Raw genomic sequence first — 165903 nt, 5'->3', positions numbered from 1 at the left:
ACCTTATAACCTTTGCTCAAGACAAAACTCAATTTTCGACGAGTCGCTTGCCTTGGTATTTCTTGTCGAAATACTCCAGCCAGCGCCCACACGAATTACTTGGTCAATTTGTTAAAGAGCGTTTGAGCCGTTGCTCAATCAAGGTGGCGCATTCTACATCGTCTCGCCGCCTTGTCAACCGTTTAATTAAAGAATCTTCAAACTCGTTTTCTTTAATACTTTCAAACAGTTGCCCTTCTCAATCTACCCCGTCTCAGCGGTGTGTCCCTCGAAGGAGATGCGCATTCTACAGACACACGCAGATCTGTCAACGGCCATTTTGAAATAAATTCAAAATAGCCGGAAATCGATCAAGCAGTGATCAAAACACGGGCGATTTTCTTCTTTCCCGCCTGAATCACGCAAGTGTCACCCTCCACAAAAGCACGGTCGCCCTCAAATTTCTGACCATCAACAAACACAGCACCACGCCCGAGGACATCTCGCGCAGCCGCACCATTCTTTACAAGACCCGCCATTCGCAACACAGACGGCATAAGAATCTCCGCCTGCCCCTCCAGTGATACTTCGACTACAGGAACATTTTCAGGGATATCCCCTAGCGCAACCCGGTTACCTGCAGACTTGTGCGCTGTACTCGCAGCCTCTTCACTGTGAAAGCGCGTAATAATCTCTTCCGCCAGCAACTTCTTGTAGTCCTGAGGATTCGCCCCGCCTTCTACAGCTTTCTGGAACTCAGTTACTTCCTTCAGGGGACGGAAGCTCAAAAGCTCAAAGTAGCGCCAGAGCAATTCATCTGGCACAGACAGCAGCTTGGTGTACATTTCGCCCGGGGCATCGTTTACACCTATATAGTTGCCCAATGACTTGGACATCTTCTGAACGCCATCCAGCCCCTCCAATATCGGCATGGTCAAAACAGCTTGCGGCGCCTGACCATAGTGCTTCTGCAAGATCCGCCCCATCAGAAGGTTGAACTTCTGGTCCGTGCCACCACACTCAACATCCGCTTCGAGCGCCACAGAGTCATAACCCTGTATTAGCGGATACAGAAACTCGTGTATGGCAATAGGCTGCTCAGAGCGGTAACGCTTGGTGAAGTCATCACGTTCCAGCATGCGGGCGACGGTATACTGACCCGCCAACTGGATCATGTCCGCTGCAGCCATCTTGCTCATCCATTCAGAGTTGAAGACCACCCGGGTTCTTTTTGGATCCAGAATCTTGAACACCTGCTCTTTATAGGTAATCGCGTTTTGGGCAACCTGCTCGTCGGTTAGAGGGGGCCGGGTAGCGCTTTTACCAGAAGGATCACCGATCTTCCCGGTGAAGTCTCCTATCAGAAAGATGACCTCGTGTCCGAGTTCCTGAAACTGGCGCAGCTTATTGATCAGCACGGTATGCCCGAGATGGAGATCGGGGGCAGTAGGGTCGAAACCTGCCTTGATGCGCAAAGGGCGACCTTCTTTTAATTTCGCTATCAGATCGCCTTCTGGTATCAGCTCGTCTACGCCTCGCTTGATAATCGCAAGGGCTTCATCAATAGATGCCATGAATCATTAATCCCCAATCGGTTTTACAATAAATTATCAGTTACAGACTTCAACAAAAGAACTCTGTGAGTTACCTGGCACCCTGTTAAAGTGCAAGTGCTCAGTTTTTAAACAATGCCAGGCATTTCGGGCGGCAGCATTATATCAATGACACCCTGAGAAATCCGGCTTAGGGCGCAACAACCGTAATGTTCTACGCTGTTCCACGCGCTTTTTATACGGTAATCTGTTGGTCTATACTTGAACAACAGCTTTAACTAGGTGGCACAAGCTGCCGGAATACGGATTGAAACGGATGCGACACTTGCTGAAAATGTTTCCGAAAACTCATATTACCATTGCCGCTGCTGCAACCGTTGTAGTATCTGCCGCAATTTTGATGAGCCCCAGCGCCGACGTTGAGGCCAAGCGAATGTCTTACACCCTCGATTTAGAACAGGGCAAGGCTTCTGCAATCATCTCCCAAAAGCCGCAACAGAAAAACTCTACTCCGGCCGAGCCCGTTGTTGCAGACCAGGCTGCCGCTATCTCTCCGGAGACCTCAGTCCCAGCAGCCCCTGAGCTTGCGCCTCGCCTGTCTTGGCAAACGTTCGATATCAAATCAGGCGACACATTGTCCTCCCTTTTCAAGAAAGCGGGATTCAATGACGGCACTATGCTCTCCGTAATTCATGGCGAAGGCGAGGCAGACAAGTTACAGCGTCTTTATGCTGGCGAGACGATCCGATTCGCCATTGGTAGCGAAGGCGAGCTTGCGGCAGTAGAACTCCAGCGCAGCCGTCTGGAAACATTGAAGATTAACATACAAGAAGGAATTTATACCGGGCAAACAGAAGTGCGCGAGCCAGAGCCCAAACCGGCATACGCCTCAGGCACTATTGACGGGTCACTCTACCTCGCCGCACGCGAGGCAGGACTTAACGACCGCCTGACTATGGAGCTTTCGGGAATTTTTGGCTGGGACATCGACTTTGTTTATGACGTTCGCAAGGGCGACCAGTTTGAAGTGGTCTATGAAGAACTCTATCTCGATGGCGAGAAGTTCAGCACCGGCCGCATTCTGTCTGCTCGCTTCGTAAACCGTGGCGAAGAAAACATTGCCCTCCTTTATACGGACAGCAACGGCGATAGCGACTACTACACACCTGACGGCAAAAGCATGCGCAAAGCTTTCTTGCGCACGCCTATCGACGCGCGAATTTCCTCGTCATTTAACCTTCAGCGCCGCCACCCTGTGCTGGATGTAGTGCGCCCTCATGAAGGAACAGATTACGCCGCACCTCCAGGCTCCCCCATTAAAGCTGCGGGCAACGGAAGAGTTCAATTTTCTGGCTGGAAAGGCGGCTATGGCCGTACAATTGTTTTAAAGCACGGTGACAACATCACCACGCTGTATGCGCACATGAGCCGTATCGCCAAAGGCATGAAAAGCGGTGCCCGTGTCAAGCAGGGCCAAACCATAGGCTACGTTGGTTCATCTGGCATGGTAACCGGGCCACACCTGCACTATGAGTTCCGTGTGAATGGCTCACCCCGCAACTCAAGAACCGTAAAGCTGCCTGATGCACAGCCAATTCCAGCCACTGAAATGGCACGATTCAAAAAGCACACGGAACAGCAAGTTGCCCAGTTTGAAGCCTTCCGGACAAACTACCAGCATCTGGCTCTGGCCTCGGACAACTGAGTTATTATGGACACCTGGATCGGGCTCATGTCCGGCACCAGCATGGATGGTATAGACGCCGTGCTGGTGTCCTTTCAGGGCAAATCTGTCCACACTCACGCCACGCACTCCTCCCCTTATCCTGAAGACCTTCGCAAGCGCCTGGTGTTGGCCAGCCAGAATCAAGCCACACCAGACGAAGTGGGTGAACTTGATACGCTGGTCGGCACACTTTTCGCAAACACCGCGGAAGCTCTGATCTGCAAGTCCGGGGTAGAGAGATCGTCAATTCGTGCAATTGGAAGCCATGGACAAACCCTGAGGCACCAACCTTCCGGGCCTGGTCGCTTCTCACTCCAGATCGGCAACCCGTCAATCATTGCAGAGAAAACCTGCGTTACGACGGTAGGAGATTTTCGCAGCCGTGACATGGCCGCGGGTGGGCAAGGCGCGCCTCTGGTTCCAGCCTTTCATCAGGATTTTTTCGGTTCGGATACAGAAGACAGATGCATCCTCAATCTCGGCGGCATAGCAAATATAACATGGATTCCATCTGAACGAGGCAGCCCAGTGACGGGCTTCGACACCGGGCCCGCAAATGCCCTGATGGACGCGTGGTGCCAAGATCAAACCGGTCGCCCTTACGATGAAAACGGCCAGTGGGCGGAGGAAGGGATTGTCGATCAAGCCTTGCTCAGTGACATGCTTACAGATGCCTACTTTGAGCGACCAGCCCCCAAGAGCACCGGAAAAGAAAAGTTCAATCTCCGGTGGGTTAAAACTCTGGTAAGGCGGCATAACAATGTTCGGCCGGAAGACGTTCAGCGCACACTGCTGCAACTCTCAGTTATAACAGCGACCCGGCAAATGCCTCAGTCACCAGCAATGGTTGTGTATGCGTGCGGAGGGGGAACTCGTAACAGGCTGCTCATGAAGGAACTTACTCAAAGTCTTAGCCCTATCCGCGTACTCAGCACAGCGGAACTCGGCCTTGATCCGCAGTGGGTAGAGCCCACCGCTTTTGCATGGTTGGCCCAGCAGGCAATGGAGCGCAAACCTGGCAACCTGCCGGAAGTCACCGGAGCTAAAGGCCCGCGAATTCTCGGGGCTGTTTACCCGGCATAATGCAAACGCTCCCTGCCGGGTGCCCGCACTTGCGGGATATCAAATCGTAAAAGAACTACCACAGCCACACGTAGAGCTGGCGTTAGGGTTCTGCACAACAAACTGAGAGCCCTGCAAACCTTCCTGGTAATCTATGGTAGCACCCACAAGGTATTGATAACTCATAGGGTCCACAAGCAGAACGGCTCCATCCCGTTCAATGACGGTATCTTCCTCATCCTGAGTTTCATCGAATGAGAACCCGTACTGAAAACCCGAACACCCACCGCCGGTCACAAACACGCGCAGCCTGAGATCAGAGTTACCCTCTTCATCAACCAGTTCTCGTACCTTATTGACCGCACTATCGCTGAAAAACAGCGGTGCTGCCATCTGCTGCTGAACTACACTCAAGTTTGCCTCCGGATTACCTGATACAACTGCATGGATTATGGTATTCCTGAGTAAAACAATCAACTATTCGGACTTACCACCATCTTCGTCGAAAGACTCATCAGTACTTTCGACAGCATGACCTGGTTCCGCTTCCGGCCGCGCCTTGTCCTGAGTCAGCAACCCGGACGGCTCGCGCTGGTGAACCAGATTGCCATTTACCGATGACCCCATCGCCATCTGAATGAGGTTATAGTAGACACTGCCGTGAATAGCGGCCTTCTCGGCAAGTTCGAGATGCGCAGACGCATATACATCACCGTGAACTGTTCCGTTGATGACTACGTGCGGGGCGGATATGTCACCGGTTACTTCACCTACTTCTGAAACTCTCAGAACCGCATCACTGCCCTCTTCAGCCAACACCTTGCCCCGGATGTGGCCATCGACATGCAAGCCGCCGGAAAAGTGCACATCTCCTTCTATGGTTGTGCGCGAAGAAATCAGTGTGTCAAAGTTACCAGTGGCCCGACGGGGCTTTGCCTTTTTCTTACCAAACATTTCTAATTCTCCGTTAAATCGCCCCAACCAAATGTTCGCTCGGCCTGTGAGGATTTGCGTCCTTCGGCCTGCGCAACCACCTGCACTTCAAGTGGCTCAAAACCGTCAGGCAATGTCAGCTTGCCTTCTACATCCTGGAAGTACCGAAAGCGGAATTTCACGCCAAGATCTTTTATTTCCTGGGACAGGTCTCGCAGTGCGATAACTTCTTTTTCCTGATCGCGCATCCCAATTATATTGACGGCCACAACACCTGAAATATAGCTCTTGTTGTTACCAACCTGCGTCAACACGAGTTTGAAATTATAAACGCCTGCCTGCCTATCGTTGGTCAGTGAAAACCGATCAACCTGCAACCCCTTGCTGGTTTCAGAGGGCGCCATGATATTTTTATAGAATGTGAGATCCGATTTAAGCGAACCTACCCGGGTTTCCAATTCCACAATGATGTTCCGGGCCTGATTCAGCGCTTGCTCATCAATGAGTTTACCACGCTCGAGATTAACCAAACGCTGACGGGCATCGCGATAGTTGGCTTCCAGAGCTGCCAGCTTGTCTTCCAATCGCTCGTTGGATGCTTCGACCCCAGTGGACCGAAAACCTCCCTGAGCCAGCCCGGCAGCATACCCGCCAGCGCCAGCAATCACTGTGCACACAATCAGGATCAGCGCCCGCTTCAGCCGGTATCCCGGCCGATGGCGGATAACAACATACTCCTCAGTGGGTTTCCGTTGTTCGCTCACTGGCGTTCCTCACGGCAGTAGCGCAGGCGCTTCAAGGCCCAGCGTTTCTTTAACTCCAAACATGATGTTCATGTTCTGGACAGCTTGGCCAGCCGCACCTTTCACCAGGTTATCTATGACCGAAGAGATGATCACGATGTTGCTCTGTTCCTGCCGGTGCAGTGCCATGCGGCACAAGTTAGCCCCCCGTACACTTCGAGTTTCCGGGTGACTACCGAACGGCATCACATCAACAAACGGCTCGTCACGATAACGCTCTTCGAACAGCGCCTGTAAACGATCGAAATCAGCCGGATTTTTCAGCTCTGCATAGAGCGTTGCTTCTATGCCGCGAATCATCGGAACGAGATGAGGCACAAATGTTACACCGGTTTCAATGCCCGCTGCAGCGGACAAGCCCTGTCGAATTTCCGGCAAGTGACGGTGGCCTGATGCGCCATAGGCTTTGAAACTTTCACTGACTTCACCGTGCAACATGGCTATTTTGCCCTGTCGGCCACCGCCACTGGCACCGGATTTGGCGTCTGCAATCAACCGTGACGGGTCAACTAACCCCTTCTCTAGCAGTGGGAGAAAGCCCAGCTGAACCGCTGTCGGGTAGCACCCGGGGTTGGCAACCAGTTGCGCCTTGGCGATCTCAGCACGCGCGACTTCTGGCAACCCGTAAACAGCCTTTTCAACCCACTCTGGCGATTCATGAGGCAGGCCATACCACTGGGACCAAACCTTCAGATCCTTGAGTCGGAAGTCTGCCGACAGGTCGACAACCCGCACGCCGGCAGCCATCAACTCCGGGATCATCTCCATGGCAACGCCGTGTGGTGTTGCAAAAAACACCAGATCGCATGCCGCGAGTACACTGGGGTCCGGTTCTGAATAAGCCAGATCAAAGTGCCCACGGAGATTTGGGTACATATCGGATACCGGCACTCCGGCCTCAGATCTTGAGGTTATGCAGCTTACCGTTACTTCCGGATGAACAGCGAGAATTCTGAGGAGCTCGACGCCGGTATAGCCGGTGCCGCCCACGATACCTACTTTAATCAACTTGCTCTCCAGCGACGTTGGATAAGGATTTAGAGGAGTCTTTGCCTGTAGCTTAACGCCTTAGTCTATCATGATAAACCAACGACTCATTGCAGCCTGCAGAGTGACAGTTACAATGATGTCAGAAACCCTCTGGAAGGCCACTCTCTTGTACCGGAATACCGGCATCCATGAATAAAGCCTGGCATCGGATTAGCGAAAGAATATCCTCTGTTTTCACACGCAGTATGTCCGGTGTGGATTCATTGCCACAACTGGCTATTCTCGGCCTGCTATCCGGGCTGGTTACCGGCGCCGTGATTCTGGTCTTCCGCCTGGCCATCGAATGGCCGCTGGAGTATTTCCTGCCGGGAGAAGGCTCTGAAGCCTTTGAGAGCCTGGATATAATCACCCGCGCCGTACTGCCACTTGCAGGTGCGTTCGGTATTGGCCTGTTTTTACACCGCCTAGCCACTCATGACCGGAAAGTTGGTGTCGTCCATGTGATGGAGCGCCTGAATTACCACCAGGGCTACATCACCGCACGAAGCGCCATTATTCAATTCGTTGTAGGCGTGAGCACTGTGATCACCGGGCAATCCGCTGGTCGGGAGGGGCCTGCCGTTCATTTGGGCGCTGCATTCTCAAGCCTCATGGGGCAGTGGATGCGCTTACCCAACAACAGCATACGCACCCTGGTGGCGTGCGGTTGTGCTGCCGCCATATCCGCATCGTTCAACACACCGATTGCCGGGGTGATCTTCGCCATGGAAGTGGTGATGATGGAGTACACCATAGCCGGATTTACGCCCATTATTCTTGCGGCGGTCAGCGCAGCGGTGGTCACCCAACTAGTGTATGGTTCAGAACCGGCATTTAACGTGCCTGCGCTGACCATGAACTCATTTCTGGAGATACCCTGGATTCTGGTCATCGCCATTATTATCGGTGTTTCGGCAGCTCTGTTCATTCATCTGGTCGACGCCATGGGGCGGTTCAACCAGCGCCCTATCTTATTGCGAGTGATCATCGCCGGCATGCTGATGGCCGTTGCTGCTGTAGTGGTCCCCCAAACCATGGGGATCGGATATGACACCGTAAACGAAACTATGAACGGCGAACTTGGCTTCTGGCTGCTTCTTACCGTAGGCGCTGCGAAACTGGTTATCACCGCGTTAACCGTCGGGCTGGGCATGCCCAGCAGCATCATTGGCCCTACGCTTATTATGGGTGCAGCGCTTGGCGGGGCCCTGGGGCTCATCGGTGGAGACATACTTCCTGGCCACGCTTCATCGGTTGGCTTTTATGCGATGCTCGGAATGGGCGCAATGATGGGTGCAGTTTTACAGGCACCCCTTGCCGCACTTATGGCACTGATGGAGTTAACCCGAAACCCCAATATCATTCTCCCCGGCATGCTGGTTATTACCACAGCCACGCTTATCACAAGTGAAGCATTCGGAAAAAAATCCCTCTTCCTGACCGTGCTTAAAAGCCAAGGCCTGAGCTATCAAAGCTCACCAGTGATCCAGGCTTTGCGCCGGGTATCTGTGGCGGCAACCATGGACAAGAGCATACTGCGCATAAACCGGCACCTTACTGCGGAGGAGGCCCGAAAGGCTCTGCAAGCGGAACCCAAATGGCTGATCGTTGATGGCAAGAACGGTCCCACAGCTTTGCTGCCTGCAGTTGACCTTGCCCGCTATCTTGAAGATTCAGCTGAGGCGGCATCAAACGAGACGGACGAGCCTGTCGAATCCATCGACTTGATGGACATTCCCGCACATCGGCGCGATATTGCGCCGGTGCAATACCAGGCCACGCTCGAAGAGGCAATGCACGAGTTCGAGAACACCAGCGCCGAGGCGCTGTATGTGCAACGCCATGTAGCACCAATGATTCAAAGGGTTTACGGCGTTGTGCTTAAATCTGACATCGAAAGTTATTACCAATATCGACGGAGCTGATCAATGCTGTGGGTTAAAGCCTTTCATATTATATCTCTGGTGTGCTGGTTTGCCGGCCTCTTCTATCTGCCAAGGCTGTTTGTCTACCATGCTGCCTGTGAGGATGAACCGGGGCGGGAGCGCTTCAAAATCATGGAGCGCAAACTTTATCGGGGGATAACCACACCCTCGATGATTGCCACCGTGATCTTTGGCATCTGGTTGCTTACTTATAATGTGTCGGGTTACTTCAGCCAGGGCTGGCTGCATGTGAAGCTGCTGCTCGTGGCATTGTTGATTATCTACCACTTTTATTGCGGGCATCTGGTCAAGGTGTTCCGCGACGACCTCAACACTCGCGGCCATGTATTCTATCGCTGGTTCAATGAGTTGCCGGTGCTTATCTTACTAGCAGTTGTCATTCTCGCTGTCGTTAAGCCGTTCTAGGGAGTTTTAGCAATCAAATACTACACTCGCCCCCAAGTACTTGTTCTTTCCGGCCTGGACCCTTCCGGCGGCGCCGGCATCCAGGCGGACATTCAGGCCATTACATCACTCGGGTGCCACCCGTTACCTGTGCTCACTTGTCTGACTGTTCAGGATACCCGGAATGTATACGGTGCCGAAGCCGTCAATCCGGAACTGATACGTGAGCAACTCAGGTGCATCGCCGAAGATGCCCCAATACACGCGGTAAAAACCGGGGCCCTGGGCAACTCTGCAGTTGTGGATGTTTTGGTTGAATTTCTTGAGAAGCATCCGGATATCCCGGTGATAACCGACCCGGTGATCAAGGCCGCAGGAGGTGGCGATCTGGCGGATGACGAACTGCTTGCCACGATGAAAGAACGACTATTCCCGCTCGCCGAAATGATCACCCCCAACGGCATAGAACTGGCTTTGCTGGGAGAGTGCGACGACCCCGCTGAGGCTGCGCGCAAACTACTCAGTAAAGGGTGCGCTTCGGTGCTCGCAACCGGTGGGCATGGCACGGGTGTTCACATCACCAATACGCTTTACAACCACGCTCCCAAGCCCATGTCTTGGGATGTCGAGCGTATAGGCGGGGAATATCATGGCACCGGCTGCACACTGGCAGCCGCGATTGCTGCCGGGCGGGCGTTAGGGCTTTCACCTCGGGCCGCAATTTCCCAGGCCCAAAACTACGTGCACCGCACTATTTTGCATGCCCTTGAGGTGGGAAGAGGCCAGCCGGTTCCGGATCGAGGCATTCTGTGGGAACGATGAAACCGCGTGTCCCTGTCGGGCTTTACGCAATTACCGACAGCCAATTGACTCCCTCAGCAACGCTGCTTACCTCCGTGGAAGCCGCCATTGTCGGTGGCGCTGTGATGGTGCAGTATCGGGAAAAGTCTGCACCCATGCCAGAACGCCTGGCACAAGCAAGAAGCCTGCAATCCGTATGCGCCACTACAGACATCCCTCTGCTGATTAACGATGATATCGAGCTGGCAAAGCGCATAGGCGCTGCTGGTGTTCACCTTGGCCAAATGGATGGTTCGGCAGCAGAAGCTCGTCATCTGCTTGGAGATGGCGCAATTATTGGCATTACATGCCATGCCGACCTTGAACTGGCTGAAGCAGCTGCGGCAGGCGGCGCTGATTACCTGGCATTTGGTCGGTTTTTCAATTCATCAACCAAACCGGATGCCCCGCCCGCCCCAACCGAAATACTAGCCGAAGCAAGGCGTTTTAAGCGGCCAGTTACGGCCATTGGCGGCATCACTACAGGAAACGGCGAACTCCTTATACGGGCGGGCGCCGATCTGCTGGCGGTTGTTGGCGGACTTTTCGGGGGCAGCCCCGAAGCCACAATGCAGAAAGCACAAGTATTCCAGAGGCTGTTTGCCAGCCACCACCCACTATTCTTCACTCCCAAATAACAGGAGCTCCCACAAATGACACATTCCGAAACCCTGTTCGAGCAGGCACAAAAATACATTCCGGGCGGCGTTAACTCCCCGGTTCGCGCATTCCGTGGTGTGGGCGGCACCCCGATCTTTTTCAAGCACGCTGAGGGCGCCTACCTTTATGATGAGGACGGTAAGCGCTATATCGATTACATCGGATCCTGGGGCCCAATGATCCTTGGCCACTCAGACAAGCGCATCAAAGATGCCCTACACGCACAGGTAGACCTTGGGGTTGGCTATGGCGCGCCCACGTCTATCGAAACCGATATGGCTCGCAAAGTGTGCGAACTGGTGCCCTCAATTGATCTGGTGCGCATGGTGAACTCCGGCACTGAGGCCACTATGAGCGCCATTCGACTGGCTCGCGGATTTACCGGTCGCGACAAAATCGTCAAGTTTGAAGGCTGCTACCACGGGCATGCTGATTCGTTGTTGGTTAAGGCTGGTTCCGGCGCTTTGACTTTGGGCGTCCCCAACTCACCCGGCGTTCCTGCTTGCCTGGCTGAACTCACGCTCACTCTCGACTTCAACGATATTGAGGGTGTTCGCAAGATCTTTAAAGAAATGGGCGATGAGATTGCAGCCATTATCGTAGAGCCGGTTGCAGGCAACATGAACTGCATCCCCCCGGTTCCAGGTTTTCTGGAAGGCCTCCGGGAAGTGTGTGACGAGTACGGCAGCGTACTGATTTTTGATGAAGTGATGTCCGGGTTCCGCGTATCACTCGGCGGTGCTCAGGGTCTGTATGGGGTAACCCCGGACCTGACGGCGCTCGGCAAGGTGATCGGCGGTGGTTTGCCTGTTGGCGCCTTTGGTGGAAAGCGTGAAATCATGGAACACATTGCGCCTCTTGGCCCGGTGTACCAGGCCGGCACGCTGAGCGGCAACCCACTGGCCATGTCAGCAGGCCTGGCGACTCTGAATGCCATATCTGAGCCTGGCTTCCACGATCGCCTGACCGAAAAAACTGTTGCGCTGCGTGAGGGCCTGAAGGCTGCGGCAGATGCAGCCGGCATTCCTATGGCCGTTCAGGGCGCGGGCGCTATGTTTGGCTTTTTCTTCACTGAAGAAGCCAGCATTACCAGCTTCGATCAGGTAATGGCCTGCGACGTGGAACGCTTCATGAAATTCTTCCAGGGCATGCTTAAAGAAGGTATTTACCTCGCGCCTTCTGCCTTTGAGGCTGGTTTCACCAGCGCCGCTCTGTCGGATCAGGACATCGCCGATACGATTGCCGCAGCCAGCAAGGTTTTCGCAACTCTTTAATTGCCCAAGCTTGTCGGATCAGATCAGGCAACACGCTTTCGAACCGACACTCGGCAGGACATCAAAGCGATGTCCTGCCGAGACAATCTGTGAACCTCGTCACGCTATACCTCCCTCCCTGTGTGTTTTGCCCTTTTAGCCGTTGACTATAAAATCGAGCTGATCAAATTATAGCCACGTATCTATAGCGATGCTCTGACGGCAAACATCTAACAAAAACATGGAAGTCAGCAAGCAGAGGTTCTGTGCCACGCGTTATGGCACAGACACGAAGTATCTGGAACAACCCGTTAGGTTGAGCCGCAGTTTGAATAACAAACACAACCTCAAACTGTAGGAAAAACCATGAAACTCTGGATCAAAACACTCGCTCTGGTTGTGACCATAGCTTGGTCAGCCCCCTCCGCCGCCTGGTGGTGGAACTCTAAACCCGCAAATTACGCCGGCACCCAATACCCCATAGTATTGGTGCACGGTATGTTCGGCTTCGACTCTATTATTGGCGTGGACTATTGGTACGGCGTTGCTGAAGATCTTCGCAAAAATGGAGCGGATGTATATACATCTCAGGTTCCAGCTCTGGAAAGTACTATTGCCAGGGGTGAGGTACTGCTGTCACAGGTAGAATCCATTGCTGCCGTGCACGGCAAAGTAAACCTCGTAGGCCATAGCCATGGCGGACCTACGGCCCGTTACGTTGCCCGGGTACGCCCTGATCTGGTGGCTTCGGTCACATCTGTAGGCTCGCCGCACAAAGGCTCTGCCGTTGCTGATGTAATCATCGGGTCACCAGCAAGCAGCCTGGCAAACACTTTGGGCAACGCACTTGGCGGTCTTATAGACCTGATCTCCGGCGGCGGATACGATCAAAACATGGGAGCAAGCCTGCAATCTCTGACAAGCCAGGGCAGTGCAGAGTTCAATAATTTTGCACCGGCAGGCATTCCAACAAGCTCTTGCGGTGAAGGCGCGCATTCTGCAAACGGCGTTCACTTCTATTCCTGGGGTGGCACAGGTGTTCTCACCAACCTTCTGGACCCTTCTGACGCCCTACTCGGCGTTACCAGCCTGGCAATGGGGTCATCTCAGCATGATGGTCTGGTTGAGCGCTGCAGCAACCATTTTGGCAAGGTCATCCGGGACAACTACTTCATGAACCACCTGGATGAAGTAAACCAGGCGCTAGGACTGCACAGCTTATTCGAGACCGACCCGAAAGCCGTCTTCAAACAACACGCAAATCGACTGAAAAACGCAGGTCTTTAAGCGAGGCCCGACCCTGCCGGGAAAGCGCTCCGGCAGGGTCATTTACCTATCTGTTTTACAGGGCTGCCGCACGCTCTTCAGCCTGGCTTGCCCCTGCCAGATTCCCCCGCGCCCTGCGGATATCAGCCAACAACAACCAACCTGCGCGCTGCAGCCGAGTATCACTCCCCGCAAGAGACAGTCCCTTCAACGTAAACTGTTCTGCAGGCCCAAGCTTATTACCTGCCACATAGGCTTCCGACAATTTAAAATAAACCTCTGCAGACCTCGGCGCGATTCTTTGCGCTCGCTCCAGCCGAACAATGGCCCCTTGAGCGTCGCCACTTTTCAGCAGAGTGTCCGCTTCGCGAACGAGGCTGAGTGCGGCAGGTGAAAGCGCATCCCCGGCATCCTGATAACTGGGTTTGCTACTACGCTGGGGCTGCTGTTCTGGCTCTCGGTTTTCCGTCTGCTCACTTTTTCGCCAGACTTGGGTTTCGTCTTTTCCTTCAGTCGTCTGCGGTGGTTCCGGAGCACGGTCAGAGCCCCCTGCAGGCACGTAAATTGGGCCTCCCGGCCCAGTTGCGCAACCCGCCAGGCTCAGAAATGCCGCCAACATACCCGCTTGAAATACACCTTGCCTACTCATTGGAACAACCCTTCAAACCAGCCTCGAATTTTCCGCTCCAGGGTACCAGAGCATGACACTCGCTGTGTCGGCTCACTACCCGATATAAACGGCAGAAGGCGCGCATTATCGCAATACTCGTCGGTTAGTGCCTGTTTTTCAGGATTTACCCAATGATAGCTGACACCATCGGGGACTACCGGGGAGAAACCATGCTGTGGTACTTGTGCCATAAATCGTGACCAAACAGGCAAGGCACCAGTAGCGCCGGTAAGCGCGGTGGGCCCATTATCGTCCCGGCCCACCCAGGCAACCGCCAGCAAATCTCCGCTGAAGCCGGCAAACCAGGAATCGCGGCCATCGTCGGTTGTTCCGGTTTTACCGGCCAGCGTAAGCTCCTTGGGAACTGAATAGTATGCCGAGCGCCCTGTACCCTCTTGCATGGTTTCTTGCATTGCATACTGCAGCAAATGCACTGCAGCGGGGTCTGCCACCTGATCCACCTCAAGGTTATACCGTGAAAGTGCCCCACCGGCTGAATCCGTCACTTCTCTGATCGTGCGTAACGGCGTATTGAATCCGGATGTCGCCAACCCCTGATAGATTTGGGCGACCGTGACCGGGCTCATAGCCACAGAACCCAATAGCATGGAAGGGTACTCAGAAATTGGCGTAACCACACCAAAGGCCCGCATGGTTTTAATAACCGCCGGGACACCCACGTCCAGGCCGACACGCACTGCCGGCAGGTTATAGGACTTCGAAAGCGCACGGTGCAGGGGAACTTCGCCGCGCTCCTCGCCATCGTAGTTTTTCGGCTGCCAGCGCCGCCCATCATCAAATTCAAGCGTGAAGGACTTATCCAGTACCGGTGTCATCAGAGTGTAACGATCCGGCTGTTCCAGAGCAGTCAGATAAGTAAACGGTTTGATGAGGGACCCTATCGGGCGATTGGCATCCAGAGCCCGGTTAAACCCGGCGAACTGCGGGTCTTTGCCACCAACGAGAGCCAGAACTTCGCCACTATCTTTGGCGGTGACTACAAGCGTCGCTTCCAGGGCTTTGCCGACTTCACCGCTGGCTAGCCTTGGCAAGGTATCAGTAACGGCATACTCAGCTGCGTACTGAATAGCCGGGTTCAGGGTGGTAAAAATGCGGAGACCTTCGCTGCGTAGATCCGCTTCTTTGTAGTCCCTCGCCAGATGCCGCCGAACAAGGTCAATATAAGCGGGATAGCGGTTCTCCGAATACGACGGCTTTGCGCTAACACCAAGTGAGAGGCCACGAGCGCGGGCCGCTTTTGCCGAATCAATCAGGCCGGCGTCCTCCATCTCACTGATAACCAGATTGCGGCGCTGAGTCGCTCGCTCCGGATGCCGGCGGGGATTGTAATAGCTCGGCCCTTTAACCATGCCCACAAGCAAGGCAATCTGGTGCACATCCAGATCTTTCAACGACTCACCAAAATAGAACTGGCTGGCCAACCCGAATCCGTTGATGCTGCGAGTCCCTGCCTGTCCCAGGTACACTTCGTTCAAGTATGTTTCCAGTATGTCGTCTTTCTCGTAGTGCCATTCGAGCAAGATTGACATCAAGGCTTCATTACCTTTGCGCAACAGGGTCTGATCCCGGGTAAGGAAAAAGTTTTTAACCAACTGCTGTGTGAGGGTGCTGCCGCCCTGAACGATTTGCCCAGCGCGCATATTGGCCAGCATGGCACGGCCTATAGAAGCCGGTGCAATTCCAAAGTGGCTATAAAAATTGCGATCTTCCACTGCCATGAGGGCTTTCGGCAGCAGCTGAGGAACCTCTTCCAGGCGCACCAGTATGCGATCTTCTTTGTGTGCCGGGTAAATGCCACCAATACGCGCAGGTTCGAGCCTTACAATTGCAGCGCTTTCACCGGAGGATACGGAAAAACCCTGGATGCGATCGCCATATATGTTCAAAGAAAGTGTTCGTCTGGGCTCACTACCATCCGGAAAACGGAAGCCGCGGGTGCTGATAATAAAGTGGCCACCGTTGCGCCGGTAACTCCCGGGTTTTACTCCATCACCCTTGCGATATCCCGCAAGAGCCAATTCCCGCTCCAGTGACCCAGAACTCACACCAGCACCATCGTAAAGTTCCAGGGGCCGTGCATACACCCGGGAAGGCACTTCAAATCGTCGCCCCTCAAACCGGGATGTAACGACAGCGTCCAGATAAACCATCCAGCAAGCCAGTAGCACTAGGCCAATGGCACTCACGCGCATGAACAATTTCCAGAACCAGGGGCGGCGTCCATTCCCGGCATTTTTTTTCCGGGGCTTCTTATTGGGCTTTTTTGCAGAGGAGCTGTTTTTTTTCATGGGCGGATTATAACGAAGCCTGTACAAGATAAGGCAGGCCAACTATGTGTTATTTCTGTAACCTGCCCGTTATGATGGGACGATAAAAATTCAATAAGTTCAGGGAAGCGAGGAGCACACCGTGAGTGAAACATCCCCAGGCAATCTGTTGCTGGCAATGCAGAACCCCGCGTTGTACCACCACCCGGTAGATGGATTTCAGATCATCGAAACCCACATCTCTCAGGTGATTCTAACGGGCCAGTATGCCTACAAGATCAAAAAACCGGTAGATTTCGGGTTTCTTGATTTCTCCACGCTGGAACTCCGCAAGCACTATTGCGAAGAAGAGCTTCGCCTGAACCGGCGCTTGGCAGAACCACTCTACCTCGAGGTACTTCCAATTACTGGTAGCCCAGAGCAGCCTGTTATCGGCGGCGATGGTGAACCGTTTGAGTACATGCTGAAAATGCGCCAGTTCCGTCAAAACCAGCTGCTTGACCAGCAACAGGAAGCCGGCGAACTCAAACCGGAGCTGCTATCCAGTCTGGCGAAACAGGTAGCAAACTTCCATAACAACCTTGAGCCGATCGCAGACGACAAGCCGCTGGGCACGCCAGAAGCAGTGTATGCGGCCATGCAGGAAAACTTTGACCAGATTCGGCCACTGATCAGCGATACCTCCCTGCTCAGCCAACTCGACAACCTCGAAGCCTGGACCCAAACCACCTTCGAGCGTCATCGCGACTTGATTGCGCAACGTCGAACAGACGGCTATGTGCGTGAATGCCACGGCGATCTGCACCTCGCCAACATCACTGTGTACGAAGGCAGAGTAACGGTGTTTGACTGCATCGAATTCAACGAGCCCTTCCGCTGGATTGATGTCATAAACGATCTTGCGTTTTTACTGATGGACCTGGAGTCCCGGCGCGAACCGGCGCTGGCCAATCTGGTTCTGAACACCTATCTGGAATACCGCGGCGATTTCGAAGCACTGCCCCTCTTGCCACTGTACAAGGCGTATCGCGCGCTGGTCAGAGCAAAAATTGCCCTGTTCACCATGGGTAACCCCTCCCTTACGGAGCAGGAAAAAGAAGGGTTGATGCAGCACTACCGCGACTACGCTCAACTTGCAGAAGATTACAGCAACATTCCAAACCGCTACCTGTTGGCCACTGTTGGCCTCTCTGCCAGCGGGAAGACCTGCGTCAGTGCAGCCATGTCAGCCGAATTGGGCCTGATCCGCCTGAGATCCGACGTAGAGCGCAAGCGGTTGCACGGGCTGGCCCCATTAGAGGACAGCCAGTCGCCCACCGGGGCAAACCTGTACTCTCCCGAAGCCAATGAGAAAACCTACGTTCGGCTTGCCAAACTTGCCAGCGACCTGCTCGCGGCCGGATTGCCTGTCATCGTTGATGCCGCCAGCCTGAAAGAAAAAGAACGCGCTTTGTTTGCCGCAGTAGCTGAGAGTCAGGGAGTACCTTTTGCTCTGATTCACTGCGAAGCGCCTGAAGCCCTGCGCAAGGAGTGGGTCCGCAACCGCAAAGGCGATGCGTCTGAAGCCACAGTAGAATTATTGGACGCACAGAAGGACTGGTTTGAGCCCCTCACTGCCGAAGAAACAAGCTACACAGTGCACCTGCGCAGCGATCAGGAACACGTGGCTGAAGCTGTAGCAGACCGAATAAGGCAGCACTTCGGCCTGCCACGCGGGTAAAAACCTGCGCATCGGGCTCGCGAAAAGCGGTTAATACGCAATACTCGTAAAGAACACGAGCAAAACAAAATAAGGAACAACCATGGAAATCGACGCAGTACGCCAGATCAAAGATCCGCTCTACGATATGCTTCGCCAAGAAGATGTTGCTGCGTTCAACAAAGAAAAACTCACACGAACGGATTTGCCGAGCTTCGCACGCGGTGATTTCCGCGGGCTCGACCTGCGTGGGCTGGATGCCAAAGGACTGGACTTCCGCCATGCCTACTTCCGCGGGGCGGACTTGCGAGGTATCAACTTCAGCCGGACGGCGATGGAAGGCGCCAGTATTGCTGGCGCAAAAATTTCCGGATGCTTTTTCCCCCGCAGGCTTGATGCTTCCGAAATCGTGATGTCGCTGAACCACGGCACGCGGATGCGGTACAGCGCCGAAAAATGAGCAGCACACAAGCAACCCCTTGGCAGGCAGTATGCGCTCAGGCGGACCTGGAGGCGGGGCGTTTTGTCGAATTCACACTACCCCGCATCGAGGCCGACCCTGCAAAGTACTCCGACACCTTGCCACCTGCCGGCTTTGCATTCCTGGATGGCTCCACTCCAAGAGCCTACTTGAATCAATGCCCTCACATGGGCGTCGAGCTGAACTGGAAACCCGGCAGTTTTATGGACACAGATAAACTGTTTCTTCAGTGCTCAACCCACGGAGCCCTCTTCAAGCCCCAGGACGGAGAATGCATTGCCGGCCCCTGTCAGGGCGATGCACTCACCGCACTGGATACTCGAGTGGTTGCAGGCGTTCTGGAAGTCAGATTTCCAGAATAACCGGAACAGATTCCGAAAGCGCCAAGCCACCCGACGGATCACCATCATCACCGGCCAGGTTTGCCCGATAGGCCAGGATTTCTACCCCGGCATCACATGCCTGCCGCAACAGTTGTCCGTATTCAGGGTCGATATGATCTGCAGGCCGCACGGTTTCGATCCCCGTGTGATTCACCACAAAAAACAACACTGCGCGATCACCCAAAGCAACCTGAGCCATGAGTTCTCGCAAATGCTTCTGCCCGCGGGTAGTAACTGCATCCGGGAAGAAGCCCTGCCCGGAGTCCTCAAGCGTGACGTTCTTAACTTCTACCCATGCATCCGGCTCCGACCCATGGCCGGATAGCAGCAAATCTATCCGGCTTTTCTCTTCGCCGTACCTCACCTCCGACCGGGTATGGCTATAGCCGGTAAGCTCATTGATACGCCCAGCCTCAATGGCTTCACGCGCCTGTGCATTAGGCCTTGCGGTATTCACACACGCCAACATGCCAGGTGCCGTTTCTACAAGCTCCCAAGTGAACGGCAACTTACGGGCGGGGTTATTGCTGCGGCTAAGCCATACCCGGCCATCGGCTGGCTGGCAGCCCAGCATAGAGCCGGTGTTCGGGCAGTGGGCCGTTACTTCCTCGCCATCAGGCAGGCGCACATCGGCCAGGAAGCGTTTGTAGCGTTGAATCAGGCGCCCTTCTATCAAGGGTTCCGGGAATTTCATAGGCTCTCCAAATACCAAGTAGGCATCACAGGGCTGGCACCTCCGTGACTTATCTGCTATTTTCCGCAAAATCCCGTTTTAGGACGACTGCTTCATCCAAGTTATAACCGCGCCGCGGCGGGGGCTGGCGCGCAGGGAAGCACAGCGTTCTTGTGAGGAATATAAAAAGAGGCCGGGTCATATGGCAACCACAGCAGACCAAACACGCGAACGTTTCACCAACTTCACCCCTTACGAAATGAAAAAGGGTGAAGACTACATGAGTGCCGACATGCGGGAGCACTTCAAAGAGTTGCTGCTGCAATGGAAGCAGGAACTTATGGAAGAAGTGGATCGCACCATGCACCACATGCAGGAAGACGCAGCAAACTACGCGGATCCCAGCGACCGCGCAACCCAGGAAGAAGAGTTCAGCCTGGAACTGCGTACCCGCGACCGTGAGCGCAAACTGATCAAGAAGATTGACCAGACCATCGATCGCATCGACAAAGACGACTACGGCTTTTGCGATCAGTGCGGTGTAGAAATAGGCACTCGTCGCCTTGAGGCGCGCCCGACAGCAACACTGTGCATCGATTGCAAAACTCTTGCCGAAATCCGCGAGCGCCAAACTGGCATCTGATACGGCAAACCCGACCTGGCCGGCGCAGCCTGATGAGGCACAGCCGGCCACTGTGTCCACTCCATGACCAAACCGCACCAATACCGGGGTCGTTTCGCCCCCTCACCCACTGGCCCACTGCACTTTGGCTCTCTGGTTACTGCTCTGGCAAGCTACCTGGAAGCCAAATCCCGGAACGGCCAATGGCTGGTCCGCATTGAAGATCTTGACCCACTGAGGGAACCTCCGGAGGCGACCGGCCAAATTCTGAACAGCCTTGACGCCCATGGGCTTTTTCCTGACGAACCGGTACTTTTTCAGTCTCGCCGTCATGCTGCCTATCAGGCAGCCACGGAGCAACTACTCAGTAAAGGTTTTGCATACCGCTGCAGTTGCTCGCGCAAACAGCTTGAAGCACATAACGGCAGACACCCTCTGCACTGCAGGGAAGGCGGCAGCAAAAATGTCAACCAGCCTTTTGCCATACGCTTTGCGCTAAAGAACGAGATCTGCCACTGGCAAGATCAGTTATTGGGACCCCAAACACAGGTTGTTCGCGCAGAAATCGACGACCCGGTGATTGTGCGCAAGGAAGGCTTTTTTGCCTATCAACTCGCAGTGGAAGTAGATGATATTGAGCAAGGCATTACTGATGTAGTCCGGGGCTCCGACCTGCTGGACATGACAGCACAGCAAATACAGGTATACCGGGCGCTGGGCGCAAAACCGCCACGATGGCTGCACATACCTGTGATTGTTAACGAGCAGGGACAAAAGCTCTCCAAACAAAACCACGCACCCGCCCTGGACAACCTCACCCCGGTCAAGAACCTGTGCTCCGCTTTGGTTGCTCTTAATCAGCAACCCCCTGGATTCTTGCAGCATGGGTCGGTGAACGATCTTCTTCAATGGGGCTGCACCCACTGGAATCGAAGGGCCGTTCACCTGACATCCCGGTGACTGCCGTGGTATAAAGCCATTCACAATCCTCTGCGCGGATCGCATGCCGGATGTATATCTATCGCCTGGTTTTTTTGCTGGTTCTGGCCATCTATATTTTTTCGCCCAACATTCTTGATTGGTGGACCGCACCCGGGAATGTCTGGTACAGCCCCTTTGTGATTTGGGCCGCTCTGATTGCTGTCGGCTTCTGGCTCGAATGGCGACGGGATCCCAATGAGTTTTAGCGCTCCCGGGCTACTGCTCGCCAGCCTCCTCTACCTCATGCTCCTGTTCGGCATTGCCTGGAGTACCGAACGCGGCATCATTCCCCGTCGCTGGGTACGGCGCCCACTGGTATACACACTCAGCCTCGGCGTTTACGCCGGCATATGGGCAGTGTATGCCGCAGTCGGACTGGCAGCGGAATCCGGATACGGCTTCCTTGCCTATTATCTGGGTATCAGCGGTGCCTTTCTATTAGCCCCGGTACTACTTAACCCCATCATGAGAATTGGCCGGGCCTACCAGCTCACCTCCCTTGCCGATTTGTTCGCCTACCGCTATCGCAGCCAATGGGCAGGCACGCTGGTTACTCTTTGCTCAGGCCTTGCCATCCTGTCGCTTCTGAGCATGCAGATACAGGCGGTATCGACATCAGCCAGCATTCTTGCCCCGGATACTTCTCCTCACCTGATCAGCATTATGTTCAGCTTGATTGTTGTGCTCTTCGCCATGCTGTTTGGCGCAAGACGCAATCAGGAAATGGAAAACCACCCCGGCCTGGTGGTGGCCATTGCCTTTGACTCCCTGGTAAAACTGGTCGCTCTGCTAGTGATTGGCGGCGTTGTGCTTTTCAGTGTGTTTGGCGGCATGGCTGGCCTTGAAACCTGGCTGACTGACAACACCACGCCCGCAACTGCGATGTCCATGAGTATTGACGATGGCAGCTGGCGCGCACTGATGCTGATGTCGTTCGCCGGGGCGCTGGTGTTACCCCACATGTACCACATGACTTTCAGTGAAAACCCCTCACAAAAGGCACTGGCTAAAGCCAGTTGGGGGCTACCGCTCTATCTCCTGCTGTTAGGCATTCCCGTACCGCTGATTCTTTGGGGTGGCCAGGAACTGGCTGTGACCACCGGCCCCAACTTCTACAGTCTGGGCATTGCCCAGGCCCTGGAAAGCCCGGTACTGACAATGCTCATGTACATTGCAGGGCTGTCGGCCGCCAGTGGCCTGATGATCGTAAGCACTCTGGCTTTGGCTGGCATGGTTCTCAACCATGTTGTCCTGCCCCTGAAAACCCCTAAAGATCAAGGCGATATCTACCGCTGGCTGCAGTGGGTCAAGCGCATGCTGATTGCCGCTATCATCTTTTTGGCTTTACTGTTTCATGAAACCCTTGGCAAGAATCTGGACTTGTCCATTCTCGGGGCAATATCCCTCGCGGGAACACTACAGTTGCTGCCTGGCGCCTTGGGCGTCATCTACTGGCCGGAAGGGAACAGGCGAGGTCTGATTGCCGGGTTGCTAACCGGTTTGGCTATCTGGCTGATCACCTTGGTGCTGCCATTCTCCCACACCGCTAACCTGCTGGGCTGGCTGAACGCTCCGATAGTTCCGGATTATGGCAACTGGCACATCTTCACGTTTGTCAGCCTTACCGCGAACATTACCGTGTTTACCCTGACCTCGATGCTGAGCTCCAGCTCAAACGAAGAAACCAGTGCAGCCCAGGCCTGCTCCATGGGTGCCTTGTCACGCCCCCAGCGCCGCGAATTACTGGCAAGTTCGTCAGACGATTTCGAGCGCCAGTTGGCTGAACCTCTTGGTTACGATGTTGCCAAACGCGAAATAGAGCGCGCTATCGGGCAATTGAAATTGCCGAGCGTGGAATACCGCCCCTATCAGCTGCGACGACTGCGGGATCAGATCGAAATCAACCTGTCTGGCTTGCTTGGCCCGTCGGTCGCTCGGGATATGGTTAAGCGCCATCTTGGATTCAAACCCATGGCCCGCGGCGGCACCGCTCAGGATATTCGCTACGTAGAGCGCGCGCTCGGTGATTACCAGAACCAGCTAACAGGGCTGGCCGGAGAGCTGGACACTCTACGTCGACATTACCGGCAAACCCTTCAAAATCTGCCTATTCCTGCCTGTTCCGTTGGTGAAGACGGCGAAATATTGATGTGGAACCAGGCCATTGAAGAGCTCACCGGTATTACAGCAGACGATGTAGTTGGCGCACGGTTAATGGCCCTGCCCGATCATTGGCACCACCTGCTTGATGATTTCAACAAAGGTGAAGATCTGCACCGCTACAAACACCGCCTGGATCTGCGAGGCCGCCCCCACTGGCTGAACTTGCACAAAGCGGCCCTGAGCGGCCCTGATCACCCGGATGGCGGCAGCGTCATTCTGGTGGAGGACCAAACTGAAACCCGCCTACTGGAAGATGAGCTGATGCATAGCGAACGGCTGGCTTCCGTAGGGCGTTTGGCCGCAGGCGTTGCCCACGAAATCGGCAACCCGGTAACGGGTATATCTTCCCTTGCCCAGAACCTGAAGCTGGAAACTGACAACCCGGACATCCTTGAGACCGCCAGTCAGATCCAACAGCAAACACGCCGCATATCAGCCATTTTACAATCGCTAATGAACTTCGCCCGCACGGGCAATCATTCCAGAACCAACCGGTATGAGCCTGTAAGCATCCGCCGCTGCGTAGATGAAGCCAGTAACCTCCTCTCCCTCAGCGATAAAGGAATGGGCATAAGCTACATAAATGACTGCCCCGACACGCTGCAGGTTCTGGGCGACGAACAACGGCTTGTACAGGTCTTTGTCAACCTGTTGGCCAACGCCCGTGATGCCTCACCCGATGGTGGCTCAATCCAGGTGACTGGCAAGCAAGACGGCTACTCGGCTATCATCGAGATCATTGATCAGGGCTCGGGCATACCCGCAGACCAGCTTGATCATGTATTCGAGCCCTTCTATACAACCAAGGCGTCCAACAAAGGAACGGGCCTTGGTCTGTCACTGGTGTACAGCATTATTGAAGAGCATTATGGGAATATTCAGGTTGAAAGCCCTGCCAATACCCAAACCGGGCTTGGCACCTGCGTACGATTGAAGTTGCCTGCTTACGAGCCGGAGACAGACTCCGCCACCACTCGCCCGAACGAAAGGTTCTGAGACTGCCATGCCCCGTATTTTGATCGTGGAAGATGAAGACATTATTCGCTCCGCTGTTCGCAAACTGCTGTTACACGCGGGCTATGAGGTTGAAGATGTCGGCTCGGTGGAAGAAGCCGAACAAAACCACGATCCTGACCAGTTCGACCTGATCATTTCAGACCTGCGCCTCCCCGGGGTTGCTGGTACCGAGCTGATCAACCGTGCGCCAAACACACCCGTGTTAATCATGACCAGCTACGCCAGCCTGCGCTCAGCAGTGGACTCCATGAAAATGGGTGCCGTGGAATATATCGCCAAGCCTTTTGACCACGATGAAATGCTGGCCGCCGTAGAAAGCATTCTTGCCCGCACTGCCCCCACGCCCAATGGAAACCAAGGCACCCCAACGGCAACAGAAAACAGTGACCCGGCCAGCATCATGTACGGCCAATGCGAGCCTATGCAAAGGGTGTTCACGCTTATTCGCAAGGTAGCACCAACCGAGACAACCGTACTGGTTCAGGGGGAGTCGGGTACCGGTAAAGAGCTCGTGGCCCGCGCACTTCATCTTCTCAGTCCCCGTGCTACAAAACCGCTGATCTCGGTAAACTGCGCGGCCATTCCCGAAAGCCTCATCGAATCCGAACTGTTCGGACATGAAAAAGGCGCTTTCACCGGCGCAGTGTCCGCCAGAACCGGCCTGATCGAAGCTGCGGATGGCGGCAGTTTGTTCCTGGACGAAATTGGTGAGTTGCCTGCGGAGGCGCAGGCACGCTTGCTACGGGTTCTGCAGGAAGGCGAAATTCGCAAGGTGGGCTCAACCCAGAGCCAAAAAGTGAATGTGCGCATGATAGCGGCCACCCACCGAAACCTGAAAGCAATGACCCGCACCGGAGAGTTCCGGGAAGACCTCTACTATCGCCTGAACGTAATGCAGATACGGATTCCGCCGCTGCGTGACCGCCAGAGCGATATTCTGGGCCTTGCCCGTCGCTTTCTAGTCACCCAGGGCAGCAAAGTGGGCCGACCCAACCTGAACCTGAGCCCCGAAGCCATGCGAGCACTTGAACGGCACCGCTGGCCGGGTAATGTGCGGGAGCTGGAGAATGCCATCGAGCGCGCCAGCATCCTCAGCGATGGGGACATCATTACGCCGTCGCTGCTGGATCTCGATAGTGAGGGTGGTGATGAGTACATCCCCGAATCATTGGTCGCAGGCAACAATGAGCAACTCCAGGCTCGGGAACCCGATAGTGCAAACGACCTGTCCCTCGAAGACTACTTTCAGCATTTTGTCCTGGAAAACCAGGATCGCATGAGTGAAACCGAGCTGGCTCAGAAGTTGGGCATTAGCCGGAAATCCCTGTGGGAACGGCGACAGCGCCTTGGCATTCCGCGGAAGAAGACCTCTGGGAACTGACCTCCCGCAAAGGTCGAGCCCCTCCACCGTCAAGCCATAGTATGAACCGCCACTCAGATGTTACCGCATGTTCCTCTTGGTAACACTTCCCAGAGAAAGCACAGCTAGTGGGTAACACTTATATCGAGTACGGGGTAACACTTACATCATGAAAGCCCCCAACCATCTGTTAATTAACGATATTTAAATTTTGGCACAGCAACTGCAATCTATTTAAGCGCACGACAACAAAAACAACAGTGACAATGCAGCGCCTCAACAAAAACAAAAAGCTGCGGGAATGCGTTCAGCAACAAAAACAAAAATAGAACGTGAGCGAACTGAGTGTTTTGGGTACTTTGCTTTTTTGGTAGTCCCTTGGCTTGTGTGAGTTGTAGAGATGCAGAGAAGAATCACCCTTGAGGTGACGCAGCACCTACCAATAACTTGCTCGATGTCTTTGACTGCTCATTGTGTTCAAAGCTTTCCGTTTGCACTACTGAGAAGCCCTGGTTTTGGGGATACACAGTGGGGTAAAAAAACGAAGAAAAATCCCGAACAAAAATAAAAACAATGCAGATCGTCAACGTTTTGAGGGCGGATTCGTGTAAGCGAATCCGCCTTTTGATTATTCGGGGTATGCAAGATTCCACGGCAAACGTGTGCAAATCCTGCTCAAACCGTTAAACTCTCGGTTTTGCTCAACGCAACCACGGATTTCAATGTCAAAAACACTTTCCTCCATTTTCGAGCAATCCGTCGATAAGCTCCGCTCCTTCATCCCCGGCAACGGGAAAAAAAAGGCTCGAGCCTACCAACGACGCGAGATTCCCAGGGATCAGCACAACGTCTCACGTTCTGTTATCAGTGAGCCCGCCAAGAAGGTTCTCAGCCGACTCAACAGCTCCGGCTATGAGGCATACCTTGTTGGCGGAGGCGTACGCGACGCGCTCCTTGGACGACAGCCCAAAGATTTTGACATAGCCACCAACGCCACCCCGGAGGAAGTGCACGACCTGTTCCGCAACTCCCGACTCATAGGCCGGCGCTTTCGGATCGTTCACGTTGTTTTCGGGCGCGAGGTTATCGAAGTAACTACCTTCCGCGGCAATGCGACAGACGCAGATGACAGCAACACGGATGATGATCGCAAAACCAGCGAGCATGGCCTGTTACTGCGAGACAATGTTTACGGCAACCTCGAAGAAGATGCACTGCGCCGGGACTTCACCGTCAACGCACTTTATTACTGCATCCGGAACTTTACCGTTGTCGACTTTGCAAACGGCATGGAAGATCTCCAAAACCGGCAACTCCGGCTAATTGGCGACCCCGAAACCCGCTACCGCGAAGACCCTGTGCGCATGCTTCGCGCAATCCGCTTCGCCGCAAAGATGGATTTTGACATTGAGCCCGAAACAGAAGCACCCATTCGGGCACTGGCACCATTACTGACTCACATCCCACCAGCGCGCTTGTTTGAAGAAGTTCTGAAGCTGTTTTCAGCCGGCTACGGCGAAGCAACCTACGAGCTTCTCAGCCACTACAACCTGCTGGAACCACTATTTCCTGAAACCGTCAAAGCCATCGAAGCCGGGGAGTCGGATGAACTGATTCGTCAGGCATTGCGCAATACCGACAGCCGTATAGCCCAAGGGAAGTCCGTCACACCCTACTTTTTGTTTGCCGCCATGCTCTGGCCTGCGCTGCAAAGAGAATGGAACCACCGCCAGGATAACGGCGACCCGGTGCAGCCAGCTCTGCACGGTGCAATCGGCAAGGTCATTGGCCGCCAGGTACAGGCAACGTCTATACCCAAGCGTTTTTCTGGCCCCATGAAGGAAATCTGGGAACTCCAGATGCGCCTGCCCCGCCGCCAAGGCAAGCGAGCGTTTGTAACCATGAGCCACCCAAGATTCCGCGCCGCCTACGACTTCCTGCTGGTCAGGGAAGATTGTGGTGAGATCGAGCCAGGTCTGGGCCAGTGGTGGACAGAGTTTCAGCGTATGGACGAGCGTGGCCAAGAGCGCATGCTTTCAGAACTCAGCAGCGACGCCCCTAAAAAGCGCCGTCGCCGCAAACCGGTAAAGCGGCCTGCACCCTGATGAAAACCGATGCCTTCATTGGCCTGGGCAGTAATCTGCAAGAGCCCGTCGCCCAGCTGGCAAGGGCGGTTGCAGAACTGGCCGCCCTACCCACGACAACACTGGTCGCACAATCGCCCTTTTACGCCAGTAGCCCTGTCGGCCCCCAGGATCAGCCAGATTTCGTGAACGGTACCGCGTGGATTTCCACCGAACTTGAGCCCCACGCCCTGCTCGACCAACTTCAGGCCATTGAACAGGCCCACGGGCGGGAACGGCTGGAACATTGGGGGCCCCGCACGCTTGATCTTGACCTGCTGATATTCGGCAACCAGGTTCTGGATGACGACCGGCTTACCGTTCCCCACCGAGAGCTCCCCAACCGGGATTTTGTCCTTCAGCCGCTTTTGGACCTGAATCCGGGCCTGAAGTTGCCTGACGGCACCACAATCGCTAACTTGAGGGCACAATGCCCTGACAACCGGTTGCGCAAACTTCCACCTCGGGATTACCCTTAGCAGTTACATAGCAACTAAACGCCGGTCATCCCGGCACGGTCTTGGCCCACCTACCCAAAAGGCAAGGATATTATGGCTGTTACCATCAACACCCTGCTGGAATACAAACAAAAGGGCGAAGCCTTCTCCGCCCTCACCTCTTATGACTCTACCTTTGCTCAGGTAGTGAGCGAAGCCGGTGTGGACGTTATTCTGATCGGCGACTCGCTGGGCATGGTGCTTCAAGGCCACGACAGCACCTTGCCCGTAACCATGGATCAGATCGTATATCACGTTAGCTGTGTAGCCAAAGGCAACCGCGGCTCGCTGATCATGGCCGACATGCCTTTCATGAGTTATGGCACTGTAGAGGCAGCCCTTGAAAATGCGGCAGAACTCATGCGCGCTGGCGCCCACATAGTCAAACTGGAAGGCACCGACTGGATGAAAGACACCATCAGCGCGTTGAGCGAGCGAGCTGTACCGGTATGCGCGCACTTGGGCCTAACCCCTCAGTTCGTCAATAAATTTGGCGGCTACAAGGTTCAAGGTCGCGATGAAAAGGCCGCGGAGTTGATGATCAACCACGCTTGCGAGCTGGTAGCAGCCGGCGCTGACGTTATTCTGTTGGAATGTGTTCCTGCACCGCTGGCCGCCCGCATTGCCAAAGCTGTTACAGCACCTGTGATCGGCATTGGTGCCGGCGCAGATACCGATGGCCAGATTCTGGTGCTGCACGACATGCTGGGAGTTACCACAGGCAGAAAGCCACGGTTTGTGAAAAATTTCCTGGCAGAGACTGACTCTATTCAGGAAGCCATTGCCGCCTACGATAAAGCCGTACGTGAGCGTACATTCCCAGCCGAGGAGCATACGTTCAAGGCATGAGAACCGTCCATTCATTGAAAGAGCTGCGCGCCATCCTCCGCGGTTACCGCCAGCAGGAAAAAACCATTGGCCTGGTGCCTACCATGGGCAACCTGCATGAGGGGCATATCTCACTGGTTCGCAAAGCTGCCGAAGCAGCAGACGTTGTGGTCACCAGTATCTTCGTGAACCCGATGCAGTTTGGTGCCAACGAAGATCTGGACACCTACCCACGCACCCTGATCGATGATCAGAACAAACTCGATGAAGCGGGAAACACTCTGGTCTTTGCACCCTCTGCGGAAGAAGTTTACCCGGACGGTCTTGCCCGGCACACCCGCGTCATAGTTCCTGATGTCAGTGATGGCCACTGCGGGGCCAGCCGCTCAGGGCACTTTGAAGGCGTTGCAACGGTGGTTTCTGTCTTGTTCAACATGATCCAGCCGGATTTCGCCGTATTCGGCGAAAAAGATTTTCAGCAGCTGGCGGTAATTCGCAAGATGGTGCGAGACTTGATGATTCCGGTTGAAGTCATCGGCGCACCCACTGTGCGGGAAGATGACGGCCTGGCCAAAAGCTCACGCAATGGCTACCTCTCTGCAGAAGACCGCAAGACTGCGCCGGTTATATACCAAGTGCTGCAGGCTACTGCAGCCAAGATTGTTGATGGGCGCGATGACTTCCTCGCACTCGCACAAGAGGCCGGTGAAAGCCTGGGGGCAGCCGGGCTGCGCCTTGATTACTTCAACATTGCAAACAGCCAGACTCTGAAGCCCGCCACGCAGGAAGACAGGGAAGTGACACTGCTGGCTGCCGCTTATCTTGGCTCCACCCGACTGATTGATAACATCTCAGTAACCCGCTGAAGCCTTATGCCAAAATACCAGGAAAGGACTCTATGATGATTTCGCCAGACGCTGCATTGACATCGTCTCCCGAATGGCAGGCGCTAGTGGTATGCAGGGAAAGCCTGCAAAACTGCCCCATGAAGACGCTTTTTGTGGATGACCCGGAGCGAGCGAGCCGGTATTTCATTGAAGGTGCTGGCCTCTCTCTGGATTTTTCCAGAAACCGGCTTACCGATGAGTCCCTTGGCGCACTGATGGCTCTGGCACGCAGTCGGAAGCTTGAAGATCGCAGGGCCGCCTTACTGCGCGGCGACAAGGTGAACATTACCGAAGGCCGCCCAGCACTGCACACAGCGCTGCGCAACCCCGGAACAGACACTCTTGTTGTCGGCGGCCAGGATGTAATTGCGGAAGTGAACGCCACCCTGGATCGTATGGAGACGTTCGTAGCGGAGGTGCAGAACCACTCGCGCACCGGTTATACCGGCAAGGCGTTCACCGACGTAGTCAGCATTGGCATTGGCGGCTCGTTTCTGGGCCCCAAGCTGGTCACCGAAGCGCTACAGCCGTATCGGTCACCCGGCATTCGCTGCCACTATGTGGCCAACATTGACGGCACAGAAATCAGCGAAACCCTGGCAAAAGTACATCCTGAAACCACTCTTTTTCTGGTTCAGTCGAAATCCTTTGGCACCAGAGAGACGCTGGAAAACAGCAAAGTCGCGCGAAAGTGGTTTATAGAGTGCAGCGGTAACGAGCAGGCTGTCGCCAGCCACTTTATGGCGGTTACTGCCAACGTAAATGCCGCACAGAAATTCGGCATAGACCCTGACAACGTATTCCCCATGTGGGACTGGGTTGGTGGCCGATACTCACTTTGGTCGGCGATTGGGTTGCCTGTAGCACTCTCCATTGGAATGGATAACTTCCGGGCTCTGCTCGCTGGCGCCCACGCCATGGACAACCATTTCAGGGACACTCCCCTGGAAAAGAATCTACCCGTTGTGATGGCCATGCTGGGCATCTGGTACAGCAATTTCTGGGGCGCGGAAACCCACGCCATACTGCCCTACGACCACTACCTGCGCAGCTTGCCAGATCACCTTCAGCAACTGGATATGGAAAGCAGCGGCAAACGGGTTAATCAACAAGGCGAGCCTCTGAACTACCACTCAGGCCCTGTCATCTGGGGCGGTGTAGGTGCCAATGGCCAGCACGCTTACCACCAACTGATTCACCAAGGCACCCGGTTGATTTCGGCCGACTTCATAATTCCTCTGCAAACCCACAACCCGGTTGCGACCCATCATGCCGACTTGTTCGCCAACTGCCTGGGCCAGTCCCGGGCCATGATGGCCGGTAAAACACTGGAAGAAGCTAAAGCGGAACTGGCAGCCAGCGGTCTGACGGAAGCAGAAGTTGACCGCCTCGCGCCACATAAGGTGATCCCTGGCAATCAGCCCAGCAACACGCTGATGATGAGCAAAGTAACTCCGGAAACCGTCGGCGCGCTGATCGCCCTCTATGAACACCGAACCTTTGTGCAGGGCGTTATCTGGGACCTTGATTCGTTTGATCAGTGGGGAGTCGAGCTGGGCAAGAAGCTGGGTGAAAACATTCGGCCAAGACTGCTTGGGGCAGAAAAGTCAGATGAGGCAACTGACAGCGCTACAGACAACCTGATAGCGCTATTCCGCTCAGCAAACAGCGGTTGAAATCACCCTGCCCTGCCAGCTGAAGTTAACCGGCCAGAGTTTCTGGCCGGTATTATAAGCCTGCCAAAGCTCAAGGTAGCTCTTGCGGCATATAGGGTGCTTCACTCCCGGGGCAATATCTGCCAGGGGCCGCAACACAAACGCGTTTTTAAGTATCTCGCTCCTGGGTAATTCCACGCCGTCGAGACGACCTACTGCCTCCCCATAGGTCAGAATATCCAGATCCAGCGTTCTCGCGCTGAACTTGGGAGCTTCCGGTCGTCGACCGTTTTCGGCCTCCAGCTGCTTGAAGTGCTGCGAAAGCTCACCCACTGCGAGATTGGTCTTCACGCCCACCACCAGGTTCAGGAATGGCGAACCATCAAACCCTACCGCTTCGCTCTCATACACTGGAGAAATCTCCAGCTCACCAAACCAGCCTGCCAGAGCATCCAGAGCCGCTTTTACATAGCGCTCGCGGTCGATATTGCTGCCGACACTGATATATACAGGAACCTGATCAGGCATTACCGGGTACTCCTTTGCATGCAGTCCGTTCAATGCAAACACCGACAGATCGGGCTGCAGGCACAGCTCCGGGCTTGCGCAGCGTTAACCTCAGCCAGCCAATTCCGAACTCTCTTTGCAGTTTCTCTGCAAGAACCTCGGCACCGTGCTCCAACAGCTTTGGTTTGAGCTCTTTCAGACAGTGCTCTACACACTCACTGACCGACGCGTAATCAAGCGCATCCGTGACATCATCAGACGCACCGGGGATGCGGTTATTCCAAGACATTTCGAGATCTACAACCAGAGCCTGGGTTACATCGCGCTCCCAGTCGTATACTCCCACCACGGTTTCTACAACCAGGCCTTCGATCAATACGCTGTCTGCCAAGAGGGCTCCCGGGGCAATCCCACACACTGCTGATTGAATAACGTACAAACTGCGACTACTGTAACGTCGCCAGCCTGTAAATTGAGGGCCGGCATTTTCGCACATTTTACCCTCACACGTCTTCGTCTCTGAGCGCACAAATGTTCCTGAGTGACCCCGTAATAACTGTTCTGCTTTGTATGTGCGCCTACCTGGGGGGCTCAGTACTGTTTGCGCTGCCGGTATGCAAGATTTGGGGGCTGCCCGACCCTCGGGCACAGGGCTCAGGCAATCCCGGGGCCACCAATGTTTATCGCACCGGGGGCTGGCGCCCGGCACTGATTACTCTGACACTGGATGCCGCCAAAGGCTGGCTGCCAGTCTGGCTCGCATATAATGCAGGTCTCTCTGCCTTGACTCAGGCAATGGTGGCGCTCTTCGCGGTTACCGGGCATATGATCCCGGTGTTCTATCGATTCAAAGGGGGCAAAGGGGTTGCAACAGCCCTTGGTGCAGGCCTTGCTCTGGCTCCGGTCACCACTGCCTCCATGGCTACACTCTGGCTGCTGGTCATTTGGCGCTGGCGAATCTCGGCGTTAGCCTCTGTGATCGCCATTGCCAGCGGCCCTCTGATAAGCGCATTCATAGAACCGGAAACTCTCCCCATGTTCGGCTTGCTGGCGATCCTGGTTGTTGTGCGCCACCGCAACAACCTGATCCGGCTGGCACAAGGCCGGGAAACCAGCCTCTAGCTCATTCCACCAGCCCGTTCACCCGGGCCTCACTGAGGGGTGGCAATGTGTTCATTGGCCATCTCGGCACGGCTACAATGCGCTCTCCGTCACGCTGGCCTGCCTTCATGCGCTGGGCCCCGGCATACGCAATCATCGCTCCATTATCTGTGCAAAACTCCGGACGCGCATAAAACACATAGGCGCGGAGCTTTTCAGCCATTTTCTCCAGGCCGGCCCGCAACCGCTTGTTGGCACTTACGCCACCTGCAATCACCAGCCGGTCACAGCCAGTTTGCTCCAGCGCTCTACGGCATTTGATCACCAAGGTATCTACGGCAGCTGTTTCAAATGCCAAGGCAATGTCAGCCCGAACCTGGTCACTCAGGCCCTCCGCCGTCTTTTTCTCCCCATTGACTGTATTCAGCGTAAAGGTTTTCAAGCCACTGAAACTGAAATCCAACCCTGGACGATCGGTCATAGGCCTGGGAAAACGGTAACGGCCAGGCACGCCCTTTTCCGCCAGCGCCGCGACCCGAGGGCCACCCGGGTAATCCAGCCCCAGCATCTTTGCAGTTTTATCGAAAGCCTCACCTGCAGCGTCGTCTACCGACTCCCCAAGCATCTGGTATTCCCCTATACCATCCACCCGCACCAGCTGTGTGTGCCCTCCCGACACCAGCAAAGCAACAAACGGAAAGGCTGGCGGGTTGTCTTCCAGCATGGGAGCCAACAAATGGCCCTCCATGTGGTGTACTCCCAGCACCGGGATACCGAGAGCAAAACCCATAGCATGGGCCACCGAGCCGCCCACCATTAGCGCACCAATCAAGCCTGGCCCTGCGGTGTAGGCAATCCCGTCAATGTCGTCACGAACATGGCCAGCCTCTGCAAGCACCTGCTCACACAAGGGCAACAATTTGCGAACGTGGTCACGAGATGCCAGCTCTGGCACTACGCCGCCATAATCAGCGTGCATATCGATCTGGCTGAACAAAGCGTGGCTCAAAAGCCCCTTTTCAGTGTCGAACAACGCAACACCGGTTTCATCACAGGAAGTCTCAATACCCAGAATCAGCATATAACCTGGCCACATAGGTTGGCGTAAATGAATAAACGAGCTGCATTTTAGCAGAAACCCGAAACTCACTGGCAGTTTCATCGAACAAACATTGACCTTGCCACGACCGAGGCGCTATCATTGCCGCCCTAAATTACGAACTGGTCGAGTTTTAGCCAATCTGACCAGGGATCGAGCCAGTCTGGCACCGCCAGATGCGCATCTAAATGAAACCGAATCTATCAGGTAGGTGATTGTCGAATGCCAGCTGTTAAAGTGAAAGAGAATGAACCGTTTGACGTAGCATTGCGTCGCTTCAAGCGCTCCTGCGAAAAAGCAGGTGTACTTTCAGAAGTACGTCGTCGTGAGCACTACGAGAAGCCGACTTCCGTTCGCAAGCGTAAAGCTGCTGCTGCCGTTAAGCGTCATCTCAAGAAGCTTCAGCGGGAACAGCGCAAGTTCGAGCGTCTGTACTGAGTTACCGCAGACGCCGCTTGACTGCAAAGCACTGATTGCCTGTACAGCCACAGGCTGCACAGAGCGACCAAGAAATGCCGCCGGGGCCTGGCTTCGGCGGCATTTTTGGCTGTTGGCCCTCGTACGCCAAGGGCCTGATGTGGAGCCATTATGAGCGGACTGATCCCCCAACGCTTTGTCGAAGACCTGCTCGACCGGGTAGATCTGGCAGAGCTGATCGGCTCGCGCATCACTCTCAAAAAGGCTGGCGCCAACTACAAGGCGTGCTGCCCGTTTCACGATGAGAAAACGCCCTCGTTCAATGTGAGGCCAGATAAAGGCTTTTATCACTGTTTTGGGTGTGGCGCCCATGGTGACGCCATAAGCTTTGTTCGTGAATTTGAAGGCTTGGGCTTTACCCATGCTGTAGAAGAGCTAGCCCGCCGAGCGGGGCTCGAAGTGCCGTACGATGAGGCGGCCAAGCATGAAATACAGCAAGCGCGCACCCTGACCGACGCACTGGACTTTGCCAGCCGCTTCTATCAATCGGCGCTTAACGGCCAGCAAGGCTCTTTCGCCCGCGACTACTTAAAGCAGCGGGGGCTGGACGACAGCATTATCAAGCAGTACCAGGTGGGCTATGCGCCTGCCACAGGCACCGCATTATTTGATGTTGCCAGCAAAGACTTGCAGGGACCGCTGATCGAAACCGGCACCGTCTCGGACAAGTACGGCAGGCCAAGGGATCTTTTCCGCAACCGGGTCATGTTTCCTATTCGGAACAGCCGGGGTAAAACCATCGCCTTCGGCGGACGGACTCTTGGCGATGACAAAGCCAAATACATCAACTCTCCGGAGTCGGATGTATTTCACAAAAGCCGTGAAATATACGGCCTGTTTGAAGCAAAGCAGGCCCTGAAGCAGCTCGACAAGCTGCTCGTGGTAGAAGGCTACATGGACGTTATTGCCCTGGCGCAAAACGGCATTCACTACGCCGTAGCGACCTTGGGCACAGCTACGAACCAGGACAGCCTCACCGCCCTGCTGAGACAGGTACGGCATATTGTATTCTGTTTCGATGGCGACCAGGCCGGATTCCGAGCAGCCGACAAGGCCATGGAAAACGCCCTGGAACTGATGGCAGACGGGTTACACCTGCAATTCCTGATGCTGCCAGAAGGCGAAGACCCGGACACCCTGGTGCGCAAGGAAGGTCCGGATGCATTCCAGAAGCGCATCGATGGCGCAACGCCGTTCTCGCGGTATCTGTTTGATCGTCAGAGCGAAGGGCTGGATCTTCAGCTACCAGAAAATCGGGGCGAGCTGAGGGCGAGAACGGAGCCGCTCCTGAACAAAATGCCCAGAAGCACCCTCAGGGATGCAATGTGGCACGAAATGCTTCGGCTCTGCGGGGGCCGTAGCCAGTGGCAAGGCCGTAAGCCCCAACAACAGGGCAACTGGAAAGGCGAACGCCGCGACCGGGTTACGGAAGAGCGCATCGATGTAAAGTTGAGCAAAGACAGCATCTTGTGCCTTGCCCTGCTGGAAGCGCCAGATCTGGCCACTGAAGTTACCGAACTGGCGCGCAGCTCGCGCCAATTTAATCAGGCTATGACATTTGCCGGTTTTATTCTGGAGCGAAAAATCCGGGACCGGAAATCACTTATAACAACGCTGGCAATGGATAGCCAGGCACGCGAACGGTTCTACAATCTGTTTGATGGCATTGAGCACATCCCAACCCGGGAAAGCACGCTGGCCGCAGCACGAGAACTGTTGAGCCCCAACGAAGAAGCAACAAGACAGCAAAAGCTGGCTACACTTTTACGTAACTTCGCAAATCTTACCGCCGACGAACGGCAGGAACTGCGAGAGCTTAGCGGGGGAACCCCGGAGAGCAGCACTTGAAACTTTGCGCATTGATCACCATCTAACCATTCGGTGGCAGTGCATTAGAGCGACAGCTATAATGGCTGTTTCATTTTTTATTTATTTAAGCGAGTTCACAGGGTGTCTATGTCAGGCAATTCGCAGAAATCACGTTTGAAAGACCTCATCGCACGAGGCAAGGAACAAGGCTACCTGACTTACGCCGAGGTAAACGACCACCTCCCGGAAGACATTGCCGATCCGGATCAGGTCGAAGACATCATTCGCATGATCAACGATATGGGCATTCAGGTATCCGAAGTGGCGCCGGATGCCGATACCTTGCTGATGACCGACGGTGACTCCACCGCAGACGAAGCTGCTGCCGCCGAAGCCGCCGCCGCTCTCGCCGCCGTGGAATCCGACGCCGGTCGCACCACAGACCCTGTACGCATGTATATGCGCGAAATGGGTACAGTGGAACTGCTGACCCGCGAAGGCGAGATCGTTATTGCCAAGCGCATCGAAGAAGGCATTCGCGATGTTATGGCAGCCGTAGCCCACTTCCCGGGCACCGTCGGCACCGTTATCCAGGCCTATGACCGCATCATCGAGAATGAAGGTCGTATTACCGACATCATCACAGGCTTCCTGGACCCGGACGACGCAGAACCGTTCATGCCGGAACCGCCAGCCAAGCCCGAAGCTTCCACTGACGACACATCTGACGAAGATGCAGACGACGATGCAGAAGAGGAAGAGGAAGAACCAGAAAGCGGTCCAGATCCTGAAGAAACGCGCTTGCGGTTTGAGCTGCTGAAAGAAAAGCTGGAAGTAGCAGACAAATTGCTGGCCAAGCATGGCCGGGGCGACAAGAAAACCCAGGCAGCCCTGAACGATCTGGGCTTGGTTTTCGCACCCTTCAAACTGGGCAACAAGGCGTTTGACGAGCTGGTGAACGTTGTTCGCTCAACCAACGATCTGATACGCGAAAACGAACGCGCCATCATGAAGATCTGTGTGCGCGAGTGTAAAATGCCACGCAAGGACTTCATCAAATCATTCCCGGGCAACGAAGCAAACCAGGAATGGGGCGAGAAAATCGCCAAAAGCAAAAAGCCTTACGCTTCTGCCATTAACGAGCGCATGGACGAAATCGTCCGCCTCCAAAAGCGCATCATGAACGTGCAGATTGATGTGGACCTTGATGTTGTCGACATCAAAGAGATCAACCGTCGAGTTTCTATTGGCGAGGCAAGAGCCCGCCGCGCCAAGAAAGAAATGGTTGAGGCCAACCTGCGTCTGGTTATTTCTATCGCGAAGAAATACACCAACCGCGGTCTACAGTTCCTCGACCTGATCCAGGAAGGTAACATTGGCTTGATGAAAGCCGTCGACAAGTTTGAATACCGTCGTGGCTACAAATTCTCAACTTACGCCACCTGGTGGATTCGTCAGGCCATTACTCGCTCGATAGCGGATCAGGCTCGCACCATTCGTATTCCGGTGCACATGATTGAAACCATCAACAAGCTCAATCGTATTTCTCGCCAGATGCTGCAGGAAATGGGTCGCGAACCCACTCCAGAAGAGCTGGGTGAGCGTATGGAAATGCCAGAAGACAAGATCCGCAAGGTCCTGAAGATTGCCAAAGAGCCAATCTCCATGGAAACTCCGATCGGCGATGATGAAGACAGCCATCTGGGCGACTTTATCGAAGACATCCAGGCCCTTTCGCCGGTAGATTCTGCAACGGCTGAAGGCCTGCGCGAAGCTACTCGCTCGGTTCTCGCAGGCCTTACCGCCCGTGAGTCCAAGGTACTGCGCATGCGCTTCGGCATTGAGATGAACACGGACCACACACTGGAAGAAGTCGGCAAACAGTTCGACGTAACCCGTGAGCGAATCCGCCAGATCGAAGCCAAGGCACTGCGCAAATTGCGCCACCCTTCCCGCTCCGATCACCTGCGCGGCTTTATAGACGATCAGGGCAACGGATAAAGCAGCACACAACAGTAGCGGGCGCCGCACCTCCCCGGTATAATGGCGCCCGCTTTGCTTCCCTCAAGGGAAAATACTTTCCAAACAGCGTACGCTGAACGGGCCTATAGCTCAGTTGGTTAGAGCAGAGGACTCATAATCCTTTGGTCCCTGGTTCGAGTCCAGGTGGGCCCACCATTATTTTCAACGACTTAGCCTGCTTTCGAGCAGGCTTTGTTGTATCTGGCTTTCCCCTTTCTACCTGCCTTACTCTTTCCCTCTCCAGGAAAGAGACAGGATCAACGCTCATCAGAAAATCTGACGCTTAGCGCAAAGTGAAATCTGAGGTGTGATTCACAATTACAGAACCTCAACACACTGCCTGATCTGACCTGGCAAATCCAACACACCTCAAGTTACTGTATTCATTGTCTTTTATAGATCCCGCACCGAAAATGGTCATTTCGACACGATACCGTGTCAAACATGCCAAGGCCCTAAAACAACAAGCCTCATACACTGTGAAATGAACAAACGAACCAGCCGTGACTGAGTCGCCCACTTCCCGGATGACGAGCATACGGTCAAGTCTAAAAACAACGCGATAAATGGAGTGTATTAATGGTTCCTACCACCCGGTTTTCAGTACGGGCGCTGAGCCTAGCGGTTGCAGCAGTATCCACCACTTTCGCCATGTCAGCATCCGCCAGCATGGGCAACATCGGTACAACCTTTGGCGTAATGCCCATAGACGTTGCTACCGCTCAATCTCTCTCCATGTTTAATGACCAGGTTTCCGCCACTTACTACAACCCGGCGGCTCTGACCCGGGACGAGCGCGGCGAACTGACCTCAGGTATTTTGCACGCCGAGCAAGAACTGCGGTCTACAAATCCGAATGCAAACGGAGATGTGGTTTCCAGCTCCCCCAGTCAGCACGTGCTTATTGGCATGAAAACCAACCTGGGCTCCCTCACGCGCTTTAACCACCCTATTTACCTGGGTTTCATTGCCGGTGTTGAAAAGTACGGCAAGGAAATGCTGGCATTCGATTCACAGACATCGAACAGCGGGCAGTTTCTTCAATATGGTAAGGAGCCGCTGTTCTTGAACGTAGGCGGTGCCACTCCAGTCTGGCGCGGCATTTCAGTAGGGCTATCCGCCCGTATAACTCTGGACGCAACGGCTGATCTTCAAGCCGTGTCGACACTCGGCGGGGAAACCAGCCGGGAACGATTGGCAGTTAATGCTGAGCCACAAATCAAAACCATCCTTGGCACGAGCATTGATCTCGGCAGCACCTTCTGCCCCGAAAGCAACTGCTTTTTGCAGGGCTGGGAAACAGCGTTTACCTATCGCACCAAATCATCTGCGTCTACAACCGTTGATTCGGGCATCATTGTTACGCAAACCATCCCGGACCCGGGCCTTAGCCTTGCCGTAACCACCATCGACTCTTTCCAACCGGAAACTTTTGGCGTTGGCGCACAGTATAAAGGCAACGGCTGGCGCTTCGGCGGTAGCGTGGAGCAGCAGAACTGGTCTGAATTGTCAGAAGTCTTCAAAGGCGACACCATCAAGGACCAGGCCGCCACCCCCGCATCCGACCGTATACAGTTCAAGGACACGGTAATCCCACGCATTGGGGCTGAGTACGACATCAATAAGAACTTCTCTATCCGGGGCGGCGTGGCCTATGAGGAATCCCCTCTGAAAACCACTCGCAACCCTGAAATCAACTACCTGGATACGGACAAAATAGTGGTTGGCCTCGGCATAAGTGCCACCTATGACCGTACTCGCCTTCTGGCCTTCCCTGTTCGCTTTGATCTGGGCTACCAGTACCAGCAGTTGCAAGAGCGCGACTTTACCCTGGTAGATTTTGATGGCACTGAAACCGGCGTAACAGCAGACGGCGATATCCACGTTATCAGCGGCTCCCTTACCCTGAAGTTCTGAGGAGATGTTTGCCATGAAATACAATAAAACCCTGGCATTGATTCCCGCCTTGCTGCTAGCAGCATGTGGCGGAGATGAACAGACCATGAATCAGAAAACCACGGCTGGCTCGGTGATCTATTCATACCCGGCCGATGGGCAAGCGGGCATCAGCCCTAAAACGGATATTGTTCTCCGATTCTCCCACGCGATTATCGAGGACGACGCTGACCTCATCAGCAAAATCAATGTGGACTCGAACGGCACAGCAGTTCCGTTCACTGCGGAGAAAGTTGATGGCGGCAGAAGCCTGAAGCTGACAACAAGGGGCCCGTTGAGTACTGCCACAGACTATTCTGTCGTGTTCAATGAGCCACTCAAAGCTGAAGGCGGGCGCTTGATCGACACCCCCAATGGCGTGGGTGATCCGGGCATTCAGTTCCAGACCCGAGGCAGCTTCTCCGGCTCAGCAGGGCTGACAAACATCTCGGATAGCTTTGGTGTTGGTTGGATGGTTCCGGCGAGCGACGACCACTCTGATCAAAACTTCATGACACTGAATTTTTCTACATTCCGCTTTGCCATGACCCAGCCAGTCCATCCAGACTGGAAAAAACTTGGTGGCTCGGTCGAACTGCTGGACAAAGACGGCCAGCCAGTACCCGCAACGGTTCTGGTTAAAGGCAACCGCATTACTGTTGACCCCTGTATGGCGCCTAGCCAGGTGCAATGCGGTGGCAAGGACGACGTTCTGGATAGTGGTGAAACTTACACACTTAAATTCACGAATCTGGCAAGCCTGACGAACTCAGGCTCGGAAAACCGGTTTACCGGTGAATTCAATTTCACTCCCCGTGAGACTGGCCCTACGGTTGTTTTGCAGCAAAGTGCTATAGACTCTGGCCTGGCAGCAGGCGAGACGGATGAGAATGAACTAACCACGTCTATCCTGAACGGCCAGATTATCAACGGGATCACACTGAACTCCGTGCTTCAGGGTGTCACAGCTCCTTCTCAGCAGACCGGCGACCTGTTTGCTGAACTTGCCTATGCGCCTGCATTTAAAGCAACAGAAGCCTTGCCGTTGCGCATCGCCAAAGGAAGTGTCCTTCGAAGTACCAGCCTGGACATACTTGTTGGAGGCAAGGTGCCTGTTCTTGACGCTGCGACCAATCAGCTTCAGACAACTGGCGACATCAAGGTAACCATGCTCTCCGATGCATCGGGCTACCTGAGCCCGAACGCCTACACCAACGACATCAATGCTCCCCGGCAGATCACCTTGTTTATGGATGTTTCCATGAACACGGCAGAAGCCCAGCCTAATGCCGCTCTCTCCCAAGACCTTATGGGTCTGGAACTCCGTGGTATCGCTCTGGTTAAAAACGGCGTGCTAACAATTGATGCCATCGCCACGGTTGAGCCGAATCTGCTCGGGCAGGAATACACAGATGCTACCATCTCATTCCACCTCCAAGCCGCCACCGACGCCGATTCCGTACTGGACGCCGAACTGCTGCGTGAACTGGATGTTACGGCTCCCAAGCTGGTGAGCTGGACACCCGGAGCCCCGGATGCCATCCCCGCGACTCGACAGTCAATGCACCGCCCCGGTGATCCGGTGATCCTGTTCTTTGACGAGCCCCTGGACCCCGCGTCCATCGAGGGTGGTGTCACCCTTTTAGCGAATGGGCAGCCTGTAGAGAATCTACGCACGCAACTGGATGGCACAGCTCTCACACTGAACCCGGAGGATGGTTTGAAGCAAGGTGTTCAGTACAAGGTTTCAGCCTTGGGATTGACCGATCTTGCCGGAAACCCCTACGTGAGCATGGCTGATGACCTGTCATTCAGCCTGGACCGGACTGACACTGCAGTACCTTCTGTAGCACAAGCTCCGCCTCTCGCATTAACCACCTATCCAGGCTTTCCCTGTGAAACAACAGCTGAAGCCATTAACCTTGCAGCCGGTGTTCATGGACAGTGCTGGGACGCCACGTCTGGCGGGCAAAAGGGCGACGTATTACCTGTCTCCGAAATGCCCACCGACCGTCCTATCACTGTGGTGTTTTCACAGCCGATGAAGTTGAGCTCAATACGTGCTGGAGAGACCTTTATTGTTGAGAAAGTTGACGCAACTAAAGCCCTGATCGAGCCTGTACCGGGCCGATTAGAGAAAAACAACCAGCGCATTCGCTTCTTCCCCGACCAGCCATGGGAACCCGGCGAGTTCTACCGTTACACTATGCGAGTCGACAGAGCTACACCTGACTGTAACCAAGCAAACCCGACGTCAATCTGTGGCGAGAACGGACTAACGCTAAAGACTGATTTGCTTGAAGGGTTGAGCGGCGGTGGTAACGGTGAGAACTCGATGATCATCTACTTCAAGGGCGTGGCCGCACAGGATTCTGTGTTCACTCCGCTGCGAAATCTGCCAATTCGTGACACCAATGCCAACTTCCGCATTGATTGCAGTTCTAACGACAATGCCAATTGCCTTGAGCCCTTCGATCATGAGGGCAGCGATGCAGATGGCTGGGCCCCTTCCGCCAACACAACCAAGTTGCGTGTCAAAGACAACAAGGCATCAGCGACTCCCGGACTGGTTTCCGGTAAGGCAGACGCTCGCGTGGGCTGCGAAACGGGGCAAAGATGCCCTAAAAACAAGTTCATCTATCAGACATATGCACTGAACTCAGAGGTGGTAGGCCCGGGAATTTATGAGCCAACGGGCGAGGAAGGCATTCTTGTAAATCTATACCCCACAATGCTTGCGACAACATCTATTAGCGTGTTCGTAGAGCTTAAGGTTTTGGGCTTTATCCCTCTTATGGAAGAGTCCATTACTAATACGCAAGTGATCCGTATGCGGTATTCCAAAGACCCGAACTGTGCAGCCCAGTCTGACTGCCCTCGAAACCAGCTAATCCCTGGAGTCATTGTTGAGGGTGATAACGGGCAACCAGTATTCAAAACGAAAGCTGAGTTGATGCTGGATGCGCCTGACATGGCTATTCCACTTGGTGGGACTCATGACCTGTACGGCCGGGAGTTTGTGTTTGAGCTTGAAGGAGATGTCACATTCTTCGATGATGGCCGAATGCAGATCGAGCAACGCAATACCAATCTGGTGGATATCGTCGTAAAAGCAAATGCCCTTGGGGTGAAAAATGCAGGGCTGATAACCATAAACCTGCCCTTGCAGATTCCAATCGGAGGAACTTATCTCAACTTCGTAACGAATCCTGTGAAGGATCTCCCCGTAGTGCAGTAAATAGTGCCGCAGTACTCTCAAGGCCAGTCTCCGGACTGGCCTTTTTTTATCCCCAAAACAACGACCCGGCGTTTCCCTCTGCGGCGAATTTCCTGCTAATCTGGTTGCACAATGAAACCCACTTATAAAAACAAAAACATCAGGAGAGACCTTCATGCGAAACGGCACCCATTACCGCACCTGTCATTTATGCGAAGCCATGTGCGGCGTTGCCATTGAAGTGAAGGAGGGGCGCATTGCGTCGATTCGTGGAGACGACAATGATCCGCTAAGCCGAGGGCACATTTGCCCCAAAGCTGTGGCCCTGCAGGATCTTCATGAGGACCCGGAACGGTTGCGCAAGCCGGTTCGTAAAACCGCTACGGGCTGGCAAGAAATCGAGTGGGATGAGGCCTTCAAAACCGTAGCCGAAAAGCTTCACAGCACCCGCACAGCGAACGGCCGCAATAGTATTGGCGTGTATCTTGGCAACCCCAACGCCCACAATCACAGCTCATTAATTGCCACCATGCCGTTTCTTCGGGCTGTTGGCTCTCAGAATCGTTTCTCTGCCACTTCCAATGATCAACTTCCCCATATGCTGGCAAGTCTGGAGATGTTCGGCCATCAGGTTATGTTCCCTATTCCGGATATCGACCACACGGATTTGTTTATCTGTATTGGTGGCAACCCCATGGCATCCAATGGCAGCCTGATGACGGTGCCGGATTTCCGTGGCCGGCTGAAAGCGCTTAAAAGGCGCGGCGGGAAAATGATTGTGGTGGATCCCAGGCGCACAGAAACCGCCAAGCATGCCGAGGAATTTCACTTTATCCGCCCTGGCACCGATGCATTTTTGCTGATGGCCATGGTGAACACACTATTTTCAGAAGGGCTGATCCATCCGGGACCCGCAAAGAACCTTATAAAAGACCTGGATCTTTTGCGCCTTGCGTCCCTGCCCTTTACGCCTGAAGCAGTAGCCAAGCGCACAGGCATTACAGCGGTAACCATACGGGATCTTACACACCAACTCGCACACACGCCAAAAGCAGCTCTTTACACCCGCATGGGCACCAGCACCCAAACGTTTGGCAGCATTACTACCTGGTTGGCGTACTGCCTGAACATTCTTACGGGCAAGCTGGATACGGTCGGCGGCATGATGTTTACGCAACCCGCCATTGATCTGATCGCCATCGGCGCCATGTCTGGACAGCGCGGGCACTTTGGCAGCCGCCACAGCCGGGTTAAGGGGCTACCCGAGTTTGCGGGCGAATATCCGTCCAGCACCATGGCCGATGAAATACTCACCCCGGGCGACGGACAAATCCGTGCCTTTGTGACCATTGCCGGCAACCCCGTGCTCTCCAGCCCGAACGGGCGCAGGCTGGACGAGGCCTTGAGCGGGCTGGACTTTATGGTGTCAGTGGATTACTACATTAATGAAACCACTCGTCATGCCGACATTATCCTGCCGCCAACCGCCGTGCTCGAACGCAGCCACTACGACATTATTTTCAACATGCTGGCCGTGCGCAATGTATCGAAATACAGCGAAGCCCTGTTTGATGCGGGCCCGGACAGCCGTCATGACTGGCAGATTCTGCTGGAGCTGGCGCATAGACTTGAGAAATTACGCAAGGGCGGCAAGCTGCCGATCCGTTCCGAGTTGGGCTGGCAGGCCTTCAAACGTGCAGGCCCTGATACGATCGTTGATGTGCTTTTGCGTACCGGGCCTTATGGCACAGATACCGGGCGCGCCCGAGGAGTTCTGGAAACCGCCACAAAGCGGGTTCTGGAATTGCTGCCCAAGCACCACCCTTTACGTGGCTTGGCCAAGCTGAGCTCTCTCAATCCCCAGTGGCAGAAGCTTCCTAAAGGGCTTTCCCTGAAGCGATTGAAAGAGAGCCCCAGCGGGATTGACCTCGGCGCCTTGAGGCCCGCTCTGCCCGGCCGTCTGTTCACCCGGGATGGCAAGATCAACCTGGCACCAAGGCGCTATCTGAAAGACGTAGAACGCCTGCACCAGCAGCTCTCCGTGCCAGGTTCGCCAAACGAGCTTCTACTGATTGGGCGGCGCCACATTCGCAGCAACAACTCCTGGATGCACAACAGTCACCGTCTGGTAAAAGGCAAAGGCCGCTGTACACTGCTGGTACACCCGGACGACGCCAACCGCTTGGGGCTTAAGGAAGGCGGCCGCGCTGAGGTCCGCGCCGATGACCGTTTAGTGATAATGCCGGTGGAAATTACTGATGACATGATGCCGGGAGTGGTTTCCATTCCCCATGGCTGGGGCCATGTCCGGGAAGGAACACAGCAATCCACGGCGGCGGCCCATGCTGGCACCAGTATCAACGATGTGTTGAGTGATCAGCTAACCGACCCCGTGGCAGGTACTTCCGTGTTGAATGGTCAGCCAGTAACTGTCAAAGTCTGCGAACCAGAACAGCAACCCGTACCCGCCTGAACCAGACTGGGAGAACAGCATGCCTCACTGGCTACAATGGAGCCTGATTATTGCCGGCACAATCGCCATCTTTGTTCTGCTGGGTTTTATCCGGCGGCAAATGGTTACCTTGGCCGAAAACCGAAGACGGCAACAAAAAGCAGAGGCTTTCCAGGCGAAGCGGCGCAAGGACATGGTCGATAGCATTCGTGTTATTGCCATGGCCGTAGAAGAAGACCAGATCGAATATTCAGAGGCCTGCCTGCGCATGAAAGGCTTGCTGGACCATGTGGCTCCTGAGCTGATGGAACAATCACCTTATCAGGTATTTATGGAGGTGTATGAGCAACTTCGCCACATGCCCACTCACCAAGCACGCCAAAATACCGAGACGCGCTTTGTGGAGAAGATGGATAAGGAGCGGTTTGAAGTGGAAAGGCGCTACGCCGATGAAATACGTCGTGCCGCAACAGCCATCCGGAATCACAGCTTCTGACCCGCTCAAGATTTGTGTCATTTTGTAACAGAAATATCTACAAATGATAATTTTATCGATTTGATATCAGAAGCTTGCTCAATTCACTAAAAATGACGAAGCGCTCAGCTTCTCATTCCCTTGAGTGGCAACCTTTCTTTTTTGCAGATGTTGTCTAACTTGAAATCAGGGCGATAAGGTTTTAACGGTTGGTTTCAAGGTTGCAATTATCGCCCTGGGTTATTTCTCCTGTTACGTTCGGACGACTCTGCAATGAGCGGAAACCTTGCCGGCCTTTAAGGCCGGCTTTTTTGTGCTCACTGATTCATCATACCGGCCATGGCCATAATCTTGTCCCGGCTGGCCACCAGTTCATCAAACTGTTCTTCTACCTGTTCACGATTGAGGCCGAGTTCGTCATAAATCTCCTGCCCCACGGGTGCATTTGCACCCATAGCGATGCCCCTTTCTGTAAGCAATTGGCGGCCAAGCCACAGGAGCCGGGCGTATACACTGTGGGGGCCTTGGTAGGTTTTGCTTTTCTGATACCTTATGGCCTGAGTCACCTCATCTGGCATACCCCAGTTTTCCATAAGCTGCGCCGCGATCTGTTCACGGGTAATCCCCAAAAGATAGTGTTCCGATACCGAGGAATCGATATCCGAGTTCACCTCCAGGGAGCGGCATACCAACTTGAAATGGGGAGGAAAAACCTGCGCAAGCAGAAGGTAACCAAAGTTGTGCAGCAGACCTGCCAAATAGGCTAACCCAAACATTGGCCGCTCACCCCGAGGCATCATACTCGACAGAATACCAGCCGACTGAGCTTGCCAGATAGCTTGCTGCCAGTAGTCCACGTAGCCTTCTGGATGGTCCTGGGGCTGCTTGAGCGCACGCCCCAGCGACAGTCCCATCGCCAGGTTCATTACCATGTCGAAGCCAAGAACGCGTGATACGGCATCGTGCACAGAGCGCACTTGCCCGGCCGCGGCATAGAACGATGAAGATGCCCAGCTGACCACCTGAGCCGCCAGGCTGGGGTCACTCTCAACGATATCAACCAGATCCCCCATAACAGCGTTCGGATTTACCCGCAGGTGGATAATGCGCTGGGCGGTTTCCGGCAGCGGCGGCAGCTCCAGAGTGTCTTCAAGGCGCTGCTGAATACGCAGACTGGTGAATTTTTTGATGGCAAAGGTCAGCTGGCTACGATCGTTATCCGGATCATCCAGATTCACGGTTATGTTTTCCGATGCCACCGTGAACGACAGGCGATCCGCATTTTTTGTTAGCGTACGAAACTCTTCAGCTGGCATTACCATCGCCAGGTTTTGCTCTCCCAGCGCCAAGGCTACCGAGGGCAAATCATCGATCCGTCGATCCACAATAGTAGGCCAGCCCGTAAGTGACGGCAGGGCCGGTAACTCCCTCAGGCCGGCGCGCTCTCTAACGCGAACCTGCTCGCGAGGCTTCATCAGCCGGAAGTCCCGGCCCATTTGCTTGTTCAATCGTTCCAGATCAATCAAATCGTCTTTGCAGCAAATGGCTTGAAGGTTTTCCTGCCCGTCGTGGAGCAACACCATCCGCAACAGCTCGTGCTGATTAGCCTGGCGCATATCTCTCAGTGATACGCCTTTGGCTGAATCGCCCAAAGCCTGTTGAACCGTGACAGGTAATTCCATCATTTTCTCCCGAGTATCGCTGCTTGCCATCCGGCTACCATAATCTGCCGTTGGTTTTTTAGTATAGGCCATGACTTAGCTGTATAAATTGATATGCACCGGTTCAAACCTCCCCGTAACGCATTTTCTCTCCCATCCAGCGCCGGATCAGAGCCTGTACCAGCTGTGGGTGCCCCATGAGCCCGGGTGCCATCTCCCGCACCGGCTCAATCCAACCTTTGTCCCGTTCAAAGTCTGCCAGTCGGAACTGCATCATGCCAGTCTGACGGGTGCCAAGCACTTCCCCAGGCCCTCGTATTTCCAGGTCCTTTTCGGCAATAACAAAGCCATCCTGACTGTCTCGCAGGGCCTGCAGGCGCGCCTTGCCATTGGCTGACAGCGGAGGATGGTACATGAGCACACAGAAGCTGGCCTGCTCACCCCGCCCCACCCTGCCACGGAGCTGATGCAACTGGGCCAGGCCCAGGCGTTCCGGATTTTCAATAATGATGAGTGAGGCGTTGGGTACATCCACACCCACTTCAATCACCGTGGTGGCAACCAGTAGATCCAGCTCCCCCTGTTTGAAGCGCTCCATTACCTCGGCCTTTTCCGCCGACTTGAGCCGTCCGTGCACCAGCCCGACTTTCAGGCCCACCAGGCGCTCAGTCAGTTCTTGCGCTGTTACTTCTGCCGCTTGGCATTGCAAGGCTTCCGACTCTTCAATCAGTGTGCACACCCAGTACGCTTGACGACCGTCAGTGCAGGCGCTGCGTACGCGCTCAATCACATCGTCCCTACGGCTGTCAGGAATGACGATAGTTTCAATGGGCTTTCGGCCCGGGGGCAGTTCGTCGATCACTGAGGTATCCAGATCGGCGTAGGCACTCATGGCCAGAGTACGGGGGATGGGCGTGGCGGTCATGATCAGTTGGTGTGGTGCCAGGGTTCCGCCTACGCCTTTCTCCCGCAAGGCAAGGCGCTGGTGTACACCAAACCGATGCTGCTCATCCACAATCACCAACGCCAGGCGGTGAAACAGCACGTCATCCTGAAACAATGCATGGGTGCCGATAATTACGCTGGCAGCACCCGTATGCACGGCTTCCAGCGCCTCTTTCCGGGCTTTGCCTTTGACCTTGCCAGACAGCCAGGCCAGCTGGATGCCCATGGGCTCCAGCCAGCCTTTAAAATTCTGATAATGCTGTTCAGCCAATATCTCAGTAGGGGCCATAAGTGCCGCCTGAGCACCCGCGCCAATGGTTTGAATAGCTGCCAGCGCGGCCACCACGGTTTTACCCGAGCCCACATCCCCTTGCACCAATCGCAGCATGGGCAGCGGCTGGCTGAGATCCTGCCGAATCTCACTCATAACCTGTCGCTGAGCGCCCGTGAGCGCAAACGGCAATTCCTCAAGAAAACGCTCTGCCAGGTCGCCGGTGGGGAGCAGGGGCAGGGCTTGCCGGGCCTGAATCTGTTCACGAACCTGCAGCATACTCAACTGATGCGCCAGCAGCTCCTCCATCACCAGGCGCTGCTGTGCCGGGTGGCGCCCTTCCATCAGAAGATGAACCGGGGCACTGGCTGGGGGAGAATGCACCATCTGGACGGCTTCATTAATTCCCGGTAGCTGATAGCCCGCTAACAGCTCAGCGGGCAACCAGTCACGTATAGGGTGGCGCTGAAGGTACCCCAGAGCCTGCTGACACAAACCTCTTACTCTGGGTTGCTGTATGCCTTCGGTCAGTGGATAGACCGGCGTAAGGGTGGCCTGCTCCCCTGTAGGCATTGCCGGTGGGTTCGTTTGATACTCCGGGTGGTAAAACTCGTATCCGGCACGGCCCGGGCGCACCTCGCCGAAGCAGCGAACCCGGGCGCCTTCCGAGAGTTGGTTTTTCTGGGCGGCATTGAAGTGGAAAAACCGTAGCACCAGAAACCCGCTGCTGTCTTTCAGGGTAACCTGCAGGCTACGGCGACGCCCCATCACCAGATCTGACTTCATCACCTCGCCTTCCACAACGGCGACATCGCCTACCCTCAAGCTACCCATGGGGATAATGCGGGTACGATCTTCGTATCGATGGGGAAGGTGGAACAACAAATCCTGTAATGATGAGATTCCCAGGCGCGCAAGCTTCTCGGCAAGGGCGCTTCCTACGCCCTTGAGCTCCGTAACCGGGATGTCATCCAGTGATGCCATATCTGGGCTCAGTCTGTCGCAACAACCGGAGTGTCCTCTGTCGCCTTTTCAATCACCCGGCATTGGCCGGCTGCAAGCGAGAGAACATCAATGGCTTTGGGCCGGGGGAAGGTTACCCGCCAGGCCAGGGCCACGGTGCGGGAGGGTACAGGTGGAGCAAAAGGCCGGGTGACAAGCACATCTTTCTGGTACCGCATACCCGTCGCAGCGGAAAGCGGCAGTACGGTAATCCCCAAGCCCGAAGCAACCATGTGACGTATGGTTTCCAGAGAACTGCCTTCGGTTACCAGTGATGGAGTACCGGCATCTGCGCGGCGAGTGACTGCCTCCACCAGAGGTGGGCAAGCTTCCAGCACCTGATCCCGAAAACAATGACCAGGGCCAAGCAGGAGTAACTGTTCATCAGCCAGTTCATCACCTGTGATCTCCTTCTTGGCCGCAAGGCGGTGATCTGCTGGCAGAAGCACGACAAAAGGCTCATCGTAAAGTGGCAATGTCAGCACTTCCGCCTCTTCAAACGGTAGCGCTATGATGATGGCATCCAGTTCGGATTGGCGCAGCTTCTTGCGCAGGTTAGCGGTATAGTTTTCTTCTATATAGAGCGGCATCTCCGGTGCTGCGCGGCGCAACTCGGGCAAGAGGTGCGGAAACAGATAAGGCCCGATGGTGTATATGGCACCCACCTTGAGCGGCGAGCTCAACTGGTTTTTACCATCCTGAGCCATGTCGCGGATAACACCCACCTGATCCAGAACCCGCTGGGCCTGCTCAACAATACGCTGACCAGTTTCCGTTACGCGAATACTGCTTTTGCTTCGCTCAAACAGGGGGATTCCCAACTCCTCTTCCAGTTTTTTGACCGCAACGCTGAGTGTCGGCTGGCTAACGTGGCAACGCTCGGCTGCGCGGCCAAAATGCCTTTCGCGAGCAAGCGTAACGACGTATCGTAACTCGGTAAGAGTCATGGTGATCTCCGGTCAAAAGGATACGGGTCGAAGTTTCACTAATTTATGAGCTAGAGGATAAGGATTGATATTGTCTATGGCAATCGCTGATCGCAATAGTATGCCAGGAATTCTCATAGCCGGTTGTGGCAAGCTCGGGGGCGCCATCGCCAGCATGCTGACTGAGTCGGCGCACGTTTACGGATTACGCCGCAACCCGGCCAAGGTGCCCGAAGGCGTAACAGGTATAGGCGCCGATCTGACCCGCCCGGAAACCTTAACCGGCAAGCTGCCAGACAACCTCGAAACGGTTATCTACTGCCTGACACCATCCAGTTATGACGAGCAAGGCTATCGCGATGCCTACGTTAACGGCCTTAAAAACCTGCTGGAAGCCATTGGCAACCAGCCTCTGAAGCGCCTGTTTTTTATCAGCAGCACCAGCGTTTACGCCCAGAACGATGACAGCCTGGTTGATGAAACCAGCCCTGCCTCACCCTCCCGCGTCACAGGCCAGCAAATTCTGGCCGGAGAACAGACGGCACTGAATAGTGGTCATCCCGCTACGGTTATTCGCTTTAGCGGAATCTACGGACCATCAAGAGGTCGTTTTCTGGAGGAGGTGATTGAGGGCCGCATGAACCCGACAAAACCGGCACCGTTCAGCAATCGCATTCATGAAGATGACGCGGCAGCGGCAGTGGTCTTTCTTAACCAGCTGGCGCTTTCCGGTAAGTCTTTGGATACCTGCTATGTGGCCAGCGATTGCGAGCCGGTTCGGCTGGATGAAGTGGTCGACTGGGTTCGTCAGCAGGTACCTTGCGCCGAGCCCGTTGCTGACGCCAGGAAAGGCGGCCGGGCCGGCAGCAAGCGTTGCAACAATCAGCGGCTACTGCAAACCGGCTTTACATTTCGCTACCCTGACTTTCGTGCCGGGTATCGCGATATGATCGATAACGCTTAGGTCCAAAACGAACAAAGGCGACCCGAGGATCGCCTTTGTTCTGACTATCTTGGTTGTGCGCGCTGAATCAGCTCAGCACCATTACCGCTTCCACCTCTACAGGAACACCCTTGGGCAGTGCGGAAACTTCAACCGCCGCACGTGCGGGATAAGGCTCGGGGAAATAGGTCGCCATGATCTCGTTAACCGTGGCAAAGTTTGCCAGGTCGGTCACGTAGATGTTCACTTTAACTATGTCTTTCAGCTCACCGCCAGCGGCCTTGCATACGGCTTTCAGGTTATCGAATACCTGACGGGTCTTGGCTGAAAAATCGCCCCCGACTACTTCCATGGTTTCAGGGTCCAGCGGAATCTGACCAGAAATATAGACAGTGTCACCAGCCTTTACGGCCTGAGAATAAGGACCAATTGCTTTAGGTGCGTTTTCAGTCTGAATGATGGATTTGTTGGTCATGCCGTTTGCTTTCCTTATCGTCTAAAACACCAATCGTCGCCGTTCCATACGTGAGCTGTCAACCAGTCAGTATTTTACCCGGTTGATCGAGGTAACGGCTTTGATATTGCGAACCCGTCGCATTACGCGAGCCAGATGTTTTCGGCCGTGCACTTTTACTACAAGGCTGACGACGCTAAAGCGGGCATTCTGCTCGTCTACGTTTATTCGCTCTATATTTCCATCTGCCATGGCCACTGCGTTAGCCACCTCGGCGATCACTCCGTGCTGACGCTCCAGCTCAACCCTCAGTTCTACAGAAAACTCATCGGTGATGTCCTTGGCCCAGGTGAGATGGGTCAGGCGGAACCGCCCCTCGTTGTCTTCCGGCAGTCGGGAACAGGTGTCAGAGTGAATAACCATGCCGCTGCCTGAGCCCATCACGCCAACTACGGGGTCTCCGGGAATCGGCTTGCAGCAGTCGGCAAAGTGGACCAGCATGCCTTCGGTTCCCTGAATGGTTACCGGTACATCGCTGCCACCCTGAATATCCTTGACCTCCTCACTGGGCTCTGCGCTTTCGGCACCAAACGCAAGCTGGCGCGCAACCAGATAGGCCATTCGATTACCAAGACCAATATCGCTGATCAGTTCATCAAAACTGTTGACCTGATTGTGGTTAACAACAGCCTGCTTTTGCGCATCGTCGATATCAGACAAGCGCTTACCAAAGCCGTTGAGGGATTTTTTAAGCAGCACCCGCCCCAGCTCCATGGATTCCGCCAGCTTTTGCCCTTTCAGGGTGTGACGAATACTGCTGCGCGCCTTACCCGTGACAACGAAACTGAGCCAGGCTGGGTTCGGACGTGCCCCGGGCGCGGTGATCACCTCTACGGTTTGACCGCTTTGTAACGGTTTACTCAGAGACCCCAAGTTACGGTTGATGCGGCAAGCGACCGTGGCATTGCCGATGTCGGTATGGATGGCATAGGCAAAATCTACCGGGGTAGCCCCTCTGGGCAGCTCCATGATCTTACCCCTTGGAGTAAACACATAGATTTCATCCGGGAAGAGATCCACCTTTACGTGCTCAATAAACTCCAAAGAGTCATCGGCACGCTCACGCATCTCCATCAGGCCTTTCACCCAGCGATCCACTCGCGTCTGGTTAACGCTGGTTACGCTGGTCGGCTCGTTTTTGTACATCCAGTGAGCGGCAATACCGTCGTTGGCAATGTGCTCCATTTCCTCAGTGCGGATCTGGATTTCGATATTCACATGCATGCCGAAGAGAGTGGTATGCAATGACTGATAACCATTGGCCTTGGGCATGGCAATGTAGTCTTTGAAACGGCCCGGCATAGGTTTGTAGAGGCTGTGAACGGCTCCCAGAATTCGGTAGCAGTCATCTTCGGTATCGGTAATGATGCGGAAGGCGTATACGTCCATAATCTCGTAAAACGACTTCTGCTTGAGTTTCATCTTGTTGTAGATGCTGTTCAGGTGTTTTTCACGCCCCATTATCCGGCCCGGCAAGCCACGCTCTTCCAGCTTTTCCTGCAGCCGACCTCGTATTTCTTCAATAATCTCACGATGGCTACCGCGCGCTTTGGCTACGGCCTTGGAGATATAGCGGGAGCGCATGGGATGCAGCGCAGCGAAGCCCAGGTCTTCAAGCTCGGTGGATATGGCATGCATACCAAGGCGATTGGCGATGGGGGCGTATATATCGAGGGTTTCGGTGGCAATGCGCTGACGTTTTTCGTGGGGCATGGGGCCCAGGGTGCGCATGTTGTGCAGGCGGTCAGCCAGCTTTACCAGAATCACCCGGATATCCCTGGCCATGGCCAAGGTCATTTTCTGAAAGTTTTCTGCTTGGGCCTCTGCGCGGGAACGGAATTCTATTTGGGTCAGCTTACTGACACCATCCACCAACTCAGCAACATCCTCGCCAAATTGCTCGGCAAGGGCATCCTTGGGAATACCGGTATCTTCAATAACATCGTGGAGCATGGCCGCCATCAGGCTCTGATGGTCCAGCTTAAGGTCTGCAAGTATGTGAGCAACGGCGAGGGGATGAGTGATGTAGCGATCACCACTTTTACGCATCTGGCCCTCGTGAGCCTGCTCGGCATAATAGTAGGCCCTTCGCACCTGGTTAATGCGATTGGTATCCAGATAGGTACTGAGCTCAACCGCCAGACCTTCTACCGTAGCCTCAAGTGACACCGCGCCTCCGTAATACTCCAATTTCAAACGCCTACCAGGAGCACAAACAAAAAGACCCGAATGCATGCATTCGGGTCTTTTCTCTATCCTTCCAGCAACGATCTATAGATACACTATAAAACTGCGGAGGCAGAATTCAATGCATTCTTAATCTTCTTCAATTTCGTTCAGCAGATCACGGCTGACCAAACCTGCGGCAATTTCGCGCAGGGCGATAACCGTAGGCTTATCGTTTTCTTCCGGAACCATTGGCTCAGCACCTTTGGTAGCCAGCTGACGGGAACGCTTGGTGGCCAGCATGACCAACTGGAAGCGGTTATCAACGTGTTCGAGACAATCTTCAACAGTAACTCGTGCCATAACATCCCCGACAATAATAAAAATGACTGATTTTGCAGACCGCGTAGTTTAATGCCAACGGCACAAATTGTATACAGCAAAAGTCCCTATCAGGCCGGGCTGCTGCTTTCTCCGCAGAGTTCCGCGAGCAGTTGTTTATGCCGTGACTGCTGAGTGCCCACCTGTAAGCGCTGGCTGCGCACGATTGCCAACAAATCCGCCAACGCTTCCTTGAACTCATCATTGACAACAATGTAATCAAACTCGCCTACATGGCGACACTCTTCTCTGGCCTCAGTCAACCGCCGGGCCACAACATCTGGAGCGTCGGTTCCTCTGCCCACAAGGCGATCCCGAAGGGCTTCAGCCGAAGGCGGCACGATAAAAATACTGACGCACTCGGGAATAAGCCGGCGTACCTGAGACGCACCCTGCCAGTCGATCTCCAGAATCACGTCTCGCCCGATGGCCAGCATCTCTCTAACCCACACCTGAGACGTGCCGTAATAATTACCGAATACGTCAGCGTGTTCCAGAAAATCGCCTTGGCCAATCATGGTTTCAAACTCGGAACGGCCGACAAAATGGTAGTTAATGCCGTCCTTCTCGCCTTCACGCATGGGGCGCGTCGTATGGGATACGGACACACCCAGCTTTTGATCCGCGTGCAGCATTTCTGCTACAAGACTGGTTTTACCAGCACCCGATGGCGCAGAAATAACAAACAACGTACCCGTTTCACCGGCCTGGCTCATGACTGGACAACTCCTGGACTGGATCTGGCCGCCACTGCTGGAGGCCCGCAAAGCAAATAATTATACGACCTTTGACCAAACACCGCATCCCGGATGCCGCCACAACTGGTAATATCAAAGATATAGCAGCTAAACGACAACGTACCACTCTCAAGTTCAGCAAACGACGGAAGGCAGCATGGATAAACTTCTGATTGTCATGGACCCGGCCCACAAGCACCAGAAAGCTCTGGCCCGGGGAATCGAACTGGCTCGCGCCACAGGCGCCCATCTGGAAATCATGGCGTTCACCCATGAACATCTGGGCGCATTGCCTTCTGACCCTACTGTGCAGCAACGTGCCCGGGATGCACTGATTGAACTTCGTCAGCGCTGGCTGGACCAGATGCTGGCTCTCTCCGATTGCACTGACCTGCAAGTCACCACCCACACAGTGTGGGAGAAAAACATACATCAGTGGATAATCGAGCACTGCCATCCCAACCGCTTCAAGGCCGTGATCAAAACTGGCAGTCGCACAGAAACCTGGCGGTATACGCCCACCGACTGGCACCTGATCCGAGAATGCCCGGTACCGGTCATGCTGGTTGCAGAACAGAAATGGAACCATGCCCACCCGATTCTGGCCGCGGTAGACCTGAGTTCCACCAAGCCGGTCAAAAAAGCCCTCAACACCAAAATCATTGAGCAGGCCCGCACACTGGCAAAGGCCTTTGGGTCCGAGGTTCATCTGGTTCATGCCCTGCATATTTCCGAGGTGCTGGCAGACCTGGAGATCATCAATGTAGCCGAGCATGAGCAGCGGCGCCGAGCAGCGCTGGAGCCGACCATTACGCACCTGTGTAACACCTGGCACCTGAGCCGGGACCAGGTTCATCTGGCCGTTGGCCCGGCCCACAAGGTCATTCCCAGCGTTGCCAGCAAGTTGAAAGCCGATATGGTGGTCATTGGCACCAGCGGTAAAACCGGCCTGAAGGCTCGCGTGATTGGCAACACCGCAGAGAAGGTGCTTACTCACCTGAGAACCGACCTGCTCGCGATCAAGCCTGGGGACTCTGGCCAGTAATGCGCAGAAAATTCGACGTTACAGTAAAGCAGCCCGAAACAGCCAGCGAAGCCCTGAGTGAAGCCTCCGGGCTTCCTCGCCAACGCATAAAAGACGCCATGAACAAAGGCGCCTGCTGGTGGACTCTGAAAGGCAAGAAAGTGCGGCTGAGGCGCGCAACCAAAGAGCTGCAAGCCGGCACTCAGTTGCAGCTTTATTACGATGAGAATGTTCTGAACCGCAAACCGGAAGCGGCAATTCTGATCGAAGATAAAAGCCGTTACAGCGTCTGGTTCAAACCCCACGGGTTGTTAGCTCAAGGCTCACAATGGGGAGACCATTGCAGCCTCTTGCGCTGGGCTGAGATTGAACTGAAGCGACCTTGCTTCCTGATTCACCGGCTGGATGGCGATGCTGCCGGTCTAATGCTGATTGCCCACGATTCGAAAGCTGCAGGCGCGCTCTCCCAGTGCTTCTCCGGGCGCACCATGACCAAGCGCTACCTGGCCAGAGTGGCCGGCGTTATCAACACGCAAGACCAGCTGATCGACACACCGATTGATGGCAAAGCCGCCATCAGCCATGTGTCTACGCTAAGCACCGATGACACCGCCGAAACAAGCCTTCTGCGGGTCATCATCGAGACGGGTCGCAAACACCAGATCCGCAAGCATTTACAAGGCATTGGGCATCCGATTATTGGCGACCGTCTATATGGCAAACCCGCGCAAGTTCCCCTGCAACTACTCGCCGCCGGCCTGGAGTTTGACTGCCCCCTTAGCCGTCAGCGGTTAACACTGGAACTACCGAAAGAGCTCGCCAACCTGGCCGAATGAGCCCACTCAGTTACCTTCAAACTCCGGGGTACGACGAGCAACAAATGCCTGAACGCCGCGCATAAAGTCCTTCGACTTGGTGGTGACATTCTGCTCTTCGGCCTCAACCGCTACCGCCGAACGCCAGTCACAGCTAGCCACTTCGCGCAGCAAGCGCTTGGTTCCGGCGACAGCGAGTGGTGCAGCACCAGCCAGAGAGCTAGCCCATTCAAACACTTCTTGCTCAAGGTTTTCAGCAGGCACAGCTTTATTGGCCAGGCCATGAGTTAAACACGTATCCGCATCAAGCCGCTTTCCTTCGATGATGGCCGCCAGTGCACGGTGGCGACCCATTGCATTTAGCAGATGCCATGTGAGCCCACCATCGGGCACAAGCGCAATCGCAGCAAACGCGAGATATACACTGGCATCTTCTGCCATCATCACCAGATCACATGTCAGAGCCAGCGCAGCGCCAATACCAGCTGCCTGACCATGAACGCGAGCGATATAGAGCTTGTTGCCGTGATGAATGGTTTTCAGCAGAGGCTCGTACTCATCCAGCAGCAGATCCGATATTTGCTTGTAGTCAAAATCCTGCAAATCCTGCCCTGCAGAAAATCCCTTACCGGCTGCACCAATAATGCAAACCCGAATGGTTGGGTCTGCTTCCACTTCAGCCAGGGTCGAGGTCAGAGCCTTGCGCATCGGCGCATTCAAAGCGTTGTAGTGTTGTGGCCGGTTGAGTGTAATCGTCGCAACTTGCCCATCGCGCGACAAAAGAACTGGCGTATCACTCATCTCATTGCTCCTTCTCTGTTAAATCGTTTCTTATGTTTTCGCGCCGGCCTTCGCCAAAATCACGACTACTATTTCCGGTATACCCAGACTGCACCTCTGAGCACAAATATTCATCTGCGAAACCTTCCATCAGGAGCCGCGTTATCCTGCACATTAGGCCAAATTGAACACTAACGTTCAAAAAAAGTCAACACGGTCCAAAAAGTTTGTCTATGCTCTACTTTTATGATTAGCTGTTAACCGCCTGTGAATATTTTTGATCATGGGTGTTCACCAAAAGCCATTCCAGAAAAATGTTCGCGATGGCAGCGGAGTGCAAAGGGCCGGATGCCGGCCAGCTAGAGGGAGATATTATGAATAACAAAAGGCAGCCTTCAGTGCTGGTAATCGGGGCAGGCGCCACCGGTATTCTTGCAGGTATCAAACTGCCAGAAGCAGGAATCAGCGACGTCATCATTATTGAAAAAGCAGACCGGGTTGGCGGCACATGGCGTGAGAATACATACCCCGGCGTAGCCTGCGATATCCCCTCGCCTCATTACTGCTACTCATTCGAGCCCTGGCCCTGGTCAAGCCAGTGCGCACAAGGCGGAGAAATTCAGGAGTATCTGGAACACGTTGCGAAAAAATACAACCTACTCCCGATGATTCGCTTTGGAACGACTGTCGTTTCCACCGTTTACAATGAGACCACAGCAACCTGGACGGTGAAGACCGACAAGGGCGATGTCTTCACCGCAGATTTTGTGATTGCAGCAACGGGTATTCTTCACAAACCCAAGCGCCCTGACATTCCCGGGCTGAACAGCTTCAACGGCGAGATGTGGCACACCGCCGAGTGGCGACACGATGTGGATCTGAAAGGCAAACGTGTGGGCGTGATTGGAACAGGCTCTACCTCCCACCAAGTGGTACCCGAGCTGGTTAAGGCCGGGCACGAAACCTTTGTATTCCAGAGAACGCCGCAATGGGTGTTCCCCTTTCCAAACCTGAGCTTCCCGGAATGGATGCGCAACCGCTGGAAGGAAAAGCCCGAGCGGATGAAGCCCTGGAAGTCACTGTACAAGACATTTATTGAGCAGTTCTTCGTAAAAGCAACGACAGGGGAGCCGGTACAGCGAACGCTTCTGAACCTGTCCAGCAAAGCCTATCTTCGCCTGGGTGTTCGCAAACGCGATCTACGCGAGAAGCTCACGCCGGATTACGGCGTTGGTTGTAAACGCATGGTGGTCAACTTCACGTTCTACCCTGCGATACAGAAAGACAATGCCCACCTGATTACCGACGGCATCAAAGGTATTGAGGCGGATGGCGTGCGCCTGGTCACAGGAGAGCTGGTCCCCCTCGACGTTATCGTGCTGGCAACAGGATTCGACAACTTCGCCTATATGCGCCCGGGCAGCCTGGTAGGACGCTCTGGTCATACCATCGACGATGCATGGAAAGACGGCACCTACCCCAGCTACCACGCTGTACTCATGGAACACTTCCCCAACTACTTCCTGATGCTCGGCCCTGGCACGCCCATCGGCAACAACTCGGTGATTGGCATGGCGGAGGAACAGCTGGACTACGTGTTGCGGCTGATGGATATCTGGCGCGACGGCGATGCAGACGAGATTGAACCCACCCCGGAAGCTGTATCGGCCTTCGTTGAGTATATAAAGGCAGGGCTTGGCGAGTCTGTCTGGACGAGTGGCTGCCAGAGCTGGTATCTGGATGCGGCCGGTGTGCCTGTCGTGTTCCCCTACACCTGGAAAGAGTTTATTGCCTCCATGGCCGAGATCGACCGGCGCGAGCTGACCATGGCATGCGTCAAGCCTTGCCGGCAGGAGGTTCTCCATGCAGTTTGACTATGTGATTGTTGGCGGAGGCTCGGCCGGCTCTGTGCTCGCGGCACGATTGAGCGAGGACCCGAAAAAGCGGGTATGCCTGCTGGAAGCCGGCGGCGACGGCAAGAGCCTGCTGGTTCGCATGCCAGCGCTGACCGTGGCGATGATGCCAGGCAAGCCGGTAAAGATGAACAACTGGGCATTCACCACCGTGCCGCAACGAGGGCTGAACGGCCGCCGTGGCTACCAACCCCGTGGGCGCACGCTGGGTGGCTCCTCGGCCATCAATGCCATGGTATACACCCGCGGCAATCCCCGCGACTATGATCGCTGGGCCGAACTTGGCGCCGAAGGCTGGGATTGGAAAGGGGTACTGCCATACTTCCGCAAGTCCGAGAGCAATGAACGGGGAGGCAACGAACTCCATGGCGCTGCAGGGCCATTGCATGTTGCCGATCCTTCCAGCCCTCGCGCCATCACCAAGGACTGGATCGCCGCGGGCCAGGCGTGCCAACTGCCGCTTACAGACGACTTTAATGGCGAAACCCAGGCTGGAATCGGTTATTACCAGGTAACCCAGTTCCACGACAGTCGCAGGGGGCAACGATGCTCTGCGGCGGCGGCCTATCTCCACCCTGTGATGGACACCCGCCCCAACCTGAAGGTGATTACCGGTGCGCATGCTACCCGCGTTTTGTTCTCCGGGAACAAGGCCACTGGTGTTGAATATCGCCAAGGCGGTAAAACGCTGACCATCGTAGCAGCCAACGAAGTGATTCTGTCTGCGGGTGCATTTCAGTCGCCTCAGCTATTGATGCTGTCCGGTATCGGCCCTGCGGCACATCTACAGCAGCACGGAATCCCCGTAATTCATGATCTGCCAGCGGTAGGTCAGAACCTTCAAGACCATCCCGATGTGGTTTTGTCCTACGGGGTTAACACCACCGATGTGTTTGGTGTCGGTGTATCAGGCACCTTCCGCTTACTGGGTGGGATGCGAGAGTGGTTTTCCAGCGGTAAAGGCTTGCTGTCCACCAATTTCACAGAAGGTGGTGCATTTTTCTCAGTAGATGGAGTTCATGATGACTGGCCCAACGTTCAGCTGCACTTTGTTATCGCGCGAGTTGAGGATCACGGCCGGAAGATCAAACCTGGCTATGGAATCTCTTGCCATGCTTGCATTCTTCGGCCTGAAAGCCGAGGCCATGTTGCTCTCGCCTCCTCTGACCCGATGGCAGCACCGCTAATCGATCCCGACTTCCTGGGCGACGAGCGAGATGCACAGCTACTTTTAAAAGCGGTTCGACGCACCTTGCAGATAATGGAGTCTGAGCCGGTCGCGAGCCGAATTACGCGGACTTTCACCGCTCGCTCCACTGACAGCGACGAGGATCTGCTGGAAATGATCCGAAACCATTGCGACACCGTTTACCACCCCATTGGAACCTGCCGCATGGGCAGCGATCAGGATTCGGTTGTCGATACATCTTTGCTGGTACGAGGCGTTGAAGGTCTTCGCGTGATAGACGCTTCTGTGATGCCAACGCTAATCAGCGGCAACACAAACGCACCGACAATCATGATTGCAGAGAAGGCAGCAGCGGAATTCTTCCGCGACTGATTCAGCCTTCCTCACTGGTTAGAGAAAATAACAATGCCCTTCCAGACGTTAGATGAGCTTTACCATTTCGCCGAAAAAACCGATAGCGGGCGAGCAGCTTTCAGTGACCTGTCCGGGCGAGCACTAACCAGCCCGGATTTTGTACGCTACCTTCGGCAAATCGCCGGCGGGCTAACCGGGCTTGAGCTAAAGCCCGGCAAGGGCGTGGCCGTGCTGGGACTTAACAGCATTGAAACGCTGCAGATAATCCTGGCTGCACCCTTGGCGAACCTGGTTCCAGTCCCTCTGAATTTAAGATGGGCAGCGGCAGAAATTGCCTTTGCGCTGGATGACGCAGATGTAGCGGTGGTCGCCCTGGATGACCCCTTCTTGCCCTTGGCGGCCGAACTTGCCAAAAACAGGCCGGACTTGATCTTTGTGCATATAGGTCAGGGCGATACGCCCGCGGGTATGCAGTCGGTAAATGATTTGCGCGCCGAGCCTGTTGAGCTGAACCCTGAGCGCGACCCTGCAACCCCGGCTATTATTCTCTATACCGGCGGCACCACCGGGCGATCCAAGGGAGTGGTTCATTCCCATGCCAGCCTGGTCGCCGGTGCCATGGTCATGGCTGTAGCCGGTTTCCCTACTACTGGAAAGACCTACAGCTCCTGCTTCCCGTTCTTCCACGTTGCCGGAATCCAGCCCACACTGACCCGCCTGATCCAAAGCTCAACCCAACTGCTGATGCCCTTGTTCAGACCGGATCTGGTCGCTTCCGCAGTGCGTGACCACGGCGTACAAGAGCTGGGCCTGGCACCCACCATGATGCAAATGCTGATTACAGACCCGGAGTTCAGCTGCAAAAACTTCGCCGGCCTGGAGCGGTTGATGTATGGCTCTTCGCCAATTTCCGCCGGGCTTCTGGCAGGCCTCAAAGGCACCTTCCCTGGCGTCACCTATACCCAGGCCTATGGCATGACGGAAGCCGGGATAACCATATTTCTGGGGCCCCAATTCCACAGCGGCGAGCTTGAACGTATCGACGGCGCAGGCCAACCCGGAGCGCCGGGCGTACTGATCCTTATCGAGGATGATAATGGTGCCGCCCTGCCCCAGGGCCAGGTCGGTGAAATCGTGGTTTATGGGCCGACCGTGATGTCCGGATACCGCAACCGCCCCTCGGAAACCGATGCCGCACTGCGTAATGGCGGCTACCGAACGGGCGATCTCGGCATGCTTGATGACATGGGCGTTCTCTATGTACGCGACCGGTTAAAAGACATGATTATTACCGGTGGCGAAAACGTCTATTCCTCGGAGGTTGAAAGCGCCATATCAACACTGCCCGGTGTTGCCATGGTGGCCGTGGTCGGTTTGCCGGACGAGAAATGGGGTGAAAGAGTTCATGCCGTTATCGTCCCTAAAGAAAGCCACACACCCACACTGGAAGAGGTCAACGGCTATCTGAAAGACCGGATTGCCGGCTACAAACACCCTCGAAGCCTGTCGCTGGTGAAGGAGCTGCCACTCTCACCCATGAACAAGGTGCTAAAGCACGAGCTCCGCGCCCAACTTACCGGAGATTGATCATGGCGAAGGGTATTTCAAAGCGGCAACGGTTCTGGACACTATTCCAACACCTGTTCGAAAAGCCTCTGATTGGCGCCGTTCGCTCACAACCGCTATTACGCCGCGTGGCGGGGTTGCACGCCTGGATGTGCTACCCCCGCCCCATGGATGTTCGCTTGCAAAAAGGCGAAGTGGGTGGGGTTCCGGGGCGCTGGTGTGACCTTGGCACCCCCGCAGTCACGCCTGACTCCAAAAAAGTGCTGTTATGGCTTCATGGTGGCGCCTTTACCGTAGGTGGCGTAGGCTCCCACGGTGCTTGGGCGGCCACAGTTGCCGCTGCCGGTGGAGCCCGTGCGTTCCTGGCGGACTATCGGCTCGCCCCGGAACACCCATTCCCAGCAGCCCCCGACGATGCCGAAGCGGTTTATCGTGGGCTGCTTGCCGAAGGCTACCAGCCTTCCGATATCGCCATTGCCGGGGACAGCGCCGGGGGCGCGCTCGCATTTGCCCTGCTGGCCCGTATTCGCGCCGCCGGGCTGCCCGATCCAGCCGCTATGGTAGCCGTCTCCCCCTGGTTTGACCTGTCGCTTTCAGGAGAGTCTGTGCGCACCAACAAGCGCAGCGAAGCCATGGTGCCGGAAAGCTGGCTGCGGCGAACAGCACAACTCTATGCCGACGGCCAGCCGCTTGATAACCCAGCGGTGTCGCCCCTGTTTGCAGAATGGGACCGCCCGCCCCCACCCACCATGCTGCTCACCGGCGAAGACGAACTCCTGCGTGATGACACTGAACGCATGGCCAAGGCGCTTTCAGCTGCAGGCGGTCAGGTAGAAGTGTTGCGCCAGGCCGGGGCGGGTCATATCTGGCCAGTCCGTATGCACCTGACGCCCGAAGCCAGCTACGCCAACAACCAAATGGCCGCCTTCCTGCGGCGTTCATTCTGGCCCGAAACTTTCCAGCTTCATCTCGCTGAGGAGCGCTGATATGACTTCAAACCCTCCCCAATCCGATTATTTATCGGCCATATTCTCGGCAGCTCGTGCCGCGCACTTAACCGACCCAATGCCTTCTGCTGAGTTACGCAGGGAGCGCCTGTCCCGGCTTGAAACGGCACTGTTCAAGTATGAACCGGAGTTGGTGGCGGCCATGAACACGGACTTCCGCCACCGTTCGGAGTCCGATTCAGGCATTTTTGACATTACTATTCCGCTCGGCGACATTCGGCGCAATCGCCGCTCCGTAAAACGCTGGATGAAACCGCGAAAAGTCGGCGTACCGCTGCAACTGAAACCTGCACGCGGTCGCATCATCCCTCAGGCCAAAGGCGTGGTGGGCGTTATATCGCCCTGGAACTTCCCTGTTTATCTGGCCGTTGCCCCCATTGCTGCGGCCTTGGCAGCGGGCAATCGCGTGATGCTGAAGCCATCGGAATTGACGCCAAAAACGTCCGAAGTAATGGCAAAAATGATCGCCGACATGTTTGATCCAACTGAAGTCTCGGTGTGCATCGGCGGCGTTGAACTATCTCAGGAATTTTCCAACTTGCCATTTGATCACCTGTTTTTCACCGGCTCTACCCGGGTAGGACGGGAAGTGGCAATGGCGGCTGCGCGAAATCTGACACCCGTTACGCTAGAGCTTGGCGGAAAATCTCCGGCTATCATTGGTGAACACGCCAGCCTCGACTATTCAGCACGCAGAATTGCGTTCGGGAAAGTAGCCAATGCCGGGCAGATCTGTGTTGCTCCGGATTATGTATTGTTGCCACGGAATCAACTGAAAGCCTTTGCGACGGCAATGGAAACTGCGGTGCACAGCTTTTTTCCGGAGGGCCCGCAAAGCCCGGACTACACCGGGATCGTTAATGACAATCACCTTAACCGCCTGCGCGATCTGGTGGCTGATGCCAAAGCAGCTGGTGCTGAAGTGCGGGAGCTTTTACCCAAAAACACTGAGCATGCGAAAGGCAAAATGACCCCAACGCTGGTGCTGAACCCGCCCAAAGACAGCCGAATAATGCGTGAGGAAATCTTCGGCCCAGTGCTGCCGTTGATCACCTATGACTCTCCCGAGGAAGCCCGGGACTTCGTAAACTCTCGCCCGTCGCCACTCGCGCTGTATGTATTTTCAGACGGCCGCCAAGAACGGGACTTCTGGCTCAATGGCACTTTGTCTGGCGGGGCCTGCGTCAACGAAACCGCATTCCATGTGGTTGCAGACACCATGCCGTTTGGCGGTGTTGGTGAAAGTGGGATGGGGTCCTATCACGGCAAAGCCGGATTTGATCAGCTGAGCCATCTCAAATCGGTACTGATACAGCCCAAGCTTAACGGCGCATTTGCCTTCAATCCGCCAGCCGGTGGTTTTAACAAGTTCGTAGGAAAGGTACTGCGGAAGATCGTGTGATCTCACTGCTGTCAGACGGCCTCTGAGGAGGCCGTCAAAATCTCAAGCGCCTCACGGGCATCATTCTTGGCATCCTGCTGGGGCACTCCGCACGCAGCCAATACCATCAAGCTTAACGCCTCAGTCGACTCTCTCCAGCTTTTTTGCCCCTCAACGACCAGTGTCATGAACCCGTATGTGGACCCAGCAAGCAATTGCAGATAGTAAACTGCCTGGTCTTTCGCTAGCGGCAACTGCCCTTCCTCGACAGCTCGGCGCAAAACCTCGTAGGGCAGATTGCTCCAGATGTCCCTGAGCCGCCCAATATAAGGCGCAAACCGGATAAGAAAACGCCCATGCTCTGGCAGCTCATGGGCGTATCTCAGGAAGAGCCCAAGGAGCACACTCAAAGCAACTCTTGGCTTATCAACAGTGCTTATTAACTCTCGGGCCTCGTCCTCAAACCTGCTACAGACTTGCTCGGTCACCATGGGGAACAGATTGGTTACATCATCAAAATTATTGTAGATGGTTCCACGGGCGATTTTAGCTGTTCGCGACAAATCGCTGACCGATATGCTCTGCTCACCTGTATCGGCAAAATGCCGGAGGGCAGTATCGAGAATATGTCGCTGTACGCCGGTCATTGAACATTAGCCTTGAAAGTGAATTCTGCCTCCTGATCAGATCGTTCGGAGACCAGCAAGGCAACCGTGATAATGATGTACGAAGGGATGAACTGACCTGTGATTATCAGGCATTTGGCAGGATTACTGCAAGCTTTCTCAACGACTTGACGCCGCGCCGCCAACTGGCGCAGCGCAACGCAAAGAGCTGGCGGGAACCCACCGCCGGGTTCGGCCTGGCAGCCGAACCCGGTGATAGCGAACACAGGCTACCTGAGACAGCGATCACCCAAACTGAACACCGCTGGTGATCTCTGGTACATCTCTTCCAAACAGCGTGTGCAGCTGGGTTCGCTGTGCTTTAATGCCGTTCCGAATCAGGCGCTCACGGCCACCTGGCAACAGTCTGTGGCCGGTTGTCCATACGGCGTTCAACGGCGCAAACACAGCCGGATACCAAGGCATAGCCGTTCTCGGCAAACCGAGTGCGTCCATTCCTTTTCCACCAACAAACAGCCTTGTCATGCTCAAATGAACCTGGCGCTCCCAGTGGCCCCGGAGCTTGCCAAAGCTCGGGTAACGTCTGCCAAGCGGCTCGTCCATCAGTGAGCGACCAAGCTTGCGACTGTTCTCGTCCCCCGTAGCCTGGCTAATAACATTCTGGTAAAGGGCGACTCTGCCTTCCTGCTCGGACTTACACAGCAGCCATTCATAAACTCCCATGAGCCAACCGATGTAACGCCATAAATGCATGACATCTTCTGCATCCTGGCGACTGATAAGAGTGCCCATCAGTTTCTGACCAAAGAGGAAGGATACGGAAAACGCCAGATAGGTTGCTTGCATGTCAAGCTGGTTAACCGGAAGCCCCCACATGGACGTATCCCACTCGGGATTTTCCAGAAGTTGCTCACGAACCATGGCGTGAATCAAGCGAACCCGTAAAGTTGTCTTGAAGCCTTCAGCGCCAGGCTTCATCCCCCCCGGAGTCGAGCAGTCCAGCCACCATTTGGCAGTCTCCGCAACCCGACGCGATACGCCCTTCTCCAGTGCGCCAGTCATGATCAACGTCTGGTTGATACCCCGGGCCTGATAACCCGCCATCAACCCCAGATCGCGCAATACACGCATGCCCGTTTGTCCGGAAATAGAGGAGGCCCGAGCGCCTCTTTCCAGCCGATCCCAATCCACCCACTCGGGGGGCTGTTTAACCGCATCAAAGAATGCACGCAACTGCGGAGCCAGACCCTTCTGATCGAAATCTCCCGAGTCCACGATTTTCTTGAACTGAGCAAAAGCCTTACCGCCGCCCTCGCCCCGAACGTACTTTGCCAGATCATCTGCAACCGGATCGCCAACCATCAGGGCCTCCCCCATGCGCTGCCATTGTTGCTCATCGGGGACCGCAGCCTTGCGATCATGGATCAACCAAAGCAGCGGCTTGGCAATTCTCTCAGCTTCGGCTCTGTCCGTGCCGTGCCGTGATGGCACTTTTTGAAGATCCATAACTCAGCTTCCCCTGTTATCAATTGTTTTTGGTACGCCCCAGTACCAGACTACCAGCCCTCAATGTGTTTTGGTACTATCAAGTACCAAAATTAATCTTACTTCGCAAAATACCCCGAAGCGGCGAAGCTCCTGAGCTGGACAAAATATAATGAAGGCTGAAACCAGTTACCGTATCCGGCTACTTGATGGCCTTGCGCAAGCCCTTGAAAAAAAACGTTATCGAGAGATTACTCTGGCAGATATCGCCGCCGCTGCCCGGGTATCACGACGCACGTTCTATGAACACTTCCAGAACAAAGACGATTGCCTGCTTGCACTAGCCGATCACACAAGCAAGGGCATGATGGTGGCGGTTCTCGAGGCCAGCTCGACCACAAAAGTCTGGTCCGTACTGGTAAGGGATATCACTCAGGCCTACCTGTTTTTTATAGAGTCCAAGCCCCATTTGATGCGGGCTCTTTATATAGATCTCGCGGCACTGGGGGAGTCAGGGGTTCAAATGCGGCGCAAGGTAGCAGAGCAATTCGCCGTGTTCCTGCAGAAACAAGTTGAGCAGCAACGTGCCCACGACAGCACGCTGCAATCGCTGAGCCTGCTAATGAGCATGGCGCTGGTGGCGGGAATAAACGAGCTTATTCTCTATGAGCTCACTGAAAAAGATAATGGCTCACTGATGGCGCTTGCGCCCACGGCGGAGGAATTGATTCACCGTGTAGCGACAGGACAGCAATAAAGGGGGAAGCTCCGCAAAGCCGCCCCCCCCGGGTGGACATCACTCTATATTCTGCACCTGCTCAAAGAATGCAAATTACTTATTTAATAAAAACAAGTAGTTAAAAATCATTTTCGGTAGATCAGCAGCAGTTACTACCCACTTCACTACCCAGAGACAAAACCTTTAGGTCTGAGTAGACCTCACATTACCGCCACTGATTATAAACTGGGATAGATGGGAAACTGGGAATCACTGACTGTTTTCCGGTTTCCAGACGCCATTCTTGACTAGGAAGTCCTCCAGCGTCTCTCCAGGAACACTCGGCCCAATATTACTTTCCAGTTTTGCCATACCAGCGCTGATGAATCGTTTGATGAGCTGTTCCGGTGTCAGGTCCAACTCTCTGGCAATCGCTTCAAGCCGATCAGGCAGCGTCTCCCTGCTTTGGAAAGTAATGGTGTAGGTACTCATGCCCGCGCCTCGCGCCAGAAAAATTCTGCTGATAAGTCTACCAGTTGGCTATACGGGTGTAGACACGCTGATAGAGGGCAAGTTTGTACCGACAGTACAACCTATTGATTATATTAGTTATTTTTAGATTTTCCTCTTGCATATTTGAAACTTCGTGCGAGTATTCTAGAAAACGCAGGAGTTCAAAATGATCAAGTTGAAGACCATTAGTTTTGTTGTAATTACAGCCGCGCTCGCAGGTTGCGCTGCTACGCCTCGACACTATGACGACGAATCATCCCGCGCACTCAACCTGGCCCGTGCTGGGGGTATCTACGATCAAGACTTACGGGACTCACCAGACGGCACACGCTCTTATCGCAAGGGCCTATTGATGAGTGCTCTTAATCTGGCCAGTCTGGCCACCTCATTAGATGCGCCGCTTCGTCACCTTAGCGGCACCCAGACACTGCTATTCAACGCCACCGACATCATGATGTCCCCGGATAAGCCATCGGCACGACCCAGCCTGATGGGCTGGATGCCGGAGTCATTGGCGGCGAACGAGGATGCAGCCTACGACCGTTATGTCGCCATCGTGGATGAAGCCATCACTCAGGCCGCCGAATCGTTGGCAATTACGGCGACGAAACTTACAGACGTGAAGACGCCAGAGATTGAAGGGCATCCGCTCATGCTGTGGTCAGTAAAAGCGGAGCGATATGGCTGCAGCGACGATAACTGCATCATCGCCTACAACATCCAGCAGCCGAATCACTGGAAGACGCCCGACTACGTCATCGGTGGCGAAGCAGCCAGTCACAACATTACTGCCAACCATCCGAAGGAGTACTCACGCCTGATATTCCGGCAGTCGGGGCAAGAGCCCGCCTTTCCATCAGGTGAATTCTATGGCGCTGTCAGCGCCGCCATGCCCTCCTGGATGGTGATGTACTTTCCACCGAACACGGTGATTCAGGATGGGGAACCCGTCCCCTACCCGGTGTTGTACGAACAGGGCAACCAACTGTTGTTCAAGGAGCCACAGTCATGAGCGACTGGCACGATGAGCTTGAATTTGCACTGTTGCAGCTTGAGGAAGCCAGAGTCGATAGCGACTACATGACGTATGTGATCAGTAAGATTCTGGACGAGCATGGCACTTTCCATCAATGCCGGATCGGATACGCCGAGGACCGCCTGAGCGGCATGATCACTTTTCCCCACTGCTGGATTGAACTCGAACAAGGCTGGTGTATCGATTTGCGGCTCAGGCAGTGGCTGGGCGATGAAGACGACTTTCCTCACGGTGTATTCCAGCCATCCGATTATCCAAGGGTGCGATACCAGGGCACGGCGTTGCTGGCCCCACATTTTGATCCGGAAGACCTGATGGCGATGACAAACGATACCTACAGCAATGTGAAACTAACGTGGCTGGCTGAGCAGACCTTGCATTTTCTCAGGTATTGATAGTATCGAAGTAAACAACTATTGGGGACTATGGTCATGATGAAAATGACAAGAATCGTGTCGGTTGGGCTTCTCGTTGTAGGCATTGTAGAAATTGCCTTTATGGGCGCGGGTGCACGGCTTTACGGCTGGTATCTATTGCTCGCGCTCTGGGTGATGGCACTTTTCATCCGCTTTATCCTGGCAGGAGTTGATGCTTTTAAAGCTGTTTTCGCTATGGGACCAGATGGGGCCATTGCCCTACCTGAGTACGAGAAAAAGATGGCGTCGTTTGCTCGAACTAGTAACGGGGAAGATAAAGGTCCAAGCAGTAGGAATACTTTCGGCAACGGAAATCAAAATGGTACTGAGAAGTTCATTGATGACGACATAATCATTCCGATTTATCCGGAGAAGGACCCGTTCGGGGAGCTTTACGGCTTTTGAGGTGGTTCCTTTTCGGTACAGATCAGGAGAACCAGAGGTTCGAACCCGGTAACGGCCGCCAGAACCACCTAAACCAGACCGGCCAGAGAGAACCACTTATAACAGACTGAGGAACCGACGATGTTTATTCGAGCCTACCTTCGGGCATCCACGCAGGAACAGAATGCGGAGCGAGCCCGGGAGTCACTGGTACAGTTCACAGCCAACCACGGTCAGCGCATTGCCGCTTTCTACGTGGAGAACGTGTCCGGCGCTACTTTGCACCGACCCGAGCTGATGAAGCTGATCACAGATTCCGGTGAGGGTGACATTGTGCTGGTCGAACAAATTGATCGGCTGGCTCGCCTCAAACAGAGTGACTGGGACTCCCTCAAGCAAAAGCTGGCCGCCAAACGATTGGCCATTGTCTCGCCGGAATTGCCGACTAGTTGGCTCGCCCTGGAGAAGACAGACAACACCGGCTTTACGGACTCTATTCTTCAGGCAGTCAACGCCATGATGCTCGACATGCTGGCTGCGGTGGCCCGAAAAGACTACGAAGATCGCCGTCGCCGCCAGTTCCAAGGCATCAACAAAGCCAAAACGGAGGGTAAGTATCAAGGGCGGCAGCCAGATCTGAAGCGCAGGCAGCACATCGCCAGCCTTCTGCGCAGCGGCCACAGCCACAGCGAGATCCAGGAAATATTAAGTTGCTCGCGGCACTTGATTGCGTCTGTCGCCAAAGAACAAAGACAGGCCGACGCTGCGGCCTGAAAACAACAAAATGCCCTGGTAGGACAAACAACCATTGGAGATCTGAACATGCTGAACTTATCCGCCACCCTGATTGCATTCCTGAGCTTTGTCGCAGTTGTGCTTTTTATCTGCGTCATGGCCTACCGCAACGCTGACCGCCTGGAAGTGTTCTTAGAGCGCAAGTTCCGGAAAAGAGCAGCTCGCCACAATGGCGGTCCGAAATAAATTGGGGCAAACCGGCGTTCTTGCCCAAATTGGGCAATTAGAGACCCGTGCCTTCCTGTGGCCCCGTGGCAGCATAACCACGAACTCACAACGAGGTAATGCCCACGATGGACAGACAAATGGTGCTCCCCGACTGCTTTCTCGCCTCCTTGGAAGAGCAGGAAAAACTCAGGCAGCAAAGAGAGCAGTTGGGGCTTCCGGCCCTCCGGGTATTGGTAGACGCGGCTCACAGCGGTGGCGGCCAAGGTCGCCATATCCGCCGTTTCCTGCTTGGCCTGTATAACGCCAGTCGCTGGCCGTTCGAGCTGGACCGACTGAGGGCATTGGATACCGAACTGCAACAGGCTGCGTTGCGGGTTCTGGCGCTGGATTGGAATGGCCGGGAGGTTCATACCTATTTGCCAGATGGTGACGCGTTGTTTCAGTCTTGGTGGGAGCGGGAATCGGAAGCCTGACAACCCTCTGCCTGTTGCGCGGTGCCGTGCTCCAGCTCCCTCAGTATCTCATTCGCCCGCCGAAAGGCGCGTAGGACCACTTCCGGCTTTTCCTCCTCGAGAACTTCTTCCAGCGTCTTCGCCATAATCCCTCCTTTCACTCAGATGCCTCAGCCCGCGCTTGTTAAGCTCCAAAAGCCAGAATAATGTGAAAACAACATATAATTATTTATTTTTCAATAACCTGAATGTACCTCAGCATCTTTTTGATGACAACCTGTATCCAAAAACGGTCTGACATGGCACACTTTCTACCATTGTGTGTTTTGCAATGCCTTTATACCTCATTCACTGATAGGTGCGTAGATGGCCAAGGCCAAACTGGAAGACATCAGCCAGGCCCAGAAGGAACGCCTGTTTCATATTGATTTCAAACTCCGTTTCCTCGGTACGGTGTCCCGTGCTGACTTGGCTAGCCGGTTTGGCGTCAAGGCGGCTGCGGCAACCAGAGATTTATCGCTGTATAAGGAGTTGGCGCCTGAGAACCTTGAGTACGACACCAAAGCTAAAATCTATAATCCATCCCAGGAATTCACGCCTCTATTCAGTTGCTCGCAAAGCCAGGTATTAGCCGCGCTTGGCCAGGGCTTGGGAGATGATTATGTTGGCACCCATCGCCCACTGATTACAGCGGAATCTCCCACTCAGCTCAATCCTCCGCAACTTGATGTTCTGGCCACCGTTAGCCAGGCGATTCATCAAAAAAAAGCACTGCATATTCAGTATCGCTCTCTCTCCAGCGGACTAACCAGCCGAGAAATATCGCCTTTTGCGTTGGTGGACAACGGCCTGCGATGGCACGTTCGAGCGTTTGACCGCAAACGGGAGCGCTTTACCGATTTCGTCATTAACCGCATCACCAAGCCTCGCCTGCTAAAAGGCAAACTGCTAGGCAATCACGAAAGCAAAGAAGCTGATATTCAGTGGAACCGCATTGTGGAGATGCACCTGGTCCCTCATCCGCAGCTCAAGCACCCAGAAACCATCGAGCAAGAATACGGTATGCAAAAAGGGATATTGAAGGTGCAGGTCCGCGCTGCCGTTGCTGGCTACGTCCTGCGTCGCTGGAATATCGACTGCTCTGAGAACCACGAACTGAACGGTGCCGAATACCACCTTTGGCTCAAAAATCATCAGACGTTATATGGGGTGGAAAACCTGCTCATTGCGCCCGGCTTTAAGCGAACCACCGACACAGCGACAGGCAGTCATGGAGAAGCTGTACTGACAACCATGGAATGGGGAGACGTTGAATGATCAAACTGGAAGACATCAAAAAAGATGCCCAAATTCGCGGCATACAAGGCAACGAAATTGTCCGGGTGGTACAAACTGAACCGGTCGGTGAGCATGCGCTCACGATCTACTACAAGGACAGCCAGGGCCGCCTGAACGAGCAGATGCTTTTCCGTTCCGACGAAGCACGCCTGGAACTAGCGGAAGCAGGCCGCCACTGGGCCTTTGACGCTCCGGGCGCTGACTTCAAGCTTGGCCTGGAAGCCTATCGCATCACCCAGGCCGCACTGTTCGATCCCATGATGGCCGTGCATACCTCCAACGTCGAGCCGTTGCCGCACCAGATTTCAGCAGTGTATGAGGCCATGCTGCCCCGTCAGCCCCTGCGCTTTGTACTGGCAGACGATCCCGGTGCGGGTAAAACCATCATGGCTGGCTTGCTGATTCGTGAGCTGCTTATGCGTGCGGATGCTAAGCGGATCCTCATCGTTTCTCCTGGCGGGCTCACCGAACAGTGGCAGGACGAACTGCTAGAGAAATTTGGCGTCCAGTTCGAGATTTTCAGTCGCGAAAAACAGGAACAATGTGCCTCCGGCAACTTCTTTGATGAAGCCAACCAGCTTATCTGCCGACTGGACCAGCTTTCCCGCAACGAAGACTTCCAGGAAAAGCTCAAGAATACCGAGTGGGATCTGATCATTGTCGACGAAGCACACAAGCTCTCCGCCAATTATTTTGGCAACAAGGTCAACAAAACCAAGCGGTTCCAACTCGGTGAAATGCTGGGTTCCATAACCCGCCATTTCCTACTGATGACCGCAACGCCCCACAACGGTAAGGAGGAAGACTTCCAGATCTGGCTCTCTCTGCTGGATGGCGACCGCTTCTACGGCAAATTCCGTGAAGGCGCACACAAGGTCGATGTCTCCGACATGATGCGTCGCATGGTCAAGGAAGAGCTGCTCAAGTTCGATGGCACTCCGCTCTTCCCGGAGCGGCGTGCCTATACCGCCAACTATGAGCTGTCCGATGCCGAGGCCGAGCTTTATGCCGAAGTGACCAACTACGTCCGCAACGAAATGAACCGTGCGGACAATCTCGACGGCAAGCGCAAAGGCACAGTTGGCTTCGCTTTGACCATGCTGCAACGTCGTTTGGCGTCAAGCCCCGAGGCTATTTATCAGTCGCTGAAGCGTCGCCGCAAGCGTCTGGAAGCCCGTTTGGACGAAATGAAGCTGGTTGCACGGGGCGAAGGGCTTAAAAAAGCTGGCCAGAATGGTGTGGCGGAAACCCTTGGCGAGTACCAAGTCACGAAGAAAATCGATGTGCCAGACAACATAGACGAGATGGATGAAGAGCTGAGCGCGGAAGAGTACGAACTCATCGCCGATCAAGTCGTAGACCAAGCCACCGCCGCCGAGACCATTCCCGAACTGGAAGCCGAAATCGTCATCCTCAAAGACCTGGAATATCAGGCAATGACCGTGGTGCAGTCTGGCAATGACAAAAAATGGGAAGAGCTCTCCCACCTGCTGCAAGACCGGCCAGAAATGTACACCTCCGGCGGTAACCGCCGCAAGCTCATCATCTTTACCGAACACAAAGACACACTGAATTACCTCGTACAGCGCATCAGTGGATTATTGGGTGACCCCGGTGCCGTGCTCACCATTCATGGCGGTACCAACCGCGACGCCAGGCGCAAAGCGCAGGAAGAGTTCCGCAACAACCCAGACGTGCTGGTATTGGTGGCGACCGATGCTGCCGGTGAAGGCGTGAACCTACAAAACGCCAGCCTTATGGTCAATTACGACCTGCCCTGGAACCCCAACCGGCTGGAACAGCGCTTTGGCCGCATTCACCGAATTGGACAAACCGAAGTCTGCCATCTGTGGAATCTGGTCGCCAATGAAACCCGGGAAGGCGATGTATTTCAGAAGCTGTTCGACAAGCTGGAAATCGAAAAACAGGCCCTGGGCGGCAAGGTCTTCGATATTCTTGGTGAAGCCTTCGAAAACAAATCCCTGAAAGATCTGCTCATCGAGGCGATTCGCTATGGCGAGTCGCCCGAGGTGAAGGACAAGCTCAACCAGGTGATTGACGGAGCACTGGATACCGAGCACCTGAAAGAAATCCTGCGCCGTAATGCCCTCGTCGAGCAGCACATGTCGCTGGAAGACCTTTACGCTGTAAAGGAAGAGATGGAAAAGGCCGAAGCCCGCAAGCTCCAGCCCTACTTCATCCGCGCTTTCTTCACTGAGGCGTTTCAGACACTGAGCGGAGAAATGCGCCCCAGAGAAGCAGGTCGCTACGAGGTCCGCCATGTGCCGGCAGCTATACGTGAGCGGGACCGTATTATTGGCGAGAGCCGTACTCCCGTACTGAAAAAGTACGAAAGAATCTGTTTTGAAAAGCAGCTGGTCCGAGTGCCGGGCAAGCCCATGGCCGATTTAATCCACCCAAGTCATCCGCTGATGCACGCTGCAACGGACCTGATTCTTCAGGCGCACCGCAGCAAACTCAAGCAGGGTGCCGTGCTTGTAGATCCGAACGACGAGAGCACTGAGCCAAAAATTCTGTTTATGGTGGATCACACCATTCGCGAGAGCATGAGCGACGGCGGCGACAAAGACAGCGGTAAGTCCACTGTTGCCTCCCGCCGACTGCAGTTTGTGGCGATTGATCAGCATGGCAATACTACCCATGCCGGCTGGGCGCCTCATCTCGACTTACAGCCCATCGACGACTACGACCACAAGCTGGTTCAAGACATCCTGAACGCCCCCTGGGTCACTGGCAACCTCGAAAGCCTGGCCCTGAATCATGCCTCCCAGCATCTGGTGCCGGAGCACTATCAGGAAGTAAAAACCCGCCGGGAGCGGCAAGCCGACAAAGTGCTGGCCGCCGTACACGAGCGGCTGGTTAAGGAAATCAGCTACTGGTCTGATCGCTACATCAAACTCACCGACGATGTAACCGCAGGCAAACAGCCCCGCATGCAGCCAGAGATGGCCCGCCGCCGGGTGGATGAGCTGACCGAGCGCCTGAACCAGCGCAAGCGGGAACTGGAAGCCATGAAAAGCGTGGTCTCCAGCACCCCGGTCGTAATCGGCGGTGCTTTGGTTATCCCCCAGGGCTTGTTGGCCATGCGCAAGGGCGAAACCACCTTTACCGCCGATGCGCAGGCCCGCGCTCGCATTGAACAGGTGGCCATGAAGGCCGTTACAGATCATGAGCGGGCACTGGGACACACAGTCAAGGATGTCTCAGCCGAGAAATGCGGCTGGGACATTACGGCCAGGCTTCCAGCGAATCCGGACGGCTCGCTACTGCCTGACCGACATATCGAAGTCAAAGGCCGCGCCAAAGGACAAAGCACCATTACTGTCTCGCGCAACGAGATAATCTACGGCCTCAACCAAGCGGACAAGTTCTGGCTCGCTATCGTTATCGTTGACGGCAACAGCCACGAAGGCCCGTTTTACGTGCAGAATCCCTTTACAACCGAACCGGATTTTGGCGTGCCTTCGGTGAATTACGAACTCAAATACCTGCTATCCAAGACGATCACAGGAGATAACCCTCAATGATTACCCAGCAAGAACTCATTGCCCTTATGGCAGATCTGGAAAGTGATCGTATTGAGCGCACCGAATCAACGAACAAAACCGACAAGTTCTGTCAGGCCGTTTGCGCTTTCGCAAATGACCTGCCAAACCACAAGCAGCCCGGCTACCTGGTCATCGGTGTGGATAAGCACGGCCAACCCACTGGCATTGACGTCACTGAGCAATTGTTGGAAAAGCTGGGTGCTCTACGTTCAGATGGCAATATCCAGCCACTACCCGTCATTAGTGTGGCAAAAATTTATCTCGATAGCGGCGACGTGGCCGTGGTGGAAGTTCAGCCTTCAGACCTCCCACCGCTCCGCTACAAGGGCCAGGTGTGGATTAGAGTTGGTCCCCGTAAAGCCACCGCCAGCGAGCAGGAAGAGCGAATACTTACGGAAAAGAGAATTTCCAAGGCTCGCAGCTACGATGCCAGCCCCGTTGGTGAGGCTAACCTTGACGATTTATCCCTGGCTCAGTTTCAGGCATACCGTCAGGAAGTCGTGGATGCTGAAGTGATTGCCGCAAACCATCGGTCCGTTGACGACCAATTAGCCTCTCTGCGGTTTTTCGACAATCGGAACCATGTGCCGACTGTATCGGGGCTGCTACTGTTTGGTAAAAACCCCCGCTATTACCTCCCTGGCGCATATATTCAATACTTAAAACTCCCCGGAGATTCACTTACCGACCGTCCAGATGATCAGGCAGAGATTTCCGGCGATCTATTGGGCGTACTACGTGAACTGGATGCTCGTATCAAAGCAAACAACCAGACGTGGCTGGAGCAGACCTCCGCCTTGCGCGAGAAGAACGTCTCGGATTATCCCGATGTCGCCATCCGTGAAATTTTGCTTAATGCCGTCATGCACCGGGATTACCAATCCAACACTCCCATCAAACTCTACTGGTTCACCGATCGCATCGAAATTCATAGTCCTGGCGGTCTATATGGTGAGGTCACACCAGACACACTAGAGCGCCGGAGCAGCTACCGAAACCCGGTGTTGGCCGAAGCGATGAAAGCCCTGGGCTACGTTAACCGTTATGGCTACGGCATACAGCGCGCCAAATCCGCCATGGAGAAAAACGGCAGTGACCCTATCCACTTTGAAATGGACGACAGAACCTTTTTGGCCGTATTGCCGGGGAGAGCCACATGAAAACCATAGCCTTCTTTAACAACAAAGGTGGCGTCGGCAAAACATCGCTGGTTTACCACCTTGCCTGGATGTATGCCGACAGAGGCATACGCACACTGGCTATTGACCTGGACCCACAAGCCAACTTGAGTGCCATGTTTCTGGATGAAGAGCGGCTTGCTGAGTTATGGGAAAATGGCGAACCCTCCACTCTCTATGACAGCCTTCTTCCACTGATGAACCGCACCGGGGATATCGTACCGCCCCACGTCGAAAAAATTGAAGAAAAGCTCGGCCTGGTGTGCGGAAATCTTGCGCTATCCCGCTTTGAAGACTTGCTCTCCGAGAACTGGCCAAAGTGCCTTGATGGTCAGGAGGCGGCCTTCCGTGTCATCACGGCGTTCCATCGCATCATTGAACTAGCCACTCAGAACATGCAGGCCGAATTGGTTCTGATTGACGTTGGCCCTAACCTGGGTGCCATCAACCGCTCAGCATTGATTGCCTCTGAGCAAGTCGTGCTTCCCCTTGCCCCGGATCTATTCTCCCTGCAAGGTTTGAAAAACCTTGGCCCAACCTTGCGCGACTGGCGCAAAGGCTGGCAAAAACGGTTAGGCGAGCTGCCTGATACCGCAGGTATTTCGATGCCATCGGGAAAAATGATGCCTTCAGGCTATGTTGTTATGCAACACGGCATTCGCGATAACCGCCCCGTTAAAGCTTATATGCGCTGGATGGATCGAATTCCGTCCGTTTACCGGGAGGCTGTCTTGAATGAACAACCGACAGAGACGCCTTCTGTCGCAGATGACCCATTTAATCTCGCGCAACTCAAACACTACCGCAGCCTCATGCCGCTCGCCATGGAAGCCAACAAACCCATGTTCTTCCTGAAGCCTGCTGATGGCGCTATCGGTGCCCATGTGGAGGCGGTGAGAAGCTGCTATCAGGACTTTTTCAAACTGGCTCAACAGGTAGCCAGCCATGCCGGAATTCAGGTGTCTTAATGCCGCAAATTAAATCCCCCAAAAAGCTTATCGAAGTGGCGCTGCCCCTGGACGACATTAACGTCGCCGCCGCTCGCGAGAAATCCATCCGCCACGGCCACCCCAGCACTCTGCACCTGTGGTGGGCGCGCCGGCCTTTAGCTGCTGCGCGGGCGGTGTTGTTTGCACAATTGGTGAATGACCCCGGCTATCAGCGCGAGTTGGGTTATGGGGTGAACAAAAAAGAGGCGGAGATCAAGCGGGAGAAGCTGTTCCAGATCATCCGTGATCTGGTGAAGTGGGAAAACACCAACAACGAAGATGTGCTTGGCCGTGCTCGGAAAGCCATCTGGGAGAGCTGGCGGGAAACTTGCCACCTGAACCGCCATCATCCGCAGGCGGGCGATCTATTTGATCCAGAGAAACTACCCGCCTTCCATGATCCCTTTGCCGGTGGTGGTGCCATTCCGCTGGAAGCCCAGCGCCTGGGGCTGGAAAGCTATGCCAGCGACCTGAATCCGGTCGCGGTGATGATCAACAAAGCCATGATCGAAACCCCGCCCAAATTTGCAGGCCAAGCGCCAGTTGGTCCGCTGCCGGACGGCGAAAATCAGCAGAACATGATGGAAGACTGGGCCGGTGCCAAGGGCCTGGCTGAAGACGTGCGCCGCTATGGCCACTGGATGCGCGAAGAGGCCTTTAAGCGCATTGGGCACCTCTATCCCAAGGTCAAGATCACCTCGGAGATGGTCGCCGAGCGGCCCGATCTGAAGCAGTACAAAAGTCAGGAACTGACCGTAATTGCCTGGCTTTGGGCCAGGACCGTCAAAAGCCCTAACCCGGCGTATCGTCATGTAGAGGTGCCACTGGCTTCCAGTTTTGTGCTGTCCAGCAAAAAGGGCAAAGAGGCTTATGTGGAACCGGTTGTCGATGGCGATCAGTACCGATTTGAAATCAAGATTGGTGCTCCACCTGCAGAGGCAAAGCAAGGAACCAAAGCAGCGAGAGGGGCGAACTTCACCTGTTTGATGTCAGGTACACCGATTTCAGGCCCGCATATCAAGGGTGAGGGTGAAGCGGGCCGCTTAGGGGCTCGCTTGATGGCTGTTGTAGCCGAAGGCAAGCGCGGGCGCGTTTATTTATCGCCAGCTCAAGAGGCGGAGACAATCGCGAAAAGCGCTAATCCAGAGTGGAAGCCGGAAACCAGCTTGCCGGACGACCCAAGAAACTTTTGGACCATCCCGTACGGGCTGAGAACCTATGGTGATCTCTTCACCCCCCGCCAACTGGTGGCGTTGACCACTTTCTCCGATCTGGTGCAGGAAGCCCGCGAAAAAGCCATTGTCGATGCTAAAGCAGCCGGCCTGCCGGATGACGGCCAAGGCCTGGCCCAAGGCGGCTCAGGGGCTACGGCTTATGGGGAGGCGGTTGCTACTTACGTTACATTTGCAATTAATAAAATGGCTGACCGAGGATCAACTATATGTTCGTGGGATTCATCCAGGAGTAGTACTCGAAACACGTTTGGCCGTCAGGCAATACCAATGACGTGGGATTTTGCTGAGCCGAACCCCTTGTCTCACTCTACCGGAAACTTTATCGGAGGTATTGATTGGTCTTTTGATGTCGTGAGGTCAATGCAGGCTCAAACTGAAGGGTTTGCTTTGCAGCAGGATGCAGCAGCTCAAAATATCAGTCAGGCAAAGGTGATTTCATCAGACCCCCCCTATTATGACAACATCGGCTATGCAGACTTGTCCGATTTTTTCTATGTCTGGATGCGTCGTTCGTTAAGAAACATTTATCCGTCTCTGTTCGGCACTATGGCCGTTCCTAAGGCAGAAGAACTGGTCGCTACGCCCTATCGTCATGGCAGTAAAGAGAAAGCCGAAACCTTCTTTATGGATGGCATGACGCGCGCTATCCATAATCTGGCTGTGCAGGCGCATCCCGCCTTTCCAGTGTCGATCTATTACGCCTTTAAGCAGTCCGAAACCAAGGAAGGCAGTACGACCAGCACGGGTTGGGTAACCTTCCTAGAAGCCGTCATTCAGGCCGGTTTTTCGATCGACGGCACTTGGCCCATGCGTACTGAAATGGCCAACCGTATGATTGGCTCAGGAACCAACGCGCTGGCCTCCTCCATTGTTTTGGTCTGCCGCAAACGTGAAACCAACGCGGAGTCTATCTCTCGCCGTGACTTCCAGCGCCAACTACGGGAAGAGATGCCGGAAGCGTTGGAAACCATGATCGGTGGCCAAACCGGTCAAACACCCATCGCCCCGGTGGACTTGGCCCAGGCCGCTATCGGCCCCGGCATGGCCATCTACTCTAAGTACGAAGCAGTGCTCAACCAAGACGGGACCCGTATGAGCGTTCACGATGCCCTGGTACTGATCAACCGCGCCATCACCGAGTACCTAAGCCCGAATTCCGGCAGTTTCGATGCCGATACTCAGTTCTGCTCCAGTTGGTTTGAGCAGCACGGTTGGAGCCATGGCCAGTTCGGCGAAGCGGATACCCTCGCCCGTGCCAAGGGCACCAGCGTGGATGGCGTCAAAGCCGCTGGTGTAGCCGAATCTGGGGGCGGCAAAGTACGTCTACTGAAATGGTCCGAGTACGAATCCGACTGGGACCCCACAAAGGACGCCAGAACGCCCGTGTGGGAAGCCTGCCATCAAATGATCCGCCGTCTGAACAACCAAGGCGAATCCGCTGCCGGTGAATTGCTGGCCAAAATGCCGGAAAAAGGCGAAGCCATCCGCCAACTGGCCTACCACCTTTATACCCTGTGCGAGCGCAAGAAGTGGGCCGAAGAAGCCCGCGCCTACAACGAACTGATCGGCTCCTGGCACGCCATCGTCGCCGCCTCCCATGATGTGGGGCACAAAAATGAACAGCGCGGTCTGGACTTTTGAGGAGGTATTCCATGACAAACACTGATTGGCCCTATCCTGGCTCGCGTTGGTGGAAATTTGATTTTCACACCCATACACCGGCCTCGAAGGACACAAGTGCGTGGCAGAAAGCTATCGGAACACCCGATGAGTTAACCGCCGAAGCTTGGTTGCTAAAGTATATGGCGGCCGGGATCGATTGCGTCGCCGTTACAGACCATAACTCTGGGGCCTGGATTGATACGCTGAAAACCGCCTACGCACAGATGAAGGGTCAAGCGGTTCAGGGAGAACCACCCGAAGGGTTTCGTGAACTGACATTATTTCCCGGTGTTGAAATTTCGGCGAATAGTGGCGTACACATTCTGGCAATTTTTGATCCGTCAGCGACCACATCCACCATTAGCAGTTTGTTGGGAGCGACTGGCTTTCCTTCCCACCTGCATGGCGCTACTGATAGCGTCGACGAAGCAGCGGTAACCCGTGAATCTGTTGTGTGCGTCATCGAGGAGATCCTACGGCACGGAGGAATACCAATCCCCGCACACGCTGACAACGGTAAAGGCCTTTTGCAGTGTCGCGAAGGTTCTGCTGGGCCAGTGCAGGACAACGGAGCAATAAAGCACTCACTTGCTGTCGAAGGTTTGTTGGCTGTGGAGTGGTGTGACGATGAAAAATCATTTCCCGAGTGTGTGGCGAAAGAGGAGTCACGGTTAGCGAAAGTGCTGGGTAGTGATTGCCACAGCTTTCAGGGCAGTGCGGTGCCGGGTAGCCGGTTCACCTGGGTCAAAATGGCTAGCCCCACCCTCGAAGGCCTGCGTCTGGCACTGCTTGATGGCAATGGTGTGTCGATTCGACGCAGCGATGAGGGAGATTTTGACCCGTACCGGGTGCCGCCCCATGCGATTACGGCCATCGACATTGAAGGGGGCCGCTATATTGGCAATGGCCGGATCGCACGACTTGAATGCTCGCCTTTTTTCAATGCCATTGTGGGTGGCCGGGGTACGGGAAAATCCAGCGTGGTGCATGCCTTACGCCTGGCTGCACGTCGCGAACAGGAATTAACGCAACTCGGGCCGGATAGCGAACCCCGTGCCCAGTTTGACGATTTTCGCAAAACTGCCAAAGGGCGCGATGACAAAGGTGCGTTGCGGGACAACACCGAAATTCGTGTGGAATGGAAGCACGATGAGGCCCAGTTACGTTTGCGGTGGCGTGCCGATGGCGAGGGCGTTGTCGTTGAGGAAAAGGATGGCGACCAATGGCAAGCATCAAGTAGCCAGAGCGTGAACGCGGCACGCTTTCCATTGCGCATTTTCTCCCAGGGGCAAATAGCGGCAATGGCCGGAAGTGGTCGGCAAACCTTATTGTCGATTATTGATGAAGCCGCCGATGTGGAGCCTTTGAAGCAGGCCTTTGAGGAGGCAAAACGCACCTTCTTTACCCAACGCGCCCGGCTGCGCGAGTTGGATGGCAAACTCGCCGGAGAGCCTGAGGTTAAACGCAAGCTGGAGGAAACCAGCAAGAAGTTGGCCGCTCTGTCGCAGACGGACCAGGCTTCCGTACTAAAGGCTTATGGTCAATCGCAACACCAGTCCCGGGAGGTAAAAACCCTGTTCGAGCAGTTGCAGGATGACGCAGGCCGTATCTCCGCGCTGGCCGAGCAAATCATACTGGATGATTGGCCGACGCAATACTTCACAGAGCAGGACACGGATATCCTGGCTCTGCGCAAGGAAATTGACGCCCAGATCGTACAGGTTCGCACTGGGTTGCAGGAGCAGGCAAAAAAGGTCAGTGCCATTGTTGAGTCCGTTGAGAAAGACCCACGCTATTCGCAATGGACCGCACGTGTTCAGGCTACGCAGCAAGCACATACAGAATTACAGCAGAAACTCGCAGCCCAGGGTGTTAGCGATCCACAAGCTTTTGCCCGATTGACGCACGAGAAGCAGCAACTTGAATCGCAGTGCAAGGCTTTCACGAAAATGCGTAGCGACCGTGAGGAGCTGGAGCGGCAGATTAGTACGCAACGAACGCTGATAGGTCAGAGGCGGCAGGAGGTTACCCAAGCGCGAAAAGGCTTCATTCAGCAGGCGCTAGCTAATAATGACCATGTGCGTATCACTGTCGTGCCTTTTGGCTACGACCCCAAGCAAACAGAGCGTGAACTGCGCGAACTGATAGACGTCATGGATGATCGTTTTGCAGACGACATTCTCAATGACGATGCTACCGAAGGGATGGCCCTTGAATTAGCTCAGGCCAGTGAATCGGAAAAATCGGCGGCGCTGAAAACGCTCAAGCGAAAACTGCTTGATACCCACGACAGCCTGGGTGGGCGCTTCCGCAACTATCTGCAACGTAAGCATGAAAAATCAGAATTTGCAGATCATATTCTGGGCTGGGCTCCAGAAGACGATCTGCGTATTCAGTATAAGCGTGAGAATAATTGGCATGATATTCAGACGGGTTCGCAGGGCCAGCGATCAGCAGCATTACTGGCGTTTCTGCTGGCGTTTGGTGAGGAACCCATTGTGCTCGACCAGCCCGAAGATGACCTCGACAACCACCTGATCTATGACCTGATCGTGCGGCAGATCCGTGAAAACAAGCTGCGGCGCCAGCTCATTATTATCACCCACAATCCCAACGTAGTTGTAAATGGCGATGCCGAACTGGTGCATGTGATGGAATTTGGGCGCGGGCAGTGTTACGTGCAGCAAAGCGGTGCTCTCCAGGAGACCGAACTGCGCAATGAGGTATGCAGGGTGATGGAAGGGGGGCACGAGGCTTTTTCCCGGCGCTGGAAGCGATTAGGAGCGGAGTTTTAGTATGTTTGGTACACGTAGCGAATTGCTTGAAAAAATCCGGCTGGGCGAAGACGGCTTTCTTGAGCTTAAAGAGGTCCGGTTTGCGGGCGACAAAATCCGGGGGCCTTCGCAGGCAGATCTTGCCGACGAAATGGCAGCCTTTGCGAACAGCGCCGGCGGTGTGGTGATGCTCGGCGTTGAGGACAGAAGCCGTGAAGTTGTAGGCATTCCACTGGAACGGCTGGATGCTGTGGAAACGTTGGTGCGTGAAGCATGCGAACAATCCATCAAGCCACCCTTGGCTCCTATTATTGAACGCATGACGTTGCCGGATACTGGCGGTAGCGAACAGCCTGTTATTCGTATTGATATTTCTCGCAGCCTATTCGTGCATCAGAGCCCCTGCGGCTATATGCAGCGAGTGGGGTCCTCGAAACGTCCGATTCCACCGGACCAACTTGCGCGACTGTTTCAGCAACGCAGCCAGTCCCGCCTGATCCGTTTCGACGAGACACCGGTGACCAAAGCAGCAATGGCGGACCTGGATGAAGTCCTTTGGAAGCGGTTTGTACCGGCGCAACACCACAACGCGCCCGAGACTGTGCTGGATAAGCTGGCGATGGCCGCTCGTGATGATCAGGAAGTATGGCGGCCCACCGTTGCGGGATTGCTGATGGCTAGCCATGAACCGCAACGTTTTTTGCCGGGGGCTTTTATTCAGGCTGTGGCTTATCAAGGCACACACGCCCTGCCTGAAGCCGAAAAGGCTTATCAGCGGGATGCTCAAGACATCACGGGGCCACTGGACCAGCAAATACTGGGTGCCTGCGCTTTTGTGCGCAAGAACATGCGGGTTGCGGCTCGAAAGCGCGCTGAGGGCGGACGTGAAGATTTGCCCCAGTTCGATCTCCTCGCCATCTTTGAAGCGGTTACCAACGCCGTCGCCCACCGGGATTACTCAATGGGCGGTGCCAAAATACGGCTTCGCTTGTTCGATGACCGGCTGGAGCTTTACTCACCCGGTATGCTGCCCAATACCATGACGCCTGAGAGTTTGCCATTCCGTCAGGCCGCACGAAATGAGGCGCTTACCAGCCTATTAGCTCGCTGCCCTATCGACGATGACACCTTGTCATCACACCGACAACACATCATGGATAAACGTGGTGAGGGTGTCCCCATTATTCTTGAAATCAGTGAGCGCTTATCCGGAAGACGCCCGGAATATCAGCTTAATGACGAGAGTGAGCTGAAGCTGACGATATACAGTGCACAGATGGAGAGCGAGCTATGAGCCTGAAACCCTGGCGCGAAATCGCCCAACCTCATAAAGATGTTCTGGAAGGCTCTTTTAAACAGTCTGAATTCGCAGCCGACATCTCGCAGGTAGCCGGTGGAACCGCACCTGATGAGTATCAGAATGCCGAGAAGTTTTTCTCTCGGACCTATATTACTGAAGGGATGCGCCTTTTGCTGATCTCCGTGGCCCAGCGTCTGGCAGGTCATGGTGGTGATCCAGTCATTCAGCTTCAAACGGCATTCGGTGGCGGCAAAACGCACACCATGCTGGCCGTTTACCACCTGGCCAGCCGTGAAGTCAGCACCGACAAACTGATGGGCATTCCCCCAGTGCTGGATGAAGCTGGCATCAGCGAGTTACCCCGAGCGCGTATAGCGGTGATCGATGGTATTCGCCTGTCGCCCAGCCAGGCCCGCACCTACGGCTCTATAACTGTCAATACAATTTGGGGCGAACTGGCCTGGCAGTTGCTCGGCGAGGAAGGGTTTGCCCTGGTCGCCGACAGTGACACCGACGGGACCTCACCGGGCAAGGACGTGCTGAAAGAACTATTAAGCCGCGCCGCGCCCTGCGTCATTCTGATCGACGAACTGGTGGCGTTTACCCGACAGCTGGAGCTGGGCAAGCAATATAAAGCCGGCACTTTTGATAGCAACATCAGTTTTATTCAAGGACTTACGGAGGCACTCAAGGCCGTACCCAATGCAATTCTGCTTGCCTCTCTGCCCGAATCTGAGCTGGAGGTGGGCGGTACCATGGGTCAGCGTGCTCTGGAGTCGCTGGAAACGTATTTTGCCCGTGTGGAGTCTGTTTGGAAGCCGGTGGGCTCTCGTGAGGCCTTCGAGATTGTTCGCCGCCGATTATTCGAGAGTTCTGGTGAGCGAGCCGAGATCGAAGGCATCAGTCGACAGTTTTCAGACTTCTACCGGCAGCACGCCGACAAGTTTCCGGTGGAGACCCAATCCAACGAATACTTTGAGCGACTGTGCTCTTCATATCCGATTCACCCTGAGGTGTTCGATAGACTTTATGAAGACTGGTCCACTCTGGACAAGTTTCAGCGAACCCGTGGTGTGCTCCAGTACATGGCCATTGTGATTCATCGCCTTTGGAACTCCGATAACCGGGACGCGCTTATCATGCCTGGCTCGTTGCCACTGGAAGACACCAATGTGCGCAACAAGAGCATTCACTATCTGCCCCAAGGCTGGGAGCCGGTTATTGAAAAAGAAGTGGATGGCCCGCGTTCTATCCCCGCTGACATTGACGGCCACCATACCTTGTTCGGTGGAGTCCAGGCCGCCCGGCGTACTGCACGCAGTATTTTTCTGGGCAGCGCCCCTTCCAGCCAGGAACAAATGATACGCGGCATACAGGCCGAGCGGGTTTTACTGGGCACTGTGCAGCCGGGACAAACTATCGGTGTGTTTGAGGATGTACTCAAGCGGCTACGGGACCGTTTGCACTACCTGTACGCCGAGCAGGACCGCTATTGGCTGGACACCAAGCCCAACCTGCGCCGAGAGATGGAAAGCCGCAAACAAAACATCAATGAGCGCGACGATCTGATTCCCCTGTTGAAAGAACGCGTGCATCGTTCGTTCGGGAGAAATCACCACTTCGGCGGCATCCATGTATTCACGCCGTCCGTGGATGTGCCCGATGACTACGGCTCAGGCCCTCGCTTGGTGGTATTGCCCGCTCAGGCTGGTTATAGCCGCACTGACACCAACCAGGCCTTTGGCGAGGCGGAAAAAATTCTGCGCAACCGTGGCGAGCAACCCCGCCAGAAGCAAAACCGCCTGATCTTCCTGGCACCCGACTTTGACGTGGTCAGCCGCCTGAAGGAACAGGGCCGGATCTTCCTCGCCTGGCGTTCAATCGTGGTAGATATTGAAAGCGGTACGCTCAATCAGGATCTGTCGCATCTGAACCAGGCCAAGCGCAATCGTGACGGAGCAGAGCAATCGCTTACCCAGCTCATCCGCGAAACCTGGAAATGGCTGCTGGCTCCTGTTGAAAACTTTGTGAAGGGACGCCCCGAGTTGAACTGGGAAGTGGTGTCTATTCCGCCGACCGCTCCGAATCTCATTCAAAGTATTGAAGATACACTGCGAGAAGAAGAGTGGCTGGTCTACGAATGGTCGCCGATTCACCTACGCAAGGTGCTCAATGACTGGTACCTGAAGGACTGTGTGACAGAAGTCAGTGCGCTGAAAGTCTGGCAAGATAGCTGTCACTATCTCTACCTGCCCCGATTGGTCAGCGATCACGTGTTTCGCAACGCCATTAGCCAGGGTGTGGAAACCGAAGATTATTTTGCGTACGCCTCCGGAAAGGAAGGGGATCGCTACCTGGGCTTTAGCTTCGGACGAGGATCAATTGCCCCGTTGGACGATTCATCGCTACTGATAGAGCGTGAGGCAGCAGCTTCCTATGCTGAGAAGCAACGTCAGGCGCAACAGCCTCAGCCTGGAGAAGACACGGGGAGCAACACAGGCAGTGCAGGCGGAAGCGGCGGCATACAAACCGGTGGTGGCGTTCCTGTCTGTACTCCACCTAGCGTTGTTGATGACAATGGGAGTACTGGCGCCACCGGCTCCGACGCGGTAAAAACCCACTTTTACGGGACCACCGCGCTCGACCCCGTTAAGGCAAAAATGGATTTTGCCACCATTGTGGATGAAGTGGTTCAGCAGTTCACTGCGCAACTGGGTGTTGAGGTGACAATCTCGGTCGAAATCGAAGCCAAGAAGAAAGATGGTTTCGACGAGTCATTGCAGCGAACCATCAAGGAAAACTGCAATGTACTTAAGTTCAGCTCTTCTGAATTCGAAGAGGACTGATTGAGCAGCTCATGAAGGCCGTCACTTGCGCTCGGTTGCGGCCTTCGTGTCATCCTGACCTTATTTTTTCGAGGTGTCCTCAGTTTCGACTGTCCTGGCAAGCGGGGCCAGTGTTTCCTCCAGATAGGCCTCCAGTTCAGCCACTAGGTGGGTACTGGATTTCAGTGTTCTCCTGAGTTGCGTCAGATTAGCGTTGAGCCTGCGAATCAGTTCAAAACCATCTTCGATATCTGCAATGACGGGTTTTTCCCAGTTCTGGGCACGCACGAATGCCGACTTGAAATGGCGGTACCGACCTTGTTTAGAAATATGTTCGCTGTAAACGGCGTATCCGGTTCCGTTTTTCTTTAGCACGAATGAATTGTAAAACCAGGACAGTTCCAGTTTTCTTCCCCTTAGCCTTACCCGGCAGCCATGATGGCCCGGGTAACCCTCCGTCTGGTCCGTCCGGTGGGCAATATTGTGCTCCCAATGCACATCGCAGATGCGCTGGGCGATGTATCGGTACCTGGCTTGCTCAACATAAGCGTCTTCAAAAATGCTTTAGATTGCTTAATCGCGGCCTGCGTGCCACGTGTGTGGTCAACCCCTTCTAACCGACTTACCTTACACCACTGTTCGACCACTTGCCGTTTGTTCATTCGCGTCATTTGCTTACTCCTCTCGGTCTGAACGCATGAATGATGCTAACCGGACTTGGTCATTTTGATGGGCCGTGCTTTTGCCTTTTTCGGGCGCAACAAGCATTTAAATGAAAAAACGTCTTCCGTTGCCAAGGGACTTACCAGTTCCTTTCCACATAACTATCTGATTTGGGACTTTCTCGATTCGCTCCCATACGGCTCGCCATTGGCCGCCTGGGCTTTGAGTGCCGGATTACCTTAATTCATTTGGGACCTTGAGCTACCCGCCGCGACCAGGCCTTTACTCACCACTATTTAGCATGGGCCACACATCCCCCCATGGCTGTGGAACGATTCCTCAACCACATCGGTTAACGCAAAGGGGCTTGGAAAGGACCTTTCGAAGGTTGTTTACGATTCGGGAGCATGTGGCAGGTTTACCGGGTCTCGAAAAGCGACTTTGTGAGGCTGTCCTGATCAGTGCGCGGTAGCTGACGCCAAAAACTTTCACATGTGAAAGTCACTCGGCGTTACCGCTCCATGAATTGATGCTGTGATGGTATCGGGCACCAGAAACTGGTCAAGTTTTCATCAGAAATGCATGGAAAACCGTCTATTTCAATGAAAACAAGCTTAAACTAAAAATATTTTTTATTTATATTCAGATAGTTACAGATATTTTCCTCTTTGCGCTCGAATTGGGTAACTCCAGAGTTCTGGTCCAGGCTGCGGATTGCTCACAATACTCCTGAAAATTTAAAAACGCACCAGGAGTATTCAATGAGACCCATGTTTTCTAGTGAGACCAACGAACGGTTACTGACCTATGAAGAGGTTTGCGCCGTTACCCAACTTTCTCAGGCTACGCTGCGGAGATACGTACAGGCCGGTCGTTTTCCGGCTCCCATCAGACCTAACCCACAGGGACGAGCTGTCCGATTCCGCATTGAGGATGTTCGCAAATGGTTGGAGCATTTGTGATGAGAACAAAAAAGGTTTTTCAACTCAGAGATTCAGGGCTGTACTGTTACAGCTCCGGGCAGTGGCAGTGGCTTGGCGGCTGGCTAGAGGTTGTCGCCCGAACCCGTCTCACCGGAAAAAGGCACGGTCACGGCGTGCTACTACAATGGAAGAACTTTGATAATGCCATGCTGCGGGAAGTGATTTACGCCCGTGACCTGCATGGTGAGAATGCTCGGCAGATAAAAGAGCTGTTTGTGGACACCGGTCACCCACTAAAGCCTGGCAACACAACTTGGGGGCAGGTACTGGAGTATTTACTCGAAGAAATGGCAAAGGCGCCGCCTGCTACCACTGTAGACCGCACAGGCTGGCACGGGAAAATTTTCGCGACGAGTGGCTGGACCGCTGGTCAAGCGGATGAACCCCATCATTTTGTGGGTCAACTATCAGCCACCCCCACCCTCTCTGAGAGGGGCTCTCTCTGAGAGGGGCTCTCTCCAAGATTGGCAGACGCACGTAGGACGCCTTTGCGCTGGAAATTCTTTAGCGGTATTCAGCGTCGGCGTGGCATTGGCTGCACCACTGCTGCAGCCCGCTGACCTTGAAAACGGCGCCTTTCACCTCGCCGGTCACTCAGGATCTGGGAAAACAACATTGCTGCAGATAGCTGCCAGCGTTTGTGGCGCACCAACATTCATGCGGAGCTGGATATCGACGTCTAACGGGCTGGCCGCAGTTTCCGCTGCGCACCACGACATGCTTCTGGCACTCGATGAGATCGGCCTGGCCAAACCCGAAGATGTCGACACCGCGACCTATCACATCATGAACGGCTCCAGCAAACTACGCGCCCAGAAATCCGGGGATCTTGCTCCTCAGACGCACTGGCGCACACTGGCCCTCAGCTCGGGAGAAATCTGGCTTTCAGAGATTTTTCAACAGCTCGGGAAGCCTGTAAAAGCAGGACAAGAAAATCGCTTGGTTGAGATACCCGTCTGCGGAAAATACGGAGCTTTTGATGATTTTCATGGCCTCCCTAGCTCTCAAGAACTGGTTGATACAATAAAAAGAAACTGCAGGGAGTATTACGGCGCATTGTTTCGAGAGTGGATAGAACGCCTGACCGACGACATTGATGACCTGCCTATATACATCCAGCGGGAAACCAAAAAGTTGCTGAATACCTGGGTCACTCCACATATGGCTTCTCAGGTAATCCGCGTGCTCAAGCGCTTTGCTCTCGTGGCCATAGCGCTGTGCCTCGCTTGTAGAAATTATCTGCTGCCTTGGACGGAGACCAGCTCAGTGCAGGCAGTCGAGAGAGTCATAGCTGCATGGCTCCAGCGTCGTGGGCATGTTTTTGACACTGAGGAACATAGTATCCTGATTCGCTTACGTGACGCAGTCGAGCGCTGGAACCACAGATTCTCAAAATTCGAACGCGGGCACTATGGGAGAATGCTGGGCTTTAGGCGAGAAGTAAGCGGTGAGCGCCAATGGCTTGTTAGGAAGGAGATTTTTCTCAAAGAGCTGGGCTTACCGAGCCGGTATAGGGGCGACATTGAGCCACTTTTTCAGAGAGGTTTTCTGGAGACAAACGAGCAAAATCGTGGAACACTAAAAGTTACGCTTCCGGACCGCTCCGAGCGCTTTTTTGCCGTCTGGCCCGATAGAGTGCGAACGTACTGGCATAGCGTTCCAGATGGAGACACACTTTCCCAGTTTCCCACTTTTCCCAGCGACAACCCGGAGGTGGTAGAGGATGAGTGACAAAATCTTCAGCCCACCTCCGGAAGAACTGCGAGCCAAGTTGCTGACCCTGTCCGGACAGTGCGAACGACTGGTCAGAGAACCGGATCGCCGTGCGATTACGGGTGTCAGCCGGACACAGTGGTGGACACTGGAACGAAAGCGAGTGGCTCCGGCACCGCTCAAGCTGGGCTGTAATTCTGTGGCCTGGCGATTATCGGATCTGTTGGCCTGGATTGAACAGCAAGGGGCCTAAGTGGCCCCTTTACTCTCCAGAACTGACCTCACCTCTCACGATGGGCGCTAGCCATTCACAGAGCGCCTCGTGGGCGGCCCTCCGCTCCTCAAAATACCCATGTTTGTTATACACCCGGTCCGTCCGGTTGCCGGGTAGCTGATTCAGGCAGCGCTGGGCCAGATTATCATCAAAACCAAGTTGCCCCAGCTTCGTTCTGGCGGTACCGCGCAAATCGTGGACGCGGCGCTTGTCGAATGAAAAGAAATTCTTCTCAAAGAGTTTCTTGAGCGCATGATTCAGCGTGTTTTCACACACATGCGGGGTCCGAGCCTTTTTGCTGATCCTGCGGGCTGGAAAGACCCACTCACTACCGCAGGAACGCACCTTCAGTTCGCTCAGCCATTCCACTGCAGGTTCCGTGAGCGGAATATCGATGGCTCTTCGCTTTTTTGTCCTATCTTCGGGCAGATACCAGATACGGCTCTCTAGGTCGAACTCGTGCCATGGCGCGGCAAGCAGTTCCATTTTCCTCGTACAGGTCGCTATCAACAAAGCACAGGCCAGGTAGTTCTCGCGACTGAACTGCGCGGGAATTATCCGGAGCTTGGTGAAAAACTCGATGACTTCTGGCTCAGTCATTGGGTAGTTGGCGGCCTTCTCCTCCCCACCGGCATCTCTGGGGCGAAATGGCGAGGCGGGATTGAACCTGGTGACATCCAGTTTGATGCCATGGTCGAACAGGTTCCTCAGCAGGCGCATCAGGTCGTTTGAAATGGTCGGGCGGGGCTTATTGTCGTCATAGCCATTGGCCACGTCGCGCAGGATTTCACTGATATCCACTGGACGGATCTTTTCCAGTTCCACCTTCCCGATGCGCCAGGCGACCTCACGCTCGTACAGGCTCTTTTCTTTCTGGTGAGATGCGATCTCTCGCTTGCGAAGCTCGTAGTAGTCGGCGTACAGGTCATTGAGCGTTTTGAAGGGGTTCTGGTTGACCTTCTGCCGCTCCTGCACCGGATCGGCTCCCTTCCGCTTAATCGCCAACCTCAGCTTCGCAGCCTCGTCGCGGGCATCTGCCAGTGACCAGTCTTCTACTTTCCCGATGGTGTATTCACGCCGGAGCTTGGTGGCTGTGGTGGTATAGCGCAGCATCCAGTAAGCATCGCCGCGCGTGGGAGTCATCAGATACAGGCCGTTGCCGTCTGCATGTCGCACAGCCGGTTTTTCCTTGATGAGTTTTCGTACTGTTTTGTCGTATAGCTTTCCCATCCGCCTGCCTTAAAATATTTGGGGAGTACAATCTCGCCGAAACGACTATAGCGAGAATATACTCCCCAATCTACTACCCATGACTACCCAAACTTGGCGGAATCTATACGAACACCATGACTATCAAAAATTAATAACTATCTGATTTTATTAGCTATCAAAGACAAACAGGAACACCCAAGAACATCATTCTATATTCTGCACCTGCTCGCGGACCTGCTCTATCAACACCTTCAAATCCACCGCGGCGCGGGTTACGCCTGCATCAATACTCTTACTACTAAGCGTGTTTGCTTCCCGGTTGAGCTCCTGCATCAGAAAATCAAGCCGACGTCCAATGGCCTCATCACGCTTGAGGGTGTCTGTAACCTCGCTGATGTGCGCATCCAGCCGGTCCAGTTCTTCTGCTACATCACTCTTCTGCGCCAGCATGACCATTTCCTGAGCAACACGCTCCGGATCCAGCTCCACCTTCGCCTTCTGAAAACGCTCACGCAACTGCTCTTCCTGCGCCTTGAGTAACCCCGGCATACCTTCGCGAACCGTCGCAACCAGGGCGCTCATGTGTGTGAGGCGGTCTTCAAACAAAGGACGCAAGCGCTCTCCTTCACGTGCACGAACAACGGAAAGCTCTTCGACTGTATCTTTAAAGAGCTTTAACGCAGCCTCCCTGACTGGGCTATAGTCTTGCTCCGGAACAGACAGCACGCCGGGCCAGCGCAGAATATCTAGTGCATTGATGTGGGCAGGATTGTCCAGCATACGGTTAATATGATTTGCAGCCTCATTGACCGCCTTTGCTATGTCTTCATTAATTTCAAACCCGGGTGCGCTCGCTTCAGCGGATTGCAAGCGGATCGACACATCCACCTTGCCCCGTTTCAACTGTTTCCTCAGTTCTTCCCGAAACGGGTTCTCCAGCTCACGCAGGGCCTCGGGCACCCGAAACGAGGGTTCCAGGTAGCGATGATTAACGGTACGAATCTCGCAGGTCAGGGTTCCGTGCCCATCCTGAACATCCTTCCGGGCAAATGCAGTCATACTTCTTATCATGGCGGCTCCGGCTTGGTCATTGGTCTTAAAAATTTTCGTTAAGCATGAGTCTATCAGCCAGCCGCCGCCCCGGCACCCAGATCCAACGTGATATACTTGCCGGCTACCAGATTCGAACCCGCCCGGGGCACGACGATCCCGGACACTTACCTCAGAAATCAGGAAACACTATGCGTCCAAGCGGCAGAACTCCCGAGCAGCCCAGAGAAATTCGCCTAACCCGGAATTACACCCGCCATGCCGAGGGTTCCGTACTGGTTGAATTCGGGGACACCAAGGTCATCTGCACTGCTTCTGTAGAAAACAAAGTACCGCCCTTCCTGCGCGGAGAAGGCAAAGGCTGGATCACCGCCGAATACGGCATGCTTCCCCGCTCAACCGGCAGCCGAATGGGCCGTGAAGCAGCCCGTGGCAAACAAGGCGGCCGCACCGTCGAAATTCAGCGTTTGATCGGCCGCTCCCTGCGCGCTGCCGTGGATATGAAAGCCCTGGGTGAGCACACCATCACCATCGACTGCGACGTCATCCAGGCCGATGGCGGCACCCGCACAGCAGCCATCACCGGTGGCTGTGTGGCATTGGTTGATGCCTTGAACCACCTGGTTGAAACCAAGCGACTGAAGAAGTCACCGCTGAAGCAAATGATTGCCGCTGTGTCCGTTGGTATTTACAAAGGAGAACCGGTGGTTGATCTGGACTACCCGGAAGACTCCGAAGCCGATACAGACCTGAACGTGATCATGACCGACCAGGGCGGCTTCATCGAAATTCAGGGAACTGCAGAAGCCGCACCGTTTGTTCAGGAAGAACTGAACAGCATGCTGGCATTGGCCAAGCAGGGTATTGATAAGTTGTTTGTACTGCAGAAAGAAGCGCTGGAAGGCTAAGGAAGGCAACCCTCAAGTCTGGGCGCCTGTACAGCGGCACCTCCCCAGACTGTTGGAGGCCAAGGATGGCCGGAAACAAGCGTACATGGACGTACTTGCAGCGTGTCTGGGGAGGTGCCGTTGTACAGGCGCTTCCCCAGATATAGTTAGATGCCGATCTCTATATCGTAATCCATAATCACCGGAGCGTGATCCGAAAAACGGGTCGTGCTGTCAATCCAGCCATCCTGAATGGTCTTGCGAATACCCGGTGTCATCAACTGATAATCCACCCGAATACCTGCATTCTTCCGCGAACCCTCAGTTTGCTCTGGCCACCAGGTAAACTGGTTGCTCTGCTTGTTGATATCACGGAACGCATCCACGCAACCCATCTCATCAAACAAACGATCCAGCCAGGCACGCTCGTGCGGCAAGAACCCTGAAAAATCCACCCTGTGGTAAAGCGGACTGGCGTCCGTCACATGGTGTGCTGTTTGCAGGTTTGCACCGAAAATAAACTGCCGACGCTTACGCAGGGTTTTCTGCATGTGCAGCCCAAACGCATCCATAAAATCATCTTTATGGTCGAGAACCGTCAGATCGTCCTCGCTAATCAGCTCTTCCTCACGACCCAGCGCACAGGGTGCCAGAACAGAGGCTACAGAAACCTTATCGAAATCTGCCTGAATAAAGCGCCCTTCACGATCCGCCTGCTCGTTGGCGAAACCGTACATTATGGCCTTGGGGAAGTGCCGCGTGTATATCCCAACGCCACCGTCCTCATTTTTTTCGCCATCGATGAAGTAAGCTTCATACCCTTCAGGAATGAGGTTGAAATCCTCAATCTCATAGGCGCGCATACGGTGATCCTGAACACACACAACGTCTGCATCCTGCTCGGCCAGCCAGTCAAAAAAACCTTTTTCAACAGCCTGGGCAAGACCGTTGACGCTGATTGATACTACCCGCATACGTGTTCCCTGATTCGGTTTGTGTGTATGATACCGTTTTTACGCGCTATTAAAAGATTCACACCCGCCAGAAGCCTTGCCATGCACGACTATCAGCAAAATTTTATTGAATTCGCCATTCGCCGCAATGTACTTCGTTTTGGTGACTTTACTCTCAAATCCGGTCGCACCAGCCCTTATTTTTTTAACGCAGGGCTATTCAACACTGGCGACGACCTACTAAACCTAAGCCAAGCCTATGCAGCTGCAATCGCCCGCAGCGGCGTTGATTATGACATCATATTCGGGCCTGCCTATAAGGGCATTCCGTTGGCCACGGTAACCGCCATGGCGCTGGCCCAGGAAGGTCACAGCAAACCCTTTGCCTTTAACCGTAAAGAAAAGAAAGATCACGGTGAAGGCGGCAATATTGTTGGTGCCCGGTTGCAGGGCAAAGTGCTAATCGTAGATGATGTCATTACCGCCGGCACAGCCATTCGCGAGTCCATCGACCTCATTCGCGCCTCAGGCGCCGAGCCTGCCGGCGTATTGATTGCCCTGGACAGGCAGGAGCGAGGCAACGGCGAGCTTTCTGCAATACAGGAAGTAGAAAGCGAATTTGGCATTCCGGTGGTCAGTATCATCCGCCTGGAACAAGTTTTAGACTATCTTAAGACTAACCCGGAGTTTTCTGGCCATGCTGAAAAGGTTGCCAGCTACCGGGAACGCTATGGAGTCTGATTGATGCACAAAAGCCGCACCGTATTTTCAGTTACTGCTTCTGCCCTTCTGTTTTCGCTGATCATTCCAGTCAAAGCAGCGGCAAGCATGTACCGTTTCACGGACGAAGACGGCCAACTTGTCATCAGCAACACCATCCCGCAGCCAGCCACACAGCGCGGCTACGACATCCTGAACTCAAACGGGCGCGTAATCGAAACTATTCCACCTGCGCCAACAGAAGATGAAATCGCCGCACGCGAGGCGGAAAAGCAGCGTCAGAAAGAACTCTCCATTCAGCGTGAAAAAGATGCTCTCTTGTTAAAACGCTTCAGCCATCCGGATCAGGCCATCAAGGCCATGCACCGTAAACTTGATGAACTGCGAGGGCTGATCCAGCTCAAACGAGGCAACATCTCAGTCATCTCCAGCCAACTGGACAACGAGCAGAGCCGTGCAGCGGATATGGAGCGCACTGGGCAGAAGATACCAGATGCAACCCTCGAAAAAATCCGCCGACTTGAATCCCAGATTCGCGACATTGAACGGGAAATCTCCTGGCAAACTCAGGAGATAGACTCTCTTAAACAGACATACGAAAAAGACATCGAACGTCTTGAACGAGTCACCGGCGAAACCCGCACATTGTCACTGGATCCCGATAACGCCGACGAGTGAGCCAAAGGCAACGAGAACCGGAACACTACCTGTCACCTAACAAAAAAGGGCACCAAAACTCAGTTTGGCGCCCTTTATTTATGTGCCAGCGCTAACTTCGCGCTGGCCCAACTGCATCACCTTGAATCAGGCAGAAGCAGCAGTTTTCTTCTTTGCAGTCGTCTTGGCGGCCGGCTTCTTGGTCTCTACAGTCTTCTTGACGTCCTGAGCGGCTTCAGCAACCACGTCTGCGCCTTCAGCGGCTTCTTTTTCAAGCTTGGCTACGAGATCGCCTGCAAAGTTACCGAAACGGCTATTCAACGTGCGCAACTGACCAAACAGGCTGTCGCTGTAACCGTTGTAGCGCTCGCGCAGTGTCTTGACGCTGTACTCACGCGCTTCGGTTTCGAGCTTTTCTGCGAAATCGAAAGGCTTGGCTGAAAGCTTCTTCTGCTGCTGTTCAGCGGCATTGATGCCTTTCTCTACGATTTCCTGAAGCTGTTCCTGGTAAGTTTTGAGTTTGCTCATGTCACTTCTCCTTGGTTTACTGAAGCTCTTTAGACCTTCACCTCACTACTGATCGCGGTTTTGGCCTGCTTGATCAGCGAGAAGGTAAACGCCTTTCTCTGATTCTGTATCCAAGGTTACGGTGAAAAATTAGAATGTTCATACTAAAACCAAAATGAGCACTCCGTCTGCATATAGGTTTTTTTACGGATTATTCACTTGTCAGGCGTCTCTCGATCCGCATAATGCAGAGCTGTTTTCTGTAGCCGTCTCCCCGCTTTATTCCGGCGCCACGAACTCATAAAAAATAGAGGCTGCAAAACCAGCCCCAACGTGCGAGCGATATAGCTGCAGCTATATCGATAGTCTATTTAGAGAACGTCATGAAACGTGCCATGCCTTATCGAGTCTTCTCGCGGCGGAGCAGATTTAGCCTGCTCGCTTGCCTGCAATTTATTACCCTTATCTCGACGCTGTGGTTCCTGACTGGCTGCCAGGAGGATGACAGAGCGACTCGCACAACAGCTGCCAGAGCATCCGAGCTCGCAAACAGCCGGGTCGACGCGGCAACAGGCGGGCTACTCGAAACACTTGGACAAAAGCCGCCAACCAATACTTCCACAGATGAAGTAAAGCCCCCAAAAGCCTTGAGCTGGAGCGCCCCACAAACCCGAGAGGACGGTTCCGCACTAAAGCCTGGCCAAATTGCAGGCTTCCGGATCTACTACCGGTTAAGGCACGAGGACAGCTTTAGTGTAATCCCCGTCGACAACCCGGAACGCACAAGTCAGCCACTTACCGACCTGGCGCCCGGCGCTTACGAGTTTGAGATTACAACGGTGGATGCCGAAGGGCTGGAAAGCCGGCGCTCAGAGCCGGTGCTAGTTGACTTGATCTGAACACAGGGCGGGCTTACCAGCGGAACAGAATCCAGCTCGGCACCAACATGTCGGAATCGGTTTCCCGTATCCAACCGCCGCCATCTGCGGGCACAAGATAGTATTCGAGCCCCACTTCCGGCACCACTTTGATCTCCATAAGCTGGCCATTCACCCGGTACTCATAGAACACCTCATTATCCCCGGGGCGGATAACAATCTGCGGGCCAGCGGTTGATGATTGGTAATCAGACACCACAACCGGCTCTCTGGGTGTTTCGACCAAAGTTTCATCCAAAGCACCGCTGTCTTGCGCCATCGCAGAACCAAAGCCCAAAACCAACAGGAAGGCAGAGCAGGCGATTCGTTTCATTTTCGTGATACCCTTTTAAACAACATATTCAGTACAGAGTTGCACAAGCCAACCCACGCTTCAATCAGAATCCGGACCCGTTTTGACATGACAGAGCAAAAGACCCCACCTGTGGTGCTTGTGGACGGTTCGTCCTATTTATTCCGTGCATATCATGCACTTCCACCACTGACTACCAGCAAGAACCACCCTACTGGCGCCATTAAAGGCGTTATCGCAATGATCCGACGCCTCGACCAGGATTTTCCCGGATCAAAAGTCGTTGTGGTATTCGATGCCAAAGGCAAAACCTTCCGCCACGACCTGTATGAAGAGTATAAGGCCAACCGGCCACCCATGCCGGAAGACCTGGCCATACAGATTGAACCCATTCACCAGATGGTACGAGCCATGGGGCTTCCGCTGTTGATCGTGGATGGCGTGGAGGCCGACGATGTTATTGGTACCCTGGCCAACGAAGCGACCAGCAAGGGCATTGACGTAGTAGTTTCAACCGGCGACAAGGATATGGCGCAATTGGTGAGCGACCACGTAACACTGATCAATACCATGACCGAAGTCCACATGGACCGGGACGGCGTTGTGGAAAAGTTCGGCGTTCGTCCGGACCAGATAATTGACTACCTGGCACTGGTCGGCGACAAAGTGGACAACATTCCAGGCGTGAACAAGTGCGGTCCAAAAACAGCCGTAAAATGGCTCACAGCATACGACACCCTTGATGGGGTTATAGAGCATGCAGGCGAGATTAAAGGCAAGATTGGCGAGTATTTGCGTGATGCAATCGACACCCTGCCCCTGAGCCGGGAGCTGGCCACTATCAAAATGGATGTGGAGCTGGAATTTGGCCTTGAAGACCTCGAGGAACGGCAGCAAAACGATGAAGAGCTGCTCGAATTGTTCAGAGAATACGAACTTCGCGGCTGGACTGCCGAACTGGAAACCAAAGCCCCGGAAGCCGTTTTGGAAGGTGCAAGCAAGGAACCTGAAGCGCCCAGTGACACCGCGGCCCCAGCACCAAAAGAAAAGCGCTACAGCGTCATTACCAACCAGAAAGAGCTAGACGACTGGGTATCAAGGCTGAAAAACTCCGAACTGTTCGCTTTTGATACAGAAACAACAAGCCTGAAGTACATGAGTGCCGAAGTGGTAGGTGTGTCTTTTGCCATCGAGGCGGGCGAAGCAGCCTACGTGCCCTTTGGCCATGATTACATGGGCGCCCCGGAGCAGCTTGATCGTAATGACGTTCTGGCCCAGCTAAAGCCCTTGCTCGAAGATCCTGACCTGAAGAAGGTTGGCCAGAACCTGAAGTACGATAAAAACGTGCTCGCCAACCATGACATCTGTCTGGAAGGCATCGCCGAAGACACCATGGTGGAGTCTTACGTGCTGAATTCCGTGTCATCTCGTCACGATATGGACACCCTGGCCCGAAACTATCTGGGCGAGGAAACCATCACATTTGAATCCATAGCAGGCAAAGGCGCCAAACAGCTCACCTTTAATCAGCTGGACCTTGAAAAAGCAGGTCCATATGCCGCTGAAGATGCGGACATCACCTTGCGCCTGCACCAGGTGCTGCGCCCGCAACTGGCTGAGATTGGCAAGCTCCAGTCAGTCTATGAAAACATTGACCTACCTCTGGTGCCGGTGCTGTCTCGCATGGAACAACGCGGTACATTGATCCGCGCAAGTACTCTGCGGCAGCATAGCCAGGAATTGGCAGAGCGGATGGCAGAGCTGGAAAAAGAAGCCCACGAAGTTGCTGGCGAAAACTTCAACCTGGCCTCACCAAAGCAATTACAGGCCATCTTCTACGGGAAGATGGGGCTTCCGGTCATCAAAAAAACACCCAAAGGCGCCCCCTCTACTGCCGAACCCGTATTGCAGGAACTGGCCCACGAACACGAGCTGCCGAGGCTGATTCTGGAACACCGCAGCCTTAGCAAACTGAAGTCCACCTATACGGACACCTTGCCAGAGTTGATCCATCACCGCACCGGCCGTGTGCACACCTCGTATCATCAGGCCGTGACAGCCACCGGCAGGCTATCGTCTTCTGAACCCAACCTGCAGAATATTCCTATCCGGACAGCCCAGGGCAGGCGCATTCGCCAGGCCTTTATAGCCGAGAAGGGCTACAAGCTTCTGGCGGCGGATTATTCCCAGATTGAACTGCGCATTATGGCGCACCTTTCCGGCGACAAAGGCATGCTGACTGCCTTTGAGAAAGGCGAAGACATCCACAAAGCGACTGCCGCTGAAGTCTTCGGAGTAGCACTGGACGACGTAGACAGCGATCAGCGCCGTAGCGCCAAAGCCATTAACTTTGGTTTGATCTACGGCATGTCTGCCTTCGGGCTCGCCCGGCAACTGGATGTCACCCGTGGCGTAGCGCAGGAGTACATTGACCGCTACTTCGAGCGTTACCCGGGTGTCCTCAAGTACATGGACAACATACGCAAGCAGGCCCATGACGATGGCTATGTTGAAACCCTGTTTGGTCGACGCCTGTACCTGCCAGAGATCAATGCCCGCAACAAACAGCTGCAGCAAGCCGCTGAGCGCACAGCGATCAACGCTCCCATGCAAGGCACAGCGGCGGACATCATTAAACTGGCAATGATCGAGGTGGAACGTTGGCTGCTCGCAGAGCATCCCGATACCGCTCGCATGACCATGCAGGTGCACGACGAACTGATTCTTGAGGTGAAGGAAGAAGCCGTAGATGAAATTCGCGAAGGGCTGATCAAGCGTATGTCCGGCGCGGCGAAGCTTGCAGTGCCGCTGTTAGTGGAAGCAGGTGTGGGTGATAACTGGGATCAGGCACACTGAACAAAAACGCCCGGCGAGAGAACTCGACCGGGCGTTTTTATTGCCTGTTAGCTAAGTCTTCACCTGAGAGGTTTAGAAGGCTTTGCTGACCTGCAAGGAAGCACTCCAGGCGCTTAGTTCGTACTCGCCCTTATAGTTGGACGCACCTGCATTTGGGTCTTTTTGGTCCGGTGCAGCATGGAGGTATGAGTACTCATCAACCTTCGGGTCGTCAGTAAACAGCAAGGTACCAACGGCCGCATCAACGGTCCAACCGTTATCAACGCTCTTCCACTGGCCACCCAGTGTCAGCCAGTGCCGGTCGCTTGATGGGATTCGAGCTGTCAGATAGTTGTCGACAGGCGACTCATCCCAAGCATAACCAGCCTTCAACGCCCACTCTGGAGTTACCTGCCAGATTGAACCGACGTTAAATTGCCAAGTGTTCTTCCACTTTTCGGTGATGTGGGTAATGACTTCGTTGCCGGTGACACTGGAAACTGCCCCGGTTCCGCCTTCGCGGCTGATGATATCCAGCTCCTCGAAGCGGCTCCACCTGGAGTATGACGCGCCAGCCAACAGCGTTACTGTGTCGTTTAACTGGTGACGAGCACCGACAGTAATGCTTTCAGGAATCGCGAGAGGCACTCGAACAGCTTCGCTTGCTGCAGCTTGAGCGCCAGTTGGCAGCGTTTGGGTGCCGAAAGCTCCCAAGTTGTAGTCTGCTGTCTGCGGCAACCCAGAGATTTCAGCATCTCCTTTCAATTCAAACTCAGTACCTGTCTGAGCAGTCAAACCAAACTGGGTCCGATCCGACAGCTCATACAGAAAACCTACACGGAAATTAACCGCGATATCATTACCCTCAATATCCGCGTAGCCTTCCTCAAAAGCTGAAGGAGCAGCAAGACCTAAATCCGCAGGTGTCATCCCCGTCCCTTGAAGACCGCTTTCTATTTGCGCATATCCTTGCTGCCAACGACCATATATACCCGAGTAATCTTGGAATTTGGTTAGCTTGCCTTCTGCGTACATAATGTTAAGCCCAAGGCCCATGGATAGGCCTTTACCGTTATTCACAGAGATCGCTGGCGAAAACGAAATTACGGTCAGTTCAGTCTTGTCCGCGAAATAACGCCCAGCAAAATCATCATCATAGTCAGCGGCGAGGCCATATGGCGCATGAAAACCAAAGCCCACATCGATCGAGTCGTTGATTTCATGGGTCAGGTAAAAGTTAGGCAGGAAGGCTGGATCTGCAATATCACCACCAGTACCACCATTAACTGGCCCGCCCAATGTGTTCGTGGCACTGGCACTCTTGGCCTCAGCCTTAATATCAAGAACAGCCGCGCCAAAAGAGATATTCGTGCCCTTGAGCTGGCTCATGCCCGCAGGGTTAAACAAAACTGTCGTTGCGTTCTCAGGGTTGGCAACAGCACCGGCGTTAGCAACGCCCATGGCACTTGCGCTTTGTTCGTTCAGGGAAAAACCGCCAGCGAAAACGCTGGCTGGGGCAGCTACTGCGGCCAGCGTGGCCAGCCGAATAGCACGAGTCAGAGGTGAAGATTTCATAACAGCGGTAACTCCTTTTTAATGTTGGGCGGAGTATACGCAGCTGGGGTTAGTGGTCTCAAATGCCAAAACTACTAATTTCAAAAGCTAACGAGTTTTGCCCCCTGGTGGGGTCAAGCATGTCAGCTATCCTGAATGGTCAATTTATCGACAGAAGACGACAATTTGTCCGCCCCCTGAGCATCGGCGCCCAACTTGATCATCAGGCGCAGATCGTTAGCTGAGTCGGCGTGAGCCAAAGCATCTTCGTAGGTAATAGAGCCTTCGGCATAGAGTTCATACAATGCCTGATCAAAGGTCCGCATACCGGATTCGTTAGATTTGGACATCAACTCCTTAAGCTTGTGAACCTCGCCTTTTCGGATAAGGTCGGCAACCAGTGGCGTATTGATCAGAACCTCAATAACCGCCTTGCGGCCTTTGCCGTCCGGCGTGGGAATCAACTGCTGCGCTACAATGGCCTTCAGGTTAAGGGACAAGTCCATCCAGATCTGGTTATGCTGCTCCGGCGGGAAAAACTGGATAATCCGGTCGAGTGCCTGGTTGGCGTTGTTCGCGTGGAGTGTCGCGAGGCAAAGATGCCCTGTTTCAGCAAATTGAACCGAATACTCCATGGTCTGGCGGGTACGCACCTCACCAATGAGAATAACGTCTGGTGCCTGTCGCAGCGTGTTTTTCAGCGCAACTTCAAAGCTCTCGGTATCAATGCCAACTTCCCGCTGGGTTACGATGCAGCCCTGGTGCTGGTGTACGAATTCAATCGGGTCTTCAATGGAAATGATGTGTCCACGGCTGTTACGGTTACGGTGCCCCAGCATGGCGGCCAGCGATGTTGACTTACCGGTGCCTGTGGCACCCACGAACATGATCAACCCGCGCTTGGTCATAGCCAGTTCTTTGACGATTTCCGGCAGCCCTAGTTCGTCGACCTGAGGAATCTTCACTTCAATCCGTCGCAGCACCATACCGCACAGGTTGCGCTGGAAGAACGCACTCACCCGGAAACGCCCTATACCCCGGGCGCTTATGGCAAAATTGCACTCGTGAGAATCCTCAAACTCTGCACGCTGCTTCTCGGTCATTGCACCGTATACCAAATCCCTGGTCTGCTCTGGCGTTAAAGCATTCTTGGTGACTGGTAGCACTTTACCGTGCACTTTCATGCTGGGCGGAACACCGGCAGTAATAAAGAGGTCTGACCCCCCTTTCTCTACCATGAGACGAAGCAGCTTTTCGAATTCCATCTTTATTTACCTATGTTCTTTACTAAGTGACTGCCCGATCAAAATCAGAAATTATCCGGCATTTTCGCCTTAAGCCTTGCAGCCTCACGGGAAATCAGGCCTTTCTGCAACAGGCGCTCCAGGCACTGATCCAGCGTCTGCATACCCAGGGAGCCACCCGTTTGAATGGATGAGTACATCTGGGCAATTTTATCTTCGCGAATCAGGTTCCGAATCGCAGAGGTACCAATCATAATTTCGTGCGCAGCTATACGGCCACCACCCATTTTCTTCATGAGCGTTTGGGAGATAACAGCTTGCAGCGATTCAGAAAGCATGGATCGCACCATGGATTTTTCCTGGGCCGGGAATACGTCTACCACCCGGTCGATGGTTTTTGCTGCTGAGGTGGTGTGCAGTGTTCCGAATACCAAGTGCCCTGTTTCTGCCGCAGTGAGGGCCAAACGGATGGTTTCCAGATCCCGAAGCTCACCAACCAGAATAATGTCGGGGTCTTCCCGCAATGCGGAACGCAGGGCTTCGTTAAAGCCCAGAGTATCCCGGTGCACTTCCCGCTGGTTGACCAAGCATTTCTTGGAGTCGTGCACAAATTCGATTGGGTCTTCTACAGTGAGAATGTGCTCGTAGCGCGTATCGTTTATGTAGTCCACCATCGCTGCCAGAGTGGTGGACTTACCAGAACCTGTCGGCCCGGTTACCAAAACCAGCCCACGGGGAACTGAGGCAATATCCTTGAACACCTGACCCATGCCAAGGTCTTCCATAGTCAGAACTTTCGAGGGGATGGTACGGAAAACGGCACCTGCGCCCCGATTCTGATTAAAGGCGTTAACACGAAAGCGTGCGACACCGGGTACTTCGAAGGAAAAGTCCGTTTCCAGGAACTCCTCGTAGTCCTTGCGCTGCTTGTCGTTCATGATGTCGTAGATAAGCCCATGAACTTCTTTGTGTTCCAGGGGCGGAAGGTTGATACGGCGAACATCACCGTCAACACGAATCATCGGGGGCAGGCCGGCGGAAAGATGCAAGTCAGACGCACCCTGTTTCGCCGAGAAGGCAAGCAGTTCAGTAATATCCATACAAGTCCTCGGAGGGCTTACTCTTTAATCCAGGTAGCGCCTGTCTGGCATGACTCTACTCCGATCACTTGGCATTTCAGTGACCTGCGAGTAACGTGTCGCCATATAATGGGCAGACCAAACGCGACTATTTCATACTATGAGCAGCATAGCAGACAACCTCGGGAGCGTAACCCGACGCATACAAAAAGCAACATTGCAGGCAGGCCGCGATGCCGGTTCTGTGAGCCTGTTGGCGGTCAGTAAGACCCGCTCGGCAGAGGAACTCAGAGAAGCCGCCACTGCAGGCCAGCTGGCTTTCGGGGAAAACTACCTTCAGGAAGCTCTCGACAAAATGTCAGAGCTCAGCGACCTGGCCGATATTGAATGGCATTTCATTGGCCCTATTCAATCCAACAAAACACGGCAAATCGCCGCGGCTTTTTCCTGGGTTCATAGCGTTGACCGCCTGAAAGTTGCAAGACGCCTGAGCGAGCAAAGAGAAACCGGCCTGCCCCCATTGAATATTTGCCTTCAGGTCAACATTAACAATGAGCAGAGTAAATCCGGGTGCCGGCCAGAGGAACTGCCGGAACTGGTTTCAGAGATAAGCCAGCTGCCGGGGCTCACGCTCAGAGGGCTTATGGCCATACCAGATCCGGACCAGAGCGAGACCGGCTTGAGGCAGAGTTTCCGAATGCTTGCAAATGCATTGAAAGAGCTAAAGCGAGACTTTCCGGAAGCCGGGCCACTGGACACTTTATCCATGGGCATGTCCGGGGATCTCGAAACGGCAATCGCAGAAGGCTCTACCTGTGTCCGCATTGGCACAGCCGTCTTTGGCGAGCGCTCCCGGAAGAGCTGAACAGGCCCGTACCTGCTATTATCGGAACCGGAATACAACCGAATAACCGCTGGAGCAAACCTTGAGCAAATCACCAACCATTTCGTTCATCGGTGCAGGCAACATGGCCAGTGCCATTATTGGCGGCATGCTGGATAGCGGCTTCAAAGCCAGCAGCATTTGGGCCAGTGCGCCGGACGACGGACACCTGCAATCCATTCGCAAGCGCTTTGGAATCAGCGTGACAACCGATAACCGCTACTGCGCGCAGCAGGCAGATATAGTGGTGCTCGCGGTTAAACCCCAGGCCATGGCCGACGTATGTCGCGACATAGCCCCCATCGCTCAGAACACTCGCCCGCTGATGGTTTCCATAGCAGCTGGCCTTGGCGCCGATACTCTTGATGAGTGGCTGGGCGGCGGCTTGCCCATTGTACGAGTCATGCCCAACACGCCCTCGCTGGTGGGTAAGGGCGCTGCAGGTCTATTCGCCAGCGAAAGCGTCACCAGCGCCCAGAAAAAGGCTGTGCAATCGGTTTTTGAAGGCATCGGCCTTGCAGTATGGGTTGAGGATGAAGCGTTGCTTCACGGCGTAACAGCCCTTTCCGGTAGCGGCCCCGCTTATTTCTTTCTGATGCTGGAAGCTCTGGAGGCCGCAGCAACAGACGCCGGCGTAAACCCTGCAACCGCCCGCCAGCTTGCCATTCAAACCATGGCAGGCGCCGCTGAAATGGCCGCCAAGAGCGAGCAGGATCCAGCGCAACTGAAGAAGAACGTGATGTCTCCGGGCGGAACAACTGAACAGGCGGTGCATACCTTCGAAGAGGGCGGCATGCGCGAACTGGTTAAAAAAGCGTATAACGCTGCGTACAAGCGCTCGGAAGAAATGGCCAAAGAACTGGCTGGCAAAGATTAAAACAGTCACTGACAACGGAGAACAGGTTACATGCTGGCAGACATCCTGATTACGATCCTGCTGATCGCGTCCACGTTTTACATGACCATAATTCTGCTGCGTTTTTTGCTGCAACTGGCTCGAGCTGATTTCTATAACCCGATCTCCCAGTTCGCAGTGAAAGCAACAAACCCCTTGCTTCGCCCTATGCGCCGGATTATTCCTGGCTGGGGCGGCATTGACGGTGCGGCACTGGTACTGGCGGTTCTCATTCAGGCAGTCGTATTCTTCCTGATTCTTGTAGCCCTCAACGGCGGCATACCATCCATAAACCCGCTCATACTCTTGGTTTGGGGCGTTATCGCAGTACTGGAACTGATCGTGAAGATTTACTTTTGGTCGGTTATCGCTGTAGTGGTTGTCAGCTGGATTGCCCCGGGAAGCAGCCACCCCGCCATTCAGCTTGTCGCACAAATCACAGAGCCCGTTATGCGCCCCGTGCGCAATTTGATGCCGTCCATGGGCGGTTTGGACCTGTCACCTATTATCGTTTTTCTGATTCTGAACGTTATCACGGTTGTTATTGGCCACATGAAAATGGCTGTCGGCCTTGGAGCCATTGGGCTGGGAATGTAGGTCACGTCTCAAATCAACAATCTGTAACAGTTCTCCACAAAAATCCTGAATCTTGCGCCGCATCATCAACCTGTTGATTTTGCGGCTTTTTTCATTAAACTCCTGCCACCAACTGCTACATACCAAAAATCGCCTGACTCCAAACATTGCGGGAACAGGTTAGTATTAACAGTAATTAATTAATTCGTCCATCATGCGGAGCCCGGTTTAGCTAGCCGGGGGAATGCCGGAAGTGGTGCAGAGGGAATATCCGATGAGTCTTCAGGGAAACCTTACCCAGCAGGTAGAAGCCTACCATAACTGGAAAAAAGAGCTGATCCGCCAGATCGGCCGTTACCGGCTGTGGCTTCAGGACAACAACCTGTTCTCTGATGATATCAGTGCACGGATTCGTCATGGGCTTGAACTGCTTGTTGAAGACGAGCTTACCATTGCATTTGTTGGTGAGTACTCTCGTGGCAAAACGGAACTCATAAACGCTCTGTTCTTCTCTGACTTTGGCCAGCGCATGTTGCCTTCACAGGCCGGGCGCACAACCATGTGCCCTACTGAGTTATTCTTTGATCGCAGCGCCAACGAAAACTACCTACTGCTGCTTCCCATCGAAACCCGCACCGGCGAATTGTCACTGCAGCAACTACGCAAGCAACCAGAGCGTTGGGTTAAGCACGAACTGGATGAGCGCGACCCTGAAATCATGCGCGAGGTTCTGGGCGAAGTAGCTCGAGTGAAAAGCGTTTCCCCCGGAGAGGCACGCGCTCTGGGCTTTGATGAAAGTATGCTGGAGCAAGACCGCAACAATCCCGGCAAGGTTCTGATTCCTGCCTGGCGCAATGCACAGATCAGTATCCGCCACCCCCTGTTTGAACGCGGATTGCGGATTCTCGACACACCGGGCCTGAACGCACTCGGCTCCGAGCCAGAGCTCACAATCAGCATGCTCCCGCGCGCGCACGCTATTATCTTCGTGCTAAGTGCCGATACTGGCGTTACCGCCAGCGATATGACTATCTGGAAGGAATACATTGATACCGAGCATGCCGACCACCGTGCCGGTCGCTTTGCGGTACTGAACAAGATTGATGTGCTGTGGGACGACCTGCAGGGCGAGAAGCACACACACGATGCTATCGAGCGGGTGCGTGGCTATACCGCAGATCATCTGGGCATCCGCCAACAAGATGTCATCCCTTTGTCGGCAAAACAGGGATTGGTTGCCAGAGTCCGGAAAGATTCTGATCTTTTCGCCCGCTCCAACATTGGCAATCTTGAGCAGCTGATTATTCAGCGCATCCTGATGCATAAAGAGCAGCTGATCACCCAAAGCCTGATCAACGATCTGCTGGGTATGCTGCAAAATAGCCAGGCCGCCATGCAGAACCGGCTTGACTCTCTTGACGAAGAATTCAAGGCCTGCTCCGGCGTGACCATGGACAAAGCGGCCCTTGCTCGCTTGGCCGACCGCTCCCAGAAAGATTACGACTTTTACTATAAAAAGCTGATCACGCTGCGCTCAAGCCGCCGACTCATGGCATCTCAAGGCGATATGCTGAAAAAGCTGGTAGACGAAGACCGGTTTGAAGCTCATGCCGAAAAAATCCGGAAATCCATGACAAAAAGCTGGACGACGGCGGGCATGAACAACGCCATGGAACAGTTTTTCGAGCTGCTTGAGGGCGACTTCAGCAACCTTCTCAGTGAGGGTCGCCTTGCCGAGAAGATGGTTGGTGCCATTTACCGTCGCTACAACGAAGATACCCGTGCCCGCCACCTGGAGCCTATTCCTCTTCGCGCCGGCCGCCATGTTATTGCTATAAGAGAACTGCGCAAAAAAGCCCGACGCTTCCGCGCCAGCCCCAAAAACCTGCTGACTGAGCAGTCCGTCCTGGTACAACGTTTTTTCAATGTCATGGTGAGCGAAGCCAGAACCCTGCATGCTCGTGTACGCGCAGATGTAGAGCGCTGGCCTTCAGAAGCCCTGCTACCGATCATGCAGTACTCCATGGAGCAAAAACAGTTACTGGAACATCAAATCCGTCGCCTTAGGGATATGGTGAGAAGCGATCGTGACAGCCGCACCGAGCGCGAACGGCTCCACAACACTATCACTGATTTGCGCCGTCAACTGGAATTGGCGGATGCCATGCAGCGTCAAATCCGCAAGCCTGCACCAACCATGATCCAGCAAAAAGTGGTCAATATTTCAGGCGGGTTCTAGCCCGCCGCTTGACCCTCGTACAGTCTGTCGGTTGCAGGTATGACGACCCGCCTTTAAACTGCTCTGCTGGTACAGGCGTTTGCCCTTGCCAGCAAAGTAGTTTTCTAACGGACCGAACCAGGAACCTGCCGCGCCAATGCCCGATTCCCTGCCTGTGGATTCTGTCGGGGTAGTCACCCCGCAGACGTACCATTTTGAAACGCCCATTGAACTGGCGTGCGGCCAAACGCTGGAGCGCTATGATCTGGTAGTTGAGACCTATGGCGAACTTAACGCCGATCGCAGCAATGCTGTGCTCATCTGCCATGCCTTGAGCGGGCACCACCACGCCGCCGGCTACCATTCTATGGACGACCGCAAGCCCGGCTGGTGGGATACTTGCATAGGCCCCGGCAAGCCCGTTGATACCAATCGGTTTTTTGTAGTGTGCCTCAACAACCTGGGTGGTTGCCATGGCAGCACCGGCCCCATCTCGACCAACCCTGCCACAGGCAAGCCTTACGGCCCGGATTTTCCCGTAGTCACCGTTGGCGACTGGGTTAAAAGCCAGGCACTGCTGGCGGACCGCCTCGGAATTGACTGCTGGGCAGCGGTAGTAGGTGGCTCTCTGGGCGGCATGCAGGCACTGCAATGGAGTCTGGACTATCCGGACAGGCTGAAACATGCCGTGGCCATTGCCTCCAGTCCACGCCTCACAGCTCAGAACATTGCCTTTAATGAGGTAGCGCGCCAGGCAATCACCTCGGACCGTGAATTCCATGATGGCCGCTACTTTGATTTCGACACCCTGCCCCGCCGCGGGCTGATGCTGGCGCGAATGGTAGGCCACATCACTTATCTCTCCGATGCCTCCATGGGAGAGAAATTTGGCCGCGAATTACGAGATCAGGCTTACAAATTTGGTTACGATGCCGAGTTCCAGGTTGAAAGCTACCTCCGCTATCAGGGCGAGCGCTTCTCTGAAGTCTTCGACGCCAACACCTATCTACTGATGACCCGCGCACTGGATTATTTCGACCCCGCCTATGAGTTTGGCGGAGATTTGTCCAAGGCCATGGCTGAAGCCAGCTGTGAGTTTCTGGTGCTTTCGTTCAGCACAGACTGGCGCTTCACTCCGGCCCGTTCAGAAGAGATGGTAAACGCCATGATCGCAGCTCGGCGGAAGGTAAGTTATGCAGAAATTGACGCACCTTGGGGCCACGATGCATTCCTGATCCCAACCCCTCGCTATACTGATATCTTTACCGCATACATGGACCGTGTTGCCAGAGAGGTGGGCGCATGAGAGCGGATCTTGAAATCATCCAGCAATGGGTAAAGCCTGGCCACCATGTACTGGACCTTGGTTGTGGTGACGGCACCTTGCTCGATTACCTCAAGCGGGAACGCAATGCCACAGGGTTTGGTCTGGAAATTAACCCCGACCACATAACTACCTGCATGAACCGCGGTGTTTCAGTGATCGAACAGAACCTGGATACCCAGGGCCTGGACAACTTTGAAGACAACAGCTTCGATATTGTATTGATGACGCAGGCACTGCAGGCAGTTCGCCGCCCAGACAAGGTGCTGGATGAAATGCTGCGTCTTGGCGACGAAGGCATAGTGACCTTCCCCAACTTCGCACACTGGCGACTGCGCTGGGGGCTGGCTCTTAGCGGCCGCATGCCCGAATCAGACGCATTACCCTATAAGTGGTACAACACCCCCAACATACGGTTATGTACCTTCAAGGATTTTGAAGCCCTGTGCCGCGAGAAAGGCATTCGCATCAAAAGCCGTCGCGTAGTGGACGGTCAGCACCAGAACAACTGGCTGGCGCGTTTCTGGCCGAACCTGTTGGGTGAGATCGCGATCTACCGCATTACCCGGGAGAAAACGTAATGAAAACCAGAGCCCTGCACAACATTATTGCCATGGCAGCAGCCGCATTCCTGGCCGCCCTTGTGAGCCTTCCCGCTTTGGCCGGATCGGAAGATTTCGGAGACTATCAGGTTCACTGGAGCGTGTTTCCAAGCACCTTTCTTACACCTGAAGTCGCAAAGGCCAACAACCTTCAGCGCAGCAGAAGTATTGGCGTCGTTAACATTTCCATTATGCAGGAAGACGCAAACGGGACTATTAAACCCGTACCCGGTCAGGTGGAAGGCAAGGTTTCAAACGACATTCAGCAAGTAAAGTTTCTGGCCTTTCGCAGAATACAGGAAGGCGACTCCGTGTACTTTATTGCCCAGTACCAGTACTCATCTGGTGAGCTGATGACATTCAACGTTACCGCTCGCCCTACCGGGCATAAACAGGACTTACCGGTACGTTTTGCCCACACTCTTTTTGGCGACTGAGCAGACCATGCCCGAGCAACTTGTTATTGCCAGTAACAACAAAGGCAAAATCAGCGAATTTACCCAACTTCTTGCGCCACTGGATCTTATTCCAGTGCCCCAAGGCGAACTAGGGGTGAGCGAAGCTGAAGAGCCAGCCGTTACCTTTGTGGAGAACGCCATTCTTAAAGCGCGCCACGCCGCCCGTGAAACCGGTTTGCCGGCACTGGCTGATGATAGCGGCCTGGCGGTAGACGCACTGGGCGGCGCACCGGGGGTTCGCTCCGCACGTTACGCCGGGGCTGGCGCTTCCGATACGGATAATCTTAACGCACTCCTGGAAGCCATGAAGGACGTGCCCGACGGCCAGCGCAACGCACAATTCCACTGTGTTCTCGTGTATCTGCGCCACGCAGACGACCCCACTCCCATTGTGTGCCATGGACGTTGGCCAGGCACGATTCTCAGGGCACCCAGAGGCGACGGTGGTTTTGGCTACGATCCCATCTTTCTTTGCCCGGAAAAGAACTGCAGCGCTTCTGAGCTGAGCCGGGATGAGAAGAACCGGGTCAGTCACCGCGGCCGCGCCTTGGCATTGCTTATGGAACAGCTCAAGGCTGAGGCCTGAGTTCCTTGGCCACTTTCACACCCGAGCCGGTCACGCCACCCCTTAGCCTGTACATTCACGTACCCTGGTGCGTGCGCAAATGTCCCTACTGCGATTTCAATTCCCACGCTGTTCAGAACGACATACCTGAATCCGCCTACCTTAATGCCCTGTTTGAAGACATTGACCAGGACCTCCCACTGGCGTCGGGCCGAACTGTAGAAACCGTATTTATCGGGGGTGGTACACCCTCACTGATGAGTGGCGCATTTTACCAAAAACTTTTCAAAGGACTGCGGGAGCGACTGGCCTTTGCAGCCGAGGCAGAAATCACCCTCGAAGCTAACCCGGGCACTCTGGAAGAAGGCCGGTTCGAGGCCTTCCGCGGCGCCGGCATCAACCGTTTATCTATCGGTGTGCAAAGCTTCAACCCGGCACACCTGAAAGCCCTTGGCCGAATTCATGACAGCACGGCAGCACATAGAGCGATCGAGTCTGCCCAAAAGGCCGGCTTCGACAACTTCAATCTGGACTTGATGCACGGCCTACCCGGCCAAACTCCAAACGAGGCGTTGGAAGATCTCAGGGCCGCAATGAGCCATGAACCGCCTCATTTATCCTGGTATCAGCTCACGCTGGAGCCGAATACAGAGTTTTACAGCCGACCACCAGACTTGCCAGACGACGAACTACTCTGGGAAATTGCCCAGCGCGGTAGTGAGTTTCTGTACCAGCACGGCTTCAGCGACTACGAGGTGTCTGCCTGGTGCCAGCAAGGCAAGGCCTCAAGGCACAACCTCAACTACTGGACCTTCGGGGATTATCTGGCGCTAGGTGCAGGAGGGCACGGCAAAATCAGCCTTCCCGACGGCACCATAAAGCGCTACTGGAAAACACGTCAGCCAGAGGCCTACCTCAACCGGATCGGCAGTCGTACCGCCGGAAGCGACACGATAGGAGTGGCAGAACTCCCTCTGGAGTTCCTGATGAACGCTCTGCGCCTGCGCGAAGGGGTGGATGAACGCCTTTTCTATAAGCGAACGGGTTTACCCTTGTCATCCATTGAGGTACAACTTCAGTCGTTGCGTGATGATAAATTGCTGACGGATGACCGGCTTCAAGCCACCGGCTTGGGGCAAAGGTATCTCAACAGCCTGTTGGAGCGTTTTCTGTAATGGACACGGCAAAACGATTGTTGGCTTTCTCCAAAGTTCTGAAAGGCTGCCTGATAGCAACGGTGGTGTTACTCGCTGTGCTAATACTGATTAATCAGCCTCTGAAAACCGGGGCTGCGCATCAGGGCATTGTGAGCTTTCAGTTAGCGGGTGGTGCTGAGCAAGCGCTGGCGATTGTACAAAGCTGGGGAGAGGAGGGTTTGCAGTGGGCCAAACTGTCTCTTTGGCTCGATTTCTTTTTCATCCCGATCTACTGCCTGACCCTGATTCTGCTAACCCGACACTGCACTCTCGACCGGCCAGGCGTTCGTGAACAAACCGCCGCACGCTGGGTCAGGGCACTGTTTATTGTTGCCGGCGTGGCGGATGCGACAGAGAATGTCTTGCTGCTGAATAACCTGGAGGCGCCCACGGATGCCATTAGCCTTGCGGCCACCATCAGTTCCCTGGCCAAATTCACGGCCCTTACACTAGGCCTTGCAGGGCTTGTGATTATCCGTGCAGCCCGGCGCCATCCATTAGCGCCGGGGTAGCTGCTCAGGCGTGAAACCTAGTTGGTGCGGTGAAACAACAAGTCCCAAACACCATGACCCAGGTTTTCACCACGCTTTTCAAACTTGGTAACCGGGCGATAATCCGGCCGCGGTGAGTATTGACCCTGCTCCTGGGTATTGGCAAACCCCTCAGAATCACCCATCACTTCCATCATATGCTCTGCATAGTTTTCCCAGTCAGTGGCCAGATGCAGAATGCCGCCAACACGCAACTTATGGCGTATGCGTTGGACAAATTCAGGCTGAACCAACCGACGCTTGTGATGCTTCTTTTTGTGCCAGGGGTCCGGGAAGAACACCATGACCTGATCCAGGCAGGCGTCCGGCAGGCACAAATCGATCACATCGTTAGCATCTATGTTGTAAACGCGGATGTTCTCCAGGCCCCGCTCTTCGATCTCTTTGAGCAATGCGCCGACGCCCGGTAAATGAACCTCCACACCAATGAAATCCTGCTCCGGGGCCGCTTCGGCCATTTCTGCCAGCGAACGCCCCATGCCGAAACCAATTTCAAGGTTGAGCATGGCATCACGGCCGAAGACCTGGCGTGGATCAATCATGCCGTTTTCACGGGCCAGGCCAAACTTTGGCCAACTGCGTTCGTAGGCCTTTTTCTGGCCTTCGGTCATACGCCCCTGGCGCAAAACAAAGCTGCGGACGCCACGGCGAGTCGTAATAGGCGATTCGCTTGCCGCTTGTTTCGATTCGTTTTCGTCGCCAAGGTCGTGTGGTTCTTTCTGGTCAGTCATCTGCAATCCTTAACCCCAGGCTGCGGGTGTTGTAAACGGAGTTTGCACACAGTTTACCAGAGTAAAAAGAATCAGGCGGATACCACAGAACTCTTTCCGGTTTGACGGTCAAACTGTCGGTAGCCCAACGCCTCCATCAGATGTGGCTGAGTAACCGAGTCAGCTCCCTCAAGATCCGCCAGCGTGCGCGCAACCCGCAGTATCCGGTGCAGCGCCCTGGCTGACAGCCCCAGTTTCTCCATTGCCCCGGAAAGCAGCTTTTCACTAGTGTGCTCAAGGCGGCAGACCTTCTGCAGCTCGCGCCCTGACAGGGTCGCATTAACACAGCCACGTTGAGTCTGGCGATCTCTGGCAAACGCTACCCGCTCTCTCACCAGGGCACTGGACTCGCCATCCCCGCCGGATTGCATCAATACGTCGCCACTTTGCACAGGCACCTCCACATGCAAATCGAACCTATCCAACAACGGACCGGATATTTTCGAGCGATAACGCATCACCTGCTGGGGCGTACATTGGCATTCAATGGTTGGATGCCCACTGTAGCCGCATGGGCAAGGATTCATAGCGCCGATAACCTGAAACCGTGCAGGAAACGTGACCTGCCGCGCGGCACGGCTGATGGAGATCTCACCGGTTTCCATAGGTTCACGCAGCACTTCCAGAACCCGGCGCTCAAACTCCGGCAGCTCGTCGAGAAACAACACCCCCCGGTGTGCCAGAGATATTTCTCCCGGCCGGGGGCTGCTACCTCCGCCCACCAAAGCCACAGCAGACGCCGTATGGTGGGGAGATCTGAACGGTGGTTGGCGCCAACCACCCTCTCCTACCCGCAACCCTGCGACCGAATGCACGCTGGCCACTTCCATGGCGTGATCATCGTTCAAATCCGGCAGTATTCCGGGTAACCGGCTGGCCAGCATGCTTTTCCCGGTTCCCGGGGGGCCAAAGAAGAGTAAATTGTGGGCACCAGCGGCAGCCACTTCCAGCGCTCGACGAGGGACACTTTGGCCTCGCACATCCGCAAGATCGGGCATACTTGCGCATGCCAAGTGTTCCGGCTTTGTGCGGGGCACAGGCACCAAACGGGCGCGCCCACTCAGGTGTTCGCATACTGCCAGTATATGCCCCGCTGCCAGCACATCGCCCTGGCTTGCAAGCGCCGCTTCGTCAGCGTTGCTATTGGGCACCAGCAAACCCCGCCCTGCTTTTCGCGCCGCCAAAACGGCGGGCAACACACCTTTTAGCGGGCGGAGCGCGCCATCGAGTGAGAGCTCTCCAAGGAATTCCAAGGCGGTGAGGCTTTCAGCAGGGATCTGCCCGGAGGCGGCGAGAATACCAAGAGCGATGGGCAGATCAAATCGGCCGCCCTCTTTTGGCAAGTCTGCGGGGGCAAGATTGATGGTTATTCTTCTGGCTGGAAATTCGAAGCCTGCGTTCAGCAGGGCACTTCTTACGCGTTCGCGGCTTTCACGCACGCCGGTTTCTGGCAGGCCAACAATAGAAAGCGCGGGAAGCCCCCCAGAGAGATGAACCTCTACCGTGACCTCCGGCGCAGACACGCCAATAATGGCGCGGGAATGAACGACAGCAAGCATAACAACCTTCCATGGTTTCTGAGTATCAGTGCGGGACCACAACGGTTAGCCCCACCTGAGCCCGGCGTCCTGCCAGGATGAATTCGGTTTACTGAGCTTTCGGAGACTTCTCCAGCTCTGCCACTCGTTTTTCGAGGGCTTCTACCATTTCACGGGTTTTCATAAGCACTGCTTGTTGGGCATCAAACTCATCACGGGTTACAAGTTCCAGGCGGGACAGAACCGATGTAACCGCTGCGCGGGCCTGAGTTTCAAAATCGTCCCGGGCGGCGCGTGCCATATCCGGCACAAATTGCCCAAACTGCCCCTGTAACTGCGCAAAAATATCCTGTGGGCCTTTCACTCATCACCTCACTGATTAAAATAATGTCCGATTTCGGCCAAAAGACAAGAGCCGCGACCTGTTAGCAGGAGTGTATCACACCGCCACCCCTGCCATACTAGGCACGTTGGGCACTATAATAGCGCTGCCTGCCCCTTGGTTTGCTCCAATGTGGCTCAAGGGATGGCAGAGCGCCCTGATCTGGTGCACAAACTGACTATCAGACTAACAGCAACATGCAACAAAAGATCATCAAACCCATGATTTAAAAGTATTTTTTTGCGTTGGCACACCCGGTGCTATAGCTCTTGTACGCAATCCGCACAGTTGACGTGCAGAGCGGCAGCACTCCGAACTCAACGAATGGCCACTGGCCTCTCATGTTGGGACGGTTTTACCAAGGAGAAAGCAATGAAACTTGTGACAGCGATCATCAAGCCTTTCAAGTTGGATGATGTCCGAGAGGCACTATCCGAGATTGGAGTACAAGGCGTAACCGTCACCGAAGTTAAAGGCTTCGGGCGGCAGAAAGGCCACACAGAACTTTATCGTGGCGCGGAATATGTGGTGGATTTTCTGCCAAAGGTAAAAGTTGAAGTAGCCATTGGCGACAATCTTCTGGACCAGGTTATCGAATCCATTACCAAAGCTGCCAACACCGGCAAAATTGGCGACGGCAAGATCTTCGTAACCGAACTGCTACAGGCGATTCGAATCCGGACAGGCGAGACTGGCGAAGAAGCGGTCTGATCCAGCTCTGGTTACCTGAACAAACCAACGCAAAAAAACCAATCTGAAGTGCCTTGTGCGGAGGGCTTCCTATGGAAAGCAATATTTTTCACCTGCAGTATGCAATAGATACCTTTTATTTCCTGATGTGCGGCGCATTAGTTATGTGGATGGCCGCCGGTTTTGCCATGCTCGAATCCGGGCTGGTAAGAGCTAAAAACACCACCGAAATACTCACCAAAAACGTCGCGCTTTATGCCATTGCCTGCACCATGTACCTGGTGTGCGGCTATGCCATTATGTACGACGGCACCCTTCTGCTAAGCGGCATTGAGCAAACCGATGCGGTGGCAGTTCTGGGTGACTTTGCAAGCCGGGAAGATGGCTTCGAAGGCGGTGCGATTTACTCCAGCGCTGCAGATTTCTTTTTCCAGGTGGTGTTTGTCGCTACCGCCATGTCGATCGTATCCGGTGCCGTAGCAGAGCGAATGAAACTCTGGGCATTCCTCGCCTTTGCGGTAGTGATGACCGGAGTAATCTACCCTCTGGAAGGCTCCTGGACCTGGGGAGGCAAGGATGTTTTCGGGCTTTACAACCTGGGTGACCTTGGCTTCAGTGACTTTGCCGGTTCTGGCATTGTCCACCTGGCCGGTGCAGCCGCCGCTCTAGCTGGCGTGCTGCTGCTGGGCGCCCGAAAAGGCAAATACGGCCCCAAGGGTGAAATCCGGGCAATCCCGGGCTCTAACCTGCCCCTGGCTGCGCTAGGCACCTTTATCTTGTGGATGGGCTGGTTCGGCTTCAACGGCGGTTCTGTTCTTAAACTGGGTGATATCGCCAGTGCCAACTCGGTTGCCATGGTTTTCCTCAACACCAACGCTGCTGCTGCCGGTGGCGCTATAGCCGCCCTGACAACCGGTCGCCTGCTGTTTGGTAAAGCGGATTTAACCATGCTCCTCAACGGCGCCATCGCCGGCTTGGTGGTTATCACCGCCGAGCCCTCTACCCCAAGTGCACTGATTGCGACTCTCTGGGGTGCTCTGGGTGGTGTAGCAGTGGTGTTCAGCGTTATCTTTCTCGACAAACTGCGTATCGACGACCCAGTGGGCGCCATCTCGGCTCACGGCGTATGCGGGTTTCTCGGCCTGATACTCGTGCCCGTTACCAACGGAGATGCAAGCTTCAGCGGGCAGTTGATCGGCGCGGCAACCATCTTCGGGTGGGTGTTCCTGGCCAGCCTGCTGGTGTGGGGCATAATCAAAGCGGTGATGGGAGTAAGGGTCAGCGAACAGGAAGAGTACGAGGGCGTTGATTTGGCTGAGTGCGGCATGGAAGCCTACCCGGAGTTTGTTACCGGGAAGTGATACAGGCTTTATTCATGTAAAAAAAGGGGGGAGCCATTTGGCTCCCCCCTTTTTTTGCTCTGAGCATAGCCCCGCCTTAACCCTCTCCGGGACGCGTTTCGTCTTCAAGGGCGTCTATCATGAACTGGGGCATGGCGAGCGCGCCGTAGTGAATGCCACGATTGTAGTAGCGGGTTACGAAGGGCCGCTTGTTGGCGTCGTCTTCGCGGAAATACCTCAACGGATTGTCTTTACTGGCCATGGTGCAGCTCCACCAGCCGGTGGGGTAAACGGGCTGAGGGAACGGCAGTGTTTGCACGTGGTCGAAGCCGGCTTTGCGCATGTCATTGTGCATGTCTTTGATGATGGTATCGGTGTGCAGCAACGGTGATTCGCTTTGCTGTACGATAATACCGCCTTCGCCCAGCGCCAGCATGGCGTCGCGATAGAAATCCAGAGCAAACAGTCCTTCTGCGGGGCCAACCGGGTCGGTGCTGTCGATAATGATGATATCGATGCTGCCGGGATCCACCTCCCGCATCCACTGAACACCGTCGCCAAAGAAGAAGTTGGCACGTGGGTCATCATTGGATTCACACAGCTCAGGGAAGTACTTCTCGGACATGCTGGTAACGCGCTCGTCGATCTCAACCTGCCAGGCCTCTTCCACATCAGGGTGTTTCAGCACTTCTTTCAAGGTACCGCAGTCTCCGCCTCCCACAATCACAACCTTTTTCGGGTTTTTATGGGTGAAGAGCACCGGGTGGGTCATCATCTCGTGATAAAGGAAGTTGTCCCGGGTGGTCAGCATTACGCAGCCATCCAGCACCATAAGATTGCCGAAGGTTTCCGTTTCGTATATTTCCAGCTTCTGAAACGGTGTCTGCTCCTCGTGCAGTTTCTTTTTCACCTGGAGGGAAAATGCGGTTCCCTGATCCTGGAATACTTCGGTGAACCAATCTTTATTCAGCGTTGTCATGGTGCTCTCCTGCAAAACCCTGGCGCAATGGTCAAAACGTGTATTGTAGGGGCCTGTGCCGGCCAGCCATAGTGTTTGTTGGCAATTATTGAGGTTTGCTGCCGTTACCACCCCATCCAAGGAAACAGGCCCTTTCAGCGGCAATGGCTAAACCCTACAATACCAATCATTAAGCCGGCCTGCCCGGCCCCCGGTTTTCATAAGGATAGTATCCATGAGCAACACCAGCGCCTCACCGGCCCACAAGGTTTATAACATCACCCAATGGAGCGATGGCTATATTGGCGTTAATCCCGAGGGTGAGGTTGTTATTCGGCCAAACCGAGGCAAGAACGATGCGGAGATCAACCTGCCGGAGTTAACTCGTTCGCTGGTGGACTCCGGGCTACAACTACCTGTGCTGATCCGCTTTACAGATATTCTGCACGACCGGGTGAACAAGCTGTGCAATTCATTCAATAAAGTAACCGCTGAGCATGACTACCAAGGCCAATACACAGCGGTTTACCCCATAAAGGTAAACCAGCAGCGGCGAGTGGTTGAAGAGCTGATTGCCGCAGAACCGGCTGCCAGCAACGGCCAAATCGGCCTGGAGGCCGGCAGCAAACCAGAACTCATGGCCGTGCTGGCACTGGCCAGGCAGACTGGCTCGGTTATCGTGTGCAACGGCTACAAAGACAGAGAGTACATCCGCCTGGCGCTTATCGGCCAGAAGCTGGGCCACCGGGTGTTTATTGTGGTGGAGAAACAATCAGAGTTGCCGCTGATTCTGGACGAAGCCAAAAAGCTGGAGGTTTCTCCGCTCATCGGTGTTCGGGTTCGCCTGGCCACCATTGGCAAGGGCAACTGGCAGAACACGGGCGGCGAAAAGTCCAAGTTCGGCTTGTCTGCCAGCCAGGTTCTGGATGTCGTCAACACTCTGCGCGAAGCCGATGCCCTGGATACCCTGCAACTGCTGCACTTCCACCTGGGCTCCCAGATAGCCAATATTCGCGATATTCAGACCGGGTTGCGGGAATGTGCGCGCTTTTACAGCGAACTGAGACACATGGGTGCCCCGGTGAACACCGTGGATATAGGCGGTGGGCTTGGCGTTGACTACGAAGGTACTCGCTCCCGAAGCGCCTGTTCCATGAATTACACCATGTATGAGTATGCCTACAACGTGGTGCGTGTGCTGCAAACTGAATGCGATCGTTACGACCTTCCGCACCCGGATCTGATCAGCGAATCCGGCCGGGCACTGACCGCGCACCATTCCGTGCTGGTGACCAATGTAATTGACCATGAGGAGCCGGAAGATCACTCTTCCCAAGAGCCAGCTGAGGATGCACCGGCACCTCTGCAAGATCTCTGGCGAGACCTTAAAAGCCTGGAAGACCCGGAATCTCCACGCTCGCTGGCAGAAATCTATCACGACGTTCTGCACGCCATGGCAGATGTTCACGGCCAGTTTGCCCACGGCACACTCACTCTGCAGGAGCGTGCCGATTCAGAAATACTGTACATCCGCTGTTGCCGGCTACTTCACAGCCAACTGGATAAAAACAGCCGGGCCCACCGCGAAATCATTGACGAGCTGAACGAAAAACTGGCTGCGAAGTTGTTTGTTAACTTCTCGCTTTTCCAGTCGCTGCCGGATGTATGGGGCATCGACCAGATATTTCCGGTAATGCCCATAAACGGCCTGAATCGCCCGCTCACCCGCAGGGCGGTGATTCAGGATATCACCTGTGATTCGGATGGCCGCATCGACCGCTATGTGGATGGCCAGGGCACGGAAACCACCCTTCCCCTGCCCGAAGAGAAGCCTGGCGAGGCTTTGCTGATGGGCTTCTTTATGACCGGTGCCTATCAGGAAATTCTGGGGGATATGCACAACCTGTTTGGTGACACACACTCTGTAGACGTACGTTTGAACGATTCCGGGGGCTATGATATCAACACGCCCATTATCGGCGACACTGTGGCCCACGTGCTCAGGTATGTTAACTTCGAGCCCAACAACCTGCTGCAAGCTTACCGCAACAAGTTTGCCGCAAGTGACTTGCCTGAAAGTACCCAAGCCGTACTGCTGGAAGAGTTGGCTGCCGGGCTTGAGGGTTACACTTATCTCGAAGAATAAGCGTTTCTTTTAAACACAACTGATCCGCTCTGAAACCCGCCCCGTAAATATCGTAACTGACAATCCCGGGGCGAGTGCATCGAATGAGTAACGTAACAAACATAGACCATGCAACTGTCAAGGAGCGTCCGGTGACCACACTGGATCAACAGCCAGCACGTGCCGAGGGCCGAAAGGACCCCTGGAGCCAGCTGTTGGTGAAAGTGGGGAAAAGCCAGGATCGCCAAGCCTACCACTCTTTATTTGAGCACTTCGCGCCACAGCTGAAGTATTACGCCATGGCTAATGGCATGGCCAGCCACGCAGACGAACTGGTTCAGGAAGTGTTCGTTTCTATCTGGCGCCGGGCCTGCCTGTATGACTGGCAAAAAGCCGCAGCTTCTACCTGGATTTTCACCATCGCACGTAACCAGCGCATCGATATGTTGCGCAAGATGCGTCGCTCCAGTGTGGAGATGGCAGTGGAAACCGAAGATCTATGGCAGATTCCCGGAGAAGACGACAATCAGCCGGTCACCTCACTGCACCGTCTCATGTCCGAGCGTCGCGTCAGAGAGTCGCTAAGCCAGTTGCCAGAAGACCAGATTACAGTCATTGCCAAGGTATATATGGAGCAGAAGTCCCACCAGATGGTGGCAGACGAACTGAACATTCCCTTGGGCACAGTAAAGAGCCGGGTGCGCCTTGCTCTGAGCAAACTGAAAGTGATTTTGCAGGATCAGAACGTATGACACGGCATCACCCCGATAGCCTGAGCCTGATGGAATACAGTGCGGGCAACCTGAGCGAACCCCATGCTCTTTGCATCCGCCTCCATCTCGACAACTGCGCACAGTGCCGCTGCCAGGTAGACACCCTCGACAGCCTGGGTGCTGTGGTGATGGAAAAGCAGCCGAAAGTCAGCGTTTCCGGAACGATGTTCGATGACATCCTCGCGAGAATAGACAGCTCAACAGAACCCAGGCCGCAAGTAAAAATGCAGCCCAAGACGAGCCTGCTACAAAAATTGCTGGGTGAAGACATAAACAATCTGCCCTGGAAACGGCAATTGGGGGATGTCAGCGTTCTGGATATTACCGGGAAGTTTCCGGGCCAGAATGAACAGGTTGTCCTGCAGAAGCTGGTAGCCGGGGGTAAGGCCCCCGCTCACACACACCGTGGTACTGAAACAACCATCGTGCTGCAGGGAATGTTCTCCGACCATAAAGGTGTATTCAGCCAATGGGATTTTGTGGTTCTGACCGAACAGGATGAGCACAAGCCTGTCGCACTTGGTTCAGAGGACTGCATTACGCTCTCGGTGCTGAGTGCTCCGGTCAAACTGACTGGCACCTTCACTCGTTTGCTGAATCCGTTTATACGCTGATTTTTTCTCACACCCATTTGCTGAGTGCGACTTTGGCTGGCCTCTACCAGGGCAAAACCGAGCCATCCCAGCTCAAAAAGCAACCATTTTCCATCGGTGTTATTCCTTCAATAACCGACAACAAATTCACGGTGCCTTAGCCACGGCAACAACGCCTGAGCCAAAGTGGCAAAGCCCGTTGCATTCACGGCAAAAGCCCGAGCCATACTCATCGCTTTCAGGTCTTCCAGGCGCTTTTCGGGGAAAATGTCATCATTGTGCAGCAAGCCTGCGGCGTACAAGAACGTATCTATGCCCCGGGACGCCGGAATAACCTTTTCCAGCGCCAGTGCAACCTTCTGAGGTGACTGTTCCTCTTCTGCGTCCCACGCCAACAGGTTCACGCGGCTGTGGCTGCGCAGTGGCTCCGGCACCTTCAGCGGCTCACGACAAAGACCAATCACCCGGGACTCCTCGTCACGGGCCAAACACGCTTCTGCCAGTGCATAACCAATCGCGCCGGACATGCCGGCCACCACTATTAGTTTCATATTCGCCCCTCCACCTACTTATGAACGATATACGAAAAATTGCTGCCTCAGACCCAATAAATCGGTGAACCACGGAATTAAAACAGCCGTATGAATTGGTAATGACATCAACCCCAAGCTCCGGCTCAACTGCCGCAGCCTGCTCATACGGTCGAAAAAGCCCACAAGGGCCAACAAGACTCACCAAGGAGAGTGTTCATGCAATACCAGGCTCCAGCAAATGATCTTCGCTTTCTGTTGTTTGATGTACTGGGTGTCGACCGGCTACACGAGCTGGACAAATACGCCGACGCCACACCGGATCTGATTTCTGCCGTTATTGACGAGGCCGGCAAACTGGCTGCCGAAGTGATTCAGCCAACCAACCAGACCGGTGATCGCGAAGGCTGCCACTACAACCCGGAAACCCACGATGTGAAAACACCACAAGGGTTCAAGGAAGCCTATAAAAAGTTTGTGGAAGGCGGCTGGACAGCTTTGGATGCGCCGGTAGAATTTGGTGGCCAAGGCCTGCCCCACACTCTGAAATTTGTTGTGGATGAAATGGTGTGCTCCACCAACTTATCTCTGGGCATGTACCCCGGCCTGACCCACGGAGCCATAAGCGCACTGCACGCCCACGGTTCCGATGAGCTGAAGCAGACCTATCTGGAAAAACTGGTTTCCGGAGAATGGACAGGCACCATGTGCCTGACCGAGCCTCAGTGTGGCACCGATCTGGGCATGATTCGCACCCGCGCCACGCCAAATGATGACGGCAGCTACGCCATTGAAGGCACCAAAATCTGGATTACCGGCGGTGAGCACGACCTGACTGACAACATTGTGCACCTGGTTCTGGCCAAGCTGCCCGGCGCACCAGACACCACCAAGGGCATTTCCCTGTTTATCGTTCCCAAATTCCTGCCTGATACCGGCGAGCGCAACCCTGCGTTCTGTGGCGGTCTGGAGCACAAGATGGGCATCAAGGGTTCCGCCACCTGCGTGATGAACTTTGAGGGTGCCAAGGGCTGGCTGGTGGGTGAGCCCAACAAAGGCATGCGCTCCATGTTCACCATGATGAACGAGGCTCGCCTGATGGTTGGCATGCAGGGTCTTGGGCTTGCGGAAATGGCCTATCAGGAAAGCCTCGCGTTTGCCAAGGAACGCCTGCAAAGCCGCTCCCTGAGCGGCCCGAAAAACCCGGATGGCCCGGCCGACCCGATTATCGTGCACCCCGATGTGCGTCGCATGCTCATGCGCCAGAAGGTTCTGAACGAAGGCATGCGAGCCCTTGCACTGTTTACCGGCCATCAACTGGATCTGTCAGTGGCCCACCCGGATGAATCAATACGGGAATCGGCGGATGACCTGGTACAACTGCTGACACCTGTGGTTAAGGCCTTCCTAACCGACGAAGGCGCCAATAATGCCAACACTGGCCTGCAGGTGCTTGGTGGCTCTGGCTTCACTACCGACTGGCCGCTGGAACAACTGGTTCGGGATGGCCGCATCGCCCGCATCTACGAAGGCACAAACGGCATTCAGGCCATGGATCTGGTAGGCCGGAAACTGAGCCTGAAAGGCGGGCAGCTGGTACGCACCCTGTTTGGCGTGTTGGCGACTCACCTGAAGGACAACCCGGAAGCGCCTCATCGCGAAGATCTCAAAGGCGCCATGGGCGCACTGGAAAAAGCCACCATGTGGCTGGCAACCAACGCCCCGAGAGATCCTGAGCAGGCCGGCGCAGCCGCCACACCCTACCTGCGTTTGATGGCGCTGACGGTTGTCGGCTATATGTGGTCGCGCATGGCCAATGTGGCGAGTCAGCAGCTTGCGGCAGGAGAAGGCAACAAGCCGTTGCTGGAGGCCAAACTGGTGTCTGCCCGCTTCTATTTTGAAAAGCTGCTGCCGGAAATTCACTGGTTGCTCAGCGACATAGAAAGTGGAAAAGACACCTTGATGGATCTGGGGGATGATCATTGGGCTGCCTGAGCACAGGCCCTGGAGCTTGATATCCGGTTGCGGCGTCTTGCCTTCATAGTCTCCAATCCCGGATTAACACCCCGAAAGCCACGCCTTGCGTGGCTTTTTTGCTGGTATTTTATGTCTGCTCAGGCACTAGGGTATAATCGCGCCCCTGATTTCATCCGGCTAGTGCCCGGACCCAAACGGAGAACTCATGAACACCGACGACTACGCTCTCCGCTTTGGCGGCATCGAACGCCTGTATGGGCGCCGCGCCCTGCACGCCTTCCGCGATGCCCACGTTGCAGTAATTGGCTTGGGCGGAGTTGGTTCCTGGGCGGCGGAGGCATTAGCACGCAGTGGCATTGGCACCATCACACTGGTCGACATGGATGATATCTGTGTGTCCAACACCAACCGCCAGCTCCATGCTCTGGAAGGCCAGTACGGGCGCACAAAAACCGATGCCATGGCGGATCGGCTGAAAGCCATCAATCCCCATGCCGATATCCGTGTTCACTTTGGCTTTCTCACTCTGAAAAACCTGACCGAGCTGATCACCCCGGACATGACAGCCGTGGTAGACGCCATAGACAGCGTGAAACCCAAGGCGGCCCTGATTGCCCACTGTCAGCGGGGCAAGATCCCCATCGTCTGCGCCGGAGGCGCGGGCGGCCAAACAGACCCCACTAAAATTCTGGTGGCAGATCTCAGCAAAACCACACAGGATCCGTTACTGGCGAAGGTTCGTAATCTTCTGCGCCGGGAATACGGTTTTTCTCGTAATCCAAAGCGGCGATTTGGGATCGAGGCCGTATACTCAACTGAACAACTCACATATCCTGCCGGAGATGGCGAAATTTGCCTGCAAAAGCCTGCAACTTCGGGGCCCACACGGCTAGACTGCGCTACCGGCTTTGGCGCTGCCTGCCCTGTTACGGCCAGCTTTGGCCTGTTTGCAGCTTCCCGGCTGTTAAATCGCATTGCAAAACGCGCTAACCAATAATCACACGGGTTCCAGATCTTTATGCCAGCCAGCACAGTCCTGATTCTTGCCATCATTGGTATTCTTTCACTGTCGTTTCAATGGCTTGCCTGGCGTGTGCGCGTGCCTGCCATTCTTTTTCTGCTTGCCGGCGGCATTCTTGTGGGCCCGGTACTGGGTTTTCTGAAGCCCGACGAAGTATTCGGTGACCTGCTATTTCCCATGGTCTCATTGGCGGTTGCCATCATTCTGTTCGAAGGCAGCCTGACCCTGCGCTTTGATGAGATTCGCGGGCACAGCAAAATGACCCGCAATCTCATATTCGTTGGCTCTGTTGTTACCGGGATTATTGCCACTCTGGCTGCACGCTGGGTATTGGAGATTTCCTGGGCTGTTGCCATGCTTTTTGGTGCAATTTCTGTTGTCACAGGGCCAACCGTTATCGCGCCCCTGCTTCGCTCTGTGCGCCCGAGCGCCAAGCTGGCCAATATCCTGCGCTGGGAAGGCATCATTATCGACCCTGTAGGTGCCCTGTTAGCGGTTCTGGTATTCGAGGGCATAGTGTCATGGGGCCAGGGCAACGTGTTCGGCCATTCCCTGTACATCTTCGGTAAAACCCTGGTCATCGGCTTCACCACTGGCGCTCTGGCGGGTTATCTGAACGGACTGGTATTGCGCAAGCACCTGATGCCGCACTACTTGCATAACGCCGCAACACTCACCTTTATGCTGGGTGTTTATGCTTTCTCCAATGAAATGGCCCACGAGTCCGGCCTGCTCACCGTTACGGTCATGGGCATCTGGATGGCCAATATGAAGCAGGTTTCTGTAGACAGCATTCTGGAGTTCAAGGAGTCCCTGAGCGTACTGCTGATTTCGGCTTTGTTTATCATCCTCGCCGCCCGGGTGGAGTTTGCTGCCATTGCGGATCTGGGCTGGGGATTGGCCGTGGTTCTCGCTGTTCTGATGCTGGTCGCACGGCCACTCAGCGTGTTTCTTTCGGCCATAGGCACTGATCTGAACTTGCGGGAAAAGCTGTTCTTAAGCTGGATTGCACCAAGAGGCATTGTTGCGGCTGCTGTTTCTGCCCTGTTCGCCTTCCAGCTTCAAAACCTGGGCTACGAAAGCGCAGCCGCCCTTGTACCCATGGTGTTCGTACTGATTATTGCCACAGTTACGCTGCAAAGCCTGACTGCACGGCCTATCGCCCGGTTGCTGAAAGTCACTGAGCCGGCTGAGTATGGCTTCCTGATTTTAGGCGCTAACCCGGTGGCCCGTATGATTGGGCAGGCTCTCAAAAAACATGATGTTCCGGTAGCTTTAGCGGACACCAACTGGGAAAACGTGCGCCAGGCGCGGATGGACAACCTGAAGGTGTATTTCGGTAACCCGATTTCCGAGCATGCCTCAACTCACCTTGATCTCACTGGAATCGGCAACCTGCTGGTTATCTCTCCGTACAAGCACATGAACTCGCTGGCCACATACCACTTCCTGGACTGGTTCGGTGACACCAGCGTATTCAGCCTTTCGGAAGGCGACCAGGATCAGAAGGCACGGCACCAGACCGCAGGGAAGATTCAGATGACTCGCGGCCTGTTCGACGACGTGAGCTACGCCAAACTTGCGAGCCTGGCGAGCCAGGGGTACACGGTAAAAACCACCCAGCTCAGCGAAGAGTTTGGATACAACGACTTTCTGGTGAAGTACCAGGGACAGGCCTTGATACTGTTTGTATTTGACAGCAAGAGCCGCATCAAACCAGTGCGCAGCATGGATGACCTGAAACCAGATGATGACTGGATCCTGATAAGCCTGGTGCCACCACAGGATCGCAAAGAGCGGAAAAGCAGGGAAAGCAATGGGGAAGGAGCAGAGCCTTCAGCTATGGGTAAGGAGCCTTCGGCCATGGGCAAAGAGCCCTCGGCCCCCGGGAAGGAGCCCTCAGCTTCAGAGGGCGATTCCTCAACAGAAAGCTCGTCCCCCAGAAGCTGAATTCAGCAAAAGTACTTCAGGGTTAGCTGCAATCCAGAACCAGCTTGCCCCGCACATGCCCACCCTCAAGTAGTTCGTGGGCTTGTGCCGCCTGATCCAGCTTAAAAGCCTTCTCAATGTGCACCTTTACATCACCGTCTTCAATCAGTTCGGCAATTTCATCAAGGTGAAACACATCCGGGCGCACGGTCATGCCGTAGGCCTTCAGCCCCTGGGCTTCGGCAGCACTTATAACCTCATCGGCTGTGACCGTAGGAATAGTAACCAGGATGCCACTCTCCCCAAGGGTGCGCAGAGAGCGTTTGCCCGTCTCACCGCCAACCAGATCCAACACAACATCCAGCCCAAAGCATTCGTCAGCAAAATCTGTGGTGTTGTAGTCGATTACTTCGTGCACACCCAACTCTGCAAGGAAGTCGCGATTGCCTGCAGAGGCCGTGGCAATAACATGCGCGCCGTGTGCCAGTGCAAACTGCACCGCCAAGTGCCCCACACCGCCAGCACCGGCGTGCACAAGTATCTTCTGGCCCTGCTCAAGCTCAGCTACTTCAAACAGCGCCTGCCAGGCCGTGAGTGCCGCCAGTGGCAAGGCGCCTGCGGTTACGAGATCAAGCTCCTCGGGCACAACGGCCAACTCATCTGCCGCCGCCAGCGCGTATTCGGAATAGCCCCCACCATTCAATGGAAAACCCACCAGCCCCATAACCCGGTCGCCGGGAGCCAGCGTGGTTACGCCATCTCCGATCGCAACAACTTCGCCAGCCACATCGTAGCCTGGGGTCCATGGTAAAGAACTCTCTATCTGCTGGGCTACAAATCCGAAACCCTTGCGGGTTTTCCAGTCAATAGGATTCAACCCGGCGCCGTGAACGCGAATCAGCACCTCACCTTGTTGCGGTGATGGAATATCTGAGCTGACAACTTCCAAAACATCACGCTCACCAAACTGGTGGTAGACCACCTTCTTCATGGACGATTCAGAATTATGGTCAATAGGGGTATCCATGGGTATCTCCGCAAAAAGGTGATGATAGTGACTGATTTGGTTGAGGGGGCTTATTCTCTTCTCAGACTACCAGAAGTTGACGGCAATAGTGACTGACAACCAATCTACAAGCCTTTCCCGCCTGCTACGCTGGCCGCTTGCAAAATGTCGGCAAATTCTTTTGGTGCCCGGGAGGGGCGCTGGGTTTTCAGGTCCACACAAGCGTGAGTCGACATTGCCCGCACCAGAGTTTTCCCGTCGGCTGGCCGCACCAACTGGAACTGCCGCGCAGAACGAAAACGGCCGTCAAAGCCCGTAAGCCAGGTGCCCAAAATCAGCCGGTCACCGGGGTTGGCAGACGCAAGATAATCGATCTCTGTGCGGGTAATCGCCATGGCTTTGCCGGTGGCCTCGTGCAGCTCCCAGGTCATACCGAGACTCTTGATGTGCGCCCAGCTGACGTCTTCGAGCCAGCGCACATAGACCACGTTGTTTGCATGCCCCAACTCGTCGGTATCGGCCTCAACCACCAGAATATCAAGGGTAAAAGGGTCAGGAAGATCCCATTGTATTGGCTTATTTTCAGTCATTACTGCTCTCCAAGGCCCGGAACATCCTGTAACGACAAACGCCCGATGCGATCATTGTGCAATGAGCCAAAATACAGGTAATCGCCGTGGGGGTTAACCGAAGTAATTTCCTGCAAATGTTTGCCCTCGGTGTCGTGCAGACTGGCGATCACCTCGCCCTCGCCATTAAACGCTACCACCAGGCCGTATTCCTGAGGCGCGGGCTGAAAGCTCTGCGGCAGTTTGGCAACCAGTTCTTTGAGCCAGGGTTTGGGGTGCAAGGTATCAATATTGGCATTCCGAAGTGTGGGAAAGGCTACCCAGAACCTGCCTTGTTCATCCACTGCCAGATTGTCGGGAAAACCTGGCAGGTTTTCTGCAAAAATCTCTGTCTGGCCGGCTTTTGGGCCATTTATCCAGTATTTGTGGATACGGTATTTCCAGGTTTCATTCACCAGCAGGTAATCACCCCTCAGTGCCACCGCAACGCCGTTGGCAAAATGCAGGTCTCTCAACAGTACCTCAGTTTCACCGGTTTCCGGTGAATACCGCAAAAGCCGGCCGTGGGGCCGCATTTCAAAAAGATCGAGCAGGTAATCATGCTGGTAGAAGCGGGAACTGGCATCTGAGAAATAAATGCGACCATCAGGCGCGATATCCAGATCATCTGTAAACCGGAAGGGTACACCTTCGGCTTCAGTGCTCAATACGGTGATGTCACCGTCAGGCGTAACGGACAACAGGCCTTTCCATGCATCCGCAACAATCAGGTTGCCATTCTGGTCAAACACCATGCCCAAGGGACGGCCTCCGGTAGACAGCCAGTTTTCAACCTGCCCATCGGGGAGAACGCGCACAATGTAACCATCCTGGGTGCCCGCAAAAACCACACCTTCGGAGTTAACGGCGGTGTCTTCCGGGCCATACACCTGGCCTTTTGCCAGTAAATCTGCCTGCCGCAGATGCTCGTTCGGGGTAAGCAAGCCGGTCATGGCCTCCGGGACAGGCGGTTGCCAGGCTTTGGCATCAATAGGTGATGGCGCCATAAAAAGGCCACCCAGTAAAATAAACAGAACTACTAACCCACCCATCAACCATTTCATACGTTCAACCTGTTTGCTTGTTGTTGTTTTTAAGAAGCTTATACGGCTTCTTCACCACTCAAAAACTGCTGACACAAGGCCACAAAGGTGTCCGTCTTTTCCGCATGCAGCCAGTGCCCGGTGCCTTCAATCTCGGTCAGTTGAGCCCTGGGGAACAGTCGGTTAATTTCCTCTCGATGCTTTTCCTGAATATAAGCCGAATCAGCGCCCTTCAAAAACAGCACTGGCCCCTTATAGGGCGTATCGCCCTCGGGTGCGGCGGCCAGGTTGGTATAACAAGCCTCTATCGCCTCCAGGTTCAGGCGCCACCGATATACGGAGCCATCTTTTGGCTGCTCTTCATTTGGAATACGCTCCAGATTCATCAGCAAAAACTGCCTGACACCAGGTATCTCTACAAACTCAGCCAGTTGTTTATCGGCATCACGGCGGGAGCGCACACTGGCAAGATCAACCCGCATCATGCCTTCAAGAATCGCATCGTGCCGTGCTTTATAGGTTACCGGCGCAATGTCGGCAACAATCAGCTTTTCCACCCGCTCCGGCGCTTGCAAAGCGACCTGCATGGCAACCTTGCCACCCATTGAGTGCCCAAGGAGGCAGGCTTTATCAAGCCCTTTCTCGTCCATGTAGGCTAGTACATCCTCAGCCATGGAAGGGTAGTCCATTGTATCTGCATGAAAGGAACTGCCATGGTTGCGCAAATCCAGGCCGTGAACCTGCCAGTCCGTATGGAATTTCCGGGCAATCGCACCCAGGTTTTCCTGAGCTCCGAACAGGCCGTGCAGCAGAATAATTGGGGCACCTTCTCCGGTAATTCGATGGTTCAGTATTGCACTCATGGGCAGGCTGTCTCCGTCAGGTATCACAAGGTTCAGATTCCGTTACATTAACACTGCCAGTCAGGCTAGCAAGGGGAAGGATTGTCGGTAGGGCTTTCTTCGGGCAGAAAAAAACCGGGCAGAGCCCGGCTGTAAAAGTCATAAGCTCACTTACTGAGCAATTAGCAGTAGTAAATCTCGCCAAGATATTCTGCCAGCGCTGCTACGTTTCTGCGCTCAAACTCTGTGCTCGGTACAAAAATGACTGGTTTCATAAAACATCTCCTTGATGAGTTATCCATTACTTCAACCTGTGCCTTAAATGCTATCGTTACAAGAGATGAAGCGCGTTGACAGACTGTCCCAATCGCTTGACATTTTGTAACAAATCCATGAAAACCCGTTAATGAGCCAGTAAATGTGACCCAAACGCCTATTAACACGACAACAACACCCTTTGTTGCTGCATCCAGCACGCTGGCGCTGGCTCACTACCTGAATCGCCAGGGTGTGCTGAACAGGCAACGGGTTGAGCAAATTCTTGGTATGGACCTGTCAGCACTCAGAGAACCAGACAGGCGCGTACCTGCGCAGGCGCACTACCGCCTGTGGGATCATGCCGAGAGGGTCACGGGCGACCCGGCGGTAGGCCTGAAAGCTGGCCAGATTATTGACCCGGAGCGCATGGGGTTGGTGGGACATGTATTCTTCAATTGCGATACCTTGGGCGAAGCAGTCACCCAATATGTGCGTTTACACAGGCTTATTAACGAATCAGTGATTTTGAGTTTCGAGCAGACTGACGATCTCGCCATCCTGACCTGGCAAGCTGACTCGCCCGAACACTATTGTCGCCAGGACATGGATCGTACGGTTGCGGCTGCCTTATCGCGAGGCCGGCATTTTATCTATCCCGGGCTGACAGTAGAGTGGGCAGAAATTGCCCACCCACGCCCGGATTATGCCGATAAATATGAAACCCTCCTGGGTGGTCCAGTGGTATTCGGGGCTGCCGTAACCCGACTGGCCATCAACAGTCGCCACATGAGTCACCCAATACCCCATCGCAACCCTTATGTGTATTCAGCCGTTCTCAAACAGGTCAACGGCCTGATGGCACGCCTGCAAACCCGACGTTCTTTCAGTCGCAAGATACGCAAATTGATATCTCGCCAGATGGCGACCGACAAGATTGATGCAGATACTCTGGCCCGGCAGTTTCACATGAGTCGCCAGACCCTGTACCGGAGGCTGAAAAAGGAAGGTTACAGGTTTCATGAGCTAGTAGAGCATGTGCGTAAGGACAAGGCTCTGCGTTACGTTGCGTCAGACCAATACGCTTTGGGTGAAATCGCATTTCTTCTCGGGTTCTCCGAGCTGAGTGCGTTCAGCCGCGCATTCAAACGCTGGACGGGCATGGCTCCGGCCCAGTACCGCGAGCAGCACCTTACTGTGAAATCGGATGAATAATGCCTGATACATCATTAGTTGCCATCGCTGTCAGTCTGCTTTATCTGGGCTCAGCAGCCTGTATTTATAGGATTCTGCTGACCTACCGCACGACCCAGGGCGCCATCGCCTGGATCATTGGCCTGCTTGGTTTACCCTATATTGCGGTGCCGCTTTTCTTTGTTTTCGGACGTTCGCGCTTCGGCGGGTACGTCAAAGCGCGACGCATGGGAGACAAGTCCCTCACGGCCCTGCTCACACGCTTCGAACAGCACACCACATCCCTTTCCATGCCGGAGCAGCAAGATCTTGACAAGCAGATGCAGGTTCTTTGCAAGCTCGGACGTCAGCCGTTCACCGAGGGCAACAAATGCACGCTGCTGAGGGATGGCGAAGCAACATTTGAGGCACTGATTACGGCTATTGAGAACGCCACGTCTTATGTTCTTCTTGAGTTTTACATTGTACGCTCAGACAAAATTGGCCAGCGCATCAAAACGGCGCTGGAGAAAAAGCTTTCCGAGGGTGTGCAGGTATGGTTTCTCTACGATGACGTGGGCAGTTTCGGGCTATCCCGACGTTACCTGAATGAACTGGCAAAAGCCGGCGCCAAAGTGGCGTCGTTTGGTGACGGTAACATTCGGCGCCTGCGGTTTCAGATCAACTTTCGCAACCACAGAAAGCTGCTGGTTTGCGATGGCAGAATCGGTTTTATCGGAGGCATCAACCTCGGCGATGAGTATATGGGCACTGCACTGGGCCAAGGGTTCTGGCGAGACACTCATTGCCGGATAGAAGGCCCGGCCGTAACCGGGTTACAGCTTGCCTGGCTGGAAGACTGGAACTGGGCAAGTAATGAGTTTCCCCAATTGGACTGGACTCCGAAGGATAGGCTGCCTGGTAATGAACAGGTTCTGGTGCTCCCCACAGGCCCGGCAGACACGTGGGAAACCTGCACGCTGTTTTTCCTGAGCTGCATCAATAATGCCCAATCCCGCATCTGGATTGCGTCACCCTACTTTGTTCCAGACGTTCAGGTTGTGAACGCACTGCAGCTCGCAGCCCTGCGAGGGGTAGACGTGCGAATCATGATTCCGGAAAAATCAGACAGCCGGCTGGTTGGTCTGGCGGCCTATTCCTACTTGATTCAAGCCAGCCAGGCAGGCATTGGCATTTATCGTTACCAGCCCGGCTTCATGCATCAGAAAGTTGTTCTCGTGGATAATCACTATGCCGCTGTGGGCACAGCAAACCTGGACAACCGCTCCATGCGCCTGAACTTCGAGATAATGGCTATCAACACCTCACAAACGTTTGTTTCCGATGTGGATGCCATGCTCACGGAGGATCTTTCCTATTGTCGCAAAATGACGCAGGAGGATTACCAGGGGCGCTCCATTGCGTTCCGGCTGACCTGCCGCGCAGTGCGTCTATTGGCACCTCTGCTCTGACCAGGCCTCCGGTGCGCTGGCTCCGCAATGGGTGAATATGCGACTATTCCCTTCATTCTTTCAACCAAGCCCAGCGACCATCATCCATGAAGGCCTTCCAACCTAAAGTGACACTGACCGAACAGGTCGCCCGCCACATCGAGAACCTGATCGTTTTCGGCCAACTTGATTCCGGTGAGCGCATATACGAAGCCGCCATGGCCAAGAAAATGGAGGTCAGCCACGGTTCGATCCGGGAGGGTCTTTTACTTCTCGAAAAGCGCCATCTGGTGAAAAACGTGCCCCGCAAAGGCGCCTTTGTAACAGAGCTGGATGATTTTTTTGTGCGCAGCCTTTACGAAACACTGGAGCTGTATCTATGCCATACCGGGTGCAAGCTTGCTCGCCAGTGGCAAACCGAAGACCTGGAGCGGTTGGAGCAGCTCAACCAGAAAATGGAAGACCACTATCACAACAATGACCTGATGGCATTTCTGGATCTGGGCATTGAGTACACCAAAGCGTCTCTAGCCTACGCGGACAACTACTTTATCGTATCGGCAATTGAGGACTTATGGCCCTCCGCCAGGCGTTGCGCCTTCGTCGCTTTCAAGAGGGGCGGCAAACGGGTTCTGGAAGACAACCTTGAGCACATGCGGGAATCTATCGGTGCGCTCCGGGACAGAGATGAACACAGACTCGTCTCCGTGCTCCACCGTTATGCAGTTCAGCAGTGCCAGCAAGTATGTGAGGCAGTTTCTGGCACTTAATTGCCTGCCGGGTCGACTTAATAAAAAAGTTGGGTAAACGAAAAGCCGATATTCAGGTAAACCGCCCAGCTGTCTTTACTACTGTAGGCAGTAGCTAACTGCACAGGACCGAGGAAGGTATCGACACCAGCAAAGACACTCCAGGATTTCACCGAGCTATTCCACCCGGCATCACTGAGGGAATCCCAGGCATTCCCCGTCTCAAGGCCCATCCCTGCAAACCAGGGCGTAATCGGGCCACCGAATGTCTGCCGGGCATAAACCGACGCCATAGCGGCACTGTCACCGGTAATCTGACCTGGAGAGTATGCAGATAACCGCCGGAAACCACCCAGGCGCACAGTGTTCTCAATTCCCGCATTCCCACGGGTCACCGTGTGAGCATAGAGCAGCCCTGTCAGGGTAAACTCTTTCCAGCTTCCCGTGCCCAGCGCCATCCCCGTTATCGCGTCGAAATGTCGGTCTGACCCCAGATCTTCACGCTCAACACGGCCACGGATTCCGGCAAAGGCTCCTTCTCTCGGGAAGAACGCATCGTCCAGGGAGTCGTGCAGCAACTGGAGGCTGACATTGCCCTGGTGAACTGCGTCTTCGGGCGCGACTGGCGCACCCACCTGTTTGTCCACGGTGGCGTAACCACGGGCATAAGTGAAGCTGGCCTGGGAGTTTCTGCCGAGCTCCATTCCCAAGCCAAGATCCGCCTGGCGGAGCGTCACGTCCAGCTCGGCAACACGCTTACCTCCGGAATCATATACGCTCACGGTGTCGCGGGCATACTCGGCACCCGCCAGCAAAAACCGCTCAAAGCCATAATCGATCGGCTGGTACCACTGGGTTCTTATGAAAGGCTCCGTGCCAAGCTGCGCTCCGGTTTGCCATTCACCTCCAAGCTCATTCAACTCGGTCATTCGCACAGATGCCGCAAGATTAAAGCGGGTATCACCGTCAAAATTGTCTTCATAGTTCAGACCAAATGACAGGTAATTAGGACCCCAGCTTTTCTCCTGAACCTTGATGATCAACAGCGTTCCATCTGCATCTGGTGACGGAGACTGGGAGTAGGACACAATTTCGTAATAGCCCAGCCCATAGATGCGCTTCAGATCTGCCTCCAGAGCCTCCACATCCAGTGGCTCGCCGATTTTCTGCCGTATTCGCTCCCTAAGGAACTCCTGGCCCAGCCGGCGATCATGTTCAATCTCAATTCCGACGATCAATCCTGCACTGTGACTGGCAGAGACCAGTCGCGACTTGTATGCACGCCAGGCTTCATCAGATGCGGACAGGGGGTTGAGTTCCACTGCATGCGCGCGGGCGCCTGTGGCGCCCAGCTCAAACAGTATCGGGCCGTTAAAAAAGTCTGCCGAACCATGACCTTCCAGATCTGGCCGGATAAGCACGTCTTTGGCTCCCAGCAACCCTAGCTGTTGATCGGCATTGTGCCGGGTCATGATCGTGGTCAACTGGTCAAACACAGAGAAGGCTTCGCGCAACTGATCCGACCCCATCAATTCGTTTGTAATATCAACCGCAATGATGATGTCAGCACCCATTTCGCGAGCAACACTGACCGGCAAGTTGTTCGCAATGCCGCCATCCACCAGCAAACGGCCATCAAGGTTGACCGGAGCGTATACCCCAGGGATGCTCATACTGGCGCGCACGGCCGTCGCAAGATGACCATGGCCAAGCACCACCATATCACCGGTTTCCAGGTCGGTCGCAACAGCACGAAAAGGAATGGGTAAACGATCGAAATCCTCGACCAGGGCAACGCTATGGGTCAGCTCGTTGAGTATAAAACCAAGATTCTGGCCCGCAATAATGCCGGCACCCAGATGCAAGCCATCCGAACTGACACCAAGCCCCGGCGTTACGGGAAATCGCCAGTCTACCTGCTTCCGGCGAACCGGTTTGTACGCCCGACCGGGATCATCCCGAAAGCTCGACAACCAGTCCAACTGGATAAATCGCTGCTCGATTTCTCCTACCGGCATGCCAGAGGCGTAAAGTGCGCCCACTGCTGAGCCGGCGCTGGTTCCCACCACAAAGTCCACCGGGATTTTCATTTCTTCCAACACCCGGAGCACGCCTACGTGGGCCATGCCTTTGGCTCCACCACCACTAAGCACCAGACCTACGCGAGGGCGTTCTGCTGCCGCATCGCTGGCCGTTGCAGCGAAAGATAGAGGGGATACCAAAATTAGCCAGGTGAGGGCCAGTAATGAATAGGGCGTCAAAACCCGAGAAACTCCATGCATCCCATATTCACTTTTTCTTCGACTCATCGTCTACCAGCGAAAGATGAGACACATCTGGCACCATAGGTGGCGGAAGATCCCTTTCAACACCTATGTCGCTCCCCGGGGGTGCCAGCGTCCAGTCGTCAAGATGCTGGAACATGGGAGGCTCGACTTCCTCTGGCTCCACCAGAGTTACCCCGACAGGGTCGAGCCCAAGAGCTGACCCCGCAAGGATGTCATCAACCTTGTCGCCTGCCACCGGCAAACGATCACCAGGCTCAACCGCAGGTGTAGCCGAACCGGAAGCTGCTTTTGCGGGAGCTGGAGCAGCGCTAGCTGGCTGGGGCTCGGGGGCGGGTACAGGCGCTGGTGCAGGTCTTGCCTGCGGCTGGCTTCCAGGCATGGGTTGAACATAGGCAACCATGCCGTGCTTGTGTAGCACCTGACGGTACTTTTCAGCCTGATCTTCATCCAGCTTGTTGCGGATCACTACAGGGCTACCGCTGAACATGCGCTCTATTTGCTCAACGCTGGCTTTAAACAGCGTGCGGGCGTTGTTCCGCGCTGTTGTCATATCGGTGCCAGAGGCACACTCGCCCTTGAACACAAGCTGAAACATGGGCAACTCTCCTGCCGTCGGTTTTCATTTCATGATAGTAGATAGCGCAGTGTCAGGGGAGCCCCCGTCCGCGGAACATATCGCTTAAATGTATGCAAACTGCAAACAATTGAAAAAGGTAGACCTAATCTCGCGCAATAGGCGACAGTATTTGTAATAATCAAACTTAACCAAACATTACACTTCGTTACGCACCAACAAAAAAGTACACCGGGGGAGCTGCCGCCATGACTATTCAAAACCTGATCCGTTCGGCAGCCGCTGCAATCATACTCTGCGCGCCCCTGGCACAAGCGGAAAACCTGGACATTGTTATGAGCCAGGTATTTCCTCTGGACCAAGCAACTTATATCGGTTTTGAAAGTATTGAACGCGAAGACATCCCGCTCACTTCTGCCATTGATCGCAAGTATCTCGTGGTCGACTTTCGCCTTGCCGCAAGCCAGCCAGCAGCAGAGCATCTCCAGGCCAGTGTTCACAAAGTCTGTATGGCATTACTGAAAGACCGCGAACTGGTTCGCAGCCTTTCAGACTCCGGCTATGACATGGTTTCTGTAGCTTTTGACCGCCGCTCCCAGTTCGACTGCCTGTAAACTTGCTTAATCTTCCCGGCCCAGCAGTTTCGGGAAGACATCAAGCGCACTGTTAACAGCGTCCAGATTGAAGGCTTCCACATCAGCCTTCAACTTCTCACCGTATCGCGTTACAGACCGTGAGCGATAACGTTCGCCCCACTCCAATACCCGGCGAGCAAAGTCATTCATTTCTTCAGGATCACCGCTTTCCCGAACAGCTTCCCATTCGTCACCGAAGTCAGTCGTGAGCTGTTCTTTCAGCCAGCCCCGTTCCTGAATACTCAGCGTTTGGGCTAAAAGCCTTTCAGATTCTTTGGTTTCACCTTCGTCCTCAGCCTGATCTCCTGTTGCCTGAACGTCAGGAAGGGTGAGTGTAAAAACAGAACCATTCCCCGGCTCACTATCCACACTTAACTCTCCGCCCATCATCTGGGCCAGCTTACGGCTAATGGCAAGCCCGAGTCCGGTGCCTCCATAGCGGCGGGTGTTTTGTCCTTCCTGCTGCTCAAAGGCGTCAAAAATACGCTCAAGCTGGTCGGGGGGGATGCCGATTCCCGAATCTTTCACCTTGATGGTGAGCCGATAGCTTTGCTGCTCGGGTGTTTCTCCGGCTTTGCCCTGAACCGGTTTGACTGTTGCCCGCACAGTCACCCCACCCTCATGGGTAAACTTGATGGCGTTACCCACCAGGTTAAACAGCACCTGCCGAAACCGCGTTTCATCCAGCATCATGGCGACTGGCATATCCGAGCCAACACTGACTTCCAGTGTGATGCCTTGCTCACGGGCACGCAGATCAAAAATATGCCGCACATCATCAAGCAACCGGCGGACGGAAACGGGGGAATAATCCAACCGCATTTTGCCGGCCTCAATTCGGGACAGATCAAGAATATCGTTAATCAGCATCAGCAAGCTTCGGCTGCCCGCCCGGATGGCGTCCAGATAGTTGCGCTGCTGAGGGTCCGTAACGGTGTTACTTAGCAGATCGCTATAACCGATCACCGCATTCATGGGTGTTCGGATTTCATGGGACATATTGGCCAAAAACTCGCTCTTGGTGCGGCTGGCAGCTTCAGCCTTTCGAGCCAGACGCTCCGCCTCCAGCTTTGCTGCTCTCAGTTCATCTTCACTCCGGCGCAAGGCGTTTTCTGAACGAATCCGCTCGTCTACCTCCCGTGAGAGCTTGCGGTTCCAATAAAGAAATATCAGCACAACCACTATAGCGATCAGAACAACCCGGCGAACCACTGTGTAGTCGGTTTCCTGCTCGATATCGAGATGGATCCAGCGGTTGTAGATAGCCTCGGTTTCTGCTGGTTTGAGACTACCCAGGGCCTTATTCAGGATTCGATGAAGCTCCGGGCTATCGTTTCGCACTGCAAGACGGAGATCGTACTGATAGGGAGTGATACTGGTGATCCGAAGATTCGAAAGCCCCAATCTGGCAACGGTATAACTGACGGCCGGGATATGGGTCACCATGACATCAAGATCGCCGTTGGACAGCGCAAGCAACCCGGCTTCTATCGTCGCCATCGGGTAAAGGTCGAGGTTTGGATGATTGATAAGCAGGTAATCGTGGGCGGCATGGCGATTAACCACGCCCACACGCTCTCTGCGCAGCTCCCTCAGGTCCCCGATAAAGCGCCCGTCATCCCGTATCGCCAAGGCAATTGGCACATTCACATAAGCCCGGGTAAACAGAAACGACTCTTCCGTTCTTGGGGTGCGTGACAAGCCGGGCAGAATATCCACTTCCCCGGACATCAGTGCCTGCTCTGCAACCACGCGGTCTTCCAGTATTTTTCGTTCAAACCGCACGCCCAGCTGATTCTCCAGCCGCGCGACCAGGTCTGGTACCAAGCCTGTGGCGCGACCATCCTGGGCGTATTCAAATGGCGGCCAGTCAGAACGGAAAGCAACCTTAAGATCAGGGTGACGTTTGAGCCATTCAAGGTCGGAACCGGAGAGCTCCACACCACTTTGCTCCAGCGCAGTAAGATCCACTTGCAGCCAGGACTGCCGGATCACGCGGTGCTCATTATGGCTTATGGCCTCTACGGTTTTATCCAATACTCGGAACAAAGGCTCATTGCGCTCATCTACCTGAAACACCACATCAACTGATTTCTGATCAAGCAACATCGAAAGCCCGATACCATTAATCATGGCAGACTGAAGGTAGTCGGAAACCACCGGCACCGGCCCCAGAAAGGCATCGGCCTGGCCCGACAGTACCTGACTGACTGCTTCCCCCAGGCTCTGAACAGGTACCGGCGTAAACTTTTCAACAGTATCCAGCATGCTGTACTGGTTGGGGTCGCCCTCCAAAACCGCTATACGTCCGCTTTCAAGATCCGCCAATGAGCGGATAGCGGCATCACCTGCGCTCACAAACAGGCCATAGGTGAGGGTCATCAGGGGGGTAGTAAAACGTTTTCCACCGGGCACTGGCGAGCCTGGAACTCTGGTGGTCAGAAGCGCATCGATTTCAGGTGACTCAAACTGCGGCTCGGCGCTGCTGTCAGCGCCTATCACAACAGGTTCAATGGGCAGGTCGAGTTTGTCGGATAGCCGGGCAAGGTAGTCGATGTAGGTGCCGGCAAGGGTGCCATTTCCGGTATCAAACACCAGGGGCACCTGGTCCGCACGAACACCGACCCTGAGCTCCTTCTGCTCGCTGACCCAGCTCAGGTCTTTACTGCCCAATACGGGTGCCGGCGAAGCCTGGGGAGGGTCTGCCCATGCAGCGGACTGAAAAACCAGCAGCAACAGGTATGTTAAAAACAGAAGGGAGACCTTCACGGGATGTCCTGAAAAGTTGTGCTGCACTAGCCGATCCTGATGCAATTCCGGCCGCTGTCTTTGGCAAGGTAGAGCGCCTTGTCGGCTCTGTCAAAGACCATTTCTTCAGTGTCATCGGGGCCAAAGCCTGCCACCCCTCCAGAGAAGGTAACCGTTACCGGTTCACCGCCAAAATGAAACGGCAAGGCGCTGACGTGGGCACGAAGTTTGTCCAGAACAGCTTGAGCATTTTCAGGAGGCGTTTCCGGAAACAGCAGCGCGAATTCTTCACCGCCAAAACGGGCGACGAAATCCGTTTTGCGTAACCTGTTTCTGATTTCCCGGGCCACCAGTTGAAGCACCCTGTCCCCCGCCTTGTGCCCATAGGAATCGTTTATCCGTTTGAATAAATCGATATCCAGAACACCCACTGTTAGCGGGTACTGATAACGCTTCCAGCGGTTGTACTCGAATGACAGCCGCTCTTGCCAGGCCTCTCGATTAGGCAATTGCGTAAGCAAGTCTGTCACCGCCCGCTCACGTTCCTTGCGCATCTGCCCGCGCATCTGCTCAGCATGCGTTTCCATGATGACCATCTTTTCCTGCATGGCCATCAGTTGTTCAGATAACATTTTTTCCCGTTCTGTTTCTTCAACCCGGAAGCGGCCAACCGCCTCGCCAATCGATTCGAGATGGCTGGTAACAGACAGTTTCAGTTCCTGTAAATCACCGCTGGCTTCGATATGTTGGCCAACCTGTTCAATCTCATTGCGAATATTACGGTCAAGCGCTTCCGCTGCAGCCTCGCGTTCAGTCTGCGCTGATGACTGAACGGAGAAATGCTCCTGCAGCATCGCCAGGCGCTCATCCAGACGTTTGAGGAAGGCTTCAAACTCCCTTTGGCTGCGGGTTACAGCCGCAACAATCAAATCTGCAACCTGATTCAAACCTTCTCTTAACTCATCCCAGTCATCGCTGGAGAGCAACGCTCTCTGAAGATTTCGCGCACGGGCTTCGGCGTCCGGTTCCAGGGAAACCTGGCTGAGTAACTGGCCAAGGAGGTGCCCGACACGCCGGGCAATCCGCAGGCGCTGGCTTTGTTCTTGAACATCCGCGATCGGCGCTGGCTGATCGGTTTCATCCGCAACGTCTACCGGGGGCTCTTCTGTTGCTGACAAAGACGGTTCCGGGACAGCAGACGGCTGGGAATTCCTGGTTACCGGAGCTGGTGCATCATCGAGCAGAGCAACTTGGCGATCGATCTGCTCCTGCAGTTTCCGCCAGCTGTCTACATCCACTTTGCTTTTGCGAAGATCCGACCGGATTTGGTCAAGCAGGAGATCGAGTTCCGCTGTTTGGCCCGCAGATGCGAGACTGGTGCGCACCAACATACGCTCCAGTGCATTGCGCTCGGCTTTCCAATGCGCCTCCCGCTGCTCTGCAGACTCAAGTTCCTGGAAGTACTTGGTTTTCCAGGTTTGATCGGATGACATCAAGTGTTTCCTTCCTGTCCGGCGTTCTGGTCGTCGCGGCCCCGGGAACTGCGTCGGCGCGCTCTGGGATGACTCTGGTCATAAACCCGAGCCAAATGCTGGAAATCTAAATGAGTATAGACCTGAGTTGTGGCTATGTCCGCATGACCCAGTAATTCTTGCACCGCTCGCAAATCACCACTGGATTCAAGCATATGACTTGCAAACGAGTGCCTTAGCATGTGTGGATGGAGCTTCTGATCTGCCCCTTTCACAATGCCCCAACGGCTGAGCCGGGCCTGAACACTGCGATGGCTGATTCGGTCGCCCCGACGGCTTACAAACAGCGCCGGTTCTGTTTCGGGAGCCAACCCAGCACGGACAGGCAGCCACTGGCTTATGGCGTCAAGCGCTTTTCGCCCCACCGGGAGCAGTCGCGTTTTCCCGCCCTTCCCCACAACCCGTGTCTCGCCAGCTTTGCAGTCAACAGAATTAACATCCAGGCTTGCCAATTCCGCAAGACGCAGGCCGGAGGAATACATCAGTTCAAACATGCATCTGTCGCGCACTTCCAGGGGATCGTCCGGTGCAGCATCAAGAAGAGAGTTGACCTGGTCTACGTCGGCCACGCGGGGCAGACGACGGCTGCTCTTGGGTGCCCGTATATCGAGTGCCGGGTTGTCCTTGGCAAAACCTTCCCGTAACAGGTATTGATAGAAACGTCTTACAGCTGACAGGTGGCGGGCAATGCTTCGACCACTGAGCCCCTGACGGCTGAGGTTAGCAACGTAACGGCGAAGATCATGACCGCTGACAGCACACCACTGAGTGCTACCCTGCTCCATGAGCCAAATCGCCAAGCGCTGCAGATCTTGTTGGTAACTGTCACAGGTTCGGGGGGAATGGCGCTTCTCGGAGGCCATGTGTTGCATGAAATCTGCCATGTGCCCGCCCAGCTCATCAGGTATTTGAGCTGGCATGGACACCGCAACCACTCTAGCGGGACTCCGTCGCAAGGTCAGCGACCGGGGCAGCAGTGGTGTGGCGACGAACCATCGGGGGCAGGAGCCGGCTCAATGTATCGCTGATGTAGCTTAGGAACAGTGAGCCCATATGCTCATCGAAGTAACCGGGCTGACAACTGCCGACCGCAAAAACACCCACCAGCTCCTCATGACGCAAAGGCACCAGCGCCACGGACGCAATAGGGTCGTCGCGATCCGGAAACAGAAACTCCCGCTGGTTCTCACGGAACTGGCCGCAGACCGCTCGACTGCCTTCCAGAAGGTTGCCGAGATGCTCCTGGGCTTCTGCCGGAGTCACTACGTGCAGTGCGCCCTGGGAACTGCCAGCCACCGCTGCATCAGCAAACAGAATCACAGAGGCTGCATCCAGACCGAAATCACCACGAATGCTGTCATCAATGGTGGAAGCCATATCCATAAGATTGCGGGCTTCGATTACCTGCATCAGCAACCGCTTGCTCTTTTCAAACAGGCGATCGTTATGGCGGGCTATGGATACCAGCTCAACCAGCTCATGACGAAGCGTGTCCCGCTGTTCGCGGAAAAGGTGTACCTGGCGTTCCACCAGGGAAATTGCCCTTCCACTGTCGTGGGGCAAGGTCAGACTGCGCAGGAGTTCGTCCTGATCGACAAAGAAATCGGGATTGTCTCTCAGGTACTCAGCCACCGCTTCCCGGGTGAGCTTACCGGCCTTCTGGTGGGCCGTTTGGTCTGTCATTGCGCTCTCCTGGCTATCAGATCCGTTGTTTGTGTGGGCGGCTGGGCCTTCTACGCCGGGCACCACCTGATTCACCGGGCAGTCTCAGCTGCCCTTCAAATACACTTGTTGCGGGGCCTTCCATCATAACAGGCGACCCTTCGCCCTTCCATTCGATGACCAGCCGACCGCCGCGGAGATCCACCTCCACGCGGTCATCAAGCAGGCCGCGCAAGCGCCCTGCAACAACGGCCGCACAGGCACCGCTGCCACATGCAAGGGTTTCGCCAGAACCGCGTTCATACACCCGCAGGCGCACATGGTTCCGACTGATAACCTGCAAGAACCCTATATTGCCCCGCTCGGGGAATTGTGGATGGCTTTCCAGTTGCGGCCCAAGGTACTCCACTGGCGCAATATCCACATCCTCAACGACAATAACGCCGTGGGGGTTGCCCATGGAAACCGCGCTGAGCTCAACGGTTTCTGCGCCCACTTGCACCGTGTACACGTTCTTGCGGTGCTCAGCGGCAAAAGGAATGGCCTGAGGGTTCAGCTCAGGCACGCCCATATTGACCATGACCATGCCGTCTTTAGCTATTCGCAGCTCAATTACGCCGCCGGCCGTTTGCACACGGATGGTCTTCTTGTTTGTCAGGCGCTGATCGTGGACAAACTTTGCAAAGCACCGGGCGCCATTGCCACACTGCTCAACCTCAGAGCCATCGGCATTGAATATCCGATAACGGAAATCCACATCGGGCAAACCCGGTGGCTCCACAACCAGAAGTTGGTCAAAACCGACACCAAAATTCCGGTCGGCCAGTTCCCGAATCATTTCCGGGCGCAGCCTGAATGGTTGGCTAATGGCATCAACAACCATGAAATCATTGCCCAGCCCATGCATTTTGCTGAACCGGAGCAATGGCCCCTGCCCTTGATGGCGACGCTGCGGGTTCATATCCTGCCCATCACTCATTCGGGCAGGCAATTTTCGGGCGCGAGCTGTTCCTCAATGGTTTCCCTGTGACGAACAATGTGCACCTGGTCACCATCAACCATCAATTCCGGCGGACGGTTACGGGTGTTGTAGTTTGAGCTCATTACGAAACCATAGGCTCCAGCGGAGCGCACCGCCAAGAGATCCCCCGCCTTGAGCTGGAGCGGCCGGTCTTTGCCAAGAAAGTCTCCGGTTTCGCATACAGGGCCAACCAGATCCCAGATTTTTTCTTCTGCATCCTGATGAGGCTGCACCGGGACAATCGCCTGCCAGGCGCTATACAGCGCAGGGCGGATCAGATCGTTCATAGCTGCATCAATAATCGCGAAATTACGATGTTCAGTGCACTTCAGAAATTCAACCCGGGTAATCAGGATGCCGGCATTGGCGGCAATGGAACGGCCGGGTTCAAGAACGAGAGTCAGGTTACGTTCACCAATACGCTGATCCAGCGCTTTCACGTATTCAGCAGGCTGAGGCGGCGTTTCATCGTTGTAGGTAACACCCAAACCACCGCCCATATCCAGATGCCGGATATGAATACCGTTGTCTGCCAAAGCGTCAATCAGCTCCAGCACACGATCCAGCGCATCCAGGAACGGTGTTACAGATGTAAGCTGGGATCCAATGTGGCAATCCACACCTAAAATCTCCAGATTTGGCAAGGTCGCAGCGCGGGCATAAACGGCCAGCGCTTCCGCGATATCAATGCCGAACTTGTTCTCTTTCAGGCCCGTAGAGATGTACGGGTGTGTGCCGGCATCAACATCCGGATTCACTCGCAACGAGATCGGCGCTTTAACCCCCATCTCGCCTGCTACTGCGTTAAGCCGGTCCAGCTCGGTATCAGATTCCACGTTAAAGCAGCGAACGCCTGCTTCCAGGGCCCGGCGCATTTCCCATTCCTGCTTGCCCACTCCGGAAAACACTACCTTGCCGGGGTCGCCACCGGCCCGCAAAACCCGCTCCAGTTCGCCCGCAGACACTATGTCAAAACCGGCACCCAGGCGTGCCAGCACATTCAGCACGGCAATATTGCTATTGGCTTTCACGGCATAGCAGATAAGAAGTTCGCGCTCACTCAGGGCTTCATCATAGGCCCTGTAATGGCGCTCCAGTGTGGCACGGGAATACACATAAGCTGGCGTACCAAAACGTTCAGCAATGGAGGAGACAGGTACATCTTCAGCGTAAAGTTCGCCGTCACGGTAGTTGAAATAATCCATTTTATTCCTGATTCGTAAAGCGGTGTCTGGTATGTGCGGGACTACTCAGCCAATGCATCAGCCTGTGCACTATGGTCGCCCGGGCGCTCGTTCCTGGTTGCGGCGCTATTTGCCTGCTCAACTGGCTTGGCCGATGCCTCCGGGTTTTCCCGGTATAACGGCCCTTTCTGGCCGCAGCCACCAAGTGCTGCAGTCATCACCAGTATCATGACCGGCATCTTCCTCGCGCGCATACTTGACACCTCTGAGTTCATAATGCCCAAAGTATACCTGACCCACGCCCTGCACGGCGAGGCCGGCGAGCTACAGAAATGACTCCAGTTCACGGTTCAGGGCATCCTCAAGAAAAGCCCGGTAATACAGGTACTGACTGGTCTGTATATCCTGCTGATACACCCTCGGATCCAGATCGTGGGGCAAGTGCACATCCGTCAGGTAAACCGGATAACGATCACGGCTCTGCCGAAGTGAGTGAATATAGTGAGCAACAGCTGGAATCAGCTGGTCACCGTATTGCAGCACTGTAAACTCCTGTTCACCGCAGTAAAGGTCAAAGCGAACGCGACTATCACCCTCCTGCACGCCCACAGCCTGCACCTCAAATCCAGGCAGGGGCGAACCGGCATCTGTTTGCGGCCGATATTCCGGGCGCCAGACTCCGTTGTTTGAAACCAACTCATAACAACGCACTCCAGCAAGGCCTACGGGCATTTCGGTATTACGCAAAGTGCGTCTTTCCACCAGATTTTCCAGAAAGCGCAACAATGGGGCCAGCAAATTGCGTCGGCCAGCAACCTGCTGATCCCAACCAAAAACAGATCCACGCTCATCAATCACCCGAATCAGAACCTTTTCGCCCCTTAACCTGTAGAACACCTGAATGCTGTCCGGCTCACTCGCCTGGCAGGCGGCCCGCAAACCCGGGTCGTCCAGCAATGCATGGCGGTCAAACACAACAGGCAAATAGGTGTCGCGAGGCTGAGCAAGGCACTCCATCAAGGCAGCCCGGCTTTCCAGAGCCATAAACCCGGGCTCGGTGCCGCTGAATTCCAGCAAAAAATACCGGCGATCCATTTCGATTACGTAACGCAGGGGATGAGGACCAGCTCCTCCTGCAAAGAACTGGCGAAACACGTCGGCAAAAAGCTCCCGCACCCTCCTGGCGATAGCATTGCCATGTCCCCGGTTATGGCTGTGTACCTCAAGGTCGGGAATGCTATGGGGCGCCATGGCCACAGAAGCGAGAACATTCTTCAGGCACTGAATCAAGGTGTCCCCGGATGCATAGTGCTGAAGGCTAACCTCTTGCCAGCTGTTGAGCGTTATCTGGTCAATGGTAACAACCAGATTTTCGCGACCGCCGCTGAACCCCAGAGAGTCATGCCTGGCACTGAGCTTGTGCAGGCCGCGCTCAGTAAGGTGGGATTGCGGATCAACACCTACGTTAATCAGCAGGAGGTTGCGCAGAGGGCGAACACCACGGGCAAGAGCCTCTCGCTCGGCAGGCTCGACAGGAAATGGCAAAAATCCTGCAAGCGCATCCAGCATTTCCCGCAATTCGCTAACGGAGGCAATGCCCTGCCCGGAACGAACGTTGAGGCGAGTTGCCCGGGTGAGCAAGCCGTTGCAGTAGCACCAGACCACCAGTTCCGCGAGATTACCCGAACGCCGGATAACCGGTTGCCAGAAAGCGTCCGAAGGGTCCTCAAGATCCCTGTACAACAGCCAGCCCGTTCCTGTGCCGCCCGGCTCTGACTGATGATGAAAGGCCAGGTTTTCCTCGGCCAGTGATGGCACCAACCCCGGGTTAATCTGCTCTACCTTGCCGGCTTTGCGCTGGAATGCTGCGTAGAGCTTGCGGCCAAGCAAGTTGATATCGTTTGCACTGATAGCGGATTGCTCGCCGTGATCACGGGCCATTTTCGACAGCAGCCTATAGCTGTGGGTCAGCTCCGACACCACCACTCGGCGCAGGGAAGACGCCTCCTCTGCCCGCCAACGGTGACGATTATCCAGCAACTCAAGCTGGTTTTGCTGCCACCCCCAGTCATCAACCAGACTCCTCAGCAGCCGAGCCCTCCAGGGCTCCACCCCCTGCTGCCCCGCCATCCCGGTGCGAGTCAGTGGCAGACCCGCCTTGATATACAGACTGCGACGCACCAAATCCAACCGCGAACTGGCACCGTCACTAAGAAGCCACTGTTCAAGGCGCTGATAGAGCATCACATAGGGGTCCAGATCATCCGCGTCTGTATCACCATCGAACACTGCCTGTTTGAAAATAAGCGACAGGACCGGTAGATCCTGCGTGTGGGCATAGCATTCAATCAGCAGCAGTTTCAGAATGGCCTTCCAGGGCGCATCGATTCCCTTGTAGAGTTGCCACACTCCCGCTCCCAGAAATTCACCGGTCGGTATGGATGGCACAGCACCAAAATCAATATATGCATCGCCGCGAATAAAGCGATAGTCCACCAGCATAGCGACGCACTTCTGATAATGCCCTTCCTGCTCCGGGGGAATCAGCCACCACATGGGATAACAGCCACCCAGATGGATGGCCGTGCGGTAGAATTCATCCAGCAGTAAATAGTGCTGGGCGCTACCGCAGTTCTCACCCGTCACTTCTATCCGCTGCCGGCCTTCCCGCCATTCGGCCGCAGAAAATACAAACACGTGCAACTCAATACCAAACGACAGGGCCCACTCAGTTAACCGTTCAGCCTTACGCTCCAGCAATCTGATCCCATGCCCGTGAAGATCGTCCCTATGGCAAAGCCACACATCAAGATCACTGGTAACAGAATGGCCCAAGGTGCCTGGGCTACCCATCAGAAACAGCGCCTCCAGGTCGGCCCTGCGCTTGCCTTCATCCCGCATGCTGAAGGTACGGGCCAGGCGCCGTGCTGCACTTATGATGGCTGAATCCGGCTGGTAGTGGCTCAGACCGTAAGGACAATCAACATCCAGATAGCCCGGCAGCGCGGGATGATTGGTGTGAAACACCAGCGGCAAAATTTCCAGCACCACCTGCTGTCGATAGGAAAGCGACGAGTGGGCTCGCTCCCAGCGCTGCCGGTTAAGCACGAGAAATCTGTCCCGCAGTCGGCGCAGGGTTTTGCGATCAATGCCCTCATCAAAATCCAGGACAATCGGTGTAGCGTGAGCAGTCAAGGCAGCTCCGGGGGAGAGGTTCTTTCCGGTTTAATTATCAGTATGATGAACTCATCGTGGCACAACCATCAATAATTAAAAGCGGAATACGCTTGAGAAACCCCGAGGCCCGGCCCAGTGAAAGAGTTTGTCATACAGCGTTATCGTGCTGATACATCCAGTGGCACTGGTCGCCAGACCCTGTTGCGTATTGACGACGAAGGTAAGGTTTTATTTGCAGACAATAATGCCGAGGCTGTACTGGGATACGATGCCAGCGAACTGGAAGGCGTTATGGTACACCGGTTCTTGGCTTCCAGAGAAGACGACCCCTTTGCACCTGCCAATCGACACCGTATCGAGAGCGGCCAAACGGTACTGGTCACTTTTCGCCACAAGGAAGGGTTTTTCTACACGGCGAGTCTTTCATTACGTATCAGCATGCGCGATTCAGATGGCGCCGCCAGCGCCCGCATTGCTCAACAGGAAAACTCCGCCATAGACACTCGCCTGCTACGCTTTTCTGAAAGCGCTGCGGGCTTCGGAATATGGGAACTGGACGTCACCAGTAACCAAATGACCTGGACAGAAGGGTTATATCGGTTGCTGGAGCTGAAACCGGGGACAGAAATTACACCGGAGCAGGCGCTGTTCTATTGCAAGAGTGGCCAGGAACGAGTTCGGGCCCTGTTCCGCAGGTGCGCACGCACCGGTGCACCCTTCACAATTGAGCTTCATTTGCTCACAGCCAAAGAAAAAAACATTCGCGCAACGCTAAATGGTCGAGCCCTTAAAACCGGCGGCAGGGTGCGAAAGCTTGGCGGAACCCTGGTCGATCGCACGGGGGAAATGCAGCGCGACCTGGCCTGCGCAAGAGCTGAAAACATACTGAATGCCACCTCAGCCGCCAGCCCTGGGCTGATAGCTGCCGTTGACAAAAATCTTAACCTGCTGCACTTCAACGCGCCCTATGCCCGATTGTTTGGCAGCATATTTGGCGCCACGCCCAAGGTGGGAGACAACCTGCGCCAGCTGCTTGAAAAACACCCGAACGAGCGGCACTTGGCGGAACAGCTCTGGCACCGGGCCTTTGAGCAGGACAGCTTTATTGTCGACATGCCTGTCACGCAACAAAGCGGCGAGTGGCCTGTGTACGAATTTCACTACCAGCGCCTGACAAACAGCAAAATCGGGGACTCCGGTGCAGAAAAAAGCGAAACCGCAGGTGCTGTGGTTGTAGCCAGCGATATCAGCAACCGCGCCAGCAAAACCGGTGATAGCGAATACAGATACCGACACGACCCGGTTACCGGTCTCACCAACCGCAGGGAGTTTGTCGCTCGCCTTCAGCGGCAGGTGGAACAGGCTGGCGACGATGCGGTCGACAGTTGCCTTTTATATCTGAACCTCGACTCATTCGGGCACTTCAACAACATTGCAGGAAACGGTGCCTGCGATCGCTATCTCAGGGAACTGGCCAGCATTCTCGATGTGCGGAGCAGGCCACAGGACACAGTTTCGCGACTTGCCGGTGATACCTTCGCCCTACTCATCGAAGACTGCACAGAGTCTGCAGCCCGTAAGCTTGCAGACAACCTTCTGAACCTCATCCGTGATTTTGTTTTTGAGTGGCAAGGGCACCAACTGCAAACCACCGCCAGTGGTGGTCTGTTGATCATGGGAAAAGACACATACCCTAACCCCGAACAACTGCTGGGGCAGGCAGCGGATTTATGCCATGACGCCAAGACATCGGGACGGAACCGGATTCATACTGGCCACGCCTCACGTCCGGAATCCGATCATAACGACAGCAACGAACTCGTCGACCGGATCCGAAAAGCCCTGGACAGGCAGGCGCTGATACTGGAGTTCCAGCCGCTCAAGCCGGTAGCCAGCGTTACCTGGGGTGATCACATCGAAATTCTCGCACGAATTCCAGGTAACAGTGCCCATGAACAATGGTTGCAACCAGACCAGTTTCTGCCGGTAGCAGAACGTTTTGATTTGGCCAAACGACTGGACCGGCAAGTCATACTGCAAACGTTTACCTGGCTGGGAGAACACAGGTTACTGGAGCCCAGGCTGAAATATTGCGGTTTCAACCTGTCGCTAGCCAGCGTGCTGGATGACACCTTTGCGGACTTCATGGAATCTGTTCTCGGGGCTTCAAACTACCCGGCAGAGTCCTTCTGCCTTGAGATCTGTGAAGCCCATGCAACACAGTACCCGGATGAAGTTGCCGTATTGTGCGATGCCCTGCACCGGATTGGTTGTCGCGTAGCACTGGATGGTGCTGGCGCATCTGTAGAGAGCTACAGGCTGGCGGCAAAACTGCCCATAGACGTAATCAAACTCGACCGCAGCCTGATGCTCAGACTGGGAGCCGACCCGGTTCAGCAGGTCATGGTAGAGGCGCTGCACCGGATTGCGCAGGACGCAGGAAAAATAACGGTGGCAACTTTTATCGAGAACGATGACATTCTCCGGAAGGTCCGAACGCTGGGCATTCATTTCGGCCAGGGATTCAGGCTTGGACCACCCAAACCTCTGGCAGAACTGAAGCCGGTGGCGGTAGATCTTCCCACCGGGCGAATCGGCGGCTAAGCCCCGGGCTCAAAACAAACAGCTCGGGGGCTCAGGTTTCAGCTCAGCAGCTTACGCGCTCGGGCCACAGCAGCCCGCACCTGAGCCGGTGCTGTTCCACCCAAATGATCACGGGCCTGAACCGATCCTTCAAGTGTGAGGACATCAAACACATCTTCACCGATGGTGTCAGAGAAACGCTTCAGCTCTTCCAGAGTCATATCAGAAAGATCCCGCTCTTCAGCGACACCAAAGGCCACAGCCTTGCCTACAACTTCGTGAGCATCGCGGAACGGCATGCCTTTCTTGACCAGATAATCCGCCAGATCTGTTGCCGTCGAAAACCCGCGTTTGGCAGCAACACGCATATTATCGGCTTTTGCTCGAATGGCCGGGACCATGTCGGCGTATGCTTTCAGGCAGCCTTTGATGGTGTCGACCGTGTCGAACAGGGGCTCTTTGTCCTCCTGATTATCCTTGTTGTACGCCAGCGGCTGGCTTTTCATCAGCATGAGCAAGGACATCAGATGGCCCGTTACCCGCCCGGATTTTCCGCGTACAAGCTCCGGCACATCGGGGTTCTTTTTCTGAGGCATGATGGACGAGCCGGTGCAAAAACGATCCGGCAAATCAATAAAATCAAACTGCGCCGAGGTCCACAGCACCAGCTCTTCACTGAAGCGGGACATGTGCGTCATCAGCAAGGCCGCGAAGCTGCAAAATTCAATGGCGAAATCCCTGTCGCTGACCGAGTCCAGCGAGTTTTCAGAAGGGCGCTCAAAGCCCAGCAACCGGGCGGTCATGGCACGATCGATCGGGTAAGTGGTGCCTGCCAGTGCGGCTGCGCCCAAGGGCATAATATTCACGCGCTTGCGACAGTCCTGCAAACGCTCACCATCCCGCACCAGCATTTCATACCAGGCCAGAAGATGGTGCCCGAACGTGACCGGCTGTGCCGTTTGAAGATGAGTAAAACCAGGCATGATGGTATCGGCTTCGCGTTCGGCCAAGTCCAGCAGGCCAGCTTGCAAACGTTTGAGCTCTTCTGCGATCACATCGATTTCATCGCGCAGATACAGGCGAATGTCCGTGGCCACCTGATCGTTTCGGCTGCGGCCGGTGTGCAGTTTTTTACCCGTAATGCCAATACGATCCGTTAAGCGAGCTTCTATGTTCATGTGAACATCTTCGAGACTGACGGACCACTCAAAGCGCCCAGCTTCAATATCTTCTTTTACGCCATTCAGGCCTTCAATAATGAGATCACGCTCATCCAGCGTCAGAACGCCAACCTCTGCCAGCATGGTCGCATGGGCGATAGAACCGGTAATGTCGTGGTGATACAGGCGCTGATCGAACCCGACAGATGCAGTAAAGCGCTCCACAAATGCGTCGGTGGGCTCGCTGAAGCGTCCACCCCATGGCTTTTCGGAGGTTGCGGCCTGATCAGGTTGTTTCTTGTCCGTCATGGTGTAGGTACTCTCGTTACATGTAATGAGTCAAATAGATGTATACATCAGCGTGTGATCAATCGGGCATATCTCGACAGGAAGGGCAAACATAACGATGAACAATGGCTGAGTAGGTGCCGTCATTCTGCATGGCCTCCAGCGCACGATCAAAATCTGCAACAAACTCCGGGCTGACTGATTCTTTTGAGAAAATATAATGGGCTTTTTTGTTCGAGACGACCATGGAGCTGTGCGTTATCCGGTCAGAAAGCCCCAGCGCTTGAATTTCGTGCATAGCCGTCAGTTTATCCGCAATTACCCCATCAATACGATTCAAAGCCAGCATTCTCCAAAGCGAATCCCGGCGGGATGTGTACTCGATATTCCCTCTGTACCTTGAATCCTGGACGAGGGCGCTGTATTCCTCACTATAAGATACGTTGATTTGCGCCCCTAATCTGAAACCCGAGTCCAGAACCTCTCGCAATCCCGAAAACCTGAACTCAGCCCTATCAGAACGCCGGATAAACAGCAGGTTGGGCGAGACGGTCGGAACTGTACTTGCGTAATAAGCGTATTTTTCCCGCTCAGGTGTCCGATGAGCACCAGAGACCATATCGATACGTCCCTCACGCAACTCTACCAGCGCTCGCGCCCAGGGAAGCTTGACCAATGAAAGGTTACACCCCATTCGCTGCATAATTTCACGACTGATATCAGCATCGATACCTGCAACATGGCCCAGCTGCGGGAAAAAGTAAGGTGCGTCGTCATCCCAGCGCATCGTTATGCGGCACTCAGCAACACTTTGGGCCGCAAACCCGAGCAATGAAACAACCAATACAACCGCCTTGCAAAGTACTGCGCACGCAGCACCCTGCGGAATCAATGATGCCGCAGATTCAAGGGCATTGGTGGCCTGTTTCATTATGAGTTCCGCCTGACTATCTTGATATGGATCGAACAAACGCCCCAGCCGAAACCGGCGGAACTCTCCCGGGCTTGAAGCAGAAGGTTCAAATTCATTGGCCACAACAGACAACGCTTTAGTGAGTACTGAATATAGTCTATCTTTTGTGCTGACAGACCCGCACTATCCTCGCGCGGAATGAGCACATTGATCGTGACGGGAGTATAACATTCTGACCCGCAGAAAAGAGACCACCCTGAGCCGGGACAAGGCTGTCGCCATGCAGAATTTTTTCGTGCCCGATCTTTGCCGGGTGCGGTCTGTGTTCATGCTTCTGATCACCAGTGAACTGCTGGTTCTGGTGCTGGCGATTGTTCAGGCCAGCGACAGCTGGATTGACTGGAATTATTTCGCACTTCTCTCGCTGTTTGTGCAGTGGACCACCCTCACCAGTGCCGCGCTGATCTGCCTGCTGCGCGCCCGACTGGCTCAAATACCTGTGCCCCGAGCCACCTTTTTCATTGCGGCCATAGTGCTAATAGATGTACTCGCGTTCAGCCTGTTTGCAGACAGCGTACTGCACCCAAAACCGGGCATCTTCGACTGGCAGGCAATTGCTAAAAAGCTGCTGATGGCCCTACTGATAATTCTCATGATCCTTCGCTACTTCTACTTGCAGCATCAGTGGCAAAAGCAACGGGAAGCGGAAATGCAGGCACACCTGACAGCCCTACAGGCGCGTATACAACCTCACTTTCTGTTCAACAGCATGAACACCATCGCCAGCCTTATTGCTTCAGATCCAGAGCAGGCCGAAGAAGCCGTTCTGGATCTTTCAGAGCTCTTTCGCGCCAGCTTGCGCACCGGCGACCAACTCATTCCGATGTCGAAAGAGCTGGATCTATGCCAGCGCTATCTGGCCATCGAATCCCTGCGCCTTGGCCCCCGCCTGAAACTGGAGTGGCACATTGCCGACGGGCTGGAGCACCAGGCAATACCGCCTCTGACCCTGCAACCATTGGTAGAAAACGCGGTATATCACGGCATACAGCCCCGCCCGGAAGGTGGCAAGGTGCGCATAGAGGCCGAAGCGCGGGGCAAATACGTGTATCTGCTCGTTCAAAACCCCAAGCCGGACAATAACAGCAGTCAGCACAGCGGCAACCAAATGGCCCTCGGCAATATTCAGGCAAGGCTGCAGGCGCTATTCGGGGATGCTGCGGTACTCAAACACAGCCATCAAGGGGACGTTTATACCGTTACCTTACGGCTCCCTGAAACTACTCAATACTCATGACCAAACAGACGATTCTAATCGCAGACGATGAGCCTCTGGCACGGCAGCGCCTGATGCGACTGGTCGAAGGCCTGCCGGGTTATGTGATCTGCGGCGAAGCCGGTGATGGCGAAACCACACTTGCTCAAGTTGCCGAACTGCAGCCGGATATCCTGCTGCTGGACATACGCATGCCCGGTCTTGATGGCATGGAAACAGCAGCGCGCCTGAGCCAGCTCAGCAACCCGCCGGCAATCATTTTCTGCACCGCCTACGACAACTATGCAATTCAGGCTTTCGGGGTTCAGGCTGTGGCCTACCTGCTCAAACCCGTGCGCAAAGATGCGCTGGCAGAGGCCCTTGCCCGTGCCGGGCGGATTAATCGCGTACAGCTACGCACCCTTGCCGACAGCATCGCAGGCGGCACCAGCGAACGGGAAACAGCGGAAGATGAGCAACTATCGGTTCGCACCCATCGGGGTACCGAGCTGATTGATATAGCCGGGATCCGCTATTGCCAGGCGGATCAGAAATACGTGACCATTCATCATGCCCGTGGTGAGACTGTTTCTGACTACACGCTTAAAGAACTGGAAAACGCCTACCCGAGCCAACTGCTTCGGATTCATCGCAACACCCTGGTGGGCGTACACTATATTCAGGCACTCAGGCGCACACCCGACGGCCACAACCTGCTGTTGCTCAGAGACGATCTGGGGGAGCTTCAGGTAAGTCGCCGGCACACCAGCAATGTGCGTCAGTGGCTACAAAGACAACAACCGGGCTGACGCATTGCAGGCGGTGCAGCGCGGCCATCCGCGGGACTTTTACGGCGCCACAGGGTAACCTTGGCGAACATTTTCATAACTGACAGTGAGCATCATGTCCAAACGAACCCTTCGCGTCGCAACCCGCAGTAGTGCCTTGGCACTATGGCAGGCAGAATTCATCAAGGCCGAACTGGAACGGCTCCACGACAACGTGGTTGTGGAACTGATCAAGATCAAAACCCAGGGCGACAAAATCCTCGATGTACCTCTGGCTAAAATTGGCGGTAAAGGCCTGTTTGTAAAAGAGCTGGAAGAAGCCATGCTTGACGGCCGCGCCGACCTCGCAGTGCACTCCATGAAAGATGTACCCATGGCCTTTCCCGAAGGCTTGGGCCTGGTCGCTATTTGCGAGCGGGACGATCCTACCGATGCGTTTGTCAGCAACAACTACGCGAACGTAGACGCTCTGCCACAAGGCGCTGTGGTGGGCACTGCCAGCCTGCGCCGGGAATCCCAGCTGCGCGCCTACCGCCCAGACCTGGAAATTCGTGTTCTGCGGGGCAACGTAAACACCCGGTTGGCAAAACTGGATGCGGGTGACTATGACGCCATAGTTCTGGCCAGTTCTGGCCTTAAGCGTTTGGGTTTCCATGACCGGATCCGCTACTCAATGCCAGACACAGTATCCCTGCCAGCGGTTGGCCAGGGTGCCCTCGGCATTGAATGCCGGCTAAACGACGACGAACTGCGGGCGATGCTGGCCCCCCTGAACCATGCTGATACCTCCGATCGGGTGAAAGCCGAAAGGGCGATGAACCGTCGTCTTGAGGGTGGCTGCCAGGTGCCAATCGCAGCCTACGCCCTGTTGGAAGACGACGATACATTATGGTTGCGCGGGCTGGTTGGCGCCGTGGATGGCACAAAAATTCTCCGTGTTGAGGGCCGCGCGCCGCGCGCCGAAGGCGAGCGCCTGGGCCGCGAGTTGGCAGAAGAGCTTTTAGCGCTGGGTGCAGACAAGATTCTGGCTGAAGTTTATGGCCACACTCCAGACTGATTCAACCAGGCTAACCGGCCGGCGTGTTCTTATATGCCGGCCAGAACCGGAAGCGTCCCGGCTGGCCCGGCAGTTTCAGGCTGCCGGCGCTGAGACGCACGTGTTCCCGCTGGTAGACCGAGAGCCGCTACCAGAAACCCCGGAACGACGCACCACCCTTCTCAACCTTGACGAATTCTCCCATGTCATTGCCGTCAGCCCCTATGCAGCAAGGCTTTTGCTCGATGAGCTGGATACCTGGTGGCCGCAACTACCTACCGGATTAAACTGGTATGGCGTAGGAGCCGGGACGGCCAAAGCACTGGCCGAATATGGCGTAACCCCGCGCAAACCCGACGAGGGTTGGACCAGCGAAGCACTGCTGAAACTTCCCTCCCTGACAAATATCGAGGGCGAGCGTGTACTTGTTGCCCGGGGCGAGGAAGGACGGGAATTAACCCGCAGAACGCTGGAAGAGCGTGGTGCCCGGGTTACCATAATGCCGCTGTATCGCAGATTCTGTCCGGATTACACCCCTGCGCAAATCAACACCGCCCTGATTGCGTTTGCCCCGGATGCCATTGTTGCGCTCTCCGGAGAAACCTTGAACAATCTCATCGCACTATGTGCCAAATGCAGCCATAATCTATACGATAGACCCGTCATCGTGCCCGCTCGGCGTATCGCCGACCAGGCTCTTGCGGCGGGATTCAACGCTCCGTGTATACCAGGAAGCCTTGCCGATAACGACATCGTGGCCGCCGTCGCAGAACAACTGGCAGGCCGGGACGGTGGCTCCGGAAAAGCCAAGTAAGGACGCCCGTGACCGAAACAACAAAACAATTACCTGCCCCGATTGCCAAAGAACCGCTCGCCCGACAGAAAGTCTGGCCGGTCTGGGTTATCGCCTTAGTTGCACTGGCCTGTGTTGCCGCGCTGGCGCTGTGGAACTGGCAACAGTGGAACGATAACCAGGCAACCATACAATTGCTGAAAGGCTTACAGCAGGACACTGCACAGCTTGAGAGCCTTTATGGCGACAGGGGAACCCAACAGAGCCAACGTTTGCAGGCTCTGGAAGATAAACTTGCATCCCAGCGCGAACTGATCGCCACCCAGCAGCGGCAAATTGATCACACTGCCCGCGAATTACTCGAAGCCGGCAACCGCACCCGCACCGACTGGTTACTGGCAGAGGCAGAGTACTTACTGCGCATAGCCAACCAGCGCCTGCTGATTGAAAAAGACATTCGCGGCGCGCTGTCTGCCCTTGAAGCTGCAGACGAAGTGCTGACCGAATCCGACGATGTTGGCGTGTACCCTGTTCGTCAGCAACTGGCCCGGGAAATCCTGGCACTTAAAGGCATTTCCAGTGTCGACAGAACCGGCCTCTATCTCACTCTTGAAGCCGCAATCGACAGCGTACACCAGCTAACCGATCAAGCCCTTATCAGCGAGCAAGCCCCGGGATTTGTTGGCAATGCCCAGTCGGAGGAAGGTCCCGGAGAGGGCGGCGAGCCCGGCCTTCTACTCAGAGCCTGGAAAAAGATCAAATCCACCCTGATGCAAGTGGTTGTGGTTCGTCGCCTGGACGAATCCGTCAAGCCACTGCTGTCGCCAGACCAAAGTGCTTACGCACGGCTGAACCTGCAACTTATGCTTGAAGAAGCCGAGATGGCCGTCCTCAGAGGCAACCAGACACTCTATGAGCGCTCTCTAACCAAGGCACAAGCTGCTGTTGAGGATTGGTACGACGGAAGCAACCCACGAGTAAGCGCCTTGACCAACACTCTTGGTGAACTGAAAGCGCGTAACGTTGCTCCGGACTTGCCAGACATAAGCAAATCTCTGGGACTGCTCAAAGAGCGGCTGGCAGGTCGGCTAAACAAAGGCAGTGATTCATGATTCGCCTGCTTCTGATTGTTCTGTTTGCCCTGCTCATCGGCACCGCACTTTCACTCGGGCTGCAATACGACCTGGGTTACATTCGCATCAGCCTTGGGAACTATCTGGTAGAAACCAATTTCTGGGTTGGGCTTGTACTCATCGTGGTTGTGGTTGCCCTGATCGTACTCACCACAAACCTGATTCGCCGCATGCGGCAAGGCACAGGGCTTGTCGCCAACTGGGTTTCCCGCGGCAAAGAGCGTCGGGCCCGCAGGCGCACGACTCAGGGCCTGCTGGCTCTTGCTGAAGGGAACTGGCCACGGGCCCGCAAGATGCTGACCTCAGCCGCCAGCCACGCAGACACACCCCTTATCAACTATCTGGCAGCAGCCCAGGCAGCGTTTGAGAGTGGCGACCATGAAGCCGTAGATGAACTGCTGCGAAAAGCATTTGAAAGCACTCCAGGGTCGGACATGGCTGTGGGCATCACCCAGGCTCAGCTACAGCTTGCAGGGAACCGACTGGAGCAGGCGCTGGCAACACTGGTGCGTCTGCGTAAACAGTCGCCACACCACCCTTTCGTTCTGAAGCTACTGAAAACCACCTATCTTCGCCTCGAAGATTGGCGCGAACTCTCGAAACTGCTACCCGAGTTGCGCAAACGTAGTGTACTTCCGGAGTCCGAACTCGGAGAACTTGAACGACAGGTATGGCACAACCTGCTGGAAAAGGCCGCTGAAGACTGCCGTCGGCAACAACAACAAGATCCCAACACATCACTTGAGCCGCTCACCCGTCTTTGGGATGAACTGCCGGGCTTTTTGCGCAGAGACGAAAAAACCATTGCTGATTACGCTCGCTTACTGGCTGATCTTGGCGACGAAGCCCAAACCGAAACCCTGCTGCGCAAAGTTCTGCACAACCACTGGAGCGATGACCTGGTCAATCTTTATGGCCGGGTAGAAGGGCGCAAGCCCGACGAACAGCTTCTGACCGCCGAGCAGTGGCTAAAAGATCGCCCCAGCAATGCAGAACTGCTGCTGGCACTGGGCCGGCTGAGCTTGAGAAATGAGTTGTGGGGCAAAGCCCGGGAATATTTTGAGACCAGTTTGAAGCTACGCCGCAGCCGCGACACTCTGGCAGAACTTAGCCGGCTGAGCGCTCATATGGGCGACGAAGAAATGAGCATCAAGCTTATGATGCAAGGGCTGGCGACCGACAACGGGCTACCAGAACTGCCCATGCCCCGAGCCTGAACGACCGCACCCTTCTTCTGCCTGCCCGGAGCACTTCAATTGCGAGGCGCATACTCCAGCACATCAGAAAAGAATGCCGTTGGTGGGAGCCCCGCTTCCACCAGCGCGTCCATCAAGGTGTAAACCATCGTGGGTGAACCACTGGCGTGCACTTCCGCATTACCCAGATCCGTGCCAGACGCCAGCACAGCACGCACCAGCTGGTCGTGGTGTCCGCCCCATTCGCTGTCTTCATCATCACCCACCACAGGCTGAAAGCTGAAGGCGGACCACTCTTTCTCCCACTGACGAGCCATGGACCTGAGGTACATATCCTCATGGCGACGCACGCCCCAGAACAGCTTTACCGGCTGGGTAGAAGATGTGCCGCGCAAATAATCCACCAGGCTTTTCATCTGTGCGAACCCTGTACCGGCCGCAACCAGCAGCAATGGTTTTTCAGGGGCGCAGGCCAGGCAGGCTTTACCATGGGGTAATTCCACAGTGATCGTTTCACCAGAGGCTAGCGCATCGATGACCTTCTGTGCGGACAGCCACTCAGGGGAAGCCTGGATGTGCAGCTCAATGTTCTGCTCTGCCGGACTGCTGGCAATGGAGAAATAGCAGGGTTCAGCATCCGGCAAATTGATCGACAAGTACTGGCCGGCGTGAAAAGACAACTCTCGCCGCCTGGGCAACTGAAGCTCAACCCGATACACGTCGTGGCTTATAGAGCTCAGGTTCACGACGTTTGCCTGAAACTTTCGGGGCTGGTTCTGTCCTGCTGCCATAACGGCATTAATCTCCAATTCAAGATGGTCGAGCGCGGCAGTTCTGCACATCATCAGTCGCGCACCGACCGGCATAATCTGTTGGCTTCGGGTATTCAGAGCGGAGCCACCGAGCAAATGGGCTTCACAAAGTTCGCAAACACCATTTCTACAGGCATGGGGAACAGCAATACCGGCTTTGGCCGCAGCACTCAGCAAATCTTCATCGGCACTTGCCGCGTAGCGAATGCTCGATGGCTCAAGACTCACATTCCACTGCCTGCTACCCATATCAGTCGGGGCAGTTAGCCGGAGTTTCAATGCCCAGGCTTCCCCATAGCTCGTCCACACGCTGTTTCACAGCATCAGTCATGGCAATAGGCTCCCCCCACTCGCGGGTGGTTTCTCCGGGCCATTTGTTGGTGGCGTCCATGCCCATTTTTGAGCCAAGGCCAGATACAGGCGAGGCAAAGTCCAGGTAATCAATGGGCGTATTTTCGACCAGTGTGGTGTCGCGAATAGGATCCATACGGGTAGTCATGGCCCAAATCACATCTTCCCAATTACGGGCATCCACATCGTCATCGGTCACGATGACAAACTTGGTGTACATAAACTGGCGCAGGAACGACCATACCCCCATCATCACGCGCTTCGCATGGCCTGGGTACTGCTTCTTCATGGTCACTACT

The 165903-nt window shown here is 54.7% G+C and carries 143 protein-coding genes, 1 tRNA gene and 1 pseudogene (1 of these 145 only partly in view); 91 read left to right on the top strand and 54 right to left on the bottom strand.

Going from position 1 to position 165903, the window contains the following annotated elements; translation table 11 throughout:
- Nucleotides 1–350: 350 nt before the first annotated feature.
- Nucleotides 351–1553, bottom strand: a complete 1203-nt coding sequence (tyrS, locus tag FE848_RS12945; protein ID WP_200203636.1) for a tyrosine--tRNA ligase — start codon at nucleotides 1551–1553, stop codon at nucleotides 351–353.
- Between the two features lie 304 nt (nucleotides 1554–1857).
- Between tyrS and FE848_RS12940 the strand changes: the two genes are divergently transcribed.
- Both FE848_RS12940 and FE848_RS12935 read left to right on the top strand, forming a co-directional pair.
- Nucleotides 1858–3237 carry a peptidoglycan DD-metalloendopeptidase family protein gene (locus FE848_RS12940; protein WP_200203634.1) on the top strand — a complete coding sequence of 460 codons (1380 nt, stop codon included), beginning with the start codon at nucleotides 1858–1860 and terminating at the stop codon, nucleotides 3235–3237.
- 6 nt (nucleotides 3238–3243) lie between these two features.
- The gene (locus FE848_RS12935; RefSeq protein WP_200203632.1) at nucleotides 3244–4341 is read left to right on the top strand and encodes an anhydro-N-acetylmuramic acid kinase; all 1098 of its coding nucleotides are present in this window, start codon (nucleotides 3244–3246) and stop codon (nucleotides 4339–4341) included.
- Between the two features lie 39 nt (nucleotides 4342–4380).
- On the opposite strand, the gene erpA is transcribed toward FE848_RS12935, so the two are convergent.
- The 4 genes from erpA to argC all read right to left on the bottom strand — a co-directional run bounded on the left by erpA (nucleotide 4381) and on the right by argC (nucleotide 7064).
- Complete coding sequence (erpA, locus tag FE848_RS12930; protein WP_200203675.1) at nucleotides 4381–4713, bottom strand: iron-sulfur cluster insertion protein ErpA; 333 nt, start codon at nucleotides 4711–4713, stop codon at nucleotides 4381–4383.
- An 84-nt stretch (nucleotides 4714–4797) separates the two neighbouring features.
- Nucleotides 4798–5274, bottom strand: coding sequence for a bactofilin family protein (locus FE848_RS12925; protein WP_200203630.1), 477 nt, complete (start codon nucleotides 5272–5274; stop codon nucleotides 4798–4800).
- A 2-nt stretch (nucleotides 5275–5276) separates the two neighbouring features.
- On the bottom strand, nucleotides 5277–6017 hold the full coding sequence (locus tag FE848_RS12920; RefSeq protein ID WP_200203628.1) for a DUF6776 family protein: 741 nt from the start codon (nucleotides 6015–6017) through the stop codon (nucleotides 5277–5279).
- Nucleotides 6018–6026: 9 nt separating this feature from the next.
- Nucleotides 6027–7064, bottom strand: a complete 1038-nt coding sequence (gene argC, locus FE848_RS12915) for an N-acetyl-gamma-glutamyl-phosphate reductase (RefSeq protein ID WP_200203626.1) — start codon at nucleotides 7062–7064, stop codon at nucleotides 6027–6029.
- Nucleotides 7065–7234: 170 nt separating this feature from the next.
- On the opposite strand from argC, the gene FE848_RS12910 reads away from it, so the two are divergent.
- The 6 genes from FE848_RS12910 (at nucleotide 7235) to FE848_RS12885 (ending at nucleotide 13455) form a co-directional block, all read left to right on the top strand.
- The gene (locus tag FE848_RS12910; protein WP_200203624.1) at nucleotides 7235–9010 is read left to right on the top strand and encodes a chloride channel protein; all 1776 of its coding nucleotides are present in this window, start codon (nucleotides 7235–7237) and stop codon (nucleotides 9008–9010) included.
- Nucleotides 9011–9013: 3 nt separating this feature from the next.
- Complete coding sequence (gene hemJ / locus FE848_RS12905; protein WP_200203622.1) at nucleotides 9014–9436, top strand: protoporphyrinogen oxidase HemJ; 423 nt, start codon at nucleotides 9014–9016, stop codon at nucleotides 9434–9436.
- Between the two features lie 12 nt (nucleotides 9437–9448).
- Nucleotides 9449–10237: a bifunctional hydroxymethylpyrimidine kinase/phosphomethylpyrimidine kinase gene (thiD, locus tag FE848_RS12900; protein WP_413785012.1), complete on the top strand. Its 789-nt coding sequence runs from the start codon at nucleotides 9449–9451 to the stop codon at nucleotides 10235–10237.
- Nucleotides 10234–10893, top strand: coding sequence for a thiamine phosphate synthase (gene thiE / locus FE848_RS12895; RefSeq protein ID WP_227715330.1), 660 nt, complete (start codon nucleotides 10234–10236; stop codon nucleotides 10891–10893). Before thiD ends, thiE begins: the two co-directional genes overlap by 4 nt.
- A 15-nt stretch (nucleotides 10894–10908) precedes the next feature.
- A complete protein-coding gene (hemL, locus tag FE848_RS12890; RefSeq protein ID WP_200203612.1) occupies nucleotides 10909–12189 on the top strand; it encodes a glutamate-1-semialdehyde 2,1-aminomutase in 1281 nt (426 codons plus the stop codon).
- A gap of 345 nt (nucleotides 12190–12534) precedes the next feature.
- Nucleotides 12535–13455 carry an esterase/lipase family protein gene (locus FE848_RS12885; protein ID WP_200203610.1) on the top strand — a complete coding sequence of 307 codons (921 nt, stop codon included), beginning with the start codon at nucleotides 12535–12537 and terminating at the stop codon, nucleotides 13453–13455.
- Nucleotides 13456–13510: 55 nt separating this feature from the next.
- Here FE848_RS12885 and FE848_RS12880 read toward each other — a convergent pair whose 3' ends face one another.
- Both FE848_RS12880 and mrcB read right to left on the bottom strand, forming a co-directional pair.
- On the bottom strand, nucleotides 13511–14083 hold the full coding sequence (locus FE848_RS12880; protein WP_200203608.1) for a tetratricopeptide repeat protein: 573 nt from the start codon (nucleotides 14081–14083) through the stop codon (nucleotides 13511–13513).
- Nucleotides 14080–16413 (bottom strand): penicillin-binding protein 1B, encoded by a 2334-nt coding sequence (gene mrcB / locus FE848_RS12875; protein WP_200203606.1) that lies wholly within the window; start codon nucleotides 16411–16413, stop codon nucleotides 14080–14082. Before mrcB ends, FE848_RS12880 begins: the two co-directional genes overlap by 4 nt.
- 157 nt (nucleotides 16414–16570) lie before the next feature.
- On the opposite strand from mrcB, the gene FE848_RS12870 reads away from it, so the two are divergent.
- The 3 genes from FE848_RS12870 to FE848_RS12860 all read left to right on the top strand — a co-directional run bounded on the left by FE848_RS12870 (nucleotide 16571) and on the right by FE848_RS12860 (nucleotide 18934).
- The gene (locus FE848_RS12870; RefSeq protein WP_227715339.1) at nucleotides 16571–18112 is read left to right on the top strand and encodes a bifunctional aminoglycoside phosphotransferase/ATP-binding protein; all 1542 of its coding nucleotides are present in this window, start codon (nucleotides 16571–16573) and stop codon (nucleotides 18110–18112) included.
- An 82-nt stretch (nucleotides 18113–18194) separates the two neighbouring features.
- A complete protein-coding gene (locus FE848_RS12865) occupies nucleotides 18195–18551 on the top strand; it encodes a pentapeptide repeat-containing protein (RefSeq protein ID WP_200203602.1) in 357 nt (118 codons plus the stop codon).
- Entirely contained in the window at nucleotides 18548–18934 is a 387-nt protein-coding gene (locus tag FE848_RS12860; protein ID WP_200203600.1) for a Rieske (2Fe-2S) protein, read from the top strand. The genes FE848_RS12865 and FE848_RS12860 overlap by 4 nt, the downstream gene beginning before the upstream one ends.
- Here the strand turns inward: FE848_RS12860 and sfsA are convergent.
- Nucleotides 18918–19649, bottom strand: coding sequence for a DNA/RNA nuclease SfsA (sfsA, locus tag FE848_RS12855; RefSeq protein ID WP_200203591.1), 732 nt, complete (start codon nucleotides 19647–19649; stop codon nucleotides 18918–18920). The two genes, FE848_RS12860 and sfsA, sit on opposite strands and share 17 nt — an antisense overlap.
- Nucleotides 19650–19830: 181 nt before the next feature.
- Between sfsA and dksA the strand changes: the two genes are divergently transcribed.
- The 10 genes from dksA (at nucleotide 19831) to pgi (ending at nucleotide 31782) form a co-directional block, all read left to right on the top strand.
- Nucleotides 19831–20271, top strand: a complete 441-nt coding sequence (dksA, locus tag FE848_RS12850; RefSeq protein WP_200203589.1) for an RNA polymerase-binding protein DksA — start codon at nucleotides 19831–19833, stop codon at nucleotides 20269–20271.
- A 63-nt stretch (nucleotides 20272–20334) separates the two neighbouring features.
- A complete protein-coding gene (gene gluQRS, locus FE848_RS12845; protein WP_200203581.1) occupies nucleotides 20335–21210 on the top strand; it encodes a tRNA glutamyl-Q(34) synthetase GluQRS in 876 nt (291 codons plus the stop codon).
- Between the two features lie 50 nt (nucleotides 21211–21260).
- A complete protein-coding gene (locus FE848_RS12840) occupies nucleotides 21261–21437 on the top strand; it encodes a hypothetical protein (RefSeq protein WP_200203579.1) in 177 nt (58 codons plus the stop codon).
- Complete coding sequence (locus FE848_RS12835; protein WP_227715328.1) at nucleotides 21427–24390, top strand: ATP-binding protein; 2964 nt, start codon at nucleotides 21427–21429, stop codon at nucleotides 24388–24390. The genes FE848_RS12840 and FE848_RS12835 overlap by 11 nt, the downstream gene beginning before the upstream one ends.
- A 7-nt stretch (nucleotides 24391–24397) precedes the next feature.
- The gene (locus tag FE848_RS12830; protein WP_200203577.1) at nucleotides 24398–25792 is read left to right on the top strand and encodes a sigma-54-dependent transcriptional regulator; all 1395 of its coding nucleotides are present in this window, start codon (nucleotides 24398–24400) and stop codon (nucleotides 25790–25792) included.
- A 701-nt stretch (nucleotides 25793–26493) separates the two neighbouring features.
- Complete coding sequence (pcnB, locus tag FE848_RS12825; RefSeq protein WP_227715327.1) at nucleotides 26494–27876, top strand: polynucleotide adenylyltransferase PcnB; 1383 nt, start codon at nucleotides 26494–26496, stop codon at nucleotides 27874–27876.
- Entirely contained in the window at nucleotides 27876–28373 is a 498-nt protein-coding gene (gene folK / locus FE848_RS12820) for a 2-amino-4-hydroxy-6-hydroxymethyldihydropteridine diphosphokinase (RefSeq protein ID WP_200203576.1), read from the top strand. Before pcnB ends, folK (FE848_RS12820) begins: the two co-directional genes overlap by 1 nt.
- 72 nt (nucleotides 28374–28445) lie before the next feature.
- Entirely contained in the window at nucleotides 28446–29240 is a 795-nt protein-coding gene (gene panB / locus FE848_RS12815) for a 3-methyl-2-oxobutanoate hydroxymethyltransferase (RefSeq protein ID WP_227715326.1), read from the top strand.
- Entirely contained in the window at nucleotides 29237–30085 is an 849-nt protein-coding gene (gene panC, locus FE848_RS12810) for a pantoate--beta-alanine ligase (protein ID WP_200203574.1), read from the top strand. The genes panB and panC overlap by 4 nt, the downstream gene beginning before the upstream one ends.
- A gap of 35 nt (nucleotides 30086–30120) precedes the next feature.
- The gene (gene pgi / locus FE848_RS12805) at nucleotides 30121–31782 is read left to right on the top strand and encodes a glucose-6-phosphate isomerase (RefSeq protein WP_200203657.1); all 1662 of its coding nucleotides are present in this window, start codon (nucleotides 30121–30123) and stop codon (nucleotides 31780–31782) included.
- Here pgi and folK (FE848_RS12800) read toward each other — a convergent pair.
- Nucleotides 31765–32289, bottom strand: coding sequence for a 2-amino-4-hydroxy-6-hydroxymethyldihydropteridine diphosphokinase (folK, locus tag FE848_RS12800; RefSeq protein ID WP_200203571.1), 525 nt, complete (start codon nucleotides 32287–32289; stop codon nucleotides 31765–31767). The genes pgi and folK (FE848_RS12800) overlap by 18 nt on opposite strands.
- A complete protein-coding gene (gene folB, locus FE848_RS12795; protein WP_227715324.1) occupies nucleotides 32282–32659 on the bottom strand; it encodes a dihydroneopterin aldolase in 378 nt (125 codons plus the stop codon). Before folB ends, folK (FE848_RS12800) begins: the two co-directional genes overlap by 8 nt.
- Before the next feature lie 140 nt (nucleotides 32660–32799).
- Here folB and plsY point away from each other — a divergent pair, with 140 nt between their 5' ends.
- Nucleotides 32800–33390 carry a glycerol-3-phosphate 1-O-acyltransferase PlsY gene (plsY, locus tag FE848_RS12790; RefSeq protein ID WP_200203568.1) on the top strand — a complete coding sequence of 197 codons (591 nt, stop codon included), beginning with the start codon at nucleotides 32800–32802 and terminating at the stop codon, nucleotides 33388–33390.
- Between the two features lies 1 nt (nucleotide 33391).
- Here plsY and tsaD read toward each other — a convergent pair whose 3' ends face one another.
- The gene (gene tsaD, locus FE848_RS12785; RefSeq protein ID WP_200203566.1) at nucleotides 33392–34450 is read right to left on the bottom strand and encodes a tRNA (adenosine(37)-N6)-threonylcarbamoyltransferase complex transferase subunit TsaD; all 1059 of its coding nucleotides are present in this window, start codon (nucleotides 34448–34450) and stop codon (nucleotides 33392–33394) included.
- 240 nt (nucleotides 34451–34690) lie between these two features.
- Between tsaD and rpsU the strand changes: the two genes are divergently transcribed.
- The 8 genes from rpsU (at nucleotide 34691) to FE848_RS12745 (ending at nucleotide 46876) form a co-directional block, all read left to right on the top strand.
- Nucleotides 34691–34906, top strand: coding sequence for a 30S ribosomal protein S21 (gene rpsU / locus FE848_RS12780; RefSeq protein WP_072794797.1), 216 nt, complete (start codon nucleotides 34691–34693; stop codon nucleotides 34904–34906).
- A gap of 150 nt (nucleotides 34907–35056) precedes the next feature.
- Entirely contained in the window at nucleotides 35057–36793 is a 1737-nt protein-coding gene (dnaG, locus tag FE848_RS12775) for a DNA primase (protein WP_200203558.1), read from the top strand.
- A gap of 108 nt (nucleotides 36794–36901) precedes the next feature.
- Nucleotides 36902–38755 carry an RNA polymerase sigma factor RpoD gene (gene rpoD, locus FE848_RS12770; protein ID WP_200203556.1) on the top strand — a complete coding sequence of 618 codons (1854 nt, stop codon included), beginning with the start codon at nucleotides 36902–36904 and terminating at the stop codon, nucleotides 38753–38755.
- Nucleotides 38756–38855: 100 nt separating this feature from the next.
- A tRNA-Ile gene (locus FE848_RS12765) sits at nucleotides 38856–38932 on the top strand.
- Between the two features lie 423 nt (nucleotides 38933–39355).
- Nucleotides 39356–40693, top strand: coding sequence for an alkane uptake protein AupA (aupA, locus tag FE848_RS12760; protein WP_200203554.1), 1338 nt, complete (start codon nucleotides 39356–39358; stop codon nucleotides 40691–40693).
- Between the two features lie 13 nt (nucleotides 40694–40706).
- Complete coding sequence (locus FE848_RS12755; RefSeq protein ID WP_200203546.1) at nucleotides 40707–43949, top strand: Ig-like domain-containing protein; 3243 nt, start codon at nucleotides 40707–40709, stop codon at nucleotides 43947–43949.
- 154 nt (nucleotides 43950–44103) lie between these two features.
- Complete coding sequence (locus FE848_RS12750) at nucleotides 44104–46401, top strand: molybdopterin-dependent oxidoreductase (RefSeq protein WP_200203544.1); 2298 nt, start codon at nucleotides 44104–44106, stop codon at nucleotides 46399–46401.
- Nucleotides 46402–46420: 19 nt separating this feature from the next.
- The gene (locus FE848_RS12745) at nucleotides 46421–46876 is read left to right on the top strand and encodes a DUF2489 domain-containing protein (protein ID WP_200203542.1); all 456 of its coding nucleotides are present in this window, start codon (nucleotides 46421–46423) and stop codon (nucleotides 46874–46876) included.
- A gap of 296 nt (nucleotides 46877–47172) precedes the next feature.
- Here FE848_RS12745 and FE848_RS12740 read toward each other — a convergent pair whose 3' ends face one another.
- From FE848_RS12740 to FE848_RS12730, 3 genes are all read right to left on the bottom strand, one after another.
- Nucleotides 47173–48537, bottom strand: a complete 1365-nt coding sequence (locus FE848_RS12740; RefSeq protein WP_200203540.1) for an aminoacyl-tRNA deacylase and HDOD domain-containing protein — start codon at nucleotides 48535–48537, stop codon at nucleotides 47173–47175.
- A 103-nt stretch (nucleotides 48538–48640) separates the two neighbouring features.
- The gene (recG, locus tag FE848_RS12735) at nucleotides 48641–50716 is read right to left on the bottom strand and encodes an ATP-dependent DNA helicase RecG (protein WP_200203538.1); all 2076 of its coding nucleotides are present in this window, start codon (nucleotides 50714–50716) and stop codon (nucleotides 48641–48643) included.
- Nucleotides 50717–50724: 8 nt separating this feature from the next.
- Nucleotides 50725–51681 carry a hydrogen peroxide-inducible genes activator gene (locus tag FE848_RS12730; protein WP_200203536.1) on the bottom strand — a complete coding sequence of 319 codons (957 nt, stop codon included), beginning with the start codon at nucleotides 51679–51681 and terminating at the stop codon, nucleotides 50725–50727.
- A 76-nt stretch (nucleotides 51682–51757) separates the two neighbouring features.
- On the opposite strand from FE848_RS12730, the gene FE848_RS12725 reads away from it, so the two are divergent.
- The gene (locus FE848_RS12725) at nucleotides 51758–52624 is read left to right on the top strand and encodes an NAD-dependent epimerase/dehydratase family protein (RefSeq protein WP_200203534.1); all 867 of its coding nucleotides are present in this window, start codon (nucleotides 51758–51760) and stop codon (nucleotides 52622–52624) included.
- A 67-nt stretch (nucleotides 52625–52691) separates the two neighbouring features.
- Here FE848_RS12725 and FE848_RS12720 read toward each other — a convergent pair whose 3' ends face one another.
- The 4 genes from FE848_RS12720 to gmk form a co-directional block, all read right to left on the bottom strand.
- Nucleotides 52692–53078, bottom strand: coding sequence for a RidA family protein (locus FE848_RS12720; protein WP_200203532.1), 387 nt, complete (start codon nucleotides 53076–53078; stop codon nucleotides 52692–52694).
- 66 nt (nucleotides 53079–53144) lie between these two features.
- Nucleotides 53145–55286 (bottom strand): RelA/SpoT family protein, encoded by a 2142-nt coding sequence (locus tag FE848_RS12715; RefSeq protein ID WP_320159517.1) that lies wholly within the window; start codon nucleotides 55284–55286, stop codon nucleotides 53145–53147.
- Between the two features lie 147 nt (nucleotides 55287–55433).
- Complete coding sequence (gene rpoZ / locus FE848_RS12710) at nucleotides 55434–55646, bottom strand: DNA-directed RNA polymerase subunit omega (RefSeq protein WP_200203528.1); 213 nt, start codon at nucleotides 55644–55646, stop codon at nucleotides 55434–55436.
- 89 nt (nucleotides 55647–55735) lie between these two features.
- Nucleotides 55736–56380, bottom strand: a complete 645-nt coding sequence (gene gmk / locus FE848_RS12705) for a guanylate kinase (RefSeq protein ID WP_200203526.1) — start codon at nucleotides 56378–56380, stop codon at nucleotides 55736–55738.
- A 178-nt stretch (nucleotides 56381–56558) separates the two neighbouring features.
- Between gmk and FE848_RS12700 the strand changes: the two genes are divergently transcribed.
- Both FE848_RS12700 and FE848_RS12695 read left to right on the top strand, forming a co-directional pair.
- Nucleotides 56559–57446, top strand: coding sequence for a universal stress protein (locus FE848_RS12700; RefSeq protein ID WP_200203523.1), 888 nt, complete (start codon nucleotides 56559–56561; stop codon nucleotides 57444–57446).
- Nucleotides 57446–58261, top strand: a complete 816-nt coding sequence (locus FE848_RS12695; protein WP_200203521.1) for an RluA family pseudouridine synthase — start codon at nucleotides 57446–57448, stop codon at nucleotides 58259–58261. Before FE848_RS12700 ends, FE848_RS12695 begins: the two co-directional genes overlap by 1 nt.
- Before the next feature lie 6 nt (nucleotides 58262–58267).
- On the opposite strand, the gene FE848_RS12690 is transcribed toward FE848_RS12695, so the two are convergent.
- Nucleotides 58268–59041 carry an enoyl-CoA hydratase/isomerase family protein gene (locus FE848_RS12690; protein ID WP_200203519.1) on the bottom strand — a complete coding sequence of 258 codons (774 nt, stop codon included), beginning with the start codon at nucleotides 59039–59041 and terminating at the stop codon, nucleotides 58268–58270.
- Between the two features lie 353 nt (nucleotides 59042–59394).
- Between FE848_RS12690 and FE848_RS12685 the strand changes: the two genes are divergently transcribed.
- The 5 genes from FE848_RS12685 to FE848_RS12665 are packed head-to-tail and all read left to right on the top strand — an operon-like array spanning nucleotide 59395 to nucleotide 66451.
- Nucleotides 59395–60894, top strand: a complete 1500-nt coding sequence (locus FE848_RS12685; RefSeq protein WP_227715323.1) for a flavin-containing monooxygenase — start codon at nucleotides 59395–59397, stop codon at nucleotides 60892–60894.
- Nucleotides 60884–62494 (top strand): GMC family oxidoreductase, encoded by a 1611-nt coding sequence (locus FE848_RS12680; RefSeq protein ID WP_200203517.1) that lies wholly within the window; start codon nucleotides 60884–60886, stop codon nucleotides 62492–62494. Before FE848_RS12685 ends, FE848_RS12680 begins: the two co-directional genes overlap by 11 nt.
- Before the next feature lie 33 nt (nucleotides 62495–62527).
- Nucleotides 62528–64063, top strand: coding sequence for an AMP-binding protein (locus tag FE848_RS12675; protein ID WP_200203515.1), 1536 nt, complete (start codon nucleotides 62528–62530; stop codon nucleotides 64061–64063).
- 2 nt (nucleotides 64064–64065) lie between these two features.
- Nucleotides 64066–65028 carry an alpha/beta hydrolase gene (locus FE848_RS12670; protein WP_200203512.1) on the top strand — a complete coding sequence of 321 codons (963 nt, stop codon included), beginning with the start codon at nucleotides 64066–64068 and terminating at the stop codon, nucleotides 65026–65028.
- Nucleotide 65029: 1 nt separating this feature from the next.
- A complete protein-coding gene (locus FE848_RS12665; RefSeq protein WP_200203510.1) occupies nucleotides 65030–66451 on the top strand; it encodes a coniferyl aldehyde dehydrogenase in 1422 nt (473 codons plus the stop codon).
- Nucleotides 66452–66462: 11 nt separating this feature from the next.
- On the opposite strand, the gene FE848_RS12660 is transcribed toward FE848_RS12665, so the two are convergent.
- Together FE848_RS12660 and FE848_RS12655 are read right to left on the bottom strand one after the other, a co-directional pair.
- Entirely contained in the window at nucleotides 66463–67077 is a 615-nt protein-coding gene (locus FE848_RS12660; RefSeq protein ID WP_200203508.1) for a TetR/AcrR family transcriptional regulator, read from the bottom strand.
- A 264-nt stretch (nucleotides 67078–67341) separates the two neighbouring features.
- A complete protein-coding gene (locus FE848_RS12655; protein WP_200203506.1) occupies nucleotides 67342–68562 on the bottom strand; it encodes an oxygenase MpaB family protein in 1221 nt (406 codons plus the stop codon).
- 151 nt (nucleotides 68563–68713) lie between these two features.
- On the opposite strand from FE848_RS12655, the gene FE848_RS12650 reads away from it, so the two are divergent.
- Nucleotides 68714–69298, top strand: coding sequence for a TetR/AcrR family transcriptional regulator (locus FE848_RS12650; protein ID WP_200203504.1), 585 nt, complete (start codon nucleotides 68714–68716; stop codon nucleotides 69296–69298).
- A 231-nt stretch (nucleotides 69299–69529) separates the two neighbouring features.
- Here FE848_RS12650 and FE848_RS12645 read toward each other — a convergent pair whose 3' ends face one another.
- Entirely contained in the window at nucleotides 69530–69751 is a 222-nt protein-coding gene (locus tag FE848_RS12645; protein WP_182173134.1) for a hypothetical protein, read from the bottom strand.
- A 187-nt stretch (nucleotides 69752–69938) separates the two neighbouring features.
- On the opposite strand from FE848_RS12645, the gene FE848_RS12640 reads away from it, so the two are divergent.
- The 14 genes from FE848_RS12640 to FE848_RS12575 all read left to right on the top strand — a co-directional run bounded on the left by FE848_RS12640 (nucleotide 69939) and on the right by FE848_RS12575 (nucleotide 89914).
- Complete coding sequence (locus FE848_RS12640; RefSeq protein WP_200203502.1) at nucleotides 69939–70784, top strand: hypothetical protein; 846 nt, start codon at nucleotides 69939–69941, stop codon at nucleotides 70782–70784.
- Nucleotides 70781–71203, top strand: a complete 423-nt coding sequence (locus FE848_RS12635; protein ID WP_200203500.1) for a hypothetical protein — start codon at nucleotides 70781–70783, stop codon at nucleotides 71201–71203. Before FE848_RS12640 ends, FE848_RS12635 begins: the two co-directional genes overlap by 4 nt.
- 36 nt (nucleotides 71204–71239) lie before the next feature.
- Nucleotides 71240–71629, top strand: a complete 390-nt coding sequence (locus FE848_RS12630) for a hypothetical protein (protein ID WP_200203498.1) — start codon at nucleotides 71240–71242, stop codon at nucleotides 71627–71629.
- A gap of 120 nt (nucleotides 71630–71749) precedes the next feature.
- A complete protein-coding gene (locus FE848_RS12625; RefSeq protein ID WP_200203496.1) occupies nucleotides 71750–72382 on the top strand; it encodes a recombinase family protein in 633 nt (210 codons plus the stop codon).
- A 48-nt stretch (nucleotides 72383–72430) separates the two neighbouring features.
- Nucleotides 72431–72589 carry a hypothetical protein gene (locus tag FE848_RS12620; RefSeq protein WP_182173120.1) on the top strand — a complete coding sequence of 53 codons (159 nt, stop codon included), beginning with the start codon at nucleotides 72431–72433 and terminating at the stop codon, nucleotides 72587–72589.
- A gap of 107 nt (nucleotides 72590–72696) precedes the next feature.
- On the top strand, nucleotides 72697–73044 hold the full coding sequence (locus tag FE848_RS12615) for a hypothetical protein (protein ID WP_200203494.1): 348 nt from the start codon (nucleotides 72697–72699) through the stop codon (nucleotides 73042–73044).
- Nucleotides 73045–73389: 345 nt separating this feature from the next.
- Complete coding sequence (locus FE848_RS12610; RefSeq protein WP_200203492.1) at nucleotides 73390–74340, top strand: helix-turn-helix transcriptional regulator; 951 nt, start codon at nucleotides 73390–73392, stop codon at nucleotides 74338–74340.
- Complete coding sequence (locus FE848_RS12605; RefSeq protein ID WP_200203489.1) at nucleotides 74337–77909, top strand: helicase-related protein; 3573 nt, start codon at nucleotides 74337–74339, stop codon at nucleotides 77907–77909. Before FE848_RS12610 ends, FE848_RS12605 begins: the two co-directional genes overlap by 4 nt.
- Nucleotides 77906–79090: an ATP-binding protein gene (locus FE848_RS12600; RefSeq protein ID WP_200203487.1), complete on the top strand. Its 1185-nt coding sequence runs from the start codon at nucleotides 77906–77908 to the stop codon at nucleotides 79088–79090. Before FE848_RS12605 ends, FE848_RS12600 begins: the two co-directional genes overlap by 4 nt.
- Nucleotides 79087–80076, top strand: coding sequence for a ParA family protein (locus FE848_RS12595; protein WP_200203485.1), 990 nt, complete (start codon nucleotides 79087–79089; stop codon nucleotides 80074–80076). Before FE848_RS12600 ends, FE848_RS12595 begins: the two co-directional genes overlap by 4 nt.
- Nucleotides 80076–82973, top strand: coding sequence for a DUF1156 domain-containing protein (locus tag FE848_RS12590; RefSeq protein WP_200203483.1), 2898 nt, complete (start codon nucleotides 80076–80078; stop codon nucleotides 82971–82973). The genes FE848_RS12595 and FE848_RS12590 overlap by 1 nt, the downstream gene beginning before the upstream one ends.
- An 11-nt stretch (nucleotides 82974–82984) precedes the next feature.
- On the top strand, nucleotides 82985–85789 hold the full coding sequence (locus FE848_RS12585; protein ID WP_200203481.1) for a TrlF family AAA-like ATPase: 2805 nt from the start codon (nucleotides 82985–82987) through the stop codon (nucleotides 85787–85789).
- Nucleotide 85790: 1 nt separating this feature from the next.
- Complete coding sequence (locus tag FE848_RS12580) at nucleotides 85791–87062, top strand: ATP-binding protein (protein WP_200203478.1); 1272 nt, start codon at nucleotides 85791–85793, stop codon at nucleotides 87060–87062.
- The gene (locus FE848_RS12575; RefSeq protein ID WP_200203476.1) at nucleotides 87059–89914 is read left to right on the top strand and encodes an ATP-binding protein; all 2856 of its coding nucleotides are present in this window, start codon (nucleotides 87059–87061) and stop codon (nucleotides 89912–89914) included. The genes FE848_RS12580 and FE848_RS12575 overlap by 4 nt, the downstream gene beginning before the upstream one ends.
- Nucleotides 89915–89974: 60 nt before the next feature.
- On the opposite strand, the gene mobI is transcribed toward FE848_RS12575, so the two are convergent.
- On the bottom strand, nucleotides 89975–90391 hold the full coding sequence (gene mobI / locus FE848_RS12570; RefSeq protein ID WP_320159516.1) for a conjugative transfer protein MobI(A/C): 417 nt from the start codon (nucleotides 90389–90391) through the stop codon (nucleotides 89975–89977).
- Nucleotides 90392–91326: 935 nt separating this feature from the next.
- Between mobI and FE848_RS12565 the strand changes: the two genes are divergently transcribed.
- Genes FE848_RS12565 through FE848_RS12555 form a run of 4 tightly spaced genes read left to right on the top strand, consistent with a single transcriptional unit; the run spans nucleotide 91327 to nucleotide 93505 of the window.
- Nucleotides 91327–91518, top strand: coding sequence for a helix-turn-helix domain-containing protein (locus FE848_RS12565; protein WP_227715337.1), 192 nt, complete (start codon nucleotides 91327–91329; stop codon nucleotides 91516–91518).
- On the top strand, nucleotides 91518–91985 hold the full coding sequence (locus FE848_RS18895) for a DUF927 domain-containing protein (RefSeq protein WP_265091928.1): 468 nt from the start codon (nucleotides 91518–91520) through the stop codon (nucleotides 91983–91985). Before FE848_RS12565 ends, FE848_RS18895 begins: the two co-directional genes overlap by 1 nt.
- Nucleotides 91918–93270, top strand: coding sequence for a DUF927 domain-containing protein (locus FE848_RS12560; RefSeq protein WP_265091927.1), 1353 nt, complete (start codon nucleotides 91918–91920; stop codon nucleotides 93268–93270). Before FE848_RS18895 ends, FE848_RS12560 begins: the two co-directional genes overlap by 68 nt.
- Nucleotides 93263–93505, top strand: a complete 243-nt coding sequence (locus FE848_RS12555) for a helix-turn-helix transcriptional regulator (RefSeq protein WP_200203470.1) — start codon at nucleotides 93263–93265, stop codon at nucleotides 93503–93505. The genes FE848_RS12560 and FE848_RS12555 overlap by 8 nt, the downstream gene beginning before the upstream one ends.
- A 9-nt stretch (nucleotides 93506–93514) precedes the next feature.
- On the opposite strand, the gene FE848_RS12550 is transcribed toward FE848_RS12555, so the two are convergent.
- Nucleotides 93515–94756 carry a tyrosine-type recombinase/integrase gene (locus tag FE848_RS12550; RefSeq protein WP_200203468.1) on the bottom strand — a complete coding sequence of 414 codons (1242 nt, stop codon included), beginning with the start codon at nucleotides 94754–94756 and terminating at the stop codon, nucleotides 93515–93517.
- A 186-nt stretch (nucleotides 94757–94942) separates the two neighbouring features.
- Nucleotides 94943–95809: a YicC/YloC family endoribonuclease gene (locus FE848_RS12545; protein ID WP_200203466.1), complete on the bottom strand. Its 867-nt coding sequence runs from the start codon at nucleotides 95807–95809 to the stop codon at nucleotides 94943–94945.
- Between the two features lie 170 nt (nucleotides 95810–95979).
- Between FE848_RS12545 and rph the strand changes: the two genes are divergently transcribed.
- A complete protein-coding gene (rph, locus tag FE848_RS12540; RefSeq protein WP_200203464.1) occupies nucleotides 95980–96696 on the top strand; it encodes a ribonuclease PH in 717 nt (238 codons plus the stop codon).
- 146 nt (nucleotides 96697–96842) lie between these two features.
- Here rph and FE848_RS12535 read toward each other — a convergent pair whose 3' ends face one another.
- Nucleotides 96843–97649 carry an exodeoxyribonuclease III gene (locus tag FE848_RS12535; protein ID WP_200203462.1) on the bottom strand — a complete coding sequence of 269 codons (807 nt, stop codon included), beginning with the start codon at nucleotides 97647–97649 and terminating at the stop codon, nucleotides 96843–96845.
- An 81-nt stretch (nucleotides 97650–97730) separates the two neighbouring features.
- Here FE848_RS12535 and pyrE point away from each other — a divergent pair, with 81 nt between their 5' ends.
- Together pyrE and FE848_RS12525 are read left to right on the top strand one after the other, a co-directional pair.
- A complete protein-coding gene (gene pyrE / locus FE848_RS12530) occupies nucleotides 97731–98369 on the top strand; it encodes an orotate phosphoribosyltransferase (RefSeq protein ID WP_200203460.1) in 639 nt (212 codons plus the stop codon).
- A gap of 3 nt (nucleotides 98370–98372) precedes the next feature.
- Nucleotides 98373–99026: a DUF4124 domain-containing protein gene (locus FE848_RS12525; RefSeq protein WP_200203458.1), complete on the top strand. Its 654-nt coding sequence runs from the start codon at nucleotides 98373–98375 to the stop codon at nucleotides 99024–99026.
- Nucleotides 99027–99152: 126 nt separating this feature from the next.
- On the opposite strand, the gene FE848_RS12520 is transcribed toward FE848_RS12525, so the two are convergent.
- On the bottom strand, nucleotides 99153–99533 hold the full coding sequence (locus tag FE848_RS12520) for a hypothetical protein (RefSeq protein WP_200203456.1): 381 nt from the start codon (nucleotides 99531–99533) through the stop codon (nucleotides 99153–99155).
- Between the two features lie 362 nt (nucleotides 99534–99895).
- On the opposite strand from FE848_RS12520, the gene FE848_RS12515 reads away from it, so the two are divergent.
- Nucleotides 99896–100411, top strand: coding sequence for a fibronectin type III domain-containing protein (locus tag FE848_RS12515; protein WP_227714980.1), 516 nt, complete (start codon nucleotides 99896–99898; stop codon nucleotides 100409–100411).
- Between the two features lie 13 nt (nucleotides 100412–100424).
- Here FE848_RS12515 and FE848_RS12510 read toward each other — a convergent pair whose 3' ends face one another.
- Nucleotides 100425–100763, bottom strand: a complete 339-nt coding sequence (locus FE848_RS12510) for a DUF2782 domain-containing protein (RefSeq protein ID WP_200203454.1) — start codon at nucleotides 100761–100763, stop codon at nucleotides 100425–100427.
- Nucleotides 100764–100850: 87 nt separating this feature from the next.
- Between FE848_RS12510 and polA the strand changes: the two genes are divergently transcribed.
- Nucleotides 100851–103598, top strand: a complete 2748-nt coding sequence (gene polA / locus FE848_RS12505) for a DNA polymerase I (protein ID WP_200203452.1) — start codon at nucleotides 100851–100853, stop codon at nucleotides 103596–103598.
- Between the two features lie 72 nt (nucleotides 103599–103670).
- Here polA and FE848_RS12500 read toward each other — a convergent pair whose 3' ends face one another.
- From FE848_RS12500 to FE848_RS12490, 3 genes are all read right to left on the bottom strand, one after another.
- Nucleotides 103671–105152 (bottom strand): OmpP1/FadL family transporter, encoded by a 1482-nt coding sequence (locus tag FE848_RS12500; protein ID WP_200203449.1) that lies wholly within the window; start codon nucleotides 105150–105152, stop codon nucleotides 103671–103673.
- Between the two features lie 122 nt (nucleotides 105153–105274).
- The gene (locus tag FE848_RS12495; protein WP_200203447.1) at nucleotides 105275–106396 is read right to left on the bottom strand and encodes a PilT/PilU family type 4a pilus ATPase; all 1122 of its coding nucleotides are present in this window, start codon (nucleotides 106394–106396) and stop codon (nucleotides 105275–105277) included.
- A 44-nt stretch (nucleotides 106397–106440) separates the two neighbouring features.
- Entirely contained in the window at nucleotides 106441–107475 is a 1035-nt protein-coding gene (locus FE848_RS12490) for a type IV pilus twitching motility protein PilT (RefSeq protein ID WP_200203444.1), read from the bottom strand.
- Nucleotides 107476–107614: 139 nt separating this feature from the next.
- On the opposite strand from FE848_RS12490, the gene FE848_RS12485 reads away from it, so the two are divergent.
- The 10 genes from FE848_RS12485 (at nucleotide 107615) to FE848_RS12440 (ending at nucleotide 116683) form a co-directional block, all read left to right on the top strand.
- Nucleotides 107615–108319, top strand: coding sequence for a YggS family pyridoxal phosphate-dependent enzyme (locus tag FE848_RS12485; RefSeq protein ID WP_200203441.1), 705 nt, complete (start codon nucleotides 107615–107617; stop codon nucleotides 108317–108319).
- Between the two features lie 61 nt (nucleotides 108320–108380).
- The gene (gene proC, locus FE848_RS12480) at nucleotides 108381–109214 is read left to right on the top strand and encodes a pyrroline-5-carboxylate reductase (RefSeq protein ID WP_200203439.1); all 834 of its coding nucleotides are present in this window, start codon (nucleotides 108381–108383) and stop codon (nucleotides 109212–109214) included.
- A gap of 30 nt (nucleotides 109215–109244) precedes the next feature.
- Nucleotides 109245–109829: a YggT family protein gene (locus tag FE848_RS12475; protein ID WP_200203436.1), complete on the top strand. Its 585-nt coding sequence runs from the start codon at nucleotides 109245–109247 to the stop codon at nucleotides 109827–109829.
- Nucleotides 109830–110082: 253 nt separating this feature from the next.
- Nucleotides 110083–112047 (top strand): dynamin family protein, encoded by a 1965-nt coding sequence (locus tag FE848_RS12470; RefSeq protein ID WP_200203433.1) that lies wholly within the window; start codon nucleotides 110083–110085, stop codon nucleotides 112045–112047.
- A gap of 136 nt (nucleotides 112048–112183) precedes the next feature.
- The gene (gene metX / locus FE848_RS12465; RefSeq protein WP_200203423.1) at nucleotides 112184–113332 is read left to right on the top strand and encodes a homoserine O-succinyltransferase MetX; all 1149 of its coding nucleotides are present in this window, start codon (nucleotides 112184–112186) and stop codon (nucleotides 113330–113332) included.
- The gene (metW, locus tag FE848_RS12460; protein ID WP_200203419.1) at nucleotides 113329–113931 is read left to right on the top strand and encodes a methionine biosynthesis protein MetW; all 603 of its coding nucleotides are present in this window, start codon (nucleotides 113329–113331) and stop codon (nucleotides 113929–113931) included. The genes metX and metW overlap by 4 nt, the downstream gene beginning before the upstream one ends.
- A 32-nt stretch (nucleotides 113932–113963) precedes the next feature.
- The gene (locus FE848_RS12455) at nucleotides 113964–114389 is read left to right on the top strand and encodes a DUF4426 domain-containing protein (RefSeq protein ID WP_265091933.1); all 426 of its coding nucleotides are present in this window, start codon (nucleotides 113964–113966) and stop codon (nucleotides 114387–114389) included.
- Nucleotides 114390–114396: 7 nt separating this feature from the next.
- Nucleotides 114397–114996, top strand: a complete 600-nt coding sequence (gene rdgB / locus FE848_RS12450; RefSeq protein WP_200203414.1) for an RdgB/HAM1 family non-canonical purine NTP pyrophosphatase — start codon at nucleotides 114397–114399, stop codon at nucleotides 114994–114996.
- A gap of 5 nt (nucleotides 114997–115001) precedes the next feature.
- Complete coding sequence (gene hemW / locus FE848_RS12445; RefSeq protein ID WP_200203412.1) at nucleotides 115002–116150, top strand: radical SAM family heme chaperone HemW; 1149 nt, start codon at nucleotides 115002–115004, stop codon at nucleotides 116148–116150.
- Nucleotides 116150–116683, top strand: coding sequence for a hypothetical protein (locus FE848_RS12440; RefSeq protein ID WP_200203410.1), 534 nt, complete (start codon nucleotides 116150–116152; stop codon nucleotides 116681–116683). Before hemW ends, FE848_RS12440 begins: the two co-directional genes overlap by 1 nt.
- Before the next feature lie 17 nt (nucleotides 116684–116700).
- Here FE848_RS12440 and trmB read toward each other — a convergent pair whose 3' ends face one another.
- The 3 genes from trmB to FE848_RS12425 all read right to left on the bottom strand — a co-directional run bounded on the left by trmB (nucleotide 116701) and on the right by FE848_RS12425 (nucleotide 119394).
- Nucleotides 116701–117453, bottom strand: coding sequence for a tRNA (guanosine(46)-N7)-methyltransferase TrmB (gene trmB / locus FE848_RS12435; RefSeq protein WP_200203401.1), 753 nt, complete (start codon nucleotides 117451–117453; stop codon nucleotides 116701–116703).
- Between the two features lie 71 nt (nucleotides 117454–117524).
- Complete coding sequence (locus FE848_RS12430) at nucleotides 117525–119051, bottom strand: YifB family Mg chelatase-like AAA ATPase (RefSeq protein WP_200203399.1); 1527 nt, start codon at nucleotides 119049–119051, stop codon at nucleotides 117525–117527.
- An 88-nt stretch (nucleotides 119052–119139) separates the two neighbouring features.
- Entirely contained in the window at nucleotides 119140–119394 is a 255-nt protein-coding gene (locus FE848_RS12425) for an accessory factor UbiK family protein (protein WP_200203397.1), read from the bottom strand.
- Nucleotides 119395–119784: 390 nt separating this feature from the next.
- Between FE848_RS12425 and glnK the strand changes: the two genes are divergently transcribed.
- Together glnK and FE848_RS12415 are read left to right on the top strand one after the other, a co-directional pair.
- A complete protein-coding gene (gene glnK / locus FE848_RS12420) occupies nucleotides 119785–120123 on the top strand; it encodes a P-II family nitrogen regulator (protein ID WP_200203395.1) in 339 nt (112 codons plus the stop codon).
- Between the two features lie 71 nt (nucleotides 120124–120194).
- A complete protein-coding gene (locus FE848_RS12415; protein ID WP_200203387.1) occupies nucleotides 120195–121463 on the top strand; it encodes an ammonium transporter in 1269 nt (422 codons plus the stop codon).
- 76 nt (nucleotides 121464–121539) lie between these two features.
- Here FE848_RS12415 and speE read toward each other — a convergent pair whose 3' ends face one another.
- Nucleotides 121540–122421 carry a polyamine aminopropyltransferase gene (speE, locus tag FE848_RS12410; RefSeq protein WP_200203385.1) on the bottom strand — a complete coding sequence of 294 codons (882 nt, stop codon included), beginning with the start codon at nucleotides 122419–122421 and terminating at the stop codon, nucleotides 121540–121542.
- A gap of 214 nt (nucleotides 122422–122635) precedes the next feature.
- Between speE and speA the strand changes: the two genes are divergently transcribed.
- The 3 genes from speA (at nucleotide 122636) to FE848_RS12395 (ending at nucleotide 125912) form a co-directional block, all read left to right on the top strand.
- Nucleotides 122636–124546, top strand: coding sequence for a biosynthetic arginine decarboxylase (speA, locus tag FE848_RS12405; RefSeq protein ID WP_200203383.1), 1911 nt, complete (start codon nucleotides 122636–122638; stop codon nucleotides 124544–124546).
- A 131-nt stretch (nucleotides 124547–124677) separates the two neighbouring features.
- A complete protein-coding gene (locus FE848_RS12400; RefSeq protein ID WP_200203649.1) occupies nucleotides 124678–125277 on the top strand; it encodes a sigma-70 family RNA polymerase sigma factor in 600 nt (199 codons plus the stop codon).
- Nucleotides 125274–125912: a ChrR family anti-sigma-E factor gene (locus FE848_RS12395; protein ID WP_200203381.1), complete on the top strand. Its 639-nt coding sequence runs from the start codon at nucleotides 125274–125276 to the stop codon at nucleotides 125910–125912. Before FE848_RS12400 ends, FE848_RS12395 begins: the two co-directional genes overlap by 4 nt.
- A 107-nt stretch (nucleotides 125913–126019) precedes the next feature.
- On the opposite strand, the gene FE848_RS12390 is transcribed toward FE848_RS12395, so the two are convergent.
- Nucleotides 126020–126442: an SDR family NAD(P)-dependent oxidoreductase gene (locus tag FE848_RS12390; protein ID WP_200203378.1), complete on the bottom strand. Its 423-nt coding sequence runs from the start codon at nucleotides 126440–126442 to the stop codon at nucleotides 126020–126022.
- A 198-nt stretch (nucleotides 126443–126640) separates the two neighbouring features.
- On the opposite strand from FE848_RS12390, the gene FE848_RS12385 reads away from it, so the two are divergent.
- The 3 genes from FE848_RS12385 (at nucleotide 126641) to FE848_RS12375 (ending at nucleotide 131369) form a co-directional block, all read left to right on the top strand.
- On the top strand, nucleotides 126641–128416 hold the full coding sequence (locus tag FE848_RS12385) for an acyl-CoA dehydrogenase C-terminal domain-containing protein (RefSeq protein ID WP_200203376.1): 1776 nt from the start codon (nucleotides 126641–126643) through the stop codon (nucleotides 128414–128416).
- A gap of 187 nt (nucleotides 128417–128603) precedes the next feature.
- Nucleotides 128604–129395, top strand: coding sequence for a tRNA cyclic N6-threonylcarbamoyladenosine(37) synthase TcdA (gene tcdA / locus FE848_RS12380; RefSeq protein ID WP_200203363.1), 792 nt, complete (start codon nucleotides 128604–128606; stop codon nucleotides 129393–129395).
- Nucleotides 129396–129416: 21 nt separating this feature from the next.
- On the top strand, nucleotides 129417–131369 hold the full coding sequence (locus tag FE848_RS12375; protein ID WP_200203361.1) for a cation:proton antiporter: 1953 nt from the start codon (nucleotides 129417–129419) through the stop codon (nucleotides 131367–131369).
- Between the two features lie 22 nt (nucleotides 131370–131391).
- On the opposite strand, the gene FE848_RS12370 is transcribed toward FE848_RS12375, so the two are convergent.
- From FE848_RS12370 to FE848_RS12355, 4 genes are all read right to left on the bottom strand, one after another.
- Nucleotides 131392–132375, bottom strand: a complete 984-nt coding sequence (locus tag FE848_RS12370; RefSeq protein WP_200203358.1) for an NADP-dependent oxidoreductase — start codon at nucleotides 132373–132375, stop codon at nucleotides 131392–131394.
- A 104-nt stretch (nucleotides 132376–132479) separates the two neighbouring features.
- Entirely contained in the window at nucleotides 132480–132944 is a 465-nt protein-coding gene (locus tag FE848_RS12365) for an acyl-CoA thioesterase (protein WP_200203355.1), read from the bottom strand.
- Entirely contained in the window at nucleotides 132944–134026 is a 1083-nt protein-coding gene (locus FE848_RS12360) for an SMP-30/gluconolactonase/LRE family protein (RefSeq protein WP_200203352.1), read from the bottom strand. The genes FE848_RS12365 and FE848_RS12360 overlap by 1 nt, the downstream gene beginning before the upstream one ends.
- Before the next feature lie 38 nt (nucleotides 134027–134064).
- On the bottom strand, nucleotides 134065–134868 hold the full coding sequence (locus FE848_RS12355) for an alpha/beta fold hydrolase (RefSeq protein ID WP_200203350.1): 804 nt from the start codon (nucleotides 134866–134868) through the stop codon (nucleotides 134065–134067).
- Between the two features lie 399 nt (nucleotides 134869–135267).
- Between FE848_RS12355 and FE848_RS12350 the strand changes: the two genes are divergently transcribed.
- The 3 genes from FE848_RS12350 to FE848_RS12340 all read left to right on the top strand — a co-directional run bounded on the left by FE848_RS12350 (nucleotide 135268) and on the right by FE848_RS12340 (nucleotide 138496).
- The gene (locus FE848_RS12350) at nucleotides 135268–136317 is read left to right on the top strand and encodes an AraC family transcriptional regulator (RefSeq protein WP_200203348.1); all 1050 of its coding nucleotides are present in this window, start codon (nucleotides 135268–135270) and stop codon (nucleotides 136315–136317) included.
- Entirely contained in the window at nucleotides 136317–137747 is a 1431-nt protein-coding gene (gene cls, locus FE848_RS12345; protein WP_200203346.1) for a cardiolipin synthase, read from the top strand. Before FE848_RS12350 ends, cls begins: the two co-directional genes overlap by 1 nt.
- A gap of 86 nt (nucleotides 137748–137833) precedes the next feature.
- Nucleotides 137834–138496: a GntR family transcriptional regulator gene (locus tag FE848_RS12340; RefSeq protein ID WP_200203344.1), complete on the top strand. Its 663-nt coding sequence runs from the start codon at nucleotides 137834–137836 to the stop codon at nucleotides 138494–138496.
- A gap of 17 nt (nucleotides 138497–138513) precedes the next feature.
- Here the strand turns inward: FE848_RS12340 and FE848_RS12335 are convergent, their stop codons facing one another.
- Nucleotides 138514–140757 (bottom strand): patatin-like phospholipase family protein, encoded by a 2244-nt coding sequence (locus FE848_RS12335; protein WP_200203342.1) that lies wholly within the window; start codon nucleotides 140755–140757, stop codon nucleotides 138514–138516.
- Nucleotides 140758–140764: 7 nt separating this feature from the next.
- Nucleotides 140765–141358, bottom strand: a complete 594-nt coding sequence (locus FE848_RS18890) for a hypothetical protein (protein WP_200203340.1) — start codon at nucleotides 141356–141358, stop codon at nucleotides 140765–140767.
- Nucleotides 141359–141585: 227 nt separating this feature from the next.
- On the opposite strand from FE848_RS18890, the gene FE848_RS12325 reads away from it, so the two are divergent.
- Nucleotides 141586–141951, top strand: a complete 366-nt coding sequence (locus FE848_RS12325) for a hypothetical protein (RefSeq protein WP_200203338.1) — start codon at nucleotides 141586–141588, stop codon at nucleotides 141949–141951.
- A 6-nt stretch (nucleotides 141952–141957) separates the two neighbouring features.
- Here the strand turns inward: FE848_RS12325 and FE848_RS12320 are convergent, their stop codons facing one another.
- From FE848_RS12320 to FE848_RS12285, 8 genes and pseudogenes are all read right to left on the bottom strand, one after another.
- Entirely contained in the window at nucleotides 141958–144741 is a 2784-nt protein-coding gene (locus FE848_RS12320; protein WP_200203336.1) for an ATP-binding protein, read from the bottom strand.
- A gap of 26 nt (nucleotides 144742–144767) precedes the next feature.
- Nucleotides 144768–146213 (bottom strand): GGDEF domain-containing protein, encoded by a 1446-nt coding sequence (locus FE848_RS12315; RefSeq protein WP_200203334.1) that lies wholly within the window; start codon nucleotides 146211–146213, stop codon nucleotides 144768–144770.
- Entirely contained in the window at nucleotides 146213–147172 is a 960-nt protein-coding gene (xerC, locus tag FE848_RS12310; protein ID WP_227715322.1) for a tyrosine recombinase XerC, read from the bottom strand. Before xerC ends, FE848_RS12315 begins: the two co-directional genes overlap by 1 nt.
- Before the next feature lie 16 nt (nucleotides 147173–147188).
- Nucleotides 147189–147935: a DUF484 family protein gene (locus FE848_RS12305; protein ID WP_200203325.1), complete on the bottom strand. Its 747-nt coding sequence runs from the start codon at nucleotides 147933–147935 to the stop codon at nucleotides 147189–147191.
- A 16-nt stretch (nucleotides 147936–147951) separates the two neighbouring features.
- Nucleotides 147952–148875: a diaminopimelate epimerase gene (gene dapF / locus FE848_RS12300; protein ID WP_200203323.1), complete on the bottom strand. Its 924-nt coding sequence runs from the start codon at nucleotides 148873–148875 to the stop codon at nucleotides 147952–147954.
- Between the two features lie 14 nt (nucleotides 148876–148889).
- On the bottom strand, nucleotides 148890–150140 hold the full coding sequence (lysA, locus tag FE848_RS12295) for a diaminopimelate decarboxylase (protein WP_200203321.1): 1251 nt from the start codon (nucleotides 150138–150140) through the stop codon (nucleotides 148890–148892).
- A 125-nt stretch (nucleotides 150141–150265) separates the two neighbouring features.
- A pseudogene (lptM, locus tag FE848_RS19055) lies at nucleotides 150266–150373 on the bottom strand (LPS translocon maturation chaperone LptM); the annotation flags it as partial.
- Nucleotides 150374–150443: 70 nt separating this feature from the next.
- Complete coding sequence (locus FE848_RS12285; RefSeq protein ID WP_200203317.1) at nucleotides 150444–153314, bottom strand: class I adenylate cyclase; 2871 nt, start codon at nucleotides 153312–153314, stop codon at nucleotides 150444–150446.
- A gap of 117 nt (nucleotides 153315–153431) precedes the next feature.
- On the opposite strand from FE848_RS12285, the gene FE848_RS18965 reads away from it, so the two are divergent.
- Nucleotides 153432–155900 carry an EAL domain-containing protein gene (locus FE848_RS18965; RefSeq protein WP_200203315.1) on the top strand — a complete coding sequence of 823 codons (2469 nt, stop codon included), beginning with the start codon at nucleotides 153432–153434 and terminating at the stop codon, nucleotides 155898–155900.
- Between the two features lie 38 nt (nucleotides 155901–155938).
- On the opposite strand, the gene argH is transcribed toward FE848_RS18965, so the two are convergent.
- Together argH and FE848_RS12270 are read right to left on the bottom strand one after the other, a co-directional pair.
- Nucleotides 155939–157348 carry an argininosuccinate lyase gene (argH, locus tag FE848_RS12275; protein ID WP_200203313.1) on the bottom strand — a complete coding sequence of 470 codons (1410 nt, stop codon included), beginning with the start codon at nucleotides 157346–157348 and terminating at the stop codon, nucleotides 155939–155941.
- 58 nt (nucleotides 157349–157406) lie between these two features.
- Nucleotides 157407–158258: a substrate-binding periplasmic protein gene (locus FE848_RS12270; protein WP_200203311.1), complete on the bottom strand. Its 852-nt coding sequence runs from the start codon at nucleotides 158256–158258 to the stop codon at nucleotides 157407–157409.
- Nucleotides 158259–158520: 262 nt separating this feature from the next.
- On the opposite strand from FE848_RS12270, the gene FE848_RS12265 reads away from it, so the two are divergent.
- The 6 genes from FE848_RS12265 (at nucleotide 158521) to FE848_RS12240 (ending at nucleotide 164462) form a co-directional block, all read left to right on the top strand.
- Nucleotides 158521–159537: a sensor histidine kinase gene (locus tag FE848_RS12265; protein WP_200203309.1), complete on the top strand. Its 1017-nt coding sequence runs from the start codon at nucleotides 158521–158523 to the stop codon at nucleotides 159535–159537.
- Nucleotides 159534–160304: a LytR/AlgR family response regulator transcription factor gene (locus FE848_RS12260; RefSeq protein ID WP_200203307.1), complete on the top strand. Its 771-nt coding sequence runs from the start codon at nucleotides 159534–159536 to the stop codon at nucleotides 160302–160304. Before FE848_RS12265 ends, FE848_RS12260 begins: the two co-directional genes overlap by 4 nt.
- Before the next feature lie 94 nt (nucleotides 160305–160398).
- A complete protein-coding gene (hemC, locus tag FE848_RS12255; RefSeq protein WP_200203305.1) occupies nucleotides 160399–161340 on the top strand; it encodes a hydroxymethylbilane synthase in 942 nt (313 codons plus the stop codon).
- Nucleotides 161321–162133, top strand: coding sequence for a uroporphyrinogen-III synthase (locus tag FE848_RS12250; RefSeq protein ID WP_200203303.1), 813 nt, complete (start codon nucleotides 161321–161323; stop codon nucleotides 162131–162133). The genes hemC and FE848_RS12250 overlap by 20 nt, the downstream gene beginning before the upstream one ends.
- Before the next feature lie 8 nt (nucleotides 162134–162141).
- Nucleotides 162142–163224, top strand: coding sequence for a uroporphyrinogen-III C-methyltransferase (locus tag FE848_RS12245; protein ID WP_200203301.1), 1083 nt, complete (start codon nucleotides 162142–162144; stop codon nucleotides 163222–163224).
- Nucleotides 163221–164462 carry a heme biosynthesis HemY N-terminal domain-containing protein gene (locus FE848_RS12240; protein ID WP_200203299.1) on the top strand — a complete coding sequence of 414 codons (1242 nt, stop codon included), beginning with the start codon at nucleotides 163221–163223 and terminating at the stop codon, nucleotides 164460–164462. The genes FE848_RS12245 and FE848_RS12240 overlap by 4 nt, the downstream gene beginning before the upstream one ends.
- A gap of 35 nt (nucleotides 164463–164497) precedes the next feature.
- Here FE848_RS12240 and FE848_RS12235 read toward each other — a convergent pair whose 3' ends face one another.
- Together FE848_RS12235 and ubiD are read right to left on the bottom strand one after the other, a co-directional pair.
- Nucleotides 164498–165502, bottom strand: a complete 1005-nt coding sequence (locus tag FE848_RS12235) for a 2Fe-2S iron-sulfur cluster-binding protein (RefSeq protein WP_200203645.1) — start codon at nucleotides 165500–165502, stop codon at nucleotides 164498–164500.
- Between the two features lies 1 nt (nucleotide 165503).
- Nucleotides 165504–165903 carry the end of a 4-hydroxy-3-polyprenylbenzoate decarboxylase gene (gene ubiD / locus FE848_RS12230; RefSeq protein WP_200203297.1) on the bottom strand. Its footprint extends 1088 nt past the window's final position, so 400 of the gene's 1488 nt are visible here — the last part of the coding sequence; its start codon lies beyond the right edge, outside the window; its stop codon occupies nucleotides 165504–165506.

The organism is Marinobacter sp. 1-3A, assembly GCF_016597775.1.
Classification (GTDB): Bacteria; Pseudomonadota; Gammaproteobacteria; order Pseudomonadales; family Oleiphilaceae; genus Marinobacter; species Marinobacter xiaoshiensis.
The sequence above is the reverse complement of the archived record's forward strand: the minus strand, read 5'-3'. Positions and strand labels throughout refer to the sequence as shown.

What these genes read in the sequence shown, in the direction of transcription:
- FE848_RS12830 (WP_200203577.1), top strand. Translation starts at nt 24,398, where the DNA reads ATGCCCCGTATTTTGATCGTGGAAGATGAAGACATTATTCGCTCCGCT.
- FE848_RS12725 (WP_200203534.1), top strand. Translation starts at nt 51,758, where the DNA reads ATGGCAATCGCTGATCGCAATAGTATGCCAGGAATTCTCATAGCCGGT.
- FE848_RS12510 (WP_200203454.1), bottom strand. Translation starts at nt 100,763, where the DNA reads ATGAAACGAATCGCCTGCTCTGCCTTCCTGTTGGTTTTGGGCTTTGGT.
- pyrE (WP_200203460.1), top strand. Translation starts at nt 97,731, where the DNA reads ATGCACGACTATCAGCAAAATTTTATTGAATTCGCCATTCGCCGCAAT.
- gmk (WP_200203526.1), bottom strand. Translation starts at nt 56,380, where the DNA reads ATGAGCCAGGCCGGTGAAACGGGTACGTTGTTTGTTATTTCTGCGCCA.
- hemC (WP_200203305.1), top strand. Translation starts at nt 160,399, where the DNA reads ATGTCCAAACGAACCCTTCGCGTCGCAACCCGCAGTAGTGCCTTGGCA.
- FE848_RS12370 (WP_200203358.1), bottom strand. Translation starts at nt 132,375, where the DNA reads ATGGATACCCCTATTGACCATAATTCTGAATCGTCCATGAAGAAGGTG.
- FE848_RS12545 (WP_200203466.1), bottom strand. Translation starts at nt 95,809, where the DNA reads ATGATAAGAAGTATGACTGCATTTGCCCGGAAGGATGTTCAGGATGGG.
- polA (WP_200203452.1), top strand. Translation starts at nt 100,851, where the DNA reads ATGACAGAGCAAAAGACCCCACCTGTGGTGCTTGTGGACGGTTCGTCC.
- FE848_RS12360 (WP_200203352.1), bottom strand. Translation starts at nt 134,026, where the DNA reads ATGAAATGGTTGATGGGTGGGTTAGTAGTTCTGTTTATTTTACTGGGT.
- FE848_RS12675 (WP_200203515.1), top strand. Translation starts at nt 62,528, where the DNA reads ATGCCCTTCCAGACGTTAGATGAGCTTTACCATTTCGCCGAAAAAACC.
- FE848_RS12585 (WP_200203481.1), top strand. Translation starts at nt 82,985, where the DNA reads ATGACAAACACTGATTGGCCCTATCCTGGCTCGCGTTGGTGGAAATTT.
- FE848_RS12590 (WP_200203483.1), top strand. Translation starts at nt 80,076, where the DNA reads ATGCCGCAAATTAAATCCCCCAAAAAGCTTATCGAAGTGGCGCTGCCC.
- panB (WP_227715326.1), top strand. Translation starts at nt 28,446, where the DNA reads ATGGCTGTTACCATCAACACCCTGCTGGAATACAAACAAAAGGGCGAA.
- FE848_RS12860 (WP_200203600.1), top strand. Translation starts at nt 18,548, where the DNA reads ATGAGCAGCACACAAGCAACCCCTTGGCAGGCAGTATGCGCTCAGGCG.
- plsY (WP_200203568.1), top strand. Translation starts at nt 32,800, where the DNA reads ATGTTCCTGAGTGACCCCGTAATAACTGTTCTGCTTTGTATGTGCGCC.
- FE848_RS12500 (WP_200203449.1), bottom strand. Translation starts at nt 105,152, where the DNA reads ATGAAATCTTCACCTCTGACTCGTGCTATTCGGCTGGCCACGCTGGCC.
- FE848_RS12615 (WP_200203494.1), top strand. Translation starts at nt 72,697, where the DNA reads ATGGACAGACAAATGGTGCTCCCCGACTGCTTTCTCGCCTCCTTGGAA.
- FE848_RS12730 (WP_200203536.1), bottom strand. Translation starts at nt 51,681, where the DNA reads ATGACTCTTACCGAGTTACGATACGTCGTTACGCTTGCTCGCGAAAGG.
- FE848_RS12910 (WP_200203624.1), top strand. Translation starts at nt 7,235, where the DNA reads ATGAATAAAGCCTGGCATCGGATTAGCGAAAGAATATCCTCTGTTTTC.
- FE848_RS12925 (WP_200203630.1), bottom strand. Translation starts at nt 5,274, where the DNA reads ATGTTTGGTAAGAAAAAGGCAAAGCCCCGTCGGGCCACTGGTAACTTT.
- FE848_RS12575 (WP_200203476.1), top strand. Translation starts at nt 87,059, where the DNA reads ATGAGCCTGAAACCCTGGCGCGAAATCGCCCAACCTCATAAAGATGTT.
- FE848_RS12550 (WP_200203468.1), bottom strand. Translation starts at nt 94,756, where the DNA reads ATGGGAAAGCTATACGACAAAACAGTACGAAAACTCATCAAGGAAAAA.
- dksA (WP_200203589.1), top strand. Translation starts at nt 19,831, where the DNA reads ATGGCAACCACAGCAGACCAAACACGCGAACGTTTCACCAACTTCACC.
- FE848_RS12885 (WP_200203610.1), top strand. Translation starts at nt 12,535, where the DNA reads ATGAAACTCTGGATCAAAACACTCGCTCTGGTTGTGACCATAGCTTGG.
- hemJ (WP_200203622.1), top strand. Translation starts at nt 9,014, where the DNA reads ATGCTGTGGGTTAAAGCCTTTCATATTATATCTCTGGTGTGCTGGTTT.
- FE848_RS12395 (WP_200203381.1), top strand. Translation starts at nt 125,274, where the DNA reads ATGACACGGCATCACCCCGATAGCCTGAGCCTGATGGAATACAGTGCG.
- FE848_RS12630 (WP_200203498.1), top strand. Translation starts at nt 71,240, where the DNA reads ATGATGAAAATGACAAGAATCGTGTCGGTTGGGCTTCTCGTTGTAGGC.
- glnK (WP_200203395.1), top strand. Translation starts at nt 119,785, where the DNA reads ATGAAACTTGTGACAGCGATCATCAAGCCTTTCAAGTTGGATGATGTC.
- recG (WP_200203538.1), bottom strand. Translation starts at nt 50,716, where the DNA reads ATGGCATCACTGGATGACATCCCGGTTACGGAGCTCAAGGGCGTAGGA.
- rph (WP_200203464.1), top strand. Translation starts at nt 95,980, where the DNA reads ATGCGTCCAAGCGGCAGAACTCCCGAGCAGCCCAGAGAAATTCGCCTA.
- FE848_RS12835 (WP_227715328.1), top strand. Translation starts at nt 21,427, where the DNA reads ATGAGTTTTAGCGCTCCCGGGCTACTGCTCGCCAGCCTCCTCTACCTC.
- FE848_RS12385 (WP_200203376.1), top strand. Translation starts at nt 126,641, where the DNA reads ATGCAATACCAGGCTCCAGCAAATGATCTTCGCTTTCTGTTGTTTGAT.
- thiE (WP_227715330.1), top strand. Translation starts at nt 10,234, where the DNA reads ATGAAACCGCGTGTCCCTGTCGGGCTTTACGCAATTACCGACAGCCAA.
- FE848_RS12660 (WP_200203508.1), bottom strand. Translation starts at nt 67,077, where the DNA reads ATGACCGGCGTACAGCGACATATTCTCGATACTGCCCTCCGGCATTTT.
- aupA (WP_200203554.1), top strand. Translation starts at nt 39,356, where the DNA reads ATGGTTCCTACCACCCGGTTTTCAGTACGGGCGCTGAGCCTAGCGGTT.
- FE848_RS12305 (WP_200203325.1), bottom strand. Translation starts at nt 147,935, where the DNA reads ATGACAGACCAAACGGCCCACCAGAAGGCCGGTAAGCTCACCCGGGAA.
- sfsA (WP_200203591.1), bottom strand. Translation starts at nt 19,649, where the DNA reads ATGAAATTCCCGGAACCCTTGATAGAAGGGCGCCTGATTCAACGCTAC.
- FE848_RS12700 (WP_200203523.1), top strand. Translation starts at nt 56,559, where the DNA reads ATGGATAAACTTCTGATTGTCATGGACCCGGCCCACAAGCACCAGAAA.
- FE848_RS12455 (WP_265091933.1), top strand. Translation starts at nt 113,964, where the DNA reads ATGGCAGCAGCCGCATTCCTGGCCGCCCTTGTGAGCCTTCCCGCTTTG.
- erpA (WP_200203675.1), bottom strand. Translation starts at nt 4,713, where the DNA reads ATGGCAGCACCGCTGTTTTTCAGCGATAGTGCGGTCAATAAGGTACGA.
- folK (WP_200203571.1), bottom strand. Translation starts at nt 32,289, where the DNA reads ATGCCTGATCAGGTTCCTGTATATATCAGTGTCGGCAGCAATATCGAC.
- rpsU (WP_072794797.1), top strand. Translation starts at nt 34,691, where the DNA reads ATGCCAGCTGTTAAAGTGAAAGAGAATGAACCGTTTGACGTAGCATTG.
- FE848_RS12745 (WP_200203542.1), top strand. Translation starts at nt 46,421, where the DNA reads ATGCCTCACTGGCTACAATGGAGCCTGATTATTGCCGGCACAATCGCC.
- FE848_RS12720 (WP_200203532.1), bottom strand. Translation starts at nt 53,078, where the DNA reads ATGACCAACAAATCCATCATTCAGACTGAAAACGCACCTAAAGCAATT.
- FE848_RS12535 (WP_200203462.1), bottom strand. Translation starts at nt 97,649, where the DNA reads ATGCGGGTAGTATCAATCAGCGTCAACGGTCTTGCCCAGGCTGTTGAA.
- FE848_RS12600 (WP_200203487.1), top strand. Translation starts at nt 77,906, where the DNA reads ATGATTACCCAGCAAGAACTCATTGCCCTTATGGCAGATCTGGAAAGT.
- FE848_RS12555 (WP_200203470.1), top strand. Translation starts at nt 93,263, where the DNA reads ATGAGTGACAAAATCTTCAGCCCACCTCCGGAAGAACTGCGAGCCAAG.
- FE848_RS12935 (WP_200203632.1), top strand. Translation starts at nt 3,244, where the DNA reads ATGGACACCTGGATCGGGCTCATGTCCGGCACCAGCATGGATGGTATA.
- FE848_RS12375 (WP_200203361.1), top strand. Translation starts at nt 129,417, where the DNA reads ATGCCAGCCAGCACAGTCCTGATTCTTGCCATCATTGGTATTCTTTCA.
- FE848_RS12470 (WP_200203433.1), top strand. Translation starts at nt 110,083, where the DNA reads ATGAGTCTTCAGGGAAACCTTACCCAGCAGGTAGAAGCCTACCATAAC.
- FE848_RS12670 (WP_200203512.1), top strand. Translation starts at nt 64,066, where the DNA reads ATGGCGAAGGGTATTTCAAAGCGGCAACGGTTCTGGACACTATTCCAA.
- FE848_RS12495 (WP_200203447.1), bottom strand. Translation starts at nt 106,396, where the DNA reads ATGGAATTCGAAAAGCTGCTTCGTCTCATGGTAGAGAAAGGGGGGTCA.
- FE848_RS12695 (WP_200203521.1), top strand. Translation starts at nt 57,446, where the DNA reads ATGCGCAGAAAATTCGACGTTACAGTAAAGCAGCCCGAAACAGCCAGC.
- FE848_RS12335 (WP_200203342.1), bottom strand. Translation starts at nt 140,757, where the DNA reads ATGCATGGAGTTTCTCGGGTTTTGACGCCCTATTCATTACTGGCCCTC.
- FE848_RS12620 (WP_182173120.1), top strand. Translation starts at nt 72,431, where the DNA reads ATGCTGAACTTATCCGCCACCCTGATTGCATTCCTGAGCTTTGTCGCA.
- FE848_RS12365 (WP_200203355.1), bottom strand. Translation starts at nt 132,944, where the DNA reads ATGACTGAAAATAAGCCAATACAATGGGATCTTCCTGACCCTTTTACC.
- tyrS (WP_200203636.1), bottom strand. Translation starts at nt 1,553, where the DNA reads ATGGCATCTATTGATGAAGCCCTTGCGATTATCAAGCGAGGCGTAGAC.
- FE848_RS12640 (WP_200203502.1), top strand. Translation starts at nt 69,939, where the DNA reads ATGATCAAGTTGAAGACCATTAGTTTTGTTGTAATTACAGCCGCGCTC.
- FE848_RS12515 (WP_227714980.1), top strand. Translation starts at nt 99,896, where the DNA reads ATGAAACGTGCCATGCCTTATCGAGTCTTCTCGCGGCGGAGCAGATTT.
- tcdA (WP_200203363.1), top strand. Translation starts at nt 128,604, where the DNA reads ATGAACACCGACGACTACGCTCTCCGCTTTGGCGGCATCGAACGCCTG.
- xerC (WP_227715322.1), bottom strand. Translation starts at nt 147,172, where the DNA reads ATGCCAGCTCAAATACCTGATGAGCTGGGCGGGCACATGGCAGATTTC.
- tsaD (WP_200203566.1), bottom strand. Translation starts at nt 34,450, where the DNA reads ATGCTGATTCTGGGTATTGAGACTTCCTGTGATGAAACCGGTGTTGCG.
- metX (WP_200203423.1), top strand. Translation starts at nt 112,184, where the DNA reads ATGCCCGATTCCCTGCCTGTGGATTCTGTCGGGGTAGTCACCCCGCAG.
- FE848_RS12625 (WP_200203496.1), top strand. Translation starts at nt 71,750, where the DNA reads ATGTTTATTCGAGCCTACCTTCGGGCATCCACGCAGGAACAGAATGCG.
- FE848_RS12325 (WP_200203338.1), top strand. Translation starts at nt 141,586, where the DNA reads ATGACTATTCAAAACCTGATCCGTTCGGCAGCCGCTGCAATCATACTC.
- metW (WP_200203419.1), top strand. Translation starts at nt 113,329, where the DNA reads ATGAGAGCGGATCTTGAAATCATCCAGCAATGGGTAAAGCCTGGCCAC.
- pcnB (WP_227715327.1), top strand. Translation starts at nt 26,494, where the DNA reads ATGTCAAAAACACTTTCCTCCATTTTCGAGCAATCCGTCGATAAGCTC.
- panC (WP_200203574.1), top strand. Translation starts at nt 29,237, where the DNA reads ATGAGAACCGTCCATTCATTGAAAGAGCTGCGCGCCATCCTCCGCGGT.
- FE848_RS12490 (WP_200203444.1), bottom strand. Translation starts at nt 107,475, where the DNA reads ATGGATATTACTGAACTGCTTGCCTTCTCGGCGAAACAGGGTGCGTCT.
- FE848_RS12645 (WP_182173134.1), bottom strand. Translation starts at nt 69,751, where the DNA reads ATGAGTACCTACACCATTACTTTCCAAAGCAGGGAGACGCTGCCTGAT.
- speA (WP_200203383.1), top strand. Translation starts at nt 122,636, where the DNA reads ATGAGCAACACCAGCGCCTCACCGGCCCACAAGGTTTATAACATCACC.
- folK (WP_200203576.1), top strand. Translation starts at nt 27,876, where the DNA reads ATGAAAACCGATGCCTTCATTGGCCTGGGCAGTAATCTGCAAGAGCCC.
- gluQRS (WP_200203581.1), top strand. Translation starts at nt 20,335, where the DNA reads ATGACCAAACCGCACCAATACCGGGGTCGTTTCGCCCCCTCACCCACT.
- FE848_RS12355 (WP_200203350.1), bottom strand. Translation starts at nt 134,868, where the DNA reads ATGAGTGCAATACTGAACCATCGAATTACCGGAGAAGGTGCCCCAATT.
- FE848_RS12690 (WP_200203519.1), bottom strand. Translation starts at nt 59,041, where the DNA reads ATGAGTGATACGCCAGTTCTTTTGTCGCGCGATGGGCAAGTTGCGACG.
- FE848_RS12755 (WP_200203546.1), top strand. Translation starts at nt 40,707, where the DNA reads ATGAAATACAATAAAACCCTGGCATTGATTCCCGCCTTGCTGCTAGCA.
- speE (WP_200203385.1), bottom strand. Translation starts at nt 122,421, where the DNA reads ATGACAACGCTGAATAAAGATTGGTTCACCGAAGTATTCCAGGATCAG.
- FE848_RS12655 (WP_200203506.1), bottom strand. Translation starts at nt 68,562, where the DNA reads ATGGATCTTCAAAAAGTGCCATCACGGCACGGCACGGACAGAGCCGAA.
- FE848_RS12740 (WP_200203540.1), bottom strand. Translation starts at nt 48,537, where the DNA reads ATGGAATTACCTGTCACGGTTCAACAGGCTTTGGGCGATTCAGCCAAA.
- FE848_RS12250 (WP_200203303.1), top strand. Translation starts at nt 161,321, where the DNA reads ATGGCCACACTCCAGACTGATTCAACCAGGCTAACCGGCCGGCGTGTT.
- FE848_RS12235 (WP_200203645.1), bottom strand. Translation starts at nt 165,502, where the DNA reads ATGGGTAGCAGGCAGTGGAATGTGAGTCTTGAGCCATCGAGCATTCGC.
- FE848_RS12870 (WP_227715339.1), top strand. Translation starts at nt 16,571, where the DNA reads ATGCAGAACCCCGCGTTGTACCACCACCCGGTAGATGGATTTCAGATC.
- dnaG (WP_200203558.1), top strand. Translation starts at nt 35,057, where the DNA reads ATGAGCGGACTGATCCCCCAACGCTTTGTCGAAGACCTGCTCGACCGG.
- argH (WP_200203313.1), bottom strand. Translation starts at nt 157,348, where the DNA reads ATGACGGACAAGAAACAACCTGATCAGGCCGCAACCTCCGAAAAGCCA.
- FE848_RS12685 (WP_227715323.1), top strand. Translation starts at nt 59,395, where the DNA reads ATGAATAACAAAAGGCAGCCTTCAGTGCTGGTAATCGGGGCAGGCGCC.
- FE848_RS12265 (WP_200203309.1), top strand. Translation starts at nt 158,521, where the DNA reads ATGCAGAATTTTTTCGTGCCCGATCTTTGCCGGGTGCGGTCTGTGTTC.
- FE848_RS12605 (WP_200203489.1), top strand. Translation starts at nt 74,337, where the DNA reads ATGATCAAACTGGAAGACATCAAAAAAGATGCCCAAATTCGCGGCATA.
- FE848_RS12680 (WP_200203517.1), top strand. Translation starts at nt 60,884, where the DNA reads ATGCAGTTTGACTATGTGATTGTTGGCGGAGGCTCGGCCGGCTCTGTG.
- FE848_RS12650 (WP_200203504.1), top strand. Translation starts at nt 68,714, where the DNA reads ATGAAGGCTGAAACCAGTTACCGTATCCGGCTACTTGATGGCCTTGCG.
- FE848_RS12750 (WP_200203544.1), top strand. Translation starts at nt 44,104, where the DNA reads ATGCGAAACGGCACCCATTACCGCACCTGTCATTTATGCGAAGCCATG.
- FE848_RS18890 (WP_200203340.1), bottom strand. Translation starts at nt 141,358, where the DNA reads ATGTTTCAGCTTGTGTTCAAGGGCGAGTGTGCCTCTGGCACCGATATG.
- FE848_RS12340 (WP_200203344.1), top strand. Translation starts at nt 137,834, where the DNA reads ATGAAGGCCTTCCAACCTAAAGTGACACTGACCGAACAGGTCGCCCGC.
- FE848_RS12665 (WP_200203510.1), top strand. Translation starts at nt 65,030, where the DNA reads ATGACTTCAAACCCTCCCCAATCCGATTATTTATCGGCCATATTCTCG.
- FE848_RS12635 (WP_200203500.1), top strand. Translation starts at nt 70,781, where the DNA reads ATGAGCGACTGGCACGATGAGCTTGAATTTGCACTGTTGCAGCTTGAG.
- FE848_RS12525 (WP_200203458.1), top strand. Translation starts at nt 98,373, where the DNA reads ATGCACAAAAGCCGCACCGTATTTTCAGTTACTGCTTCTGCCCTTCTG.
- FE848_RS12475 (WP_200203436.1), top strand. Translation starts at nt 109,245, where the DNA reads ATGCTGGCAGACATCCTGATTACGATCCTGCTGATCGCGTCCACGTTT.
- dapF (WP_200203323.1), bottom strand. Translation starts at nt 148,875, where the DNA reads ATGAACCCGCAGCGTCGCCATCAAGGGCAGGGGCCATTGCTCCGGTTC.
- FE848_RS12430 (WP_200203399.1), bottom strand. Translation starts at nt 119,051, where the DNA reads ATGCTTGCTGTCGTTCATTCCCGCGCCATTATTGGCGTGTCTGCGCCG.
- FE848_RS18895 (WP_265091928.1), top strand. Translation starts at nt 91,518, where the DNA reads ATGAGAACAAAAAAGGTTTTTCAACTCAGAGATTCAGGGCTGTACTGT.
- FE848_RS12865 (WP_200203602.1), top strand. Translation starts at nt 18,195, where the DNA reads ATGGAAATCGACGCAGTACGCCAGATCAAAGATCCGCTCTACGATATG.
- mrcB (WP_200203606.1), bottom strand. Translation starts at nt 16,413, where the DNA reads ATGAAAAAAAACAGCTCCTCTGCAAAAAAGCCCAATAAGAAGCCCCGG.
- pgi (WP_200203657.1), top strand. Translation starts at nt 30,121, where the DNA reads ATGATTTCGCCAGACGCTGCATTGACATCGTCTCCCGAATGGCAGGCG.
- rdgB (WP_200203414.1), top strand. Translation starts at nt 114,397, where the DNA reads ATGCCCGAGCAACTTGTTATTGCCAGTAACAACAAAGGCAAAATCAGC.
- lysA (WP_200203321.1), bottom strand. Translation starts at nt 150,140, where the DNA reads ATGGATTATTTCAACTACCGTGACGGCGAACTTTACGCTGAAGATGTA.
- FE848_RS12560 (WP_265091927.1), top strand. Translation starts at nt 91,918, where the DNA reads ATGAACCCCATCATTTTGTGGGTCAACTATCAGCCACCCCCACCCTCT.
- FE848_RS12840 (WP_200203579.1), top strand. Translation starts at nt 21,261, where the DNA reads ATGTATATCTATCGCCTGGTTTTTTTGCTGGTTCTGGCCATCTATATT.
- FE848_RS12390 (WP_200203378.1), bottom strand. Translation starts at nt 126,442, where the DNA reads ATGAAACTAATAGTGGTGGCCGGCATGTCCGGCGCGATTGGTTATGCA.
- FE848_RS12240 (WP_200203299.1), top strand. Translation starts at nt 163,221, where the DNA reads ATGATTCGCCTGCTTCTGATTGTTCTGTTTGCCCTGCTCATCGGCACC.
- FE848_RS12440 (WP_200203410.1), top strand. Translation starts at nt 116,150, where the DNA reads ATGGACACGGCAAAACGATTGTTGGCTTTCTCCAAAGTTCTGAAAGGC.
- trmB (WP_200203401.1), bottom strand. Translation starts at nt 117,453, where the DNA reads ATGACTGACCAGAAAGAACCACACGACCTTGGCGACGAAAACGAATCG.
- rpoZ (WP_200203528.1), bottom strand. Translation starts at nt 55,646, where the DNA reads ATGGCACGAGTTACTGTTGAAGATTGTCTCGAACACGTTGATAACCGC.
- FE848_RS12595 (WP_200203485.1), top strand. Translation starts at nt 79,087, where the DNA reads ATGAAAACCATAGCCTTCTTTAACAACAAAGGTGGCGTCGGCAAAACA.
- cls (WP_200203346.1), top strand. Translation starts at nt 136,317, where the DNA reads ATGCCTGATACATCATTAGTTGCCATCGCTGTCAGTCTGCTTTATCTG.
- FE848_RS12610 (WP_200203492.1), top strand. Translation starts at nt 73,390, where the DNA reads ATGGCCAAGGCCAAACTGGAAGACATCAGCCAGGCCCAGAAGGAACGC.
- FE848_RS12270 (WP_200203311.1), bottom strand. Translation starts at nt 158,258, where the DNA reads ATGAAACAGGCCACCAATGCCCTTGAATCTGCGGCATCATTGATTCCG.
- FE848_RS12880 (WP_200203608.1), bottom strand. Translation starts at nt 14,083, where the DNA reads ATGAGTAGGCAAGGTGTATTTCAAGCGGGTATGTTGGCGGCATTTCTG.
- FE848_RS12580 (WP_200203478.1), top strand. Translation starts at nt 85,791, where the DNA reads ATGTTTGGTACACGTAGCGAATTGCTTGAAAAAATCCGGCTGGGCGAA.
- rpoD (WP_200203556.1), top strand. Translation starts at nt 36,902, where the DNA reads ATGTCAGGCAATTCGCAGAAATCACGTTTGAAAGACCTCATCGCACGA.
- FE848_RS12260 (WP_200203307.1), top strand. Translation starts at nt 159,534, where the DNA reads ATGACCAAACAGACGATTCTAATCGCAGACGATGAGCCTCTGGCACGG.
- hemL (WP_200203612.1), top strand. Translation starts at nt 10,909, where the DNA reads ATGACACATTCCGAAACCCTGTTCGAGCAGGCACAAAAATACATTCCG.
- FE848_RS12565 (WP_227715337.1), top strand. Translation starts at nt 91,327, where the DNA reads ATGTTTTCTAGTGAGACCAACGAACGGTTACTGACCTATGAAGAGGTT.
- FE848_RS12485 (WP_200203441.1), top strand. Translation starts at nt 107,615, where the DNA reads ATGAGCAGCATAGCAGACAACCTCGGGAGCGTAACCCGACGCATACAA.
- FE848_RS12315 (WP_200203334.1), bottom strand. Translation starts at nt 146,213, where the DNA reads ATGTCATCCGATCAAACCTGGAAAACCAAGTACTTCCAGGAACTTGAG.
- FE848_RS12415 (WP_200203387.1), top strand. Translation starts at nt 120,195, where the DNA reads ATGGAAAGCAATATTTTTCACCTGCAGTATGCAATAGATACCTTTTAT.
- FE848_RS12520 (WP_200203456.1), bottom strand. Translation starts at nt 99,533, where the DNA reads ATGAGCAAACTCAAAACTTACCAGGAACAGCTTCAGGAAATCGTAGAG.